At 61.9% G+C, this 230686-nt stretch carries 208 protein-coding genes, 2 tRNA genes and 2 riboswitches (1 of these 212 running past the window's edge); of the genes, 88 read left to right on the plus strand and 122 right to left on the minus strand.

The annotated features are described in order from the left end of the window. Nucleotides 1–39 precede the first annotated feature (39 nt). The 5 genes from AC07O2_RS03335 to AC07O2_RS03355 all read right to left on the minus strand — a co-directional run bounded on the left by AC07O2_RS03335 (nt 40) and on the right by AC07O2_RS03355 (nt 7740). Nucleotides 40–1302 carry a hypothetical protein gene (locus AC07O2_RS03335; RefSeq protein ID WP_495074330.1) on the minus strand — a complete coding sequence of 421 codons (1263 nt, stop codon included), beginning with the start codon at nt 1300–1302 and terminating at the stop codon, nt 40–42. A gap of 12 nt (nt 1303–1314) precedes the next feature. Beyond that, nucleotides 1315–2868 carry an MBOAT family O-acyltransferase gene (locus AC07O2_RS03340; protein WP_495074331.1) on the minus strand — a complete coding sequence of 518 codons (1554 nt, stop codon included), beginning with the start codon at nt 2866–2868 and terminating at the stop codon, nt 1315–1317. Between the two features lie 119 nt (nt 2869–2987). Further along, nucleotides 2988–3860, minus strand: a complete 873-nt coding sequence (locus AC07O2_RS03345; protein WP_495074332.1) for a methylglyoxal synthase — start codon at nt 3858–3860, stop codon at nt 2988–2990. A gap of 170 nt (nt 3861–4030) precedes the next feature. Beyond that, on the minus strand, nt 4031–6211 hold the full coding sequence (gene dinG / locus AC07O2_RS03350) for an ATP-dependent DNA helicase DinG (RefSeq protein WP_495074333.1): 2181 nt from the start codon (nt 6209–6211) through the stop codon (nt 4031–4033). A 134-nt stretch (nt 6212–6345) separates the two neighbouring features. Then, nucleotides 6346–7740, minus strand: coding sequence for an 8-oxoguanine deaminase (locus tag AC07O2_RS03355; RefSeq protein ID WP_495074334.1), 1395 nt, complete (start codon nt 7738–7740; stop codon nt 6346–6348). A gap of 360 nt (nt 7741–8100) precedes the next feature. Here AC07O2_RS03355 and AC07O2_RS03360 point away from each other — a divergent pair, with 360 nt between their 5' ends. Further along, nucleotides 8101–9570, plus strand: coding sequence for a hypothetical protein (locus AC07O2_RS03360; RefSeq protein ID WP_495074335.1), 1470 nt, complete (start codon nt 8101–8103; stop codon nt 9568–9570). A gap of 74 nt (nt 9571–9644) precedes the next feature. Here AC07O2_RS03360 and AC07O2_RS03365 read toward each other — a convergent pair whose 3' ends face one another. After that, nucleotides 9645–11891, minus strand: a complete 2247-nt coding sequence (locus tag AC07O2_RS03365; protein WP_495074336.1) for a putative bifunctional diguanylate cyclase/phosphodiesterase — start codon at nt 11889–11891, stop codon at nt 9645–9647. A 293-nt stretch (nt 11892–12184) separates the two neighbouring features. Here AC07O2_RS03365 and AC07O2_RS03370 point away from each other — a divergent pair, with 293 nt between their 5' ends. The 5 genes from AC07O2_RS03370 (at nt 12185) to AC07O2_RS03390 (ending at nt 16964) form a co-directional block, all read left to right on the plus strand. Continuing rightward, complete coding sequence (locus AC07O2_RS03370; RefSeq protein WP_495074337.1) at nt 12185–14257, plus strand: PAS domain-containing hybrid sensor histidine kinase/response regulator; 2073 nt, start codon at nt 12185–12187, stop codon at nt 14255–14257. Next, on the plus strand, nt 14254–14517 hold the full coding sequence (locus AC07O2_RS03375) for a VF530 family protein (protein ID WP_495074338.1): 264 nt from the start codon (nt 14254–14256) through the stop codon (nt 14515–14517). The genes AC07O2_RS03370 and AC07O2_RS03375 overlap by 4 nt, the downstream gene beginning before the upstream one ends. Next, on the plus strand, nt 14504–15166 hold the full coding sequence (locus AC07O2_RS03380; RefSeq protein WP_495074339.1) for an RluA family pseudouridine synthase: 663 nt from the start codon (nt 14504–14506) through the stop codon (nt 15164–15166). The genes AC07O2_RS03375 and AC07O2_RS03380 overlap by 14 nt, the downstream gene beginning before the upstream one ends. Nucleotides 15167–15423: 257 nt before the next feature. After that, nucleotides 15424–16137 (plus strand): YebC/PmpR family DNA-binding transcriptional regulator, encoded by a 714-nt coding sequence (locus AC07O2_RS03385; protein ID WP_495074340.1) that lies wholly within the window; start codon nt 15424–15426, stop codon nt 16135–16137. A 74-nt stretch (nt 16138–16211) separates the two neighbouring features. Continuing rightward, nucleotides 16212–16964 carry an SDR family NAD(P)-dependent oxidoreductase gene (locus tag AC07O2_RS03390; protein WP_495074341.1) on the plus strand — a complete coding sequence of 251 codons (753 nt, stop codon included), beginning with the start codon at nt 16212–16214 and terminating at the stop codon, nt 16962–16964. Between the two features lie 36 nt (nt 16965–17000). Here AC07O2_RS03390 and AC07O2_RS03395 read toward each other — a convergent pair whose 3' ends face one another. After that, nucleotides 17001–17483 carry an Lrp/AsnC family transcriptional regulator gene (locus AC07O2_RS03395; RefSeq protein WP_495074712.1) on the minus strand — a complete coding sequence of 161 codons (483 nt, stop codon included), beginning with the start codon at nt 17481–17483 and terminating at the stop codon, nt 17001–17003. A gap of 189 nt (nt 17484–17672) precedes the next feature. On the opposite strand from AC07O2_RS03395, the gene AC07O2_RS03400 reads away from it, so the two are divergent. Continuing rightward, nucleotides 17673–18713, plus strand: a complete 1041-nt coding sequence (locus AC07O2_RS03400; RefSeq protein ID WP_495074342.1) for a zinc-dependent alcohol dehydrogenase family protein — start codon at nt 17673–17675, stop codon at nt 18711–18713. 80 nt (nt 18714–18793) lie between these two features. Here AC07O2_RS03400 and ppk2 read toward each other — a convergent pair whose 3' ends face one another. Beyond that, nucleotides 18794–19723 carry a polyphosphate kinase 2 gene (gene ppk2, locus AC07O2_RS03405; protein WP_495074343.1) on the minus strand — a complete coding sequence of 310 codons (930 nt, stop codon included), beginning with the start codon at nt 19721–19723 and terminating at the stop codon, nt 18794–18796. Between the two features lie 128 nt (nt 19724–19851). On the opposite strand from ppk2, the gene bktB reads away from it, so the two are divergent. Beyond that, the gene (gene bktB, locus AC07O2_RS03410) at nt 19852–21036 is read left to right on the plus strand and encodes a beta-ketothiolase BktB (RefSeq protein ID WP_495074344.1); all 1185 of its coding nucleotides are present in this window, start codon (nt 19852–19854) and stop codon (nt 21034–21036) included. 34 nt (nt 21037–21070) lie between these two features. On the opposite strand, the gene AC07O2_RS03415 is transcribed toward bktB, so the two are convergent. The 5 genes from AC07O2_RS03415 to AC07O2_RS03435 all read right to left on the minus strand — a co-directional run bounded on the left by AC07O2_RS03415 (nt 21071) and on the right by AC07O2_RS03435 (nt 26264). Then, complete coding sequence (locus tag AC07O2_RS03415) at nt 21071–23959, minus strand: sensor domain-containing protein (RefSeq protein WP_495074345.1); 2889 nt, start codon at nt 23957–23959, stop codon at nt 21071–21073. A 325-nt stretch (nt 23960–24284) separates the two neighbouring features. Further along, entirely contained in the window at nt 24285–24815 is a 531-nt protein-coding gene (locus tag AC07O2_RS03420; protein ID WP_495074346.1) for a hypothetical protein, read from the minus strand. A 126-nt stretch (nt 24816–24941) separates the two neighbouring features. Continuing rightward, complete coding sequence (locus tag AC07O2_RS03425; RefSeq protein WP_495074347.1) at nt 24942–25181, minus strand: HP1242/YdcH family protein; 240 nt, start codon at nt 25179–25181, stop codon at nt 24942–24944. A 49-nt stretch (nt 25182–25230) separates the two neighbouring features. Continuing rightward, nucleotides 25231–25986, minus strand: coding sequence for a 2OG-Fe dioxygenase family protein (locus AC07O2_RS03430; RefSeq protein WP_495074348.1), 756 nt, complete (start codon nt 25984–25986; stop codon nt 25231–25233). Further along, complete coding sequence (locus tag AC07O2_RS03435; protein ID WP_490592915.1) at nt 25983–26264, minus strand: DUF427 domain-containing protein; 282 nt, start codon at nt 26262–26264, stop codon at nt 25983–25985. Before AC07O2_RS03435 ends, AC07O2_RS03430 begins: the two co-directional genes overlap by 4 nt. A gap of 236 nt (nt 26265–26500) precedes the next feature. Between AC07O2_RS03435 and AC07O2_RS03440 the strand changes: the two genes are divergently transcribed. Continuing rightward, complete coding sequence (locus tag AC07O2_RS03440; protein WP_495074349.1) at nt 26501–29164, plus strand: bifunctional acetate--CoA ligase family protein/GNAT family N-acetyltransferase; 2664 nt, start codon at nt 26501–26503, stop codon at nt 29162–29164. 4 nt (nt 29165–29168) lie between these two features. Here the strand turns inward: AC07O2_RS03440 and AC07O2_RS03445 are convergent, their stop codons facing one another. Together AC07O2_RS03445 and dctA are read right to left on the minus strand one after the other, a co-directional pair. After that, on the minus strand, nt 29169–30209 hold the full coding sequence (locus AC07O2_RS03445) for a porin (protein ID WP_495074350.1): 1041 nt from the start codon (nt 30207–30209) through the stop codon (nt 29169–29171). 65 nt (nt 30210–30274) lie between these two features. Beyond that, on the minus strand, nt 30275–31570 hold the full coding sequence (gene dctA / locus AC07O2_RS03450; protein WP_495074351.1) for a C4-dicarboxylate transporter DctA: 1296 nt from the start codon (nt 31568–31570) through the stop codon (nt 30275–30277). A gap of 209 nt (nt 31571–31779) precedes the next feature. On the opposite strand from dctA, the gene AC07O2_RS03455 reads away from it, so the two are divergent. Beyond that, on the plus strand, nt 31780–32664 hold the full coding sequence (locus AC07O2_RS03455; protein WP_495074352.1) for a LysR family transcriptional regulator: 885 nt from the start codon (nt 31780–31782) through the stop codon (nt 32662–32664). A gap of 59 nt (nt 32665–32723) precedes the next feature. Here the strand turns inward: AC07O2_RS03455 and AC07O2_RS03460 are convergent, their stop codons facing one another. The 6 genes from AC07O2_RS03460 to AC07O2_RS03485 form a co-directional block, all read right to left on the minus strand. Next, nucleotides 32724–33842: a 3'-5' exonuclease gene (locus AC07O2_RS03460; RefSeq protein ID WP_495074353.1), complete on the minus strand. Its 1119-nt coding sequence runs from the start codon at nt 33840–33842 to the stop codon at nt 32724–32726. 73 nt (nt 33843–33915) lie between these two features. After that, a complete protein-coding gene (locus AC07O2_RS03465) occupies nt 33916–34575 on the minus strand; it encodes a methyl-accepting chemotaxis protein (protein ID WP_495074354.1) in 660 nt (219 codons plus the stop codon). A 79-nt stretch (nt 34576–34654) separates the two neighbouring features. Further along, a complete protein-coding gene (locus AC07O2_RS03470; RefSeq protein ID WP_495074355.1) occupies nt 34655–35641 on the minus strand; it encodes an aldo/keto reductase in 987 nt (328 codons plus the stop codon). An 86-nt stretch (nt 35642–35727) separates the two neighbouring features. Then, nucleotides 35728–38823, minus strand: coding sequence for an efflux RND transporter permease subunit (locus AC07O2_RS03475; protein ID WP_495074356.1), 3096 nt, complete (start codon nt 38821–38823; stop codon nt 35728–35730). Beyond that, complete coding sequence (locus AC07O2_RS03480) at nt 38820–40067, minus strand: efflux RND transporter periplasmic adaptor subunit (protein ID WP_495074357.1); 1248 nt, start codon at nt 40065–40067, stop codon at nt 38820–38822. Before AC07O2_RS03480 ends, AC07O2_RS03475 begins: the two co-directional genes overlap by 4 nt. After that, on the minus strand, nt 40064–40519 hold the full coding sequence (locus AC07O2_RS03485; protein ID WP_495074358.1) for a MarR family winged helix-turn-helix transcriptional regulator: 456 nt from the start codon (nt 40517–40519) through the stop codon (nt 40064–40066). The genes AC07O2_RS03480 and AC07O2_RS03485 overlap by 4 nt, the downstream gene beginning before the upstream one ends. Before the next feature lie 165 nt (nt 40520–40684). Here AC07O2_RS03485 and AC07O2_RS03490 point away from each other — a divergent pair, with 165 nt between their 5' ends. Next, nucleotides 40685–41353 carry a glutathione S-transferase gene (locus AC07O2_RS03490; protein WP_495074359.1) on the plus strand — a complete coding sequence of 223 codons (669 nt, stop codon included), beginning with the start codon at nt 40685–40687 and terminating at the stop codon, nt 41351–41353. Nucleotides 41354–41427: 74 nt separating this feature from the next. Here AC07O2_RS03490 and AC07O2_RS03495 read toward each other — a convergent pair whose 3' ends face one another. The 7 genes from AC07O2_RS03495 to AC07O2_RS03525 all read right to left on the minus strand — a co-directional run bounded on the left by AC07O2_RS03495 (nt 41428) and on the right by AC07O2_RS03525 (nt 47118). Continuing rightward, nucleotides 41428–42390, minus strand: a complete 963-nt coding sequence (locus AC07O2_RS03495) for a Gfo/Idh/MocA family oxidoreductase (protein ID WP_495074360.1) — start codon at nt 42388–42390, stop codon at nt 41428–41430. Next, entirely contained in the window at nt 42391–43257 is an 867-nt protein-coding gene (locus AC07O2_RS03500; protein WP_495074361.1) for a class III extradiol dioxygenase subunit beta, read from the minus strand. It abuts the gene before it with no gap. A 1-nt stretch (nt 43258) separates the two neighbouring features. After that, nucleotides 43259–43702, minus strand: a complete 444-nt coding sequence (gene ligA / locus AC07O2_RS03505) for a protocatechuate 4,5-dioxygenase subunit alpha (RefSeq protein ID WP_495074362.1) — start codon at nt 43700–43702, stop codon at nt 43259–43261. A 2-nt stretch (nt 43703–43704) separates the two neighbouring features. After that, nucleotides 43705–44610, minus strand: a complete 906-nt coding sequence (locus tag AC07O2_RS03510) for an amidohydrolase family protein (RefSeq protein WP_490592927.1) — start codon at nt 44608–44610, stop codon at nt 43705–43707. 81 nt (nt 44611–44691) lie between these two features. Further along, nucleotides 44692–45375, minus strand: coding sequence for a 4-carboxy-4-hydroxy-2-oxoadipate aldolase/oxaloacetate decarboxylase (gene ligK / locus AC07O2_RS03515; protein WP_495074713.1), 684 nt, complete (start codon nt 45373–45375; stop codon nt 44692–44694). A gap of 18 nt (nt 45376–45393) precedes the next feature. Then, nucleotides 45394–46422, minus strand: coding sequence for an amidohydrolase family protein (locus AC07O2_RS03520; RefSeq protein WP_495074363.1), 1029 nt, complete (start codon nt 46420–46422; stop codon nt 45394–45396). A 36-nt stretch (nt 46423–46458) separates the two neighbouring features. Then, nucleotides 46459–47118 (minus strand): substrate-binding domain-containing protein, encoded by a 660-nt coding sequence (locus AC07O2_RS03525; protein WP_495074714.1) that lies wholly within the window; start codon nt 47116–47118, stop codon nt 46459–46461. 178 nt (nt 47119–47296) lie between these two features. Between AC07O2_RS03525 and AC07O2_RS03530 the strand changes: the two genes are divergently transcribed. From AC07O2_RS03530 to AC07O2_RS03555, 6 genes are all read left to right on the plus strand, one after another. Further along, complete coding sequence (locus tag AC07O2_RS03530) at nt 47297–48208, plus strand: LysR substrate-binding domain-containing protein (RefSeq protein WP_495074364.1); 912 nt, start codon at nt 47297–47299, stop codon at nt 48206–48208. A gap of 110 nt (nt 48209–48318) precedes the next feature. Next, nucleotides 48319–49143 carry a basic amino acid ABC transporter substrate-binding protein gene (locus tag AC07O2_RS03535; protein WP_495074365.1) on the plus strand — a complete coding sequence of 275 codons (825 nt, stop codon included), beginning with the start codon at nt 48319–48321 and terminating at the stop codon, nt 49141–49143. Between the two features lie 28 nt (nt 49144–49171). After that, the gene (locus AC07O2_RS03540) at nt 49172–49924 is read left to right on the plus strand and encodes an amino acid ABC transporter permease (RefSeq protein WP_495074366.1); all 753 of its coding nucleotides are present in this window, start codon (nt 49172–49174) and stop codon (nt 49922–49924) included. 16 nt (nt 49925–49940) lie between these two features. Beyond that, nucleotides 49941–50900: a homocysteine S-methyltransferase gene (gene mmuM / locus AC07O2_RS03545; RefSeq protein ID WP_495074367.1), complete on the plus strand. Its 960-nt coding sequence runs from the start codon at nt 49941–49943 to the stop codon at nt 50898–50900. Next, on the plus strand, nt 50897–51682 hold the full coding sequence (locus tag AC07O2_RS03550) for a hypothetical protein (protein ID WP_495074368.1): 786 nt from the start codon (nt 50897–50899) through the stop codon (nt 51680–51682). The genes mmuM and AC07O2_RS03550 overlap by 4 nt, the downstream gene beginning before the upstream one ends. Before the next feature lie 83 nt (nt 51683–51765). Beyond that, nucleotides 51766–52872: a DUF3616 domain-containing protein gene (locus AC07O2_RS03555; protein WP_495074369.1), complete on the plus strand. Its 1107-nt coding sequence runs from the start codon at nt 51766–51768 to the stop codon at nt 52870–52872. A 7-nt stretch (nt 52873–52879) separates the two neighbouring features. Here AC07O2_RS03555 and AC07O2_RS03560 read toward each other — a convergent pair whose 3' ends face one another. The 20 genes from AC07O2_RS03560 to AC07O2_RS03655 form a co-directional block, all read right to left on the minus strand. Continuing rightward, on the minus strand, nt 52880–53725 hold the full coding sequence (locus tag AC07O2_RS03560; RefSeq protein ID WP_495074370.1) for an amidohydrolase family protein: 846 nt from the start codon (nt 53723–53725) through the stop codon (nt 52880–52882). A 276-nt stretch (nt 53726–54001) separates the two neighbouring features. Beyond that, nucleotides 54002–54967, minus strand: a complete 966-nt coding sequence (locus tag AC07O2_RS03565; protein WP_495074371.1) for a dipeptidase — start codon at nt 54965–54967, stop codon at nt 54002–54004. Next, nucleotides 54964–55731: an ABC transporter ATP-binding protein gene (locus tag AC07O2_RS03570; RefSeq protein WP_495074372.1), complete on the minus strand. Its 768-nt coding sequence runs from the start codon at nt 55729–55731 to the stop codon at nt 54964–54966. Before AC07O2_RS03570 ends, AC07O2_RS03565 begins: the two co-directional genes overlap by 4 nt. Beyond that, nucleotides 55728–56567, minus strand: a complete 840-nt coding sequence (locus AC07O2_RS03575) for an ABC transporter ATP-binding protein (protein WP_495074373.1) — start codon at nt 56565–56567, stop codon at nt 55728–55730. Before AC07O2_RS03575 ends, AC07O2_RS03570 begins: the two co-directional genes overlap by 4 nt. Further along, the gene (gene nikC / locus AC07O2_RS03580) at nt 56564–57478 is read right to left on the minus strand and encodes a nickel transporter permease (protein ID WP_495074374.1); all 915 of its coding nucleotides are present in this window, start codon (nt 57476–57478) and stop codon (nt 56564–56566) included. The genes AC07O2_RS03575 and nikC overlap by 4 nt, the downstream gene beginning before the upstream one ends. Beyond that, nucleotides 57475–58452: an ABC transporter permease gene (locus tag AC07O2_RS03585; protein ID WP_495074375.1), complete on the minus strand. Its 978-nt coding sequence runs from the start codon at nt 58450–58452 to the stop codon at nt 57475–57477. Before AC07O2_RS03585 ends, nikC begins: the two co-directional genes overlap by 4 nt. An 89-nt stretch (nt 58453–58541) precedes the next feature. Then, complete coding sequence (locus AC07O2_RS03590; protein WP_495074376.1) at nt 58542–60143, minus strand: ABC transporter substrate-binding protein; 1602 nt, start codon at nt 60141–60143, stop codon at nt 58542–58544. 84 nt (nt 60144–60227) lie between these two features. Beyond that, nucleotides 60228–60797 carry a D-alanyl-D-alanine dipeptidase gene (ddpX, locus tag AC07O2_RS03595; RefSeq protein WP_495074377.1) on the minus strand — a complete coding sequence of 190 codons (570 nt, stop codon included), beginning with the start codon at nt 60795–60797 and terminating at the stop codon, nt 60228–60230. 253 nt (nt 60798–61050) lie between these two features. Next, a tRNA-Pro gene (locus tag AC07O2_RS03600) sits at nt 61051–61127 on the minus strand. Nucleotides 61128–61153: 26 nt separating this feature from the next. Next, entirely contained in the window at nt 61154–61594 is a 441-nt protein-coding gene (locus AC07O2_RS03605; RefSeq protein WP_495074378.1) for a MerR family transcriptional regulator, read from the minus strand. Nucleotides 61595–61755: 161 nt separating this feature from the next. Continuing rightward, nucleotides 61756–62067 carry an integration host factor subunit alpha gene (locus AC07O2_RS03610; RefSeq protein WP_495074715.1) on the minus strand — a complete coding sequence of 104 codons (312 nt, stop codon included), beginning with the start codon at nt 62065–62067 and terminating at the stop codon, nt 61756–61758. Nucleotides 62068–62107: 40 nt separating this feature from the next. Beyond that, nucleotides 62108–64555: a phenylalanine--tRNA ligase subunit beta gene (gene pheT / locus AC07O2_RS03615; RefSeq protein WP_495074379.1), complete on the minus strand. Its 2448-nt coding sequence runs from the start codon at nt 64553–64555 to the stop codon at nt 62108–62110. 20 nt (nt 64556–64575) lie between these two features. Further along, nucleotides 64576–65628: a phenylalanine--tRNA ligase subunit alpha gene (gene pheS / locus AC07O2_RS03620; RefSeq protein ID WP_116604480.1), complete on the minus strand. Its 1053-nt coding sequence runs from the start codon at nt 65626–65628 to the stop codon at nt 64576–64578. A gap of 107 nt (nt 65629–65735) precedes the next feature. Next, nucleotides 65736–66095: a 50S ribosomal protein L20 gene (gene rplT, locus AC07O2_RS03625; protein ID WP_092758774.1), complete on the minus strand. Its 360-nt coding sequence runs from the start codon at nt 66093–66095 to the stop codon at nt 65736–65738. A gap of 26 nt (nt 66096–66121) precedes the next feature. Next, complete coding sequence (rpmI, locus tag AC07O2_RS03630) at nt 66122–66325, minus strand: 50S ribosomal protein L35 (RefSeq protein WP_092758776.1); 204 nt, start codon at nt 66323–66325, stop codon at nt 66122–66124. Nucleotides 66326–66511: 186 nt separating this feature from the next. Then, entirely contained in the window at nt 66512–67126 is a 615-nt protein-coding gene (gene infC / locus AC07O2_RS03635) for a translation initiation factor IF-3 (RefSeq protein WP_495074716.1), read from the minus strand. Between the two features lie 76 nt (nt 67127–67202). Next, the gene (gene thrS, locus AC07O2_RS03640) at nt 67203–69110 is read right to left on the minus strand and encodes a threonine--tRNA ligase (protein WP_495074380.1); all 1908 of its coding nucleotides are present in this window, start codon (nt 69108–69110) and stop codon (nt 67203–67205) included. A gap of 264 nt (nt 69111–69374) precedes the next feature. Further along, a complete protein-coding gene (gene mgrA, locus AC07O2_RS03645; RefSeq protein WP_495074381.1) occupies nt 69375–70379 on the minus strand; it encodes an L-glyceraldehyde 3-phosphate reductase in 1005 nt (334 codons plus the stop codon). 11 nt (nt 70380–70390) lie between these two features. Beyond that, nucleotides 70391–71551 (minus strand): galactokinase, encoded by a 1161-nt coding sequence (gene galK / locus AC07O2_RS03650; RefSeq protein ID WP_495074382.1) that lies wholly within the window; start codon nt 71549–71551, stop codon nt 70391–70393. Continuing rightward, complete coding sequence (locus AC07O2_RS03655) at nt 71548–72588, minus strand: UDP-glucose--hexose-1-phosphate uridylyltransferase (protein WP_495074383.1); 1041 nt, start codon at nt 72586–72588, stop codon at nt 71548–71550. The genes galK and AC07O2_RS03655 overlap by 4 nt, the downstream gene beginning before the upstream one ends. A 139-nt stretch (nt 72589–72727) precedes the next feature. On the opposite strand from AC07O2_RS03655, the gene galM reads away from it, so the two are divergent. The 5 genes from galM to AC07O2_RS03680 all read left to right on the plus strand — a co-directional run bounded on the left by galM (nt 72728) and on the right by AC07O2_RS03680 (nt 76075). Continuing rightward, on the plus strand, nt 72728–73747 hold the full coding sequence (gene galM / locus AC07O2_RS03660) for a galactose-1-epimerase (protein ID WP_495074384.1): 1020 nt from the start codon (nt 72728–72730) through the stop codon (nt 73745–73747). 218 nt (nt 73748–73965) lie between these two features. Beyond that, complete coding sequence (locus tag AC07O2_RS03665) at nt 73966–74478, plus strand: ferritin-like domain-containing protein (RefSeq protein ID WP_495074717.1); 513 nt, start codon at nt 73966–73968, stop codon at nt 74476–74478. Nucleotides 74479–74570: 92 nt separating this feature from the next. Continuing rightward, nucleotides 74571–74891: a BON domain-containing protein gene (locus AC07O2_RS03670; protein ID WP_495074385.1), complete on the plus strand. Its 321-nt coding sequence runs from the start codon at nt 74571–74573 to the stop codon at nt 74889–74891. A 45-nt stretch (nt 74892–74936) separates the two neighbouring features. Next, a complete protein-coding gene (locus AC07O2_RS03675) occupies nt 74937–75152 on the plus strand; it encodes a CsbD family protein (protein WP_495074386.1) in 216 nt (71 codons plus the stop codon). Between the two features lie 152 nt (nt 75153–75304). Beyond that, complete coding sequence (locus AC07O2_RS03680; RefSeq protein WP_495074387.1) at nt 75305–76075, plus strand: exodeoxyribonuclease III; 771 nt, start codon at nt 75305–75307, stop codon at nt 76073–76075. A 99-nt stretch (nt 76076–76174) separates the two neighbouring features. On the opposite strand, the gene AC07O2_RS03685 is transcribed toward AC07O2_RS03680, so the two are convergent. After that, nucleotides 76175–76417 (minus strand): hypothetical protein, encoded by a 243-nt coding sequence (locus tag AC07O2_RS03685; protein WP_495074388.1) that lies wholly within the window; start codon nt 76415–76417, stop codon nt 76175–76177. Nucleotides 76418–76677: 260 nt separating this feature from the next. Next, the gene (locus tag AC07O2_RS03690; RefSeq protein ID WP_495074389.1) at nt 76678–77700 is read right to left on the minus strand and encodes a zinc-binding alcohol dehydrogenase family protein; all 1023 of its coding nucleotides are present in this window, start codon (nt 77698–77700) and stop codon (nt 76678–76680) included. 103 nt (nt 77701–77803) lie between these two features. Between AC07O2_RS03690 and AC07O2_RS03695 the strand changes: the two genes are divergently transcribed. Beyond that, the gene (locus AC07O2_RS03695) at nt 77804–78724 is read left to right on the plus strand and encodes a LysR family transcriptional regulator (protein ID WP_495074390.1); all 921 of its coding nucleotides are present in this window, start codon (nt 77804–77806) and stop codon (nt 78722–78724) included. Here AC07O2_RS03695 and AC07O2_RS03700 read toward each other — a convergent pair. From AC07O2_RS03700 to AC07O2_RS03725, 6 genes are all read right to left on the minus strand, one after another. Beyond that, nucleotides 78704–80419, minus strand: coding sequence for a diguanylate cyclase domain-containing protein (locus AC07O2_RS03700; protein WP_495074391.1), 1716 nt, complete (start codon nt 80417–80419; stop codon nt 78704–78706). The genes AC07O2_RS03695 and AC07O2_RS03700 overlap by 21 nt on opposite strands. Beyond that, a complete protein-coding gene (locus tag AC07O2_RS03705) occupies nt 80416–81417 on the minus strand; it encodes an extracellular solute-binding protein (protein ID WP_495074392.1) in 1002 nt (333 codons plus the stop codon). The genes AC07O2_RS03700 and AC07O2_RS03705 overlap by 4 nt, the downstream gene beginning before the upstream one ends. Before the next feature lie 274 nt (nt 81418–81691). Beyond that, entirely contained in the window at nt 81692–82102 is a 411-nt protein-coding gene (locus AC07O2_RS03710) for a YchJ family protein (RefSeq protein ID WP_495074393.1), read from the minus strand. A 166-nt stretch (nt 82103–82268) separates the two neighbouring features. Beyond that, on the minus strand, nt 82269–82511 hold the full coding sequence (locus tag AC07O2_RS03715) for a DUF2789 domain-containing protein (RefSeq protein WP_495074394.1): 243 nt from the start codon (nt 82509–82511) through the stop codon (nt 82269–82271). Between the two features lie 75 nt (nt 82512–82586). Further along, nucleotides 82587–83405 carry a class II glutamine amidotransferase gene (locus AC07O2_RS03720; RefSeq protein WP_495074395.1) on the minus strand — a complete coding sequence of 273 codons (819 nt, stop codon included), beginning with the start codon at nt 83403–83405 and terminating at the stop codon, nt 82587–82589. A gap of 21 nt (nt 83406–83426) precedes the next feature. Beyond that, on the minus strand, nt 83427–83819 hold the full coding sequence (locus AC07O2_RS03725; protein ID WP_495074396.1) for a DUF1801 domain-containing protein: 393 nt from the start codon (nt 83817–83819) through the stop codon (nt 83427–83429). Between the two features lie 196 nt (nt 83820–84015). Between AC07O2_RS03725 and AC07O2_RS03730 the strand changes: the two genes are divergently transcribed. Together AC07O2_RS03730 and AC07O2_RS03735 are read left to right on the plus strand one after the other, a co-directional pair. Further along, the gene (locus AC07O2_RS03730; RefSeq protein ID WP_495074397.1) at nt 84016–85056 is read left to right on the plus strand and encodes an aldo/keto reductase; all 1041 of its coding nucleotides are present in this window, start codon (nt 84016–84018) and stop codon (nt 85054–85056) included. A gap of 50 nt (nt 85057–85106) precedes the next feature. Further along, a complete protein-coding gene (locus AC07O2_RS03735; RefSeq protein ID WP_495074398.1) occupies nt 85107–86042 on the plus strand; it encodes an AraC family transcriptional regulator in 936 nt (311 codons plus the stop codon). A 22-nt stretch (nt 86043–86064) separates the two neighbouring features. Here the strand turns inward: AC07O2_RS03735 and AC07O2_RS03740 are convergent, their stop codons facing one another. The 6 genes from AC07O2_RS03740 to AC07O2_RS03765 all read right to left on the minus strand — a co-directional run bounded on the left by AC07O2_RS03740 (nt 86065) and on the right by AC07O2_RS03765 (nt 90531). After that, the gene (locus AC07O2_RS03740) at nt 86065–86502 is read right to left on the minus strand and encodes a ribonuclease HI family protein (protein ID WP_495074399.1); all 438 of its coding nucleotides are present in this window, start codon (nt 86500–86502) and stop codon (nt 86065–86067) included. Between the two features lie 65 nt (nt 86503–86567). Continuing rightward, on the minus strand, nt 86568–87011 hold the full coding sequence (gene cynS / locus AC07O2_RS03745; RefSeq protein WP_495074718.1) for a cyanase: 444 nt from the start codon (nt 87009–87011) through the stop codon (nt 86568–86570). 130 nt (nt 87012–87141) lie between these two features. Continuing rightward, the gene (locus tag AC07O2_RS03750) at nt 87142–88239 is read right to left on the minus strand and encodes a WD40/YVTN/BNR-like repeat-containing protein (RefSeq protein ID WP_495074400.1); all 1098 of its coding nucleotides are present in this window, start codon (nt 88237–88239) and stop codon (nt 87142–87144) included. Nucleotides 88240–88260: 21 nt separating this feature from the next. After that, complete coding sequence (locus tag AC07O2_RS03755) at nt 88261–88530, minus strand: MoaD/ThiS family protein (protein WP_495074401.1); 270 nt, start codon at nt 88528–88530, stop codon at nt 88261–88263. A gap of 179 nt (nt 88531–88709) precedes the next feature. Next, nucleotides 88710–89384: a substrate-binding periplasmic protein gene (locus AC07O2_RS03760; protein ID WP_495074402.1), complete on the minus strand. Its 675-nt coding sequence runs from the start codon at nt 89382–89384 to the stop codon at nt 88710–88712. A gap of 172 nt (nt 89385–89556) precedes the next feature. After that, complete coding sequence (locus AC07O2_RS03765; RefSeq protein WP_495074403.1) at nt 89557–90531, minus strand: substrate-binding periplasmic protein; 975 nt, start codon at nt 90529–90531, stop codon at nt 89557–89559. On the opposite strand from AC07O2_RS03765, the gene AC07O2_RS03770 reads away from it, so the two are divergent. Next, the gene (locus tag AC07O2_RS03770) at nt 90530–92080 is read left to right on the plus strand and encodes a sensor histidine kinase (RefSeq protein ID WP_495074404.1); all 1551 of its coding nucleotides are present in this window, start codon (nt 90530–90532) and stop codon (nt 92078–92080) included. The two genes, AC07O2_RS03765 and AC07O2_RS03770, sit on opposite strands and share 2 nt — an antisense overlap. Before the next feature lie 204 nt (nt 92081–92284). On the opposite strand, the gene AC07O2_RS03775 is transcribed toward AC07O2_RS03770, so the two are convergent. Further along, the gene (locus AC07O2_RS03775) at nt 92285–93676 is read right to left on the minus strand and encodes an aminotransferase-like domain-containing protein (RefSeq protein WP_495074405.1); all 1392 of its coding nucleotides are present in this window, start codon (nt 93674–93676) and stop codon (nt 92285–92287) included. A gap of 581 nt (nt 93677–94257) precedes the next feature. On the opposite strand from AC07O2_RS03775, the gene AC07O2_RS03780 reads away from it, so the two are divergent. The 10 genes from AC07O2_RS03780 (at nt 94258) to AC07O2_RS03825 (ending at nt 103342) form a co-directional block, all read left to right on the plus strand. Beyond that, a complete protein-coding gene (locus AC07O2_RS03780; protein WP_495074406.1) occupies nt 94258–94740 on the plus strand; it encodes an MSMEG_0572/Sll0783 family nitrogen starvation response protein in 483 nt (160 codons plus the stop codon). Nucleotides 94741–94752: 12 nt separating this feature from the next. Further along, the gene (locus AC07O2_RS03785; protein ID WP_495074407.1) at nt 94753–95811 is read left to right on the plus strand and encodes a Nit6803 family nitrilase; all 1059 of its coding nucleotides are present in this window, start codon (nt 94753–94755) and stop codon (nt 95809–95811) included. Continuing rightward, nucleotides 95774–96856 (plus strand): MSMEG_0568 family radical SAM protein, encoded by a 1083-nt coding sequence (locus AC07O2_RS03790; RefSeq protein WP_495074719.1) that lies wholly within the window; start codon nt 95774–95776, stop codon nt 96854–96856. Before AC07O2_RS03785 ends, AC07O2_RS03790 begins: the two co-directional genes overlap by 38 nt. Before the next feature lie 11 nt (nt 96857–96867). After that, on the plus strand, nt 96868–97425 hold the full coding sequence (locus tag AC07O2_RS03795) for an MSMEG_0567/Sll0786 family nitrogen starvation N-acetyltransferase (RefSeq protein ID WP_495074408.1): 558 nt from the start codon (nt 96868–96870) through the stop codon (nt 97423–97425). Next, nucleotides 97422–98396: a sll0787 family AIR synthase-like protein gene (locus AC07O2_RS03800; RefSeq protein ID WP_495074409.1), complete on the plus strand. Its 975-nt coding sequence runs from the start codon at nt 97422–97424 to the stop codon at nt 98394–98396. The genes AC07O2_RS03795 and AC07O2_RS03800 overlap by 4 nt, the downstream gene beginning before the upstream one ends. Continuing rightward, a complete protein-coding gene (locus tag AC07O2_RS03805) occupies nt 98389–99603 on the plus strand; it encodes an MSMEG_0565 family glycosyltransferase (RefSeq protein ID WP_495074410.1) in 1215 nt (404 codons plus the stop codon). The genes AC07O2_RS03800 and AC07O2_RS03805 overlap by 8 nt, the downstream gene beginning before the upstream one ends. Nucleotides 99604–99626: 23 nt before the next feature. Continuing rightward, on the plus strand, nt 99627–99914 hold the full coding sequence (locus tag AC07O2_RS03810) for an MSMEG_0570 family nitrogen starvation response protein (RefSeq protein WP_495074411.1): 288 nt from the start codon (nt 99627–99629) through the stop codon (nt 99912–99914). A 23-nt stretch (nt 99915–99937) separates the two neighbouring features. Then, nucleotides 99938–101212, plus strand: coding sequence for an MSMEG_0569 family flavin-dependent oxidoreductase (locus AC07O2_RS03815; protein WP_495074412.1), 1275 nt, complete (start codon nt 99938–99940; stop codon nt 101210–101212). Continuing rightward, nucleotides 101209–102087, plus strand: coding sequence for a Pnap_2097 family protein (locus tag AC07O2_RS03820; RefSeq protein ID WP_495074413.1), 879 nt, complete (start codon nt 101209–101211; stop codon nt 102085–102087). Before AC07O2_RS03815 ends, AC07O2_RS03820 begins: the two co-directional genes overlap by 4 nt. A gap of 403 nt (nt 102088–102490) precedes the next feature. After that, the gene (locus AC07O2_RS03825; RefSeq protein ID WP_495074414.1) at nt 102491–103342 is read left to right on the plus strand and encodes a hypothetical protein; all 852 of its coding nucleotides are present in this window, start codon (nt 102491–102493) and stop codon (nt 103340–103342) included. 173 nt (nt 103343–103515) lie between these two features. Here the strand turns inward: AC07O2_RS03825 and xerD are convergent, their stop codons facing one another. Then, nucleotides 103516–104412: a site-specific tyrosine recombinase XerD gene (gene xerD / locus AC07O2_RS03830; RefSeq protein WP_495074415.1), complete on the minus strand. Its 897-nt coding sequence runs from the start codon at nt 104410–104412 to the stop codon at nt 103516–103518. An 84-nt stretch (nt 104413–104496) separates the two neighbouring features. On the opposite strand from xerD, the gene AC07O2_RS03835 reads away from it, so the two are divergent. After that, nucleotides 104497–105402 carry an AEC family transporter gene (locus AC07O2_RS03835; protein ID WP_495074720.1) on the plus strand — a complete coding sequence of 302 codons (906 nt, stop codon included), beginning with the start codon at nt 104497–104499 and terminating at the stop codon, nt 105400–105402. A 52-nt stretch (nt 105403–105454) separates the two neighbouring features. Here the strand turns inward: AC07O2_RS03835 and AC07O2_RS03840 are convergent, their stop codons facing one another. Beyond that, the gene (locus AC07O2_RS03840; RefSeq protein WP_495074416.1) at nt 105455–106342 is read right to left on the minus strand and encodes a LysR substrate-binding domain-containing protein; all 888 of its coding nucleotides are present in this window, start codon (nt 106340–106342) and stop codon (nt 105455–105457) included. A gap of 97 nt (nt 106343–106439) precedes the next feature. Between AC07O2_RS03840 and AC07O2_RS03845 the strand changes: the two genes are divergently transcribed. From AC07O2_RS03845 to AC07O2_RS03855, 3 genes are read left to right on the plus strand one after another with little or no spacing between them, the layout of a single operon-like run. After that, a complete protein-coding gene (locus AC07O2_RS03845) occupies nt 106440–107063 on the plus strand; it encodes an FMN-dependent NADH-azoreductase (protein WP_495074417.1) in 624 nt (207 codons plus the stop codon). A gap of 28 nt (nt 107064–107091) precedes the next feature. Next, nucleotides 107092–107403, plus strand: coding sequence for a YciI family protein (locus AC07O2_RS03850; RefSeq protein WP_495074418.1), 312 nt, complete (start codon nt 107092–107094; stop codon nt 107401–107403). 11 nt (nt 107404–107414) lie between these two features. Then, nucleotides 107415–108188 (plus strand): alpha/beta fold hydrolase, encoded by a 774-nt coding sequence (locus AC07O2_RS03855; protein ID WP_495074419.1) that lies wholly within the window; start codon nt 107415–107417, stop codon nt 108186–108188. 16 nt (nt 108189–108204) lie between these two features. Here AC07O2_RS03855 and AC07O2_RS03860 read toward each other — a convergent pair whose 3' ends face one another. The 3 genes from AC07O2_RS03860 to queG form a co-directional block, all read right to left on the minus strand. Then, nucleotides 108205–109860, minus strand: a complete 1656-nt coding sequence (locus tag AC07O2_RS03860; RefSeq protein ID WP_495074420.1) for a methyl-accepting chemotaxis protein — start codon at nt 109858–109860, stop codon at nt 108205–108207. A gap of 49 nt (nt 109861–109909) precedes the next feature. Beyond that, nucleotides 109910–111034, minus strand: coding sequence for a patatin-like phospholipase family protein (locus AC07O2_RS03865; protein WP_495074421.1), 1125 nt, complete (start codon nt 111032–111034; stop codon nt 109910–109912). A gap of 162 nt (nt 111035–111196) precedes the next feature. Beyond that, entirely contained in the window at nt 111197–112279 is a 1083-nt protein-coding gene (gene queG, locus AC07O2_RS03870; protein WP_495074422.1) for a tRNA epoxyqueuosine(34) reductase QueG, read from the minus strand. On the opposite strand from queG, the gene tsaE reads away from it, so the two are divergent. Together tsaE and AC07O2_RS03880 are read left to right on the plus strand one after the other, a co-directional pair. Beyond that, nucleotides 112259–112759, plus strand: coding sequence for a tRNA (adenosine(37)-N6)-threonylcarbamoyltransferase complex ATPase subunit type 1 TsaE (gene tsaE / locus AC07O2_RS03875; RefSeq protein ID WP_495074721.1), 501 nt, complete (start codon nt 112259–112261; stop codon nt 112757–112759). The two genes, queG and tsaE, sit on opposite strands and share 21 nt — an antisense overlap. After that, nucleotides 112756–114162 (plus strand): N-acetylmuramoyl-L-alanine amidase, encoded by a 1407-nt coding sequence (locus AC07O2_RS03880; RefSeq protein WP_495074423.1) that lies wholly within the window; start codon nt 112756–112758, stop codon nt 114160–114162. The genes tsaE and AC07O2_RS03880 overlap by 4 nt, the downstream gene beginning before the upstream one ends. On the opposite strand, the gene AC07O2_RS03885 is transcribed toward AC07O2_RS03880, so the two are convergent. Continuing rightward, nucleotides 114163–115278, minus strand: coding sequence for a GGDEF domain-containing protein (locus tag AC07O2_RS03885; protein WP_495074424.1), 1116 nt, complete (start codon nt 115276–115278; stop codon nt 114163–114165). Between the two features lie 241 nt (nt 115279–115519). Between AC07O2_RS03885 and AC07O2_RS03890 the strand changes: the two genes are divergently transcribed. The 4 genes from AC07O2_RS03890 to AC07O2_RS03905 all read left to right on the plus strand — a co-directional run bounded on the left by AC07O2_RS03890 (nt 115520) and on the right by AC07O2_RS03905 (nt 123110). Beyond that, the gene (locus AC07O2_RS03890) at nt 115520–117157 is read left to right on the plus strand and encodes a FecR family protein (protein WP_495074425.1); all 1638 of its coding nucleotides are present in this window, start codon (nt 115520–115522) and stop codon (nt 117155–117157) included. Between the two features lie 50 nt (nt 117158–117207). Beyond that, a complete protein-coding gene (locus tag AC07O2_RS03895) occupies nt 117208–119979 on the plus strand; it encodes an EAL domain-containing protein (protein WP_495074426.1) in 2772 nt (923 codons plus the stop codon). Nucleotides 119980–120085: 106 nt separating this feature from the next. Beyond that, on the plus strand, nt 120086–121402 hold the full coding sequence (locus AC07O2_RS03900; protein ID WP_495074722.1) for a leucine-rich repeat-containing protein kinase family protein: 1317 nt from the start codon (nt 120086–120088) through the stop codon (nt 121400–121402). After that, the gene (locus AC07O2_RS03905) at nt 121392–123110 is read left to right on the plus strand and encodes a cation:proton antiporter domain-containing protein (protein WP_495074427.1); all 1719 of its coding nucleotides are present in this window, start codon (nt 121392–121394) and stop codon (nt 123108–123110) included. Before AC07O2_RS03900 ends, AC07O2_RS03905 begins: the two co-directional genes overlap by 11 nt. 100 nt (nt 123111–123210) lie before the next feature. On the opposite strand, the gene AC07O2_RS03910 is transcribed toward AC07O2_RS03905, so the two are convergent. The 6 genes from AC07O2_RS03910 to AC07O2_RS03935 form a co-directional block, all read right to left on the minus strand. Further along, complete coding sequence (locus AC07O2_RS03910) at nt 123211–123417, minus strand: hypothetical protein (RefSeq protein ID WP_495074428.1); 207 nt, start codon at nt 123415–123417, stop codon at nt 123211–123213. A 60-nt stretch (nt 123418–123477) separates the two neighbouring features. Next, nucleotides 123478–123642 carry a hypothetical protein gene (locus AC07O2_RS03915; RefSeq protein ID WP_495074429.1) on the minus strand — a complete coding sequence of 55 codons (165 nt, stop codon included), beginning with the start codon at nt 123640–123642 and terminating at the stop codon, nt 123478–123480. A 257-nt stretch (nt 123643–123899) separates the two neighbouring features. Beyond that, nucleotides 123900–124544, minus strand: a complete 645-nt coding sequence (locus tag AC07O2_RS03920) for an ABC transporter ATP-binding protein (RefSeq protein WP_495074430.1) — start codon at nt 124542–124544, stop codon at nt 123900–123902. Continuing rightward, on the minus strand, nt 124537–126120 hold the full coding sequence (locus tag AC07O2_RS03925) for an ABC transporter permease (protein ID WP_495074431.1): 1584 nt from the start codon (nt 126118–126120) through the stop codon (nt 124537–124539). The genes AC07O2_RS03920 and AC07O2_RS03925 overlap by 8 nt, the downstream gene beginning before the upstream one ends. Beyond that, the gene (locus tag AC07O2_RS03930) at nt 126120–127160 is read right to left on the minus strand and encodes a thiamine ABC transporter substrate-binding protein (RefSeq protein ID WP_495074432.1); all 1041 of its coding nucleotides are present in this window, start codon (nt 127158–127160) and stop codon (nt 126120–126122) included. Before AC07O2_RS03930 ends, AC07O2_RS03925 begins: the two co-directional genes overlap by 1 nt. 38 nt (nt 127161–127198) lie before the next feature. Further along, nucleotides 127199–127296, minus strand: a riboswitch (TPP riboswitch). Nucleotides 127297–127429: 133 nt separating this feature from the next. Continuing rightward, nucleotides 127430–128074, minus strand: a complete 645-nt coding sequence (locus AC07O2_RS03935; protein ID WP_495074433.1) for a VTT domain-containing protein — start codon at nt 128072–128074, stop codon at nt 127430–127432. A gap of 45 nt (nt 128075–128119) precedes the next feature. Between AC07O2_RS03935 and AC07O2_RS03940 the strand changes: the two genes are divergently transcribed. From AC07O2_RS03940 to AC07O2_RS03965, 6 genes are all read left to right on the plus strand, one after another. Next, a complete protein-coding gene (locus tag AC07O2_RS03940; protein WP_495074434.1) occupies nt 128120–128938 on the plus strand; it encodes a cysteine hydrolase family protein in 819 nt (272 codons plus the stop codon). A 67-nt stretch (nt 128939–129005) separates the two neighbouring features. After that, nucleotides 129006–130946 carry a DNA mismatch repair endonuclease MutL gene (mutL, locus tag AC07O2_RS03945; RefSeq protein WP_495074435.1) on the plus strand — a complete coding sequence of 647 codons (1941 nt, stop codon included), beginning with the start codon at nt 129006–129008 and terminating at the stop codon, nt 130944–130946. A 2-nt stretch (nt 130947–130948) separates the two neighbouring features. Beyond that, a complete protein-coding gene (locus tag AC07O2_RS03950; RefSeq protein WP_495074436.1) occupies nt 130949–131344 on the plus strand; it encodes a hypothetical protein in 396 nt (131 codons plus the stop codon). Further along, a complete protein-coding gene (locus AC07O2_RS03955) occupies nt 131344–132315 on the plus strand; it encodes a CapA family protein (protein WP_495074437.1) in 972 nt (323 codons plus the stop codon). Before AC07O2_RS03950 ends, AC07O2_RS03955 begins: the two co-directional genes overlap by 1 nt. A 21-nt stretch (nt 132316–132336) precedes the next feature. Then, nucleotides 132337–133320 (plus strand): tRNA (adenosine(37)-N6)-dimethylallyltransferase MiaA, encoded by a 984-nt coding sequence (gene miaA / locus AC07O2_RS03960; RefSeq protein ID WP_495074438.1) that lies wholly within the window; start codon nt 132337–132339, stop codon nt 133318–133320. After that, nucleotides 133317–133964, plus strand: a complete 648-nt coding sequence (locus tag AC07O2_RS03965; RefSeq protein WP_495074439.1) for an ABC transporter ATP-binding protein — start codon at nt 133317–133319, stop codon at nt 133962–133964. Before miaA ends, AC07O2_RS03965 begins: the two co-directional genes overlap by 4 nt. Before the next feature lie 192 nt (nt 133965–134156). Here the strand turns inward: AC07O2_RS03965 and AC07O2_RS03970 are convergent, their stop codons facing one another. The 4 genes from AC07O2_RS03970 to AC07O2_RS03985 are packed head-to-tail and all read right to left on the minus strand — an operon-like array spanning nt 134157 to nt 138649. Beyond that, nucleotides 134157–136685 (minus strand): sensor histidine kinase, encoded by a 2529-nt coding sequence (locus tag AC07O2_RS03970; RefSeq protein ID WP_495074440.1) that lies wholly within the window; start codon nt 136683–136685, stop codon nt 134157–134159. Further along, nucleotides 136685–137494, minus strand: a complete 810-nt coding sequence (locus tag AC07O2_RS03975) for an ABC transporter substrate-binding protein (RefSeq protein ID WP_495074441.1) — start codon at nt 137492–137494, stop codon at nt 136685–136687. Before AC07O2_RS03975 ends, AC07O2_RS03970 begins: the two co-directional genes overlap by 1 nt. Before the next feature lie 17 nt (nt 137495–137511). Continuing rightward, on the minus strand, nt 137512–138255 hold the full coding sequence (locus AC07O2_RS03980; RefSeq protein WP_495074442.1) for an HD-GYP domain-containing protein: 744 nt from the start codon (nt 138253–138255) through the stop codon (nt 137512–137514). 31 nt (nt 138256–138286) lie between these two features. Beyond that, nucleotides 138287–138649 carry a response regulator transcription factor gene (locus AC07O2_RS03985; protein WP_495074443.1) on the minus strand — a complete coding sequence of 121 codons (363 nt, stop codon included), beginning with the start codon at nt 138647–138649 and terminating at the stop codon, nt 138287–138289. A 119-nt stretch (nt 138650–138768) separates the two neighbouring features. On the opposite strand from AC07O2_RS03985, the gene AC07O2_RS03990 reads away from it, so the two are divergent. Genes AC07O2_RS03990 through AC07O2_RS04005 form a run of 4 tightly spaced genes read left to right on the plus strand, consistent with a single transcriptional unit; the run spans nt 138769 to nt 143823 of the window. Beyond that, entirely contained in the window at nt 138769–139425 is a 657-nt protein-coding gene (locus tag AC07O2_RS03990; RefSeq protein WP_495074444.1) for a response regulator, read from the plus strand. Continuing rightward, nucleotides 139392–140171: an Hpt domain-containing protein gene (locus tag AC07O2_RS03995; RefSeq protein ID WP_495074445.1), complete on the plus strand. Its 780-nt coding sequence runs from the start codon at nt 139392–139394 to the stop codon at nt 140169–140171. The genes AC07O2_RS03990 and AC07O2_RS03995 overlap by 34 nt, the downstream gene beginning before the upstream one ends. 17 nt (nt 140172–140188) lie before the next feature. Further along, the gene (locus AC07O2_RS04000; RefSeq protein WP_495074446.1) at nt 140189–142768 is read left to right on the plus strand and encodes an FtsX-like permease family protein; all 2580 of its coding nucleotides are present in this window, start codon (nt 140189–140191) and stop codon (nt 142766–142768) included. Further along, nucleotides 142768–143823 carry a lipocalin-like domain-containing protein gene (locus AC07O2_RS04005; RefSeq protein ID WP_495074447.1) on the plus strand — a complete coding sequence of 352 codons (1056 nt, stop codon included), beginning with the start codon at nt 142768–142770 and terminating at the stop codon, nt 143821–143823. Before AC07O2_RS04000 ends, AC07O2_RS04005 begins: the two co-directional genes overlap by 1 nt. 61 nt (nt 143824–143884) lie before the next feature. Here AC07O2_RS04005 and AC07O2_RS04010 read toward each other — a convergent pair whose 3' ends face one another. Continuing rightward, the gene (locus AC07O2_RS04010; protein ID WP_495074448.1) at nt 143885–145426 is read right to left on the minus strand and encodes an MFS transporter; all 1542 of its coding nucleotides are present in this window, start codon (nt 145424–145426) and stop codon (nt 143885–143887) included. Nucleotides 145427–145522: 96 nt separating this feature from the next. Between AC07O2_RS04010 and AC07O2_RS04015 the strand changes: the two genes are divergently transcribed. Beyond that, the gene (locus AC07O2_RS04015) at nt 145523–146431 is read left to right on the plus strand and encodes a LysR family transcriptional regulator (RefSeq protein WP_495074449.1); all 909 of its coding nucleotides are present in this window, start codon (nt 145523–145525) and stop codon (nt 146429–146431) included. Here AC07O2_RS04015 and AC07O2_RS04020 read toward each other — a convergent pair. Together AC07O2_RS04020 and AC07O2_RS04025 are read right to left on the minus strand one after the other, a co-directional pair. Further along, a complete protein-coding gene (locus tag AC07O2_RS04020; protein WP_495074450.1) occupies nt 146428–147279 on the minus strand; it encodes an ABC transporter permease subunit in 852 nt (283 codons plus the stop codon). The two genes, AC07O2_RS04015 and AC07O2_RS04020, sit on opposite strands and share 4 nt — an antisense overlap. A gap of 10 nt (nt 147280–147289) precedes the next feature. Further along, on the minus strand, nt 147290–148231 hold the full coding sequence (locus AC07O2_RS04025; RefSeq protein ID WP_495074451.1) for an ABC transporter permease: 942 nt from the start codon (nt 148229–148231) through the stop codon (nt 147290–147292). Nucleotides 148232–148395: 164 nt separating this feature from the next. Here AC07O2_RS04025 and AC07O2_RS04030 point away from each other — a divergent pair, with 164 nt between their 5' ends. Continuing rightward, nucleotides 148396–149526 carry an enoyl-CoA hydratase/isomerase family protein gene (locus AC07O2_RS04030; protein WP_495074452.1) on the plus strand — a complete coding sequence of 377 codons (1131 nt, stop codon included), beginning with the start codon at nt 148396–148398 and terminating at the stop codon, nt 149524–149526. 190 nt (nt 149527–149716) lie between these two features. Here AC07O2_RS04030 and AC07O2_RS04035 read toward each other — a convergent pair. The 11 genes from AC07O2_RS04035 to AC07O2_RS04085 form a co-directional block, all read right to left on the minus strand. Beyond that, nucleotides 149717–149791: transfer RNA gene (locus AC07O2_RS04035), tRNA-Val, on the minus strand. Between the two features lie 49 nt (nt 149792–149840). Then, on the minus strand, nt 149841–150560 hold the full coding sequence (gene dnaQ / locus AC07O2_RS04040; protein WP_495074453.1) for a DNA polymerase III subunit epsilon: 720 nt from the start codon (nt 150558–150560) through the stop codon (nt 149841–149843). A gap of 66 nt (nt 150561–150626) precedes the next feature. Then, on the minus strand, nt 150627–150965 hold the full coding sequence (gene fdx, locus AC07O2_RS04045; RefSeq protein ID WP_495074454.1) for an ISC system 2Fe-2S type ferredoxin: 339 nt from the start codon (nt 150963–150965) through the stop codon (nt 150627–150629). A 1-nt stretch (nt 150966) separates the two neighbouring features. Then, entirely contained in the window at nt 150967–152823 is a 1857-nt protein-coding gene (gene hscA / locus AC07O2_RS04050) for a Fe-S protein assembly chaperone HscA (RefSeq protein WP_495074455.1), read from the minus strand. 37 nt (nt 152824–152860) lie between these two features. Continuing rightward, nucleotides 152861–153394, minus strand: a complete 534-nt coding sequence (gene hscB, locus AC07O2_RS04055) for a Fe-S protein assembly co-chaperone HscB (protein WP_495074456.1) — start codon at nt 153392–153394, stop codon at nt 152861–152863. Between the two features lie 62 nt (nt 153395–153456). Then, complete coding sequence (gene iscA / locus AC07O2_RS04060) at nt 153457–153780, minus strand: iron-sulfur cluster assembly protein IscA (protein ID WP_495074457.1); 324 nt, start codon at nt 153778–153780, stop codon at nt 153457–153459. Nucleotide 153781: 1 nt separating this feature from the next. Then, nucleotides 153782–154180 carry a Fe-S cluster assembly scaffold IscU gene (gene iscU, locus AC07O2_RS04065; protein ID WP_490590049.1) on the minus strand — a complete coding sequence of 133 codons (399 nt, stop codon included), beginning with the start codon at nt 154178–154180 and terminating at the stop codon, nt 153782–153784. 23 nt (nt 154181–154203) lie between these two features. Continuing rightward, complete coding sequence (locus AC07O2_RS04070) at nt 154204–155421, minus strand: IscS subfamily cysteine desulfurase (RefSeq protein ID WP_495074458.1); 1218 nt, start codon at nt 155419–155421, stop codon at nt 154204–154206. A 72-nt stretch (nt 155422–155493) separates the two neighbouring features. Beyond that, nucleotides 155494–156030, minus strand: a complete 537-nt coding sequence (iscR, locus tag AC07O2_RS04075) for a Fe-S cluster assembly transcriptional regulator IscR (protein WP_490590051.1) — start codon at nt 156028–156030, stop codon at nt 155494–155496. A gap of 229 nt (nt 156031–156259) precedes the next feature. Further along, nucleotides 156260–158362, minus strand: coding sequence for an excinuclease ABC subunit UvrB (gene uvrB / locus AC07O2_RS04080; RefSeq protein ID WP_495074459.1), 2103 nt, complete (start codon nt 158360–158362; stop codon nt 156260–156262). A 115-nt stretch (nt 158363–158477) separates the two neighbouring features. Beyond that, nucleotides 158478–159143 (minus strand): ion channel, encoded by a 666-nt coding sequence (locus tag AC07O2_RS04085; protein WP_495074460.1) that lies wholly within the window; start codon nt 159141–159143, stop codon nt 158478–158480. Nucleotides 159144–159373: 230 nt separating this feature from the next. Between AC07O2_RS04085 and AC07O2_RS04090 the strand changes: the two genes are divergently transcribed. Together AC07O2_RS04090 and AC07O2_RS04095 are read left to right on the plus strand one after the other, a co-directional pair. Further along, nucleotides 159374–160570: an amino acid aminotransferase gene (locus tag AC07O2_RS04090; protein ID WP_495074461.1), complete on the plus strand. Its 1197-nt coding sequence runs from the start codon at nt 159374–159376 to the stop codon at nt 160568–160570. Between the two features lie 83 nt (nt 160571–160653). Further along, a complete protein-coding gene (locus AC07O2_RS04095) occupies nt 160654–161376 on the plus strand; it encodes a tetratricopeptide repeat protein (RefSeq protein ID WP_495074462.1) in 723 nt (240 codons plus the stop codon). Here the strand turns inward: AC07O2_RS04095 and AC07O2_RS04100 are convergent. The 4 genes from AC07O2_RS04100 to AC07O2_RS04115 form a co-directional block, all read right to left on the minus strand. Next, the gene (locus AC07O2_RS04100; RefSeq protein ID WP_495074463.1) at nt 161365–162078 is read right to left on the minus strand and encodes a hypothetical protein; all 714 of its coding nucleotides are present in this window, start codon (nt 162076–162078) and stop codon (nt 161365–161367) included. The two genes, AC07O2_RS04095 and AC07O2_RS04100, sit on opposite strands and share 12 nt — an antisense overlap. A gap of 183 nt (nt 162079–162261) precedes the next feature. Continuing rightward, the gene (locus AC07O2_RS04105; RefSeq protein WP_495074464.1) at nt 162262–163899 is read right to left on the minus strand and encodes an isovaleryl-CoA dehydrogenase; all 1638 of its coding nucleotides are present in this window, start codon (nt 163897–163899) and stop codon (nt 162262–162264) included. Nucleotides 163900–163978: 79 nt separating this feature from the next. Next, nucleotides 163979–164611, minus strand: a complete 633-nt coding sequence (locus AC07O2_RS04110) for a PEP-CTERM sorting domain-containing protein (RefSeq protein ID WP_495074465.1) — start codon at nt 164609–164611, stop codon at nt 163979–163981. Nucleotides 164612–164690: 79 nt separating this feature from the next. Continuing rightward, nucleotides 164691–166307 (minus strand): AbfB domain-containing protein, encoded by a 1617-nt coding sequence (locus AC07O2_RS04115; RefSeq protein ID WP_495074466.1) that lies wholly within the window; start codon nt 166305–166307, stop codon nt 164691–164693. A gap of 215 nt (nt 166308–166522) precedes the next feature. Here AC07O2_RS04115 and AC07O2_RS04120 point away from each other — a divergent pair, with 215 nt between their 5' ends. Next, entirely contained in the window at nt 166523–166915 is a 393-nt protein-coding gene (locus tag AC07O2_RS04120) for a hypothetical protein (protein WP_495074467.1), read from the plus strand. A gap of 10 nt (nt 166916–166925) precedes the next feature. Here AC07O2_RS04120 and AC07O2_RS04125 read toward each other — a convergent pair whose 3' ends face one another. Further along, nucleotides 166926–168515: a methyl-accepting chemotaxis protein gene (locus tag AC07O2_RS04125; protein WP_495074468.1), complete on the minus strand. Its 1590-nt coding sequence runs from the start codon at nt 168513–168515 to the stop codon at nt 166926–166928. A 244-nt stretch (nt 168516–168759) separates the two neighbouring features. Between AC07O2_RS04125 and AC07O2_RS04130 the strand changes: the two genes are divergently transcribed. The 7 genes from AC07O2_RS04130 to AC07O2_RS04160 all read left to right on the plus strand — a co-directional run bounded on the left by AC07O2_RS04130 (nt 168760) and on the right by AC07O2_RS04160 (nt 175229). After that, nucleotides 168760–169530 (plus strand): carbon-nitrogen hydrolase family protein, encoded by a 771-nt coding sequence (locus AC07O2_RS04130; RefSeq protein ID WP_495074469.1) that lies wholly within the window; start codon nt 168760–168762, stop codon nt 169528–169530. Between the two features lie 184 nt (nt 169531–169714). Further along, nucleotides 169715–170095: a hypothetical protein gene (locus tag AC07O2_RS04135; protein ID WP_495074470.1), complete on the plus strand. Its 381-nt coding sequence runs from the start codon at nt 169715–169717 to the stop codon at nt 170093–170095. Between the two features lie 74 nt (nt 170096–170169). Continuing rightward, complete coding sequence (locus tag AC07O2_RS04140; protein ID WP_495074471.1) at nt 170170–171150, plus strand: hypothetical protein; 981 nt, start codon at nt 170170–170172, stop codon at nt 171148–171150. Between the two features lie 48 nt (nt 171151–171198). Next, nucleotides 171199–172656, plus strand: a complete 1458-nt coding sequence (locus AC07O2_RS04145; RefSeq protein ID WP_495074472.1) for a TldD/PmbA family protein — start codon at nt 171199–171201, stop codon at nt 172654–172656. Continuing rightward, on the plus strand, nt 172656–173978 hold the full coding sequence (locus AC07O2_RS04150; RefSeq protein WP_495074473.1) for a TldD/PmbA family protein: 1323 nt from the start codon (nt 172656–172658) through the stop codon (nt 173976–173978). Before AC07O2_RS04145 ends, AC07O2_RS04150 begins: the two co-directional genes overlap by 1 nt. Nucleotides 173979–174178: 200 nt before the next feature. Beyond that, entirely contained in the window at nt 174179–174607 is a 429-nt protein-coding gene (locus tag AC07O2_RS04155) for a hypothetical protein (protein ID WP_495074474.1), read from the plus strand. 64 nt (nt 174608–174671) lie between these two features. Beyond that, nucleotides 174672–175229, plus strand: a complete 558-nt coding sequence (locus AC07O2_RS04160; protein ID WP_495074475.1) for a hypothetical protein — start codon at nt 174672–174674, stop codon at nt 175227–175229. A gap of 180 nt (nt 175230–175409) precedes the next feature. Here AC07O2_RS04160 and AC07O2_RS04165 read toward each other — a convergent pair whose 3' ends face one another. Then, on the minus strand, nt 175410–176954 hold the full coding sequence (locus tag AC07O2_RS04165; protein WP_495074476.1) for a putative bifunctional diguanylate cyclase/phosphodiesterase: 1545 nt from the start codon (nt 176952–176954) through the stop codon (nt 175410–175412). Beyond that, nucleotides 176947–177510, minus strand: a complete 564-nt coding sequence (locus AC07O2_RS04170) for a heme NO-binding domain-containing protein (RefSeq protein WP_495074477.1) — start codon at nt 177508–177510, stop codon at nt 176947–176949. Before AC07O2_RS04170 ends, AC07O2_RS04165 begins: the two co-directional genes overlap by 8 nt. A 344-nt stretch (nt 177511–177854) precedes the next feature. Here AC07O2_RS04170 and AC07O2_RS04175 point away from each other — a divergent pair, with 344 nt between their 5' ends. Next, on the plus strand, nt 177855–178523 hold the full coding sequence (locus tag AC07O2_RS04175) for a hypothetical protein (protein WP_495074478.1): 669 nt from the start codon (nt 177855–177857) through the stop codon (nt 178521–178523). Nucleotides 178524–178676: 153 nt separating this feature from the next. Here the strand turns inward: AC07O2_RS04175 and AC07O2_RS04180 are convergent, their stop codons facing one another. Together AC07O2_RS04180 and AC07O2_RS04185 are read right to left on the minus strand one after the other, a co-directional pair. After that, the gene (locus AC07O2_RS04180) at nt 178677–180914 is read right to left on the minus strand and encodes an NADP-dependent isocitrate dehydrogenase (RefSeq protein WP_495074479.1); all 2238 of its coding nucleotides are present in this window, start codon (nt 180912–180914) and stop codon (nt 178677–178679) included. 227 nt (nt 180915–181141) lie between these two features. Beyond that, nucleotides 181142–181543, minus strand: coding sequence for a nuclear transport factor 2 family protein (locus tag AC07O2_RS04185; RefSeq protein WP_495074480.1), 402 nt, complete (start codon nt 181541–181543; stop codon nt 181142–181144). A 182-nt stretch (nt 181544–181725) separates the two neighbouring features. On the opposite strand from AC07O2_RS04185, the gene AC07O2_RS04190 reads away from it, so the two are divergent. The 8 genes from AC07O2_RS04190 (at nt 181726) to AC07O2_RS04225 (ending at nt 192448) form a co-directional block, all read left to right on the plus strand. After that, nucleotides 181726–182619, plus strand: coding sequence for a LysR substrate-binding domain-containing protein (locus AC07O2_RS04190; RefSeq protein WP_495074481.1), 894 nt, complete (start codon nt 181726–181728; stop codon nt 182617–182619). A 268-nt stretch (nt 182620–182887) separates the two neighbouring features. Beyond that, nucleotides 182888–183364: a hypothetical protein gene (locus AC07O2_RS04195; RefSeq protein WP_495074482.1), complete on the plus strand. Its 477-nt coding sequence runs from the start codon at nt 182888–182890 to the stop codon at nt 183362–183364. 241 nt (nt 183365–183605) lie between these two features. Continuing rightward, nucleotides 183606–186113 carry a hypothetical protein gene (locus AC07O2_RS04200; protein ID WP_495074483.1) on the plus strand — a complete coding sequence of 836 codons (2508 nt, stop codon included), beginning with the start codon at nt 183606–183608 and terminating at the stop codon, nt 186111–186113. Between the two features lie 18 nt (nt 186114–186131). Continuing rightward, the gene (locus AC07O2_RS04205; protein ID WP_495074484.1) at nt 186132–187988 is read left to right on the plus strand and encodes a GMC family oxidoreductase; all 1857 of its coding nucleotides are present in this window, start codon (nt 186132–186134) and stop codon (nt 187986–187988) included. 35 nt (nt 187989–188023) lie between these two features. Beyond that, on the plus strand, nt 188024–188455 hold the full coding sequence (locus AC07O2_RS04210) for a hypothetical protein (RefSeq protein ID WP_495074485.1): 432 nt from the start codon (nt 188024–188026) through the stop codon (nt 188453–188455). Between the two features lie 8 nt (nt 188456–188463). Further along, nucleotides 188464–189753: a hypothetical protein gene (locus tag AC07O2_RS04215; protein WP_495074486.1), complete on the plus strand. Its 1290-nt coding sequence runs from the start codon at nt 188464–188466 to the stop codon at nt 189751–189753. Next, nucleotides 189750–191225: a Dyp-type peroxidase gene (locus tag AC07O2_RS04220; RefSeq protein WP_495074487.1), complete on the plus strand. Its 1476-nt coding sequence runs from the start codon at nt 189750–189752 to the stop codon at nt 191223–191225. Before AC07O2_RS04215 ends, AC07O2_RS04220 begins: the two co-directional genes overlap by 4 nt. Next, nucleotides 191222–192448 carry a catalase family protein gene (locus AC07O2_RS04225; protein ID WP_495074488.1) on the plus strand — a complete coding sequence of 409 codons (1227 nt, stop codon included), beginning with the start codon at nt 191222–191224 and terminating at the stop codon, nt 192446–192448. Before AC07O2_RS04220 ends, AC07O2_RS04225 begins: the two co-directional genes overlap by 4 nt. Nucleotides 192449–192516: 68 nt before the next feature. Here the strand turns inward: AC07O2_RS04225 and AC07O2_RS04230 are convergent, their stop codons facing one another. The 9 genes from AC07O2_RS04230 to AC07O2_RS04270 form a co-directional block, all read right to left on the minus strand. Beyond that, the gene (locus AC07O2_RS04230; protein WP_495074489.1) at nt 192517–194466 is read right to left on the minus strand and encodes an ATP-binding protein; all 1950 of its coding nucleotides are present in this window, start codon (nt 194464–194466) and stop codon (nt 192517–192519) included. Beyond that, entirely contained in the window at nt 194463–195662 is a 1200-nt protein-coding gene (locus AC07O2_RS04235; RefSeq protein WP_495074490.1) for an AAA family ATPase, read from the minus strand. The genes AC07O2_RS04230 and AC07O2_RS04235 overlap by 4 nt, the downstream gene beginning before the upstream one ends. A 160-nt stretch (nt 195663–195822) precedes the next feature. Then, the gene (locus AC07O2_RS04240; RefSeq protein ID WP_495074491.1) at nt 195823–196320 is read right to left on the minus strand and encodes a GNAT family N-acetyltransferase; all 498 of its coding nucleotides are present in this window, start codon (nt 196318–196320) and stop codon (nt 195823–195825) included. Nucleotides 196321–196420: 100 nt separating this feature from the next. After that, complete coding sequence (locus AC07O2_RS04245; protein WP_495074723.1) at nt 196421–197785, minus strand: MFS transporter; 1365 nt, start codon at nt 197783–197785, stop codon at nt 196421–196423. Between the two features lie 654 nt (nt 197786–198439). Continuing rightward, nucleotides 198440–199510, minus strand: a complete 1071-nt coding sequence (locus AC07O2_RS04250; RefSeq protein ID WP_495074724.1) for a lactonase family protein — start codon at nt 199508–199510, stop codon at nt 198440–198442. Nucleotides 199511–199588: 78 nt separating this feature from the next. Beyond that, nucleotides 199589–200509, minus strand: coding sequence for a TRAP transporter substrate-binding protein (locus AC07O2_RS04255; RefSeq protein WP_495074725.1), 921 nt, complete (start codon nt 200507–200509; stop codon nt 199589–199591). Nucleotides 200510–200667: 158 nt separating this feature from the next. Beyond that, nucleotides 200668–201387 carry an aldolase gene (locus tag AC07O2_RS04260; protein ID WP_495074492.1) on the minus strand — a complete coding sequence of 240 codons (720 nt, stop codon included), beginning with the start codon at nt 201385–201387 and terminating at the stop codon, nt 200668–200670. A gap of 435 nt (nt 201388–201822) precedes the next feature. Next, entirely contained in the window at nt 201823–203340 is a 1518-nt protein-coding gene (locus AC07O2_RS04265; protein WP_495074493.1) for a S53 family peptidase, read from the minus strand. Nucleotides 203341–203406: 66 nt separating this feature from the next. Next, nucleotides 203407–203498, minus strand: a riboswitch (cyclic di-GMP riboswitch). Between the two features lie 187 nt (nt 203499–203685). Then, nucleotides 203686–205251, minus strand: coding sequence for a methyl-accepting chemotaxis protein (locus AC07O2_RS04270; protein ID WP_495074494.1), 1566 nt, complete (start codon nt 205249–205251; stop codon nt 203686–203688). Between the two features lie 211 nt (nt 205252–205462). On the opposite strand from AC07O2_RS04270, the gene AC07O2_RS04275 reads away from it, so the two are divergent. Next, nucleotides 205463–206242, plus strand: coding sequence for a ParB N-terminal domain-containing protein (locus AC07O2_RS04275; protein ID WP_495074495.1), 780 nt, complete (start codon nt 205463–205465; stop codon nt 206240–206242). Nucleotides 206243–206318: 76 nt separating this feature from the next. Here the strand turns inward: AC07O2_RS04275 and AC07O2_RS04280 are convergent, their stop codons facing one another. Continuing rightward, nucleotides 206319–207248, minus strand: coding sequence for a LysR substrate-binding domain-containing protein (locus tag AC07O2_RS04280; protein ID WP_495074726.1), 930 nt, complete (start codon nt 207246–207248; stop codon nt 206319–206321). A gap of 85 nt (nt 207249–207333) precedes the next feature. Here AC07O2_RS04280 and AC07O2_RS04285 point away from each other — a divergent pair, with 85 nt between their 5' ends. Continuing rightward, nucleotides 207334–207582: a hypothetical protein gene (locus AC07O2_RS04285; RefSeq protein ID WP_495074496.1), complete on the plus strand. Its 249-nt coding sequence runs from the start codon at nt 207334–207336 to the stop codon at nt 207580–207582. An 80-nt stretch (nt 207583–207662) separates the two neighbouring features. Here the strand turns inward: AC07O2_RS04285 and AC07O2_RS04290 are convergent, their stop codons facing one another. Together AC07O2_RS04290 and AC07O2_RS04295 are read right to left on the minus strand one after the other, a co-directional pair. Further along, nucleotides 207663–209399 carry a diguanylate cyclase domain-containing protein gene (locus tag AC07O2_RS04290; protein ID WP_495074497.1) on the minus strand — a complete coding sequence of 579 codons (1737 nt, stop codon included), beginning with the start codon at nt 209397–209399 and terminating at the stop codon, nt 207663–207665. 269 nt (nt 209400–209668) lie between these two features. After that, entirely contained in the window at nt 209669–210637 is a 969-nt protein-coding gene (locus AC07O2_RS04295; RefSeq protein WP_495074498.1) for an NAD(P)-dependent oxidoreductase, read from the minus strand. A gap of 294 nt (nt 210638–210931) precedes the next feature. Between AC07O2_RS04295 and AC07O2_RS04300 the strand changes: the two genes are divergently transcribed. From AC07O2_RS04300 to AC07O2_RS04315, 4 genes are all read left to right on the plus strand, one after another. After that, a complete protein-coding gene (locus tag AC07O2_RS04300; protein ID WP_495074499.1) occupies nt 210932–213289 on the plus strand; it encodes a putative bifunctional diguanylate cyclase/phosphodiesterase in 2358 nt (785 codons plus the stop codon). 240 nt (nt 213290–213529) lie between these two features. Further along, a complete protein-coding gene (locus AC07O2_RS04305) occupies nt 213530–214228 on the plus strand; it encodes a gluconate 2-dehydrogenase subunit 3 family protein (protein WP_495074500.1) in 699 nt (232 codons plus the stop codon). A gap of 9 nt (nt 214229–214237) precedes the next feature. Further along, nucleotides 214238–216019 (plus strand): GMC family oxidoreductase, encoded by a 1782-nt coding sequence (locus AC07O2_RS04310; RefSeq protein ID WP_495074501.1) that lies wholly within the window; start codon nt 214238–214240, stop codon nt 216017–216019. Beyond that, on the plus strand, nt 216019–217395 hold the full coding sequence (locus AC07O2_RS04315) for a c-type cytochrome (RefSeq protein ID WP_495074502.1): 1377 nt from the start codon (nt 216019–216021) through the stop codon (nt 217393–217395). The genes AC07O2_RS04310 and AC07O2_RS04315 overlap by 1 nt, the downstream gene beginning before the upstream one ends. A gap of 86 nt (nt 217396–217481) precedes the next feature. Here AC07O2_RS04315 and AC07O2_RS04320 read toward each other — a convergent pair whose 3' ends face one another. Next, nucleotides 217482–218465, minus strand: coding sequence for an aldo/keto reductase (locus tag AC07O2_RS04320; protein WP_495074503.1), 984 nt, complete (start codon nt 218463–218465; stop codon nt 217482–217484). 255 nt (nt 218466–218720) lie between these two features. On the opposite strand from AC07O2_RS04320, the gene AC07O2_RS04325 reads away from it, so the two are divergent. Continuing rightward, a complete protein-coding gene (locus tag AC07O2_RS04325; protein ID WP_495074504.1) occupies nt 218721–219089 on the plus strand; it encodes a TraR/DksA family transcriptional regulator in 369 nt (122 codons plus the stop codon). Nucleotide 219090: 1 nt separating this feature from the next. Next, on the plus strand, nt 219091–219471 hold the full coding sequence (locus AC07O2_RS04330; RefSeq protein WP_495074505.1) for a hypothetical protein: 381 nt from the start codon (nt 219091–219093) through the stop codon (nt 219469–219471). Between the two features lie 200 nt (nt 219472–219671). Here the strand turns inward: AC07O2_RS04330 and AC07O2_RS04335 are convergent, their stop codons facing one another. The 6 genes from AC07O2_RS04335 to AC07O2_RS04360 all read right to left on the minus strand — a co-directional run bounded on the left by AC07O2_RS04335 (nt 219672) and on the right by AC07O2_RS04360 (nt 227402). Next, on the minus strand, nt 219672–222212 hold the full coding sequence (locus tag AC07O2_RS04335) for a hybrid sensor histidine kinase/response regulator (RefSeq protein ID WP_495074506.1): 2541 nt from the start codon (nt 222210–222212) through the stop codon (nt 219672–219674). 10 nt (nt 222213–222222) lie between these two features. Beyond that, nucleotides 222223–223269 carry an ABC transporter substrate-binding protein gene (locus AC07O2_RS04340; protein WP_495074507.1) on the minus strand — a complete coding sequence of 349 codons (1047 nt, stop codon included), beginning with the start codon at nt 223267–223269 and terminating at the stop codon, nt 222223–222225. Further along, nucleotides 223269–224093 carry an arginase family protein gene (locus tag AC07O2_RS04345; RefSeq protein ID WP_495074508.1) on the minus strand — a complete coding sequence of 275 codons (825 nt, stop codon included), beginning with the start codon at nt 224091–224093 and terminating at the stop codon, nt 223269–223271. The genes AC07O2_RS04340 and AC07O2_RS04345 overlap by 1 nt, the downstream gene beginning before the upstream one ends. Then, entirely contained in the window at nt 224090–225334 is a 1245-nt protein-coding gene (locus AC07O2_RS04350) for a hypothetical protein (protein WP_495074509.1), read from the minus strand. Before AC07O2_RS04350 ends, AC07O2_RS04345 begins: the two co-directional genes overlap by 4 nt. Further along, nucleotides 225334–226029 (minus strand): methyltransferase, encoded by a 696-nt coding sequence (locus AC07O2_RS04355; protein ID WP_495074510.1) that lies wholly within the window; start codon nt 226027–226029, stop codon nt 225334–225336. Before AC07O2_RS04355 ends, AC07O2_RS04350 begins: the two co-directional genes overlap by 1 nt. 149 nt (nt 226030–226178) lie before the next feature. Continuing rightward, nucleotides 226179–227402: a sensor histidine kinase gene (locus AC07O2_RS04360; protein ID WP_495074511.1), complete on the minus strand. Its 1224-nt coding sequence runs from the start codon at nt 227400–227402 to the stop codon at nt 226179–226181. Between the two features lie 391 nt (nt 227403–227793). Here AC07O2_RS04360 and cysC point away from each other — a divergent pair, with 391 nt between their 5' ends. After that, on the plus strand, nt 227794–228327 hold the full coding sequence (cysC, locus tag AC07O2_RS04365; protein ID WP_495074512.1) for an adenylyl-sulfate kinase: 534 nt from the start codon (nt 227794–227796) through the stop codon (nt 228325–228327). 22 nt (nt 228328–228349) lie between these two features. Here cysC and AC07O2_RS04370 read toward each other — a convergent pair whose 3' ends face one another. Then, the gene (locus tag AC07O2_RS04370; RefSeq protein ID WP_495074727.1) at nt 228350–229360 is read right to left on the minus strand and encodes an SLAC1 anion channel family protein; all 1011 of its coding nucleotides are present in this window, start codon (nt 229358–229360) and stop codon (nt 228350–228352) included. Between the two features lie 117 nt (nt 229361–229477). On the opposite strand from AC07O2_RS04370, the gene AC07O2_RS04375 reads away from it, so the two are divergent. Together AC07O2_RS04375 and AC07O2_RS04380 are read left to right on the plus strand one after the other, a co-directional pair. Continuing rightward, nucleotides 229478–230431: a GlxA family transcriptional regulator gene (locus tag AC07O2_RS04375; RefSeq protein ID WP_495074728.1), complete on the plus strand. Its 954-nt coding sequence runs from the start codon at nt 229478–229480 to the stop codon at nt 230429–230431. A gap of 175 nt (nt 230432–230606) precedes the next feature. Continuing rightward, nucleotides 230607–230686 carry the 5' end (the start) of a hypothetical protein gene (locus AC07O2_RS04380; RefSeq protein WP_495074513.1) on the plus strand. 649 nt of this gene lie beyond the right edge of the window, so the window shows 80 of its 729 coding nt (coding positions 1–80); it begins with the start codon at nt 230607–230609; its stop codon lies beyond the right edge, outside the window.

Consider the following 230686-nt stretch of genomic DNA (forward strand, 5'->3'; position numbering starts at 1 on the left):
ACAACGTTAGGGGTATTCACACCCAGCCTGCTTGGTGGCTCAGCGGCTTGGCATGCGCTCCCTGGCCTGGCTGGCCAAAGCCTCCAAGGCCTGCACATCGGCTGCATGGCTGAGCCGGTAATCCCGTTCCTGTGCCTGCAGGGTGGCGATATGCGATTCCAGGTTCGCAGATTGCAATTGCACACCCCATGCCGGGTCTGGCGCGCCGTGCCCCAGCACACGGTCCAATACCAGTCCGCCCAGCGCACTCTTGAAGTGACCGGCCTCCCAGTACCACTGCATGGCGCTATGGCGGTCGCCGCGCGGGGGGATATCTTCGTTCGCATAGCGGTTGAAGCCGCTGAAATCCCACAGCGGCACAGGCCGACCCGGCACGGAAGCCTGCTCCGCCGTACGCACCAGCATGCGCTTCCAGTCCTCGAACACCGGCCAATGCCCGCTGAGGCGCATGATCTCCAGCAAGTGGGCGTGGTAGGGGTAGACCACCAGGTGCAGCTCTATGCCGTTCTGCTGGCACAGCTGTATGACGCGGTGCAAGTCCTCCAGCGCGTAGGACGAGCGGCCACCCGCATCCAGAATGCTCTTGGGGCGGCGCAGATAGGCCTGCAGGTTGGCCACGTCCTTCTGCCGAAATACGTTCCAGTAACCCTCGTCCGCCGAGATCTTGACGTAATCCTGCATGGGGTTGAAGCCCAGCGGCGTGAGATCGCTGGCATAGGCGTTGCGCTGGCTGGCCAGGGTCTGCAATGAGTCCAGCAAGGCGCCCATGGTCAGGGTCGATTCCGCATAGTCGCGCAGCTGCTGACGCCAGCGGGTTGGGTTGACAGCGCCGTCATCCTGCGTCAGCCAACGCCCGCCCGAGCCCGCCCCAGCGGGGCTGGACGGCGGCATGCGCGGGTCCACCAGAAAGTCCATGAAATCAACGCCCCAGACCACTACCGTGGGGTGGCCACCGGGGCTGGCCAGCACATGCTGCAAGCTCTGCACACTGGTGGAGGTGTCTGTACCGGGCAGCGCCAGGTTGAACACCGGTTGTGCGGCCGCAGGCCAGGCCGGATGCTGCGGGTCGAAGCCCACTTCGGCCCGCGAATTGCCCAGTACCAACGCGCCTGGCTGCACCCGCAGCACCTGGTAAGCCTTGGCCATGGCGCCGTGGGCGCCAGCCGCAGGTTTGACGCGATTGAACCCTGCCCGGTCCACGCTACGGATCAGGCCATATGGGTCCACCACCGCATTGAATACGGCAACCAGCAGCACCAGAACAGCAGTCAAGCCCAGCCAACCCAAAAGATAACGCTTCATGGGTGCCTGGCCTTAAAACTGAAAGTACAAAAACTCGCTGGGCCGGGTCAGCAGCAGCAGGCCGCAGGCCAGCACCACCGCCATCAGCATGCCCCAGCGGCGGTTGGGCGCCCACAGCCAGCGGGCCTGCACAGCGTCGCCGCCCTGGTCCAGCGCGGGCTTGAAGCGGCCCATGATCTGCTGGCTGTTGGGCGCAAAAAACACAATGGGCAGCAAGGCGATCACCCACACAAAAGTCATCACGAAATCACGCCCGCCTCCCGGGGTGAAGGCTACGCCCAGTAGTGCCAGCCAGTTGCCCAGCCCGCCCAGACGCAGACCAATCGCGTCCGGCAGGCTGATGCCGTCGCGCCCCAGCATGGCGCCCAGCACGCGCAGCGCGCCATCCAGCGTACTGGCACGGAAGAACACCCAGCCCACCACCACCGCCAGAAAGGTCAGCAGCACGGCCAGTGCATGGCCCGCCACCGTACGGGGCCCGGCGTCCCAGCCGCGCTGGCGGCAAACCGCCTGCCAGCCCTGGTGCAGAACCAGATACATGCCGTGCAGGCCGCCCCAGATAACAAAGGTCCAGCCCGCGCCATGCCACAAGCCACCCAGCAGCATGGTGGCCATCAGGTTCAGGTAACGCCAGGACACACCCTTGCGGTTGCCGCCCAGCGGGATGTAGAGGTAGTCGCGCAGAAAGCGCGACAACGTCATGTGCCAGCGCCGCCAGAAATCGGCAATATTGGCGGCCTTGTAGGGCGAATTGAAGTTCAGCGGCAGCCGCACGCCCAGCATGAAAGACAGGCCAATGGCCATGTCGCAGTAGCCCGAAAAGTCGAAATACAGCTGCAGGGTATAGGCCAGCACACCGCCCCAGCTCTGCAGCAGGCCCAGGGCCTCGCCCTGCTCCGCCGCCTTGAACAGCAGGCTGGCGTAAGGTGCCACGCCATCGGCCAGCACCACTTTTTTGAACAGGCCCAGCGCAAACATGGTCAAGCCGGCGGTGAAATTCTCTGAATGGAAACGATAGGTGCTGGCCCGCGTGAACTGCGGCATCATTTCCTTGTGGTGCAGCACCGGCCCGGCGATCAGGTGCGGGAAATAAGTGACGAACAGGCTGTAGTGGATGAAGTTGAACTCCTTAGCCTTGCCCTGTGCCGCATCCACCAGAAACGCGATCTGCGTGAAGGTGAAAAACGAGATGCCCAGAGGCAACACGATGCCTGCCAGTGGGTAAGCCGTGCCCAGGGATGCATTCACGATGCCGATGCTGAAGTCCGCGTACTTGTAGTAGCCCAGCAGCGCCAGGTCTGCCCCCACGCCAAACGCCAGCAGCCACTTGCGACGGCGTGAACCTATGTCATCGCCCTGGGCCAGGCGGTAGCCCACGGTGTAGTTGAAAACAATCGACGCCAGCAGCAGACCCAGATAGGCCGGATTCCACCAGGCGTAGAAAAACAGCGAGCAGGCCGTCAGCCACAGCGCACCGGCACGCACGCTGTAGCGGCCGATGCGAAAAAACACCAGCAACAAGACCGGCAGGAACAGAAACAGAAACTCGACCGAATTAAATAGCATGGGGCACCCAAAGCTTCCTGGCGGTCACCGAACCACACGACAGCGGCAACATCATAGCTAGCAATTTAGGAGCTAGCTACGCAGATTGCATCTGCGCGAGCGGCCATTTTTCCTCAAACTCAGACCACGCGGGTCAGCGCCTGTGCCCAGTGCCAGGCCATGGATGGGGAGTTCATGCAGCTGGTGCGCTCGCCGGCGCTACACACGGCGCGCTCCATCAGCTGGATGTCGGCCTCGTGCTGGCGGGCCACGTGCGGATCTTCGAAGAAGATGACCTTCTGGCAGGTGCCGTCCAGCACGCGCTCGGCGATCTGCGCGTCGCCGCCTAGCGGGCCGCTGCGGTAGGGTGTGGCCCAGGCCTTGTCGCGGGGCCAGCCGCGGCTCCAGGCCAGAGCGTTCAGCAAGCCGCCGGTGGTACCGGTGGCCACACGTTCCTGGTAGCGCGACAGCAGGTCGAAATGCGTGCCGGCAAACTCCACCATCTGGGTCTTCAGCGCATCGTGGGCGATCAGCGCCACCACCTGGGACGGCATGGCGTCCAGCAGGGCCTTGCCGGACGTTTGGGCTGGTGCCAGGCCGGCGTGCAAACCCTCGATCTCCAACCATTCCAGCGCCGCGGCTTCGGTGGCCAGAAAGGGCTTGCCGTGGGTCACGCACTGGCGCTTCAGGGCCAGGGCCTCGGGGTACATCGAGGAAGGGTCTACCGGGTCGATCAGGAAGATCACGCCATCCAGCGCATGCGCGGGGTTCACGCCACCCACGATGTGCGAGACCAGGCGCGTCAGCCCACCTTCAAAACCATTCGGGTAGCGCACCAGGCCGGGGAAGCTGTCGAGCAGGCCGTAGCGTTCCACCGCGTCATAGGTGCCGCCGACAGCGTGCAGGCCCAGGTTGAGTCCGCGTACCGATGGTTCGGCGGCGCGCAGCCAGCGCAGCAAACCGCTGTCGGAGCCCTGGCGGTGCAGGCGGTGGGCAATGAGTCCGAAACGCATGGTTGTCTCCTTGAAATTCCTAAAAATGGCTACTGTGCTTCAGTACCCAAACAGGCGCAGATGCGAGTCTTCCAGGGATACCGTGGAACCGGCTTCGCCGGGCCACTGGTATCGCCCCCTGCAAGGGGGTGGGCGGAAACACGCAGTGTGGAGCCTGGGGGTGTGCCATATCACGCCAACACTTTTCCTTGAGCGTCCAGGCGCTTGCGGGCAAACGGCGGCAGGCCTTGCAGCAGGCGCTGGCCGTACGAGGTGTCGGACAGGCGCCGGTCGTAGCAATAGACGAAGGACTTGTCCGTCTCGGTGCGGATTGCGCGGCCTGCCCACTGGGCCAACTTGATGGCCGTGGCCGGCACCACCAGCTCAGAAAACGGGTCGCGGCCCACGCCGCGCAGCCATTCGGCCCGGGCTTCGCCCACTGGGTCGTCGGGCGGGGCGAAGGGCAGCTTGGCGATGAACACGGTTTCGCACAGCTGCCCCGGTAAGTCCAGGCCTTCGCCAAAGCTTTGCATGCCAAAGATGATGGACACCAGGCCGGCCTGCACGCGTTCACGGTGCTGCTGCATCAGGCGCATGCGCGGCAGGTCACCCTGCACCAGCACCAGGCTGCGCAGTGCCTCGGGCAAGGCCAGCACGGCCTGGCGCATCTGGTCGCGCGAGGTGAACAGGCACAGCGCGCCATGCTGCACATCGGCCAGGTCGCGCACCAGGGCCAGCACCATCTCGGAGGTGAATGCGCTGGCATTGCGCGGGTCGGCCAGGGTCTGCACGGTGACAAACTGGCCTTGGCTGGCGTAGTCAAAGGGGCTGGCTACCTCCAGCGTGGTGGTGGCGTCGTCTTCTTTCAAACCGGTTTCACGCAGGAAGAAATCAAACTCGCCGCAGCTGGTCAGCGTGGCCGATGTCACCACCGCCGCCCGCACACCGGCCCACAACTGGCCGCGCAGGGCCGAGCCGGGCAAGATGGGGCTGGCATAGGCCTTGATCTGCACCCGGCCGTCGTTGTTCGCCAGGGTGAACCATTTGGCCACCGGGGCGCGAGTCGGGCCCGATGGGTTGGCTGGAACCTCCTGCAACAGCAGCTGTGCCGTGGCGTGCACCGACTCCAGCCGAGGCGACAGCGTGCCCAACTGGGCGTACAGCACCGACAGGCGACGCGCCTCGTTGGGGTTGTCCTTCATCTCGGCGCGCAAGGCCTTGGCGATGGCATTCAGCACGTCCAGAAAGCTCTCGGCCAGCACGCTGACCATGCCCAGCGGCTCAACCAACATCAGCGGCAGCTCGCCCTTGGGTAGGCGCACGCGCGGCGGGCCGTAGGCGCCGGCCGGCTCGTTCAGCACCGGGGCATACAGCTCGGCCACGCTGCGGGCGATCTCCTCCAGCGTCTGCTTGAGCTGGGATGCATAGCGGCCGACCTCGGACACCTCGGACACGGCCATCAGCGAGCCTATGCGCTTGGAGCGGCTGGCCAGGGTGTCTATCCAGCCCAGCCGGCTCAGGTCCATGGAGCACGAGAATTTGTCCAGCGCCACGGCGGGCAGGTGGTGGCCCTCGTCGAGCACCAGCAGGCAGTTGTCCAGCTCGGGCAAGGTGCGCGTGCCCAGGGTGGACAGCAGCAGGTCGTGGTTGGCCACGATCACCTGGGCGCCGACCAGCTCCTTGCGTTTTTCAAAATACGTGCAGCCGTTGAACACCGGGCAGTGCTTGCCGGTGCAGCTGCTGGCTTCGGCGGCGATGGGTTGCCAGATGTCGGCATCGGGCTGCTGGGCCAGGTTGTCGCGGTCACCATCCCAGGTGGCGCTGGCCAGATCGCGTGCCAGGCCGGCGTACTGCAGCATGCGGGCTTCTTCATCGTGGCGCACCAGGGGGGCACCGGCGGCGGCCAACTCGTCGGCGAAAAAATCATCTTCGTCCAGCGCACCGCCCTCGCCGGCCAGGCGCGCCAGCTTGAGCTTGCACACATAACGGCCCCGCCCCTTGGCCAGGCCAAAGCGAAAAGGCTCGGGCATCAGGGCCGCCAGTGCAGGCAGATCCTTGCTGACCAACTGCTCCTGCAGGGCCACGGTGGCGGTGGAGATCAGCACCCGGGTCTTGCGGGACAGCGCCAGGGCAATGGCCGGCACGCAGTAAGCCAGGGATTTGCCCACGCCGGTACCGGCCTGTATCACCGCTATGGAGCGCTGGGGGACGGCGTCATCATCCTCCAGCTTGCCCAGCGTAGCCTCGGCAAAGGTCTGGGCCACGCGCTCGGCCATCAGCCGCTGGCCGGGCCGGCTGCGAAAGCCGCCCGCTGCGCCCACCACCTGGTCAAAAGCGTCAAGAGCGGACTGGGCGAGGTTTTCGGGCGACATGGGTGGACAAATGCAGGGCTGTATGGGCTTACAGTTTAACGGAGCGACTGCATCGGCCCAGGTTTATATGAAAAAATGGCTCTAGCGCAGGATTTACCTACGCTAGCAGCTATCAAAATTGAAGCAATGAAAAATCAGGCCTGGGCCAGCTGCAGAGCCAGGCGGTTGTGCCGCTCCACCAGCGGCCCCAGGTCCACGGTGGTGAGCTGGCCCTGGCGCACCACGACGCGGCCATTAACCACGGTGTAGGCGGCCTGCGGGCTGGCGCACAGCAGCAGGCTGCCCAGCGGGTCGTGCACTGCACCGCCGGCAAAGCCCAGGGTGCGCAGGTCGAACAGGGCCAGGTCGGCGCACATGCCGGGCGCCAGATGGCCGATGTCTTGCCTGCCCAGCACCTGGGCGCCGCCCCGCGTGGCCATGGCCAGCGCGTCGCGGGCCGTCATTTCGGCTGGCCCGCTATCACAACCGAAAGCTTCCAGCGACTTGCCCACGCGGGCCAGCAGCAAGGCCTGGCGCGCTTCGGCCACCATGTGGGCGCCGTCGTTGCTGGCGCTGCCATCCACGCCCAGGCCGACGGGCACGCCGGCGTCCAGCATCTTGCGGATGGGCGCAATGCCGCTGGCCAGGCGCATATTGCTGCAGGGGCAATGGGCCACGCCGGTGCGGGTGGCGGCGTACAGGCTGATGCCCTCGGCATCCAGCTTCACGCAGTGGGCGTGCCACACGTCGTCGCCCAGCCAACCCAGCTCTTGCGCGTACTGGGCGGGCGTGCAGTTGAATTTTTCGCGGCTGTAGGCGATGTCGTGGTCGTTCTCGGCCAGGTGGGTGTGCATGCGCACACCCAGGCTGCGCGCGAGACGGGCCGACTCACGCATCAGGTCACGGCTGACGCTGAACGGCGAGCACGGAGCCACCGCCACCTGCAGCATGGAGCCATGGCTGGCGTCATGGTACTGCTGCACCAGACGCTGTGTGTCCTTCAGGATCGCGTCTTCATTCTCGACCACGCTGTCGGGCGGCAGACCGCCCTGGGACGCGCCCACGCTCATGCTGCCCCGGGTGGCAGTGAAGCGCATGCCGATTTCGCGGGCCGCGTGGATGCTGTCGTCCAGGCGCACGCCGTTGGGGTAGATGTAGAGATGGTCGCTGCTGGTGGTGCAGCCGCTGAGCAGCAACTCGGCCATGGCGATCTGGGTGGACACATGGACCATCTCGGGCGTCAGCCCGGCCCAGAGGGGGTACAGCCCGCGCAGCCAGCCAAACAGCTCGGCATTCTGCACCTGGGGGATGGCCCGGGTCAGGCTCTGGTACATGTGGTGGTGGGTGTTGACCAGGCCGGGCAGCACCAGGTGGCCGGTGGCGTCTATCACCTCATCGGCACTGTCGGCCAGGCCGGGCGGCATGTCGGCCATGGGCCCTAGTGATTCAATATGACCGCCGCGGATGAACACATAGGCATTGCGCCATTCCTGGCCCTGGGCGTCCATGGTGGCCAAGCATTCGGCATTGCGTATCAAAAGCGTGGACATAGGCGTGTGCATAGGCCGAAGAGGATAAATGAGCGCGCAGAAAAAAACCCGCCAGAGGCGGGTTTTTTCCAAAGTCTACCCAAGAATTACTTGGCAACCGACTTCTTAGCTGGTTTCTTGCTGTGCTTCTTCTTTGCCATGGTCTTCTTTCGGAGTGAAAAAATAAAAACGTCTGTCATTCAATTCACATTTACCTGCAGACACCTCTAGAACGCAGCGCTGTACGGGCGGTTGACAAGTCTTAGAAAAAAACCTGCGCCTCCCTAACGCCCTCTATTGGGTGCGAATTCTAAGGCTACGGCCCGTGGCTTTTGTGACGAAGCCCGTGTAAATGCCGGCCATGTACCATCGCCCTCCTCTATGCACGCCCTTCTGACGCCCCGATCCGCACTGCCGCCCTACCAAAACCGTGACTTTTTGCGCTTTCTGGTCTGCGCTCCGTTCTTCTGGATGCTGCTGTTCCTGATGGCCGAGGCCGCGCTGGCGGCCAGCACCACCTGGCTAATCATCGAAGCCGGTCGCGACGTGGTGGACAAGGTGTTTCTGGTGTCCGACTTCGTGTGGATCGTAGGCGTGCAATCTGCGTCCTATGTGCTGGGCGCCAGCAGCTGGATTTTTGCCGAGCGCGCCGGCTTTGGCGCCTTTGGCCGCTACATGCTGCGCTTCGCCCGCGACAACCGGGGTCAGGCCAGCCTGCTGGGCGACAAGGACCAGCGTGAAGAGGTGGAGCCGTTTCTAACCAACGAAGCCTTCCACATCTTCTTCGAGCTGGTCTATGAACTGGAAGCCGACCTGAAGCTGCTGTTCGGCCTGCTGTTCAATGCTGCCGTGCTGGGTGTGGCGATAGACGGCGGGCTACCCCTGGTCTACGCGGCGGTGTTTGCCACCTTGCTGCTAATGCAATGGCTGCTGCGCAAACCGGTGGCCGCGGCCTATCTGGCGCACCAGCGCAGCACCAACCGCATGACGGCGCACACCTACAGCGCCTGGGACAACATCTTCAGCGGCAACCGCTACAACTTTCGCCTGTGGCACGCGGGCTTCAAGACCCGGCTGCGCGATGCGCTGGCGGCGCAGATCCGCGCCATCCTGGCGCGCGAAGGTCTGGCCACCATCAACGGCATCGTCTCGCTGGCCGCGCTGTTCGCCTATCTGGCCTGGGTGGCGGGAGACAACGCCGGCAATACCAGCCTACTGGTGGCCCTGGCGGCCACCCTGCCACGGCAGATTGCCCTGTCCAGCGATATGCACGACCTGGCCTCGGGTTGGAACGACTTGGCCGCCGTGTGGACGCGCATAGGCGGCGCCTGCAACGCCATGCGCCCAGCGCCCGACGCGGCCTTCACGCAGCGCATTGCGTATGAAGAGTTGAAACTGCAATGGGCAGCGGGCGGCCCCACCCTGCCCTGTACCGCGCTGGACGGGGTGCTGCAGGCCGTGCATGCCCAACCCGCCGGGCGACTGATGGTGCGCGGCGGCAATGGCTCGGGCAAGTCCACTCTGCTGGCGGCCCTGAAGGTAGCGCTGGGCCAGCAGGCTTTTTACTGGCCTACGCACGACAAGCTGGCATTTGCATTTGCCCAGGGAAATGAAGCAGACGATGCCGAAGAAGATGGCGATGGTGAGGATGCCCCCAGCAACAGCGGCTTTTCATCCGGCGAACGCCAGCTGCGCGCACTCCAGGAGATCACCGACAAGACCAGCAGCCCGGTCTATCTGCTGGACGAGTGGGACGCCAACCTGGATGCCCGCAACCGCGCAGCCGCCGAAAACCTGGTGCAGACCCTGGCCGCGCGCGCCGTGGTGGTAGAGATTTCGCACCGCGCCTGATACGGCTGGCGCTACAGTTTAAATAGCTGCCTGCACAGGAACTACCTGCGCTAGCGGCATATTTCTTATAAACATCAGACTTCTACCGCAACAGGCGCATAGCCCAGCCACTGGCTGGCTTCGTCCGGCGTCAGCGGCTGGGCGAACAAAAAGCCCTGCAGCTCATGGCAGCCCGCGGCGCGCGCCACCACGGCCTGGGCCTCGGTTTCAATGCCTTCGGCCACCACGTTCAAGTCCAGCGCCACGGCCAGTTGGCAAACGGCGCGCACCACGGCCGTGGCATCGGGTGCCGGCAGGGGCTCGATCAGGCCACGGTCTATCTTGACCGACTGCACGGGCAGGCTGCGCAGCATATTCAGCGACGAGAAGCCGGTGCCGAAGTCGTCCAGGCCCACGCCAACACCCAAGGCACGCAAGCGCAAGATCTGCTCGCGCACCTCGGCCTGGTTGGACACCGCTGCACTCTCGGTCAGCTCCAGCAGCAAGGCCTTGGCCGGCAGGTCGTAGCGCTGCAGCAGGCCTTCCACCAGCGCCGGAAAGCCACCGCCCAGCATCTGCAGCGGCGAGACATTGATGGCCACCGGCACCACATCGTCAAAACGGGTACGCCAGTCCGCCACCTGTTCGCAGGCCTGCATCAGCAGCAACTGGCCCAGGTCGTCTATCAACCCAGTGCGCTCGGCCACGGCAATGAACTCCATGGGACTGACCCAGCCGCGCATGGGGCTGTCCCAGCGGGCCAGGGCCTCGAAGCTGGTCAGGCTGCCAGTGTGCGCGTCCACCTTGGGTTGGTAGAACAGCTTGAACTCGCGCCGCTCGATGGCCGTCCGCAAGGCCTGCTCCTGCTCCAGCACGTCGCTGGAGCCCTGCTCGAAGCGCGCCTCCGCCAGCGCCACCGAGGTGCCCGGCGTGCGCTTGGCCACATGCATGGCGGTATTGGCGGCACGCAGCATGGATTCGGCGTCCTGCGCGTGCTCCGGGAAGAGTGCGATACCCATGGACACGTCGATGAAGAAATCATGCTGCGACAGCAACAACGGGCGCTGCAGCAAAGCCTGCACCTGGCGCGCCAAGGCCTGTGGGCGATCCAGATCTTCGTCGCAGGACACCACGAAGGCGAACTCGTCTGCACCCAGACGCATCAGGCCGCAGCCTTCGCCCATCTCGTGCAACAGCATGGCCACCAGGGCCTGCAGCACCTCATCACCCACCGTCAGGCCATGGGCCTCGTTGAACAGCTTGAAGCGGTCTATGCCCAGCAGCACCAAGCCGAATGGCCCCCCTTGCGGCTGGTTGCCACAGCGCTCACGCAGCGCCTGCAGCAAGGCGCGCCGGTTCGGCAGGCCGGTCAGGTCGTCATACATGGCTTGCAGCTGCAGGGCCTGCGTGACCTCGCGGCGCCGGGTCTGGTCCGTCACCAGAAACTGGATGGCCTTCACATCGTCCCAGCGCGTGCGCCAGGCCGAAAAGCGCAGCCACACGGCCGAGCCGTCCTGGCGGTACCGCAGGCCTTCCCATTGCACATGGTCGGCACGACCGGAATTCAACTGGCGCAGATGGCCGTGCACCTGTTCCACCTCGTCCGCCGGAATGCCTTGCAGCAGCGATGCGGGGGCCACCTTGGCCAGGTCGGTAAAACCGTAGATGGCCATCAAGGCCGGGTTGGCAAACAGTACATGCGGGCCGGCACACACCATGATGCCCTGGTGCGAACGCTCCACCAGGCGCTGGAAGCGGTTGTGCAGACGGCGCGACTCCAGGATGGAGCGCTCCAGCGCCACATACATCAGCACCAGGCCCAGGGCCAAGCGCAGCACCGAGGCCAGATTTGTCTGCAGCACGGCCATGCCGTCCTGCGCCAGCAACGTCTGGCCCACACCGAGCACACCCAACAGCAGCATCAACGGGCCGACGGCTCGTTCGGTGCTGCCACTGCGGTGCAGGCCGCGGCTGACCATCAGGCCGGCCCACACCAGAAATACCGGAACCAGCCACGCCAGGGCTAGCTGCTGCTGGAATCCCAGCACCGCCAGGTCCGCCAATAGAAATAAGGAAAGGAATCTCTGCCACTCACGGCGGCTGAGCTTCCAGTCAACAAAGCGGGTACTGCCGCGCAGCATCAGCAGGATGCTGGCCGTCTGGCTGATGACCACCAGCGCCAGGCCGGCACCGGCCCAGGCGGGCTGGGCGCGTTGGCTAATGATGTAGCCCCAGGGGGCTAGGAACTGGGCCAGCTGCGCGGCCCCCATGTCACGCGCGAACAGCTGGTTACGACGACCCAGCCATACCCATAGCAGAGCCAGGCCCATCGTCAGGTTCACAACTGCATTCACCAGAAGCGAATAAAGAACAACGTCACTGGTGTAGGGCAGCATGAATCGTATACAAAATAACCTTGGAAAATAGATTGCCCGCTATCGTAACCGGATGTGCTCTATAAACCGCATCGATTTGCAATAACCTGAAATAGCGGAATCCGCAAAGCCACTTCAGCTTCTTTGTTACATTTCACGCTGGGAAGTCGTCAAAATGTGGGACAGAAATCCCCTGCAGACCCGCCCGCTACCACCGCCCTGCGCCCACCCCGGCCGGGGTGTACATTGCCCCTAACGCCATGCCGCAAGACCGCTCGCCTGAGGACCACCCACTGCCGCAAGTTGTGCGCGACCTGCGCGCCTACCAGGCAGAACTGGAAAGCCAGAACAAGGTGCTGCGCTTCAGCCAGGCTGCGGCCGAAGCCGCGTCCGAGCGTTTTGAAACCCTTTTCTCCGGCGTACCCCTGGCCCTGATGGTGGTGGACGACCACGACATGGTGGTGCAAAGCAATGCCATGGCGCAGCGCCTGTTCCAACCCACCGAGCGCGACCGGCCGCTGCACTTTTTGATGCCCTTCGTCAGCCCCGGCTGTACCGAGCAGGTACGCCAGGCCTTCCGCGAAGCGCGGGTGGACGGCCACTGTGAAGCCACCGAGGTGGTGTTCAACATCGGCCCCACGGGCACCATGTCGGGTGACCTGCACATTGCCCGCCTGGAAAGCGCCCAGGAATCCCTGGTGCATTACATCTGCGCGGTGGTGGACCAGGGCCCACTGCTGGCCGAGCGCCGCGCCCTGCAACTTAGCGCCACCGCCCTGCGCCAACGTAACGGACAGTTGCGCATGAGCGAAAGCCGGCTGGAGGCGGTGATCAACTCCGCGCTGGACGCCATCATCTGCATCGACAAAGACCAGCGCATCACCGTCTTCAACCCCACGGCGGCGGCCCTGTTCCAGTGCCCGTCCGAGCAGGCGCTAGGCAGCGCGCTGGCGCGCTTCTTCCCGGACGCCGAGCACGCCCTGGCCCTGAACCAGATCTCCACCCAAGCCTTTCTGGGCGAAATGCAGGCCCTGACGGCCAGCGGCCGCACCCTGTCGGTCGAGGTCAGCGTGTCGTTCGAGCGCCACCCGACCGGCGAAACCACCACCGTCTTCGCCCGCGACCTGACCAGCCGCAAGCGCGCCGAAGCCCAGCGCGGCGTACTCGAAGCCCAGCTGCGCGAATCGCAAAAAATGCAGGCCGTGGGCACCATGGCCGGTGGCATTGCGCATGATTTCAACAACATCCTCAGTGCCATTCTCGGCAATGTGGAGCTGGCCAAGGAAGACGCCGGCCCGAATTCGCCGGCCCAGGTCAGCCTGCACGAGATCGAAAAAGCCGGCCGCCGCGCGCGTGACCTGGTGCGCCAGATCCTTACCTTCAGCCGCAACGAGGCGCCCCGGCGCAGCCCCGTGTCGCTGGCCGAGGTGGTGGTGGAAACCGAACGCCTGCTGCGCGTGACCCTGCCGCCCGCGGTAGAGCTGCACATGCACATCAACCCCGACACGCCGGTGGTGCTGGCCGACCCGGTGCAGGTGCAGCAGGCCGTGCTGAACCTGTGTACCAATGCCATCCAGGCCTCGGTGGAGCCACGTGGCGTGGTCAGCATTGAGCTGTCCGGCGTGGTACCCGATGCGCGGCTGTGCACCCGCCTCGGCCTGGCGCCCGGCCCGCACGCCATGCTGGCCGTGCTGGACAGCGGCAAAGGCATGGACGACGTGACCCTGCGGCGTATTTTTGAACCTTTCTTCACCACCAAAGAGGTGGGCCAGGGCACGGGCCTGGGCCTGGCCGTGGTGCACGGGGTGATGCGCAGCCATGCGGGCGCTGTCGATGTGCAAAGCGCGCCCGGCCTGGGCAGCCGCTTCACCCTGTACTTCCCGGCCTCGGAAACTGTCACCGCTCCGCCGCCGGCCGCCCCGGCCACACCCGCCGCGCCCAGCGCCGGCGTGCAGGGCAAGCACGTGATGTATGTGGACGACGACCACGCCCTGGTGTTCCTGGTGGAGCGCCTGCTGCGCCGGCGCGGCCTGCGCGTGAATGGCTTCTCCGACCCCAACAAGGCCGCGGCAGAGCTGCGCGCCAATGCCGCCGAATACGACCTGCTGGTCACCGACTTCAACATGCCCGGCTACTGCGGCGTGGACCTGGTGCGCGAAGCCCAGCGCATACGACCGGACCTGCCGGTGGCGCTGGCATCCGGCTACATCACCGCCGAAATCGAGCAAAGCGCCATCGCCGAGGGCGTAAAGGCACTGATCCACAAGCCGAACGACGTGGAAGAGCTGTGTGCTACCGTGCAGCGCCTGATTCTGGACAACGCCTCTTCATGACTGCCGACTTCACCCCCACTCCGCCCCAAAGCCAGGCCCGCAACCCGCTGCACGGCGTCACGCTGGAATCCATACTCACCCAGCTGGTGGCCGCCTACGGTTGGGAGGAACTGGGCCGGCAGGTCAATATCCGCTGCTTCACCAGCGACCCCAGCGTCAACTCCAGCCTGAAGTTCCTGCGCAAGACGCCCTGGGCGCGCGAAAAGGTCGAAAGCCTGTTCCTCTTCATGCAGCGTGAACAACGCCGTGGACGGCTCTAACCTCCCTGGCCCCGGCCTGGACACGGTCTACGCCGACCCGCATCTCCTGGTATTCAACAAACCCAGCGGCCTGCTGTCCGTGCCCGGCCGCGGCGAGGACAAGCAGGACTGCCTGAGCACCCGCGCGCAGCAGCTGTACCCGGATGCGCTCATAGTTCACCGGCTGGACATGTCCACCTCCGGCCTGCTGCTGATGGCGCGCGGGCCGGAGATGCAACGCCTATTGAACGCCGCCTTCGCCGGCCGCAAGGTGGACAAACGCTATACCGCCGTGGTGGCTGGTCAGCTGCCCGCGCCGGCCAATGCCGACGGCTGGGGCCAGATCGACCTGGCTATCCGCGTGGACTGGCCGAACCGGCCGCTGCGCATGATTGACCCCGCAGAAGGCAAACCCAGCTGCACGCGCTGGCAGCCCCTATCCACCACAGAGCACAGCACACGGCTACTGCTGGAGCCCGTCACCGGCCGTTCGCACCAGCTGCGCGTGCACCTGGCGGCCATCGGCCACCCGATACTGGGCGACGCGCTATACGCCCCGCCCGCCGTACAAGCCCAGGCCCCGCGCCTGCTGTTGCATGCCTGCAGGTTGGCGCTGCAGCACCCAGCCACAGGCGAGGCACTGCTATTCGAGAGCACCGCGCCGTTCTAGCGGTCTCGCCCGTCGCAGTCGTACACCTGGCCTGGGCCAAGGCACGATCTACTACACTATTGATAGCTGGCAGCGCAGGTACTAGCTGCGCTGAAGCCGTATTTTTCATGCAAGTGGAGGCAGGCTCCCCTCCGGGAACGGATGGGTGTATAACCAAGCCCCTCCGGTCATGTACCCGGCTTTTGGCGCCGCGCGCATGCCAGCACACACCCGAATCCCCGCGCACAACAGCGCAGCAACAGCAAGGACAAATAAACATGGGCGCACAGTGGAAAGCAAAAGGCAAGGAACTGGCGGCAAATGCCCGCGGCCGCGCCTTCGGAAAACTGTCTAAAGACATCATGGTCGCCGCACGCAGCGGCGCCGACCCGGCAGCCAATGCCCGCCTGCGCCTGCTGGTGGAACAGGCCCGCAAGGTCTCCATGCCCAAGGACACGCTGGACCGCGCGATCAAGAAAGGCGCCGGCCTGACCGGTGAGGCCGTCAACTTCGAACACGTGATCTACGAAGGCTTCGCGCCGCACCGCGTGCCGCTGATGGTTGAATGCCTGACCGACAACGTGAACCGCACCGCGCCCGAAATGCGCGTGCTGTTCCGCAAAGGCCAACTGGGCACCTCCGGCTCCGTCGCCTGGGACTTCGACCACGTGGGCATGATCGAAGCCGAGCCCGCCAATAAGGACGCAGATGCCGAGCTGGCCGCCATCGAAGCCGGAGCGCAAGACTTCGAGCCCGGCGAGGACGAAGGCAACACCCTGTTTCTGACCGACCCGGCGGACCTGGACCTGGTGAGCCGCGCCCTACCCGCCCATGGCTTTACCGTGCTGTCTGCCAAGCTGGGCTACAAGGCCAAGAACCCGATCGACCCGGCCAGCCTGAGCGCAGAGCAGCTGGAAGAAGTCGAAGCCTTCCTGGCCGCCATCGACGCCAACGACGATGTGCAAAACATCTTTGCCGGCCTGGGCGGTTGATCCGATTCACAACAGGTTCACTACAGTATCCATAGCTGCTACCGCAGCAGCCACCTGCGCTGGAGCCCTATTTTATGCCTGAGACATCTGCCCAACATCTCACCATACTGACGGGCGCCTCGCGCGGCATGGGCCTGGCCATGGCGCAGCAGCTGGCACAGGCCGGCCACCATCTGGTGTGCATTGCACGCAAGGCCAACCCGGCCCTCGCCTCACATGCCGCGGTGGCGCAGTGGCAGCACGACCTGAGTGACGCCACACCCGTGGCAGCGCGCCTGGGGCAATGGCTGCAGCAGCACGACGGCACGCAGTGGGCATCGGTCACGCTGGTCAACAACGCCGGCACGCTAGCCCAGCTCACACCCCTGCAAGACGCAGAGTCGGCAGACCTGGCGCAAGCACTACGAGTGGGATTGGAAGCTCCGATGCTGCTGACCGCCGCGTTCTTGGGCGCAACGCGCGGCTGGCCAGGCAGGCGCCGGGTGCTGAACATCTCATCCGGACTGGGCCAGCGCGCCATGGCCTCGTCGGCAGCCTACTGCGCGGCCAAGGCCGGGCTGGACCATTTCACGCGCTGCGTGGTGCTGGAAGAGGCCCGCCTGCCGAATGGCGCCAAGCTGTGCTCGCTGGCACCGGGCGTGGTCGACACCGACATGCAGGCACAGTTGCGCGGCGCCGATGCCCGCAGTTTTGCCGACCAGGCGTCTTTTGAACGCCTGTACAGCCAGGGCCAGCTGACCTCGCCGCAGGAGGCGGCTGCCCGCGTGCTGGCTTATCTGGAGCGGCCCGACTTTGGCAGCCAGCCGGTGGCGGATGTGCGGGTGTAATTTGCGGCGCAGAAGCAGCAGGCACGCACAAGGGACTTACCCCGCGCGGGCCACCTCGCCCACCGGCAATAAATTGGACGCCTTCAGCTCCCGCAAAGACAGGTTGGAGCGGATACTGAGTACGCCGGGCAGCTTTCGCAATACCTTGTCGACAAAACGACTGTAGTCATCCAGATCTTTGGCGACCACTTGCAGCAAGAAATCTGCCTCTCCTGTCGTGTTGTGGCAGGCAATGACATTGGGGCAGGCCTGGATCAGGTCTTCAAACGCTGCAGTCACGTCTTCACCATGCTGCGTGCACACCAGCTGCACAAACGCCATCACGCCCAAACCAATTTTGCGCCGGTTCACATTGGCCTGGTAACCGGCGATCACGCCCATTTCCTCCAGGCGCCTGACCCGCCGCCAACACGGCGTCTCGCTCAAAGTGAGCTGCTCGGCAAGCTTTGCATTAGACAACCTGCCGTCCATTTGCAAAAACTCCAAAATTTTGGCATCGACCCTGTCAATTTCGCTCATTCTGAAAAAATCCTCCAGATTCAATAGATCTACAGAAATAGTCTCCTCATTATTTGTTATTTTTGAAATAAAAAAGGCAGGCAATTTCTCGGCCAATCTCTACACTTTGGCAGGCACCGAGCGCGGGGCGAAATGCGCATTACGCTTTTGACCTGCATGGCTATATCCCTCTCGATCCAGGAGCATTCGATGAAAGCAGTCGTTTTTGAAACCTTTTCCGCGCCACCTCTGCTCAAGCGGGTGCCCGATCCAACACCAGAAGACCACGGCGTGGTGGTCAAAGTCATGGCCACGGGGGTTTGCCGGAGCGATTGGCATGGTTGGGTGGGGCATGACACCGACATTGTGCTGCCCCATATCCCGGGGCACGAACTGGCCGGAGTGGTCGAAACAGTCGGTAAAGACGTCACCCGGTGGAAGGCCGGCGACCGCGTCACCGTACCGTTTGTCGGTGGGTGCGGCGCCTGTCCAGAATGCCACTCTGGGAATCACCAGGTGTGCGACAAGCAGTTTCAACCGGGCTTTACCCATTGGGGCTCGTTTGCCGAATACGTGTCCATCCACAAGGCCGACATCAATTTGGTGAAGTTGCCGGAGTCACTTGACTTCGCTACGGCTGCCAGTCTAGGCTGCCGGTTTGCCACCTCGTTTCGGGCCGTGGTTGACCTGGGTAAAGCGTCGGCTGGACAATGGGTTGCCGTCCACGGCTGCGGCGGTGTGGGGTTGTCTGCCATCATGATTGCCCACGCTGTGGGCGCCAACGTGGTCGCCATCGACATATCAGACGAAAAGCTGGCCTTCGCCCGAGCTATGGGGGCAGTCGCCACAGTCAATGCAATAAAAACCACCAATGTGGTGGAAGCCGTCAGGGAGATCACGCATGGTGGTGCCCACGTATCCTTGGACGCGCTTGGACACCCAACGACATGCTTCAACTCGATCAGCAATTTGCGCAAGCGAGGCAAGCACGTACAGGTAGGACTGATGCTGGCGGAAAACAGCACGCCCGCCATTCCCATGGACAAAGTGATTGCACATGAGCTGGAAATCTTGGGCAGCCACGGCATGCAGGCGCACCGCTACGGCGCGATGCTGGAGATGGTTCAGTCTGGAAAACTCGCCCCTGAAAAGCTGGTTGGCAAAAAGATCAGCTTACAACAGTCCATCGACGCACTGATGAACATGGACAAGTTCGAAGGCGTCGGGGTCACCGTGGTGACTGAGTTTTGACCCGTTAACTGATCGCGCCGCAGCAGCCCTTTGCTGCTACACGCGGCAGCCTATGTTCTGCCGGCCAGCCAGGCAAATGATCAATAGATCTCGGGCACCACGATCTCGTTCGGCACGGGTTGGCGGATGTAGTCGTCATGCCGCTCGCGCTCGGGCAACTGGATCGCCGGGTGTGGTACTTCCTGGTAGGGCATTTGCTGCAGCAGGTGGTGGATGCAGTTGAGCCGGGCCTTCTTCTTGTCCACGGCCTGCACCACCCACCAGGGTGCCTCGGGGATATGGGTGCGGTCCAGCATCACTTCCTTGGCCTTGGTGTATTCCTCCCAGCGGCGGCGCGACTCCAAGTCCATGGGGCTGAGCTTCCACTGCTTCAGCGGGTCGTGGATACGGCCCAGGAAACGCAGATGCTGCTCCTGGTCGGAAATCGAGAACCAGTACTTCACCAGTTGGATGCCGCTACGCACCAGCATGCGCTCGAACTCGGGTACGGTGCGGAAGAACTCTTCGTACTGGTCGTCGGTACAAAAGCCCATGACCCGCTCCACCCCCGCGCGGTTGTACCAGCTGCGGTCGAACAGCACGATCTCGCCGGCCGCCGGCAGGTGCGATACATAGCGCTGGAAGTACCACTGCGTGCGTTCGCGATCGTTCGGTGCAGGCAGCGCCGCCACGCGGCAGACGCGCGGGTTCAGGCGCTGGGTGATGCGCTTGATGACACCGCCCTTGCCCGCCGCGTCGCGGCCTTCGAACAGGATCACCACCTTGTGGCCGGTGGCCACCACCCAGTCCTGCAGCTTGACCAGCTCGGCCTGCAGACGGAACAGCTCGCGGAAATACTGGCGGCGCGCTTCCTTCTGGCTGGGGCTGTCCTCTTCGACCGACATGCCGTCCAGACCGACCAGCTGGCGGTCTTCGATCTCCATCTCCAGCTCTTCGTCATAGCTGTCGAGCAGGTCGCGGTGCACGCGTTGCATCATTTCATCGGTATAGGCGTTCAAGGCGTTCTCCATGGATCTAGGCTAGGTATAGCCCAAGACCTTAGCTTTGATCCATGTCAACTATGTGACAAAACCGTGTAAGCCTGGTGCCGGGCAACAGGCACCATACTCCGCTTTCCATTTCCAAAAAGGAGACTCCCATGCCCCGTGAAGTTGTTGTAGTCAGCGGTGTGCGCACCGCCATTGGTACCTTTGGCGGCAGCCTGAAAGACCAGGCGCCCAGCGCCTTGGGCGGCCAGGTGCTGCGTGAAGCGCTGCTGCGCGCCGGCGTGGACGGTGCCGATGTAGGCCACGTGGTGTTCGGCCATGTGGTCAACACCGAGCCCAAGGACATGTATTTGTCGCGCGTGGCGGCCATCCAGGGCGGCTGCAGTCAGGAAACGCCGGCCTTTAACGTGAACCGCCTGTGCGGCTCCGGCCTGCAGGCCATCGTGTCGGCGGCCCAGTCGATTTTACTCGGCGATACCGACATCGCCATCGGCGGCGGTGCCGAGAGCATGAGCCGCGCGCCCTACGCCTCGCTGAACACCCGCTGGGGCGCGCGCATGGGCGACACACAGATGGTGGACATGATGGTCGGTGCGCTGCACGACCCGTTCCAGAACATCCACATGGGCGTGACCGCCGAGAACATCGCCAAGAAATGGGGCATCAGCCGCGAGACGCAGGATGCGCTGGCGGTAGAAAGCCATAACCGCGCCGAACGCGCCACGCAGGCCGGCTACTTTAAAGAGCAGATCCTGCCCATCGTCCTGAAAACCAAGAAAGGCGATGTGGCATTTGCCGACGATGAACATTTCCGCCCCAACTGCACCCTGACCGACATGGCCAAGCTCAAGCCGGTCTTCATCAAAGAGAACGGCACCGTCACCGCAGGCAATGCCTCCGGTCTGAACGACGCGGCTGCCGCCGTGCTGCTGATGGAAAAGTCCCAGGCCGAAGCGCGTGGCCTGAAGCCGCTGGCTCGCCTGGTGGCCTATGCGCACGCCGGTGTCGACCCACAGTACATGGGCATAGGCCCGGTGCCGGCGAGCCAGAAGGCGTTGAAGCTGGCCGGGCTGACCGTGCAGGACCTGGACGTGATCGAAGCCAACGAAGCCTTTGCCGCCCAGGCCTGCGCCGTGACCCAGGACCTGGGGCTGGACCCGGCCAAGGTGAACCCCAACGGTTCAGGCATCTCGCTAGGCCACCCGATAGGCGCCACAGGGGCGGTGATCACCGTCAAGGCCTTGTACGAGCTGCAACGCATCCAGGGCCGTTATGCGCTGGTCACAATGTGCATCGGCGGCGGCCAGGGGATTGCGGCGATTTTCGAGCGCATGTAAACCCGGACGGCATGCAACACCGGAGACCGATCCACTACTTGGAAGTCAGCGTGAATGCCATGCCGTCGGGGGCAAGACATACCTCCGACAAAGCCAAGAGCTGCTCGCGAGGCACGGCTTTGCTGAAAAGAAAGCCTTGTACCAGCTGACAGCCCTCGGCTGCCAAAAAGTCGGCCTGCTCCCGCGTTTCCACACCTTCGGCCACCACCTGCTGGTTCAAGGAGCGGGCGATAGACAAGATGGCCCGCACCAGTTCGGTTCGAAAATCGGTGGTCACAGAATGGATGAATGAACGGTCGATCTTGAGCGTGTCGATGGGAAAGCGGGCCAGATAGGCCAGGGCCGAATAGCCGGTACCAAAGTCGTCAATCGCGATCGTCACCCCCATGCCGCGCAGCGCCTGCAAGGTACTGAGCACGGGGCCATCTTCGTCGAGCAGCAGGCTTTCCGTGATTTCCAGCTCCAACCACTGGGGCTGGCAACCGGTCTCCAACAGAATGCCCGCCACCTGCTCCACCAGACCCGGTGTCTGGATCTGGCGAGCCGATAGGTTGACCGCCACCTTGCGCGGCACGACTGCCTGGGAATTCCACGCAACGGCAGTGCAGCAGGATTCGCGCAACACCCAGGCGCCCAGTTCATTGATCAAACCCGAGTCTTCCGCCACCGGGATGAACAGGCTGGGCGAAACCATGCCCAGGCGAGGATGTGTCCAGCGCAGCAGCGCCTCGCATCCCACGACTGCACACGACTCCAGCAGCACCTTGGGCTGGTAGTGCAGCGCCAACTCACCGCGCTCAAACGCGTGGCGCAGATCGGATTCGAGCGTCAGCCGCTCCTGGGCCCGGGTCGTCAAATCCTTGGAGTAGAACCGGAAGCTGTTGCGCCCGCTGTGTTTGGCAGAGTACATCGCGGAGTCCGCGTATTTGAGCAGCTCTTGCGCCACCGCACTGTCTGACGGATAGACCGAAATGCCCATGCTGCAGGACACAAATATCTCCCGCCCTTCCAACCAAAAGCTTTGGTTGAAGGCGGCCCGCACCTTGCCCGCCACGCGCGTGAGATCTGGCCCCGCATGCATTTTTGGCAGCAGAATGCCGAACTCATCACCGCCCAGCCTGGCGATAGTGTCATAGCTGCGCACACTGGCACGCAGGCGAATGGCCACCTCTTTGAGCAAGGCGTCTCCCGCGGCATGGCCCATGCTGTCATTGATCTGCTTGAAGCGGTCCAAGTCCACCACCATCACCCCGGCCTGGTAGCGGTGGTAGGCTGCATCGTTCAGCATTTGGGCCAGACGGTCGTTAAACAAAACCCGGTTTGGCATGCCCGTCAGCGGGTCGTAAAACGCCATCTGGTGGATCTGGTCCTGGTAGGCCTTCAGCTCGGTAATGTCGCGCCCCACCATCAAGATGCTGGCCACCCGGCCATCGACACCCACCTCGGGCGTCAGGCTCACCAGGCTACAAATGCTACGGTCCTGGGCGTCGGACCAGTGCAGCTCAAACTCAAGCGACTCTTTGCTGTCCACCACGCACACCAGGCGCTGCGTCAAAGCCTGTCCTGCCGATGCGCCCCATAGCGCCGCTGGCGAACACCCCAGCGCACCCGTATTGAGTCGATCCAAGGCCCGGAGCAACACCGGGTTGGCATAACGGCAGCGGCACTGCAGGTCAAAACGGGCAATAACATCTGGCGAATGCTCCACCAGGGTGCGGTATTCGCGCTCACGGTTGGTCAGCTCCTGCTGCAACTCCAGCCGCTGCGTCACATCGCGTGAAACGGTAATGAAGCGTGACCCCGACTCCCCCACACTACGCATGTGTGACACCGACAATTCAAAATAGCGCAACCCCAGCGGAGTCATGACCGGTATGACATGGCCCAAAGAAACGCCAGACTTCTCTGCCTCGATGTAGGCAAGCTCGGCGATGGCAACGCTTTCGGGCGAAAGCACGTCCCCCAATGTTCGCCCCAGCAAGCTCTCCCGGTTTGCCGCCAGGAGCTCGGGGCTGCGCGTCCATACGTTCAGATAACGGCCATTTCGATCTGTTTCAAACAGCAGGTCCGGTATGGCATCAATGACGCCCTGCGTGAAGGCCAGCGCCTTCTGGAGCTCGCTCTCCGTATGCTTGCGATCCGTGATGTCTCTGGAATAGCCAACTGTGCCCACCACCTTGCCATGTTCATACAACGGTGACTTCCAGACCTCCATCCAGCGCCGTTGGCCATGCTCGTCGACGTAGATCTCCTCCACGTAATGGGCCTGCCCCGACGCCATGACGGCTTTGTCATCGGAAACATAGATCTCCGCCAAGTCCTGGGGAAAGAAATCAAACTCAGTACGACCTTCCAGCTCCGCCGTAGAACCCACGCGCGCCACCCTGGCATACGCGGTGTTGGCTGCCAGCAGACGGCTTTGCGTGTCCTTGAGCCAGACAAAAAATGGAAACTCGTCCAGCAGGGTGCGCCAATACTGCTGGCGTTGCAGCAGTGCCGCTTGCAGTTGCTTGGATTCCGACATGTCATGAACGATGGACACGGCAAACAAGTGCTCGTCCACCCGCAAAGTCACACCATGCACCCGCACCGGAATCAGGTTGCCGCTTTGCGTCCTGTGCACGGATTCAATGACGAAGGCCTGTCCCTGCGGCTTGTGCAGTATTTCCAGGCATTGCTCCCATGAAATATTCGGATCGATGTCTGGCGGCCCCATGGTCAGCAAGGTTTCGCGGCCGTATCCAAGGACCCGTACGGCGGCATCGTTGGCATAAACGAAACGCCTTTCCTCACCCACGATGAACACACCATCCTGGGACAAGGCGAGCCCCTTGCCCAATAGCACCCAGGCCAGACCCGCGTCATCGCTAAGCGTACTCAAGTCGCTTTGTGCCAAAACCACCGAGTCTTCGACTCTTGTCATGTGCCCCTTGCTTGCATAGTCTCCACCAAGGAAATAGGAGTGAAACAAAGCGCTACCCGCGAGGGCAGTCCACCTTCGATGGGCTAGGGCTGCCCCAAATGCATTAGCAAGTATCGCACCGCGCGGCATACGTGTATCAAATTGAAAGCAAGCCGTGTGCAGAGAGCTTGCATGGCCTGCACCGCATGGTCTGATTTTGGTAGGGGCTGGCCCAGCAACGCGCTCTCATCACCTTACATGATCCATGTGGGCAAAAATCCAGTCACCAGCCAGGCAAGAAAGGGAAAAAGGGGAGCACCAGGCGTGCCCCCAGCCAGGCGAGGGATTAATCGTCGAATTTGCGATTGCCGTGGCCATGGCCATGGCCGTGACCTGGGCCGCGGTCACCTTGGTCGTTCTGGCGGAAGTCCTGGCGCCGATCGTCACGGCGCTCTTCGTGGCGCTCCGGGCCACGCCCGCCATCGCGGCCACGCTCCCACCATCGGTTGGAATCATTCACCCTGACGAAATACACCGGACGACCGCAGGCGTTGTACTCGGCGCAATGCTTTGCCCAGTGTTTCGAATGCCCCGGCGGAACATACAAATACAAAGGCGGCGGCTGTACCGGCGTACGCTGTATCCAGACCGGCTGGGCATACAGCACCGGTGGTGGTGGCTGGCTACCGAAGCTGATCTGGCCATACACCCCAGGGGCAAAGGCACCGCCCACGGTGGCGTTCAAATACAGCTCCTGCGCCTGTGCCGAACCCGTACCAAGCGCCCCCACAGCCCCCAACAAACCCAGCACCAGACCGGCCTTGCGCAGCTGCTTAGCAGCCAACAACCGGGAAACCATAACAAGCGGATATGCCATAAAAGACTCTCATTCGAAAAAAGGACTAGCGATTAAACGCGACAACACAGCCGCAGGAGGACCGGAGCGACCATCCTCTTGTAACAATAATATTCCATGCTCAAAGGGCCACGCAGGCCCCAGTGCTCAGGGCGCTATCAGCATCTGGTAGATGTCGTCCTTGATCTTCAGCCGCTTTTTCTTCATATCTTCCATGGCTACATCGGAGATGGCACCGCCGTCCTGCTCCAGCTGGGTCACGGCGTGGTTCACCTCGTCATAGGCTTCAAACAAGTGCTGGAAGCGCACACTGCTGAGCTTCAGGCTGCGGATCTTGCCCACCAGTTGGGGGTATTCATGGGCCAGGTCATGGTTGAGAAGTTGCATTTTGTCTCCTGATTGTTGTGGGAATGCACCTTAGAACGTAAACACGTTCTTAGCTACTCTGGAAGCTGCGGGCCCTGAAGGTCAGGACCAGCGTATCCCGGTAGCCGCCCGGTGCCAGGGGCTGTATGGGGGTGGACTCGTGCACCACGCGCGCATCGTCCAAGAACAACAGGCTCCAGGGTTCGGTCAGCGTGAAGCGCTGGCCGTTCGGGCCGTCGGCCTCAAAGACCCGGGTTTCACCGCCCTTGATGCCCGAGCGCCCCACCAGCAGCACGGCCACAAAGTCCACACCGTCACGGTGCGCGCCTTCGGGGGTGGGCCGGCCTATGCCGTCCGTGGTGTCGATGCGGAACTGGTGGGCTTCCACATACCAGGGCGGTGGGCCGCCGGCCTGAGCCCCGCCACGCAAGGCGGTACAGGCGCGGCCCAGGGCCAGCAGCAGCTGCGACCACACGGGCTGGGCCACATCGGCGTCCAGCATGGGCGCAAACCAGCGCTCCATGCCACCGTGCAGGGCGTTGTACTCCACCGGCTGCCAGTGCGCTCGGTGCGGAACCTGCTGCAAGGTATCGGCCTGCAGCACAAAGCAGGAATGGCGCCGGCGGCGGTAGCGGCCGCCGTCCTTCAGGTATTCGTCAGGCGGCAAATCGTTCCAGCTGGGGCACAGCGCCAACAGATCGCCCAGCGTGCAACCCGCCAGCGCAGCCAAGCCCGCCGGGTCCAAGGTGGCATAGGCCTGGCGCTTCACCACATCTACAAACTGCGCCACCGGGGTGAATGGCGCGGATAACTGCGTCGTGCTCATGCTTCTATCTTCACGCCTTTCCAGAAGGCGACGCGGTCCGTGACCTCTTCGGCACCGGACTTGGGGTTGGCGTAGTACCAGGCGGCGTCGGTGTTCATTTCGCCGTTGACCATCAGCGAGTAGTAGCTGGCCTGGCCCTTCCAGGCGCAGGTGGTCTTGTGGTTGCTGAAGCTGACGAACTCGCGGTTCAGCGAACTCAGCGGGAAATAGTGGTTACCTTCAACCACGGCGATGTCGTCGCTTTCGGCGATCACGGCGCCGTTCCAGATGGCTTTCATGGGGATTCCTTGTGGTGGACGGGTCAAGTGGGTCAAACAAGTGAAGCGGCGCACGCCTGGATGGCAGGATAAACCAGTGGTGCCCCCACCTGCAAAGACCGTAAGCCTGAAAATACTATTGAAAATATAGCACTTGACGCAGGCAAAATCTGCGCTGGACGTGTTTTTACTATGAATGCAAGCCAGGTCGTATGATTTCGGTCAAGCGGCGCCGAACTCTGCGCCCAAAGGGCTCCATGGACACGCACTACCTGACATCACTCTTCTCCCCCGACTCGATCGTGGTGTTCGCCAGCCCCGAGTTGCAGGCCCTGCCGAACGCCCTGCGGGCCCAGCGCTTCAACGGCCGGTTGAACTTTCTGGACATTCATACCACCGGCACGCTGGCCGACCTGGCGCAGACCCGTGCCGACCTGGCCGTCATCGCCCTCCCACCCGAGGACATGGCCGCCGCGCTGGAGGTGGCTGGGCGCATCAAATGCCGCTCGGCGGTGGTTGTCTCCAGCGGCGTGCCGGCCAGCCTGGCCGGCGAGCTGCACCGCGTGGCACGCCGCCACGGCATGCATTTGATGGGGCCGAACTGCCTGGGCTTCCAGCGCCCGCAGCTGGGGCTGAACGCCAGCCTAGCGGGTGCACTGGCCGCCCCCGGTCCGCTGGCCCTGGTGTCGCAATCGGGTGCGCTCACGGCCTCGATACTGGACTGGGCGCGGCACAACGCAGTGGGCTTTTCCAGCGTGGTGTCGCTGGGGCCGAATGCGGCGGTGGACATTGCCCAGGTGCTGGACTTTCTGGCCTCCGACCCGCAGACGCACAGCATCGTGGTCTGCATGGAAGGCATTGCCAACGCCCGCAGCTTCATGAGTGCGCTGCGCGCAGCGGCCAACGCCAAGCCGGTAGTGGTACTGAAAGCCGGGCGCAAGTCGGCCGGCAACACGGCGGCGCATACCCATTCGGGCACCATCGTCGGCAGCGACGATGTGTTCGATGCGGCCCTACGCCGCGCGGGTGCGGTGCGCGTGCGCTCATTCGTGCAGCTGTTTTCTGCGGCCAAATGCCTGGCATCGCGCTACCGGGCCGTGGGCAAACGCCTGGCCATCGTCACCAACGGTGGCGGGCCCGGCGTGCTGGCCGCCGACTGGATCACCGAAATTGAGCTGCAGCTGGGCCTGCTCAGCCCCGCCACCCAAGCCGCCCTGGCGCCACTGCTGTCGCCGCAAGCCTCACTGTGCGATCTGGTGGACCTATCGGAAGACGCCCGCCCTGCCCACTACCGTGCGGCGGTAGAAGCAGCCAGCCACGACAGCCAGGTGGACGGCGTGCTGGTTATCCATTCGCCAAAGGCCGGCTGCGACGCTACCGGCGTAGCCCAAGCGCTGGCTGATTTCAAACCCCACCTGTCCAAACCGCTGCTGACCTGCTGGATGGGCGACGCCTCGGTGGGCGAAGCGCGCACCGCACTGAACGCGGCGGCCATCCCCACTTTCCGCACACCGGAGGCGGCGGTGGGTGCGTTTGGCAACATCGCTTCCTTCTACCAAAACCAGCAACTGCTGCAGCAAACACCACCGCCGCTGTCGGCCCTGGCCAAGCCGGATGTAGAAGGTGCGCGCCTGCTGATCGAAGGCGTGCTGGCCGAGCGCCGCAAAGTGCTGACCGAGATGGAGTCCAAGGCCCTGCTGGCGGCCTTCCACATCCCGGTGACGCAGACCGTACTAGCCCGCAGCGCCAACGAGGCGATGATGATCGCCACCCAGCTGGGCTACCCGGTGGCGCTGAAGATCGACTCGCCCGACATCAGCCACAAGTCCGATGTAGACGGCGTGGCACTGAATGTGATGAACGCCGTGGGCGTGCGCGACACCTATAACGACATGGTGCAGCTGGTGGCGCGGCAAATGCCCGATGCGCGCATCCACGGTGTGACGGTGCAGAACATGGCGCGCCACAAGCGTGGCCGTGAGGTCTGCATCGGCCTGGTGACCGACGATCCGTTTGGCCCGGTGATCGCCTTTGGCGCGGGCGGCACCATGATTGAGCTGATCAACGACCGCGCCATGGAGCTACCGCCGTTGAACCAGTTCCTGGCACGCCAGCTGATAGACCGTTCCCGCGTGAGTGAAACCCTGGGCGAATGGCGCGGCGCCAGCGCGGTGGACATGGACGCGCTGGAGCGGGTGCTGATGCGCGTCTCTGAAATGGTCTGCGAGCTGCCCCAGCTGCGTGAGATGGACATCAACCCCATCATCGTGGACGCCTCCGGCGCCGTGGCGGTGGATGCGCGCATCGTGATCGACAGCGCATCCCCCGCCGGCAGCGGGCGCGGCCCCGAATACCAGCACCTGGCCATACTGCCCTACCCGGCCCGCTACGAACAGGTCTGGCCCCTGCGTGGCGGCGGGCAGACCACGCTGCGCCCAATACGCCCTGACGACGGCCAGATGCTGCAGGACATGGTGCGCGGCCTGTCGGCCGAGAGCCGCTACTTCCGCTATGTGTCCATGCTGTCTGAGCTACCGCCCAGCATGCTGTCGCGCTTCGCGCTGATCGACTACGACCGTGAAATGGCCCTGGTGGCCGTGCACAAGCAGCGCAGCCCTGACGCCAGCGGCGAGATGCAGGAAACGGAGCGCATCATCGGCGTGTCGCGCTTCATTACCAACCCCGACAACGCCAGTTGCGAATTTGCGCTGGTAGTCGCCGATGACTTCGGTGGCCGTGGCCTGGGCACGCGCCTGATGCTGAGCATCATGGACGTGGCGCGCGAAAAAGGCCTGAGCGAAATCCACGGCCTGGTCTTGGCCAACAACCCCGGCATGCTCAAGCTGATGCGCAGCCTGGGTTACACCATCCAGCCCTTTGCCGAGGACCCCGACTTCCGGCTGGTGACGCACACTTTGTGAGGTTCTAAAACCGGTGGCGGATACCCAGCCCCACGCTGTTGCCCACAGCCTGGTTACTCGCCTTGTCGTACAGGTAGGTAGCGTAGACGTCGGTTCGCAAGCTCAGAAAATGGTCATAACCCAGCGCTGCGGTATTGCGGGTGAACGACGCAACCGTCGGATTGTCGGTACTGGTGTGGGCCCACGAAACCTGCACCGCGCCCGCGGCAGTCACGGGAATGGACGTGCCGACCTGGTAGGTGTGCGTCTTAATGTCTGTCACCGCGTTGTCGGTCGTCTGTGCCGACCCGTATAACTTGGCCGGACCGAAGTCATAGCTCAAGCCCGCCTGGTAGGCCCGTTGGCCCGTCGATGGCGCTACCGCTGCAGTACGCACGTTTTGCGCCGACAGCACAGCAACGAGTGGCCCGTTGGCGTAGTTCAGGCTCAGGCCCGCATTGTTGACAGCCGTATTGGTAGCAACCTCACCCAGGCTATAGATCGCGGTTCCGCTAACCCCGCCTATTTTGGGCGACACGTACTGCACCGCGTTGTCCCAAACCGTGTCGCCAATCAGAGTACCGCCGAACGTAGCCACGTAGGACTGCAGCACCAGCGGTGAAAACACCACTGACGACTGGAACGGATTCACAGCCTGCATCGCCACGTAGTACGGCGAGGTTTGTCGCCCCAGCGTGACAGCGCCAAAGTCGCCTTGTAGCCCTACCCAGGCGTTGCGGGAGAACGCTGTGGGGTCCTTGGCCGAACGGCCCGCGCCGCCGGTATCCGACTGAAAAAAGTTCTCCAGCTGGAACACGCTTGCCAGTCCACCACCCAGATCCTCCTTGCCACGCAAGCCAAAGTAAGAGGTGGTCAACCCGCCAGAACCGACCACGGTGTTGCGCACCGTGGTGTCGCTGCGTTTGATGCTGGCAACATAAGTGCCCACCAGCCCGTAGAGCTGCACGCTGCTCTGGGCAGTAGCCTGTGTGGCAAATGCCAAGGCACTCAGGGTGGCCATGGCGCCGGCGGCCCATTGCATGGATTTTGTGTGAAGGAGGGACATGCGTATTCTCAATAATGTGAAGGTGGGTGTCGTCCAAAAGGGCGACGCAAGCAATCTGCTTTGGGCTATTCCCGGTTCAGTACCCGGTGCATTTGTTCTTGGTCCAGCCCGTTCTCCCATTTGGAGACGGCGATGGTTGCCACGGCATTTCCTATGAGGTTGGTTGGCACCAGGCCTTCAGCAAGTAATCGATGCACGCCCAGGATCAATGCAACGCTGGTCACGGGAATGCTGCCCACGGTCGACAGCGTGGCCGCCAGTACCACGAACGCAGCCCCAGCGACGCCAGCCGCACCTTTCGACGTCAGCAGCAACACGCCAAGCAGCAGAAGTTGCTGGTAAATGTCCAGCGGCGTATTGGTGGCCTGCGCGAGGAACACCGCCACCGAGGCCAAATAGAGACAAGTCCCATCCAGGTTGAACGAGTAGCCTGTAGGAATCACTAGGCCGACGACACTGCCCTTGCAACCCAGGTTTTCCATCTTGACCAACATGCGCGGCAGCACGGCTTCGGAGGACGTCGTTGCAAGACAGATCAGCAGTTCATCGCGCAGATACCGCAGCAGCTTGAAGATGCTGAAACCCAGGAATTTACACAACGGTGCCAGGACCAGGAACACAAACACCAGGCAGGTGAAATAAAAGCAGATCAGCAGATTGCCCAGAGATGCGAGCGCGCCCGCACCATAACGACCGACGGTAAAGGCAATGGCGCCGAATGCCCCGATAGGCGCCAGGTACATCACGATGGCGACGGCGCGAAACAGCATCTCCGAGCCGATGTCCAGCAGCTGGATCACCGGCTTGGCGCGCGGCCCGATGGCGACCAGCGTGCTGCCCAGGATCACCGAAATCAGCAGCACCTGCAGCACGTTGCCTTCGGCAAATGAGCCCACCAGTGTCGAAGGAATGATGTCCATCAAAAAGCTCACCGTGCCATGCGACTTGGTCTGGTCAACGTAAACCTTCACCGACCCCGCATCCAGTGCCGAGGTGTTGACGTTCATGCCCACGCCGGGCTGCCACACATTCACGATCACCAGCGCAAGAACCAAGGCCACGGTGGTCATCACCTCAAAGTAGATCAGGGCCTTGATGGCGACCTTGCCCACCTTCGACATATCGCCCATCTTGGCTATGCCGAGCACAACGGTGCAGAACACGATGGGCGCGATCAGCATGCGTATAAGTTTGATGAAACCATCACCCAGGGGTTGCATCAGCTTGCCAGCATCGGGGTAAAAATGCCCTAGGACGACGCCCAAGGCCATCGCCACCAGCACCTGCACCCATAACTGCCGGTACCACGCGCGCCGCGGCTTTGGCTGCGATGCATCCGCAGCCATGTTGTCTGCATTCATTTTTGTCTCCTAGATTGCGCTCGCTAAAGCGAGACTCGTATGGGTATCTGCGAAATGGCCTGTCGGCACACCGATCAAGGTGGCTTGGACAGGTTGGCAGTGATTTATCGACTCCGACGCCGATTCTGGGGGCACGAGACCCTACAAGCAAGTTCTAGCAAACGCTAGCAGCTATGCATCCACAGCATGGCTTATGAGAAGATCCGGGCATGAACCTGAATCAACTGGAGACCTTTGTACGCGTTGCCGAACACGGCAGCTTCAGCAAGGCAGCTATGGTGCTCGGTGCTGCGCAGCCGGCCCTGAGCCGGCAGGTGCGTGCGCTGGAGGTTGAAATGCGCGAACCCCTGCTGCTGCGCCATGGCCGGGGCGTGGAGCTCACCGAGGCCGGTCGCCGATTGCTGGACCATTGCTACAACATCCTCCATCTGGTCGAGCAAGCCAAGGAAAACGCGGTCACGCAGCGCGACGAGCCCACCGGCAGCATCGTGATCGCCATGCCGCCCACGCTGGCGCGCCTGCATACGCTGCCCTTAATCGAGGCCTTCCGCGACGAGCTGCCCAAGGCCCACCTGGCGATCATCGAAGGCTTCTCGACGCACATCACAGAATGGCTGGTTTCTGGGCGCTGCGACCTCGGCCTGGTGCACAGCCCGGAGCCCTTGCCCGCGCTCGACATCCAGCCTCTGCGAGAAGAACGGCTGTGCCTGGTGAGTCCAGCAAAGCAGGCGCCCACTGGACCGGTGACCTTGCGAGACCTGTCGAAGTACTCGCTGATCATGCCCGAGCGAGGGCAAACCTATCGCAAGCTGATGGAGTCTGCTGCGGCGATGGCGGGCGTGCCCTTGCATGTCGAGTGGGAGGTTTCCAGCGTGTCGGTGATCCTCGACCTCGTAAGTGCCGGCATAGGGCACGCTACCCTGAGTGAAGACGCCATTCGCGTATTTGCGCATCCCAAACGGCTGGTCGTGTCGCCGTTCGAACGCCCCGAGATCAAGACCACGCTCTGCCTTGTCACGCCTGCGCAGCGACGGGAAACGCCGCTGAGGCGCCGCACGGCTGCGCTGGTTACGCGGCTGATCCGCGGTCGTTGATGCTTTGCTATTGAATTAATAGCTTCTCACGCAGGTAAATTCTGCGCCAGCGGCCTTTTTTACCCCAACTGCTTCCAGCCAATCACACCTGGGCGGCTGGCATAGCGCACCAGGGCGTCCAGCGCCTCCACCTGCACACGGGCGGCACGGCCGCGGTAGACCTCGGCGGCCAGCCATTCGCCTTCGGCCTGCAGCGCAGCTTCGTCGGCCAGGCGGGTGTGCCAGACCTTTTGGGTGGCGTCCCAACGGTAGCCGCGCTCTTTCAGCGCGTCCTTGGCGTCGAACGGAGCACCGGTAGCCTGCAGGCGGTAACGCGTGGCTTTGGACGCCTCAAGCAGCCGGGCCAGGCCGCTACCACCCGAGTTGGGCAGCATGGCCTGCAGCACGGCCAGCAGCGCGTGGCAATCCATCTCGGCACGGTGGGCGTCATAAAACCAGCCCAACTCCAGCGCCAGGGCGGACAGTTTGGCGGATTCACGGCCCTCGGCCTTCCAGTCGATATCGGCAAACGAGCAGGCCCAGGCCTTGGCGGCAAAGGCCGGCAAGCGGGCTTCGACAAAGGGCCGGTCGAAAGCCGCGTTATGCGCCACCACCAGGTCCACGCCATCCAGCAGCTCAGCGACGCGGGCCTCATCCAGGTGCTGGCCCTGCACCATGCTGTCGTCTATGCCGGTAACTTTGCGGGCGATCTCGGGGATGGGCATGCCCGGGTCTTCCAGGCCGTCATACACCTGCACCGTGCCGCAGGGCAAGCCGGTGGCGATGTCCACGTCCACCCGCAGCAGAGCCAGTTCGATGATCTTGTCGCGGCTGTGTTCCAGGCCGGTGGTTTCAGTGTCCAACACCAGCAGACGCAGCACGCCGGATGCGGGTGGCGCGGCAAACTGCAGCTGCGGTACCAGCCGGCGCAGCACGCGGTAGTCGGGGTGTTGCTCCAGCTGCGCAGCCATGGCTTCCATGCTTTGTTCGACGGCCGGTTGCGCGGCAGCTGCCACCTGCTGTACAGCGACGGGCTTGGGCGCCGGGGTGGCGCGAACCGGGGCAGGCTTTTCGGTTGGCAGCGCGGGAACTGCAAAGACATCGTCCGCAAAGCCCAGGCTGAGCTGCTGCGAAGCGTCCACCACGGCCTTGCGGGCGCGTGGTGTGCGGGTCAGAGGACCCGAGGAATTGGAGGGCATCGGCAAGAGGAATGACAGAGGGGCGCCGAGTGTACGCTGCCCCAACCCGCCCCCCCATCGGCGACCCACTGGCTCAGGTACGGCCAGCCAGCACGATGGCGTCGCGCGACAGCCCGTCGATCTTGCCGGTGATGCCGGTCAGCACGTTCGCCACCACCGCAAACTCGCGGCCAAAATTGCCGGCGCGTGCGGCAATCACCAGCGCGTTGAAGCTGACCACCTTGGCCTCGCGTGCCACGCTCTGGATGTCGCTCACGATGCCGGTCAGCTCGCGCTTCATGCTGTCGGACTTGGATTTGCTGATGTCGTCAAACACCGTGGTGGCTTTGTTCAGGGCGTCCAGCACCACATCGGTCTGCTCCACCAACTGGGCCACCGACGCGGCCTGACGGTCGTCGCGCTGGGCTATCTGTGCCAAAGCGGTGCGCACCAAGCTGGTGAATTCCTGGATGGTGGTGGCCACGCCATGGTCACCGTGGTAGACCGCGTCCAACTTGCGGGCATTGGCAACATCCAGCGTCTTGGAAAATTCCAGCAGCTGGGCCTGGCTTTCAGCAAACAGCGCCAGAGTGCGCTCGGCCGCCTGGCGTTTGTCCTTGTCCCCCTGTGAAGCCAATACGGTTTGCAGAATCATGCGCTGCGACAGCATACGTTGGCGCGCCGCCAGATTGACGGTGGAAATACCGGCGGCGCTGGCGGCCGGGACGACCGCGGAGCGGGGGCTTGTATGCATCAGGTCTCCAGAAATTGACTAGGGGAAAGTCCCCACTGTCAATGCAGCAAACCCTGTGCCACGCCCCTGCTCGGCAGCATCAAAACTCCTCGGTATCCACGTCGGACTGGTTGCCCGAGTTGTAGCGTGCCGCCGTCACAGTGCGCTGGTTGATGAGTGCGTCCAAGCGGGCAATCAGGTCGGGCGAAAGACGCACATCGGCCGCGTCCAGATCTTCGTCCAGATGGTCCACACGGGTGGTGCCTGGGATGGGGATGATGTGCTCGCCCTGGTGCAGCAACCAGGCCAGGGCCAACTGGGCCTGGGTGCAGCCGGCTTCGCGGGCAATGGCTGCGTAGCCGCTGAGCAGGCGCAGATTGGCGGCGTAGTTCTCGGGCGCAAAACGGGGCATGCCGCGGCGTATGTCCTTGGCGTCCAGCGTGTTTACGTCTTGCAGCGTGCCAGTCAAAAAGCCTCGCGCCACCGGACTGAAAGCCACAAAGGCCGTGCCCAGCTCCTTGCAGGCCTGCAGTACCGCGATCTCGGGGTTGCGCGTCCACAGCGAGTACTCGGTTTGCAGCGCGGTGATGGGGTGCACGACGTGGGCTTTGCGCAGCGTGCTGGCCGATACTTCAGACAAACCGATGGTCTGGATCTTGCCCTCGCGCACCAGGTCGGACAGCGCGCCCACGCTGTCTTCAATCGGCACGATTTTGTCCCAGCGGTGCAGGTAATACAGGTCGATGACCTCGGTGCGCAGGCGCTTCAGGGCCTCTTCACAGGTGCGCTTGAGGGTAGCCGGGCGGCCGTCGATCACGCGCTTGCCGTCCACGCCGGTCATGCCGCATTTGCTGGCCAGGGTGAACTTGTTACGGTGCTTCGACAGAGCACGCCCCACCAGTTCTTCATTGCTGCCAAAGCCGTACAGCGCGGCCGTGTCAAACAGGGTCACGCCGCGGTCCAGCGCGTGCAGCAAGACGGATTCGCCCTGCTCTGCCGTGACCGGCGCGCCATAGGCGTGGCTCACGTTCATGCAACCCAGGCCGATGGCGGAAACTTGGAAGGGGCCGAGCGCGCGGTTTTGCATAGCTTTCAACTCTCCATAAAAAATGCTGCTAGCGCAGATATTACCTGCGCTAGCAGCTATACATTCAGTAGCAATGTATCAATATGTCAATGTGCCGATCCGGTCAAGATGACCTCAGGCGTGGTCACCGGGCCGGAGCCACTGAAGCGCTCCAGGGCCAGATAGATCACCGGCGTAATGAATAGCGTAATGGCCTGGGAGAACACCAGCCCACCGACCACGGCCAGGCCCAGCGGCTGGCGCAGCTCGGCGCCCGCGCCTATGCCCAGGGCAATCGGCAAGGCGCCCATCAGCGCAGCCAGCGTGGTCATCATGATGGGGCGGAAACGCAAGATGCAGGCCTCGCGGATGGCCTCGGCCGGCGTCATGCCACGGTGGCGCTGCGCCTCCAGCGCGAAGTCGATCATCATGATGGCGTTCTTCTTCACGATACCAATCAGCAGCACGATACCGATGGTGGCAATCAGCGTCAGGTCCTGGCCGAACAGCATCAGCGTGGCCAGCGCACCCACAGCGGCGGACGGCAGGCCGGCCAGAATCGTCAATGGGTGGATATAGCTCTCGTACAGTACGCCCAGCAGCACATAGATGACCAGCAAGGCCGCCACCACCAGAATCGCCTGGCTGCCCTGCGAGCTTTGGAACACCGCCGCATCACCGCCATAGCTGGTGATGATGCTGGACGGCATGCCAATGGCCGTGCTGGCCGCGTCGATCTTGGCAGTCGCATCGCCCAGGGCCGCACCGGGCGCCAGGTTGAATGACACAGTTACCGCCTGCAGCTGGCCCGCATGGTTGATGGCAGTGGGACCTACGGTGCGCTCCACCGTGGTGAAGCTGGACATGGGCACCAAGGTCCCGTTGGACGAGCGGACGTAAATACCGTTCAATGCACGTTCATCCAGCTTGGCCTCAGGGGCCACTTCCATGATCACCTGGTAACTGTCGGTGGGCAGGTAGATCGTGGACACCTGGCGCTCGCCGAAGGCGCTGAACAAGGCGGTGCGTATGGTGTCAATCGACACGCCCAGGGTGTTCGCGTTGTCACGGTTGATCTTCAACTGGGCTTGCAGGCCGCGCAGCTGCGAGTCGCTGGTCACGTCACGGAAGATGGGGTCGGCACGCAGCTGCTCTTGCAGCTTGTTAGCCCAGGTGTTCAATTCATCAGCCTTGATGCTTTGCAGGATGTACTGGTACTGGGCCTTGCTCTGGCGACCACCCAGCTGCAGGTTCTGCACTGGCCGCATGAAGACGTTGATGCCGGCCACCGCACGCAGCTTCTTGCGCAGGCCTTCGACCACCTTTTTCATGGGCAGGCGTTCGCCTTGCGCCTTGAGGTTGATGAACATGCGCCCGGAGTTCTGTGCGTTGTTGCCGCCGGTGAAGGAGCTGACCGTGGCCACGTTCTCGTCCGCCCGGAAGATCGCCGCCGCACGCTCCTGCAGCTTGACCATTTCAGGGAAGGACACGTCTTCTGCAGCTTCGGTGGTGACCTGGATCTGGCCTATGTCTTCCTCGGGGAAGAACCCTTTGGGAATGATGTAGGCCAACCAGAACGTGGCGACAAACGTACCCGCCGCCACCAGCAGCACCAACTTGCGGTGGCGCAGAGCCAGGTCCAACGTCTTGGTGTAGCCGGCCAGCACCACGTTGAAGCCAGTCTCAAAGGAATGCACCAGGCGGCCTGGCGGCTTCTTGTGCGACTCGTCGCTGAGGAAGCGGCTGGCCAGCATGGGCACTAGGGTCAGCGACACGAAGGCCGACACCACAATGGACAAGCCCACCACCACGGCGAATTCGTGGAACAGCAACCCAATCACGCCGGGCATGAAGAAGATGGGAATGAACACCGCGATCAAGGAGGTGGACATGGAAACGATGGTGAAGCCCACCTCGCGCGCCGCGCGCAACGAGGCCTGGAACGGGTCTTCGCCGTTTTCGACGTGGCGGATGATGTCCTCCAGCACCACGATGGCGTCGTCCACCACCAGGCCCACGGCCAGCGTCAGGCCCAGCAGCGAAATGTTGTCCAGGCTGTAATTCAAGCCCCACAACAAGGCCACGGCCCCCACCAGGGACACGGGCAAGGACAAGGCCGGTATCAAGGTGGCGATGAAGCGCCGCAGGAACAGGAAGATCACCAGCACCACCAGCGCAATCGTGCCCATCAGGGTCAGCGACACATCGTGCAAGGCCTCGCGCACGGACTTGGAGCGGTCATTCACCGGCGTCATGCTGACCGACTGCGGCATCTGGCTTTGCAGTCTGGGCAGCGCGGCGCGGATGGAGTCCACCACCTTCACCGTGTTGGCGCCCGGCTGGCGCTGGATGGCCAGGGTGATGGAGTTCTCGCCATCCAGCGTAGCCCAGCTCTTCAGCGTTTCCAGGCTGTCTTCCACGCTGGCCACGTCTTTCAGGCGCACCGGATTACCGCCCCGGGTGCTGACGATCAAGTCTGAGAAGTCGGCCGCGTTGCGCAGTTGCCGATTCGCCTGCAGCACCAGGGTTTGGCGCGGCCCTTCCAGGGTGCCCACCGGCGTGTTCACGTTGGCGGACTTCAGGGCACTGCTCAGCTCGTCCAGGCCAATATTGCGCACCGCCAGGGCTTGCGGATTCACGCGCACACGCACGGCGTAGCGCTTGGCGCCAAAGATATTCACCTGGGCCACGCCGTCGATGGTGGACAGCGTGGGTGAAATCAGATGCTCGGCAAAGTCCTGCAGGTCGGCCGGTGCCAGCGATGGCGAGGTCATGGCCACCAGCAGCACCGGCGCGTCCGCCGGGTTCACCTTGCGGTAGGACGGCGGGTTCGTCATGTCGGTAGGCAAGGAGCGCTGCGCACGCAACAGGGCCGCCTGCACGTCCACCGAGGCGGCGTCGATGTTGCGGCCTTCGTCAAACTCCAAAGTCAGCGAGGTGCTGCCGAGAATGCTGGTGGAGCTGATGGTCTTCAGACCGGGCACGGTTTGAAACTGCTTCTCCAGAATCAGCGCCACCGAGCTGGCCATGGTCTCGGGGTTGGCCCCCGGCAAGGTGGCCGACACGTTGATCACCGGCGTGTCGTAACTGGGCAGGGCCGCCACCGGAATCTTCTGGAAACCAATGACGCCGGCCATGACCACCGCTGCATTGAGCAGCACCGTCATCACCGGACGGCGGATAAAGACTTCAGAAAAGCTCATGGTGCGGCAGGCCGAGGTGTGTTGGCGGAATCGGCGCTGGCGCTCTTGGCAACCGAGCTGGCGGCGTCACTTGCAGCGGGACTGGAGGCAGCGGGTTTGGCGTCATGGGCACGCTCGACCACGCGGGAACCGGGGCGCACGTTCTGCTTGCCGTCCACCACGATGGCATCACCGGCATTCACGCCTGTGACAGCGGCGTCCGTGCCCTGGGCATATACCAACTGGATGGGTTTGGACACCGCCTTGCCCTCCTCCACCGTGTAGACGATGTTGCCGCGCGCGCTCTGGATGATGGCAGCCTGGGGCACAACCACCGCACCCTTCAGGGTGTTGAAGGTTTGCGATACCTCTACAAAAGCACCGGGCCACAGCTTGCCTTCTTTGTTGGTGAACTCTGCCTTGGCCTTGACCGAGCCCGAGCTGGCATCCACCGCGTTGTCCACAAACTGCAGGCGGCCCGTAAATGAGCCGCCGCCATCGCCCAGGGTTGCAGTCACGGGTGCGCCACCTCCCTTCAATGCCGCAAGAGCGTTGGGAAGATTGCGCTGCGGCAGGCTGAAGCCCACCGAGATCGGGTCCAGCTGGGTAATCGTCACCAGGGTGGTGACATTGGCCTGCACCACGCTGCCGGTAGACACCGGCACCTGGCCTGCGCGGCCAGTATTGGGCGCGGCTATGCGGTCAAACGACAGCGCGACCTTGGCCGCGTCTATCGCCGCCTGGTCTGCGGCCACGGTGGCGGCCAGGGCATCGACCTGGGCCTGGGCGGTATCCAGAGCGCCCTGGGAAATAAAGCTCTGGCGGAACAACTCCTGGCTGCGTGCATACTGCCGTTTGGCATCGGCCAAGGAGGCGTTGTCCTTGGCCAATTGGGCGCGGGCCTTGGCCAGGTTGGCTTCGTCGGTACGCGAATCCAGCGTGAACATCAACTCTCCGGCATTAACGAACTGCCCTTCCTGGATGTGCACCTTGGCCACCACACTGGTCACCTGGGCCTTGACGTCCACACTGGTAATGGGCGTGACCGTACCCGTGGCCTTCAGCACCACCGGGAAGTCCTTAGATTGCGCCTTGACCGTGGTGATGGTGACCGGAGGCGTGGCCGACGAGGCCCCGGCAGAAGGTGCAGCGGCGGCACTGGCGCCACCTGCAGGGGCCGCCACATCGGCCTTACCGGAGCAGCCCGCCAGGACCAGCACCAGCGCGCCGCAAACAGTATTCAAAAGAATGGGAACAGTCTTCATGGGGTTTCTAGGTCGGGTCGAAAAGTGCGCCAAAGAATGGCCAATCCTGCTTGCAGGTCGCGTAGCTCTTTGCCGGTGCAAGCCGTCAAAGCACGTTCTAAATCAGCCTGCGCATCCTGCTGGATATGTGCAAGCTGTGCCAGCCCGGCATGGGTGGGCTGAAGTTGGGTACGCCGCCGGTCGTCGCTGGCGGTTTGGGGGGAAACCAGGCCGCTCTGCACCAGGCGGTCCGTCATGGCCGAAGCCGTGGGCATGGTCACACCCAGAAAAGCCGCGACCTCGCCAATCGAACAGTCCGGTTTGCGTGCAATGAAGTTCAGGCAACGAAACTGCGGCACCGACAAATGTGCACCCGCACCCAACCTCATCGCCTGGCGGATGGAGTCCATCACGGCGGGCACAACCTCCAACACCATGGCGGCATGTTTTTGTACGGACGATGAAGTGGGCAAAGCAAATAATTGGTTAGCTAAACTAAGTGAAATCATATGCTGCCCCGTCAGGCCGGATGCCAGCACAGGGCCTGTTGCATATCGTCACAAGGTAAAGAATTGCAAAATTCTTGGCGGATTATCCGAATTCGCTGTGCATTTGCCATGACAACAACCCGGAGTTCTATGCTGACCTTGCACCACCTGAACAACTCCCGTTCGCAGCGCGTGCTGTGGCTACTGGAAGAACTGGGCCTGGACTACCAAATCCAGCGCTACCAACGCGACGCCACAACCATGTTGGCGCCGGCCAGCCTGCGCGCAGTGCACCCCCTGGGTAAATCGCCGGTGCTAACCGATGGCGCCACGGTGCTGGCCGAATCGGGCGCGATTGTGGAGACCGTGATCGAACAGCATGGCCAGGGCCGGCTCGCCCCGGCTGTCGGCACGCCGGATCGTCTACGCTACCGCTACTGGCTGCATTACGCCGAAGGTTCGGCCATGCCGCCCCTGCTGCTCAAGCTCATCTTCGACAAGATCGAGAACACCAAGATGCCATTCTTCGTGAAGCCCATTGCCAAGGCCATCAGCGGGAACGTAAAAAAGAGCTTCATCCTGCCGCAACTCAAAACCCATCTGGACTTCATGGAAGCGGAGCTGGGCAAAAGCCTGTGGTTCGCAGGCGCCGAGTTCAGCGGGGCCGACATCCAGATGAGCTTCCCCATCGAGGCCGCGCAAGCCCGCGGAGGCCTGGACAGCAGCCGCCCGAATCTGATGGCCTACCTGGCCCGCATACACGAACGGCCCGCCTACCAGCGTGCGCTGGAAAAAGGCGGGCCGTTCACACTGGGCTGAATCCAGCGATTTATAAGGAATAGGCCACCAGCGCAGATAAAACCTGCGCAGGCAGCTACTATTTCAATAGCAAATCAAGCGACTGCGTTGAGTTGTTGCTCCAGCTTGTGCAGCACCTGGTAGCACGGCAGCACCTTGGCCACGCTGCTATTGGGCTCGCGGCCTTCGCGGATGGCGGCGAAGAACTCGCGGTCTTGCAGCTCGATACCGTTCATGGATACGGCCACCTGGCTCACGTCGATCTTTTCATCTTTGCCGGTGAACAGGTCGTCGTAGCGGGCGATATAGGTCGCGCTGTCGCCGATGTAGCGGAAGAAAGTACCCAGCGGGCCATCGTTGTTGAAGCTTAGCGACAGCGTGCAGATCGCGCCATTGGCGGCCTTCAGCTGGATGGACATGTCCATCGCAATACCCAGCACCGGGTGGATCGGGCCCTGGATCGCATTGGCCTGCACGATGGGGCTGCCACACTGGTAGGCGAACAGGTCCACTGTGTGGGCCGCGTGGTGCCACAGCAGGTGGTCGGTCCAGCTCCGTGCCTGGCCCAGCGCATTGGTGTTGGTACGACGGAAGAAATAGGTCTGCACATCCATTTGCTGGATGTTGAACTTGCCGGCCGCAATTTGCTGGTTAACGTACTGGTGGCTGGGGTTGAAGCGGCGGGTGTGGCCCACCATGGCCACCAGGCCGGTCTTCTTTTGCAGAGCCACGACTTCTTCGGCACCCGCCAGGCTGTCGGCCAGAGGGATTTCCACCTGCACATGTTTGCCCGCTTGCAGACACTGGATGGTCTGGGCGGCATGCATTTGCGTGGGCGTGCACAGAATCACGGCATCCAGCTCGGGCAAGGCCAGGCTTTCGGCCAGGTCGTCGGTCACGTGGCCAATGCCGTACTTGGTGGCGACTTCGCGGGTTTTGTCCATATCGCGGCCAATAACCGAAATGGCCTCCACGCCGTCGATCAGCTTGATTGCATCCAGATGCTTGGTGCCAAAAGCGCCAGCGCCCGCCAGGGCGACTTTAATAGTCTTAGCCATTTAGTTGTTCTCCAAAATAAGATGTCCCACCGCCGTATTCGACGCTGGCACATGAAAGAATCGGTGCTTCAAAGTGGGCGCTGCACCACCGGCCACATCAGCCATGGCGCCGCGGGCAATCAGCCACATCACCAGCTCGATACCTTCGGAGCCGGCTTCGCGCACATAGTCGATGTGCGGCACGCTGGCCAAGCCATCGGGGTCGGCGATCAGGCGGTCCAGGAAGGCGTTGTCCCACTCCTTGTTGATCAGGCCGGCGCGCGCACCCTGCAATTGGTGGCTCATGCCGCCCGTGCCCCAGATCTGCACCTTCAACGGTTTGTCGAACGATTCGATCGCCTTGCGAATGGCCTTACCCAACTCGAAGCAGCGGCGGCCCGATGGCACCGGGTACTGCACCACGTTGACAGCGAACGGAATCACCGGGCAAGGCCAGCGGTAATCGGATGCGGGGGGCTGGCCGCACATCAGGCTCAGCGGCACGGTCAAACCGTGGTCCACGTCCATCTTGTTGACGATGGTCAGGTCAAAGTCCTGCTGGATCACTGACTGCGCAATGTGAGCGGCCAGCTCGGGGTGGCCGATAACCTTGGGCACGGGGCGCGGGCCCCAGCCTTCGTCGGCGGGCTGGTATTCGGCGGCGGTGCCGATGGCAAAGGTCGGAATCATGTCCAGGCTGAAGGCCGTGGCGTGGTCGTTGTAGACCAGAAAGATCACGTCGGGCGTGTTGTCCTTCATCCACTGCTTGGAGTATTCATAGCCCTTGAACAGGGGCTGCCAATAAGGCTCGGTCGTTTTCCCCAAGTCGATGGCCGCGCCGATGGCGGGGACATGCGAGGTGTAAACGCTGGCGGTAATTTTGGCCATATCAGTTGTTTCCTTTTTTGCCCGCAGAACCTTGCGGTTGGCGATGCGCCTGGGCGTCGCCGTCTTCACCGACCACGCGGTTGCCCTGCACGGAGCGGCCACCGCCGACCATCATGTTGCGGTATTCCTCTTCGGTCATGCCGGTCATGCTGCCCGCCATCTGCTGGAAGCTCTTGCCGTCAGTCGCGCCAATCTTGGCCAGGAAGTAAATGTTGCCGCCCAGGGAAATGCAGCGGTTAAGGTCGCGGGCCAGTACGGCCTGCTTCTGGTCCTCGGTCATGGCCCAGGCGTCCAGATAGGCGCGCTCATCGGCCTTGAACTTTTCGCGGTTCTCTGCCTTCATCAAGGACATGCAGAACTGATTCAGGTGGTAGCCCTTACGGCTTTGCTCGGCATCAAAAATGGTAGTGCCGGGCACGTCCAGATAGGGTTTGTCTAACGACATATTTAGCTCCAGTACAGGCGGTTGGGGTTGTCCACCAGCAGCTTGCGTTGCAACTCAGCGGTGGGCGCAATCTGTGGGATGTAGTCCACCAGCAAGCCGTCGTCGGGCATGTGGTCCTTCAGGTTCGGGTGGGGCCAATCGGTGCCCCACAACACGCGGTCAGGGAAGGTTTCCACCAGGTGCTTGGCGAACGGCACGACGTCCTGGTAAGCATGCTGCTCGCCGTTCAGGGCCTTGGGGCCGCTGACGCTCAGGCGTTCGGGGCAGCTGACCTTGCTCCAGATATTGCTGTGCTCGCGCATCATCTTCACGAACAGGGCGAACTCGGGGCCGTCCACCGGCTTGGTAACGTCTGGGCGGCCCATGTGGTCCACTACCACCGTGGTGGGCAGGCTGGTAAAGAAATCGTAGTACTCGGGCAAATCGACAGCCTCGAAATAGATCACCACATGCCAACCCAGCGGCGCGATGCGGGCGGCAATTTCACGCAGCACCTCGCGCGGCGTGGAGTCGGCCAGGCGCTTGACGAAGTTGAAGCGGGTACCGCGCACGCCAGCGGCATGCATCTCTTGCAACTCGGCGTCCGTCACCAGTTCATTGACCGTGGCCACGCCCATGGCCTTGCCATTGGACGCCTTGAGCGCATCCACCAAGGCGCGGTTGTCGCTGCCGTGGCAGGTGGCCTGCACGATCACGTTCTTGTCAAAGCCCAGGTGGTCACGCAGGGCAAACAGCTGCTCCTTGGACGCATCGCAGGGCGTGTACTTGCGTTCTGGCGCGTAGGGGAACTTGTCACCTGGGCCGAACACGTGGCAGTGCGCGTCCACCGCGCCAGCCGGCAACTGAAAGCGGGGTTTGCTGGGGCCGGTGTACCAGTCCAGCCAGCCTGGGGTTTTGGTGAATTCCATATACGTCCTCTTTTTTTGCTATGCAATCAATAGCTACTTGCGCAGGTATTACCTGCGCCACAGGTCTATTTGATGCTTTATTTAGTCGATGTAGCGCAGGCCGGCTTTTTCCAAGGGCTCACGCATCTTGTACATGTCCAGGCCCAGCACGCCGGCTGCCAGCTTGGCGCGCTTTTCGCCTTCAAAACTCTCGCGCTTCTCGGCGGCGTCGGCCACCTGGGCTGCGATGGCAGCGGGCACCACCACCACGCCGTCCACATCGGCAATCACCACGTCACCGGGGTTGACGATGGCGCCAGCACAGACGATCTGCACGTTCACCGAACCCAGCGTGGCCTTGATCGTGCCCTTGGAGTTGATGGCTTTGCTGAATACCGGGAAGCCCATTTTTTCCAGGTCCGCCACGTCGCGCACGCCGCCGTCGATGATCAGGCCCTTGGCGCCGCGCGCCTGGAAGCTGGTCGCCAGTAGGTCGCCAAAGAAGCCGTCTTCGTTGTCGGTGGTGCAGGCGGCCACGGCCACGTCACCGGGCTGCAGCTGCTCGGCCGCCACATGCATCATCCAGTTGTCGCCGGGCTGCAGCAGGATGGTGACGGCGGTGCCGCAGATCTTGGCGCCGTTGTAGATGGGGCGCATATAAGGCTTCATCAGGCCAACGCGGCCCATGGCCTCGTGGATGGTGGCCACGCCCAGCTTGGACAGGCGCTCCACGGCGGCCTTGTCCGCGCGCACGATGTTGCGCTTGACGATGCCCAGGTTGTTCATATCGGTCATATTGGCTCCTTATGCGTTTTTAGCTTTGAGGGCGGCATCCAGGCGCGGGAACACGCGGCGCGCATTGCCTTCGTAGATCTGAAAGCGGTCTTCGCTGCTCAGTATCTTGCTGGCTTCGATGTAGCGCTTGGTGTCGTCGTAGTAGTGGCCGGTTTGCGGGTCGATGCCGCGCACCGCACCAATCATTTCCGAGGCGAACAGCACGTTCTTCACCGGGATCACGGTGTTCAGCAGGTCGATGCCCGGCTGGTGGTAGACGCAGGTGTCAAAGAAGATGTTGTTCAGCAAATGCTCTTCCAGCAGCGGCTTCTTCAGCTCTTGCGCCAGGCCACGGAAACGGCCCCAGTGGTAAGGCACGGCGCCGCCACCGTGCGGAATCAGGAAGCGCAGCGTGGGGAAGTCCTTGAACAGGTCGCTGGTCAGACACTGCATGAAGGCCGTGGTGTCGGCGTTCAGGTAATGCGCGCCGGTGGTGTGGAAGCAGGCATTGCAGCTGGTGGACACGTGGATCATCGCGGGGATGTCGTACTCCACCATCTTTTCATAGATGGGGTACCAGTGCTTGTCGCTCAGCGGGGGCGAATTCCAGTGACCGCCGCTGGGGTCCGGGTTCAGGTTGATGCCGACGTTGCCGTATTCCTTGACGCATTTTTCCAGCTCAGGGATGCAAGTCGCAGGGTCCACGCCCGGGCTTTGCGGCAGCATGGCAGCGGGGATGAAGTTGTCGGGAAACAGCTGGCTGACGCGGTAGCAGAGTTCGTTGCAGATGGCGGCCCAGGTGCTGGACACATTGAAGTCGCCAATATGGTGGGCCATGAAGCTGGCGCGCGGGCTGAAGATGGTCAGGTCGCTGCCGCGCTCGCGCATCAGGCGCAGCTGGTTGGCTTCGATGGTCTCGATCAGTTCGTCGTCGCTGATCTTCAAATCGGACACCTTAGGCATCATGGTCGGGTCTTTGATGCCGGCAATTTGCTGATTACGCCAGTTTTCCAGCGCCTTGGGCGCGGTGGTGTAGTGACCGTGGCAATCGATGATCATGGGTGTCTCCTGCTTGCTATAAATGAAAAGAAGAAATTAGGCGGGTTCCATACCTTGGCGGCGCTTGGCCTCGTCGGCCTGGGGCGAACACATGAAAGCCAGCAGATCGCGCACTGCCTGCGCCTGGGCCGAGCCGGTGCACACGCCAGCCGAAAACGTGGTGGTGATCTGGATCGCGGGCGGCAGCGGGCCGACCACGGTGATGCCGTCCAGATTGATTAGCTCGCTCAATTGTTGAAAGCCCAGCTCCACATCGCCACGCGCCACCAGCGCGCCCACAGGTACGCCAGGTGGCGCCTGGACAATGCGGTCGGCAATGGCTGCGGCAATGCCCCAGCGCTCGAATAATTTGACCAGGGCCACACCGCTGGGGCCGGTGGAATAGCTGATGCTGCCCGCCGCCAGCACGGCGCTGCGCACTGCGTCTTCGCTGGAAATATCAGGCAGGGCCGCACCAGCCCGCACGGCTACCGCCACGCCGGAGTGCACCAGATTCACCTTGCTTTGCGCGTCGATGTGGCCGGCGGCAATCAGCTTGTCGATGGCGTCAGACGCCAGAAAAACCGCGTCAAACGCCTCGCCGGCCTGTACCCGCTTGGCGGCGTCCACACCGCCCACGGACTCAATCGCCATGCCTTCATCCGACTGCTGGGCATACAAGGCCAACAAATCCGCCAGCAATTGGCGGGTGGCCATGGAGGAGATGCCACGCAGCGCCGGCGCGGAGGAGCCGATGGGGGCGATGGGCTTGATCTGGCTTTGCATGCCGGGCATTCTGTACCCGTACCAGGCCTTTGTTAAGACAGGGCCTCCACTATCAGTTATCGCAAAACGGCATAATGAATGACCAGCTATACACATATATAGCAACACCATGGACTTAAAACAGATCGAATACTTTGTGCGCGTGGCCGAGCTGGGCAGCTTTACCCGTGCCTCGACCGCGCTGAACATTGCCCAGCCAGCACTCAGCCGGCAGATACGCCTGCTGGAGGTGGAGTTGCGCCAAACGCTACTGGTGCGCAATGGGCGCGGCGCGGCGCCTACCGAGGCCGGCAAACTATTGCTAGAGCATGGGCGCGGCATCCTGCACCAGGTACAGCGGGCCCGCGAAGAGCTGGGCCGGGTGCGGGGCTCGCTGGCCGGGCGCGTGGCCATTGGCCTGCCCAGCAGCCTGGCGCGCATGGTGACCGTACCCCTGACGCGGGCCTTCCGCCAGCAAATGCCGGACGCGGCCCTGTCCATACGAGAAGGCCTGTCGGTCGCCATGCACGAATCATTGCTGGCCGGCCGGCTGGACATTGCCGTGCTGTACAACGCCCAGCCCAGTGCCGAAGTGGATATCAGCCCGCTGATGGAGGAAGAACTGCTGTTGGTGCAGGCCCGCCCGCCAGGCCTGCCGGAAGACCCGCCACCGGCCGCCATCACGCTACGCGAGGTGGCCGCCCTGCCCCTGGTCATTCCCAGCCGGCCGAATGCCATACGCATGCACGTGGAAGCCGAAATGGCGAATATCGACTGCCGCCCACAGGTGGTGCTGGAGATCGACGGTGTGGCCGCCATCCTGGACCTGGTGGCCGATGGCGTGGGCTGCGCCGTACTGTCGCGCAACGCGGTAGCCAGCTTCATCCGCCCCTCGGCCTTTACCGTGCGCTGCATCCAGCAGCCGGCCCTGCGTACCAAGCTGGCCCTGGCCACCAGCTCGCTGCGTCCGTCCACACTGACGCAGCAGGCCGCGCTGGAGTTGCTGCGGCGCACCGTAGAACAGGTCAACGCACAGCACTGAGCTTCACAGGCATATGCATATGCCGGGACAAACGTAACAACCCACGCATAATCCAGCCCTTGTCTAAAACCCAAGTCCGCCCTGTGTGCGGCCCTTATTCCTTTTATTCCATGTCCTACAAGCGCCAATTCCTCCAAACCGTCGCCGCCCTGTCCGTGGGCCTGTTCCTCAGCGCTTGCCAAAAATCGGCGCCAGCGCCCGAAGCAGCCGCACCTGCCGCGCCCGCTGCCAGCAGCCCGGCACCCGCAGCCCGCGTGCTGACCGTAGGCACGGACCCCACCTACGCGCCGTTTGAATTCCAGAACGAAAAAGGCGACATCGTCGGCTTCGACATGGACGTGACCACCGCCGCCGCCAAGAAGGCCGGCCTGGAAGTCAAGTTCGTCAGCACGCCTTGGGAAGGCGCATTCAACGCCCTGGCACAAGGCGATCGCGACGTGCTGGCATCGGCCATCACCATCACCGACGAACGCAAGCAGACCATGGACTTCTCGGAGCCCTACTTCGAAGCCAGCCAGCTGATTGCAGTGAGCGAATCCTCCAAGGTCGCCAAGCTGGACGACCTGAAGAAGAGCAAGATCGGCGTGCAGACCTCTACCACCGGCGAAGAAGTCGTAGTCAAGCTGCTGGGCAAGACCAGCCCCAACATCAAGCGTTTCGAATCCACCCCCCTGGCCCTGGCCGAACTGGCGGCTGGCGGCGTAGATGCTGTAGTGGCCGACAACGGCGTGGTCATCCACTACCTGGCCAACAACCCCAACGCCAAGTTCAAGTCGGTCAGCGACGCCAGCTTCGCGCCCGAGTTCTATGGCCTGGCCTTCAAGAAGGGCAACACCGAACTGGCAAGCCAGTTCAACAAGGGTCTGGCCGACATCAAGGCCGACGGCAGCTACCAGAAGATTTACGAGCAGTACTTCAAGTCTGCCGCGAAGTAAGCGGGCAAAAATAGACAAGGAGGGCGCAGTGCAGTTTCGTTGGGAAATTCTGGCCGGCTACGGCCCCTTGTTCGCAGAAGGCCTGTGGATGACGGTGCAGCTCACCGTGCTGGCCACAGCGGCTGGCATGCTGCTGGGGGCGGCGGTCGGCCTGGTCAACACCAACAGCCTGCTGCCCGCCAGCCCGCCCTGGCCGCTGGCCTGGTGCCTGAAACTGCTGCGCGCGCTGACCACCGCCTACGTCACCTTCTTTCGCGGTACGCCGCTGTTCGTGCAGATTCTGCTGGTGCACTTTGCGCTGATGCCGGTGCTGGTGCACCCGGACGGCGGTTGGCTGCTCAGCGGTGACGCGGCACGCGAGTTCCGGCAAAACCACGGCGCCTTTCTGTCTGGCGCCCTGGCGCTGACGCTGAACGCCGGGGCCTATATTTCGGAAATCTTCCGCGCCGGCATCCAGAGCATCCACACCGGCCAGACCGCAGCCGCGCAAAGCCTGGGCATGACGCCCTGGCAGAGCATGCGCTACATCGTCATGCCCCAGGCCTTCCGGCGCATGGTGCCTGCGCTGGTGAATGAAAGCGTGGCCTTGATCAAAGACACATCACTGGTGTCCGCCATCGGCCTGCTGGAGCTGGCCATGGCCGCCCGCACCGTGGCCGGCGCCTATTCCCGCTATTGGGAACCTTATCTGGCCATCTCGGCCATGTACCTGGTACTGACCTGGACCCTGTCGAAACTGGCCAAGAAACTTGAAGTGCCCGAGCATGCGCGCGGGCGCTGAACATACGCACACCACCATGCAAACTTCTCCCCTTGACGACTTCTTTGCCCGGCGCGCGCTGGTGATACTTGACGGCGCGCTGGCCACCGAGCTGGAGCGCCGCGGCGCCGACCTGAACGACCCGTTGTGGTCAGCCAAGCTGCTGATCGAAAAGCCCGAACTCATACGCCAGGTGCACCTGGACTACTTTGTGTCTGGCGCCGACGTGGCCACCACCTCCAGCTACCAGGCAACCTTTGAAGCCTTTGCCAAGCGCGGCTTCGACACGGCGGCTTCGGCCCAGCTGATGCGCGACTCGGTGCGCCTGGCCGTGGAAGCACGCGACGCCTTCTGGGCCGAGCCCGCAAACCGCGTGGGCCGCATCAAGCCGCTGATCGCTGCCTCGGTCGGCCCCTATGGCGCCATGCTGGCCGATGGCTCGGAATACCGCGGCCACTACGGCCTGAGCGAAGAGCAGCTGATGGATTTCCACCGCCCGCGCCTGCAGGTGCTGGTGAACTCGGGCGCTGACCTGCTGGCCTGCGAAACCATTCCCTGCCTGGCCGAAGCCCGCGCCATTGCGCGCCTGTTGCCAGAATTCCCGGGCGCGGCAGCCTGGATCAGCTTCTCTTGCCGCGACGGCCTGCACGCCAGCGAAGGCGAGCTGCTGGGCGACTGCGTAGCTTCGCTGGAAGACTTTGACCAGGTGGTTGCCGTGGGCGTGAACTGCACCGCCCCCGAGCACATTGCCTCGCTGGTGGACCAGATGCATGTGCGCACCCGCAAGCCCATCCTGGTGTACCCCAACTCGGGTGAGCACTACGACGCGGCCCACAAGCAGTGGCACGGCGACCCCAGCGCCTCGCACTTTGCCGAACAGGCACGCGGCTGGCATGCGCGAGGCGCCCGCCTGATCGGTGGCTGCTGCCGCACCACGCCAGACGATATTGCCGCGGTACAACACTGGGCCGACACGGCCTTACCCGCAGCCACGTGAACCCACTCGCGGCGCTCTTGCTGGCCGCAGCGATGGGCTGCGCGGCCACAAGCGCGCCCGCCGCGGACTTCGAGCAAATCCAGCGCATCAAGACAGAAGACGCCATACCCCGCTGGCGCGAAGCTGCCGCCCAGGCCAAGGCCCAGCACGATACAAGCTCCGACACCGCCGTCCTGGCCATCTGGCAAGCGCTGGACCAGCAAACTGACACCGTCACCGGCAAAGCCCCTTTGCAGGACATCGTCGGCGCACTCGACACCGGCAATGCCAGCCAGTTGCTCGCCCATACCAGTTGGCTGCGCTGGCGCATCCTGTCGCAGAACGCAGACGCCCGCTACTCCTTTGCCTACGCGTACGAGCTCAGCCATCTGCGCGACCAGGACGGCGACTTTGGCCAGGAAGCTGTCATCTTCTTCCTGCACGCCAAGCTGGCGCTGACGCTGGACGGCAACCGTTGCACCGACCGCAGCAAGGCCGAGCATTTGATCGACTGGTACCCCGCCCAGACCTATCTGCAGCCGCTGCTAGCCAAGATCGACCGCATGAGCGCGCAAGACAAATCCATCGCCATGATGGAAGCCATCTCGCTGGAGGAAATGCGTGGCGAACGCCCGCCCATGCGCTGGCTTTGCCCCAGCGCCGACCCATCGGTAACACCGGCCGCCGATGCCGACGTGGACTTGCTGGGCACCCAGCCGCGCTTTGTGCGCGATGCGCGCTGGCGCAAATACCGCAGCGATCTGCTGGAACAGCTGACCCGCGTTGCCGCTCGCGACCTCTGAATATTCATAAGATTTATGGCTACAGCGCAGATAAAACCTGCGCAGACAGCTCTTAATTCAATAGCAAACCAGGAGCCCGAACCATGCGCACTTACCCTCTCCTGCTGGCCTGCACAGCCATGGCCGTAGCGCTGTCCAGCGCTATGGGCCAGACCACGCCCCACGTTGCACCCCGTATCGCCCCCAGCAGCGCTCTCTGGAGCAGCGACCCGGTTTTTGCGTTTGACCTGCCAAAAAAGAAGGCTGTCAAAACCCGCCAGTCCCTCAGCGGTATCGCTTGCAGCCTGAATGCCGCACAGGAACGCGTATGCCTGATGGCGTTTGACGAAGGCGAGCAGGCGCGCTTTGCCAAACTTGGCAACAACAAGCTGCAGCCGCTGTCCGAGCCCATCGTGCTGCGCAGCGGCGATGGCGAGCTGGACGCCGAGGGCGCCGCCACCGATGGCCAGTACTTCTACGTTACCGGCTCGCACTCGGCCAAGCGCTCCAGCTGCAAAAGCAACCCCGACAGCCGGCACGTGCTGCGCTTCCAACGCGACCCCGCCACCGGCCTGGCCCTGCGCACCGCCGATGGCAGCCTGGCCGGCTATGCCGACAGCAGCCGCCTGTGGGACATCCTGCAGGCCCAGCCGACCCTGGCAGCCCATGTGGGCGAACGCAAATGCCTGGGAGCCGAGCCACCGCCCGATGCACCCGAGCTGCAGGGCCAGCGCGGCATCAACATCGAAGGCCTGGCAGTACATGCTGGGCGCCTGTATTTCGGCTTCCGAGGGCCGGCCCAGGACGGCCTGGCCGGCGTGTTGGCAGTCGATGCGCAGGCGCTGTTCCAGGGCGGCGATAGCCACCCTGCGCTCACACAGCTGGTGCTCGGCAGCGGCCTGGGCATACGCGATATGCTGGCCGTCAGTGACGGATTTCTGGTCTTGGCCGGCCCAGACGACGACCCCAGCCACCAAAACAGCGTGGACTGGACCGTATCCTGGTGGGATGGCCGGCCCAGCAGAAGCCCAGTGGCGCCCCGCGTGCTGGCCACACTGGACCTGCGCGCCGTCAAGCTGCGCAGTTGCGACAAGGAACTCAAACCCGAAGCCATCACCCTGCTGGCCGAGACTCCACAGGCCTACCAACTGCTGGTGCTATCAGATGGCATGTGCGATGGCGGGCCGCTGACGTTCGACGTGCCGCGCTAGCTTGTGTTTAGGCCGGACTGAGCCGGTAGAAGCGCTCCGCCGTGCCCGCCCACACGGCCTGCGCTGAGGCCGGGTCCAGACGCTGCAAAAGCTGCTCGCTGCAGGCCACCCAGGCTGGGTAGTCTGCGGCCAGGTTCAGCACCGGCCAGTCGCTGCCCCACATCAGGCGCTGCGGGCCGAACAGCTCCAGCACCGTATCAACATAGGGGCTGAGCATGTCGGGCTGCCAGCCGACGCCTACCTCGGTCACCAGGCCGGACAGCTTGCAGCAGACCTGGGGCAATTGCGCCAGCGCCGCCATGCCGTCGCGCCATTGCGCAAACTCCATATGGCCCGGCCCGCGTGCCACCACCGGCTTGGCGCAGTGGTCTATCACGATGGGCAGCGCTGGGTGGCGCTGGGCAAAGCGCAGCAAATGCGGCAAATGCGCGGTCTTGACCAGAGCATCCAGCGACAGGCCCAGGCGCAACAGGGCCTGCACCGCCACGTCAATGGGTGCGCTGGCGATCCAACTGGCATCCGGCAGGTCCTGCAGCATGGGCCGCACGCCTTTGAATACGGGGTTGGCGGCCAGGCGCTCCAGCTCGGCCGGGGCACTGGCGGCTTGCATATCCACCCAGCCCACCACGCCCTGCACAAAACTGTGCTGCGCGGCCAGGGCCAACATGTAGTCGGTCTCAGCCACCGTGGGCGCTGCCTGGACCAGCACGGTGCGCGACACCTGCTGCTGGGCCAGCAAGGGCTGCAAATCGGCCGGCTGGAAGTCGCGGTAGATGGGACCCAGTGCCGGGGTCAGCCAGCCGTAGTCGGGCCGCGCCAAGGTCCAGAAATGCTGGTGTGCATCAACCCTCATGCTGCAGCTCCAAACAAAGGCTTGGTGCCTGTATAAGGTGTGAGCGTGGCGGTGAAAGCAGTCGTCATGGCAATGTCTTGGGTGGGATTATTGGTCTAGTGGTAAGACCAATTTAAACAAATGTCCGTATTGTTGATTTGGGGACTAGACCTGCCAACCGGGTATTCCCCAGGGACTTCATGGCCGGGTCACGCAGCAGCTGCACAATTTAGGAAAATAGGGCTCCAGCGCAGGCAATACTTACGCCAGCAGCTATTATTTGCATAGCAAATCCAGTTAGTGCCAGACCTGCTGCGCCACCCTCAGCATATTGCCGCCTAGGACCAGCGCGGTCTCGGCCGGCGTCATGCCCTGGTCTTGCAGCGCCTGGTCCAGTTGCTGCCAGGCGGACACCGGTACATAGCTGGCTCGGGTGATGGCACGGTCATAGCCTATGGACGCTGGCCACCAGTAGCTCGGGTCGTAGTCGCCAGGCGGGTCGTCGTTCAGCTCAGGCTGGCGAAAGCTGATGTCCAGCCCAATGCCAGCGTGCCGCACACCCACCAGATTCGCCACATAAGCGGCATGCCGCGCCACGTCTTGCACCGATGGCGTCTGCGTACCCAGGAAGAAGGACACGCCGGACACGCACACCACACCGCCGGTGGCTGCGCAGGCACGTATCTGTTCGTCGGTGATATTGCGGCCATGCTCCACCAGGGCCAAGGGGTTGGCATGGCTGAAGGTCACCGGCTGGCTGCTGGCCGCCATGATGTCCAGGCTGCAGCGCCGCCCGGTGTGTGAGCAGTCCATCAGCATGCCGGCCGCGTTCACCGCCTGCACCATGCGCAGGCCCAGCGGCGTCAGCCCGCGCTCCACATCGTGGCAGCCATCGGCCACGCTGTTGTTGCGGTTGTAGGCAAAGTGGATTTGGCGCACACCCAGGGATGCGTACAAAGCCACCATCTCCGGTTGCTCCAGCAGCGGCATGGCACCTTCCAGGTCGAAGCCTATGGCGATCTGGCCGCCGGCCTGGGCGCGCTGGATGTCGGCCACGCTGGCGGCTAGCCGGTAACGACCCGGCTGCGCGGCGATGCTGGCACGGAAGCCGGCTAGCACGGACATCACCTGGCTGAGCGGGTTCATGTCCATGCCGACGTTGATCGACACGTAGTGCACGCCGGCGGCGCGCAACTGTTCGATCGGTTCAAAACTGGCCTGCGGGTGCAAGGGCAAACAGGCGTGGGATTCCCAATGGATCATGCGGCAACTCCGGTTCGGCGAAAGCCGCTGGAGGCTTCCATCAGTTGGCGTGTATAGGGCTGGGTCACGCGGCTGGCCGCCAGGTCGGCGGCGGACAGCATCTCCACCGTCTGGCCGCGCTGCATCACCATCAGCCGCTGGCACAGGTGGGTGACGACCGCCAGGTCGTGGCTGACCATGATGAACGTCAAACCCCGGCGTGCGCGCAGGGCCTCCAGCAGGTTCAACACCTCGGCCTGCACGGACGCATCTAGCGCCGAGGTAGGTTCATCCAGCAGCAAAATCTGCGGCTCCAGTATCAGCGCCCGGGCAATGGCGATACGCTGGCGCTGCCCGCCCGACAACTGGTGCGGGAAGCGAAAACGAAAGCCCTGCCCCAGGCCCACATCGTCCAGCGCCTGCGCGATGCGCGCTTCGGCGTTGTTCATGCCGTGGATGGCCAGCGGCTCGGCCAGCAACCGGTCCACCGTGTGGCGCGGATGCAGCGAGCCATAGGGGTCCTGGAACACCATCTGCACGCTACGCCGGAATGCCTTGCTGCCCGGCTGTGGCAAGGTATCGGCACCCAGCAGCTGCACTGTGCCGGCGGCGCGCGGCGTCAGGCCACAGATGGCGCGCAGGACCGTGGACTTGCCCGAGCCGGACTCGCCCACGATGCCAAAGCTCTCGCCCGGCTGCACGGCAAAGCTGGTGTCCGCCACGGCCACAAAGCCATCAAAGACCACGCGCAGCTTGTCGACTTGCAGACCTATGGACGGGTTCATAGCGCCCACTCCGGCTGCCGGTCCAGCGTAGGTAATGGGTGGCGCTGGGCGCTCAGTTGCGGCAGGCAGTTCAGCAGGCCTTGGGTGTACGGGTGCGTGGCCTGCGCCAGGCCACCAGCGCTCAGTTCTTCCACCACGCGCCCCGCGTACATCACCAGAATGCGGTCGCAAAAGGTGGAGACCAGGCGCAGGTCGTGCGATATGAACACCAGGCCCATGCCGCGCTGGCGCACCAGGCCGTCCAGAATAGACAGCACCTGCAGCTGCACCGTCACGTCCAGCGCTGAGGTGGGTTCGTCGGCAATCAGCAACTCAGGTTCGGCAATCAGCATCATGGCGATCATGGCGCGCTGGCCCATACCGCCCGACACCTCGTGCGGGTACAGGCGGTAGACACGCTCGGGCTCGTCGATCTGCACCGCCTCCAGCGCGGCCAGCGCCTTGTTGCGCGCCTCGCCCCGACTGATGGGGCTGTGGGCGCGCAAGGTTTCCACAATCTGGTCGCCGATGCGCATCACCGGGTTGAGTGAAAACTTAGGGTCTTGCAGCACCATGGCAATGCGCCCACCGCGCAATGCACGCCGCTCTTTGGGCGAACACGCCAGCAGGTCGGTGCCGTGGAAGGCCAGGCGCTGGGCCGTCACCCGACCCTCTGGTGCCGTAAGGCCCAGAATCGCCCTGCCCGTCTGCGACTTGCCCGAGCCCGATTCGCCCACAATACCCAGGCGCTCGCGCCCCAGCGTGAAGGACACACCCCGCACCACCTCGGCCCAGCCGCCGTCGCGGTTGGGGAAGGACACGCGCAGATCGTCCACCACCAAGACGGGATCGCTCATTTGTTGCCCTTTGGATCCAATGCGTCGCGCAAGCCATCACCCACCAAGTTGAAAGCCAGGCTGACCAGAAAGATAGCCGCCCCGGGTGCCGCCGCTACCCACCATTGGTCCAGCACATACTGGCGGCCATTGGCGATCATCGCCCCCCACTCGGGTGTGGGCGGCTGGGCGCCCAGGCCCAAAAAGCCCAGGCCGGCAGCGGTGAGGATGATGCCGGCCATGTCCAGCGTGACGCGCACGATCACCGACGACATGCACAGCGGCATGATGTGGTGCAGCACGATGCGCCAGGGCGAGGCGCCTATCAAGCGCACGGCGGCGATGTAATCGGCCTGGCGGATGGTCAGGGTTTCGGCGCGGGCCATGCGCGCATACGGCGGCCATGCCGTGATGGCAATGGCGATGATGGCATTCTCAATACCCGGGCCCAGCGCCGCGACAAAAGCCAGGGCCAGTATCAGCCGGGGAAAGGCCAAGAAAATGTCGGTGATGCGCATCAGCACCGCATCCACCATGCCGCCTGCGTAGCCCGCCACTGTGCCCACCAGCAAGCCTATGGGCGCTGCCAGCACGGCCACCAACACCACCACCTCCAGGGTGATGCGTGCGCCAAAAATCAACCGCGACAGGATGTCACGCCCCTGATCGTCCGTACCCAGCCAGAACTGCGCGGACGGCGGCAGCAGGCGCATGGTACGCAGGTCGCCCACCGTGGGCGCATAGGGCGCCAATACGGGCGCAAGTACGGCCACCAGCACCAGGGCCAGAATCGTCAGCAGGCCCAGTACCGCGAGCCGGTTGCGCAGGAATACCCGCCAGGCGTGGTAGGCCCGGCCCCAGGCCGCCTGCTTGCGCGAGCTGGGTTGTTCACTCATCAGCCAGCCGTGCCAGCGTTGCAATAACTCCATCATCTACTCCGGGTGCGCGGGTCCAGCGTCTTGTAGAGCAGGTCCGACAGCAGGTTCAAGGCGATAAAGACCGAGCCCACCACCAGCGTGCCGCCCAGCACCGCGTTCATGTCGGCGTTCTGCAGCGAGTTGGTGATGTACAGGCCCAGGCCCGGCCAGGCAAAGACCGTTTCGGTCAGCACTGAGCCCTCCAGCAGCCCGGCGTACGAGAGTGTGATGACCGTTACCAGCGGCACGGCGGCATTGCGCAATGCATGGCGCCAGATGATGCGCGCCTCGGACAAGCCCTTGGCACGCGCCGCCACGATATACTCTTGCGACAGCTCGTGCAACATGAAGGACCGCGTCATACGGCTGATATAGGCCAACGAAAAATAACCCAGCAGCGAGGCCGGTAGCACCAGATGCGACAGCACATTGGCAAATGCATCCCACTGCCCGGCCATGGCCGCGTCCAACAGCAACAGGCCCGAAACATTTTCCAGGGTGTACTCGAACGCCACGTCCACACGGCCCGGCCCACCGACCCAACCCAGCTTGGCGTAGAACAGCAGCAGGCCCATCAGCCCCAGCCAGAAGATAGGTACGGAATAGCCGACCAGGGCCATGACCCGCACCAGTTGGTCCACCAGACCGCCACGGCGTACCGCCGCCCACACGCCCAACGGCACGCCTATGCCGGCGCCCAACAGGATGCCCAGGGTGGCCAACTCCAGCGTAGCGGGGAATACATGGCGTATGTCCTGCATCACCGGGTTAGAGGTCAGCACCGAGATACCGAAGTCCCCATGCAGCACCTTGTCCATGTAGATGATGAACTGCTCCCACAGCGGCTTGTTCAGGCCCAGTTCTTCACGCACCCGGGCCACGGCGTCGCCCGAGGCATGGTCGCCCAGAATGACCAGCACCGGGTCGATGGGCATGACCCGGCCGATGAAAAAAGTAACCGCCAGCAGGCCCAGATAGGTCAGCACCATGGCCAACAAAAACCGACCTGCAGCACGTAGCCATAAGCGCAGCGATGTGCCCGCACCAGCGGACACTTGTTGAGGCGCGCGCAAACCGGCTAGCGCTTGCTAACGGTAAACATGTAGTTCGTGCCGAACGTCGGCCCCAGCTTGAATCCCTGCACATTGCTGCGCACGTTCGCCACCTCGACCTGCTGGTACAACATGATGAAGGGGCTGGTCTTGCGGAACTCAGCCTGCATATCTTCGTACATTTTCTTGCGCTTGCCAGTGTCACGCTCCAGCACGGCGGCATCTGCCATCTTGTCGAGTGCGGGCACCTCCCAGGCGTTGCGCCAGGCCAGGGTCTTGGACTTGGCGTCGTCGCTGTTGTCGGGGTTTTGCACAAAGGTAGCGTTGCTGTGCGGGTCCCAGTAGTCGGCACCCCACTGGCCGATATACATATCGTGGCTGCGGGCACGGTATTTGGTCAGCACCTGCTTGCCGTCGCCGGGGATGATTTCGACGTCAATACCGGCACGCTTGGCAGTTTGCTGGAAGGCTTCGGTAATGCCTTGCACAGGCTGCACGGTGCGCATATCGATACTGACCTTGAAGCCATTGGGCAAGCCGGCTTTGGCCAGCAGAGCCTTGGCTTTGTCCACGTCCAGCTTGTAAGGCATGTCCTTGGCGGCGCCCAGCAGGCCGACGGGCATGAAGTTCTGGTCGACGACACCGATATTCTTGATGACGGTATCGCCAATCGCTGCATAGTCCACCAGCCACTTCAGGGCCTCGCGCACCTCAGGCTTGGCCAGGTTGGGGTTCTTCTGGTTCAGGCTGATGTAGTACACCGTGCCCTTGGGGGACGAGGTGCTCTTGATGTCCTTGTTGCTAGCCACGGCGGCAATGTCTTGCGGCGACAGGTTGCGCGCCATGTCCACGTCGCCCTTTTCCAGCAGCAGGCGCTGGGTCGAAGACTCCTTGATATGGCGGTACAGCACACGGGCCATCGGCGACTTGGGGCCGTAGTAGTTGTCGTTGCGCTCCAGCGCCACCACTTCGTTGGCACGCCATTCGCGCAGCTTGAGCGGACCGGAGCCGGCGTAGTGGGACTTGAGCCAGGCGTAGCCCATGTCGCCAGACACCTCGTTGGCCAGCACCAGCTTTTTATCGACCACGGAAGCTACGTCGGCAGTCAGACAGTTCAACACGAACGAAGGTGCATAGGCCTTGTCGACCTCCAGCGTCAGCGTGAGCGGACCGGTCGCCTTGATCTTGTCCTTGACGTTGCCTTTGTTGAAGCCAAACTGCCCCAGAATAAAGGCCGGCCCCTTGTCCAGGATGACCGCACGCTGGAAGGAAAAGGCCACGTCCTCGGCCGTCAAGGGGTTGCCAGAGGCGAACTTCAGCCCCGGTTTAAGCTCAAAACTGAAGGTTTTGCCATCCGCAGAAATGGTCCACGACTTGGCGATATCAGACACCAGCTTGGACGGGTCGCTCAGGTCCAGGCGCACCAGACGGTCATAGATGTTGTTGGCAACTTCGCTGGCGGAAATCTCAAACAGCTCCGCCGGGTCCATGGTGATGATGTCGTCGAAGGCAAACGCTACCACCAGGGTGTCTTTGGGCGTAGCGGCCATGGCCGTCCCGGCGACAACTGCGGAGGCGGCCAACGCGACCAGGGCGCGGCGGGACAGAAGAGGTATTGAAATTCGCATCAGTCGTTTCTCCGGTTTAAAACAAGCTGCCAAACAAACCACATCCATGGTGCAAACACTACATCAACCCGAGCAAGAAGCGTGCTAACGCTTGCGCATCGGACTCATATCGCCGAGTGCCGCGCTGTCGATCAAGGCGTAATGGTCGGGTAGCGCATAGTGCCACCACTCGTGGTCTATGTGCTCAAAGCCGGCATCTCGCATGATCTTCAGCAACAACATGCGGTTCGCCTGCGCTTCGGGTGAAACCTGTTCGCTGAAATGGTGGGACTGCACGGTCATATCGTCAAAGCCCGTACCCATGTCCAGCTCGCGGCCTTGGGCATCCACCAGCGTCAGATCGATGGCCGTGCCGCGTGTGTGGTTGGAGCCGATCTGTGGGTCGGCCACGTAGGCCTGGTCGGGGGCGGACTCCCACAGCAATACCTGCGCCTCATGCGGGCGAAAGGCATCAAAAATCTTCAACCGGTAGCCGGCCTGCGCTGCCAGGTCTACCGCCTGGCGCAGGCAGCGCTCAGCATCACGGTGCAGCAGGCAATGGGGGAAGTCATAAATCGGCCGGCCAGCGATGTTGTTATGGCTGGCGTAGGCCAGCTCGATCACCACCCCGTGGGTTTCAGTGCGGACTGGTACAAGTGGATGGGGCATGGGCATGCAAACGCGTGTTCGGCAAAGTCGCCAGTTTATAGAAAACAAGGCACTGGCGCATATTGCGCCTGCACGAATAGCTACTTCTTTCATAGCAAATTCAGGCACGCAACATTAAACAATTTATGAACCACTCACCCGATATCCAGATCGGCTCGCAGTACGCCGCCGAGCAATGCTGCCTTGCCACCCGAACTGCTGAGCGGCCAATGAGAAAAGCCGCTAGGGATTGCTCCTTAGCGGCTTTTGTCGTTCGTAATGGTCGGTGTGAAAGGATTCGAACCTTCGACCCCTTGCACCCCATGCAAGTGCGCTACCAGGCTGCGCCACACACCGATCAAGCCTTGAATTATAGCCCGAATTCAGAGCACTTCTGAAAGCAGGTCACGAATTTCGAACAATTCTTGACGCACAGACAGCAGATGATGCGACACGAGATCATCTCCCTCTAAAGCAACCACGTCTTCCAATCGCTCAAACGACGATTCGGTTTCATCCAGGGCATCCAGCGCCGGCACATACTCGCGCAATTTGTCGCGGTCGCCACTAGCCCACTCCTGCAGCTTATTGCGGGCACCGCTGATAGTGAAGCCTTGGTCGTACAACAAGTCCCGAATACGCCGAATCATCAGCACCTCATGGTGTTGGTAATAGCGCCGATTGCCGCGACGCTTCATCGGACGCAACTGTGTGAATTCCTGCTCCCAGTAACGCAAAACATGCGGCTTGACACCGCATAGCTCGCCAACTTCACCGATGGTGAAGTAGCGTTTTGCGGGAATGCTAGGAAGTAAATTTCCCATGGGAATCAAGAGGATTGGATGGAGTGCAGGATCAATCCACAAGGTTAACCCAAGTCTCATGCCAAGGAAAAATAACTTTCAACGGGTCAGATACCGGCCGTGACAAATATCACATGCGTTAACCAGCCACGCCCTGGGCACGACTGTGTTTTAAACCGCCATCAACCCTGGATTTGCTCTTTGAGTTTGTGGCTGGCATGGAAGGTCACGACACGGCGGGCATCGATCGGAATTGCCTCTCCGGTGCGGGGATTGCGGCCAGGGCGAGGTGCCTTAGTACGAATTTGGAAGTTACCAAATCCGGAGATTTTGACGTCCGTGCCCTCAACCAGACTGGCATTGACCAAGTCAAAAAATGCATCCACCATGTCTTTCGACTCACGCTTGTTCAAACCGATCTGCTCGAACAGCAAATCGGCCAGTTGCGCCTTGGTCAGGGTCGGGGTTTCCAGGCTCTCTACCGCAATTTCCACGGCGTTCTCCAGTATGTCGTGTCGCGTCAAACCGATTTCATCAAGCACGCAAACGTGCACCGCATTGGGTCGTCAACTGGGCCAGTACTGCCTGTACCGAAGCATCGATCTGCGCCTCGGTCAGCGTGGCGTCCGCGCTGTTGAGAGTCAGGCGCAGAGCCACACTCTTTTCGCCTTGGGCCAGACCACCAGCCGCCACCGGCTGGACTTCAACACCCTTGGGTGTGGGCTTGGGACGGTAGATGTCAAAGACCAAGGTATCGCGCAACAAACCGTTGGTTACCGCCGCTTGCGCGGCCGCCAGCAAGGCCGCATGCGTCACGGCTTCTGCAACGATCACCGCAATATCGCGCTCGACGGCCTGGAACTTGGCTACCGGCGCGAACACCGGCACGGGGCGTTGCAGCACCGCATCCAAATCCAACTCGAACAGCATCGGCGCCTGCGCCAGCTCGTAGCCTTGGCGCCACTGGGGATGCAATTCGCCAATAAAACCAATCGCCTGTCCGTTGACCAGTACCCGCGCGCAACGGCCGGGGTGCAGAGCGGGATGTTCGGCAGGCTCGAACTGTGCCTGCAGTGGCGCCAGTAGCGCCTCCACATCGCCCTTCATGTCGAAGAAGTCGGCGCCTTGCTCGCTACGCCCCCATTGCAGGCGGTCGGCCGCACCAACGCTAATGCCGGCGACGCGCATGGGTTGGTGGAAGCCGGCAACGGTGGTGTCGGAGTTCACCGCGTTGGCATCGCGCAGGAACACGCGGCCCAGCTCAAAAACCCGCACGCGGCTGGCCTTGCGGTCCAGGTTGAACTTCAAAACCTGTAGCAAGGAACCCAGCAAGGACGAGCGCATCACACTCATGTGACTTGCAATCGGATTCAGCAACTGGATCGGATTGGGGTTGCCCGCCAACTCCTTCTCCCAGCGCTCTTCAACAAAGCTGAAATTGATGGTTTCCTGGTAGCCCAAGCCGGCCAGCGCACGGCGCACGGCAAATGGACTGCGCTGCGATTCGGTACGGATCTTGGCGGTGATCGGCGCCAGCGGCGGCGTAGTCGGCAGCTGGTTGTAGCCCACCATGCGCACCACTTCTTCGATCAGGTCTTCTTCGATGGTCAGATCGAAACGGTAGGACGGCGGCGTCACGGTCAGCACGCCATCGCCCTCCACCACCGGCAGCCCCAGGCGCTTCAATGCATCGGCGCACTGGGCTTGGGTCAGCGGCATGCCGATCACCTTGGCGGCACGCGCCACGCGCAGGGTAACGGGCTGGGCTTGGGGCAGATTCACCTGCACATCGTCCATCGGACCGGCTTCGCCGCCGCAGATGTCCAGAACCAGCCGGGTAATGCGCTCCAGGTGTTCCACCGTCTGGCTGGCATCGACACCGCGCTCGAAGCGATGGCCTGCGTCGGTAGAGAAGTTGTAGCGGCGCGAGCGGCCTGCAATCGACTTGGGCCACCAGAAAGCGGCTTCGGCATAGATGTTGACCGTATCGTCCGACACGGCTGTCGCGTCGCCGCCCATGATGCCGGCCAGCGATTCAACCTGCCGGTCGTCGGCAATCACGCCGACTTTTTCGTCGACGGTGACAGTATTACCGTTCAGCAGCTTGAGCTGCTCACCTGGCTGACCCCAGCGCACATCGAGTCCGCCGTGGATTTTGTCGAGATCGAAAATATGCGAGGGCCGGCCCAGCTCGAACATCACGTAGTTCGAGATATCCACGAGTGCGGTCACGCTACGCTGGCCGCAACGCGCCAGGCGGTCGACCATCCACTGCGGCGTCTTGGCTTTGGGGTTCACCTTGCGCACCACGCGGCCGGAGAAGCGGCCACACAGATCGGGTGCGCTGATCTTTACTGGCAAGCGGTCGGCATTCTTTGCAGCAACCGCAGGAAACTCAGGCGGCAGCAGTGGCGCACCGGTCAATGCGGCAACTTCACGGGCCACGCCATACACGCTCAGGCAATGCGCCAAATTCGGCGTGAGCTTGAGGGTGAACAAGGTGTCGTCCAGCGCCAGATGCTCGCGGATGTTCTGACCGAGCGGTGCATCGGCCGCCAGCTCCAGCAGGCCGCCATGGTCCTCGGACAGCTTGAGTTCGCGCGCCGAGCACAGCATGCCCTGGCTTTCCACGCCACGCAGTTTGCCGACCTTGATCAGGAAGGGTTTTCCGTCTTCGCCGGGTGGCAACTCGGCGCCCACCGTGGCACAGGGCACACGGATGCCGACGCGGGCATTCGGGGCGCCGCAGACGATGTTCAGCAGCTCGGCCTGGCCTACATCGACGGTGCAGACGCGCAGGCGATCGGCATTCGGGTGCTGCTCAGCGGTCTTGATTTCGCCCACAACGATGCCGGTAAACGGTGGCGCGACCGGCTTCAGTTCTTCGACTTCCAGCCCGGCCATGGTCAGGGTTTCAGCCAGTTGCTCGGTGGTCAGGTCGGGGTTGCAGAAGGCGCGCAACCAGGATTCAGGAAATTGCATGGTCTAGTTCTGCTGAAGGTTTATTGAAACTGGCTGAGGAAGCGGATATCGCCATCAAAGAACAGTCGCAAGTCGTTCACACCATAGCGCAGCATGGTCAGACGGTCGGGGCCCATGCCGAAGGCAAAGCCGATGTATTTCTCGGGGTCCAGGCCCATATTGCGTACCACGTTAGGGTGCACCTGGCCGGAGCCGGCCACTTCCAGCCATCGGCCGGACAGCGGGCCGCTCTGGAACTGGATGTCGATCTCGGCGCTGGGCTCGGTGAACGGAAAGAAGCTGGGGCGGAAACGCAGCACCAGGTCGTCCGACTCGAAGAAGGTGCGGCAGAAATCAGTAAAGACCACTTTCAGGTCTTTGAAGCTGACGTTCTCGCCGATCCACAGGCCTTCGCACTGGTGGAACATCGGCGAATGCGTGGCGTCGCTGTCGACGCGGTAGGTGCGGCCGGGCGCAATTACGCGGATCTCGGGCATCACCTGGCCTGCATCGATGGCAGCGCGGTGTTTCTTCACATGCGTGACCGCATGGCGGATCTGCATCGGGCTGGTGTGGGTGCGCAGCAGATTCGGCGCGGTGGCGGTGCCGCCTTCCACATAGAAGGTGTCGTGCATGGAGCGCGCTGGATGGTCTTCCGGCGTGTTCAGTGCGGTGAAATTGAACCAGTCAGATTCGATCTCGGGGCCTTGGGCGACTTCAAATCCCATCGAGCCGAAGATGGCCTCAATACGCTCCAGCGTCAGCGACACCGGGTGCAGACCGCCCTGCCCGCGCTGGCGGCCTGGCAGGCTCACGTCCAAGGCTTCAGCTTTCAATTGCAGGTCCAGCTCGGCATCGGCCAAGGCTTTGCGGCGCGCCGTCAGAGCGGCTTCGATGGCCTGCTTGGCCAGATTGATGGAGGCGCCGCGTGATTTTTTTTCTTCTACGCTCAGAGCCCCCATGCCTTTCATCAACTCGGTGATGCGGCCGGATTTACCTAAAAACTGGGCCTTGGCATTCTCCAGATCGGCAGGCGTGCTCGCCCCCTGAAAACTGGCTTGTGCGGCACTGACGATTGCGTCCAACTCGTTCATAACATCTCTTGTCTTGAAATGACAAAGGGCTAGTGCTTTTTCAAGCTCTAGCCCTTGTATTACTTGCACAGACCGCTATCCAAAGAATAGCGGCCCAGCGTGGGGAATCAAGCAGCCAGACGGGCCTTGACTTGCTCCACGATGCTGGCAAAAGCCGCCTTGTCGTGCACAGCGATATCGGACAGCACTTTGCGGTCGATCTCGATGGCAGCCTTCTTCAGGCCATTGGCGAACTGGCTGTAGGTCAGACCGCATTCACGCGCAGCGGCGTTGATACGGGCAATCCACAGCTGACGGAACACCCGCTTGCGGGTACGACGGTCACGGTAGGCATATTGCCCAGCCTTCATTACCGCTTCTTTGGCGATGCGGTAAACATTACCGCGGCGACCGCGGAAACCTTTTGCAAGGGCGAGAACTTTTTTGTGGCGGGCGCGAGCCGTTACACCACGTTTGACGCGAGGCATGTATTTACTCCTTGTTCGTCGTTAAATTAAATGCCACGGCCTGGCAGCATCTGTGCCATGTGACCCATATTGGTCTCATGCACGGTTGCAGTACCACGCAATTGGCGTTTATTTTTGGTGGTCTTCTTGGTCAAGATGTGACGTTTGAAGGCGTGACCGCGCTTGACGGTGCCACCTGGACGAACGCGGAACCGTTTCTTGGCCGCGCTCTTGGTCTTCATTTTGGGCATTTAAATGCTCCTTTTCATTGTGCTCGTGAGGCGCTGGGAACCGATCCCAGACTTGTTGGCCCCGAGCCACTTCTTAGCGAAAAGCTTCCACCTTTCGCTTTTCAAAACGATGGAAAAACCACCGTTTTGGACAAAGAGGTTACCCTCCTTGCAAACAGCCTACAGGTAAACCTGCAAACCGAATCTTTAAGATGCCGCTGCTGCCGGAGCAGTTGCAGCCTCCGCCGCTGGCTTGCTAGAACCAGGTTTTTTCTTACCTGGAGCGATCATCATGATCATCTGGCGGCCTTCCAACTTGGGGAATTGCTCAACGATGATCAAGTCCTGCAAATCCGTGCGAATACGTTGCAATAAAGCCATACCGATTTCCTGGTGGGTGATTTCTCGCCCCCGAAAACGCAAAGTGATCTTGCACTTGTCGCCATCGGCCAGAAAACGCTTGATATTGCGTAGCTTGATGTTGTAGTCGCCATCATCGGTACCGGGACGGAACTTGACTTCCTTGATCTCGATAACCGTTTGCTTGGACTTCGCGTCTGCCGCCTTTTTCTGCTCCTGGTACTTGAACTTGCCATAGTCCATCAACCGGCACACCGGTGGATTCGCTGTAGCAACAATTTCAACCAAGTCGACGTCGTACTCACCGGCAAGGCGCAAAGCCTCCATCAGACTAACAATACCCAATGGCTCGTTGTCTGGACCGGAGAGTCGTACTTCCGGCGCCATGATTTCACGGTTGAGACGGTGCTTGCGTTCTTCGCGGTGACGGCGGTCACGAAATTCAGTAGCGATGGCTTTAATCCTTCAAAATCAATGCTATAAATATTATAGCGACAACCGCAATCAGCGCGGGCGCTAAAGCTGCGTTCTATTAAAACTAAACTTTAGAGGCTATGTCATCTGCCACTTTGGACAGGAAGTCCTGGAGAGACATGACTCCGAGGTCAATATTGCCCCGGGCGCGCACTGCAACGGAACCAGCTTCTTTCTCCTTGTCTCCTATCACTAGGATATAGGGAAGCTTTTGCATCGAATGCTCGCGTATTTTACGCGTAATTTTTTCGTTACGCAGATCCAGTTGAACCCTAAGCCCTTGATTCTGCAGCATTTTGGCAATTTCACGACAGTATTCATCCTGAGACTCCGTGATATTCAGAATGGAAACCTGGATCGGCGCCAGCCATGTTGGCAACGCTCCGGCATGCTGTTCGATCAAAATTCCGATGAAACGCTCCAGACTACCCACGATCGCACGGTGCAGCATCACGGGGCGGTGGCGCGCGCCATCTTCGCCCACGTACTCGGCATCCAGACGCTCAGGCATATTGGGATCCACCTGCATCGTGCCGCACTGCCATTCGCGGCCAATCGCATCCTTCAGCGTGTATTCGATCTTAGGACCATAGAACGCACCTTCGCCCGCCGAAATCTGGAAGTCACAACCTGACGCACGCAAGCCGGCCATCAAGGCGTTCTCGGCCTTGTCCCAACTTTCTTCGGAGCCAATACGCTTCTCGGGTCGAGTCGCCAGCTTGTAAATGATGTCGGTGAAACCAAAATCCTTGTAGACCTTTTGCAGCAGCGTCGTGAAGGCCACGCACTCGGCCTGAATCTGGTCTTCGGTACAAAAGATATGACCGTCATCCTGCGTAAACCCGCGTACGCGCATGATGCCGTGCAAGCCGCCCGACGGCTCGTTGCGGTGGCACTGACCAAATTCGCCAAAACGCAGCGGAAGGTCACGATAGCTCTTGATGCCTTGCTTGAAGATCAGGATATGACCTGGGCAGTTCATCGGCTTCAGCGCGTATTCACGCTTTTCTGATTCCGTCGTGAACATGTTTTCACGGTATTTGTCCCAATGACCGGTCTTCTCCCACAGCGTCTTGTCGATGACCTGTGGCCCCTTGACCTCCTGGTAACCGTTATCTTGGTAAACCTTGCGCATGTACTGCTCAACGCCCTGCCAGACAGTCCAACCCTTGGGATGCCAGAACACCAAGCCGGGCGCATGGTCGTCAATATGGAACAGGTCCAACTCGCGGCCCAACTTGCGGTGGTCACGCTTTTCGGCTTCTTCTAGCTGCGTCAGGTAATTTTGCAGCTCGTCCTTAGTGGCCCAGGCCGTACCGTAGACGCGCTGCAGCATTTCATTGTTGTGGTCACCGCGCCAGTAGGCACCGGCCAGCTTCATCAGCTTGAAGAACTTGAGCTTGCCCGTACTCGGCACGTGGGGGCCGCGGCACAAATCTTCAAACGCACCTTCACGGTACAGCGACACATCCTCGTTTACTGGAATGCTGGCAATAATTTCGGCCTTGTAGTGCTCGCCCAGGCCCTTGAAATAAGCCACGGCCTCGTCTCGTGGCAAAACGCGGCGCACCACTGGCTCGTCCTTGGCCGCCAGAGCCGCCATTTTCTTCTCGATGGCTACCAAGTCGTCGGGCGTGAACGGGCGTTTGTAAGAGAAGTCATAAAAGAAGCCGTTTTCAATCACGGGTCCAATCGTGACCTGCGCATCCGGGAACAACTCCTTCACCGCATACGCCAACAAATGCGCTGTGGAGTGGCGAATCACCTCCAGCCCCTCAGAATCCTTGGCCGTGATGATCGCCAGAGGGCTGTTTTCCACGATTTGGTAGCTGGTGTCTACCACCTGATCATTGATCTTGCCTGCCAACGCCGCTTTGGCAAGACCAGTACCGATGGAGGCAGCCACTTCGGCCACAGTGACCGGACCAGGAAACTCACGGACGGAGCCATCGGGGAGCGTGATTTGGATCATAAGAATTGGATAGGTAATCGGAGAAACAGGAGTCACAGAAAGCAAAAAGCGCGGTTCACAGACCGCGCTTTTTCATGTTGATAGCTCTTCGACGCCTAAGGCGCGCAGACTACGACCTTTAGGGGCTTTTAAAAATTACCGGTGTAGTTCGCAGAGCCATCATGAGAATGCTTTCAAAGAGCGTATGCCAACAAACATTAAGCCGCGTATCTTATTCTATCGAATACGTTGCCACAAGGCAGCGACCGCCAAAACCGCTTACTGCTAGGCACCTGCCAGAATGCGGTCAATGGCCGGAAAAACTTGCGCATCCAGGCTGGGCTTTTGCATTGCGGCCACTGCGTCCAGAATTTGGGCGGGACGACTTGCACCGATCAGCACCGAGCTCATACCCGGATGGCGCAGCACCCAAGCCAATGCCAGTTGCGCCAAACTACGACCTTGCTCCTGGGCGAGTTGGTGCAACTGGCGAATCTGCGCCAAACGCTCAGACGTCAAATGCTCTGGCCGTAAAAATCCACCCGAACGACCTGCCCGCGAATCCGCCGGAATTGCACCATCCAGATATCTGTCGGTCAACAGTCCCTGCGCCAGCGGAGAAAAAGCGATGCACCCAACACCTTCGGCATCCAGGGTTTGCAGCAGCCCCTCTTCCACCGCACGGTTGAACATGTTGTAACGTGGCTGGTGAATCAAACAAGGCGCACCCATCTCACGCAACATTCCAGCAGCGCGACGTGCCAGCTCCGCCGGGTAATTGGACACGGCCACATACAGCGCCTTGCCAGTGCGTACCGCATGGGCCAGCGCGCCCATGGTCTCTTCCAGGGGTGTATCGGGATCGGGCCGGTGGTGGTAGAAAATGTCCACATAGTCCAGTCCCATGCGCTTGAGGCTTTGGTCCAGACTGGCCAGCAGGTATTTGCGCGAACCCCAGTCTCCGTAGGGCCCCGGCCACATGGTATAGCCGGCCTTGGTGGAGATCACCAATTCATCGCGGTAGCGCCCTAAATCGCTACGCAAAAGCTGGCCAAAGCACTCCTCCGCAGAGCCGGGTGGGGGACCGTAGTTGTTCGCCAAATCGAAATGGGTAATTCCATGGTCAAACGCACAACGGACGATGGCGCGCGCATTGTCCATGGCATCCACGCCACCAAAGTTATGCCACAAGCCCAGCGATACAGCGGACAACTTGAGCCCACTACGGCCGCAACGGCGATAAGGCACTTGCTCATAGCGGTGGGGGCTGGGTTGGTAGATAGGGCTCATGGTTTAAATTTTTAAGCAATGGCACCTGCGCCCGCACTCGGCAAGCACACGTAGACGTCTCCCGGCAATCCGTTAGGAGAGCGGTAGTGCGCATCGACCACGGCTCGCACCTGGGCCACCATGGCCTCGGGCAATAGCGCCACCACACAGCCGCCAAAGCCACCACCGGTCATACGCGCCCCGCCATGCGCACCGATTGCGTCTTGTAGCAACTGCACAAGTTGGTCAATCGCAGGGACTGTGATCTCGAAATCATCACGCATGGATGCATGCGACTCGGCCATCAGCACGCCCATACGCTGCATCTCTCCACGTGACAAGGCCTCGCAGGCGTCCAGCGTACGCTGGTTTTCGGTCACGATATGGCGAGCCCGGCGCAGCACCACGGAGTCTATTCCGGCGCTGCGGGCATCAAGCATCTCGGGCGTGGCATCGCGCAGCGCCGGCACGCCAAAATGGGCAGCAGCGGCCTCGCATTGCTGACGGCGGATGTTGTAGGCACTCTCCACCAGGCCGCGCTGCACGCGTGAATTGACGATCATCACCGCCACGCCGGGTGGCATGGGCACAGCACGGGCGTCCAGCGAGCGGCAGTCGATCAGCAGCGCATGGCCTGCCTGCCCGCGAGCTGAAATGAGCTGGTCCATGATGCCGCAATTGCAACCGACAAAGCGATTTTCAGCGCGCTGGGCGATCAAAGCCATATCCGTGGGTTGCAAGTCCGTCCAGCCCTGCAGGCTCTTGAACGCCTGGGCCACGGCAACCTCCAGCGACGCAGATGAAGACAGTCCGGCGCCTTGGGGCACATCCCCAGACAGCGCCAAGTCTGCTCCCTGCAAAGCCAATCCATGCTCCTGCAAGTATTTGACGACGCCCCGCACATAGTTGGGCCAAAGCTCAGTGGCATGCGGCACGATGGGTGCATCCAGACGGAACTGATCCACTGCGTTGCCATAGTCTGCCGCCACGACACGCACCAGGCCGTCGTTGCGCGGTGTAGCGGCGATGACCGTACCGTGGTTGATGGCACAGGGCAAGACGAAGCCGTCGTTGTAATCGGTATGCTCGCCGATCAAATTAACGCGTCCTGGCGCCTGCACAAACAGTGTTGGGGTTGCGCCAAAGCTGCTTTCAAATGCTGTTGTCACAGCCTCTATCAAGGCGGAATTCATGGTTGCTTGCTCAAGTAATGGGTATCGGATACGGCACGCAGTTTCTCTGCGGCTTGCTCAGGTGTGAGATCACGCTGCGCCTCGGCCAGCATTTCATAGCCGACCATGAACTTGCGCACAGAGGACGAACGCAAAAGTGGTGGATAAAAATGGGCGTGCAGCTGCCATGGCCGGGCATCAGAGCCGTCAAACGGTGCTCCGTGCCAGCCCATGGAATAGGGAAACGAGCATTGGAACAAGTTGTCGTAGCGGCTGGTCAGTTTTTTCAAAGCCAAGGCCAGGTCTAGGCGATGGGCTGCATTCAGTTGCGGCAGTTGCTGCACTTCAAAGCGCGGCAATAGTAGCGTCTCGAACGGCCATGTTGCCCAGTACGGCACGACGGCCAACCAGTGCTCGGTTTGCACCACCGTACGCTCGCCCAGCTGTGCTTCGCGCTCGGCATAGTCCAATAGCAGTGCCCGTCCATGCTTCGCAAAGTAGTGCCGCTGCTGCGTATCTTCCTTCAAGGCTTCGTTGGGTAAAAAGCTGCTGGCCCACACCTGCCCATGGGGATGCGGGTTGGAGCAACCCATGGCAGCGCCCTTGTTTTCAAACACCTGCACCCAGGGATAGGTCGCCCCCAAGTCTTCGCTCTGTTCAGCCCAAGTGCCAATGACATGGCCTATTGCCTCCAGCGACAGCTCGGGCAAGGTCTTGCTGTGGTCGGGCGAAAAACATATCACACGGCTGGTCCCGCGTGCCGACATGCTCGTGAACAACGCATCGGTAGCTGGCGGTGCATCGGGTACTTCTTGCATCAACGCTGCGTAATCGTTGGTGAACACATAGGTATGCGTATAGGCCGGATTGTGTTCGCCAGTGACGCGGGCATTGCCAGCACACAGATAGCACTGAGCGTCATAGGCCGGGCGCTCTGCCGTATCGGGAGCCTCTTGCTGCCCCTGCCAAGGTCGCTTGGATCGGTGTGGAGACACCAATACCCACTGGTCAGTCAAGGGGTTATAGCGGCGGTGGGAATGGTCGTTGCGATCAAACATGGAATGAAACGAAATAGAATGCCTCGGAGCCGATTAATCATCATACAAATGCAATACTGTGCACAGTGTAGCGCGCCGCACCGTCACTCCATCTGAGGGTAAACGCGTTCAGCACGAGGCAGTGGCATGATCAGACACCATGCACGATACCCCCCCTACCCTTTTGCATCTCCGCAGCCGCGACGGCCTGAGCCTGACTCTCATGGACCTGGGCGCAACCTGGCTGTCCTGCCAGGTTCCACTGTCCAATGGGACCCGTCGCGAAGTTTTGCTCGGCTGCCCCAGTCCTGCAGCATACGCACAACAAACCGCCTATCTTGGCGCCACGATTGGCCGGTATGCCAATCGTCTTGGCCAAGCCCGCATCACCCACGCGGGCCAAGTCACCCCCGTCACACCGAATGCCGGGTCTCCACACCAGTTGCACGGTGGACCGGAAGGTTTTGACAAGCGCCGCTGGACAATTGCATCAAGCAGCGACACCGAGGTGCGCTTCACGCTGGAATCTTCCGATGGAGACCAAGGCTTTCCTGGTGAACTGCAAACACAGCTCGTCGTACGCCTGACGGAGTCCCTCGGCATCGACATGGAGTTCGAAGCACGTGTCACCGCGCCCAGTCCAGTGTGCCTCACCAATCACAGCTATTTCAATCTGGACGCCGCACCTGGCGATGCGCGGGCGCACAAGCTGTCTATCGCTGCCAGCCAATACCTGCCCGTAGACAAGGAGTTGATTCCCCTCGGGCATCTGGCATCGGTACAAGACACCGGTTTCGATTTTCGCCAGCCCAAAACTCTGGCGCAGGACTGGCTCAAGGATGAGCAGCAAGCAGCTGGCGCAGGCTACGACCACGCGTTTTTGCTCGATCCAGCATGCGCTCATATGCAGGAACCAGCTGCCGTACTACAGGCCAGTGACGGCCTTTTGAGCATGCGCGTGCACACCACCCTGCCCTCATTGCAGATGTATGCCGGGCAGTTTCTGACCGGCGTGCCGGCCCGGGAAGGTGGCGCATACGCCGCATGTGCCGGCATCGCACTGGAGCCGCAGTTCCTGCCCGACAGCCCAAACCACCCAGAGTGGCCCCAGCCTTCTTGCTGGCTATTGCCTGGGCAGGTCTATCGGCACAGCATCCACTACCGATTCTCTGCCCGCTGATTGCCCCATTCGCCCCCGCAGGTCCGACAGTATCGCGGGGTAATTTCCTACACGGGCAGCCGGCCTAGACCGATGGTTGGCCATGGTCCCTGGTTTTAAAGTTCAGTCATCGGCTTGGTGCCATCACCAACCGCCAAGACGAACAACCAAGGACTTTCATGGCCAACCAGAAAAAATCGACAAATACCATCCATGCAGTTGCAGCCGTGCCTGGCCGCATGGAACTCGATACGGTTGCCATGGAAGCCGCCAAACACAGCCTGGACCAGGGCTCCATCACGCCCCACTATGGGCCGTGGCGCGAAGACATCATCCAGCTCCTGAACGACTCACTGGCCACTGAGTTGGTATGCGTATTGCGCTACAAGCGCCACCATTTCACAGCCCAGGGACGGGCATCGGCCAAGATTGCAGAAGAATTCCTGGTACATGCCAACGAAGAATCTGCACACGCTGACCGCCTGGCCCAACGCATCGTGCAACTGGGCGGAGAACCAAACTTCGCACCCGATTCACTCAGCCAACGCAGCCATGCGGGTTACGACGACTCCTCGGACCTGAGCGACATGATCCGCGCCAACCTGGTTGCCGAGCGCGTCGCCATTGAAGCCTATAGCCAAATCATCGCCATGATTGGAGACAAAGACTCCACCACCCGGCGCCTGATCGAAGATATCTTGAGCGACGAGCAAGAGCACGCCGAAGAACTCAAGGACTGGCTCGGCGCCTAACCGAGCAGAGCGCATCCACCCTCGGGTGGAAGAGCAATCGTCACGATCCCCCGGTTGATTCCAACCAATTTATTCACCACAGGAGCTTCACCATGTACTTCAACTTACGTACCACTATCGCCACCACCGTTGCCGCCGCAGCCCTGCTCACCATGGGCGGATGCGCCGTCAGCCGTGGCCAACAAACCGTAGGCGCCTATGTCGATGATGCATCCATCACGACCGGCATCAAGGCCCGCTTTGTAGAAAACAAAGATGTGGACGCAAGCGCCATCAGTGTCGAAACACTGAACGGCACCGTGATGCTCTCCGGCTTCGCGAAGAGCTTGCGTGAAAAGACTGCTGCGGAAAGTATTGCTCGTAGCGTCAGCGGCGTGAAGGCCGTGAAAAACGAAGTCGCTGTGCGCCCCTAAGCCCAGCCACTGCCTGAATCCCCAACTATCCTGAAAGGAACTGCTATGAACTGGGACCGTATCGAAGGCAATTGGAAACAAGCCACCGGCAAGGTAAAAGAGCAATGGGGCAAGCTGACCGATGACGACCTGAGGGTCATCGCGGGCAAACGTGACCAACTGGCCGGCAAGATCCAAGAACGCTATGGCGTTGCCAAAGACGAAGCAGAGAAGCAGCTTTCAGCCTGGGAAAAGCAGGCCAATGATTCCTGGTTCAAATAGTTTCCTGTGCCCTCGGTTGTATGCCTGCTAAGGCCGCAACCTTTCAACGCCCCTGGTCGCTTGCGTCCCGGGGCGCTTTTCATGGAGCACAGCACTTTGCATGGCGCAAGACAGAATAAGATTCAGGCCCTGTTCTTCTTCCCTGCCAAGCCATGCAATTCGCCACCTGGAACGTCAACTCTCTCACCGTGCGCCTGCCCCAGGTCCTTGACTGGCTGACCGCCAACCCGGTCGATGTACTGGTATTGCAGGAAACCAAAATAACCGACGACAAATTCCCGCATACGGTCTTTGCCGAAGCCGGCTACCAGGCGCAATGGTTTGGCCAGAAGACCTATAACGGCGTGGCTCTGCTGAGCAAAACGCCAGCGACCGATGTCGTAAAAAACATCCCGGGCTTCAGCGATGAGCTATCGCGCGTCATCACCGGTACGGTAAACGGGGTGCGCGTCATCGGCGCCTATTTTCCCAATGGCCAGGCGCCGGGCACCGACAAGTTCGACTACAAGATGCACTGGCTGAAGGCCTTGCGCGACTGGATCAAGACCGAACTGCTGACACACCCGCAGCTGGTGCTGATGGGCGACTACAACATCACCTTCGACGATGCTGACGTCTGGGACCCAGTGGGCCTGAAGGACACCATCCACTGCACCGACGAAGAACGCTACCACCTGCAAGCCCTGGTAGCGCTGGGTCTGACCGATTCGCACCGCATGTTCCCGCAGCCCGAGAAGAGCTACTCGTGGTGGGACTACCGCGACTTCGGCTTTCGCCGCAACAGGGGCATGCGCATCGACCACATCCTGGTCAGCCCCGCGCTCAAACCGCTCGTCAGCGCCTGCGTGATCGACAAAGTGCCGCGCAAGAACGAACGCCCCAGCGACCATGCACCCGTCGTGGTAACAATCGACACGCTATAAATTCAGGAGCTTCACGCGCAGGTATCTCCTGCGCCGTAAGCCTATAAAACAAAAAGGGGGCTGAATTTCTTCAGCCCCCTTTTGCAATGGCGGATGCGCTTACTTGGCGGCGGAGGCAGCTGGTGCTGCTGGTGTGGCAGGGGTCGCTGCAGCAGCCTTTTCAGCCTTCTTCACGTGCTTCTTGGTGTGCTTCTTCATGGGCTTGGATGCGGCATCTGCAGGTGCTGCTGCGGCAGCAGCAGGAGCTGCATCCTTGGCAGGAGCAGCTGGCGCCTGGGCAAACGAGGCAGCAGCAACCGTAGAAATCAGGGCGGCAGCGAAGAGAGATTTGATCGTGGTCATTACAGGGTTCCTAAAACAATAGTCGCATGGGCTCCGACTTCGTCGAGCAAGTCCGAATTGCGTTCAGACCTGTACCTACAACGCGAACGAATCCAGCCCGTTGACCACATATACATTTCTTTATACACGCAGCCCATTTAAGCCCCATCGCCCTGCAGCGCACAAAACACCTGCACAGAACGCTATCAAAAAAGTAACAGAGCAGATGCATGAGATACATCTGCGCACACTTCCAAATATGCCCCGACTCGGCAGTCAGATCAGCTGCCCCAACCTTCCAGCACCACCTTGCCACGCGCCTGGCCGGACTCGATCAGTGCGTGGGCACGCCGCAGGTTGTGGGCATTGATGCCGCCAAAGTGCTCCGCCAATGTGGTGCGAACCTGACCCGCATCGACCAGCTGTGCCACCGCCTCCAGCAGCTCGTGCTGGGCCTGGATATCGGGCGTGCCGAACATGGGGCGGGTGAACATCATCTCCCAGTGCACCGACACGGCTTTGCGCTTGAATGGCGCCACGTCCAGCACCGGCAGATCGTCGATCAGGCCGAGCTTGCCTTGTGGAGCAATCACCTCCTGTATCTGCGCCAGGTAGTCGCAGGTATGGGTCAGGCTGGCGATGTAATCCACCTGAGGCAAACCAATGCGCTGCAGCTGCGGCGCCAGGGGCTGGCTGTGGTCGATCACATGGTGGGCGCCCAGCTGCTGCACCCAGGCCTGGGTTTCGGGCCGCGAGGCCGTGCCCACGATGGTCAGCCCGGTCAGGCGCCGCGCCAGCTGGACCAGGATGGAGCCCACGCCACCGGCCGCTCCAATCACCAGCAGCGACTTGGGTTGGGCCTGCGCCCCTTGCGGGATGGCTAGGCGGTCAAACAACAACTCCCAGGCGGTGATGCTGGTCAGGGGCAAGGCGGCGGCCTCGGCAAAGCCCAGTGTTGTGGGCATATGACCCGCAATGCGCTCGTCCACCAGGTGCAGCTGGCTATTGCTGCCGGGTCGGGTGATGGAGCCGGCGTAGTACACGCGGTCGCCGGGCTGGAACAGCAGCACCTCCGGCCCTACCGCACGCACGATGCCGCTGGCGTCCCAGCCCAGCACCTTGTGGCTCTGTCCTTCCGCTGGCGCTGCAGAGGCGCGAACCTTGGCGTCCACCGGGTTGACGGATACCGCCTGCACCTCGACCAGCAGGTCACGCCCCTGGGCCTGTGGCTCGGGTAACTCAATGTCCAGCAAGGCACTGGGTTCAGAAATAGCTTGGGGACGTTGGTAGCCTATGGCGCGCATGGAGATTCCTTCAAAGATGTTTGGTACGGGACGTATCTTCATCTTTCTTAAATTGCAGATAAATAGCCCATTGATTGAATTCAGTTTCAAATAAAATTTGCAAATGAAAGCCTTGCAAGACCTGGACATCTTTGTGCGCACCGTGGATGCGGGAAGCATGTCCGCCGCCGCCCGGGCTCTGGATATCACCCCCGCAGCTGCCAGTGCGGCCCTGCAGCGGCTGGAGGCCGAGCTGCAGACGGCACTCCTGGTGCGCTCCACGCGCAGCCTGCGCCTAACGCCCGAGGGCGCGGTTTTCCTGGAGCACTGCCGCCTGGCATTGAACACCTTGCGTGAAGGCCAGCAGACCCTGGCCACGGGCCGCCAGCAGGTACAGGGCATGCTGCGCCTGGCCGTTGCGTCCGATCTGGGACGCAACCTGCTACTGCCCTGGCTGGATGCCTTCCAGGACCAGCACCCGCAGGTGCGCTTTCGCTTGCAGGTATCCGACCGCATGGCAAACATCTTCAGCGAACCGGTGGACGCGGCCTTCCGCTACGGCGAGCCACCCGACTCCAGCCTCGTGGCTCTACCCGTCGCCCTGGACAACCGGCGCGTACTGTGCGCCTCGCCGGCCTACCTACAACGGCACGGCACACCCACCACGCCAGCCGACCTGGCCCAGCACGACTGCCTGTGCTTTTTGCTGGGTGAAGACGTGAACGACCGCTGGGAGTTCAGCCACAACGGCCATCCCACCACGGTACGGGTCGGCGGCGGCCATGTGGCCAACGATGGAGATCTGGTGCGCCGCTGGGCCATTGCCGGGCGCGGTATTGCCTACAAGTCCCGCCTGGACATGGCCCTGGCACTGGCAGACGGCACGCTGCAGGCTCTGTGTACCGACTGGGATACCGAGGCCGCCCCCCTGTACATGGTGCTGCCCGACCGACGCCAGCTCACCCCGGCCCTGCGCCTGCTGCGCGAGTTTGTCGCAGTCCAGTGCGCTGCACTGCCCACGGAATCAAAGGGGCAGGATGGATGACTGGTGGAAGCTGTTCCGCCCGGAACCCTTGACCTCGTACATGGCTTTGTCTGCACTGGACAACAGCTCGCCGGCCGTCTGCCCGTCTTGCGGGTAACGGCTGATGCCGATACTGGCCGTCAGCTGCAGCACCTTGCCGCGCACCGTCATGGGCTGCTTGATGCCGTTCAGCAACTTTTCGGCGATGGCGATCAGGCCTTCATCGGGCACGGCAGCGCCTAGCAACACCACGAATTCATCGCCGCCCAGGCGGGCCACGGTGTCCACTTCACGCACCAGGGAAAGCATGCGCTGCGCCAGGTTCACCAGCACCACGTCACCGGCTTCATGGCCGTGGCGATCGTTGACGGCCTTGAACGCATCCAGATCGATGAAGAACAGGCACACCTGCTGCTGGTAACGGCGGGCATGGGCCAGGGCCTGCTCCAGCCGCTCCTGGAACAGACGCCGGTTTGGCAGGCCGGTCAGCATGTCATGCTGGGCCAGATGCTCCAGCTCTTCCTGGTTGTCCTTCAGGTCCGCCAGCTGCTGGGTGATCTGGGTATGCATCTTGTGGAAGCTACGCGCCAGCAGACCGATCTCGTCACGGCTTTGCAGGGGCAGCTTTTCCGGCGGCAGGCCGTTGGCAATGCGTTGCGCAGCCACCGTCATATGGTTGATGGGCCGCGTCCAGATACGGGCCAGCACAATCGCCAGCAACAGGCAGGCCAGGCACAAACCCACCACGATCTTCACCACGGTGGAGCCCAGCTGCTGCGACTGCGCCAGTACCTGCTCCAGCGGCTGGGCCAAGCCCAGGATAAGCCGGCTCTCATTGGCCGAGAGCCGGGTGGACTGGGAGATGAACGCGGCCACCACTGGCGCCCCCGCATAGTCGCCGCCACGATCCTCGAACACCACGTGTTCCTGCTCGCGTTGCACAACGGTCCGGGTTGGCAAGAACTCGTCCTGTACCAGCGTGCGCCGGCCGCGCTCGAAGCCAAAAGTCTTGCTGCTGTCTGGGTGGACCAGGATATCACCCTCGCTGTTTGCCAGAAACACCTTGTAGGCCGCTGGCAGATCCGCCGACAGCAGGGCGAACATGCCGTTCAAATCCACATTCACCACCACCACGCCCACGGCGTTCCCTTCTGCATCCACCACCGGCATGGCCTGTTGCAGCATGGGTAGGTCCCGCCCGGCATCGCTGCCGGCTTCGCGGTTGATGGTGATAGGCGACAGATAGGTGGAGCCCGCCGGCAGCTTCAACGTCTCTGCAACATAGGTGTAGTGGCCCTTTTCCTGCAGGTTGTCGCCCTGCACCCGCGCCACCGTGCCGTTGTTGCGATCTACCCGCACACGCTCCAAGCCAAAGTCGCTGGCAGAAATCAGCCGTAGTTGGCTGTAGGCCGGATTGGCCTGCATCTGCAACTGGAACAGGGTGGCGAGCTGGTCCTCCAGCGCCGTATCCGGGTGCTGCAGGGTGGACACCGCAGCCGGGTGGTGGGCCAACACCTCCAGGGTGCGTGAAATCTCCTGACGTGTGAGGGTGATGCGGCGCGCCAGCACCTGGGTGGCCGTCAGCAGCTTGTTCTGGGCCGCATCCACCAGCAGGTCGCGGCTGGCTCGGTAGGCGTAGAAACCAGTCACACCCGCCGCCAAGAAACCCACCAACGCCAACAGCAGGGCCAGCTTGGCGGCGATGCCAAACCTCATGGAGCCAACACCTTGCTGATGCGGTCGCCCGCCATGATGCGGGTCCATAGCAGATCCCGCCGCTCCTCGCTCTCGACCGGCTCCAGCCATACCAGGCGGTCTTCGGCACGCTCGCCGGCAGAGGCCGTGGTGGTATTGGCCAGGCCTTGCCGACTGACCAGGGCCTGGCCAGGCTCGGGCTCCAGCATGTAGTTGATCCAGGCAGCCGCCAGCGCCGGGTTGCGAGCGCCGCGGGTCACGGCCCAGCAGTCCAGCCAGGCCAGGGCCCCCTCTTTGGGAATAACGTAACCCACGTCCATGCCGGCCTTTTGCATTAGCTGCAGCTGCTGGTGGCCAAAGTTGGCGAACAGCAAGGCGGCTTTGCGCGCCTTGAACAGCGCCATGGCCTCCTCAGGCTGGGTATAAAAGCCCGCTGCATTGCGGCGCAGAGCCACCAATTGCTCTACCGCCGGTCCCCAGCTTTTGTCATCAATCTGGAATGGCGACTTCAGGCGCAGCATCTGCGCTGCCAGAGAAAAGCTGTGCGCACCGCCGTTGTAGCCCACGACCTTGCCCTTCCAGCGCGTATCCCACAGTGCAGTCAGCGAATCCGGTGGCTGCGGCATCTGCTTGCGGTCGTAAATCAAGCCCATCTCCGCATAGGTATACGGAATGGCATAGGTATTGCCGTTGCGCCGCAGGCCGGGTATGGCATCCTGGTTACGAAAGCGCGTCAGCTGGCGCGACAGATTAGGAACGTCCTGCAGGGGGATGGGCAATACCAGATCCTGCTTGATGTATCGCTGCAGCTCGGCCGTATTGACGGCGAACAGGTCAAAGTCCTGCGCGTTGTTGGTGCGGATCTTTTGCCACATGTCCGCATCGGAGTCAATGGTGGTCACCTCGACCCGCACCTGGGCGCGCTGCTCGAACTGTTTGACGATGTCCGGGTCGGCATAACCGGGCCAGGCCAGTACGCGCAAAGTGTGGTCTGCACGTGACACCACCGGAAGCAGCATTGCAAGCGTCAGACAGAAATTACGGCGTTTGAAAGAGGCCCAGTTCATATGTAAACGGATGTTACCTAGCGTATGACCCTCAGTCCAGCATCCACCGTGCCAGATTGCCGCCATCTGCCTATCATCTTAGCGGCGAAGTCAGGAAAGCCGCTTTTTTGTCACATTGGCGACTTTTGTACGCCTTGTAAGTTTGGAAAAAATCGAGGTGTAGCGCAAATGCTGCGTGCGTCAAACGCTATCAATAGCATAGCAAATACCCGGAAATCTGCCCGCGCTAGTCTGCCGGCCCGTGCATTTGCCCGTCGATGTAGTACCACCGCCCGTCTTCGCGCACAAAGCGGCTGGTTTCATGCATGCGTTGGGCTCGGCCGTTGTCGCGGCAACGGGCCACGAACTCCACCACGCCAGCGTCGCCAGACTCCATCGCATGGCGCACCTCCAGCCCCAGCCATTTGACGGGGGCCAGCTCCAAATCGCCCGGTGCGGTGGACGGATGCCAGGTAAACAGCAAATATTCCAGCAAACCCAGCACGTAACCGCTGTAGCGCGAGCGCATCAGCGCCTCCGCCGTGGGCGCGTAGTCGCCGGTTGCCATGCCCTTGTGCCAAGGCGCACAGCATTCAGCGTAAGGTTTGCCGCTGTCGCAGGGGCACGGCGCATGGGCAGGATGCAAATTCTTCTTCATGGGGTTGTATTTTCAATGCTGACTACCGGCACGCTAAACCAAGCCGGGTTCCGGCGAGTTTGCCGGAGCATATGCAAAGTGTGTCACCAAAACGCTATAAATATGATTGCTGCCCACGCAGGCAGCATATAGGCTAGCGGCCTATTTCTTGTGCGTTTTTGGTGACTCAGGCGCCCGGCGCCCGCAGGGCTTCGCTCAGTTGATCGGCCAGCTCGGCCCAATCGGAGTCCTGCAACAAGGCTTCGCGCAGAAACGTGGCCTGGGCTGCTGACCAAAACGGCGCATCCGGCAAAGCAATATGGCTGGCCAAGGGGCTATGCGTGGCGATGAAATTGGCAATGCCCTGCGGGTCCGAGGGAAGTCCCAGCTGTGCAAAAAGCCCATGAAACTGGTGTGTAGATATTTCCATATGCTTACCTTAACGCATTTACAGCCGTCCGGCGATACCTGCCTGGACAACTACAGCACCGCCCGCGCTGGCGCGTTACCGCATGCCCTGCTGCGTCGCCAGCAAAATGCCCTCGCGCACCGCCACCAGCTCGCCCTCCTCCAATGGGCGCCAGGCCTCGTCGGTCAACGCCACGCTGGCAATCAGCAAGGCGCTGTGCTCTGTTGCGTCGATGGCGACACCATGCTCGTGCGTGGTGGAAGGTTCGGCCGGTATGCGGTGGCGCTGCAGCATCCATAAACCGGGGGGGTCTGCGGTATCAGCGCCATCATGGATACGCCGGTGGGCATGGGCAAACAGGGCATCGCCGTCCGAATACATGAAATTGGCCGTCCCCAGCCTGCGCAGATCGGCCGCAAACTCCGTGAGCAGCGCCATGCGCGCCTCCAGGCTGGGCACGCTGCCAGCGGCCCACAGATTTTGCATGCGTGCCATGAGCGCGCAAAACGCGTATTCCGAATCTGTCTGGCCCACCGGGTGGTGCCCAGCCAGCGGAAACATGGTGCCACTTTCCAGCTGGCGTAAGGTTCCGTTGTGGGCAAAACTGTGGGTGCGCCCACCCAGCTCGCGCACAAACGGTTGGGTATTGACGAATGCCACACTGCCCTGGGTGGCGTGGCGGATATGCGAGATACCCAGGTAGGTGCAGGGCCCTTGAGTTTCCAGGTAACGCACCAGTGCGCTATCCCCCGCGGCCAGCGGCTCGCGGAACAGCGCCACATCCACACCTTGGTAGAAGGCCACGCCCCAGCCATCGTGCACGCCGCCCGTGGCGCTGCCGCGCGAGGCCAGCGTCTTCAATGAAAACGTCAGCTGCGCCGGCTCGGAGGTGGACAAGGCTAGTAGTTCGCACATGGCTGCAGGCTCGGAGGGCGGCTACCGGACCTGGGCCTGGTTCAGCGCCGCAGCTGCGCGCACCAGCGCCTTGAAGGCCTCTGCGTCGATGGCGTCACCCTCGTGCAAATCGATGGCCCGCCGGACCTTGCCGTCCAGGCTGGAATTGAACAGACCAGCAGGGTCTGGCAGCGACGCGCCCTTGGGAAAAGTCAGCTTTACTACGCTCTTGTAGGCCTCGCCAGTGCAGATGATGCCGGCGAGGGACCAGACCGGAACGCTCCACTTCCATTCCTCCACCACGCCAGGGGCGGCCTGCAGGATCAGCGCACGCATGTGCGCGAGCATCTGGCCGCGCCAGCCGTCCAGTGCCGCGATCCGCGCGTCTATCAACTCAGCGGCGGATTCGCCTGGGTTCGCCAGGTTCTTTGCCATGTCCGTCCTCGCATGCCGGCATCTTGCCGATGCCTGACATCGTACCGTCTCGTCCTGGGTGGGCTATTTCAAGCTGGGGTATTCCTGCACCGACGACGGCAGATACGTACCAGCATCGCGCAGATGCGTACCGGGCGCGGCCCTGTTTTTATTTATCGTTGGTGCACTCGCCTGCCTCATTCTCACGACTCACACCATGACCATCGCCATGCAACAACGCAAAGTCGGCAATACCGACGTTCATATCACCACCCTCGGCTTCGGCGGCAATGTGCTGGGCAACCTCTATGCCGCCGTACCCGACGATGTGGCAAAAGACACGGTGCTGGCGGCCCAGCAATCCGGCGTCAACTACTTCGACACCGCGCCTTTGTATGGCCACGGCCTGTCGGAGCGTCGCCTGGGCGACGCACTGCGGGCGCTGCCGCGTGAATCCATCGTGCTGTCCAGCAAGGTTGGCCGGCTGTTGAAGCCGCATGGCCGCGTGCCGCCGGCCAAGCTCAAGCCGTCCGAGGGCGGCATCTTTGTGGACGAGTTGCCGTTCGCGCCGCAGTTTGACTTCTCCTACAGCGCCACGATGCGCTCGTTCGAGGACTCGCTGCAGCGCCTGGGCATGAACCGCATCGACCTGCTTCTGATCCACGACTGCGACGAGTGGTCGCAGGGCGAGAACTACCGTACCGCGCTGAAGACCGTGGAAACCGGCGCGCTGAAGGCCTTGCAGGAGCTGAAAAGCGCCGGTGTAATCGGTGGATATGGCGCCGGCGTGAACCAGTTCGAAGCCTGCGAAGACCTGATGGACCTGGGCCCATTCGACTGCTTTCTGCTGGCCGGGCGCTACACCCTGCTGGAACAGGGCGCGCTGGATAGCTTCCTGCCACGCTGCGTGAAGGAAGGCGTCTCGGTGATCCTTGGGGCGCCGTTCAACTCCGGCATTCTGGTGACCGGCGCGACTCCCGATGCACGCTACAACTACCTGCCAGCCACCGCCGAGATCAAGTCCAAGGTCGCCAAGATTGAACAAATCTGCGCCGCCCACCAGGTGCCGCTGGCCGCTGCGGCACTGCAGTTCGTGCTGGGCCATCCATCGGTAGCCACGGTGATCCCCGGGGCCAAGTCCCGCGCCGAGGCCGAGCAGAACGCGCGCTGGATGACTTTGCCGATACCAGTCGCGCTATGGGATGAGCTGAAGGCCGCGGGCCTGGTGCGTGCCGATGCACCCACCCGTGCCGTATAAAGAAAAGAGCACACCTCTGCAACAGCCCTTCAGGCCCCTGTCCGTCCGCGATGAAACAAGTCCTGTCTACCCGTAGAAACCTATCGCCCGAGGTCGAGCACGATCTGCTGCGCGATCCGCGTCTGGGCTACGAGGCGGACATTGGCAAGGAGTTTGTGCGCTGCGTCGAGCACGGCAGCCCCACCCCGCTGGAGCGCTGGCACTGCCATGACGAATACGAGCTGCAACTGATCGTGGGCGCACACGGCCAGGCCTTTGTGGGCGATTACGTCGGCTTCTTCGAGCCTGGCCACCTGGTGCTGACCGGTCCGCGCGTGCCACACAACTGGGTTTCGACGGATCTGCCGCCCGATGGCCTGGCGGTGCGCAGCCTGGTGATCCAGTTCCGCGAGGCGCCGCTGCGCGACGGCATGCGCGCCATCAGCGAACTCGAAGAAACCCTGCCCTTGCTGGAACGGGCCCTTCATGGCATTGAATTCTTCGGGCTGAGCGAGGCAGTGCGCGAGCGCTTCTACCGCATCAAGCAAAGCCACGGCCTGGAGCGCTTTGCCGAATTCGCGAGCCTGCTGTGCCTGCTGAACCGCTGCCAGGATTACCGGCTGCTGTCGTCCGACCATGTGACGTTCAACGGCTCGGACGACACGCTCTCGGTGGTCAACAAAGTGATTTCGCATGTAAACGAGCATTACGCCCAGGCGCTGTCGGTAGGTGAAGTCAGCGGCCTGGTTGGCATGAGCGAAAGTGCTTTCTCGCGCTTCTTCAGCAAGGCCACGGGCCTGACCTTCACCAACTTTGTGAACCGCCTGCGCGTCAACCGAGCCTGCCAGTTGCTGATGGAACGCGACAGCTATGTATCCAGCGTGTGCTATGCCGTTGGCTTCAACAACGTGGCCAACTTCAACCGCCGCTTTCTGGAAGTCAAGGGCATGACACCGACCCAATTCCGCAAACAAGTTGCGGGGAGATTCAACACGGACGGCACGTAGCGGCCATCGTTTGATGCCGCTGCTAGCGTCGCTTCTTCGCCGTCTTGACCACGCGCGGCGCCGTGATTCCCAATGCAGCCCGGGCCAAGGCATCCGCCTCGGCGTTGCGGTGCTGCGGTATCCACAGCAGCTCGGCCTGTTCGAACGACAGGAACAGCGCCCGCGCCGCGTCAAACAAGGCGGCCAGGCGCACGATAGGTTTGGCCTGGGGGCTGCAGATTTGCTCTACCACCACGCTGTTGTCGCAATGGATACGCAGCGCGTGGGCGCCAAAGGCTTGCAGCGCCTGCAGCGCCGCCATCAGCGCGCGCAGCTCGGCTTCGTTGTTGCAGCCATGGGTGTGCGCCGCTTGGGACAGGGTGTGGCGCGTGCCATCGGGTGCGACCATCACGGCGCCCAGGCCGATGCGGCCGGGGTTGGGCACGGCGCTGCCATCACAGTAAACAATCCAGGGGTCCATAAGCCGTTTTCAGAGTAGTGCCGCATTCTGCAGGATGCAGCACCGCTTCCCGGCCTCAATAGGCCTCAATAAGTCTTGTACGGCAGGAACTTGCCCGACAGCACCACCTTCACCCGGTCGCCTTTCGGGTCAGGCTCGCGGGTGATGTCCATGCTGAAATCGATGGCGCTCATGATGCCGTCGCCAAACTCTTCGTGGATCAGCTCCTTGATCGTCGTGCCGTAGACGCTGACGATCTCGTACCAGCGGTAGATCAGCGGGTCGGTGGGCACGGGCGTGGGTAGCGAGCCCTTGTACGGCACCACCTGCAGCCACTTTTGTTCTTCGCTGTTCAGGCCGAAGATCTTGCCTATCACCTTGGCCTGCTCGGGCGTGCAGGTCATCTGGCCCAGGCAGGCTGCTGTCGTCCATTCCTTGGACTGCCCCACCTTCTTCGCCACGGCGGCCCACTGGATGCCTTTGGCGACCTTGACGGTGATGATCTTCTCTGTGATGTCGTTGCGGTTCATGGCGTCCTTTTGAGAATTTGCATCCATTTTGATAGCAGCCAGCGCAGATATCTTCTGCGCCAGCAGCGGTTTTCATCTATGAATTTCGCTTGCAAATCCATAGCAAGCACACTGCAAGCAAAAACAAGACCTACGCAAACCTCACCACGGCCACCGGCGGCAAATCGTTCGACACACACTGCCAGCTCTCCCCCGCGTCCGCACTCAGCCACAGGCCGCCGGTGGTGGACGCCATGGCCAAGGTTTGGCCGTCGGCGCTGACGTCCAGGCCGTGGCGGTACACCAGGTGGTAGGCATGTGCGCCTGGCAGGCCCTGGTCAAAGGTTTGAAAGCTCTGGCCACCGTCGTCGGTTCGGGTCACGACCACGCGGCCATCCACCGGTATGCGGCAGTAGTCGCCCTGAGCGGGCACAAACCAGGCGCGTTGCGAATTGCCCGGGTCGCAGGCCACGGCAAAGCCAAAGCCCGAGGGTGCGGGCGCTGCGATGGCCTGCCACTGCTGGCCGCCGTCGGTCGAGCGGTAAATGCCGCCATGGTGCTGCACCCACAGCACGTCGGGTGCGCTGGCGCACTGCACCATACGGTGCGGGTCCTGCGTGTTGCCGTCTTCCTGGCTGCCCTCGGGCATATAGGGTGCGCGCATCCCGTCGGCCGTCAGGCTCCAGCTGGCGCCGCCGTCACGGCTTTGCCAGACCCCGCCGCAGGAAATGCCCAGGCTTATGTGCCGCGCATCGCGCGGGTCCACCAGGATGGAGTGGATGCCAGCCACGTCGTAGCCACCGCCAAACCACGCGCGGCGGCGCGGTTCGTCCCACAGCGGGCGGTTCAGCCCCCAGCTCTGGCCGCCATCGTCCGAACGGAACAAGCCCGCCGGCAGGCAGCCGGCCCAGAGCGTTCCGGGCTGGCTGGCGCCACCCGCAGCCAGGGACCAGATGGTGTCCACGCTCCAGGGCGTGGGGTCGTCCGCGTCAGAGCCAGTGACTGGTTTGGTTGGAAATGCCGGAGCCGCGATCTCGGTCCAATGCGCGCCGTGGTCCAAGCTTTTGCGCAGCTTGACGCCGAAATGCCCCATACGCAGCGCGGCCAGCCAGCTGCCGTCGCGCGGGTCGGCCAGCACCTGGCTGACGGGCTCGCCTGCAAAGTGGTGGTCGCGTATCTGCCAGGCCTTGCCCGTGCCTTGCACGGTAAACAGGCCTTTGCGGGTGCCAACAAGCAAGGTATGCATCACTGGGCTTTCAAAAAAAGGCGCTCATCCGCCGGACAGGGCCTGCACCACCAGCACCTTGTCGCCAGCTGCCACGGGCAGGTCCAGCCGCACGCGGTCGTGCACCAGGGTTTGGTTGACGAACACCGCCACATGCTTGCGCACCGTGCGCTGGTCGTCAAACACGTAGTGGCCCAGCGCCGGCGCGGCCTGTAGCGCCGCCTCTAGCACGGCGCGCAGCGGGCCGGCGGCGACCTGCTGGGCCGGCACGTCAATGTGCCGGCGCAGGCTGGGAGCGAATTCCACGGTAACCATGGGCCGGATTGTGCGAAGCGCGCACTGGCTGGTCAACGCGGGGCTTACCCGCAGCGCGATTTTTTTGAAGAAATTGGTATCTTTTTGATAGCTGCCAGCGCAGGTATTACCTGCGCTGGCAGGCTATTCAACATTTATGAATTTCATCAAAATAAATAGCACTATCGCCATAGGCGCTCTTATTTCTCAACCACCGTCGGATGGGCTTTCCAACGCGCAAAGCTCAGCTTGACCAGTTCGTCAATCACGCCGGACTTCGCCAGCTGGGCAAGCTTGCCATCGATGGCATCCAGCTTGTCGCTGCAATTGCCTTTTTGCGTGAGCGCAAGATAGTTGGGGGTGTCCACCACATACGGCGACGTTGGGATAAAGCGTTGCTCGTCGCCACGTTTGAGCAGGTAGGCCATGCCCACGTAGTAGCCGGTAATGAAATAGTCGATGCGCCCCAGTTTCAGTTTGTTGAAATTGCTTTCCGGGTTGTCTGCGGGTTCCACATTGAGCTTGGTGCTGAGAAAACTATCAAAATCATCACCAAACATATTGCCACGGGTGATACCGCCTTTGCGGCCGATCAGGTCACCCCGACCTTGGAAGGGAAATGGGTGCTCGCGCGACTGGAACACCGCCACCGGATTGGACAGAGCGGGCGTCTTGGTGAACAGCAGAAACTGCTCGCGCTCGGGTGTTTTTTTAAGCGTGGCAACCATGTCGACCTCGCCGCGCTCAGCGAGCTTGACGAGCCGCGCAAAAGGGCCAACATAGCGCACTTCGTAAGGTATCTTCAATTCGTCCAGGACGCGCTTGGCAATTTCTATGCTGGCACCCTGAAGGTGCTCGCCGTCATACCAATGCATGGGTGGATATGCCGGATCGGCGGTCACGATGAGCTTGCTGCAATGGGCCTCTACGGCAGCGGTATGGCACAGCAAAAAAAGTGCAAACCCACTGCAATGTGAAAACAAGCTGGTCATTTTGACAACCTCGGTTTTTCGATAGCTACTCGATTGCCAAGCAAGAGAAAACCCATCAATTTGTACCGCCGTAGCTGCGATAGATGCGGTCCAGCGTGCCATTTTTCTTGAGTTTGGCAAGCGCGGCATCCAGCTTTTGAAACACCTCGGGGTCTACCTGCCGCCCGACCCACAGATAACTTTGGGTTCGTCCCATGATGACCGGCAACAGATAAAGTTTGTCCTCCAGATCTTCGGCCTTGATGTAGTAGATGGCCGTCAGTTCATTGATGTAGAAATAGCGAACCCGCTTCCTGACAATATTGTGCAGAGCCACGGAACTGCTGGATTCATCGACCTTGACCTGGTGCTCTCGCAACTTTTGGGCGTAGCTGGCTCCGTTCTGGGTCGCCACCAAGCCTCCAACGCGGGCCAGATCATCAAATCCGAAGATGGCCTGTTCATCGTCACGCAAACCAACCAGGCGTTCACGCACGGTATAGACCGGAGTGGAAACTCGCTGGGCAATCTCGTTACGGGTCGGAGACTCAAGCAAGGCGCACATAATGTCCTGAGTCCCCGCTTGGATCTCTTTCTCAATCCGTTTGATTGGCATGGCGATGGGTGCAATGCTGAAACGCAGGTCCTTATCGACCTGCTCGATCGCATGCAAGATATCGGGGCAATGGCCGGTCGCTGTGCCATTCGACACAATGAATTTTGGAGCTGACCCCTCTTGGGCCGCAGCACGCAGCACCCAAGGGGCGCACTCGCCTGCCATGCTGGCAGCCAAGATGGCGAGCGAGAAAAAATGCTTCCGGTATGTATTCATGCAGCCATCCAAGTAGAACTGCGCGCCGTCAAAGGATATTGCAGAAGATACTTTTTCATTGAACGCGGGGGCTTGTGTTTTGGCAAGGCAGGATAAACCAGTAGTCCAATTGACCCCCTGGTAGGAGTGCCCGACAATTTGCCGATGCGCCCGAACCAGCCGGCAACAGCCGTTAAAAACACTGTGAAAAACACATGCCCTTGGGGCTGCTGTTGACATGGGTCCGGCGCAGCCGCTCGTGGTAGACAGCAAGCCCACCAGCAGTCTTCGGCGCGATTTGTTCGTCGTCCTGATGTTGGCCTTGGTGATTCCGGGTGCGATCGCCATTCTGGTTTTATTGACCCTCAACTGGCAAAAAGCCATCGACGTCGATGCGCGGGCCAAGGCAGAGAAGTTTGCCGATCTTTTACAAGCTGGCCTGGTGTTGCCTCTCTGGAATGTGGCGCTGGATACCGCACATCCCTTGCTGCAGGCCGTACTGGCTGATACCTCAGTGAGCTGGGTGGAGGTGCATGACGCCACGGGCGCGATGTTGTTGGAGTTTCATCGTCCGCAGAACCCCAGCAGTACTGCCATCAAAGTCAGCAGGCAAATTGACAAAGAGGGTACCCCGCTGGGCGAAGTCAGCCTCGCCTATGCCACAGATTCAGCCCAAAGCGAGGCACTCAATTCGTCCTGGTTGCTGGCGGCTGTGGTGGGCTGTCAATTTGTGGCGTCTCTGCTGCTCATCAGCATATGGTTGAACCGGCGGGTTCACCGGCCGTTGAACTTGCTGCGCTCCAGTGCCGCCTCAATTTCGACAGGTGACCTCAGCACGGCCGTGCCCGCGCTGCGCCAAGACGAGTTCGGGGTTTTAAGCCTACAGCTCGACAGCATGCGAATAGCACTCGCGCAATCGGTAGACGCGCTGGAAGAACGGGTGCTTCTGCGCACCACCGAAGTACGCCTGGCCAATACCCATTTGGAGGAAGCCCTGCAACATTTGAAGCAGGCGCAAGATCGCCTGATCCAGTCCGAGAAGCTGGCCTCCTTGGGTTCACTGGTGGCCGGCGTAGCCCACGAGCTGAACACACCCATCGGGAATGGCCTGCTGGTGATGAGCACGATTGTTGGGCAGACCCAGGAGTTTCTCGCAAGCATGGACCAAGGCCTTACCAAAACCCAGCTCAAGCAATACCTGGAGCAGGTAGCGCAAGGCGCCGAAATTGCGATCAACAGCCTCAACCGGGCGGCCAGTCTGATCCAGGATTTCAAGCAGATCGCGGTAGACCAGACAAGCCTGCGGCGCAGACGCTTCGACCTGAAGGAAGTGATCCGAGAAACCCTGGCATCCGTATCGGTGGTTCGCAAATACGCGTCGGTACAACTGCAGATTGATGTGCCCGAAGGCATTGAGATGGAAGGCTATCCAGGCGCGGTGGGACAGATCGTCAGCAACTTGTTTGAAAACGCCGTGCTGCATGCTTTCTCTGAACACCATAAAGGTACGGTGCGCATCAGTGCGGCACAGGCCGACGAGCAGATCATCTTGACCGTATCGGATGATGGAGCGGGTATTGCGCCTGAGAACGTGTCCCGGATTTTTGACCCTTTCTACACCACCCGCATGGGCGCCGGGGGATCTGGCCTGGGGCTGAGTATTGTGTATAGCCTGCTGTCAGGCCTCCTCGGCGGAACCATCGATGTGGAATCCAGCCTGGGGCAAGGTACCGTCTTCATGCTGAGGATACCCAGGGTGGCGGCGCACCGTGACCCCGCCCCTGCTTAGCGGAAAGCAGGCACCCACCCACCCGCCAGAAGCCTCAAAAAGCCCTGTACGGCAGGCGCTTGTTCCTGGCTGAGGATGGATGAAAAAGTATCTTTTTTATAGCACCTACCGCAGAAGATATAAGCGCCAGTGGACTATTTGACACTTAACTTTCTTCCATAAATCCATAGCACCCAGGGTGACGGTATAGGCGTCTACAAGAAGTCAAAGGTTGGTAGCGTGGTGGTGCACCGGGTGCAGCAAGGTGTCGGCCACCAGGTGCATGCCGCGCTCGCAATCGTCCAGGCTGGTCGGCCCGCCCAGGCAGATGCGCACGGCATCCGGCGGGTCGCCATCGGTGGAGAAGGCTGCGCTGGCGACCACGCCCACGCCCTGGCTGCGCAAATGGGCTGCGAACTCGACCGGGCTCCAGCCCTCTTTCACCGGCAGCCAGAGGTGAAAGGACTGCGGATGGCCCAGCATGCCGTAGGGCGCCAGGTAGCGCTCAGCCACCGCCTGGCGCACCGTGCACTCGGCACGTATAGCCTGCAGCATGGCCTCGGCCGTGCCGTCTTCCACCCAGAATGTGGCCAGCGCATTGGTGAAGGGTGACGCCATCACCGTGGTAGCGCGCATGGCGCCGGCCAGGCGCTGGGCCTGGCGGTCACCGGGTGCACACACATAGGCGCTGCGCAGGCCGGCGCCAAAGCATTTGGCGAAGCCGGTAACGTAGTAGGTCAGGCCCGGGGCCAGCGCGGCCATGGTCGCCGGCATGTCCAGCGGCAGCATGGCGTAGGCATCGTCTTCGATGATGGGGATGGCGTAGCGCAGCGCCACATCGGCCAGGGCTTCGCGGCGCGAGCGGCTGACGGTGGCCGTGGTCGGGTTCAGCAGCGTCGGGTTGCAATACAGGGCCTTGGGGTGCAAGGTTTTGCAGGCGTGCTCGAAGGCCTCGGCACTCGGACCGTCGTCGTCCAACGGCAGCGCGTGCAGCTGTATCCCCAACTGGGCGGCAATCGCCTTCACGCCCGGGTAGGTCAGCGCCTCGACGCACACCAGTTCACCGGGGCGGGCCAGTTGCGAGAACAGCGCCGTCAGCACGCTGTGAATGCCCGGGCAGACCAGCACCTGTTCCACCCGGCAGGCTGGCAGGCGGCGGCGCAGCCAGTGAGCGGCCACGGCCCGGTCGTGCGTGCTGCCGCCAAAGTCCTGGTAGCGCAGCAAGGCGTACAGGTCGGCGCTGGCCATCACACCGGCGGCGGTGTCGTGCATATGCGCCAGCAGCGCCGGGTCTTGCGGTTCGGGCGGCAGGTTCATGGTCATCTCGGCCGCGCTGCCGCCGCGCAGCGGCAGGCTGGGGCTGCTGCCCCGGATAAAGGTACCCATGCCCGCATGTGTGTCGATCAGGCCGCGCTTGCGCGCCTCGCTGTAGCCGCGCGCCACTGTGGTGTAGTTCAGGCCCAGGTCTTCGGCCAGCTCGCGCAGCGTGGGCAGGCGGTCGCGCGCCACCAGGCGGCCGGTGCGCACATCGTCTGCGATCAAGTCGGCCATCAACAGATAGGCAGGCTTGTCGCTCTTTTGCAGCTTCTTGATCCAGTGGACAGGGGTTTTGCTCAACCTAGGCTCCTTAGTTGGACACGCCCGAGTGTGCCGTTGGGGGTGTGGCTGGGTAGGCGCGACAACGCAGCGGACTCATGCCCGCCAGGCGGAGCAACGACCCCAGGCGTGGCTCCAATGGCGCAATCGGGTGTGTAGCGTGGTTCATTCAAAAGATGCAGTGTTTGCAGTTGACAGCATTTCATGGACATAGGGTTCTATTGAGGATGACAAGCGGTCAACTGAGGGACCTAGGTTTAGTGACTGGTTAGTTCAACTTGATCGCATGCATTGATCGCATATTTGTGCAATCAATGACGCAAGTTTCGCACCCGGCACGAGCGCCGATTGCGCATCCTGGCGGTGCACAAAACCACTTTATCGGGTGCATTGATTGCACGGAAATCGCATCAAAGCAGTGCGCCTTTTTTACCCACAAACCGCCGTCCGGGTGCTTGAAAAAAATATTTCGAACGGCCCGCATGCGCCTGGCCTGGTTGATGGCGACTTGATCGCATGGCACTGCATTTCCGGTGGCACAGAGCGTGCAAAAAGCTGGGGGCGCTTCCCTTTCATCCACCCGCTTTTAACGGAGTATTTCCATGCCCAAAGTCACCAAGCCCGCAAACGCCAAAGGCGATTTCCTGGTCGATTACGAAGAAAAAGTCTTTGAAGACGTGAAGGCCGACCCCGGCCAGAAAGCCCTGGTCACCTTCCACACCGTGGCGTTTGAAGGCTCCATCGGTTTCGTCAACCTGCTGCAGGCCACTCGCCTACTGCGCAAGGGTTTTGAGACCTCGGTGCTGCTGTATGGCCCCGGCGTCACGCTGGGTGTGCAGCGCGGCTTCCCCACACTGGGCGACGAGGCCTTCCCTGGCCACCAGAACTTCAACAACCAGATCACCAAGTTCATGGCCGAGGGCGGCAAGGTCTACGCCTGCCGCTTTGCGCTGCAGGCGCTGTACGGCCATGGCGAAGGCGCGCTAATTGAAGGCATACGCCCGATCAACCCGCTGGATGTGCTGGACGTTGTGCTGCTGCACAAGAAGGCCAACGCGGTCATTCTGGACACCTGGACGCTGTAAGGACATATGACGATGGCATCCACACCACGTACCGTCCGTGCCGCAGCGGTGCAGATCGCGCCGGACCTGGAGCGCCCCGAGGGCACGCTGGAGCGTGTGTGCGGGGCCATCGACGAGGCCGCAGCCAAGGGCGTGCAGATCATGGTCTTCCCAGAGACCTTCATGCCCTACTACCCCTATTTCTCGTTCGTGCTGCCGCCGGTATTGCAGGGCGCACCCCACCTCAAGCTGTACGAGCAAGCTGTAGTGGTGCCCGGCCCGGTGACGGCCGCCGTGGCCGAGCGGGCCCGGGCCCACGGCATCGTCGTGGTGGTGGGCGTGAACGAGCGCGACCACGGCAGCCTGTACAACACCCAGCTCATTTTTGACGCCGATGGCAGCCTGGCACTCAAGCGGCGCAAGATCACCCCCACCTACCACGAGCGCATGGTCTGGGGCATGGGCGACGGCGCCGGGTTGAAGGTGGTGGACACCGCCGTCGGCCGCGTTGGCGCCCTGGCCTGCTGGGAACACTACAACCCGCTGGCCCGCTACAGCCTGATGGCGCAGCATGAAGAGATCCACTGCGCGCAGTTCCCCGGTTCGCTGGTGGGGCCGATATTTGCCGAGCAGATGGAAGTCACCATCCGCCACCACGCGCTGGAATCCGGCTGCTTTGTCATCAACGCCACGGGCTGGCTGACGGACGCGCAAATCCAGTCCATCACCCCCGACGCGGGCCTGCAGAAGGCGCTGCGCGGCGGCTGCCACACGGCCATCATCTCGCCCGAAGGCAAGCACCTGGCGCCGCCGCTGACCGAGGGCGAAGGCATGGTGATCGCCGACCTGGACATGGCCCTGATCACCAAGCGCAAACGCATGATGGATTCGGTGGGTCACTACGCCCGCCCCGAGCTGCTGAGCCTGGCCATCAATGCCACGCCAGCCGAACCCACGCATGCCATGCATGCCACGTCCGCCACCTCTTTTACCTCCCGGAGTCCCGACCATGCACACGCCCACCCAGAGCCCATCGCCCGCCAGCAAGCAGCTGATGACCGAGCTGCAGTCCTTCGGGTTGCGGCTGGCTGACCCCAGCGCCGAACACGCGGGCGTGGCCAGCCGCAAGGGAGGCGCCGGCCCATCTGACCACAAGGCGGTGGTGGTGGACGGCCACACCATCATGGTGCCCGTGCATACCTCCAGCGCATGGAACTCGCCCTTTGTGGCCCAGGCGCCCGATGCGCAAGGCCGCAGCGCGCTGACGCGCGGCAGCATCCCCATCGCGCAGATCGCCTTCCCGCCCGCACCGCGCTTTTACGCGCTGAAAACCGCCGAGGGCGTGCCCTACTCGCACATCGCCACCCTGCACGGTTCGGACGTGCTGGCCACCACCGTGCTGCAGGAGTGCATACGCTACGCCAGCCGCAAAAAGACCTGCCAGTTCTGCGCCATAGGCCAATCGCTGGCGGCAGGCCGCACCATTGCCCACAAAACCCCGGCCCAACTGGCCGAAGTAGCCGCCGCCGCCGTGCGGCTGGACGGCGTGAAGCACATGGTGATGACCACCGGCACACCCAACGCCACCGACCGCGGCGCCCAGGTGCTGTGCGACAGCGCCGTGGCCATCAAGGCCGCAGTCGATTTGCCGCTGCAGGCCCAGTGCGAGCCTCCGGACGATGACCGCTGGTTCCAGCGCATGCAGGACGCCGGCATCGACACGCTGGGCATGCACCTGGAGGTGGTCACACCCGCGCTGCGCGAGAAGATCATGCCCGGCAAGGCCCAGGTGCCGATCAGCCGCTATATGCAGGCCTTTGAGGCGGCGGTGCGCGTATTCGGCCGGGGCCAGGTCAGCACCTACATCCTGGCCGGCCTGGGCGATAGCCAAGAGGCGATTCTGGACATCTCTGCGCAGTTGCTGGCGCTGGGCGTGTACCCCTTCGTCGTACCTTTTGTACCCATCAGCGGCACGCCGCTGGAAGACCACCCCGCGCCATCGGCCGAGTTCATGCAGGGCCTGCTCAAGCCGCTGGGCGCCATGGTGGCGCAGGCCGGGCTGCGCTCGACCGACATCAAGGCCGGCTGCGGCAAATGCGGCGCCTGCTCATCCCTGTCCGTTTTTGAGTCCGCCTGAAAGGCCACGCCATGCTGACCACCGAGCCCCTGTGCGATCTGCCGCAAGACTACCGTCCCCGTGCCTTCCGCGTGAAGTGGGCCGACAGCGCCTGGGAGATCACCCAGGCCCGGCGTGTGCGGCGCGATGTGTTCTGTACCGAGCAAGCCGTGTTTGTAGACGACGACACCGATGCCATAGACACCCAGGCGCAAACCCTGGTGGCGGTGTCGCAGCTTGGCGGCATGCCCGACCAGGTGGTGGGTACGGTGCGCATCCATAGCAGCGAACCCGGCCTATGGTGGGGCTCGCGGCTGGCGGTGGACGCGGCTTTTCGCCGCCACGGCAGCCTGGGCGCGGCGCTGATACGCCTGGCCGTCAGCAGCGCGCATGCACGCGGCTGCCGCATCTTTCTGGCCCATGTGCAAAGCCAGAACACACCGCTGTTCAAACGCCTGCACTGGCAGGTGCTGCAGCAGGAGACCCTGCACGGCCGGCCGCACGACCTGATGCAGGCCGACCTGGCCCACTATCCACCCTGCTACGACCCACTGTGGGGCTATGCCGTGCCCAGCCGGAGAGTGGCATGACGCTGCACGAACTGGCAGCAGCACTGCGCGGTGGGCGCGGCTTTGCCCACAAACGCGACATCGGCGACGCCATGGCCCTGCTGCGCCAGGGCTTGCCGGCCAAAACCGCCGTGGCCCTGGGCGACGACTGTGCGGCCATACCTGATGGCGACGGCTACTTGCTGTTCGCCATTGAAGGCTTTGTGGAAGACTTTGTGCAGACCATGCCCTGGTTTGCTGGCTACTGCGGCGTGATGGTGAATGTGAGCGACATCTACGCCATGGGTGGCCGCCCCATCGCGGTGGTCGATGCCATCTGGAGCCAGGGGCAGGAGAACAGCGCTCTAGTACTGACCGGCATGGCCGAGGCATCGCGCCGCTACGGCGTGCCCATCGTCGGCGGCCACACCAACCACCGCAGCGACAAAGGCCAGCTGGCCGTGGCCATACTGGGTCGGGCGCGCAAACTGCTGACCAGCTTTGACGCACTACCCGGCCAGCGCCTGCTGATGGCGGTGGACCTGCGGGGTGCCTACCAGGAACCGCACCCCTATTGGAATGCATCCAGCAGCGCCCCGGCCGAGCGCCTGCGCGCCGACCTGGAGCTGCTGCCCCTGCTGGCCGAAGACGGCCTGTGCGCCGCAGCCAAAGACATCAGCATGGCTGGAGCCATAGGCACAGCACTGATGCTGCTGGAATGCTCGGGAGTGGGCGCGCATATCGATCTAGACGCCATTCCCCGCCCAGATGGCGTGCCGCTGCTGCGCTGGCTGCAGTCCTTCCCCAGCTACGGCTTTGTGCTGAGCGTAGCGCCCGAACAGGCCGAGGCGGTATGCGCACGCTTCCACGCCCGGGGCATTGCCTGTGCTGACGTGGGCGCCGTGCACGCCGCGCCCGAGGTCTGGCTGCACCAGGGCGAAGAGCGCTGCCTGCTATGGAACGTGGCGCAGCAAAGCTTCATCCTGCCGCCGCAGGAGCTGGCCCATGCGTGACATCGGCTCGCCACCGCCGCTGAAGATTGCGCTGCTGACGCATTCCGTGCTGCCGCGCGGCGGCGTGGTGCACACCCTGGAGCTGGCGCATGCGCTGCACCGGGCCGGCCACGCGGTGACGGTGTTCGCGCCCGCCCTGCCCGGCCAAACCATGTTCCGCCCGCTGCCGTGCCGACTGCAGCTGGTGCCAGTGGCCCTCGCCCCCGGTGGCATGGTGGATATGGTGGCTTCGCGTATTGAAGCCTTCAAGGCACACCTCGCGCCATTGCTGCAAGCAGAACAGTTCGACATCTTCCACGCCCAGGACCCGCTGGGCGCGAATGCACTGGCCGACCTGCAGGCACAGGGCCTGGTGAACGGATTTTTACGCACCGTGCACCACCTTGACCAGTTTGACGATGCCAGGCTGGTGGCCTGGCAGCAGCGCGGCTTTTTGGCCGCACAGCAGGTGCTGTGCGTCAGCCAGCTGTGGTGCGACCTGCTGCGCCGCGAGCATGGCGTGGACGCCGCCTTGGTACACAACGGCGTGGACTGCAACCGCTACACGCCCCACCCGAACGCCACCGACGCTACGTTGGCCGCCCGCTGGGGCCTGCGCGGCGGCCCGGCCGCACCGCTGCTGCTGGCCGTGGGTGGCGTGGAAGAACGCAAGAACACGCTGCGCATCCTGCAGGCCTTTGTGCTGCTGCGCGCCCAGCACCCGCAGGCGCAGCTGGTGCTGGCAGGCGGCTCCAGCCTGCTGGACCACAGCGGCTATGCACGCGAGTTCCAGGCCCTGGCCGCCAGCCATGGCCTGCAGGCTGGACCGGGCCGCGAGCTGGTGCTGACCGGTGCGCTGCCGGATGCCGACATGCCCGCGCTGTTTCGCCGCGCCGATGCGCTGGCGATGCCATCGCTGCGCGAAGGCTTTGGCTTGGTGGTGTTGGAGGCACTGGCCAGCGGCACACCTGTGGTGGTGTCGCGCCAGGCGCCATTCACCGAATACCTGGCGGACGCCGACTGTTGCTGGGCCGACCCCATGTCCGCCCCGTCCATTGCCCAGGCCATGCAAGCCGCGCTCGCACCGCAGTGGCGGCACAAGCTGGCCCGCACCCCTCCGGTCTGCCTGCGCTTTAGCTGGGCGGCCAGCGCCGCACGCCATGCCGACCTGTACCGCGCCCACCTGGCCCTGGCCCGCGATGCCACGGCGGCCGCATTTTCTGTTTAACCCCGACCTGGAGCCCTACCCCCATGCCCGCCATGCATTTCGATATCCGCTGGCCTGACGCCACGCAAAGCCACTGCTATTCACCGTCGCTGGTCATCAAGGACTACTTCCAGCCCGGCAGGCGCTACCCGCTGCCGCAGTTCATGGCACAGGTGCGCGAGGCGCTGAACATTGCCTCCGAGCGGGTACGCGCCAAGTTTGGCTTCAGCTGCTCCTCCGCCATGGACCAACTGGCCCAGCTGGAGCAAACCGCAGCCCGCTTTGAAGCCACGCCAGACGCAGAGGTCGAAGTGCTGGCCTTCCACGAATAACCCCCAAATCCAAAGGAAACTCCATGTCCCAAACACCCCACCACAGCGTCGTCATCGTCGGCGGCGGCCAGGCCGGTCTGTCGCTCAGCTACTACCTGCAGCAGCGCAGCATTGACCACCTGGTGATCGAGAAGCAGACCCCCATGCACGCCTGGCGCAACCAGCGCTGGGACGCCTTCAGCCTGGTCACGCCCAACTGGCAATGCGCCCTGCCCGGCTGGCCCTATGCCGGCCCGGACCCGCATGGCTTCATGAAGAAGCAGGAAATCCTGGCCTATCTGGAGGGCTTCAAAAAACACGTCAACGCGCCGCTGCGCGAAGGCGTGGCAGTGCAGCGCGTCAGCCGACGCGGCTCGCAGGGCTTTGAGGTACAAACTTCGGCCGGCAGCTACACCGCCGACCAGGTGGTGGTGGCCTCGGGCGGCTACCACCAGCCCATCATCCCGCGCATGGCCGAGCGCCTGCCGGCCGACATACTGCAGCTGCATTCCGAGCAGTACCGCAATCCGCAGGCCCTGCCCGAGGGTGCGGTACTGGTGGTGGGCTGCGGCCAGTCGGGTGCGCAGATTGCCGAAGACCTGCACCTGGCCGGCCGCAAGGTGGTGCTGGCCACCGGCAACGCCCCGCGCTGCGCGCGCTTCTACCGGGGCAAGGACGTGGTGGACTGGCTGGCCGACATGGGCTACTACGACATGCCGGTACACGAGCACCCGCTGCGCGAGGGCGTGCGCGACAACACTAACCACTACGTCACCGGCCGCGACGGGGGGCGCGATATCGACCTGCGCAAATTCGCTTCTGAGGGCATGGAGCTGTATGGCCTGCTGACCGGACTGGACGGTGAGACCCTGCAATTCGAGTCCAACCTGGCCGAGAACCTGGACCACGCCGACCGCATCTACAACGGCATCAACGCCAGCATCGACAAATTCATCGCCAAGGCCGGCATCAGCGCGCCGCCCGGCGAGGTCTACACCGCCCCATGGCACCCCAGCAAAGAACGCCCGGCGCTGAACCTGCGCGAGGCCGGCATCCGCTCGGTCATCTGGTGCATAGGCTTCCAGCCGGACTTTGGCTGGCTGGACCTGCCGGTGTTCAACGGCCGTGGCCAGCCCGGCCATATGCGTGGCGTCACGGCCCAGGCTGGGCTGTACTTTCTGGGCTTGCCCTGGCTGCACACCTGGGGTTCGGGCCGCTTTTCAGGTGTGGCGCGCGATGCGCTGTACCTGGCGGAGCAGATCGAAGCGCGCACCGCCGAGCCGCACCACACACCCGAAATGGCCGAACTACTCTCATGACCGTCCATGCATCTACAGCACCGCAGGTCGGGCGCTATACCGCCGGCATGCCGCAGCTGAACGCCAACGGACTGTCGGAAAACTGGCTGCTCAAAGAATGCGGCGACCGCCATTGGCAGGGTATCGCCCAAGCCCAGGGCCTGCCGCGGCCGGAGTTCCGCAATACGCAGGGCCACAAGGTCTACGCCGCCTTCACCCTGGTGCGTATCACAGGTGGAAAGCTGGAGCAGATCGGTGAGAACGATGTATTCACCATCGCCAGCCAATGCTTGGCCGTGGGCCGAGCCCAGCATTACAGCCGCCATGTGCTACATGCGCAGGGTCAAACTGCAGCACGGGTGGAAATGCTGTCCGTGTTTGTGCGCCGTGCCCAATCGGGCAGCAACCGCAGCGTGGTGCGCGCCGCCATGGCCGATGCAGGCAGGTGCGCGCCAGACCCCGAACTATGGGCCGCCGCCGAAGCCTTCGTGCAGCGGGGCCATGCGCACCGGGCCATGGAACCCACGCTTGCAAATGAGCCCGCCTACACGCTGAACTTCACCCCCTGCCCCAACAACGATTTCAACGGAGCCGACCTGCTGTACTTCAGCACCTTCCAGGCCATGGTGGACCGCGCCGAGTGGGCCTGGATGCTGCTCACCCAGCCACCGGGCCGGCCGGCAGCGCTGCGGGAACGTGAGCTGGTGTTCTTCGGCAATCTGGATCTGGGGGATAGCGTGTGCATCCAGCTGCAGCCGCGGGCAGCGGATGAGGGTGGGCTATGTCACAACAGTGTGTTGCAGCGGCGGTCGGATGGGACCTGTATTGCACGGGTTGTTACGCGCAAGCTGGCGCCAGTGTATGCCGATGCAGTGCAAGCCCCCCTATGTCGGTGAACTCTCACGCCCTAAGCGGTGCAAACATGCAGGCCCCGGACGGCATCTGCAAACACGACTCTATCAGCCATGCCAAATGATTACAAAGAAAATATGACTCCAGCGCAGATATCACATACACCACAAGCTATCAATTTAGGACTACGTCAGAAACTTAAAGGCTTATGGCAGTAGGCCCTTTCTGCGTACACCGGCCAAGAGAAATGCGACGCCAAGGTGACTTGCGAAATCCCATCCTCACCGGCCAGGCGTGGGGCTTCCCGGTCAGAGGATATTGGATCTACCGGTTGTCACATCATCGATATAAACGTTGGCGAGTGGATTTTCGCCCACCGTTCTCGGTACCGGACTCCATCAAGGCGATGAAAATCCGGTGCGAGAATTGTATGCAAGGGAAATTCACATGACCAAAACCACGCGTATCAATGCCATACACGAAGGAAGCCGTCGCTCGCTTTTTTCTGTCATCCATCAAGATAAAACGATGGGCAATCTCACCATTGCTCTACGATCCAAGCTCAAGCACCGCGCCCACGGAACTCTGATCAACTCTGCCTCGGCCGACCCGCAGCATGGTTCCGAAATAACCATGACAAAAATTTCCGTGCATGTAAGTCGCGAAAGCCCTGAGAACATCAACGTAATTAAGGTCTCAAAGCTTGGCGATAGCGGCCCCACTTCATACGTCATCAATACTCGCGCAATTAAGCAGACACACCAATTCGAAATTCTGTTCGGTTGGAGATTCTCGAATCTTGCTGATTCAAATTACGATCCCAAGAAGGCGGACGCTCATATTGATATCGAATACTCCCCGAGCAAGAGCACCCTTTGCCTTATGGCATTCGTAGCACCTCACGACCGCAAGTTTAAGCGTCGCCCTCGACACTCAGACAATTTCAACTGGAGCCAACACACATTCGGTGAATTCAGCATTCTTTTTATCTGGTCTTATCTTGGTATACCGGGACACGAGTCCAGTATTCAAGTATTTGCAGGATCACTGCCCGGCCGTCTATCAGCGGGTATAGACGACATAACTGCGGTGCAAGTGTTTAACCAGCAACGAACAGAATGGCACCATGAGTTAGCGAGAACACTCGCCCAGCAGCCCGAGTATTCCAAATTCATTCCTTTATTTCGTCGTGCACGCTATTTCAAAACGCCGGCACCTGGCTCAGAAGAATGGCGAGCATTCGGCAGATTTATAGATGCTTTTAAGATTCTCCCCTCGCTGCAGACCCGAAAAGATTGATTCGTACATTCTCTTCTTTCAGACCTTAGATTTAAGTACCGATTCAATAGCCTCGCCGGCAAAGGGGAAAGGGGAATGGATTAGGCTAACTTGATTAGCGCAAGCTCTAAACATTCGAACCACCAGCCTCCTCCAAAACAAGCTGTTCCAAACGGCACACCCGCAAACCGTCCTCACCCCCGCGGATGGTGTTTGGCATGCAGACTATGTAACCTCTCCCGCGCCACGTGGGTGTAGATGGTGGTGGTAGAAATATCCGCATGCCCCAGCAGCATCTGCACCGCACGCAGGTCGGCGCCGTGGTTCAGCAAATGCGTGGCAAAGGCGTGGCGCAGGGTGTGCGGTGACAGGGCCACATGGATGTCTGCCGCCAGCGCGTATTTGCGCACCAGCATCCAGAACATGACGCGCGACATGGCGCGGCCGGCCTTGTTGCCGCGCGAGGAAACAAAAAGGTCGTCGGTCTGCTTGCCGTCCAGTATCTCGGGCCGGGCCTCGGCCACATAACGCTCCAGCCACTCAGCAGCCACCTGGCCAAACGGCACCAGGCGCTCCTTGCTACCCTTGCCCATGGTGCGCAAAACACCGTCGCCCAGACTGAGCTGAAAGGTCTTCAACAACACCAGCTCACTGACGCGCAGGCCGCTGGCATACATCAGCTCCAGCATGGCGCGATCGCGCAGGCCCAGTGGGGTGTCGGTGTCCGGCGCGGCCAGCAGGGCTTCCACCTGGGCTTCGCTCAGGGTCTTGGGTACGCGCAAAGCCTGGCGCGCCGGCTGTAGCTTCAAGGTGGGATCGACGTGAATAGCGTGCTCGCGCAAGGCCCAGCGGAAATAACGCTTGAGCACGGTTAGCCGCCGGTTCGCCGAGGTGGCCTTGGTGCTGGCGTGCTTGGCTGCAAAGTAGGCCTGCAGGTCTTGCTCGCGCGTATCGTCCAGCCCGCCCTGCTGCGGTGCCAGCCAGGTGGCGTACAGCGTCAGGTCGCGCCGGTAGGCCTCCAGCGTGTTTTTGGACAAGCCTTCTTCCAGCCAGATGGCGTCGATGAAGGCGTCGATGCGGTCGGTGCTCACGCGGGCAGGCCCCGGGCGGCGGCAGTGGAACGGATCATGGTGAATTTCTAATACGGACAAAAGGTGGCTGCTATTCTCGGTGCGATGTACTACGCGCAACTGCTGTTCCCTGACTTCTCGCTGATTTTGTGCGGCTACCTGGTGTGCCGCTACACCGCCCTCAACCGCACGGTGTGGGAACAGGTGGAAAGCCTGACCTACTACTTTCTGTTCCCGGTACTGCTGTTCCAGTCGATTGTGCGCACCCCGCTGGACCTGCAGGCCACCTCCAGCCTGATACTGGCCGGCCTGGCGACCGGGCTGCTGGCCATAGCCCTGTCCTACTCCCTGCCCTGGCTGCCTTTCATCGGCAAGCGCATAGACCGGCGCGAGCATGCAGCCACGGCCCAGGTGGCATTTCGCTTCAACTCCTTTGTCGCCCTGGCACTGGCCGAACGCCTGGCCGGCCCGCAGGGCCCACAGCTGGTGGCGGTACTGATAGGCATCTGCGTGCCGATCTACAACGTGGCGGCGGTGTGGCCCATGGCGCGGCACGCGCAGCGGGGCTTTGCGCGCGAGCTGCTGCGCAACCCGCTGATATTGGCCACGGCCTCGGGCCTGGCGGCAAACCTGCTGGGCTTTGCCATTCCGGTCTGGCTGGAGCCCACGGTAAACCGCATCGGCGCCGCGTCCATCGCATTGGGTCTGATGGCGGCGGGCGCGGGCATGCGCTTCGGGCCGCTGGCCCGGGCCAAGGTGCTGGCCGTCTGTATCTTGGGGATACGGCATTGCGTGCTGCCGCTGCTGGCGCTGGGCATGTCCCGTGCCATGGGCTTGTCGCCCCTCTACACCACCGTGCTCCTGGCGTTCTCAGCCCTGCCCACGGCATCCAGCTGCTATGTGCTGGCGTCCAGAATGGGCTACGACGGCGCGCTGACGGCCAGCCTGGTGAGTTTGTCTACCCTGCTGGCCATACTCAGCCTGCCTTTTGCCCTGGGGCTAGCGCATTGATGTTGCTATTCAAAATATAGCTGACTGCGCAGGTATTGCCTGCGCCAAGGGCCTAAATCTTGAGAACCGCGTTATGAAACTGGCTGACCAGCGGGCGCTGTTCGTCGCTACGCCAGACGAGGTACACGTTGACCCGCAGGTTCAGCCAGGGCAGCTCCCGAAACACCACATCGGGCACAGCGTTGGCCGTGCCAAGGCAGGCCTGCACCACCGTCAGCCCCACGCCCGCGCTGACCAGCTGTAGCGACGACAGAGGGTCGGAGGTTTCATAGGCGATGTCGGGCGTGAAGCCGGCGCGCTGGCAGCCGGCCAGCAGCGCGGGGCGTACGGTGTCCACCGGTTGGCGGGCCACGGCGATCCAGGGGCGCTGGTCCAGTTGCGCGGGCTGGATGTTTTTCAGCTTGCACAGCGGGTCATCCTTGGGGATGGCCAGCAGCAGCGGCTCGTCCACCACCGCCACGCTGGCTAGGTCAGACCCAGGCTCGGGCGCCCGATAGACAAAACCCAGGTCCAGCGTGCGCTGGCGCAGCCGCTCGAACTGCACGGCGGTACCCAGCGCCTGCAAGGACAAGGCCACTGCCGGACTGGCACGCCGAAACCGCCGCAGCGCCGGCCCCAGCAGGTTCGCATGCATGGCGCCTTCCACATAGCCTATTGCCAGCCGCCCCGCGGTGCCGGAGCCCAGCCGGCGGCCAAAGGCCTCGACCCGCAAAGCATTCGCCATTAGCGCCCGCGCCTCGCCCAGCAGGTCGCGCCCTTCCTGCGTCAGGCGCAGGCGCTTCTTGCTGCGCTCGAATAGCAGTACGCCGAGCTGTTCTTCCAGTTGCTGTATCTGCCGGCTCAGCGGAGATTGCGAGATGTGCAGCAGCTCGGCCGCGCGGCCCACGTTCTCGGTTTCGGCGACTGCAATGAAGTAGCGGAGCTGGCGCAGGTCGAGCATGGTTGAGTCCTTTCAGGTCTCAACTGTCGCACATTCCGTCTTGGACAGACACCGCCCATTTGCCGATCATCAAGGCACTACCACTAAAGAGCATCACATGAAAATTCTCCACCTCGATTCCAGCATCCTCACAGACGCATCCGCATCGCGCGCACTGACAGCCGCCATCATCAGCCACGTACGCCACGAACACCCAGGCGCCCAGGTCAGCTACCGCGATCTCGTGGAAGACGCCATTCCGCACCTGGACGGCCCGATTGCCGCCGGCTTCCGGCCCGTGCACAGCGACTACACCAGCGCCAGCGTGGCGCTCGAGCACGCCCGCTCGGCAGCTCTGGTGGACGAGCTGCTGGCCAGCGACACCATCGTCATCGGCGCACCCATGTATAACTTCTCGGTGGCCAGCCAGCTGAAGGCCTGGATAGACCGCGTGGTGCAGCCCGGGCGCACCTTCCAGTACACCGCCACCGGCCCGGTGGGATTGGCTACGGGTAAGCGCGTGATCGTCGCGTCCACCCGGGGCGGCGCGTATACCTCCGGCCCGGCCACGGCCATGGACTTCCAGGAGGACTACCTGAAGGCTGTCTTCGCCTTCATGGGCATCACCGACGTGCGCTTCATACGTGCAGAGAACCTGTCCCGAGGCAACGAGGTCAAGGAACTGTCCATGCGCACTGCGCACGCAGCGGTTGCCGAAGTCGTACGCCAAGCTGCTGCCTGATCACCATCCCCACTATTCGGAGAAACCCATGCTTTACCTTGTCACACTGAACTACATCCGCCCCATCCAGGAGGTGAATGCGCACCTCGACACGCACCGTGACTGGCTGGTCACACATACACGCAGCGGCCAGATACTGGTCGCCGGGCCACTGGAAGACCGCAGCGGTGGCTTTGTGCTGGCACGCAGCAATAGCCGCGACGATCTGGACCGCATGCTGGCACTGGATTCCTTTGCCGTACACAAGCTAGTGGACTACCAGGTACGCGGCTTTGACGCCGCCATGCGCAGCGCTGCCTTCCCAGCCGACTGGGCGCCCGGTGCCAAGGCCATCCAGTGAGGAGCGGCATCTTGGCGACATCCCGTTTTTGGCGCTGGTTCAGCGGCACCCTGGCCTTGGCGGCCAGCTGCGCATTCGCCTCGGCCAGCGCGGCCCCAGCCACGGTGCGCAACATCGTGCTGGTGCATGGTGCCTTTGCCGATGGCTCCAGCTGGACACCTGTGATCCAGCGATTGCAGCGCAAGGGCTACCACGTGACGGCGGTGCAGAACCCGCTGACTTCGCTGGCCGATGACGTTGCCGCCACGCGCCGTGTTCTGGAAAGGCAGAAAGGCGGCGTGATCCTGGTTGGCCATTCCTGGGCGGGAACCGTGGTGACAGAGACCGGCACCACCAGCAATGTGCTGGGCCTGGTCTATCTGTCCGCCCTGGTGCCGGACTCGGGTGAATCCACCGCCGACATATTGACCCGCCTGGCCGCGCCCATGGAAGGCGTCACGCCCGACAACGACGGACTGATCTGGCTCGACGATCCCGTGGCCTACCGGCACGTCATGGCGGGCGATGTGTCCGTGGCGCAGGCAGCGCTGCTGGCAGCGGCCCAGCAACCCATGGGCGCCCGCGCATTTGGCGACAAAGTGACGATGGCCGCATGGCACAGCAAGCCCAGTTGGTATCTGGTGACGGAAAACGATAACGCCCTTCCGCCCCGGGTCCAGCGCACGCTAGCCCAGGCCATCGGCGCAACGACCGTCAGTGTGAAGTCAAGCCATATGTCGCTTGTCAGCCACCCAGACGCGGTGGTTGCGCTGATAGAGCGCGCAGCACGCTCAGTAGAGAAATAGGCTTTCGAAGAGCAACCTAGTTCAGAGCTATTTTCCTATCCGAAGAACGCGGTGCGGGTGAACTAGGCTGTGCAGCGACCGCCAAGCGCGAGGCGGCTTTATAGGGAGCAGGCTTTGACGCCAACGGGTTCGCGTCCACCTGGAACACACCCACCACCTGCTCCAGCGTTTGTGCCTGCTCATGCAGGGCCTGGGACGCGGCCGCAGCCTCTTCCACCAATGCAGCATTCTGCTGGGTCATCTGGTCCATTTGAGAAATCGCAACGTTCACCTGGCCGATGCCGTCGCTTTGCTGTTGGCTGGCCAATGCGATTTCGCCCACAATCTCCGTTACCTTGCGCACACTGGTCACGATATCTTGCATGGTTTCACCAGCCTGCTCCACCAGCTTGCTGCCAGACCCAACCTTGTCAACCGAGTCGCCAATAAGTGCCTTGATCTCCTTGGCTGCAGCCGCCGAGCGTTGTGCCAGGCTGCGCACCTCACTGGCCACCACGGCAAAGCCACGCCCTTGCTCACCCGCACGTGCAGCCTCGACAGCAGCATTCAACGCCAGGATGTTCGTTTGAAATGCAATGCTATCAATCACGCTGATGATGTCCACGATCTTGCTGGAGGAATCATTGATCGAATTCATGGTGCTCACCACCTGGTTCACCACACTGCCACCCTGCGATGCGATCTGCGATGCTGTCACCGCGAGTTGGCTCGCCTCGCGCGCACTGCTGGTGTTCTGTTGCACTGCGGCGGTCAATTGCTCCAGGCTTGCCGCGCTTTGCTCCAGCGAAGATGCCTGTTGTTCGGTACGGGTCGATAAGTCGGCATTGCTCGCAGCGATCTCTTGCGACGCAACACTGACCGCATCGGCTGAAGCATGCACCGTTGCGACTACGTCGGCAATGCGCGCCAACAAGGTGTTGAACGCATTCGCTACCTGACCAATTTCATCCATGCGCTCAATCTTCACCGGTTTCGACAAATCCAGCGACACGCTGACGCGTTCAAAGTCTTTCTGCAGATTGGCCAAGCTGCCGGTAATGGTGCGGTACAGGTGCAAGGCCAGCGTACCCGTCAGCAGCAAGGCCACCACCATCACGGCCAGCATGCTGCGCTGGGCAAACGTATGGGCGTCGGCACTTTCCCGGCGCACCGCCTCTACCAAGGAGTTGTTGTAGACGATGTGCTCGTCTATGCCCTTTTTGACACCGGCAGCTGACAGCGCCAAAGGCGAGCCGGCGACCAGCGTTGCGCGCACACCGTCCATGTCGCCCGCGCGTGCGGCGCTGAAAAACGGCACCAAGGCCTGGCGATAGGCTTCCATGTTGGCACGGTCGGCGGCCAGCATCTTGCGGTCGGTGTCGTCGTAAATGCGTTCCTTTTCGTAGGTCGCGATCACGTCATCAAAGTTCTTGTTGGCGTCGGCCAAGGCTTTTTCCAGAGCCGTTTTGTCGCTGAGATTGGAGAACACCGACAAGCGGTAACCCGCCAGCCGGGTGTCCGCCAAAAAGCCTTTGGCCGCATTCAAACCATGGATGCTGGGAATGATGCGGTTCTGCACCGTGTCAAAGCGATCCTGGGAACGCTGTAGCTGCCACAGCCCATCCACGCCCACAAAAATCAACGCAACAAGCGCGGTGGACAGTGTCAATAGCAAGCGTTTGGTGATTGTCATAGATGTTCCTCGTCAATGTCATTAGGTGGCCATCGTTCTGCCGACTTGCTCAACAAGCGGATACGGCCTCGTCGTCTTCGGAATGTGTGACATGCAAAAGAGCTGCATGCTCCAAGCAGAATGCCTGCCCTGCCCGGTAGCCGACTTCGAAAAGCAGTTGCATATTGGATGCAGACCACTCCAGCACTTCCGGCCAGTGCCCATCCGGAATGCCCTGCATCAAGTCCACCTTGAGCATGCGCCGCTTGGGCTGGCCGGTGGCCGGGTCGGTGTTGTGTTCGAGCTCGAACAGCCGGGTTTCAGCCTTGGATATCTTCACCAGCGGTGTGATGACAGAACGAACCCAGGCGTCGTACAGATTGCGCGGCTTGCGAATCAAACGCTCGTCTCCCAGGATGTCGAGCACGACCAGCGTATCCACGTCGTCATGCAGAGACTGCCCATCAGCGTTCGACTCGAAGGGTTGAAAATTCAGCGTATCCAGCGCTGCACCCTCTATGTAGTCGTCCCCATCGATCTCGGTCGGTGGGTACAGAAAAGGGAATGACAAGGCCGCCCGAACGTGCACTGGCTGAATCTCATCCTTACCCCAAATCTGCATGCGACCCTGGGTCATGTTGTACGCATTGATGTAGAACGCCGGCCGCATATTCGCTACAGCACTGAAGTCAACCGACTGCTCCAAGAACGGCAGATGCGCGCACAAGCCCAGGCTTTTGCTACTCAAATCCGATGGCGACAGACTGGACTGCACCAGTTGCATCCAGTCTTTCCAAGTACCGGAGGTCTGGCTGAAATTGTGTGTAAAGCTCTTGGTGATGGCATCCAGGAACGGGTTGCTCGCAATCGGCGCTGCAGCAGGCTGCATGGCACTTCGGTACTGCATGGCCTCGGCACCTGGTTTCTGGAATATCTTGTAGTTGACCGGGAACAGCTTGTAGATCGTGTCCGCAACCCCAACCTCAGCCCAGCGGACCAAGGCCTCCCGGGGCGTGTAGTTCTTGGGTGCCTGGTACAGCAAGCCCATGAGTACGCCAGCGCCCGAGGCAGAAATCACATCGAATTCAATGCCTTGATCCAGGAAGGCGGCCAAGGCGCCGGCAATCAAAGGCGAATTCGGAGCGCCACCGCCGATAACCAGCGCTTTCTTCTTTTTCCCGAACTGATTGTTCACGCTAATCCCTTTGAAATACTGGATACATTTCGTAGCCAATATTACCTCTGATTGCATTAATTAATTAATTACAACCAGCAAAAAGATAGTTTTTCTTACACGTTTACAAGATCAGCAAGCACAGTAAATACCCTAGGACCCTACTTTAAATTCAGGAATGTACTAACTTTTCAGCGCCCACGCCACATGTTCGCGCACAAGCAGACTTGGGTCCTGGGCTCGCTGCTGTAACGCGTTGCGGATCATCACATCGTCCAACACCCTCAACGCATTGCCCATCGCCACCGCCACATTGCGCAGCCAGCGTTCATGGCCTATGCGGCGTATCGGGCCACCTTCGGTGTAACGCAGGAATTCGTCCTCGGTCCAGCTAAACAGCGTAGCCAGTTGCTGACCGCTCAAGCCACGGCGCTCGTCAAAGTCGGGCAAGGCACTGCGCTGGGCGAACTTGTTCCAGGGGCAGGCCAGCTGGCAGTCATCGCAACCATAGATGCGGTTTCCCATCAGCGGGCGCAGCTCCAGCGGAATCGGCCCCGCATGTTCGATGGTCAGGTAAGAGATGCAACGGCGTGCATCTAGCCGGTGCGGGGCCACGATGGCCTGCGTGGGGCAGATATCAATGCAGGCACTACAGCTGCCGCAATGGCCGCTGGTAGGCGTGGACGGCGGCAAAGCAATGTCCACATAGATTTCACCCAGGAAGAACATCGACCCGGCCTCGCGGTTCAGCACCAGGGTGTGTTTGCCGCGCCAGCCCTGGCCGCTGCGCGCGGCCAGCTCGGCCTCCAGCACTGGCGCCGAGTCGGTGAACACACGGTAGCCCAGCGGGCACAGCTCGGCGGCGATGCGATCGCTGAGCTTTTGCAAGCGTGCGCGCAGCACCTTGTGGTAGTCCCGCCCCCGGGCGTAAACGGACACGATGCCCTCGCCCGGCCGGTTCAAACGGTCGAATTCCCGCACTTGCCAACCCTCGGGCGTGCTGCGAGGCAGATAATCCATGCGGGCGGTGATGACGCTGACGGTCCCTGGCACCAGTTCCGCCGGGCGGGCTCGTTTCAGGCCGTGGCTGGCCATATAAGCCATGTCACCATGGAACCCTTGGGCCAGCCAGGCCATCAGACCCGCTTCGGCAGACGACAAATCCACCGGGGCCACGCCAATTTGGGAAAATCCGAGTTCGCGCGCCCATGCCTGTATCTGCGACACCCATTGGAGACCATTGTTCTGAGCACCGTTCAACACCATTCGCCGATTGTAGAAACCCACAGCACCTTGCTTTGGACCGACGAGACCGCGACCGCCGCCTTTGCCCAGGCCCTGGCCACCCAGCCCGACATTACCCACGCCTTCATCACCCTGCACGGCGACCTGGGCGCGGGTAAAACCACACTGGTACGCCACCTGCTGCGCGCCCTGGGCGTGGCCGGCCGCATCAAAAGCCCCACCTATGCCGTGGTGGAACCGCACGAGGTGCCCGGCCTGAATATCTGGCACTTTGACTTCTACCGCTTCAGCGACCCGCGCGAATGGGAAGACGCGGGCTTTCGCGACATCTTCGCCAGCCCCGGCCTGAAACTGGCCGAGTGGCCACAAAACGCTGGCGGCCTGCTGCCCGCGCCCGACCTGGCCATCACACTGGAAGCCCTGGCCGACGAGTCCCGCCAGGTGCACATCACAGCCGCCACCGCCATAGGCCTGCGCCTGCTGCAAGGAGTAGGCGCATGAAGCGGCGCGAATTTGTACAAGGCAGCACCCTGGCCCTGCTGCTGGGTGCGCAGCACATTGCGCGCGGCGCCAGCATCGTGGCGGTACGCGTGTGGCCGGCGCCCGACTATTCACGCGTCACCATCGAATCGGATACCGCCCTGGCGGTGAAGCAAACCTTTGTGGCCAACCCACCGCGCCTGGCGGTGGACATCGAGGGTATAGACCTGAACCCGGCGCTGCGCGAACTGGTGGGCCGTGTGCAAGCCGATGACCCGAACATCGCCGGCATCCGCGTGGGCCAAAACGCACCCGGCATCGTGCGCATGGTGATCGACCTGAAGCGCGCTGCCAAACCCCAGGTGTTCACCCTGGCCCCCGTGGCGGCCTACCAGCACAGGCTGGTGTTTGACCTCTACCCGGCCCAGGAAGAAGACCCGCTGGAGGCGCTGATCACCGAACGCCTGGCGGACCGCACGCCCGCTCCGCAGCCCAGCGAGGCCGCCGAGGCCGACGCACTGGAGGCGCTGATCGCCAAGCAGCAAACCAAACCGGCCATTACAGGCATCGCGCGCCCGCCGGTACCCGGTGGTGCGCCCAACAAGGATTCCGCTAGCAATTCAATAGCGCCCCCAGCACAGCCGCCCAGCGCTACAGGCTCAAATGATGCCAATAATTCGGCCACAGCTGCGCAGCGCACTGACCGCCTGATCATCATCGCCCTGGATCCCGGCCACGGCGGCGAAGACCCGGGTGCCATCGGCCCCAGCGGCACACGCGAAAAAGATGTGGTGCTGCAGGTGGCGCATCTGCTGCGTGAGCGCATCAACGCCACCACCGTCAACGGCAACCCCATGCGCGCCTTCATGACGCGCGATGCCGACTTCTTCGTGCCGCTGCAGGTGCGGGTGCAAAAAGCCCGGCGCGTGCAGGCCGACCTGTTCGTCAGCATCCACGCGGACGCCTTTCTCACCCCCGCCGCACGCGGCGCCAGCGTGTTCGCACTCAGCCACGGCGCGGCTTCCAGTAGTGCTGCCCGCTGGATGGCCAACAAGGAAAACGCCGCCGATACGATTGGCGGCATCAATGTGCATGCCAAGGATTCACAGGTGCAAAGCGCCATGCTGGACATGAGCACCACCGCGCAGATCAACGACAGCCTGAAACTAGGCAGTGCGGTGCTGGGCGAAGTGGGCCGTGTTGGCCGCCTGCACAAAGGCAGCGTGGAACAGGCCGGTTTTGCGGTGTTGAAGGCGCCCGACATCCCCAGCGTGCTGGTGGAGACTGCCTTCATCAGCAACCCCGAAGAAGAATCCAAGCTCAAAAGCAGCGACTACCGCGAGCAGCTGGCCGACGCCATCCTGCGCGGCATCCGCAGCTACTTTGCGAAGAACCCGCCGCTGGCCCGCAACCGCACGGTGTAGCTATGCACTAACCACCTGGTTACGGCCCTGGGCCTTGGCTGCATAGAGCGCAAAGTCGGCACGGTCTACCGTACTTTCTATGGAGTCACCCTCCAGGTACTGGGTCACACCGATGGACACGGTGAACTGGATTTCCACACTGCCAAAGGCCACCATGGTCTCGGCCACCTGGGTGCGCACGCGCTCCAGGCAGGCCATGCCGTAGCTGAAGTCGGTATCGGGCAACAACACCAGGAACTCCTCGCCGCCCCAACGCGCCAGCAGGTCTGTGGAGCGCAAGCTGTTTTGCACCACCTGGGCAAACATCTGCAGACTGCGGTCTCCTGCCTGGTGGCCGTAGGTGTCGTTGACGCGCTTGAAATAGTCAATATCCAGCATCGCCACCATCACCGGTGTTCCACTGCGGCTGGAGCGTTGGAACTCCTGCCGCATCTGCTCCTGCATGAAACGGCGATTGGCCGTACCCGTGAGTTCATCGCGGGTAGCAATGCGCTGGATTTTCTCCAGCGCATACTGCAACTGGTCCTTCTGGTCGCGAATATGCTGGCGCATGGTGGTCAATCGCCATGTCAGAAAAGAACAGCCCACCACGACAATCGCCAACATGAAGAAATAAGCGATGTGCACCTCGACCGGCACCAGGCTGCCCATGGTCTCACGTACATACACAATCGCCCAGGCAAACAGGACCAAGGCATAGGCCCCTACAAACGTCACCTGCCGGGTGGACATGCCAAACATGCCAAAGGTCAAGATCACCGACAGTAAAGGCAAAGTCACGCCACGGCCATCGCCCGCAATCACAAAAGCCATGGCGTTGCAGGCAATCGCATACAGCATCTGCGGCAGCGCCAGCGAGGGATCGCTCCAGCGCAGAGAAAACCCGCTACGAATCAGCGCAAACACCAGCACCAGGCCAGCGCCGGAGAGGATGGACCAGTGGGTCACATCCTGCATATTGGCGATGCCGAATGCCGCCAGCCAGTACAGCTCGCCAATACAGGCCAGCATCAGCACCGCCGCCAGCACAAATTGGCTGGTGCGGATGCGCATGGCCTTTTCTACACCCAGCAAGCTGTCCAGACTGCGCTGAAGCCAGGTCCTCGATCTGTCCATGTACTTCTTTCTGGCGCGCGGCGCCAAGCTACAAAGGATAATTGCCCCTGGGGAGCGGAGCCTAAGGTCGTGTTAAGACCGTGTTACACGCAGCCTCAAGCGACGTATTTCAAAAATGCGCTAGCAGCGACGCCCTTTGGCGGTTCAGACCCATCTAAATGTTGTCCAATGCAGCTTGTAACGGCATTATTACAAGCTGCCATCGCCCAGCACAACGGCAGCAACCGAAATGTAAGACACGATGAAACTGCACATCCACCGCTCTACGCAACTGGGCCACGGCCTAGCGCTGCTTTTATTGTCAGGCGCCTTTGGCAGCGCCTCGGCCGCTGACTTCGTTTATACCGTACAGCCTGGAGACCATCCCTGGAACCTGGCCCAGCGCTATCTGAAAAAACCCGCCCTGGCCCTGGCGCTGCGGCAGCGCAACCATATTCCAGACGATCACCGCATCCCGCCGGGAACCCGCCTGCACATCCCCACAGACTGGCTCAGACTGGAATCGGCCCAGGTACGCGTGGCCGCCGTGGTAGGCGATACCCGCCTGGTATCCGGCCAGGCCGCAGCCCGTAGCCCGGAAGTGGGCGAGTTATTGCAAGCACCCGCCGGCCTGCAAACCGGCCCCACCGGCAGCGCCAGCCTGGAGTTTGCCGACGGCTCACGCGTGCTGGTACGCCGCGATACCGCGCTGCAGTTACGCAGCACGCAGCGGCGCGTGCTGGGCCAGGTCAGTATGGTGGAGCTGGAACTGCTGCAAGGCAGCCTGGAAAACCAGGTCACGCCCATGGGAACCTCAGGCGGCCGTTTTGAAATCCGCACCCCGGCGGCCGTGGCAGCGGTGCGCGGCACCCAGTTCCGCGTCTACGCCGAAAAAGACAGCCTGCGCACCGAAGTGATAGAGGGCGCTGTCAAGGTAAGCAACCCGGCAGGCCAGGTCACCGCCTCGGCCGCCCAGGGCAGCCTAGCCCAGGCCGGCCAGTCGCCCGACCAGCCGGTGACGCTGCTGCCCGCACCGGTGCTGGACAGCTTGCCCGAGCGCATAGAGCGCCTGCCCATAGATTGGCCGCTACCCCCGGTCGCCGGTGCCAGCAGCTACCGCACCCAGCTGGCACCAGGCACGCAGTTCGTGGTGGCCGAGTCGGACGAAACCTCGCCCGCAGCCCGCATCCGTGCCCGCGACGTGGCTGATGGCAGCTACGTGCTGCGCGTGCGCGCAATCGACGCCCAAGGCCTGGAAGGCCTGGGCACCGAGCGCAGCCTGGTCGTACATGCCAGGCCCGAGCCGCCACTGCTGATAGAGCCCGCAGCCGACAGCGCCACCACCGCCACCCAACCCAGCTTCCGCTGGACCCTGGCCGACCCCAGCTGGCGCTACCGCCTGCAAGTCAACGCCAAGGACCAGCCAGCGCCGCTGGAAGACCAGGAGCTGGCCAATACCGCCAGCACCACAACCCAACAAGACCTACCCCCTGGCCAGTACCAATGGCGCATGGCGGCCATCCACCCCCAACAAGGCCAGGGGCCCTGGGGTGATGCCCAAAGCTTCAGGCGCGTACTGCCAGGCCCGGGCGTAGACATACCGCCCCCCAAGGACGGCAACCTGAGCCTGCGCTGGACCGCCCAGCCCCAGACCGCCAAATACCGGCTACAGGTCGACATTGACAAGACCTTTGCCAGCCCGCAGACCGATGCGCAGACCGATGCCACCCAATACGCCCTACAGGACCTGGCACCTGGCACCCACTATGTACGGGTGCAGGCCATAGGTGAAGACGGCTACACCGGCCCCTGGGGCGGCACCCAATCCTTCACTGTGCCAGATGCACCCAGCCCCTGGCGTGTGCTGCTTTTGTTGCTACCGCTTCTGGGCTTTCTCTGAGCACCTTTTTGCCTCTTGCCAGCCCACCCCGGCAGCGCTGGAGGCGGGGCATGCTGCGCCACGGCTGGTGGGGGGCTGGCCTGCTGGCGATTCTGCTGCTGGCCTGGCTGCAGCCCAGCAGCGTGCGTCGCCTGGACCTGCTCAGTTACGACTTGCTGCTACCCGTACAAGCTCTGCCGGCACGGCCGCCGGTGGTGGTGGCGATTGACGACGCCAGCCTGGCCGAGCTGGGCCGCTGGCCCTGGCCGCGCTCGGTACATGCCGACATGGTCAACCGCCTGCACGAGGCGGGGGCCAGCGCCGTGGGCATGGGCATTCTGTTTTCCGAACCAGACACCGAACACCCGGGCAGCGACGCCGCGCTGGCCGAAGCCATCCAGCGCTACGGCCATGTGGTGCTGGCCGTGGCGCCCAGCCAGCAGGCCGATGGCGGCATGGGCCCGCAGCCTCTGCTGCCTGCGCTGGGCGGGGCGCTGACCACCTCCAGCCTGGGCCATGTGGACGTGGAAATCGACACCGACGGCGCTTCGCGCAGCCTGTTTCTGTACGCTGGTAACGGTGATGCAGTCTGGCCCGCACTGGCGCTGGCGGTGCAACAAGCCGCCAGCAGTGCCCCGGCTCCGGCATTCAAGGCACAAACCACCTGGGTCCGCGCCCAGGAAGCCTTGCTACCGCGTGTGCCTGACCTGCCCACCGTGTCTTTTGCGGCGGCGCTACACAACCCGCAGCTATTGTCCGAGGTGCATGACCGCGTGGCCTTCATCGGCCTGACCGCCAGCGGCCTGGGCGGCGAGCTGGTTAGCCCGCTGGCGGGCCGCCAAAGCACTCTGCCGTCGGTGGTGTTCCATGCCAAAGCCTACGCGGCGCTGGAAAGCCATGGGCTGATCCAACGCGCCTCGCTGCTGGCCACCATGCTGTTTTCCGTGCTGATGCTCAGCAGCCTGGCGGCCTGGCCTCGGCACTCCGGCCGGCGTGCGCTGCTGGCCAGCAGCCTGTTATTGCTACCCTTGCTGTGCAGTGCCGTACTGCTGCGCACGGCCCAGGTCTGGCTACCTCCAGCCATGGCCCAGCTGGCACTGGCGGCGGCGCTGCTGGTCTGGGTCGCGGGCCAGTTGCAAGCCGCCAACCGGCGTCTGCAGCGTGCCCGCCAACATGCCCAGGCCACCCTGCAGGCGCTGGACGAAGCCGTCGTTACCATCAATGCCCACGACGGCTGCGTGCGCTTTGCCAACCCCGCAGCCCTGCTGCAAGCAGGCGAACAAGACTTGCAAGGCCAACCCTTGCTCAGCACCTACCCGCTCACCCAGGACAGCCAGGCCCATCTGCGCCAGGCCGTGCAAACCTGCCTGGAAACGCGCCAGCGCATCCATGTGCCCCAGCTGTTGAGCCTGCATGAGGCCGGCGGCATGCGGGCACTACGAGCCACGGCCAGCCCACTATCCAGCCCGGAAGGGCATCTGGACGGCGCGGTGCTGGTGTTTTCTGACGTCACCGACGCCGTGGCCGCCGCCCGCAAGCTGGACTACGCCGCCAGCCATGACGAACTGACCGGCCTGCCCAACCGCGGCACCCTGCACGAGCGCCTGGCCCTGGCTTTGTCGCGCGCGCAGCGGCGCGGCGGAAGCACGGCGATTCTGTTTCTGGATCTGGACCGCTTCAAGCACATCAACGACAGCATGGGCCACCGCACTGGCGACCAGGTGCTGAAGATCCTGGCCCAGCGCCTGCTGAACATGTGCCGCGATACCGACACCGTCGCCCGCTGGGGCGGCGACGAATTCGTCATGCTGCTGGAGGATGTAGACGGCCACGAGGGCGCCGCCAGCGCCGCCGCCAAGGTGGTGGACGCGCTGGCGCGCGACATCGAGCTGGGCGCCGACTTCAACCACGCGCGCCTGCCCAGCTCGGGCAGCGTGGGCGTGGTGCTGGCTCCGCAGGACGGATCGGACCTGGAAGACCTGCTGTCCAAAGCCGACATGGCCATGTACCGCGCCAAGGAGCAACCGCGGGCCTGCTTCCAGTTCTGGTCCAACGACATGAACAGCCGCATGCACAACCGCCTGGCGCTGGAGATCGACCTGCGCCGCAGCCTGCGCGACGGCCTGTTCGTGCTGCACTACCAGCCCCAGTTCGCGCTGAACGACAGGCGGCTGGTCGGCATGGAGGCGTTGATGCGCTGGCAGCGCACCCCCCAACAACTGGTCATGCCCGGCGAATTCATTGGCGTGGCCGAAGAGTCCGATTTGATCGTGGACATGGGCGCCTGGGCCGTGCTGCAGGCCGCGCGCCAGGTCGCGCTGTGGCTGCGTGCCGGCCTGCCGGCGGTACCGCTGGCGGTGAACGTTTCGGCACGCCAGTGCATGAACCGCGACATCGTCCAGGTGGTCCGCCTGGCCTTGCAAGAGACAGGCATCCCGCCGCACATGCTGCGGCTGGAAATCACCGAAACCACGGCCATGGCCGATGCCGACCAGGTCATCAGCCTGCTGCATGAAATCCGTGCGCTGGGCGTAGGCTTGGCAGTGGACGACTTCGGCACCGGCTATTCCTCATTGGCCTACCTGAAACGCTTCCCGATAGACGAGCTGAAGATCGATCGCAGCTTTGTGATGGACATCGCCACCGACAAGGGCGACGCCGCCATCGTGCGCGCCACCATCGCCCTGGCCCACGGCCTGGGCCTGAAAGTGGTGGCCGAAGGCGTGGAGACCGAAGAACAAAGCCAGATACTGATCGCCAAGCAATGTGACATCGCCCAGGGCTACTGGTTCGGCTATCCGCAGCCACTGCACGTGGCCACCGGCCTGCTATCGAATAAATAGCTGCTTGCGCACAATATACCTGCATCACAGCCATTTCAAACAGATACCCCCCCAGATGCCGCCCCCCCCGCGGCACTGCACCGACAATAGAGTGATGCATGACCCCATGGACACCTATTCCCAACTGCGCGCGGGCCAGCTGCAAGGCATAGAACGGCTGGACCTGTCCTGCGGTTTGACCGAGTTTCCGCGCGAAATATTTGACCTGGCCGACAGCCTGCAGATACTCAATCTGTCAGGCAACGCGCTGACCCAGCTACCCGACGATCTGCACCGGCTGCACCGCCTGCGCGTACTGTTCTGCTCCAACAACCCCTTTACCGAACTACCCGCCGCGCTGGGCCAGTGCAGCAGCCTGCAGATGGTGGGCTTCAAATCCAACCGGATCCGCCAGGTGCCGGCCTCGGCTTTGCCGTCCAGCCTGCGCTGGCTGATCCTGACGGACAACCAGATCGACAGCCTGCCCGCGACCATAGGCCAGTGCGGCCAATTGCAAAAGCTCATGCTGGCCGGCAACCGGCTGCGGCAGCTGCCGCCCGAGCTGGCGCGCTGCCGACAACTGGAGCTGGTACGCATCTCGGCCAACCAGCTGACCGCCCTACCCGACTGGCTGCTGGAGCTGCCCCGCCTGGCCTGGCTGGCCTATGCCGGCAATCCGCTGGATGCCGACCGCCCGCCCTCCCCGGCTCCGCCCATTGACTGGCAGCGGCTGCGCTTGCAGCACGTCCTGGGCGAAGGTGCCTCCGGCGTCATCCACCAGGCCGCATTAAACGATGCCAATGCACCTCGCACCGTGGCAGTGAAGCTGTTCAAGGGCGCAGTCACCAGCGACGGCTGGCCGCACAGCGAAATGGCAGCCTGCCTGGCCGCAGGCGCACACCCGCACATCATTCCAGTGGCTGGCCCGCTGGCCGGGCACCCGGATGGCACGGCCGGCCTGGTGCTGGAATACATACCGCAGCACTTCTGCACTCTGGCCGGACCGCCCAGCCTGCAGAGCTGTACCCGCGATGTGTACCCGGCCGGCACACAGTTCACGCTGGACAAAATTCTGTGCATCGCGCTGGGCGTAGCCCGCGCCGCCGAACACCTGCATGGACGGGGCCTGCTGCACGGCGACCTGTACGCCCATAACCTGCAATGCGATGCAGACGGCAATTGCCTGCTGGGCGATATGGGTGCCGCAGCCTTCCTGCCCGCCGACACAAGCCTGTCCCAAGCCCTGCAACGCCTGGAGGTACGCGCCTTTGGCTGCCTGCTGGAGGAACTTCTGGCCCATGCAGACAGTCCGGCAATAGCTGCCTTGACCGCGTTGCGCGACAGCTGCCTGCAGCCCCAGCCCGCGCTACGCCCTCTTTTCACCCCCATCGTGCAGTGCCTGCTGTCACTCAACACCCTGAAGGAACCCGTAGATGCTGCATAGCACCCCCTTGATCACCACCATAGCCACGGCGCTCGGACTGGCCCTGGTGTTCGGCTTTCTGGCCGTGCGGGTGAAGCTGCCCGCACTGGTCGGCTATCTGCTGGCCGGGGTGCTGATTGGTCCATTCACCCCCGGCTTCGTGGCAGACGGCCAGATCGCCGCCGAGCTGGCCGAGATCGGGGTGATGCTGCTGATGTTTGGCGTGGGCATGCATTTCTCGCTGGACGACCTGATGTCGGTGCGCAAGATCGCCCTGCCCGGCGCGGTGCTGCAAATCGCGGTGGCCACAGCCATGGGCGCAGGTGTTGCGCATTTTTGGGGTTGGCCCATCGGCGAGGCCCTGGTGTTTGGCCTGGCACTGTCGGTGGCCAGCACCGTGGTACTGCTGCGCGCGCTGGAGTCGCGCGGCGCACTGGATTCGATGAACGGCAAGATCGCCGTGGGTTGGCTGGTGGTGGAAGACCTGGCCATGGTGCTGGTGCTGGTGCTTCTGCCCCCGCTGGCTGGCGCTTTGGGTGGCACCGTGCCCGGCGACGGCCACGGCGGTGGTGGCAATCTGTGGCTCAGCCTGGGACTGACGCTGCTGAAGGTATCGGCCTTTGTCGGCCTGATGCTGGTGGTGGGCCGGCGCGTGTTCCCCAAGCTGCTGTGGCTGGTGGCGCGCACCGGTTCGCGCGAGCTATTCACCCTGTGCGTGATCGCTGCAGCAGTCAGCATCGCCTATGGTGCGGCCACGCTGTTCGGCGTGTCGTTTGCGCTGGGCGCCTTTTTTGCGGGCATGGTGATGCGCGAGTCGGAGTTCAGCCACCGCGCCGCCGAGGACTCGCTGCCGCTGCGCGAAGCGTTTGCCGTGCTGTTCTTTGTGTCAGTGGGCATGCTGTTCGACCCGATGGTGCTGGTCCAGCAGCCGCTACAAGTCCTGGCGGTGCTGGCCATCATCATCGTGGGCAAGTCGATTGCCGCTGCAGCTCTGGTGCTGGTGTTCCGCTACCCGCTGAACACGGCGCTGAACGTGTCCGCCAGCCTGGGCCAAATTGGCGAGTTCTCCTTCATCCTGGCCGGTCTGGGGGCCAGCCTGGGGCTACTGCGGCCCGAGGGACAGAGCCTGATATTGGCCGGTGCCCTACTGTCCATCGCCGTCAACCCGCTGGTGTTCAAGGGCGCGGACTGGCTGGAGCAGTGGGTGGAAGCCCACCCGTCGCTCAAGCAGCAGTTCGCACGCAGCACCGACCATCTGGCCGAGCTGCCCATGGACACACATGAGAAATACCTGTCGCGCCAGGTCGTGCTCGTGGGCTACGGCCGGGTTGGAAAGCGTCTGGCTGTGGAGCTGGGTGTGCAGGGCATCCCGTTTGTGGTGGTCGAGCAAAACCGCGAACGTGTGGAGCAATTGCGCGCCAGCGGCCTGAGCGCCGTATCTGGCGACGCGGCCGATGCTGCCGTACTGGTACAGGCGCACATTGCCCACGCCAGCATGCTGGTGGTGGCCACGCCCGACGCCTTCAATGTGCGCCAGATGGTGGAGAACGCCCGCATGCTCAACCCTGCGATAGAAACCGTGGTGCGTACCCACAACGAAACCGAGGCCGAACTGCTGCAGCAGGAAAAGATCGGCCGTGTCTTCCTGGGTGAAGACGAGCTGGCCCATAGCATGGGCAGGCACGTGCTGGAACGGTTTGGCAAGACTGCAACGCCCAGCCACGCATAAAGCGCCGGTAAAAAAGACAAAAAAATAGCTGCTAGCGCACATTCCGCATGCGCTAGCAGCTATTTATTCCATAGCGCCGTCACGCAGACGGCGGCTGGATTCAGACGATGGCGGTCAGTTCCGAAGAATTGACGAAGCCGGTGCCGGCACGTGGCCATTCCACCAGCACGCCCTTGTCGGTCTGGGCGATCACATAACCGTCGGTACGCAAGATGCTGCCGCGACGCACCAAATTGACGCGCTCGCCTGGAACAAACGTGGCAGCAGCGACGGTGAACAAAGATTTCAAAAAGAACAGAACTTGCATGGTAAATATCCTGAATGTTTCAGACCCTTGGGGGGCTGCCGGCACAGCGGCCGTGGTGGTTTAGTGAGACTGCAGCCAGTCCCGCTGGCGGGATTCCAGGTCGGCTAGCGACTGGGATTTGCTGAGATAGCTCTCAACATCGCTGGATTCGTGCTGTTCAAAACTACGGCCAATTGCCTGGGCAGCACGCCGAGCGGACAACAAAAAGAAGAGAGCGATGTTCATAGCTAGAACTCCAAATTTAGAGGTTTACCCTTTCTAGGGTTAACCCTAGTATCGCACAAAGTGGGTGCGCGCGTGCACGAATATGTGCGCATAAGCCGAGTTTGTTTGCGATAAGTCACACTTTAGGTGCATGACCGGCACACACAGCCGCACCCAACGCCGCCTAGATCCAGCCTGCAAGGCACTTAAAAACCAGTGGTGAAAATGCCCGATAGCGCAGATAGATACTCCGCAGTCAGCTATTGAATCAATAGCAACTACCAAAGCCTCTGCAGACGCCCGTCCACCAGGCGCAGGCCACGTGTGGCCATGGCACGGGCTTCGCCCTCGTCGTGCGTTACCAACACGGCAGCCATGCCGGCCTCGAAGATACGCTGGCGAAACTCGGCCTGCAGGCTTTGGCGCAGGGCCGCATCCAGCGCGGAAAACGGCTCGTCCAGCAGCAAGGCGCGCGGCGCGGTGATGAGGGCACGGGCCAGGGCCACACGCTGCTGCTCTCCGCCAGACAAGGTCCATACGCGGTGGCGGGCATGGCTGGCCAGGCCGAAACGCGCCAGCATGGCCTCGGCGCGCTGGCGGGCCTCGGCCTTTTTCACTCGTTGCTCCACCAAGCCGAAAGCCACGTTGTCGCGCACGTCCAGGTGTGGAAACAGCGCGAAGTCCTGGAACATCAGGGCGAAGCCGCGCCGCTCGGGTGGCAGCCGGGTGATGTCCTGCGTATCGAACCAGACGCTGCCGGACTCGGCCTCCTCCAACCCGGCCGCTATTTTCAAAAGCGTACTTTTGCCACTGCCGGACGGGCCCAGCAGGGCCACGATTTCGCCCTCGGCCACCTGCAGGCTGAGCTGGTCGGCCAGCAGTCGAGAGCCGTAATGTTTGGTGATGGATCGCAGTTCAAGCATGGGGAGGATGGGTGGGTTCCGCCCGTCGCGGGCCTTCGATCAACGCAAACGCCGCCAAGGCCAGCGCCATCAGCAGGCAGGCCAGCACTAGCGCCGCGTCGCCATTGGCAGCACCGGGCCGGCCCAGGCGCTGGTAGACCAGGGTGGTGAGCGTGGCCCATTCGGGGCGGGATAAAAACAGCGTGACCGCAAACTCGCCGAGCGCCGTGGCGGCTGCAAATGCCATGCCGCGGCGCAACGCGGGTGCGACCAGCGGCAGCGTGACACGCCAGAACAGCCGCCAGGGGCTGGCGCCCAGGCTGCGCGCCGCCTGGGACACATGCGCGGGCAGGCTGTCCAAAGCGGCTGCCAGGGACTTGGCGACAAAGGGGTAAGCCAGCACGGCATAGGCGCACAGCAGCAGTGCCAGACTAGCAGTCCACTGCGGGTACAGCAACAAAAGGCCAAAGGCCACGGTGATCGGCGACACCACAAACGGCAAAAAGGCCGCCGCGCGCATCGCCAGCGACTGCTGTGCCGCCAGCGCATGCAGCAGCCCCAGCACGCTGGCCAGTAACAGGGCCACAGCCGAAAAGCGTAAGGTATTCCACAGCGCGACCAGGGTATCGGCCTCCAGCAGCACGGCCCAGATCTGCCAGCCCGCGTGCACCGCCCGCCACAGAATCGCCGCGATAGGTGCAGCGCAGAAAAAAATCAGCACAGCACATGCGCCCCACACGCCCAGCCAATGCACGGGTCGATTGGGGCGGCGGCGCGCGATGGGCTGCACACGGCCGGGCACGGCCAGGCGCTTTTCGATGGCGGCATAGCCCCAGGCCACGGCACCGGTCAGCAGCAGCATCCACAGCGCCAGCAAGCTCGCCGGGGCCAGCTGCAGCTCGTGCGCGACCAGGCTGTAGATCTCCACCTCCACCGTCGCATAGCGCTGGCCCCCCAACACCAGGGCCAGGCCAAAACCGGCAAAGCAATACAAGAACACCAGGCACAGGCTGGACGCCAGCCAGGGTGCGATCGCCGGCCACTCCACCCGCCAGAAGGCCCGCCACGGGCTGGCACCCAGGCTGCGCGCGGCGGCCACACGCTGGGCATTGACCTGCTCCAGCGCCTCCACCCCAGCCCGCACCACCACGCACAGATTGAAAAACAAATTGCCATACAGCAGCAGCCAGGGCGAGTCCTGTAGCTCCAGCCCCAAGGCATTGCTCAACAGACCACGCGGCCCCCACAGCGCCAGCACGCCCACTGCCGCCACCAGGGTGGGCACCACGAACGGCAGCATCAGCAGGCGCAACACCAGGCGGCGCCCGGCAAACTCCCAACGCGCCAGCACCCAGGCCACGGGCAAGCCCAGCAGCAAAGCGGCGACACAGGTGGCGCCCGCCTGCAAAAGCGACCACAGCACGCGCCAGCGCAGATACGGGTCGGTCCATACCGCCCAAAGCGACGGCGTGGGTCCGGTGGCCAGCTCACCCCAAAAACCTTCAAACCCGAGCCGCAGCACCGGTGCCACCAGCAGCACCGCCAGGCACAGCAGCGGCAGCGCTGCCAGCACACTCTGGCGGCGTGTGATGGCCACTATTTCAGAACCACCTGCGTCCAGCGTGCGATCCAGGCCGTGCCCTTGTCGGCAATGGTCTCGGCGGGCAGACTTTCAAACGCGGTGGGCTCGACCGCATGGCGCATCACATCGGCCAGGGGCGTGTGGGCCTCCACCGGGTACATCCACATGCTGGTTTGCAAGGCTTGCTGCACCGTGCCAGCGCGCATGAAGCGGATGAACTTGGCGGCGGCTTCGCGCTGCCCGCCACCCGCGACCAAGGCCACGCCCTCGACCTGGCGGAACACGCCGCCTTTGAGGAACAGGTTGGCGGTGGGCGACTCGCTGATCTTTTCCTTGCTGTAGAACACCTCGGCCGCCGGGCTGGTGGCATAGCTGACCACCAGCGGGCGGCTGCCGCCGTTGCGGCTGAATTCGGTGTAGTAGGCCTCGGTCCAGCCCTTAACCACCTTCACGCCGTTGGCACGCATGCGGCCCCACCAGTCAAAGGCTTTCTCCTCGCCCATGCCGGCCACGGTAGCCAGCAAGAAAGCGTAGCCGGGGCTGGAGGTGGCGGGGTTGGGCACCACCAGCAGGTTACGGTAGGCCGGCTGGGTCAAATCCTCCAGCGTCTTGGGCAAGGCCAGGCCGCTCTTGGCAAAGGCGGCCTTGTCGAAATTCAGCGTGACGAAACCGTAGTCCACCGCCACCACATTCGTGCCTACCTGTGTCACCGGCGAGCCCTGGGTATAGGTCATGGGCTCCAGCACCTTGGCGGCCTGGGCCTTGGCCACCAGCGCGTTGTCCAGGCCAAACACCACGTCGGCAATGGGCTGCGCGCGGGTCAGTATCAGCTTGTTCAGCATTTCACCCGCATCCCCGGCCTTGATCAGGCTGAGCTTGACGCCGGCATCGGCCTCGAACTGGGCCAGCAAGGGCTTGGGCAAATCAAAAGAGCTGTGCACCAGCACACGCAGCTCCTTGTCGGCCGCCAGGGCGGGGAAGGTGCAGAGTGCGGCCAGCGCAGTGGCGGCCCAGGTGAGCGTACGGCGTGTACTAGAAGCGCGGCGGTGGAACATGCTTGCCTTTCAATGCGCCGGCGCGGGTCGCATGGAAGGCCGCAGCCCCATCACGCTCCCTACGCTGGCATGACCCAGATCAGGTGTGTGGGGTATTTCTCAGCCCGCTTCAAAGCAGGCACCCCCGGTGAAGCGTGGGATTGTAGAGTTCTCCCTGCTGGCGCTGGACAAACTTGTGGATAACCCGGGCAAGCGTTTGTATATGCAGGCTAAGTCCTTGATTTACAAAGACAAAGCTTACAGCGCCTATTTTTTAGGCAAGTGGAATACTAAGCCTTGGCGGTCATACGGCCCTTCAGGGCGCCGATGGCAACCAGGGCCGTGGGTACCAGAATCATGGCCCAGATGATCTTGTCCAGGTTCTGCTTGACCCAGGGAAAATTGCCAAAGAAGTAGCCGATGGTGACGATGCCCACCACCCACAGCACGCCCCCCAGCACGTCAAAAAACACAAACTTGGCCCGATTCATCACCGCCACGCCCGCCACAAACGGCGCGAAAGTGCGCAGGAACGGCATAAAGCGTGCAGCCACCAGGGTCAGGCCGCCATAGCGCTCGTAAAACGCATGGGCCTGGTTGAAGGCCTTCTTGTTGAAAAAGCGCGAATCTTCCCACTGGAATACCTTGGGGCCTAAATAACGGCCGATGGCGTAATTGCTCTGGTTGCCCAAAATCGCCGCGGCCAGCAGCAGCCCGACCGACAGCGGATAGGACATCAGCCCCACACCGCACATGGCGCCCACCACAAACAGCAGCGAGTCCCCCGGCAGGAACGGCATCACAACAACGCCGGTCTCCACAAAAATGATCAGAAACAGCAGGGCGTAAACCCACAAGCCGTAATTGCTTACAAAAGCCTGCAGGTGCTTGTCCACGTGCAGAATGAAGTCGAGAAGTTGCATGAGAATGTCCATGGGCACCGATTATCGCCAGCATCGCAAGACAAACGGAAGACAGCCATGACACGCCACACCCATCTGCTCATCATCGACCCCCAGAACGATTTTTGCGATCTCCCCCCAGGTGCTGGCGGCAGCCCTGCCCTGCCGGTCACCGGCGCCCATGCCGACATGCAGCGGCTGGCAGCCTTCATCCGCGAATATGCGGCCCGGCTGACCGACATCACCATTACGCTGGACTCGCACCACCGGTTGGACATCGCCCACCCCACCTTCTGGCTGCAAGGCGACGGCAGCGCCGTCACTCCCTTCACCACCATCACGGCGGCGGATGTGAACGCCGGCCTGTATCGGCCGCGCAACCCCGCCCACCTGGGCCGCAGCCTGGCCTACCTGGATGCGTTGGAGGCGCGCGGCCGCTACACCCTGATGGTCTGGCCGGTGCACTGCGAGATCGGCACCTGGGGCCACAACGTACACGCCGATGTGCACGCCGCCTACAGCGCCTGGGAAGACCAGCAGGGCCGTAGCGTCACCAAGCTGAGCAAGGGGAGCAACCCCTGGACCGAACACTACAGCGCGGTCATGGCCGAGGTGCCCGATGCGCAGGACGAGGCCACCGGCCTGAACCACACGCTGATGGCCGCCATGGACCAGGCCGACACCCTGCTGATTGCCGGCGAGGCCAGCAGCCACTGCGTGCGCGCCACCACCGAGCACATCGTGGACCACCTGGCGCGCCACAAACCCCAGCGCATCGTGCTGCTGACCGACTGCATGAGCCCGGTGGGCGGCTTCCAGCTGCAGCACGAAATGTTTTTGCAGGACATGCAAAGGCGCGGACTGGAACTGGCTAGCAGCCAGGACTTGTGGCTATAAACCCGCCAGCGCCCCTCAGGTCGCGCAGTGACTGCGGCCGATCTGCGCCGCCCTCTAAAATCACCCGGTGAACGCCCCCATCTCCCCCCCCCTGCTGTCCCCCAGTCCCCGCCGCGTCATCCGCGAGCTGCCCGATGAACTCATCAGCCAGATCGCCGCAGGCGAAGTGGTGGAGCGCCCGGCATCCGTGGTGCGCGAGCTGGTCGACAACGCGCTGGACGCTGGCGCCACGCAGATCACGCTGCGCCTGCTGGCCGGCGGCGTGCGGCTCATTGCGGTGGAAGACGATGGCGGAGGCATCCCGATGGAAGAGCTGCCCATCGCCCTGAAGCGCCACGCCACCAGCAAGATCCGCGACCTGCATGAGCTGGAATCCGTGGGCACCATGGGCTTCCGTGGCGAAGCCCTGGCCGCTATCAACTCCATAGCTGACATGGCAATCGCCTCGCGCGCCAGCGGCCAATCAAATGCATTTCTGCTGGATGGCCGCAGCGGCGAACTAAAGCCCGTGGCGCGCAGCACCGGCACCACGGTAGAGGTGAAAGAGCTGTTCTTCAGCACCCCGGCCCGCCGCAAGTTCTTGAAGACCGATGCCACCGAGCTGGCCCACTGCGTGGAAGCCGTGCGCCGACATGCGTTGGCCCGGCCCGACGTAGGCTTTGCCATCTGGCACGAGGGCAAACTGGTCGAGCAATGGCTCGCCTGCCCTGCACCCCACAGCATTGACGCGCTGTCCGAGCGCCTGCGCGACGTGCTGGGCGATGACTTCACCGAGCGCTCGGTGGCGGTAGACCACCGCAGCTCCATGCGCGACGACGGCGGCCAGGCCGTGCGCGTCTGGGGCCGGGTCGGCATTCCCGACGCGGCGCGGGCCCGGCCCGACCAGCAGTTTGCCTACGTCAACGGCCGCTTTGTGCGCGACAAGGTCATCACCCACGCCGCCCGCAGCGCGTATGAGGACGTGCTGCACGGCCAGCGCCAGCCGGTGTATGCGCTGTATGTGGAGATCGACCCGACCCGGGTGGACGTAAACGTGCACCCCACCAAGATCGAAGTGCGCTTCCGCGACAGCCGTGAAGTCCACCAGGCCGTGCGCCGCGCCGTGGATGCAGCCTTGGCGGCACCGCGCGCAGCCGCTGCTGCGGCAGCGAGCGCCACGACACCCACCACCAGCCCGCCGCAAGAATTTATACAAAACAAGGCTCCAGCGCAGGTAGCACCTGCGCAAGCAGCTATCTATTTCGCAGCACCCACACCCCACAAGGTGTCGGACTTCGAAGCCCTGTGGCCGGTGACCACGACCGTTGCGGCGCCCGTGCCCAGCCCTGCGCCCCATACATACGCCGCTACACCCACCGCAGCCCCGGTTACCGCGGCCAGCGCCCCCACCACCCAGCCGGACCAGCCCAAGGAGGCCTGGCCCCTGGGCCGCGCCATCGCCCAGTTGCAAGGCATCTACATCCTGGCCGAAAACAGCCAGGGCCTGGTGGTGGTGGACATGCACGCGGCGCACGAGCGCATCGTCTACGAGCGGCTCAAGGCCCAGTTGGCGAACACAGAGCATGCGCGCATCAGCAGCCAGCCGCTGCTGATCCCGGTCACCTTCGCCGCCACGCCACAAGAAGTCGCCACCGCCGAAGCCCATGTAGACACACTGGCCACGCTGGGCCTGGAGATCAGCCCGTTCTCGCCCAAAACCCTGGCCGTGCGCGCCGTGCCTACCAGCCTGGTGCAGGGTGACGCGACCGAACTGGCACGTGGCGTGCTTGCTGAACTGGCACAACATGAAGCCAGCACCGTGATCCAACGCGCGCACAACGAACTGCTAGGCACCATGGCCTGCCACGGCGCCGTGCGCGCCAACCGCCGCCTGACCCTGGACGAAATGAACGCCCTACTGCGCCAGATGGAAACTACCGAACGATCCGACCAATGCAACCATGGGCGCCCCACATGGCGACAAATCACAGTGAAAGAGCTGGACACCTTGTTCATGCGCGGCCGGTGACCATGCAGCGCACACTCCTGTTGCTGGCGCTGCTGGCATGCCAGTTTTCCAAGTCTGCCCAGGCCGAAAGCGTGGACTGCCACGTCAGCTACGGTGGCGAGACGCAGATCATTTCGGCCCAGCCCGCAGCCACGCCCTACACCGTCGCACCGACCTCCATCGGCTCGTATTTCATGTTCCGCCTGGTGTTTGAACGCCAGCCACCCGGGCTGGCCGCCATCAAGCTCTATACCTATGCCGACCGCGACCCGCCGCAAGGCGCGGTAATGCTGCACCAGGCCGACTACCTGTATCCGCCGCCGCCAGCGCAAGGGCAGTATGGCTTCACCGGCCTACAGCGCGTGTATGAGCCCATACGCGACGGTGAATTGCAATACTGGTGCGGCTGGAAGAAATGATGAAACATACCTTGCTCGCCGCGCTGCTCTGCGTCCCCCTGCTGGGCTTTGCCGCGCCCGCTGAATCGAAAAAAGTCGAGCTGCTGTTCGGCGGCGATGTCATGCTGGACGACGGCCCCGGCCGCCTGATCGCCGCCGGCGGCGACCCGCTGGCAGCCATCGCCCCCATCCTGCAGGCGGCCGACGTGGCCATAGGCAACCTGGAAACCTCGGTTGCCGCCACCACCACCGGTACGCCGCTGGACAACAAGATCTACACCTTCCGCGCCCAGCCAAACACGGTAAATGTGCTCAAGGGCCGCTTCACCGCGATGTCGGTGGCCAACAACCACAGCGGCGACTTTGGCCGCGAAGCCTTCATGGAAACGCTGGCGCATCTGCGCAGCGCAGATATCGCCGGCTTCGGTGGCGGTGCGAACCTGGTCGAAGCGCACAAGCCCTACTGGATTGAAAAGAACGGCCTGCGCATCGCCGTGCTGGGCTACGACGAATTCAAGCCCCGCTCTTTCGAGGCCGGTGCCAACTGGCCCGGCGTGGCCTGGAGCGAAGACAGCCTGGTGGTGGCCGATATCCGCGCCGCCAAGGCCGCTGGCGCCGACGTGGTCATCCCCTTCATGCACTGGGGCTGGGAGCGCGAACCCGAGCCCAGCCAGCGCCAGCGCCAACTGGCCAGGCTCATGGTCCAGGCCGGCGCCGATGCCGTGGTGGGCAGCCACCCGCACGTCACCCAGGGCGCCGATGTGGTGCTGGGCAAGCCGGTGATCTGGAGCCTGGGCAATCTGGTGTTCGACGGCTTCGAACTGCCCGCCGCCAAGCTGGGTTGGCTGCTGCGTCTGAGCGTGGACAAGCAAGGCATTCGCAGCTGGAACACCGTGGCCGTACGCATGGACGCCGACGGCACGCCCAGCCCCGACACCAGCCTGGCCACGCCCTGCGGGCGCCGTGGCAGCGCCAAGATAAGCCACTGCTGACTTTCTGGTAGCCTCCGGCGCATGTCCGCGCCGTCTGCCTCCCTCTCCGCCACACCCGCCGCCCCCACTCCTCTTCCCCGCTGCATCGCCCTGGCAGGTCCCACGGCCTCGGGTAAAACCGCCGCCGCGCTGGCGATTGCGCAACGCATGCCGGTGGAGATCATCAGCGTCGATTCCGCGCTGGTCTACCAGGGCATGGACATAGGCACGGCCAAGCCCACGGCAGCCGAGCTGGCCCAGGTGCCGCACCACCTGATCAACATCCGCGACCCGCTGCAGGCCTATAGCGCGGCCGAATTCGTGGTGGATGCCGAGCGCCTGCTGGCCGACATCACCGCGCGTGGCAAGCTGCCGCTGCTGGTGGGCGGCACCATGCTGTACTTCAAGGCGCTGTTTGACGGCATAGACCCCATGCCCACCGCCAACCCCGCCATCCGCGCCGAACTGGAGGCCGAAGCCGCCGCGCACGGCTGGCCCGCACTGCACGCCCAGTTAGCCCTGGTCGACCCTATCACCGCCGCCCGATTGCAGCCGCTGGACGGCCAGCGCATACAGCGTGCGCTGGAGGTATACCGCATCTCCGGTCAACCTTTGTCCAGCTTTCATGCTACAAAAAACGCAGCTGCCAGCGCAGATAGAACTTGCGCCACAACCCTTATTTCTTTGGAACCTCTGGACCGCGCCTGGCTGCATGCGCGCATCGCCCTGCGCTTTGAGCAGATGCTGGCCGGTGGCTTTCTGGACGAGGTGCAAGCCTTGCGTGCGCGCGGTGACCTGCACCTGGATTTGCCCAGCATGCGCTGCGTGGGCTACCGCCAGGCCTGGGAGGCCTTGGATGGACTCTGGCCCATGGCTGAGCTGCGCGACAAAGGCGTCTTCGCCACCCGCCAACTGGCCAAGCGGCAGATCACCTGGCTGCGCTCCATGCCGCAGCGGCGCATCGTGGCCTGCGAGGCGCCAGACGCTTTGCAGCAGGTACTCGACATCGTGGAGCAGGCGGTATGAGCCTGGTCATCAATGGCCTGGCCAAGCGCTATGGCGACAGCACGGTCTTCACCAATGTGTCGCTGCGCGTGGCGCCAGGCGAGTTTGTCGCCATCGTCGGTGAATCTGGCGTGGGCAAATCCACGCTGCTGAACTGCATGGCCGGACTGGACAGCTGGGACAGTGGCACGGTACATATCGCCGGGACTGACCTGGGCACGCTGGGCAACGACCAGCGCGCCCTGCTGCGGCGCCAGCAGGTGGGCTTTGTGTTCCAGGCCTTCCATGTACTGCCACATCTGGACGTGGCGCAAAACGTGGCCTTGCCGCTGATGCTACTGGGCCAGAACGATGCGGCGCGGGTGGAAAGTCTGCTGGAAGCCGTGGGCCTGGGTGGCCTGGGCGCACGGCTGCCGCAGCAGCTCAGCGGCGGCCAGTTGCAGCGCGTGGCGATTGCACGCGCCCTGGTGCACCGCCCGGCCCTGCTGCTGGCTGACGAGCCCACCGGCAACCTGGACCCCACCACCGCCGCCAAGGTAATGGATGCGCTGCTGGCCCAGACCCGAGCCCAGGGCGCGTCCCTGGTGCTGGTCACCCATTCGGAGTCTGCAGCGGCGCGGGCCGACCGTGTGCTGCATCTGCGGGTCGACGGTATATCCGAATAAAAAATGCCGCTAGCGCAGATAGAACCTGCGCAAGCAGCTATTGATTCAATAGCAAAATAACTCCAAGCCAAGTCTATAGACAGAACGCAGGCCGTCCAGAAACACCGCAGAACTGGCTTTGCCAGGCTGCTGGTGTTGCCCCCTGCAAGGGGGGTGGCGAAAAGTGCGAAGCACTGTAGCCTGGGGGTGAGCTTAGAAAGTGGTTTCAGCGTGCAGGCTTTGGCGTGCGGGCAGGTAAATGGAGAAGATCGCGCCGCCATCGGGCATATTGCCGGCCACCACGCTGCCCTCGTGGGCTTCGATGATCTTCTTGCAGATCGTCAAGCCCAGGCCGGTGCCGCCCGAGCCGTCCTTGCTGCTGCTGGACTGCACAAAGGCGTCGAAGATCTTTTCCAGCTCGGCCGGCGGCACGCCCGCACCGTGGTCGCGCACACTGATGCAGATGCGGCGGTCTTCGGTGATCTTGCCTTGCACCACGATTTCGCTCCAGACGGGCGAGAATTTGATAGCGTTGGCCGCGATATTGCGCACCACCTGCTGGAAGCGCACCGGGTCCACCTTGGCGATCAGCGGGCGCTCGCCCAGCTCCACCACGGTCAGCACATGCTTGGCCTGCAGCAGGGGGCTGAGCTCGTGCAGCACGGCGTGCACCAGGCCGCGCAGATCGGCCCGTTCCAGGTTGATGCCGCCTACCGAGCTTTCGATCTTGGACACGTCCAGCAAATCATTCACCAGCGCCAGCATGCGCACGCCCGAGGCGTGGATATCGTTGAACATGCCTTGCAGCTTGGGGTTCTCGCGCCCGCGCATCACGCCCAGCTCCGAAAAGCCCAGGATGGACTGCAGCGGCGTACGCAGCTCATGGCTGATGTTGGCTATGAACTCCGACTTGGCACGCGAGGCTTCTTCCGCCGCCTCGCGCGCCTCACGGGTGGCGCGCTCGGCCTGGCGGAACTCGCTCACGTCCATCATGCTGCTGAGCAGGCTGGCGCCGCCGTCGCCCGAGCCGGGCACCAGCACCTTGTTCACCACCACATCGCGGCGGCTGCCATCCCGGTGCAGCACCTTCACTTCGTAACGTACGGAGCCTCCTTCGCGCCACAGCTGGGAGTTTCGTTCGCACACCAGAGCGGCCTCGCTGGGCGACATAAAAGCCTCGGGGTACTGCCCCACCACCTTCTGCCGCGCGTGACCGGTGAACTCCTCCCAGGCGCGGTTGACGCTGGTGTACTGGCCCCGCTGGTTGAAAGTGGCCACCGGCGTGGGACTGATCTCCAGCAGGGTGCCCACAAACGCCAGCTGGTGCTTCAGGGCCTGCTCGGCAAAATAGCGCTCCGACACATCCACCGCGCTGCCGGCGAAACCGACGATCTCTGACTTGCTGCGCAGCGGCACCACGGCAAAGTCCAGCCGCCGGGCCATACCGTCCACCGTACGGATGCTGGCGGTGGCAGTGCGCACACCGCTATCGCCCTGTAGCGTGAACAGGGCCTGCACGGCCTCCCGGTCGCTAGGCTCAACCACCTCGGCCAGGGTCTTTGACAGCGTGGTCTGCGTCACGTCGCCACGCAGGGCCAGCCAGCGTTCATTGGTGTAGGTGATGATGCCCCGGGTGTCAGTGCGGAAGATCAGCTCCTGCACGCTCTTCACCAGAACCTGCAGCTCGCGCTCGCGGTGCACTGCCTCGCGGCGCGCCAGCCCCAGCTGGACATAGGCGTTCTCCCGGGCGCGCAGACTACGCCGCGCCGCCCAGGTCATATAGCCCAGAAACAGACTGGTAAACACCGCCACCACGGCAAACCAGCGCATGGTCTTGACCCATTCGGCCACCACGCTGGCATAGGGCTGCTCAACCAAGACCACCAGCGGCCGACCTTTGGACAGGCGAAACGACACTACCTGCCGCTGCGGCACGGCGCCCTCACCCACATAGTTGGCATGCTCGATCGCGGGCAGGTAATGGCTAAAAACCGGGTGCTGGGCCAGCGAGGTGGCCGGCGCCAGCGTGCCACTGCTGGCCAGCACGCTGCCCTGGTAGCTCAGCAGATAGGCCGCGTTTTGCGGATTATCCAGCGTCAGCAGCTGAAAGTTGGAGAACGCATCCGCGTTCATCAACGCCACCAGGTACAGAGCCTGGTGTGAGCGGTTGTGCTGCTGCGCGCGCAGCAGGGGAATGAAGCCGACGCCGGCCGTAGGCGCCACGTCGGATGCGGCCAGGGCTGCCAGGCTGCGGCCAGCGATAAAGCTGCCCAACTTTTCCTGTCCTGGCGTGGGCAGGGTACCTAGCCGGTCTAGCACGATACGCAGCCCCACGTCCTTGGGCACGGTGCTGGCCTGTACCATGCCGCTGGCATCCACCATGGCCAGCGAGCGCACCAGGGGCAGGCCGGCCAGAGCCTGGGACAGGAGGGAATGGCTTTTGTCTGCGCTGCCGATGGCCTCAACATTCGCCGTCTCTGCCGCCAGGTAGCCCAAGGCCACGGACACGGTTTCCACCGAGCGCGTGGCCTGGTCCTCCAGCACGCGGGCCTGCAGCTCGCCCCGGTCCTGGAAGCCTTGCACCACCTCCTGGTATTCGTACCAGCCCAGCAAGCACAGCAGCAGCCAAGTCATCAACGTCAGCGACACACCAGCGGCCAGCACCACATTGCTGGACAGGCGGCGGCCTGCCTTGCGTGACGAGGGAGCTGACGCAGCGGCAGACGCCAAAATGACGGACATCAGCCAGGCACCACGATGGGCGACAGACCATGCCGAGCCGCCGCGGCGCTCAGCCGGCCATCGTGTTTGATGCGGGTGACAAATGCATTCAGCTGCGCCAGCCAGACGGGGTCACCCGGTTTAACCGCATAGCCATAGGGCACCACGTGAAAGGGCTTGGGCGGGGCAATCAGGCGGGCCCAGTCGGCGTTGTCCAGCAGGCGTCGGCTGTAGGCGTAGTCGGTCATGAACACGTCCACCCGGCCAGCCTCCAGCTCGCGTTCGCGGGTGGTCGGCGGGGCAATGGAAACAACCTGCGCCGCTTTCAGGCTTTCAATCATCACCGGCTCCATGAAGGTGCCCGCCTGTACGCCAACCAGTACGCCGGGCTTGTCGATGTCGGCCCATTGGCGCACCGTGCGGTTGCTCTGGGTACTGACGGCGTAAATATCGCTTTGCAGGTAGGGCTGGGTAAACCTCAGTTGTTGCAGGCGCTGGGACAGCATGCCCACGGCAAACATGGCTACGTCGCAGCGGTCCTGCAGCAGGTCTTGCACCAGGGTGGGAAAGGAGGAATCCACATACTCCACGCGCAGCTTCAGGTCGCGGCCCAGCTCGGCGGACAGGTCGATGTCGATACCCTGGAGCTGCTGGGTATTCGGGTTGCGATGGCTCACGCCATAGTATTCGGGCCAGATGCAAACCCGTATCTTGCCGCTGGATCTGACCCGCTCCACCACCGTGCCGGCCCAGGGACTGGCCATCCAAGCCAGGCTCAGACCAGCCACCAGAGCCAATCTCAGAATCCGCTGGAAACAAATACGACGCATAGTGCTAAATCCAGATTTCAGACGTTGTCGACCAGTTGGTTAAAGGTAGGACGGGTACGGTTGATGTCGTCGCGCAGGCTGATGAAGGTCTGCGCATTGGCAAGGAATATATCCACGATGTGGGGGTCAAACGCAAGGCCGCGCTGCTCCTTCAGCATCTGCAATGCAATATCGTCGGCAAAAGCACGGCGGTAGCAACGGTCCATGGTCAGCGCATCAAAAAAATCGACTACCGCCACGATACGCCCCGTCAATGGAATGGCTTCACCTTGCAGGCCCGCAGGATAGCCCGTACCGTCCCAACGCTCATGGTGGGCCAAGGCCAATTCAGCCGCAAGTTGAAATAGCGGGATACGCGAACGCCCCAGAATGTCGGCCCCCATTTCCGAATGTTGGTTCATGGAGGCGCGCTCCAGCGGAGAAAATGTGCCAGGCTTCTTCAGCACAGCGTCAGGTATACCGATCTTGCCAATATCGTGCATGGGCGCTGCTTTACGCAACATGCGGGCCATGGCCGGACTCTGGCCCAGCACCAAGGCCAAGGCCTCGGAAAGATAGCCCATACGGATGATGTGCACCCCGGTGTCGTCGTCCTTCAGATCGGCGGCCAATGACAAACGAAACAAGGCCTCGTGGTGGGCACGTGCCACCTCTTCCAAGGCTTCATTCCGCTCCCGGTACATGCGGCCAAAATCCTCGATGAGTTTTTGCATCTGCAGACTTGCAGAGTCAGAGAAGCTGTTTCCGCCCAGGGTAGTCATGTTGTACTCTTTCGCAACACGGCCAGCGGACTCATGCTTCCCACTGCTGGTCTATCGTTTCCATCAATTTCAGTGGACTGAAGGGCTTGACCATATAAGCGTCGGCGCCAGCCTTCAGGCCCGCCTCCAGGTCTTCACTGCGGCCACGGGCCGTCAGCAGCAGAATGCGCGGTGCCTTGGGCAGCGACTTCAGCGTACCGCATACCTCCAAGCCGTTTACCGAGCCAGGCATCATCACGTCCAGCAACACCAGGTCGGGCTGCTCCTGCATGGCCATCATCAGCGCACTCTCGCCGTCCTCGGCCTCGAAAACGTTGTAGGTTTCAAATTCCAAAGTCATACGGATCAACCGACGGATATCAGCATGGTCATCCACGATCAGTATTTTTTTCATTTTGCGGCTCTTGAAACGATAGAAAGATTAAAAACGCGATGAACATATCATATATTCCGAAATTATCATTTTCAAGTGAATTAATTAACAAAAGCTGATGCATTCGTTAGAATCCGCAAATGGACACTGATATTCAGACTACTACCACCCTCCCCCCCGGTGACAACCTCACGACTTTGGACGTGGCGCGCATGCTGGGCTTAGCGGTGCGCTCCGTGCAACTCATGGTGGACCGGGGCGAGCTACAGGCATGGAAAACGCCCGGCGGCCACCGCCGCATCTCCCGCCAATCGGTAGAGCGCTGGCGGGCTGGTGGCCAGGCCGCCCGCACAGGTGACAGCACGGCCACCCCAGTACAGGACGCCCCCCGCCATGGTGGCAACGTGCCCACCAAGGTGCTGCTGATTGAAGACTCGATGCACTTCCAGAACCTGGTCACGCTGCTGCTGCAGCGGCAGTTCCCGGCGCTGGAGCTGCGTACCGCATCCGATGGCATTGCCGGGCTGATCATGGCCGGGCAGTTCCAGCCCGACGTGCTGATGGTGGACCTGCTGCTGCCTGGCATTGACGGTGCCACCCTGCTGACCGGCCTGCGCGCCAACCCGCTGTTCAGAAATTTGCAGGTCATCGTCATCACCTCGCTGGACCCCAGCGAACTCACGCCCTACGCCTTTGCGCTGGATGGCGTACCCGTGGTGCACAAACCCCGCCTGGTCGCCGAACTGCCGCCGCTGCTCACGCAGTGCCTGCAAAACCTGCAGCAGCTGGCGCCCTGACCAACGGCATGGACACGCCGCGCGTACTGCTGGTAGAAGACGACCCGCTGCTGCGGCGTTTTGTGCGCATGGCCCTGGAAGAGCTGCCGCTCCAACTGCTGGAATGCGATGGCGTACCAGCCGCACTGGAAATACTGGCCGGTACGCAGGTCCAGCTCATCATTACCGACCTGATGCTATCGGGCGCCTCCGGCGTTGACCTACTGCAATACCTGCAACGCACGCCTGCCCTGCTGGCCCAGGCCAGGACCATGGTTCTGAGTGCCGGCCTGACCCCGGAAGTCCGCGCCAAGCTGGCCCCTTTGAATGTGTGGCGCATGCTGTCCAAACCCGTGTCTTTGCAACTGCTGGAAGACAGCGTGATGGAGGCCCTGAACGACGCACCGCCTGCCGACAGCGCGGCGCCGCCACCGCCTGCCAATCCTCCAGCGCCAGACGACCAGCACGCCGCCGATACCTATTTCGCGGGTGACCTGGAGCTGTTCCACAGCTACCGCGCCGCCTGCCTGCTGCAGTTCCCGCACGATATCCAAGCCGGCAACGCGGCCTGCGCGCCGCTGGACCTGCCCTCCCTGCGCCGTGTGGCCCACAGCCTGAAAAGCGTGCTGCAAACCCTGGGCTATGCCGACCTGTCGGCCCAGGCCTGGGCCGTGGAGAACCTCTGCCATACCGGCCAGGCCGAACCGGCACTACAGGGCTGGAGCGGGCTGCGCACGCAGTTGCAGGCATTGGTCGGCCCGGCTTGACGGGCCCGGCTACTATCATGGCTGGCATGCCAGCCCACCCGCCGTCAACCCTCTCCTCGCCGCTGCGCGCACTGCTGCAAAGCTTTTCCTGGCAGGAGCTGAAGCACCACCCCTGGCGCAATGCCGCCGCCGTGATCGCCGTCATGCTGGGCGTGGCGCTGGCATTCTCGGTACAGCTCATCAATGCATCGGCCCTGAGCGAGTTTTCCAGCGCGGTGCGCTCGGTGGGCGGCCAGCCCGACCTGGAGCTGCGCGCCAGCCAAAGCCATTTTGACGAGGCCATTTTTGCCCGCGTAGCCCAGCACCCGGATGTGGCCGTGGCCAGCCCGGTGCTGGAGCTGTCTACCTTTGCCATGGATGCCGGCGGCCAGCGCATCCCCATCAAGCTGCTGGGTGTGGATGCCCTGGTGGTCAGCACGGTCGCGCCGGGCCTGATGCCCGTGCCCGCAGCCCAGGCGGAGCGCCTGGCCCTGTTCGCGCCTGACACCATCTTTCTGAACCCCGCCGCCCGCCAGGCCCTGGGGGACCATCGCACTCTGCAGCTGGCGGGCGCTGCCACGCCCTTGACCGTGGCCGGCACAGTGAACGCCACCGGCCCGGCCTTGGTGGTGATGGACATTGGCGCGGCCCAGCAAACATTCCAGCGCCTGGGCCAGCTGTCGCGCATCGACCTGCGCCTGCGCCCCGGTACCGACCGGGCGACCCTGTTGCGCACACTGGCGCTGCCGCCGGGCATCACCACCGCCGAGCCGGGCGATGCAGCCCTGCAGGTGGACAACCTTTCGCGCGCCTACCGCGTCAACCTGACGGTGCTGGCCCTGGTGGCGCTGTTCACCGGGGCGTTTCTGGTGTTTTCAGTGCTATCGCTGAGCGTAGCCAAGCGGGCACAGCAGTTCGCGCTGCTGGGCGTGCTGGGCCTGACCGGGCGCGAGCGGCTGCAGCTGGTGCTCATGGAGTCGCTGGTGCTGGGCATTATCGGCAGCCTGGCAGGCCTGGCGCTGGGCACCGGCCTGGCCGCGCTGGCGCTGCGCTGGCTGGGTGGCGACCTGGGCGGTGGCTACTTTTCTGGGGTGGCCCCACCACTGCAATGGAACACCTGGGCGGCACTTGCCTATGGCAGCCTGGGCGTTGCCGCAGCCCTGGTGGGCGGCTGGTGGCCAGCCCGCGCGGCCCAGCATCTGCCGCCGGCGCAAACCCTCAAAGGCCTGGGTGCCGACCTGGGCCGCAGCGGCACACATTGGGTCAGCCTGGCCCTGCTGGGCCTGGGCCTGCTGCTGGCCTGCCTGCCGCCGATGTTCGGTATCCCGCTAGGCGCCTACGTCTCTGTGGCGCTATTGCTGGTGGGTGGCATTACCGCCCTGCCCTGGCTGATTGCTGCGCTGTATGACCGGCTGGCGCCTTTGCTGGCGCACCGGCTACTACCCATGCTGGCCATAGAACGTGCGCGCCGGGTGCGCCAAAGCGCGGCCGTGGCGGTTAGCGGCGTGGTGGCATCGTTAAGCCTGGCTGTGGCGCTGACGGTGATGGTCGCCAGCTTCCGCGACTCCATGGTGCAGTGGCTGGACGTGGTGCTGCCGGCCGACCTGTACCTGCGCAGCGGCAGCAGCGGTGCGGGCAACGACGCGCTGGCCCTGCCGCCCAGCTTTGTGCAGGCCGTGGCGCAAGCACCCGGCGTGCAGCGCGCCAGCAGCCTGCGCATACGCTCCCTGCTACTGGCACCGGGCCAACCCACCGTGACGCTGCTGGCCCGCAGCATCGGCGACCCGGCGCGCAGCCTGCCGCTGGTAGGCCCGGCCCTGCCCGTGCCTGCGGGGCAAATCGGCATCTATGTGAGCGAGCCCATGGTGGATTTGTACGGCGCGCGACCGGGCACGGCGTTCGCCCCACTTTCAAAGTCTTTTGGGGCGCTAACGCAGGAATCATCTGCGCCAGCAGCTACTTTTTTTGTAGCAGGTGTGTGGCGCGACTATGCGCGTCAGTTTGGCGCCATTGCAATGGACCAGGCCGACTACATCCGCCTGGGCGGCGACAGCCAGGTCAACGACATGGCGCTGTGGCTGCAAGACAGCGCGCAGCCCGAAGCGGTGCAGCAGGCCATCCGCGCGCTGGCACCTGCCAGCGTGGCTGAGGCGCTGGAGTTCTCGTCCGCCCGCCAGATCCGCGCCATCTCGCTAAAGATCTTCGACCGCAGCTTTGCCGTGACCTACTGGCTGCAGGCGGTGGCCATTGGCATCGGCCTGTTCGGCGTGGCTGCCAGCTTCAGCGCGCAGGTGCTGGCCCGGCGCAAGGAATTTGGCCTGCTGGCCCACCTGGGGTTGACACGCACGCAAATCCTGACCGTGGTCGCCGGTGAGGGCGCGGCCTGGACGCTGATAGGCTCCATCGCCGGCCTGGCGCTGGGGCTGGCGGTGTCCATGGTGTTGGTGTTCGTGGTCAACCCGCAAAGCTTCCACTGGACCATGGACCTGTGGGTGCCCTGGCTGCGCCTGCTGGCCCTGTGCGCCGCAGTGGTGCTGGCCGGTACGGTAACGGCCTGGCTGGCCGGGCGCGCCGCCGCCGGCCAGGACGCGGTGCTGGCCGTGAAGGAGGACTGGTAATGCAGCGCCGCCATCTTCTCGCCCTGGCTTTGGCGGGCCTGGCCCATCCAGCCTGGGCCTTGCCCCCGGCCCATATGCAGTTCCCACGCGACCTGGGCAACCACCCGGACTTCGGCACCGAGTGGTGGTACATCACCGGCCGGGCTATCTCAGGCACACGCGAATTCGGCTTTCAGCTGACCTTCTTCCGCAGCCGCGTGGCCGCCACGCAGAGCATGGCTTCGCGCTTCGCAGCCAAGCAGCTGCTGTTTGCCCACGCCGCCATCACCGACGTGCAGGGTCAAAAACTCTGGCATGACCAGCGCATTGCCCGCGCCGGTTTCGGCATTGCCGAAGCCAGCGAGACCGACACCGCCGTGCGCCTGCGCGACTGGTCGCTGGTCCGCACCGGAGAGCAATACCATGCCGAACTGCCGGCCCAGGACTTTGGCCTGCATCTGCAGCTGGCGCCTACCCAGCCGCTGCTGCTACAGGGCCAACAAGGCCTGTCGCGCAAAGGCCCGCAGCCCGACCAGGCCAGCTACTACGTCAGCCAGCCGCAGCTGGCTGTCAGCGGCCATCTGCAGCTGCAAGGCCAGCGTTTTGACATCGACACAGACGCCAGCCGAGCCTGGCTGGACCACGAGTGGAGCCAGGCCTACCTGGCGCCCGAGGCCGCCGGCTGGGACTGGCTGGGCATGAACCTGCAGGATGGCAGCGCCCTCACCGCCTTCCGCATCCGCCGCAAGGACGGCAGCACGCTGTGGGACGGTGGCTCGTTCCGCACGGCGCAGGGGGTATTGAGCATCTTCCAGCCTGGCGAGGTGCAATTCAGCCCGCTGCGCCGCTGGACCAGCCCGCACAGCAAAGCCAGCTACCCGGTGGAATGGACGCTGCAAACCCCACAAGCCCGCTTCACCGTGCAAGCCATGCTGGACGACCAGGAACTAGACAGCCGTGGGTCCACGGGCGCCATCTACTGGGAAGGCCTGAGCCGCCTGCTGGACGCGCAAGGCCGGCTGGTCGGGCGTGGCTATCTGGAGATGACGGGCTACGCAGACACGCTGCGCATGTGAACACGACGCGAACACTATGCCACTATGTAATTGATAGCTGCCAGCGCAGTATTTACCTGCGCTAGCGGCTTAAATCGCTTACAAGAACTTGGGGCACTGCAACAGTCCTTGGCTCGCGCAAAAACGCAAACACCACCCCGGCCATCAGCACCGTCACCCCTGCCAGGCCGTACAGCAGCAGGCTGAAGGCCTGGCCATAGGCCTGCACCAGCGCGTCTGCCGCCACGCCCGGCAAAGCCGCCTGGGCCTGCGCCAAATTGCCAGTCGCCAGCTGCTGCGCCACCGCTGACGATGCCGCTATCGACCCGACCAGTGGGGTCAGCTGATGTTCCACCAGACCGACCAGCACGGCAGCCACCAGAGCCAAAGCTACGCCCTCGCCCGCCACCCGCACCGTGCCGAAAATGCCGGTGGCCATACCGGCCCGCTCCTTGGGTACCACGCTGACGGCCAGGCCGTCCATCAAGCCCCAGGGCAGGCTGATGCCGCAACCGATCAACAACAATGGCGCGGCCAGCGCCAGCCCAGTACTGCCCGTTGGGCAGTGGCCCAGCCACAGCAGACCGGCAGCGCACACCAGCAGCCCACTGCCGCACAGCGCACCGGCCGAGAACCAGCGCGTCAGGTACGCCGCTAGCAGGGGTACCAGCAGCATGGGCGCGGACAAGGCCATCAAGATACGGCCTCCGTCGGCGGCACTATGGCCTTCGATACCGACCAGGCGCAACGGCAGCAAGACTAGCAGCACCACATAGGCATAGGCCGGCGCAGCAGCCAGGCACTGCACCCCCACAAAACGCGGGTAGCGAAACAGCGACAGATCTAGCATGGGCCGCGCCGCCTGCTGCTGCGTGCGCACAAAACCATACAGCAGCAGGGCCGATGCGGCAAAACACGCCAAGGTCGCGCCATCGGCCCAGCCCCAGGCCGGAGCCTGCAGCACGGCCAAGGTAAACAGGCCCAAAGCACCGGTAAACGTCATAGCGCCTCGCAGGTCCAGCCCCGCTGCCTGCGGGTCGCGCGACTCGGGCATACATCTACCGGCCAGGCTGGCAGCCAACCCGCCCACCAGGGCCAGCAACAGCCCAAAGCTGCGCCAACCCGCCATCGCCATCAGCTGGCCCGCCAGAAGGGGGCCAAACGCCAGGCCTGCGCCAAAAGTTGTGCCGAGAAAACTGAACGCCCTGGTTCTGGCCGGGCCGTCAAATGCCTGTGCCAGTGCGGCGCCACCACCGGCCAATGCCGCCGCCGCACCCAGGCCCTGCAAGGCCCGCAGGAGGTTGAAGCTGGCGATGCCTGGGGCCACGGTCCAGGCCAGCGAGGCCAGCACAAACAGCGCCAGACCGCATAGGAACACGCGCCGCCGCCCATGTGTATCGGCCAGCGCACCCATGGCCATCAGGCAGGCGCCAAAGGCCAGCATGAAGGCATTGGTAACCCAGTTCAAGGCCACCGGACTACCGCCCAGGTCCTGGTGGATAGCACCCAGCGCCAGGGCCGGGCCGGTAAAGGACAAGGGCATGGCCAATGCCGCCAGGCAGACGCTGAGCAACAGGGCCAAACGTTGACGCACAGGAATGGAAGAAAGTACTGAAGATGCCATGGTGTTCGCAAGTGAAAAGTGAACTCCATCGTATTTGCGTTCTAATCAGAGATAAACCATTTGAAATTCCGCTATTTACGGAGTGAAAGTTGCGAATTGAGCGATAACAGTTTTGACAATCTAGCCGGCCTGACCTCGTTCGTGCGGGCAGCTGATACCCGCAGCTTTGTGGCAGCCGGGCGTCTGCTGGGCATTTCCGCGTCTGCGGTGGGTAAGAACGTAGCCAAGCTGGAGGCGCAACTGGGCGTGCGCCTGTTCCACCGCAGCACCCGCCACATCCGGCTGACGGCCGAGGGCGAGGTGTTCAACGAGCGGGCCCGGCGCATCCTGGACGACCTGAACGACGCGCGCGCCATGATGCTGCAGTCGGCCCAGGAGCCCCAGGGCCGGCTGCGCGTCAGCCTGCCAGTGATCGGCTACCGCTTTCTGCTTCCGCACATGCCCGAGTTCGGCCGGCGCTATCCAGCAATCGAGCTCGAGCTGGATTTCAACGACCGTATGGTGGATGTGATTGAAGACGGGCTGGACGTGGTGATACGCAGCGGCGGGATGCCAGACTCTGCCCTGGCGGCGCGCAAACTGGGGCCGTTTCGCCACCTGCTGTTCGCCGCAGACAGCTATTTGCAACAAGCCGGTACACCGCAGCAGCCGGACGATCTAGCACGCCATGCCTGCCTGCGTTACCGCTTCCCGACCAGCGGCAAGCTGCAGGAATGGCAACTCAACAGGGACGAGGCCGCCACCGCGCCGGCCACGCTGGTGTGCAACAACATGGAGGCCATGCTGGAGGCCTGCATTGCCGGCATGGGCATTGCCTATATGCCGGACTTTCTGACGCGTGAAGCCCTGCAGAGCGGCGCATTGCAAGCCGTGCTGCCGGAACACACGCAGTACGGCGGCGACTTTTGGATGCTCTGGCCGTCCAGCCGCCAGCTGTCGCCCAAGCTACGGGCGTTTGTGGACTACATGGCGCCCAGGTTGTTTGCCCCGCAGGGCAAGACTTAGCCGGCAGCGGAAGCCGCCTGGATGTCGCGCAGACGCCGGGCTTCCTTGCGCACCACATAGGCGCTGTAGAAGATGATGCCGATGGACACCACGGTGATCAGAATCGCGGCAGCCGCGTAGATGGACGGGTTCACGCCGCGCCGGGCGTAACCAAAGATTACCTGCGGCAAGGTGGTCACGCCGGGGCCAGAGAGAAATTCCGAGACCACCACGTCGTCAAACGACAGGGTGAAGGTCAGCATCCAGGCCGCCATCAGCGAAGGCGCGATGTTCGGCAGCGTCACCAGAAAAAACACCTGAGAAGGACGGCAACCCAGGTCCATGGCCGCCTCTTCGATCGAACGGTCCATTTCACGCAGGCGTGCGCTGATTACCACCGTGGCATAGGCCATGCCCAGCAAGGTGTGGCCCAGCACGATGGTGACAGCGCCGCGATCGGGCCAGCCCAGGCTGCGCTGCACCGCCACCGACAGCAGCAACAGCGACAGGCCGATGATCACCTCCGGCATCACCAGGGGAGCGCTGACCAAGCCCGCAAACAGCGTGCGCCCCCTGAAGCGCAGAAAGCGCACCATCACAAAGGCCGCAAAAGCACCGAGTACGGTAGACAGGGTGCCGGTGATCACCGCTACCTTGAGCGACAGAAAGAAGCCGTCCACCAGCCGCGAATCGCCCATCAAAGCCGTGTACCAGCGCAAGGAAAATCCTGTGAAAACCCCGTCCTGGCGCGTGCTGTTGAACGAGAAAACGATCAAAAACACCAGTGGCAGGTACAGAAAAAGATATACCGCCGCAAGCCAGAAGCGGCCGAAATGGCGTTGCATGAGGCGCTGAAAGGGCCGGGTCATCGCGTGCATCTCAGGCCTTTCCGGTCGGGTTGTGGGCATCGCTGTAGCGGTTGTAGACCGCCATGGGCACCAGAATGAACAGGATCATCACGATCGCCAGCGCGCAAGCGCGCGGCCAGTTGTTGCTGCTGAACATTTCGTCCCACACCACGCGGCCAATCATGAGGTTTTCTGCGCCGCCCAGCAGCGACGGAATGACAAATTCGCCCACCGCGGGAATGAACACCAGCATAGAACCGGCGATGATGCCCGCCTTGCTCAGCGGCACGGTCACCAGCCAGAAGGCGCTCCACGGCGTGGCGCCCAGGTCATAGGCGGCCTCCAGCAGTCGCGTATCCATTTTGGACAGCGTGGCGTACAGCGGCAGGATCATGAACGGGATGTAAACATAGGTCATGCCGACCAGCATGGACACATCGGTATAAAGCATCTGGATGGGCTCGTGGGTAATGCCCAGCCACATCAGCAGATTGTTCAGCACGCCCTGGTCTGCCAGGATGCCCTTCCAGGCATAGACACGCAGCAGGAACGAGGTCCAGAACGGCAGCATCACCATCATCAGCAAAGGCACTTGTGCGCCGGGCTTGGCGCGGGCAATGAAATAGGCGAACGGATAGCCGATGAACAGGCACAGCACCGTGGTCCAGAACGCGTATTTGAGGGATGTGGCATAGGCCTCGATGTAGATGGTCTGGCCCCACACCATGTGCCCGTCTTCCGATGGTTCACCGAAGATAGACAGATAGTTCTGGTACTTCAGGACGATGTGCCAAACACCGTCCACCGCGCTGAGCAACGGGGCAAATGGATCAATGCCATTGCCCATATCGGTCATGCTGATACGTACCAGTATCAAAAACGGCGCCACAAAAAACAGGGCTAGCCAAAAATACGGCACGCCGATGACAAAGCGGGCACCGGGCAGCAATCGGGTCCATGGGGGTAGATTCATATACCGAACTTTATTCTAGAAATCGCCATATCCGCCAAGCCTGGCGTGGAATTTGGGGCATGCAGGTAGGCTGAGCACCCAGCGCCACAAATGAGCAAAATCCATACCTCGGCATGCTCTGCCTGCAGCCACTGGCACGAAACCCCTATTTCCAGGCCCCAACCATGACACCCAACCCCTCCGAAGTCGTTCTGCTGGACACGCTGCCCACCGCCGATGGCCGCAGCTTTGGCGTGGCAACACTGAACACGCCTGCTGCCTTGAATGCCTTATCCCTGGCCATGGTGCAGCGCCTGGCCCCTGCCCTGCAGCACTGGGCCAGTGACCCGAAGGTCGTAGGCGTCATCCTGCAAGGTAGCGGTGAAAAAGCCTTTTGCGCAGGCGGTGACCTGCGCGGTCTGTACCAGACTCTGCGCGACTGCGGCAGCGGTGCCAATCCGCATGCAGAGGCCTTCTTCGCCCAGGAATACGCGCTGGACTACGCCATCCATACCTACCCCAAACCTCTGCTCTGCTGGGGCCAGGGCATCGTCATGGGCGGCGGCATTGGGCTGATGGCCGGCGCCTCGCACCGCGTGATCACCAGCAGCAGCAAACTGGCCATGCCGGAGATCAGCATTGGCCTCTACCCCGACGTGGGTGGCAGCTGGATACTGCGCCGCATGCCTGGACGTGTAGGCTTGTTCCTGGCGCTGACCGGCGCACACCTGAATGCGGCCGATGCACTGTTTTGTGGACTGGCCGACTTCCATGTGGGACCGCATACGCGCGATGAACTACAAACCAGCATCGCCGCAAGCCATTGGAGCAACGACGCTGCACAAAACCGCAGCCAGTTGTCGCGCCTGCTCACCAGCCTGGCCGAACATGCTCGCGACAGCCTGCCTGTTTCGCACGTTCGTACGCACTGGGACAGCATCCAGGCACTCATGGCGGGCGAGGATCTGCTGGACATTGCCGCCCGTCTGCGCACGCTGTGCAGCGGCGACACCTGGCTGGACCAGGCAGCAAGCAGCTTCAACCACGGCTCACCCACGTCCGCCGCCTTGTCTTTTGCACTGTGGCAGCGCGTGCGCCACATGTCATTGGCAGAAGTGTTCAGGCTGGAGTACAGCGTATCCCTGGGCTGCTGCGCCCACCCGGATTTGGCGGAAGGCATACGCGCCTTGTTGATCGACAAGGACCGGAGCCCGCGCTGGACACCCGCCACGCTGGAAGACATCACGCCGCCATGGATAGAAGCGCATTTTCAACCGCGTTTTCATGGCCCACACCCGCTGGAAACACTGCGCTGAAGCTTTGCGGCATTAAAAAATAGCGCCCACCGTGACTTGGACGCCCGGAACATCCCGGCTCCTGTCAGCACAATCCATGAGTGAGCAACGGGGGAGTTCTCTGATGGCCCTTGCAGCATCGCATCATAAAAAACGCCCTCCATCGGAAATAAAAAAAGCCTCCCAAGTCATTGACTTGGGAGGCTTGATCTGGTGGGCGATGCAAGTTTCGAACTTGCGACCCCTGCAGTGTGAATGCAGTGCTCTACCCCTGAGCTAATCGCCCTGAAACCGTTTAAAACCTTATGTTTTATTCTTATCAGGTAAGCCTCAAATTATACAACATCTTTTTCGAGGTTTCGCCAAATTGTTTTCCCGCCACTAGATTTATCGATTTGCTTGAGCACATCCTGATGGGCGGCGGCCTCTTCTTCACTGAGGTCGAGTACCGGGAGCACAAAGCCACTCAAGTCCATGCGCGGTATGGCTGCGACGCCCACTTCGGTCTCTTCACTGCCCACATCGATCATCAGCGCGTTCTGGCCGCGCGTCATGTTGATGTAGACATCGGCCAGCAGCTCGGCATCCAGCAAGGCGCCATGCAGGGTACGGCCCGAGTTGTCTACCTCCAGGCGGTCGCACAAGGCATCGAGTGAGTTGCGCTTGCCGGGGAACAGCTCCTTGGCCATGGCCAAGGTGTCGACGATACCGCTGACGTAATGGCTCAGCGGCGGCTTGCCCAGGCGCTCCAACTCCTTGTTCAGAAAGCCCACGTCGAAGGACGCGTTGTGGATGATGATTTCCGCACCGCTGCAGTACTCTAGAAACGCATCCACGATCTGGGCAAACTTGGGCTTGTCGCGCAGGAACTCGGTGGTGATGCCGTGCACACGCAGTGCATCCTCATGGCTGTCACGCTCGGGGTTGATGTACTGGTGGAAATGGTTGCCGGTGAGCTTGCGGTGCTGCAGCTCGACGCAACCAATTTCCAGTATGCGGTCGCCACCTGCGGCAGACAGGCCGGTGGTTTCGGTATCAAGAATGATCTGGCGCATGGCGGTAGGTGCTACTCTATTGATAGCTACTGGCGCAGATAGAAACTACGCCAGCAGCCCATTTCATCAATGGTTTTCTTTGGCGTGGTTGATGGTGTACTTGGGAATTTCCACCGTCACATTTTGCTGCGCCAGCAAAGCCTGGCAACCCAGGCGCGAATTCGGCTCCAGGCCCCAAGCGCGGTCCAACAGGTCTTCTTCGTTCTCGTCCAGCTCGCCCAACGACTGAAAGCCCTCGCGCACGATCACGTGGCAGGTGGTGCAGGCGCAGCTCATGTCGCAGGCGTGCTCGATGTTGATGTGGTTGTCCAGCATCGCTTCGCAGATGGACGTGCCAGCCGGCGCGCTGATTTCGGCGCCCTGCGGACAGTATTCGGGGTGGGGCAGTATTTTGATGACGGGCATATCAGATCGTTTCTATGTTCTTACCGGACAAGGCATGCTGGATGCCCCGGTTCATGCGGGCTGCGGCAAAAGCTTCGGTACCCTCGGCCACGCGCTTGGTCACGGCTTCAACCGCTTTGGCATCACTCAGGGCCTTGGCCTGCACCAGCTCGGCAAGCAGTACATCCACTTCCGCGCGCTCTTGGGCCGACAGCAAATCGCCATCGGCGGCCAGCGCACTGTGCGTGGCCAGCAGCATGCGGTCGGCGTCCACACGGGCTTCGACCAGGGCTCGGGCCTGCATATCTTGTGCGGCGGTGCTGAAGCTGTCTTGCAGCATCTGGGCGATTTGCTCGTCGCTCAGGCCGTAGGACGGCTTGACGGTGATCTGCGCTTCCACGCCGCTGCCCTGCTCTTTCGCGGCCACGCTCAACAGGCCATCGGCATCGACGGTGAAGGTAACGCGGATGCGCGCTGCACCGGCCGCCATCGGCGGAATGCCGCGCAGCTCGAAGCGGGCAAGACTGCGACAATCGGCCACCAGATCGCGCTCGCCCTGCACAACGTGCAGCGCCAGCGCGGTCTGGCCGTCCTGGTAGGTGGTGAAGTCCTGTGCCATTGCGGTGGGGATGGTCTGGTTGCGCGGCACGATGCGCTCGACCAGACCGCCCATGGTTTCAATACCCAGCGACAGCGGGATCACATCCAGCAGCAACAAATCATCGGCGCCGCTGTTGCCGGCCAGCTGGTTTGCCTGGATGGCGGCGCCCAAGGCCACCACTTCATCCGGGTTCAGGTTGGTCAGGGGTGCGCGGCCAAAGTAAGCGGCCACCGCCTGCTGCACCTGCGGCATACGGGTGGAGCCGCCAACCATCACCGTGCCCTGCACTTCTTCCACGGTCAGCTTGGCATCGCGCAAAGCCTTGCGCACCGCAACCATGGTGCGCGCGGTCAGCTGCGCGGTAGCTGCTTCGAAGTCTGATTTCTTTACGTCCAATCGCACGCTGGCGCAGGAAATATCTGCGCTGAAAGCTACCAAATCTGTAGCAGACAGGGCTTCCTTGCAGGCCCGGGCTGCGACTTGCATCGCCACCTTGTCGGATGCGGTAAGCGCCTGTTGGCCGGTTTGCGCCAGCACCCAGTCGGCCAAGGCACGGTCATAGTCATCACCGCCCAGGGCCGCGTCGCCACCGGTCGCGATGACCTCGAACACACCCTGGCTCAGGCGCAGTATGGAAATATCGAAGGTGCCGCCGCCTAGGTCGTACACCGCATAGATGCCTTCGCTGGCATTGTCCAAACCATAGGCAATCGCCGCCGCTGTAGGCTCGTTGATCAGGCGCAGCACGTTCAGGCCAGCCAGCTGGGCCGCGTCCTTGGTGGCTTGGCGCTGGGCATCGTCGAAGTAAGCGGGTACGGTGATCACCACGCCATACACATCGTCATTGAAGCTGTCTTCGGCACGAAAACGCAGCGTTGCCAGGATCTCGGCACTGACCTCGACCGGCGATTTCTCGCCATGCACGGTCTGCAGACTGACCATGCCGGGCTTGTCGATGAATGCATAGGGCAGCTTTTCGCGCTGGGCGATGTCGGCCAGGCCGCGGCCCATGAAACGCTTGACGGAAGCGATGGTGTTTTCCGGGTCCGTGGCCTGCGCGGCCAGGGCGTCATGACCGATCTGGCGCTTGTCACCCGCCAGGTAGCGCACCACGCTGGGCAAGATGATGCGGCCTTGTTCATCGGGCAGGCACACGGCCTCGCCGCTGCGCACGGTAGCCACCAGGGAATGCGTGGTGCCGAGGTCGATACCAATGGCATGGCGGCGCTGGTGCGGGTCGGGCGACTGGCCGGGTTCGGAAATTTGAAGAAGCGCCATGGAATTTTTGTAATCTGTTCGCGGGGATCTGGGACGCTTATTGTCCCTTGGGAGCTGTAACCATTGCGTCGAGGCGGTCGTCCACGTCGCTGGCAAAGCGCTCTATGAACATCAACGCCCGCACCTGCTGGGCGGCCGCCGCATAGTCATGCGCCACATCCAACAACTGCGCACATCGGGCCAGGATGTCGCGCCGAGCCTGCAGCACCTCGGCGTTCAAGGCCCCCAGGGCTGCAGCGCTATCGGCGTCGTCCAAGGCTTCACGCCACTCCATCTGCTGCATCAGAAAGGCGGATGGCATGGCTGTGTTGTTTTCGGCCTGGATGGGTGCGCCATGCAGCTCACACAGGTAGGCGGCTCGCTTCAGCGGGTCCTTCAACCGGGCCCAGGCTTCGTTGATGCGCACCGACCACTGCATGGCCACGCGCTGCGCGGCACCGGCCTGGGCAGCAAAGCGGTCCGGGTGCGCTTCGCGCTGCAAGGCCTGCCAGCGCGCCTGCATGGCCGCATGGTCCTGCGCGAACTGCACGGGGATTTCAAACAGCTCGAAGTCGTTGGATTGGAGGTTCATAGGTGCCAAGAAAAAACCGCCAGCACACAGGGCACGGGCGGTTGGTGTTCGGAGCGCAGCCGTTAAATCCGGAAGCTTTCTCCGCAGCCACATTTGTCGCGCTCGTTCGGATTTTCGAACTTGAAGCCTTCGTTCAGGCCTTCACGCACATAGTCCAGCTGAGTGCCGTCGATATAGGCCAGGCTCTTGGGATCGACCAGCACCTTCACGCCGTGGCCTTCGAAAATCACGTCTTCCGCAGCCAACTCGTCCACGTATTCGAGCTTATAGGCCAGACCGGAACAGCCGGTGGTTTTGACACCCAGACGCACGCCCACACCCTTGCCACGTTTGGCCAGGTAGCGGGTCACGTGTCGGGCGGCGGCCTCTGTCAAAGTCACAGCCATATCAGTGGGCCTGGGCGGCTCCGTGTTTCTGCTTGTAGTCGTTGACCGCTGCCTTGATGGCGTCTTCGGCCAGGATGGAGCAGTGGATCTTCACTGGCGGCAAGGCCAGTTCTTCGGCGATTTCGCTGTTCTTCAAGGCCGCGGCCTGGTCCAACGTCTTGCCCTTGACCCATTCGGTCACCAGCGAGCTGGAGGCAATGGCTGAACCGCAGCCGTAGGTCTTGAAACGTGCGTCTTCGATCACGCCGGTCACGGGGTTGACCTTGATCTGCAGTTTCATCACGTCGCCGCAAGCGGGGGCACCGACCATGCCGGTACCTACGCTGTCGTCACCTTTTTCGAACGAACCCACGTTACGGGGGTTCTCATAGTGGTCTACCACTTTTTCAGAATAAGCCATGGTGTTTACCTCTTCAATTCAAATCAATGGGCAGCCCATTGGATGGTGCTGATGTCCACACCATCTTGGTACATTTCCCACAAAGGACTCAAGTCACGCAGCTTGGCCACATTGACTTTGATGGTATCGACGGCGTAGTCGATGTCGGCCTCGGTGGTCCAGCGGCCGATGGTCATGCGCAGGCTGCTGTGGGCCAACTCGTCGCTGCGACCCAGGGCACGCAACACATAGCTGGGCTCCAGGCTGGCCGAAGTGCACGCCGAGCCACTGGACACGGCCAGACCCTTGATGCCCATGATCAGCGACTCGCCTTCGACGTAGTTGAAGCTCATGTTCAGGTTGTGCGGCACGCGTTGCGTTTCATGGCCGTTGATGAACACCTGCTCAATGCCCTTCAGGCCGGCCAGCATGCGGTCGTGCAAGGCTTTGATACGGACGTTCTCCACGGCCATTTCTTCCTTGGCAATGCGATAGGCCTCGCCCATGCCGACGATCTGGTGCGTGGGCAAGGTGCCGGAACGCATGCCGCGTTCATGGCCACCGCCGTGCATTTGCGCTTCCAGGCGGATACGCGGTTTGCGACGTACGAACAAGGCGCCAATGCCCTTGGGGCCATAGGTCTTGTGCGAGGTCAGGCTCATCAAATCGACGGGCAGCTTCGACAAATCAAATTCGACACGGCCCGTGGCTTGCGCCGCGTCCGAGTGGAAGATCACGCCTTTTTCACGGCAGATGGCGCCAATGGCGGCAATGTCCTGGATCACGCCGATTTCGTTGTTCACGAACATCACGCTGGCCAGAATGGTGTCGGGACGGATCGCTGCCTTGAAGACTTCCAGATCGATCAGGCCGTCGGGCTGTACATCCAGATAGGTCACTTCAAAGCCTTGGCGCTCCAGCTCGCGGCAGGTATCCAGCACGGCTTTGTGCTCGGTCTTGACCGTGATGATGTGCTTGCCCTTGGTCTTGTAGAACTGGGCGGCGCCCTTCAATGCCAAGTTGTTGGACTCGGTGGCACCCGAGGTCCAGACGATTTCACGCGGGTCGGCGCCAATCAGCGCGGCGACCTGCTCACGCGCCTTTTCCACGGCGGCTTCGGCCTCCCAACCCCAGGCGTGGCTACGCGAGGCCGGGTTACCGAAATGCTCGCGCAACCAGGGAATCATGGCATCCACTACCCGCTCGTCGCAAGGGTTGGTGGCGCTGTAGTCCATGTAAATCGGGAAATGTGGGGTGTCCATTGGCTAGCTCTCAGTGGCGGCTGGCTTGAAAAAGCACGGTTGAAAAATGGGGCTGCAAAAACATGTCAGCCATCACGACTTGGCAAATACATTGCCCAGGGCGAATACCGAATTAGGCCCGGTGATGCGCATGGGCTTGACCACGGGCAGGCTGGAGATGGCGCGCTTGACCATGGGCTTGGTCTCGATCTGCACACCCTTGGCCAATTGGTCGTCGACCAGCTTTTGCAGGTTGACGGAATCCAGGAATTCGACCATGCGTGTATTCAGCGAGGCCCACAGGTCGTGGGTCATGCAACGGCCGGCATCGCCCAGGCAGTTTTCCTTGCCGCCGCACTGGGTGGCGTCGATGGGTTCGTCCACCGACACAATGATGTCGGCAACGGTGATGTCTGCGGCCTTACGGGCCAGGGTGTAGCCGCCGCCGGGGCCGCGGGTGGATTCGACCAGCTCGTGGCGGCGCAGCTTGCCGAACAGCTGCTCCAGGTAAGACAAGGAAATCTGCTGGCGCTGGCTGATGGCAGCCAGGGTGACAGGGCCGTTATTCTGGCGCAGGGCCAGATCAATCATCGCGGTGACCGCAAAACGGCCTTTGGTGGTGAGTCGCATCGCAAGCTCCTTCTGGTTGGCTGTACTGGTGTTGACATTGGGCCGGCCTGCACAACGCAAACCTGACCCCCTCTTCCTCCAGCTATCAATCGCCTTTCATAGCGATTGCGAGCCCTCAACTGCTGGTTTTTCTTTATTGACAGGTGCCATTGTAGCAGAGAACCCAATCGAATCCGTCGGGTAAGCAGACCAATCAGTCTTATTTTGGAACGATGGGTATTTTTTACGGCTATAGCGCCACGCTGTCGTGCCCGGAAGCACCGAAAGCCTGGGTCTTGAGTACCGACAGCTGATCGCGTACACGGGCCGCCTTTTCGAACTCCAGGTTGCGCGCATGCTCCAGCATGAGCTTTTCCAGGCGTTTGATTTCGCGGGCGATGTCTTTCTCGCCCATCTCCTCCACCTTGGCGCGCTGGATGGCGTCCTGCTCCAGCTTCTCGGCCTCGCGGCCAGATTTCTCGCTGTACACCCCGTCGATCAGATCCTTCACCTGCTTGACGATGCTGCGCGGGGTAATGCCCTGCGCCAGGTTGTGGGCGATCTGCTTGGCGCGACGGCGCTCGGTTTCGTCGATGGCCTTGCGCATCGAATCGGTCACCTTGTCTGCATAGAGGATGGCACGGCCATTTAAGTTCCGTGCGGCGCGGCCAATGGTCTGGATCAGCGAGCGCTCGGAACGCAAAAAGCCCTCCTTGTCCGCGTCCAGAATGGCCACCAACGACACCTCGGGAATATCCAAGCCCTCGCGCAGCAGGTTGATGCCCACCAGTACATCGAAGGTACCTAGGCGCAGGTCGCGCAATATTTCCACCCGCTCCACCGTGTCCACGTCGCTGTGTAAGTAGCGCACCTTGACGCCGTTTTCCGTCAGGTAGTCGGTCAGTTGCTCGGCCATGCGCTTGGTCAGCGTAGTGATGAAGACGCGCTCGTTCTTCTCGACACGGATGCGTATCTCCTGCAGTACATCGTCCACTTGGTGGGTGGCGGGGCGCACCTCCACATTCGGGTCCACCAGGCCGGTAGGCCGCACCAGCTGCTCGACCACCTGGCCGGTATGGTCCTTCTCCCATTGCGCGGGCGTGGCGGATACAAACACCGCCTGGCGCATCTTGGTTTCGAACTCTTCAAACTTCAGCGGCCGGTTGTCCAGTGCGCTGGGTAGGCGAAAACCGTATTCCACCAGCGTGGTCTTGCGCGCCCTGTCGCCGTTGTACATGCCGCCAAACTGGCCAATCAGGATGTGGCTCTCGTCCAGGAACATCAGCGCGTCCTTGGGCAGATAGTCGGTCAGGGTGGACGGCGCCTGGCCGGGTGCCGCGCCGCTCAGGTGCCGGGTGTAGTTCTCGATACCCTTGCAATGGCCGATCTCGGTCAGCATTTCCAGGTCGAAACGGGTGCGCTGTTCCAGCCGCTGCGCCTCCACCAGCTTGCCCGCACTGACCAGCTCTTTCAGCCGGTCGGACAGCTCCATCTTGATGGTCTCCACAGCAGCCAACACCTTGTCGCGCGGCGTCACATAGTGGCTGCTGGGATACACGGTAAAGCGCGGAATCTTCTGGCGAATGCGCCCGGTCAGCGGGTCGAACAGCTGCAGGGTTTCGATCTCGTCGTCGAACAGCTCGATGCGGATGGCCAGCTCGGAATGCTCGGACGGAAACACGTCGATGGTGTCGCCGCGCACGCGGAACTTGCCGCGGCTGAACTCCATGTCGTTGCGCTGGTACTGCATGCGGATCAGTTGGGCGATCACGTCGCGTTGGCCCACCTTGTCGCCGGTGCGCAGCGTCATCACCATGCGGTGGTAGCTCTCGGGCTCGCCGATACCGTAGATAGCCGAGACGGTGGCGACGATGACCACGTCGCGCCGCTCGATGATGCTCTTGGTGCAGCTCAGGCGCATCTGCTCGATGTGCTCGTTGATGGCGCTGTCCTTCTCGATGAACAGGTCGCGCTGCGGCACATAGGCCTCGGGCTGGTAGTAGTCGTAGTAGCTGACGAAATACTCCACAGCATTCTTCGGGAAGAACTCGCGGAACTCGCTATACAGCTGTGCCGCCAGGGTCTTGTTCGGCGCGAAGATGATGGCCGGCCGCCCCAGGCGGGCAATCACATTCGCCATGGTGTAGGTCTTGCCCGAACCGGTCACGCCCAGCAGGGTCTGGAACACCTCGCCATCGTTCACCCCCTCCACCAGCAGGCGGATGGCCTCTGGCTGGTCCCCGGCCGGTGGGTAGGGCATGAACAGCTCAAACGGCGAATCGGGGAAGCTGACAAACTCGCCCGCCGGCGGCTCGGGGGAGGTAGATGGATACAGGGAAACGGTTTCGGTCATGGCGCGCAAGCTCCCATCGCAACAAAAGCGGCAAAACCCGATACTGTATAGGAATACAGGCAAAACCGTAGCAGCTGAATTATTCAAACCTGAATAATCCAGGGGTAAATCAAACTCAGGTGCGCGACACCAGGGTTAGACCAATCAGACGCGAAACCACGGCCGCCAGGTACATCACCCCGGTGAACATCTCCACGCTGGCCAGCGCACGCGCATGCGGCGTGATGGGAATCACGTCGCCAATGCCGGTGCTGGACAGCAGCGCAAAGCTTAAAAACATCAACTCCGTCCAGCTGCGCGGCTCACCGGGGTTGACCATGGCCGAGAAACAGCCTGGCTGCAGCGCCTGAACCATCACGAACAAATAGGTAAAGCCCCAGGCTAGCAAGGTGAAGGTGGCGCCGGCGGCAAACAACTCGTCGGTACTGGCGTGCCGGTCGGCCATCATGTAGGCGATCAGGCTACCCGCCGCATACAGATAAAACACCGCCTCCAGCCCGGCCGACCAAGGCAGCAGATGGGGCATGCCGAACATGGCTTGCAGCGCCAGCAACACCACCGCAGGTGCCGCAATGCAGGCACTAACCCAGGCCAGCCCCGGTGTGCGCCGCACCATGCGGGTGGTGATGGCCAGCACCACGATGCCAAACACACCGAAGGCGATATGGCCGGCCGCCGTGTTCTCGATAAAGGGGTACAGCACCATGCCCAGCAACTGCACCAGCAGCAAGATGGCAGATGGGTGGCGCCGGGTGGTCGCATAAAGCCGTAGATAACGCATGGCAGGATTGTCCAACAAGCGCAAATTCCACATGAAATTGGCCGCCAGCGCAGACAACACGTGCGCAAGCAGCTATCAAATACGTAGTATTCACATACAGCCTCACATGCGGCCATGCCGGATTGGCAAGGGCGCCCCCTGCGCTGGCGGCTAAAATTCAAGGCTGCCCTCCGCGCAGATTCGCGCAGCGGGCCAGCTCTTTCCCCGACCAACTCCATAGGACTTTTTCCATGTCTTTGTTCACCGCCGTCGAAATGGCACCGCGCGACCCGATCCTGGGACTCAACGAGCAATTCGCTGCCGACACCAACCCCAACAAAGTGAACCTGGGCGTGGGCGTGTACTTCGACGACAACGGCAAGCTGCCGCTGCTGGCCTGCGTGCAAACCGTTGAAAAGCAAATGACCGACGCGCCCAAGGCACGTGGCTACCTGCCCATCGACGGCGTGGCCGCCTATGACAGCGCCGTCAAAGGCCTGGTCTTCGGTGCCGACTCCGAACCCGTCACCTCCGGCCGCGCGGTCACCGTGCAAGGCATTGGCGGCACCGGCGGCCTGAAGATCGGCGCCGACTTCCTGAAGAAGTTGAACCCCAGCGCCAAGGTGCTGATCAGCGACCCTAGCTGGGAAAACCACCGCGCGCTGTTCCAGAACGCCGGCTTCGAAGTCGACAGCTATGCCTACTACGACGCAGCCAAGCGCGGCGTCAACTTCGAAGGCATGCTGGCATCGTTGAACGCAGCCGCTGCCGGCACCATCGTGGTGTTGCACGCCTGCTGCCATAACCCCACCGGCTACGACATCACCGCCGCCGAATGGGACCAGGTGGTTGCCGTGGTCAAGGCCCGCAACCTGACCCCCTTCCTCGACATGGCCTACCAAGGCTTCGGCTACGGCATCAAGGAAGACGGTGCCGTCATCGGCAAGTTCGTCGCCGCCGGCCTGAGCTTTCTGGTCTCCACCTCGTTCAGCAAGAGCTTCAGCCTGTATGGCGAACGTGTGGGCGCCCTGAGCGTGCTCTGCGAATCCAAGGAAGAAGCCAGCCGCGTGCTGAGCCAGCTGAAGATCTGCATCCGCACCAACTACAGCAACCCGCAAATCCACGGCGCCACCGTCGTGGCCACGGTGCTGAACACCCCCGAGTTGCGCGCCCAGTGGGAAAGCGAACTGGGTGAAATGCGGGTGCGCATCAAGGCCATGCGCCAGAAGCTGGTGGACGGCCTGAAGGCTGCCGGCGTGAAGCAAGACATGAGCTTCATCACCAGCCAGATCGGCATGTTCAGCTACTCCGGCCTGAGCAAGGACCAGATGGTGCGCCTGCGCACCGAGTTCGGCGTGTACGGCACCGACACCGGCCGCATGTGCGTGGCCGCGCTGAACAGCAAGAACATCGACTACGTCTGCGCGTCCATCGCCAAAGTGGTCTAAACCAGACCGCTCCTAAATAAATAGCTACTCGCGCAGGTTCTGCCTGCGTCAGTAGCTATTTTCATATCTGGAATCCATGCACCATGGCCGCAACACCGCAGACACTTGAGCAGGCAATAGGCGCGGCCATCACAGCCTATAACGCCGGGCAGTCAGACACGGCCATGCGCATCTGCCAGGACATACTGCAGCGGCAACCAGCCGAGCCCGCAGCCCACCAGTTGCTGGCCGTGATGCAGCTGCAGGCCGGCGCACTGGACCTGGCCCGCAGCCATGTGCACAGCAGCCTGCAAGCCCGTGCACAACATGCGCCCACGCTGCTGCTGGCGGGCAAGATTGCCCGGGCCCAGAACGACCTGGCCGCCGCCACGGCCTACCTGGCACAAGCTTGCACACTCAATTCGGCGCATCCCGAATCCGCCTATTTGCTGGGCCTGAGCCTGTGCGAACAGGGGCAGAACGCAGCCGCCGCCCCGGTGTTGCAAAGCCTGGTGCGGCAGCACCCGCAACATGCTGCTGCCTGGTTCCAGCTGGGCGTGGCGCGGCAAGACCTGGGCGAGATGGCGGCTGCCGTAGCGGCATTCCAGACCACGCTGCAGCTGCAACCCGGCTATTTGGAGGCTGCCGTGAATCTGGGCATCGCGCTGCAGGAGACCGGCGCCCTGCCCGCTGCCATGGCCGCCTATGGCCAGGCCTACAGGCTGCGCGCCGACACCTTTGGCCGCATCGCCAATGCGCTCACCTCCAGCCCGCATGGCGCGCTGTGGCTGGACCTGAATGCTTTGAAAGCTACGCTAGCCGGCTGAGCCGCCGCGCTTGGCGCGAAAGCGCTTGCGGTAAATGCCGGGGGCGGCCAGCACCTCGCCCACCAGAGCGTCGTAGCGGGCTGTACGTTCGGCCGAAAAGCCTTCACACACCAGCGTAGGCGCAGCACGCGGCACGGCAAAGCACTGGGCCACTGGCGTGCCCTTGGGCAGCACACCGCTGAAGTCGGGCGCGGTCCACACCGCCGGGAAATTGATGCCGGCATCGGTAAACCGGTCCGCATCCACCAGGCCGGTCAGCAGGCGAAATGGCAGGTCGTCCCGGTTCACCGGATGGGTGGCGAACAGCGACCAGCCGGGCTCCAGCTCGACGGTCCAGAAGCTGTTGAACTTCAGCGCAGAGTTATGGCCGTCAAAAAACGGCGCCCCGGCAATTTGCGCCGGCACATGAAAACTCAGCGGCGCGCGCGGGTGCGCCTGCACCGTCAGCGGTGGCAGCTCCCAGTCCCAGCTGAACTGGCCCTGTTCCACCCGCACATCGCAGGGCAGCAGCACCATGAAGCCATGCGACATGGCATCGATGAATGGCGGGCACTGCTTTACTGTACGGACGTCGCGGCCATGCAGCTCGGAAAAGGCCTTGGGCGGCATGGCGCGCAGCCAGTCCGGCAAGGCCTGCTTGGCCGGAATCGGGCGCGGCAGGATGTCCAGCAGCGCGGGGTCGCAACGGAAGGTGATGTGCATGGATGCCAGGGTGCGAAAGAGGTAACAGGCTGCAGCATAGCCAATCCGCCAAACGGGCCAATACGGCACCGACAGCGGCGACGGGGAGAGCTTTCAAGCATTTTTGCTACGATAAAAGTAGCAGCCTGCGCTTATATTACCTGCGCCAGCGGCACTTTTCATCCGCAGGAATGACGCCCTATTTCATAGCACATCGCCCCAGGCGCGGGCGATGATGGCGTCGCGTGCCAACGTATTTGGCAGCACACCACAGACGCGGCCCCAGTCGGCGCTGAAGCGCGAGGCGATGAAGCCCTCGGCCACATAGTCCGGTGCATATTGACGCAGCAGCGTTGCCTGCACCAGCAGCACCAGGGTCTGCGCCAGGCGCCGGCCATCAGCTTCGGCCGTCGACGCGCTGCGCAATGCTTGCAGCGCCGCCTGCAGCCGCACATCGCCCTGGCTGCGCGCCGCCAGATCATCCAACAGCAGCTGCCAGGCCGCCGGTTCGCGGCCTATGGCACGCAACACATCCAGGCACATCACATTGCCCGAACCTTCCCAGATCGAATTCACCGGCATGGCGCGGAACAGCCGGGCCATGGGGCTTTCTTCCACGTAGCCGTTGCCGCCGAACACCTCCATCGCCTCACCGGCCAGCGCCACGCCGCGCTTGCAGACCCAGAACTTGGCCGCTGGCGTAACGATGCGCTGAATCGCCCGCGCCAGCGGGGCGTCACCTTGCTCGAAAGCCTGGGCCAGAGACATCATCAGCTGCGTGGCGGCCTCGCTCTCCAGCGCCATGTCGGCCAGTACGCTTTGCATCAGCGGCTGATCCACCAGCCGTTTGCCAAAGGCCTGCCGCTGCCGTGCGTAATGGATGGCCTGCAGCGTGGCTGCACGCAGCAGACCGGCGCTGCCCATGACGCAGTGCAGCCGGGTGTAGCCGGCCATTTCCAGGATCGTCGGGATGCCGCGCCCCTCCTCGCCCACCATCTGGCCCCAGGCGCCGTGGAATTCGACCTCGCTGCTGGCATTGGAGCTATTGCCCAGCTTGTCCTTCAGGCGCTGGATGCGCACCGCGTTCTTGGTGCCATCGGGCTGGAAGCGCGGCACGAAAAAGCAGGACAACCCCGCCGACGTGCGCGCCAGCACCAGATGCGCATCGCTCATGGGCACCGAGAAAAACCATTTGTGTCCGACCAGGCTGTAGGCAGCGCCCCGGCCCTGCGCGCTGGCGATGGGCGTGGCCGTGGTGGTGTTGCTGCGCACGTCGCTGCCGCCCTGCTTCTCGGTCATGCCCATGCCGATCCAGATGGACTGCTTTTGCGGAATCGGCAGGTCGCGCGGGTCGTACACGGTGGAATACAACTTGGGCCCCAGTTGAGCGAACAGCGCCGGCTCTTTTTGCAGCACCGGGATGCTGGCAAATGTCATGGACGCCGGGCACAGCGAACCGTCCTCGGCCTGCGCATGCAGGTAAAAGCCGGCGGCGTAGGCGCTCCAGCAGCCAGGCCGCGGGTCGGAGAACGGCTGGGACACCAGGTTCTGCCCGCGCAACAAGCCCATCACCGCATGCCAGGCCGGGTGAAAGCTCACCACGTCGATGCGCTGGCCGTTGCGGTCAAAGGCTTGCAGCTCGGGCTCGTGGCGGTTGGCGTCTTCGGCCCAGCGGATAGTCTGCTCACGGCCCAGTGCTGTGCCATAGGCGGAGACGGCCGCCTCCTGCGCGTGGGCGCCGCCGCGTTGCAAAGCTTCCCGCAGCGCCAGGTCGCGCTGGTAGAGCGGAATGTCCTTCAGCTCGGGCACCACGTTGCTCACGTCGTGGGTGGTCCATGGCATGTGTGTCTCCTACCAATGTATCCACCGGCCAGTATAGGCAGCAGCCAGGCAGCCGCGCCTTGGCTGCCTGCCCGGCAGGCTAGCCGCCGCGGGACTTACGCCGCGACACCAGGCCCAGCAAGCCCAGGCCGCCCAGCAACAAGGCCACGGTGCCGGGCTCGGGCACGGTCTGCACCTGGAAGTCGGCCGCGCCGATGTAGGCGCCGGTCATCACAAAGGACTTGATGCTCGTGCCCGACTCCTGGAAGCCGAAGAAGGCGCCCGAGTTCAGGCTGCCGTCGGTCAGAAACGTCAGGTCCAGCGACTCGATCAGCACATTGTTCACGTCGTAGGCGGCGATGCTGGCCAAGCCTTCGCCCGGCGCCCAGTTGAAGAAGCCACCAAAGGCCGTCACCGCCTTGTCGAAGGTGATGGTCATGCTGGAGCTGGCGTCATTGGTGCCCACCATGGTCTTGGTGTAGTCCCAGGCGCCATTGCCATTGAAGTCATAGCCGTCGGTATAGCCAAACACGGCGTCGCTGTTGGTGCTGGTCCAGGTCATGCCGGGCGCCAGAGTCTGTGGGCCACCGCCGAACACATTCAGCACAGGCATGGTGATGGAAGACGCTACCGCCAGTGAGGTCACGGGCACGGCCTGCGCCACATGGGGCACCAGGGCGGTGACACCCAGCAGCCCCAAGCCGGCGATCATGCGGGAAAGATAGGTATTCATAGCGTCATAGCGTATTGGCAAAAATGAAAAAAGAGGTGCCCGCCCGCAGACGGGCACCGGCGGAGAAACTGGCAGAGTCCTACTGGGTTTCCAGCGTGAAGGACGCATCAATCTTTTGCTGCGTCGTCCCCGTGCTGGGCAGGCCCAGCAGCTGGTAGGCCATGTGGCGCAGGTACAGATTGCTGTTGCCATACCACTGCAGCGACACCATGCTGCTGTCGCCATTCAGCGCGGTTACCTTACGGAAAGTAGCGTCGCTCTTGAACACCGTGGTGTCGGCAAAAGTGTCCACCCAGGTCAGGTTCTTCTGGTCGGCGGTGGCGATCCAGCCCAGGCCGTAGCCGCGGTTGGCTTGCGTGGCACTGCCGCCGGTGGGCCAACGCGTCGGGTTGGCGCTGTCTATGCGCAGGTAGCGCCCCGGAAAGCCCTGGGCCTCGAAGGACACCAGGCTGGGGTCCGACGGGTTGGCCAGGCCGGGCACGGCATTCCACTTGAAATCGGTGGGCAACTGGCCGTTGGCCGTGTCGCTCAGCTGGGTGATCATGCCGTGGAACCAGGCGTGGGCCACGTAGAAGGGCACACCACCTTCAGAGTAGGTGGTCTTGATCTGCGTGGCCGGTGGCGTCACGCCGTAAGCGGCCTTCAGCGCGTCCAGCTGTGCCTGGGTGACGCGCACGGTGTTGGCGTGGCGCACACCGGCCGGCAGGGTGAAGTCCACGCCATTCGTCAGCTTGGTCCAGCTGGACGGGTCGGCGTCCAGGTTGTCGGTGGTCCAGCAGCCAAATACACCGCCCTTGCCGTAGTAGTCGGCATAGATGTACCAGCGGTTCTGACCAGGGATCTTGATGACCAGCGGGCCTTCAGTGCCCTGCTGCACGCTCTGGTTGGCACCGCGCGTCAGGTAGTTGGCCGACATGCGGGTAAAGGTGCCCGCTGCCAGCGCCGTGCCAGTGGACTTGGCCACCTGGATGTCCTTGCCGGCGCTAGTTTCGTCCTTGTAGAAAAGGTAGTTGTGGCCGTTATAGGGCACCACCGTGGCGTCAATTTCGTCGTAGCCGGGGTCGAACAGCACGTCGGGCGTGGGGTTGGTCAGGCTGACGAAGTCCTTGGTGTGGCTCACATAGGTCCGGCCCCGGTCAGCGTTGCCGGACCAGACGATGGCGTAGTTGCGGCGGTCCGGGTCGTAATAGGCCTCGGGCGCCCAGGCATGCGGCGTGGTGTTGCTGCCCAGGCTGGTCGCCATGGTCAGGAAACGTGGATTTTTGAAGGTGATCAGATCGTCGCTGTCGGCCACGAAGATACGCGAGCTGGGCCGGTTCCAGTAATTGGAGTCGTTCACCGCCAGCGTCCAGTCGGTAGCGATGTAGACGAACTTGCCGTCGTTCTTTCGCAGGATGAACGGGTCACGGATATGGCCGGAGCCGGCGATTCCGCCAATCGTGGTCGGCGCCTGGTAGACCGGCTTGCCGTTGTTCAGGCCGCTCCAGTGCAGGCCGTCGGTGCTGTAGGCCAGGTGCAGCGAGTCGTTGGGCAGGTCTTGGCTGGGTCCGAAATAGCTCAGCACCCAGGCCACCGAGGTATCGGGTGCGGTGTCGGGTGCGATATCGCCGGCACCGGCCCTGGCCGTGACCTCCGAGCTGGCAGTTGCCACCGTATCCGTGCCGCCGCCGCAGGCGCTCAAAAGCGTGGTTGACAAAAAGACTGCGGCGCTGGCAAGCAGCGCCGAAAGGGGTTTTCCGCGTAGGTTCACTCTGTTTGTCTCCTAATAGATCCGCCTTATTGGTCCGGCAGCACAGCGAGCACCGGTAGCGGTCCTTGCATACTAGGGAAATAAACGATACGAAGCCAATAGCGTTTTTCCGATATTCAATTGCAAAACTCGAATTGGCGAAAACCCGTAGCAACAACACCATGAGCACACACCCAGCCGCCCCCATGCAATTCAGCTTTCACGACTCCGAGGTGCGCAGCTGCACGCCGCAGGCCACAGCGCTGACCATCGTGTTCTCCGCCGCGTCCGTGCAATTGGCGGACGTGCGCATGGGCTACCTGCAGCCCCTGCGCATGGAGCTACACGATGTGGTCTGGAGCGGGCCTCTCGCCGAATGCGTGGGGCGTCTATCGGAGGGCCGGCTGTGGGACGGCGCACTGCGGCCAACCACCCTGCCCCTGCCCTATGCATCGACCGGCCCGGTGCGGCTGGAGCTGCGCTTCTCCAACGGCGCGCAACTCGAAGCCAGCGCGCAGTCGCTGGTCTGCCTGCTGGACGGCGGCGCGCAGTTTGCGGAGTCGTTTGCCTGCTGAGCCGTCCGCGCTAGGCCGCGCGCCCAAGTAGCAAGCCACCGCCCGCGCCCGGCGACAGCTTGAACACGGCCACGGCCTGCACCAGCTCCAGCGCCTGGGCTTTCAGGCTGCTGGCCGAGGCCGCCATTTCCTCGACCAAGGCGGCGTTTTGCTGCGTCACCTGGTCTATCTGCGTTACCGCCTCGCCCACCTGCGTGACACCTGCGCTTTGCTCGTTGTTGGCGGTGCTGATCTCGCCCACGATCAAGCTGACGCGGCGAATAGCCGTCACCACCTCGGCCATCGTGCTCCCGGCTTTGCCCACCAGCGCCGTACCGCGCTCGGTGCGCTCCACGCTGGTGGCGATCAATTGCTTGATGTCCTTGGCCGCGCTGCCAGCGCGGCCGGCCAGGCTGCGCACCTCGCTGGCCACCACCGCAAAGCCACGGCCCTGCTCGCCGGCACGGGCCGCTTCCACAGCGGCATTCAGCGCTAGGATGTTTGTTTGAAAGGCGATGCCATCAATCACGCCGATGATGTCGGATATCTTGCGCGATGCTTCGTGGATGCCCTGCATGGTCTCCACCACCTGGCCCACCACGTCCCCGGCATCCACCGCCACCGTGCTGGCCCGCTGCGCCAACTGGTTGGCTTCACGCGCGCTGTCGGCGTTCTGCCGCATCGTGGCACTGAGCTGCTCCATGGAAGCGGCCGTCTGCTCCAACGCGCTGGCCTGGCTCTCCGTGCGCGCCGACAGATCCTGGTTGCCCTGGGCGATTTCCACACTGGCAATGGACACCGCATCCGAGCCATGGCGCACGCGCGTGACCACACTCGACAGGCTGCTGCGCATGGCCTCCAGCGAACGCAGCAGCTGGGCGGTTTCATCGGCACCGGTCACGTGCAACGGCTGCGACAGTTCGCCGCCGGCAATCTGGCTGGCAGCCGCGCCGGCCTGGCCTATCGGCCCAGTGATCAACCGCGTAATCCACACCGCCAGAAAGCTGGCGATACCAATCGCCACCACCAGCAAACCAATCACCCAGCGCAGGGCCGAGCTGAACACCTGCTGCGACAGCTGGTAAGCCGCATCGGCGCCGTCACCATTCAGCTTCACCAGCTTGGCTATCGCACCGGCCATCACGCGGAAGGTGGTGCGCGACTCGCCATTCAAATACGCCTTGGCCTGGTCGTGCTGCGCCTCGCCGCCCTTGGACAGCGGAATCAACTTCGCATTGCTGGCGTAGTGCGCACTGGCCATGCGCTTGAGATCATCAAACAGCGCCCGTTCGTCAGGGGAGCTCACCAGCGGCTCATAGGCCACCAAGGCATCATCAATGCGCTTGCGGGCCGTCTGCAGGCGCTTGTCGTTGTCCTCCACGCCGGCCGGGTCCACGGCCAGCACATGCTGAATCTCGGCCCGGCGGTATTCGTTCAGTGCGGCATCAATCTCACCCAGGCTGCGCGTGCTAGGCAGCCAGTCGGTGGCGATCTCCTTGGTGCTGCCGTTGACCCTGTCCAGCTGGGTCACTGCGTAGACGCCGGTGATCACCGTCAACAGCAAAATCGCCACGAAGGCGACCGCCAACTTGACACCGATCTTCAGATTTGCAAAAGCCATTTTTCACTCCTGTGTATGGGCAGAAACACTATTCGGCATGACCAGCACCTGGCTGCAGCAAACTAGCAGACCGGTGCTTAGCATGGGTCGTGCCCAGACTATGCTTTCATCACTATAGATGAAAGCATATCGCCTACGGCACACCGTAGCGGTGTCCATATTCCAAGGCTTTAAAGGCCGCTGGCGCAGGTTTCATCTATGCCAGAAGCTACACTTTAGATAGCAAATAAATCCTCAGCTTTCCATGACCACGCACCGCCCCCTGCGCATCGCCGCCGCCCAATCCTGCTCCGTACCCGGCGACATTGCCGCCAATCTGCAGACGCATCTGCGCTTCATCACTGCAGCCCGTCAGGCCGGGGCCGAACTGCTGCTGTTCCCCGAGCTGTCGCTCAGCGGCTATGAACCCGCGCTGGTGCGCCACTGCCTGTTGGAGCCGCACGACGACCAACTGGCACCGATAAAAGACCTGGCACGCGAAGCCAGCATGACCATCATCGTCGGTGCGCCGCTGACCAGCCACGTGGCTGACAAGCCATTCATCGGCGCCATCAGCTTCTACCCGGACGGCAGCCACGGCGTCTACCGCAAACAGCATCTGCACCCCGGCGAAGAAGGCTTTGCCACACCGGGCCCGGTGGACAGCAGCAACCCGAATAGCTACATGCTGGGTGATACCGCCGCAGCCCTGGCCATCTGCGCCGACTCCATGCACCCGCCACATGCCCAGCGCGCAGCCGCTGCTGGTGCAGCGCTGTACCTGGCCAGCTCGCTGGTGTCGGTGGGCGGTTTTGACGGCGACGCGCGCCAGGTGCAGCAATACGCCCACCAGTTCAATGTCGGCGTATTGCTGGCCAACCATGGCGGCCCCACCGGCGGCTATACCAGCGCCGGCAAAAGCAGCTTCTGGGCCCCCGGCGGGCAGCTGGTGGTGGCCGCACCCGGCACTGGCGACCTGCTGCTACTGGCCATGCGTGAAGCCGGCCTATGGAGCGGTGCGCTGCAGCCAGTCTAAGAATTTGCCTACCAAAATTTAAATAAAATCGGCCGCTAGCGCAGGCAGAACCTGCGCCAGCCGCTATCAAAATAGGAATTGATGCTGTACGCAGCGCACCGGTACGGGCTGGCGAGGGCTGGCAAGGGCTGGGCTATAGTGGCCCACCGTCTTCCCGCAACAGGTCGCCCATTCCCTTACGCGCATGTTCGAGCTCCTCTTTTCCATCTTTGGCGAGTTCCTGCTGCAGATCATCGTGGAGGCGCTTTTTGAGCTGGGCCTGCACACCCTGGCAGAACCTTTCCGACGCAAGCGCAACCCCTGGCTGGCAGCAGCGGGCTACGCAGTTTTTGGCGCGGCCTTCGGTGGCTTGAGCCTGCTGGTATTTCCTTCCCACCTGGTGTTGAACCACCTGGGCCAGCTGGCCAACCTGCTGCTGGCCCCGGTAGCCGCAGGCCTGGCCATGGCCATACTCGGCGCCTGGCGCGCGCGCCGCGGGCAAGATGCGCTGCGGATTGACAGCTTTTCATACGGCTACTTGTTTGCACTGGCATTCGCACTGGTGCGATTCTTCTTTGCACACTGAAGAGCACGCTACAGACGCCACCTTCTGCAACAACGAAAGCGCCACATGTTCATCGCCCTTGAAGTGCCATACCTATGATCGTTCCACAGTATTGGGCTGAGGCCCGTCTACAACAAAAGCACCAAGGAAAGCAGATCACGGTGCGCCGCTTTGGCTGGTCGGACACCGACCAGGCCAGCGCCCAAGCCAGCGCAGACATGCGTGCCCAAGAAGCCATGTTCCGCCTGTTGGCCGGCGAAAAGCTGGAGCGCCGCGAGCCCAAAACACCATACAACGGTGCGTCTGGCGTACCCATCCGTGAGGAGATCGTCAGCCGCCACGGCAGCACCATCATCACGCGCAATGCCTACGGCGCACGCTGTCTCAATACGCCCCACGCCCTCTTCGCCGATATCGACTTTCCGGAGAAGTCCTACTTGCGGATTGGCTTGCGCGGTTGTGTCGCCATACTGCTGATGGCAGCGGCCATCGGCTGGCTCACGCACTCGCCGTTTGCCGGCATTGCCTTTGCCCTGCTGGCATTCATTGCGTCAGGGCCTATCACGCGGTGGATTCAACGCCGCCGCCCCGACGAAACAGATGCCGCAGAGACTTTGGCACGCAGCCGGGTTACACAGTTCGCGCAAGAACATACCGACTGGGGCCTGCGCCTGTACCGTACGCCCGCCGGCCTGCGCGTACTGGCAACCCACCAGCCTTTTGATCCCGCGGACCCAATCGTCGACGCGTTCTTCAAAGCGATACAAGCAGATGCTGTGTACGCCGCCATGTGCCACAACCAGCAATGCTTTCGCGCCCGGGTGAGTCCCAAACCTTGGCGCATCGGCATACAGACCAATATGCGACCCCGTCCCGGCGTCTGGCCCATCAAGCCGGAGCAACTGGGCGTCAGAAACGCCTGGATCGCCCAATACGAAGCCCAAGCCCCTGCCTACGCTGCTTGCAGATTTGTGGAAACCCTGGGCAGCGGCGTCATCCACCCGGACATCCAAGCCGTGCAGGAGCTGCACGATACGATGTGCCAAGCCACGCAAACCCAAATGCCTTTAGCCTGAGTTAACGCACATTCCACCTGCGCTAGAAGCTACATATTCCATAGCACCATGCCGACCATAGAACAACTCGCCCCATCCGCCGCGCCCGCCGGCCTAGACTTCTGGTCCGTCCGCCACGTAGTGGAAAGTGCCGAGCGCCTGACGGTGCGCAACGACGTGGCCGAGGCGCCCTCGCGTGAGCGCGATGCCGGCGTGATGGTGTCAGTGCAGCACGGAGGGGGCTTGGGCTATGCGGCGACCAGCGATGTGTCGGAGCGCGGCCTGCGCCTAGCGTTTGCGCAGGCGCAAGACTTGGCATCGGCGAGCGCCACGCACAGCGTGTTCGACTTTCGCAAGGCACCACGGCCCGGCGACCAAGGCGACTACCGCTCCGCCACCACGCGACCGATCGCGCAAACCTCGCTGGCCGAGCGCTTTGATTTACTCAAAGAAGTTTGCGCCAGCGCCAACATCAATGAGGCCATCAAGGACCGCACAGCCTCGCTGTGGACCACGCACACCGAGCAGTTGCTGGTCACCAGCGACGGCGGCCACATGACGCAAAGCTGGGACTTTGTGGTGCCCAACATCATGGCCGTGGCCAGCGCCAATGGCGACACGCAAACCCGCTCTGCCGCCGGCCAATACAACGGCTTTTGCCAGCAAGGCGGCCTGGAGGTTCTGGAGCGCGCCGGCTTCGTCCAGGACGGCCCGCGCGTGGCGCGTGAGGCCCTGGAGCTGGCCCACGCCCCCAACTGCCCCAGCGGCGTGATGGACGTACTGCTGATGCCCGACCAGATGATGCTGCAGATCCACGAAAGCATAGGCCACCCGCTGGAGCTGGACCGCATCCTGGGTGATGAGCGCAACTTCGCCGGCACCAGCTTTGTGACGTTGGACATGTTCGGCCACTACGCCTACGGCAGCCCGCTGCTGAACGTCAGCTTCGCTCCCGACCAGCAACATGAATTTGCCGGCTTTGCCTTCGACGACGATGGCACGCCGGCGCAACGGGAATGGATCATCCACCACGGCATACTGCAGCGGCCGCTGGGCGGCAGCCTGTCGCAGGCGCGGGCACAGAGGCTGCGGCCAAGTATCAACGGCGTGGCCACCACGCGCTCCAGCAACTGGAACCGCGCGCCCATAGACCGCATGAGCAATCTGAACATCGAGCCCGGCAACAGCACGCTGGAGCAAATGGTTGCCAGCATGGACTACGGCATCTTGCTGCGCACCAATGCCTCCTGGAGCATCGACGACTCGCGCAACAAGTTCCAGTTCGGCTGCGAATGGGGGCAGATGGTGCGCAATGGGAAATTGGCCGAGGTGGTGAAGCGGCCCAACTACCGCGGCATCTCGGCCAGCTTCTGGCGCTCCCTGTCCATGGTGGGCGACGCATCCACCTTCAAGGTGATGGGTACGCCCTATTGCGGCAAGGGTGAGCCCAACCAGGTGATACGCGTAGGCCACGCGGCACCCGCCTGCCTGTTCAAAGATGTGTCGGTATTTGGCGGAGCCGCATGATGCACAGCTACTTTCAACAACTCGCCGCAGCCGTCTGCGCCCCGGCACCGGGCGCGGACCGCGTCACCCTGTACTTCAGCGCCGAGGCATCCGACTTCATCCGCTTCAACCACGCCCAGGTACGCCAGGCCACGCATGTGGAGCAACGCTACGGTACGGTCAGCGTCGTCTGCGGCCTGAAGCGCGCCTCCAGCAGCATCAGCCTGGGCGGCGACCTGGTGGCCGACACTGCAGCCCTGCTGACCGAGCGCAGTGCCCTGCTGGAACAGCTGCCCCTGGTGCCCGACGACGCCTACCTGCTGCTGCCCGATGCAGTGGTCGACACCGGGCGCAGCGCCGCCGGTAGCCTGCCCACGCCGCAGCAACTGATCGCCGCCGTGGCCGAGCACGCGGCCGGCAGCGACCTGGTCGGCTTCTACGCCGGCGGCAGCGTGGTACGCGCCTTTGCCGACAGCCGCGGTCAGCGCAACTGGCACAGCGTGGAGAGCTTCCTTTTCGACTGGTGCCTGTATCGGGAAAAGGACCAGGCCGTGAAATCCAGCTACGCCGGCACCGCCTGGAGCGAGGCCGACTTTGCCCAGCGCGTGGCCGAAGGCCGCAGCCGTATCGCCTTGCTGGCGCTGCCGCCCAAAACCCTGGCCCCGGGCGCCTACCGCGTCTACTTCAGCCCGGTGGCCGTGGCCGAAATACTGGGCACCTTGTCCTGGGGCGGCTTTGGCCTGAGAGACCTGCAAACCGGCACCTCCAGCCTGCTGCTGGCCCACAAGGGCCAGGCCTGGCTCAGCCCACAGCTCACGCTGACCGAGGCCACGGCAGAGGGCATCGCCCCGCGCTTCCAGGCCGACGGTTTCACCAAACCCGACGCGGTGGAACTGGTGCGCGCCGGCCAGATGGGCACATCGCTCACCAGCCCACGCAGCGCCAAAGAATATGGCCATGCCACCAACGGCAGCAGCGACGGCGAAAGCCCCGAGTCCCTGGCCATGGCCCCCGGCCACTTGCCCGAGACCGAAGTGCTGCAAACGCTGGGCACCGGCGTCTACATCAGCAACCTGCACTACCTGAACTACAGCGACCGCCAGGCCTGCCGTATGACCGGCATGACCCGCTTCGCCTGTTTCTGGGTGGAAAACGGCCAGATCGTCGCGCCCATTCCGGTGATGCGTTTTGACGACTCCTTCCTGCGCATGTTCGGCACCGGCCTGGTCGCCCTGACCGACCACGCCGAGCTGGTGCCAACCGACGGCACCTATGGCGCGCGGCAGCTGCAAAGCATTACCGCGCCTGGGGCGATTGTGGAGGGGTTTGCGTTGACGCTATAGGGAATAAGGTCCGAGGCAAACCACCCACTTTTGTTGCGCAGTCGTGGCCTGGACAGCGAAGCTACTTGGTTATGCTGACGATATTTAACATGTCAGCTCTGGGTAAAGTTAACCTTCGGCTTCGGACCCTGTTCAGCCGCGCCCTATACGGCTGAATCCGCCGCCAAAACTGGACGTACAACACGAGGGCAAAATTCGGCATGCATTCGAAGCAGTTTCTTGAGCAGAACGTGGAGTTCGGCAACGCCGGCGATTTGGACACGAGCGGAACAGGCTGGTTTGTCGGATTCAGCGCTTGGACCAAGGAACCACCTGGCGAACTGCGCCATGTGCCCGCAAACGAGCTTGTTGCCGGGCTGTGCGTGAAATGGTTCTCTCATCCGGAAGGAAATCCGAACGGCGAACCCAAGCCGTTAAGCGAGGGGCGGACGATGTCTATGTTGGTGAGCCCAACCAGCGAATTCAGAATCGAGTTCTCTGTGAACGCTGACTTCCCGTCGCAGGACATCTTGTCGCACACTTTGCGCCGCCATGGTGACTTTGTCGTATGGGGACCAGGCGTGTTTCATCGGGCATTTGGCGTCCAGCCGGCATGCATACTCACCGTTCGATGGTCCTCGCCGCGGTAGACGGCAGTCGGCCAATTGCCGACATTTGGTAGCCTCAGCTACTAGCGTTTCGACCCGTATCTGCATGAACTTCAACTTCCGAAAAGTGTCCCCCAGGCTACCAAATCTGGCATTCTGTGCATTGGGCGTTATGGCGATACTCGGCCTCATTAATAGTTCAAATGTTTCGCCTGACCCTCTATTGAAATATTGGTCTCTCGGAGCTGCAGTCTTTTGTGGATTTATTGGTTGGTGCTTGCTTGCCGGCGACCGGAATCCGTCGAGTAAGTTGAATAGTTCGGGGCCTGTCAAACGCTGGTTAGGACTTGCACTCGGTTGTCTTTTTTTCGCTGTTTTTGGCTATTTTTCCGTTTTGCTCGGGTTGCCAACGATTTTCTCGAGGGTTGTCCTTAAATCAACAACAGGTCAATCGTCTGTAGCTTACGTACTCAAAGAACGTAGTGGACGCGGTTGTCATTACCGTGTGGAACTTCGGGGCGATGCATTGAAGGAATCGATGACTACCTGTGTGCCCAAGGACCTTTGGAGTGCTTTAAGGGTGGGCGACCCTGTCTTAGTCAGTTACACGCAGAGTCTGATGGGGTTCGTTCTTGAGGACATTCAAAAGCTGCCATCACCTTGAGTGTCGGCTTAAGCGCTGCGCCAGAGACTGCTTAGGGCCCATATCACCCATTCACGGCCCAGCGAGATCGAGCGGTTCCTCAAGCAACTCTGGCCACGCTGATCAAAGTTCGATGGCCTCCACTTGAAAGTACCTGCAGCGCAGATAAACCCTGCGCTAGCAGCTACTATTTTGGAAGCATTAAAGCGCTGCAGCGGGTGTGAACAAGGCGGCCAGATCGCGCTGCGGCCGCGCGTGCAGATAGCCTTGCTGGGCCGCGCAGCCGGCCTCCAGCAGATAGCGCGACTGCTGCAGTGTTTCCACGCCTTCGGCCACCACCTGGATCTTCAGGCGCGCCGCCAGGGCCAGAATGCATTCGGTCAGCGCCCGCGCGGACTCGTCGCGCTCCACGTCCACGCTCAGCGTACGGTCCAGCTTGAGGAAGTCGCACGGTAGCTGGCGCAGCAGCGAGAAGTTGGAATAGCCCACACCAAAATCGTCTATCGCAATGCGCATGCCCTGGGCATTGAGCGCAAACAGCATGGAGCGGGTCAGGTCGGTGTCCTGCAGCAGCGCGGTTTCCGTCAGCTCGATCACCAAGGCCCGGGCCGGGAACCCGATCTGGGCCAGCAGCAGAGGCAAGGCGCGCAGGGCCCAGCCCGCGTTGAACTGGGTGGGCGACACATTCACCGCGAGGTAGTCCAAGGCGCCGCTGATCACCAGGGGCAACGCTTCGGACAAGGCGCGGCGCAACATGTTTTCCATCATCACGTCGAGCAGGCCCAGCTCTTCCACCGTGCGCAAAAAGGCCTGGGGCGACCGCACTTCGCCACCGGAGACATGCCAGCGCGCCAGCATCTCCACGCCACTGTGGCGCCCCAGGTCACAGCGAAACACGGGCTGGAACCAGGGCTCGATATGGTCGGCCAGCACGGCTTCACGCACCTCGTTTTCATGCCGGGCGCGGTGCTCCACCTCGATGCGCAGATTGGGCTCGTAGCAGGTCACGCGGGCACGCCCCATGCGCTTGGACGCGTACAAGGCCAGGTCCGCATTGCCCAGCAGAGTGCCGGCCGGCTCATCGGGTAGCTCGGCCGACGCCAAGCCGATGGAGCAGTAGCATGGAATGCTGGCACCGTTGAACAGCACCGGGCGGCACAGCACGGCCAGCAGCCGCTGCGCCAGCCGCAGCCCGTTCTGCTGGGCTCCTATGTTCTTGGCGATGACCGCGAACTCGTCCCCGCCCAGTCGGGCGACCAAGTCGCCGGTGCGACCCGCATCGTCCGGCCGCAAGGCCTCGGACAGGCGGTGCGCCACCTCCACCAGCAGGGCGTCGCCGGCCTGGTGGCCCTGGGTGTCGTTGACGTGCTTGAAGTTGTCCAGGTCGATCAGCAGCAGCGCCACGCCGGCCCGCATCGCATGCGTATTGCTCAGGGTGTCGTCCAGCCTGCGGGTGAATGCGGCCCGGTTGGCAATGCCGGTCAGGGCATCGGTTTCGGCCTGCACCACGGCGGCCTGGCGCGCGGTGCGCAGCTCTTCGGTACGCACCTCCACGCGTTGCTCCAGATCGTTGGCCAGGGCGCTGAGTGCCAGATTGGCCTCATACAAGGCCCGCGATTTTTCTTCCAGCAGGTGCTCTGCCTCGACGCGGGCACGCCGCTCCCGGTCCAGCCGCGCCTCCATGCGACGCACACGTTCGGCTAGCGCGGCAACGCTTGGGTCGGGCGTTAGGGTGTCGCTAGGCATGGTCAGGTGTGTCGCCCGCCACGTCGATCACGAAACGCACCACGGGCCCGTCCTCACTGTCATAGGCCTGGGGTTGAACATGGACCCGGACGTCAAATTGCTGGGCCGAACCCTGGATCAGCCCCACGGCAAGATCGCTCATCTGGCGTGGACTGCGGTAGTCCAGCACCAGGCGCGAAGCGCTACGTTCCAGCGCGGTAAAGGTGGGTAGCTCGGCGTCTGGGTAAAGCTTTTGCACTTCTTTGTGAATGTGCTCTTCTATGCTTTCCAGAAAGTCGAAAAAATGGCTGCAGCGGGCAAAAAATGCGGGGTAACCCCTGGCAAAACTCCCGCTCAGATGGAACCCAAAAGCCTGTACCAGCTCGGGCACAGCCGCCCCCGTCTGCTGCGCCAGTGCATTACACAGCGCCACCAGTTCGCCATGGTCATAGGTGCCTACGGATGTGTATGCGCCGCCGCTGGGCAAGGCACTGGCGTCGATGATGTCGTCCACCATATCTTCGCCATAGCGTTGGGCCACAAAGCCAAGAAACTCGGTAAAAACAATACCTTTCACAATGGCTCTCCATCGAAGTGAATCGCGTGCAGGTACTACACAGTGTAACGATTTGTGCACTCTGCGGGGAGGTCTGATGACAGGGCATGCATGCACGTAGACAAAAGCGCCAGGCGGGTCCATGCGTACGGCCGCCTAGCGCAAAAGTCACACGCAAAATAGTGTTCCTACACTTTCAAAATCTGCGCCAGCTGCTATATATTGAAGAGCAATTGGGTTTTAGCTTTGCGTCCCTAAAACGAAGCAAGCCGCTTCCCCAAACAGCCCCGGACATCCACATAATGGGGCAGCCCCCGCGCTACCAGAGCACGGGTACTTCCATCCAAGGACTAGCAGCACGCCACATGTTTGCATTTCTCAAAAGATTCCAGCGCCCCGCAGCCGTGACCGCCCAGCCCCTGGCAGAGCCGTCTTTGCGGCGCATGGATCTGGAGGAGCGCAAGGCCTACCGCAAGGAGCGGCTGTACCAGTCGATCCGCGAGTCGTTTTTGTCGATGGAAGTGGTGTCGAATATGTACCGCTTCAAGCTCATGCCGGTGGACGAGCGGCACCACCGCTTCATCGCCATGGTGGATGTGGCGAAGTCGTTCGCCGCTGGGGCCCACGGCAAGGGCAAAAGTTTTGCGGCCATGGAACACAGCCTACGCACCGATGCCTTCAAGCGCTACGGCGTGCTGATAGACGGCGTGTACTGGCGCGTCAGCGAGACGGAGGACCAGTTTGAGCGCCGCACCCGCGCGGGTGACCCGGCGCGCAGCGGCAGTTTCGAGCCGCCCAAACCGGTGGCGACTAGCGCCGCCACAGCCGCCAACGGCCACCAATCGATGCCGATACTATCGCGCCGCACCTACCAACCCGTTTCGCCCGCCGAGCAGATAGCCTTCATGGAAGCCCTGCAGCGCGGCAAGGCGCCGCCTGCGATACGCGTGGGCGAGCAGGAATACCAGTCCGACCTGATGCCACTGGAAGGCGGCAACATGACGGGTGGCACGCAATACGGCAAGCTGCACTGAAATCCATTTAAGCAAAATCAGGCTCTGGCGCAGATTCCACCTGCGCCAGCAGCTACCAATTCAATAGCACACAAGAAAATGCCACACGGCAGCTTGGGCTGGCGTGTGGCACGTATACGCATGGCGGCACTGCGCGGTCTGCGCAGCGGGCTATCAGGCGGCGACGGTTTGCAGTGCTGCGTTCAGCGTGGCGCTGGGGCGCATCACGGCATCGGTCTTGGACACGTCAGGCAGGTAGTAGCCGCCGATGTCCACCGGTTGGCCTTGCACCGCATTCAGTTCGGTTACGATTTTTTGCTCGTTCTCAGCCAGCAACTTGGCCAAGGGGCTAAAGCGGGTTTGCAGCTCAACGTCGTCGGTCTGGGCGGCCAAGGCCTCGGCCCAGTACAGCGCCAGGTAGAAGTGGCTGCCGCGGTTGTCCAACTGGCCGGTCTTGGGCGAGGGGTTCTTGTTGTTATCCAACAATTTGCCAGTGGCGGCATCCAGCGTCTTGGCCAGCACCTTGGACTTGGCGTTGCCGGCCTTGATGCCGAGGTCTTCCAGACTGACGGCCAGGGCCAGGAACTCGCCCAGCGAATCCCAGCGCAGGTGGTTTTCTTCCACCAGCTGCTGCACGTGCTTGGGGGCCGAGCCGCCCGCGCCGGTTTCGTACATGCCGCCACCGGCCATCAAAGGCACAACCGACAGCATCTTGGCCGAGGTGCCCAGTTCCATGATGGGGAACAGGTCGGTCAGGTAGTCGCGCAGGATGTTGCCGGTGGCACTGATGGTGTCCTGGCCGCGGATCACGCGCTCCAGGGTGTAGCGCATAGCGCGGACTTGGCTCATGATCTGGATGTCCAGACCGGTGGTGTCGTGCTCGTGCAGGTACATCTTGACCTTGGTGATCAGCTGGGCTTCGTGCGGACGGTAGGCGTCCAGCCAGAACACCACGGGCATGCCGGAGTTACGCGCGCGGCTGACAGCCAGCTTGACCCAGTCGCGGATGGCGGCGTCCTTGACCTGGCACATGCGCCAGATGTCGCCCTGCTCCACGTTCTGGCTCAGCAACACTTCGCCGGTAGCCAGGTCGGTGATGTTGGCCACGCCGTCTTCGGGGATTTCGAAGGTCTTGTCGTGCGAGCCGTATTCCTCGGCCTGCTGGGCCATCAGACCGACGTTGGGCACGGTGCCCATGGTCTTGGGGTCGAAGGCGCCGTGCCATTTGCAGAAGTTGATGATTTCCTGGTAGATGCGGGCGAAGGTGGATTCGGGCATGACGGCCTTCACGTCCTTCAGGCGGCCATCGGCACCGTACATCTTGCCGCCAGCGCGGATCATGGCCGGCATGGAGGCGTCAACGATGACGTCGTTGGGCGAATGGAAGTTGGTGATGCCCTTGGCCGAGTCCACCATGGCCAGCTCGGGGCGGTGCTCATGGCAGGCGTGCAGGTCGCGCTTGATCTCGTCCTGCTTGCTTTGCGGCAGGGTGGCGATCTTGGTGTACAGGTCGGCCATGCCGTTGTTGACGTTGACGCCCAACTCCTTGAACAGATCGCCGTGCTTTTCGAACGCGTCCTTGTAGAAGATCTTCACGCAGTGGCCGAAGACGATGGGGTGGGACACCTTCATCATCGTGGCCTTGACGTGCAGCGAGAACATCACGCCGGTCTTGTGTGCGTCTTCGATTTCTTTCTCATAGAACTCGACCAGCGCCTTCTTGCTCATGAACATGCTGTCGATGACTTCGCGGTCCAGCAGCGAAACCTTGGGCTTGAGGATGATGGTCTTGCCGCTCTTGGTCAGCAGTTCCATCTTCACGTCGCGGGCCTTGTCCAGCGTCAGCGATTTTTCACCGTGGTAGAAGTCGCCATGGTGCATGTGCGACACGTGCGAACGCGAAGCCTGGCTCCATTCGGCCATGCTGTGCGGGTTCTTGCGGGCGTATTCCTTCACGGCCTTGGGGGCGCGGCGGTCGGAGTTACCTTCGCGCAGCACGGGGTTTACCGCACTGCCGGTGCACTTGGAGTAGCGCGCACGGATGGCTTTGTCTTCGTCGGTCTTGGGATCTTCGGGGAAGTCAGGAATCGCGTAGCCCTTGGCTTGCAGTTCCTTGATACAGGTTTGCAGCTGGCCCACGGATGCGCTGATGTTGGGCAGCTTGATGATGTTGGTATCGGGCAGCAGGGTCAGGCGACCCAGCTCGGCCAAGGTGGCAGGAACCTTCTGGTCGTCGGACAGGAACTCGGGAAACTCGGCCAGCACACGGGCTGCCACGGAAATGTCGCTGGTCACCACTTCGATGCCGGCTGCCGCCGTGAAAGACTGAACGATGGGCAACAACGAGTAGGTTGCCAGACGCGGCGCTTCGTCGGTCAGGGTGTAAAAGATCTTGGATTTTTCGGCAGCCATGGTTCGTCCTCTAGTGCATTTAACAAATGTGTGAGCCGCTCGCAGCGGTTAAGCGGAGTCGCTTGCGCGACCGCCACATCCCAAGAGTCTACTTGAGGGTGCACGTGCTTCCAGGCGTCAGGCATTGCGCTAACACAGGAATAACCCATCAAATATGCATTCGACGTATACAAACCATGCACAGCAAGCTATTATTTAAATAGCACGTAAACCTGCGTGTAAAACCGTTAAGCGTACTTATCACCCACCTCGGCGCGGATGGGATGGGTGTCGTAGACGATGGTCATGCGCGCGATACGGCCCTCGGGGTCGAAGTCAAACACGTCGGCGCAGTCGAAATGCACCATGCTCCCATCCTTCAGTTGCCAGTGGTAGACGAAATAGCCCACCGCCCGTGCCGCACCCTGCGCGCTGACCAGGATATCCAGCGTCTCGATACGGCTCTGGCCTGAGGCGTCGCGTACCTTGGTGAAAAACGGGTGCGGCGCCATCCACCCGAGAAAGGGTGAAAACACCTGGGCGTCGGCGCTGAACAGCGCGCTCAGCGCGTCCACGTCGCCGCGCTCCAGATGGGCCAGGTACTGGGCCACGGTGTCAACGTAGGGGCTGTTCAATGTGGAGGGGGTCATGTGGTCTTCTTTCTGGTGGTGGAACGAAACCTGGGCCTGCGGCCCAACCAGCCCAACCGCTGCCATTCCATGCAAAATAGGAATGCTTTCGCGATGGGTTTTGTGAAATTCTAGGAATAACGCCTGCTATAACCTAACGAAAAATTCGCCGACACCCCATGCGTTCAACGCATGCCTTAACCATGCCATCCGAACTCCCACCGTTGTATGCATTGCAGGCTTTTCTGAGCGCCGCGCAGTTGGGCAGCTTTACCCGCGCGGCCACGGCCTTGCACCTGACGCAAAGCGCGGTCAGCCGGCAGATCCTGCTGCTGGAAGACTTCTATGGCTGCCCGCTGTTCGTGCGGCAGGCCAAGGGCTTGGCGCTCAGCGCCGAAGGCAGCCAGTTGCTGCCCGCCGTGCATGAAGCCTTCAACACGCTCAAACATGCCACGGCCCAGCTAGCACAGGCCCGCGGCGTGCTGACGCTGCAGCTGCCGCCCACCTTTGCATCGCGCTGGTTTCTGCCGCTGCTGCCCAAGCTGCGGCAAGCCCTGCCCGACCTGGAGGTGCGCATTGCCACGCACTGGGGCGACGCACCGGACTTCAGCAGCCCCGGCGTGGATGCCATCGTGGCCCATGGGCGTGGCGGCTGGCCGCAACTGGTAGAGGTGGCCCTGATGCAGGAAAAGCTGACGCCGCTGTGCGCCCCCGCCCTGCTGCCGCAGCTGCAAAGCCCCAGCGACCTGGCCCGCTACACGCTGCTGCACCCCGACCCACGGCTGCGCGAATGGGCGCTGTGGTTGCAGGCAGTGGGCCAGCCCATACCGACGCCGGGCCAAGGCCAGGTTTTCGACACGCTGGACATGGCACTTTCCGCGGCCACACGGGGCCTGGGCGTGGCGATTGCCGACCCTGCCCTGCTACGCGAGAGCCTGGATGACGGCGTGCTGGCCATGCCGTTTGCGCAGCAGGTGCCCAGTGGCATGTCTTACTTTTTGACCTACCCGGCCCACCGCGCGGAGCAACGCAAGCTGCAGGCATTCCAGGCCTGGCTGCTGGCGCAACTCAACACACCGCACGCAAGCGCCAGCTAGCCCGTCCCGCCTGGCCGGCTTTACCACACGGAAACACGGGCCGGCATGCCACCATTCGCCTCACAAGAAATAGGCCTCAGCGCGCATATAACCTGCGCAAGTAGCTATTTTTAAGATAGCAAATGCCAAGCCTCGCAGTGCGGCATAGGCTGAGGTTTTTAAGCGCCGCCTAAGTCTGCAGCGCAAAGATTTCGCCACACCCAAGCAGTGCAAGGTGCGGCGCACTGCAATTCCTCGCCGCACCAACTTTGAGGATTGGAGAAACCCCATGACATTCGCCACAATGCACGCCACCACCCGCCGCATCCGGCGCACGGCCCTGGCCGCTGGCCTGACCACCCTAGCCCTGGGCGTGGGCCATCTGCATGCCGAAACCTTGCTACCACCTGTACACCACAGCGGAGCTGTGCAGTACCTCAGCGGCGGCATCGGCGACGGCGAGGCCAGCGCCATCCAAAGCGCCAGCAAGCAATGGCCGCTAACGCTGGAGTTCGCCATCAAGACCCGCCACGGTGCCGAATATGCGGCCGACGTGGCCGTCAAAGTCCGCGACACCCATGGCCAGACCGCGCTGGACACCCAGGCCCAGGGCCCCTTCCTGCTGGCCAAGCTGGCGCCCGGCGCCTACAACGTGGACGCTACGCTGGACGGCAAAACCCTGCACCAGCAGGTCGTGGTGAAGTCCGGCCAGCCCGCCAAGGCCGTAATGGTCTGGCCTAGCGGCACCGACAACACCCCGGCCTGAGTACAGCCCCGCCTGTAAGCCACGCCACACGCAGCTTGGCCGGCGTGGCTTTATCCATCTTTCAAGGGATGCCTGCTGCCACATCTCGGCCTAGACTACCTCCGCGCTTACCAGAACTTTACTTTTCGACAAAGAAGGCGCAATGTTTACAACTTGCGAATTCGATAACTAGTAGGCAAAAGCTGCATTTTTTACGCAGCTGCGGCTGGCTTGTTCTGAGCAGAGTCAACGGGAGATGGCAATGGCATCGAATGGCTGTAAAACAAGAATCCCTTGGCTGCTGGCACTGGCGCTGCTGCTCGCGGCCTGTTCCAAAGGACAGGAACCGGGCACCGTGCTGGACGAGGCCCTACTGGCCGGGCGCAACGGTAAAAGCTTTCCCCATGCCAGCGAGGACTACTTCCACGACATGGACGGCGCCGTGGCACTGTCGCCCGAAGAAGTCACCGGGCGCAATATGTGGCTGGTCTGGACCGGTGGCAATGACCGTATGTGGAACCAGCTGACCAACTACACCTTTGGCGCCTTCGACCTGCTGAAGATGGTCAGCTCCCACCCCAGCCAGGGCTACACCCGCGACAGCCGGTGGAACTACCTGGGCCTGGTGAACGAACCCTGCTTTGAAAAGGCTACCGGCCCCGACCCCAAGCACCAGGGCCTGTGGCTGGACCAGCGCAGCAAGGGCTGCACCCCCGACCCGTTCGAGAACGCCAGCAAGTACCCCGGCGTAGCCATAGGCGCGCGCGGCAACCCGCTGCCCGTGGGCTCGTTCTACGGCGAAGCCACCGGCATCATGGGCCTGCGCCTGTTCCCTAACCCGGCATTTGACGAAAAGGCGGCCAAGGAATGGAACGCCGAGAAGTACTACACCGACCCCAGCTACTACAACCGGCAGGACCTGGTGCGCCCCTACCGCGTGGGCATGTCCTGCGGCTTCTGCCATGTGGGGCCCAGCCCGGTAAACCCGCCGGACGACCCGGCCCACCCAAAGTTCGCCAACCTCAGCTCGTCAGTCGGCGCGCAGTACATGTGGGTGGACCGGCTGTTCATCCACAACGCCAACAAACCCGAGGGGCAGAAGAACTATATGTTCCAGCTGGCGCATACATTCCGCCCCGGCGCCATGGACACCTCGCTGATCTCCACCGACAGCATCAACAACCCGCGCACCATGAACGCGGTATACGACTTCGCATCCCGCATGGGCCTGGCCAAAAATCTGTGGCATGAAAAGCTGACCGGCGGCGAGCGCGACAACAAACAGTTCAACGACTTTTTCACCAGCGGCCCATTGACCGAGTTCTATGACAAAGCCAGCGGCACCACACGTACACCCCATGTGCTGAAAGACGGTGCCGACTCGGTCGGCCTGCTGGGCGCGCTGAACCGCGTGTACCTGAACATCGGCCTGTTCAGCGAGGAATGGTTGCTGCACTTCAATCCCGTGGTCGGCGGCAAGACCATCACGCCGATCCAGATCGCGGTGGCGCAAAAGAACTCGGGCTACTGGCAGGCCACCGAGGCCGGCACACCCAATACCGCGCTGTTCTTCCTGAAAGCCGCGCAACCCGATCATCTGAAAGACGCCCCCGGTGGCGCAACCTACCTGGCCGAGGACAGCACCACGGTAGAACGCGGCAAAGAGGTGTTTGCCGACACCTGCGCGCGCTGCCACTCCAGCAAGGCCCCCACCCCACCGCCCGAGCTGGCGCTGGACCCGGACAAGTGTGCCGGCGCCGGCTACCTGGCCTGCTTCAAGCGCTACTGGGGCTGGACGCAGACCGATGGCTACAAGTCGCAGATGCGCCAGATCGTGCAGGCCCCTGACTTCCTGCAGGGCAACTACCTGTCCACCGAGGCGCGCATACCGGCCACGCTGCTGCGCACCAATGTCTGCAGCCCACTGGCCACCAATGCGCTGGGCGGCAATATCTGGAACGACTTCTCGTCCACCTCGTACAAGCAGCTGCCATCGGTGGGCACAGTCACGTTGAACGACCCGTTCACCGGCGATCTGGTGCCCTATGCCATGCCGGCCGGCGGGCGCGGCTATACCCGCGTGCCGTCGCTGATCAGCATCTGGTCCACCGCGCCATTCCTGCTGAACAACAGCCTGGGGCCATTTGACTCCAGCCCGTCGGTAGCCAGCCGCATGAAGGTGTTTGACGCCTCCATCGAGCAGCTGCTGTGGCCCGAAAAGCGCGAACGTGACAGCGTGCTGGGCAACAAGGTACCCGGCACCATTGACCGCACCACCCAGCGCAGCGAGGTCATCATCCCCGACGGCTTCATGCCCGATGCGCTGCAGCCGCTGCAAGGCATGCTGCACCGCTGGTTCCCCAAACTGGTCGGCTCGGGCAGCGACGTGGTGCTGGGCCCTATCCCGAAGGGCATGCCGGTGAACCTGATCGCCAACCTCAAGCTGCGCAGTGAGAGCGACGACCTGGGCGACAAGGCGGCCCAGGTGCGCGACGTGACCGAGATGGTAGTCAAGCTCAAGGCTGACCTGCTGACCGCGCCCGAGAACGCCACGGACGAGCAACTGCGCGACAAGTTCGCCAACCTGCGCGCGCCCATGCTGCGCCTGAGCAAATGCCCGGACTTTGTGGTCAACCGCGGTCACTACTTTGGCACCGCAGCATTCAACGAGCAGGAAGGGCTGAGCGCAGACGAGAAGTCATTCGGGACCGAGCCGGTTTTGAGCGACGACGACAAGCGCGCGCTGATCGCCTTCATCAAGACCTTCTAAGCGCCCATACACCACCAAATGACCGACGCCGAAAGACGACCATGGGACTACATCATCGTCGGATCGGGGGCAGGCGGCGGCACGCTGGCAGCGCGCCTGGTAGAAGCCGGCATGCGGGTTTTTTTACTGGAGGCCGGCGGTGACCCGCGTACCACGGCGGGGCCGCGTCTGCCCGATGACTACGACGTACCCGCCTTCCACAGCTTTGCCTGTGAGAACGAGGCCATGGCGTGGAACTTCCAGGTACGCCACTACGGCGACGAGGCCCGCCAGCTGCGCGACCCCAAGTACAACGCCAGCCGCCAGGGCGTGCTCTACCCTCGCGCGGCCGGCCTGGGCGGCTGCACTGCGCACAACGCCATGATCTTCATGCGCCCGCACGATTCCGACTGGAACCACATCGCCGAGCTGACCAGCGACCGCAGCTGGCAGTCCCGCCACATGCAGCGCTATGCCGAACGCGTGGAGTCCTGCCACCACCGCCCGCTGTGGCGCGCCCTGCGCCACCTGGGCATCAACCCCACCGGCCACGGCTGGAACGGCTGGCTGCACACAGAGCGCGCCATCCCGCTGGAGGCTCTGGGCGATGCGCAAATGGTGGGCCTGGTGTCACAGACCGCGCGCACATTCACTGGCGGCCTGGCCCATCCGCTGCGTAGCGCCCTGCGCTGGCTGCGTGGCAAGGGCGACCCGAATGCGCGGCCCTGGGGCGGCGGTAGCTTTGAAGGCCTGTGCTATACCCCCACCAGCACGGTGCAAGCCAGCCGGTTCGGCACCCGCGAGCGCCTGCTGCTGGTCGCCGCAAAGCACCCGGGCCAGTTGCACATCGAGCTGGATGCCCTGGCCACACGGGTGCTGCTGGGGCCGAATGGCAGGGCCGAAGGCGTGGAATTCCTCAAGGGTGCGCGCCTGTACCGCGCGCATAGCCAGGCCAGCAGCAGCCCGGGCCGGCGCCAGCAGGTACGCGCCTTGCGCGAAGTGGTGCTGTGTGGCGGGGCCTTCAACACACCGCAGCTGCTGATGCTCTCGGGCATAGGCCCAGCAGACGGGCTGCAGGCCCACGGCATTCCACTGCAGGTGGATTTGCCTGGCGTAGGACGCAATCTGCAAGACCGCTACGAGATAGCCGTAACCCACCGCATGGCCAGGCCCTGGCAGGCACTGGCCGGCGCCCGCTTCATGCGGGGCGACCCGCAGTGGCAGGAATGGCATGCCCAGCGCAGCGGCATGTACGCCACCAATGGGGCCGCCGTAGGCCTGGTGCGCCGCTCGTCCGGCCACCAGCCGGAGCCAGACATCTTCTGCATGGCCCTACCCGCCCGCTTCGAAGGCTATGCGCCGGGCTTCTCGCAGCTGATACGCCAGCACAGCGACCGGCTTACCTGGGCCGTGCTGAAGGCCCACACGCTGAACCGCGCCGGCCGCATCACCCTGCGCTCGGCCGACCCGCGCGACACGCCACAGGTCAACTTTCACTACTTTGAAGAAGGCAGCGATGCCACGGGCAGCGACCTGCAGGCCGTGGTGCAGGCCATACGTTTTGTGCGCAGCCTGACCGCGCCACTACTGGCCCGTGGCCTGGTCGCCGAGGAGTGCCTGCCCGGCCCCCAGGTGCAAACCGACGCTGCCCTGGCCGACTACGTGCGCAACACGGCCTGGGGCCACCACGCATCCTGCTCCTGCCCCATAGGTGCAGCGAAGGATGGCGGCGTGCTGGACAGCCGCTTTCGCGTGCACGGCACACAAGGGCTGCGGGTGGTGGACGCATCGGTGTTCCCGCGCATACCCGGTTTTTTCATCGCGTCGGCGGTCTATATGGTGGGTGAAAAAGCCGCCGATGTGATGCTGCAAGACGCCGCGCAAGCGCCCACCTAGTTTTTTTACAGCGGGCAACCGCACAAGGAGAAAGCATGGCCTACGACGTAAAACAACTGCTGGCGATGAGCCAGGTGCAGCTAGACGATTTGTTCCGGGCCAGCCCGGCAGGCGACATCCCCAATGGCTCGGCCAACGGCACGGCCATCATTGCGCCCGGCACCAAGTACACCGAACATATTGCCCATCTGATCAATATGTTCGGCTGGCAAGGCAAGGTGTTTGACGCCGAAAAAGGCCTGCTGAAAAACAAGGTGCTGGTGTTCGGCTTCGAGGCCGTGCTGGCCAAGGTCTACAAGGACAAGAGCTGGCTGGACGGGCAGGAATGCATCGTGCTGGACTACTCCGACACATCGGTCATCGCCCACTACATCCGCGACGAAATCCGCCTGATCGGCCCCAACTTCTACCTGGGCAAGGTGTATTGGGGCAAGGAGCGGCTCATCGACTTCTGCCTGCAGTTCTAAAGGTCGCCGTGACCCCACAGTCGCAATTCACCGTGGTGGCGCCGCTGGCCAAGGGGCGCGAGATCAGCTTGCGTAACTTGCTGGATGGCATGAACGCTAGCCCCGGCATGGCCGATGCCCATAACCCGGTGCTGCCGTTCGCCCGTTTCCAGCAGTTGCACTTTGCGCGCCTGGTACTGCTGGATGACGCGCTGCAGATAGACCTGGAGACACTGGGCCTGCTACGCCCGCGCCTGCCGACCTACCTGGCGTTCATGGGCGACTGCGACGGCGCGGCACAGGACTGCCTGGCCGATCTGGTGCAGCACGCGGGCGACGGGCTGCGGCGCATCTTTGCCCACTGCGCCGGCTTTGACGCCACCGCTGACCTGCTGGGCTGGATGCTGGCACATGACCGCCCGATTGCCGCCCGCTACGTCCACTGGCTGGGGCGCAGCGTGCAGCAGATCCAGCAGGAAAGCACGCTGCAGCGCGCCCTGTCGGCACGCCTGCCACGCACCAGCGCTGCCGATGCGCAAACCGTGCGACGTGCACTTCAGTCGGTGGTCGAGACCGAGATACAGGCCGGCCGGCTCACGCTGACGCCGCCACCGCCCACACCGCTGGCCTGGTGCCTGGGCCAGCTGCTGCATCTGCTGGCCGTGCCACTGGCAGGGCTGGCGTTGCTGCCCCTACTGGTGCTGCTGGCACCCTGGCTTGTCTACCAGTTGCGCAGCCGCGAGGAAACCGATGTGGAAATCTGCCCCCGCCCCGACCCGGCTGACCTGCAGGCACTGCAAGACCTGGAGGACTTCGACGCCAGCAACCAGTACACCGCATTGGGCGCCGTCAAGCCCGGGCTGTTCCGCCGCTGGCTGGTGACGCTGCTGCTGGTGCTGATTGACTACGCCTGCCGCCATGTGTTCACCCGTGGCCATCTGGCGCGCGTGCAGACCATCCACTTCGCACGCTGGGTGTTTCTGGACGACAAAAGCCGTGTACTCTTCACCAGCAACTACGACGGCAGCCACCAGGGCTATATGGACGACTTCATCAACAAGGTGGCCTGGGGCCTGAACCTGGTGTTCAGCAACGGCCTGGGCTGGCCGCGCACACGCTGGCTCATCCTGGGTGGCGCGCGGCAGGAGCAGGTCTTCAAGTACTACCAGCGCCGCCACCAGATCCCCACCCAGGTCTGGTACAAGGCCTACCCGGGCCTGACGCTAGCCGACATGCAGCGCAACCAGCGCATCCGCGAAGGTCTGCAGCGCCCCCATATGACCGACGCCCAGGCACAGGCCTGGTTAAGGCTGCTATGAGCACAACCCACCCCGCCGCACCAGTCGAACTGGATGACATCCAGGGCCTGCTGCGCTTTGGCTACAAGCACCACAGCCAGGCCTGCTTTCTATTGCTGCGCGTGAAGGACCCGGCCGCCGCCCGCGCTTGGCTGGCCAGCGCCCCCGTGACCAGTGCTGCACCGACCGAACCACCGCCGGCCACCGTGCTGCAGATTGCCCTGAGCAGCAACGGCCTGCGTGCACTGGGCGTGCCGGCGAAGGTGGTGGATGGTTTTTCTACCGAGTTCATCGCCGGCATGGGCGGTGACCCCAGCCGCTCCCGCCGCCTGGGCGACGTGGGTGCCAACGCGCCCAGCCAATGGGCGTGGGGGGCCGACGCCAAGCTGCCCCACGTGCTGGTGTTGCTATACGCCCTGCCCGGTCAAATGGACGCCTGGCAAAGCGCGGTGGAAGCGCAATGCGCCGCTGGCTTCGACACACTGGCCCGCCTGCGCTGTAGCGAGCGCGGCGACCACGAGCCCTTTGGCTTTATGGACGGCATCTCCCAGCCCCTGCTGGACTGGAGCCGCGACCGCCCCGTGCGCGATGCCGAGCAGCTGAAGTACACCAACCTCAGCTGCCTGGGCGAATTCCTGCTGGGCTACCCCAATGAATACGGCGGCTACACCGACCGCCCCCTACTTGGCCAACAGCTAGATCAAGTAGGATTATTGCCGCGTGCGGAAAACCAGCCCGACTACGCCGACCTGGGCCGCAACGGCAGCTACCTGGTGCTGCGCCAGCTAGAGCAGGATGTGCAGGGCTTCTGGCAATGCCTGCACGCCCAGGCCGACGGCGACACGGCGCGGCAGGAGCAACTGGCCGCCGCCATGCTGGGCCGCACACGCGACGGCCAGCCGCTGCTACCCAGCACACCGGCAGACGACCTGAACGCCTTCGACTACAGCGACGACCCACGCGGCACGCAATGCCCACTGGGCGCCCACATACGCCGCGCCAATCCACGCAATGCCGACCTGCCGGCGGGTGCCCCCGGCCTGCTGCCGTGGCTCACGCGCACCCTGGGTTTTGATGCCGCCGCGCTGGAGCAGGACCGCGTGCCCTCCACTCGCTTCCACCGCCTGTTGCGGCGCGGCCGCGCTTATGGCCAGGACGGGCCGCCAGGTGAAACGCCTACCGGCCTGCACTTCATATGCCTGGGTGCGAACATCGCCCGGCAGTTTGAATTCGTGCAGGGCGCCTGGCTGAACTCACCGCATTTCGATGGCCTGCAGGGCGAGAACGACCCGCTGCTGGGCAACCGCGCGCCCGGGCTGGGCAGTAGTGGCGTGGTGGATGGGTTTTCCATGCCCCAGGCCCAAGGGCCGGACCAGCGGCTCAGCGGCTTGCCGCAGTTCGTCACCGTGCGCGGCGGTGCCTACTTCTTTCTGCCCGGCATCCGCGCACTGCGCTACCTGGCGCACCTTGGTGATAAGGGAGACACACCATGAATTCCAACACCAGCCGCCCGGTGCCGCGCGCCAACACCGGCTCGACCGTGAAGAACTGGCTGTCTGATACCTCGCTGGCGCTGATCCAGCTGGAGCGCCGCGTCGACCCGTTCATTCGCCCCGCCTTTGACGCCCTGCTGCGCGACCCGCTGGCCCGGCTGACCACGGCGCTGATCAACGCCCAACGCCCCAACGAGGGCCTGAAGATCGCCGAAGAAAAGCTGCTGCCCGGCGAGGAGGCTTTCGTCGACTCCATCATCCAGAGCTTTCAAGAGCAAATGCGCGCGCTATGGAAACCCGGCGGCTTCGAGCGCGGTGGCAACACCAAGACCCAGGGCATCGTGCGCGCCGAGTTCATCGTGCACGACAACCTGCCTCCTGCGCTACGCCACGGCATCTATGCGCAACCGCGCAGCTACCCGGCCTGGGTGCGCTTCTCGGGCCCTGGCCCCTACATCACACCGGATATTGACGACGTAGGCTTCATGAGCATCAGCGTCAAGCTCATGGACGTGCCCGGCCCCAAACTGATGGACGAGGAAAAGTTCACCCAAGACATGTTCGGCGTGTCGCCGCCCACCTTCGTCACCCCCGACGTCATGGCCAACGCCCAGCTGCAAAAGACCAGCCTGCAGAACGCGCAGATCTTCTACTTCTTCAACCTGCAGCGCACGCACATCCTCGACGCCATCATGCAAGGCCTGTGGACCAAGACCCAGAGCAGCCCGCTGGAGGCGCCCTACTTCAGCTGCGTGCCGTACTTACTGGGCGAGGGCCAGGCCATGCAGTATTCCTTCTGGCCCAAGAGCACGCAGCGCACGCCCATACCGCGCCTGCCGCTGCGCCCGCCGGACGACTACCTGCGCGCCGCCATGGTCCAGTCACTCGCCATGGGCGACGTCGAGTTGGACGTGCGCCTGCAGCTGCAAACCGACCCGCACCTCATGCCGATTGAAAATGCAGCCGTGCTATGGCCCGAGCGCCTATCTCCCCGCATCAGCGCCGCCACACTGCGTATTCCGCGCCAGCAGTTCGACTCGCCCGCCCAGATGGAGTTTGCCAAGCGCCTGTCATACAACCCCTGGCACAGCATCGCCGAGCACCGCCCCCTGGGCAACCAGAGCCGCGCCCGCAAACGCATGTACTACGAGCTGTCCAAGCTGCGCCACCAGATGAATGCGGTGCCGCACTTCGAGCCTACGGGCGATGAAAAATTTGAGTGAAAAGTGGCTCTGGCGCAGGTATTACCTGCGCAAGCAGCTCTCTTTTTGGTAGCGGATGCTTGAATTGACTACTGCGCTGCGGTAATCGGGCCGGTTAATGTCATTAATAGTTTGCGCTCTTCAATTGGGAGTTCGAGCAGGAGTTTTGAGTCTTGAGAATTATGCCAATCATAAAAAGCATTGGCCATTCTTCCCATGGTTTTAAAAAATTTCTTATTATTCCCCTCTGAAACCGATTGTCGGAGTGGATGAAAAATAGTATATGCCCATTTAATCAAATCATCTTTCTTTAAAAACCCAGCGCAGCTGATGACACCAAGAAATGCCTGGGCAGGAAAGATGGAAAGCATCGCGGCAACTTTTGAAAACGATTTTTCAGCCACAACCTCATCCAAAAGAAACAAGTTCATACTTATACTGGATACCTGCCCATAAACTGAAAGTGCATTTTTGCGATTTAAATTATTCTCCCATTGTGGCAACCAACTCTCAAACACGACACCCATTTGCGTAGCTTCACTCCGTATTTTTTCACGCCGTTCTGGCGTGATTTCAAAAGAGAGAAGAAGCATCGCTCGCAATTGAGCAGAAGCATTATTGGATGCATGTGTAGAAGCAATTTCATCCAAAATTATTTCTATTTTTTTCCCATCTTTGCCAGCCGTTTTTATATCTTTCATTTGAGCAAGCAGTTTTGGCTCGATAACTTGATTTTGCAAGCCCTCCAATGCCTTCTCAATATAGCCAATATCCAACTTCCGTATTTCATCCGGCTGCTGCAACCAATTCTTCAACTCATCTTCCGTATACCAAATCCGCAGCATCTCTACAAACAAACCAATGGGCTCGCCGCGCTGCTTTTTCACCTCCATGCATAAGCGCATCAGCGGCTCGCACAGTTCGTAATAGCTTTCCCGGCCCTGCTCTATCGAGCGCACATAGCGCTTTTCTTTCAGCTGCTTGAGTTGGCTGGAGCAGGTTTGCTGGGTAATGAAGCATGACTTGGCAATCTGCTTGACCGGGGCGGCGCCACGGTAGTTCACAAGGTATTCCACGATCTTGCGCTGCTGGCCTGATAGCTCCCTCATGCGCGCCTGGTAGTACGGGGTGAGCTCGTCCAGGGTGTGCATGAAGGCGGGCACCAACTCGTCTAGCGCTTGGGCGCTCAGAAACTGGGCAAAGATGATGTAGATGCGCGGGTTGCCCTCGGCCAGGTGGTGCACAGCGCGGATACGGGCGCGGCCTTCAGGCGTGGCGATGAAATCGGCCAGGTCGGCATCTCCACGCTCCACCGCAATTTTGCCCAGCAGCTTGACCACATCGTCAAAGTCCAGCTCGGCCAACGGCTCGATGTCGAAGAAACCGTAGAAGGCCGATTTCTGCAAACTGACCCCTGCAAACAGCGATGGCGTGGTGCACACCAGCACCATATTGTTGTGGTTCTGAATGAAGGCGCGCCAAGCCTTTTGCCCCTGGTCGCCCAACTGGTCAAACAGGTCGTCCAGGTTCTCCAGCAAAACCACCAGGCGCTTGGAGCCCAAGACTTCCAGCAACAAGGCTTCGGCTTGCTGCTCTGCTTGCTTCAGCGGCAGCCCATACAAAGGCTCGCAACGCGCCTCGATCTGCAACGAGGGGTAGCTGGCATCCAGCGTGCGGAGAATGCGCAGCACCAGCTCAAAAAAGCTGGTGACCCCCCACTCTTCCTCGCGCATCCAGGCAATCAATATCTTGTCTTGCACGTCCGTCACCTGGGCCAGGCGGTGGTGCAGCAGCGAGACCAAATGGGTTTTACCTATGCCTCGCGGGCCGACGAATAGCGTGTGGTGGCTGCTGCCGGTACGCAGGCTGTCCAACACGTTGTCCAGGCTGCGCTGCAACAGGGGTTCGCGCTGGACGAGCATGGCCTCCAGTGTCTCGGGCGCCATCATGCTGGGGGTGAAGTGCGACAGGTACAAGGCCTGGCCTGCCAAAGAGGTAGTGGCTGCTGGAATGGCGTTTGTGCGTGGGGCTTTGCTCATAGGGCAGCCCCCGCCTGCACTAAGGCCAAGCCACGGTGCCATAACCACCAGCGCTTGACCACAGTGAATTTGAAGCCGACCTCGCCCGCCCCGTTGCGCACAAAGTAATGGTCGCGCTCCAGCAGGCGCGACAGCTCTAGCCATTGTTGCTGCTCAACCAAAGGCTGGGCCGCCTTGGCGCGGCGGATGGCGTCCGCCATGGAGAGCGCGTTGACGCTGGAAGCCACCACGTCTAGCAGCGCCAGGCATTCGGCGCGCTGCGGGCCGTAGTACGCCAGAGTACGTTCTTCGTAGTGCTGCAAGTCCCAAGGGTTGTCGCTGGAGTGGATGCCGTGGTTGATCACAGCATGGACTGCCTGCATGTCCAAAGGCTGTTTTTGCGAGGCGGGGTTCTTCAGCAGCGCGGACACCACATGGTGGATGTAAAACGGGATGCAATCCAGCGCTTGTGCGGTTTGCGCGTAGACGTCTTGGGACGCTGCCATCAGGCGGTTGTCGGTGAACAGCCGTTGCACTAGGCCTGTGGCGTCGGTTAACGCCAGTGGCTCCACTTCGATGGCCAGCATATCGTTGACCGGGGTGTTGTTGTACCCCTGCGTCTTGAGCACGCGCACGATGTGGTGCAAACCCAATGACCCCGTGAACACCATGCGCAACTTGCTGGCATGCTGCTGGCGCAAGGCGCGCAGCAAGTCCAGCAGCTCCATGGCTTCCTGCGGGTTGTGTTTGGCAATGATTTCCAGCATCCAGGGCAGCTCGTCCCACAAGAAGACTACCCGCTCAATCGCGCGGATGTCGTCCAGGTGGGCAATCGCGTCACCCAGCACCTGCTTCCATTGCTTGGCTGCAAAATTGGGCAACTTGATCGGCCCTACTTGCGCCCCGCCCAACTGTTCGCCAAGGCTTTGCAGCCAATTGCGGAAGTTAGTTTTGGCCTCCAAATGAGGGTACAGGTCGGCCATCACATATTGCACAAACTCCACCGCACTGCGTATGGCGCCAATGTCACGCTTGATGACAACCCAATGAGCGGGAGCCCCGGCTTTGAACTTTTCAAGCACATGGGTTTTACCGGTACGCCGCTCGGCCACCAGCAAAATGCTTTGTTGCTCCAGCGTGGCCTGTACATATGCCACAAGCGACTCGCGGCCTACGATGTCGTCCAGCTGCAGCATTCCGCCAGGATTAGGTTTCATGGTGCCCCGCCATTTATATACGATAGATTTATTGTACGTTTTTTTCAACGCACGTAAACCATAGTATTTAAACCAAAGAGACGAAAATTTGAAAGAAAATCGGCTCTGGCGCAGGTAATACCTACGCTGGTAGCTTCATTATTGATAGCAAGTGTCGTGTTCAGGCAAGCAACTGCTTGAACATCACATAGGCATCTACATAGCCGCGCTGCCGGTGCTGAAACGCCCCAGGCAGCGTGCCCACGATGCGAAAGCCCAGCTTCTGCCAGAGGCGCACCGCGCCCTCGTTGGTGGACACAACCAGGTTGTACTGCATGGCCCGAAAGCCCAGGCGCAAGGCTTCGGCCTGGGAGTGCTCGCACATCAGAGACGCAATGCCCTGGCCGCGCGCCTGGGGCGACACGACGTAGCCGCAGTTGCATACATGCGCGCCCAGCCCGGGCTGGTTGGGCTGCAGCTTGTAGGTGCCGATGACTGTGCCATCGTCCGCGCAGGCTACATAGGTGGCCAGAGGCGCATCCACCCAGATGGCGCGGATCTCGGCCTCGCTGCTTTCGGGGGCATAGGCATAGGTGTCGCCGCTGGCGAATGTGGTCTGTAGCAAAGGCCAGACGCTGGGCCAGTCGGCGGGCTGGAAGGACCGGATGGTGTGGGGCATGGTGAATCAAAGAATGAAATACGTGCCGTACAAACCTGTTTACCTACGGCACTCCAAACATCCACGATACCAGGCCGGGCAAGCCCTCAACACCCACACTTCAGGCGTGTTGGATTTCAATGCGCTTGATGTCCTGCACGATGACCAGGTAGGACAGCACGGTCACCAAGGCATTCACGCCGACAAACACCAGCGCCCCATTGAATGAACCCGTAGCGGCCAGGATGTAGCCGATCACGATGGGCGTCACAATGCCGGCCACATTGCCAAACATATTGAAGATACCGCCAGCCAGACCAATCACCTCGCGTGGTGCAACGTCTGCCATGACGGCCCAGCCCAGTGCGCCAAAACCCTTGCCAAAGAATGCCAGCGCCATCAGGCCCACGATCATCCAGTCCGAATCCGTGTAGTTGCACAGAATCATGCTGGACGACAGCAGCATGCCCACCACGATGGGCGCCTTGCGGGACAGGGTCAACGAATTGCCCCGCCGTATCAGCCAATCGGAAACAGTGCCACCCAATACGCCTCCGGCAAAGCCACAAATAGCAGGGAGCGACACCATGAAGCCCGCTTTCAGAATCGACATATGCCGTTCCTGCACCAGGTACACCGGAAACCAGGTCAGAAAGAAATAGGTCAACACGTTGATGGAAAACTGGCCCAGATTGATACCCACCAACATGCGGTTGGTCAGCAACTGCTTGACGTAATGCCAGGTCATTCCTGGGGGCAAGGCAGTTGCTTTGGGCCCGCCGCCTTCGTCCATATGGATCAGGCCGCCGCCGGCCTCGATATGCGCAAGCTCAGCCCGGTTGACGCCCTTGTGTTTGGCCGGGCTGGTAATCACTTTCAGCCAAACAAAAGCCAAGGCAATGCCCAGCGCGCCCATAAACAGGTAGACCGAGCGCCAGCCGTACCAATGCGTCATGGCGGCCATCAAGGGAGGAAACACGGCAGCGGCCAGGTACTGCGCTGCATTGAAGATCGCCGAAGCAGTGCCGCGCTCCTGGGTGGGGAACCAGCTAGCGACCACTTTGGCATTGGCCGGAAATGCGGGAGCCTCGGCCATACCGACAAAAAAGCGCATCACGAACAAGGTTGCAACTGCAACTGCGGCGCTACCCACTACACCCACCAGTGCTTGTAGTGCGGTGAACAGAGACCACAAGAAGATGCTGGCCGCATACACCCTGCGTGGGCCAAAGCGGTCCAACAACCAGCCGCCCAGAACCTGCGACAGCACATAGGCCCAGCTGAATGCCGAGAAGATGTAACCCAGCTGGACGGTATCGAAACCAAATTCGGACCGCATCATTGGCCCAGTGATCGACAGCGTGGCCCGGTCCGCATAGTTCACCGTGGTCACGATAAAGATCATCAGCAAGATGCCGTACCGGACGTGGCTGCGCTTGGTCTCTGATGCGACTTGCTGCGAGGGGTCACCCGGGTTGATGGTCATATCAAGTTTTTGGCTCATATCGCATTGGCTGTGTGTTCCATCGCCCGCTGGGCCATGAACTCAAGGGTGAAAGAGGCCCCTGCAGTGTGAATACTGCATTCACACTGCAGGGGGTGGGGTCGCCTGCAACACCGGATCGGTGTGTTTGACGCCCCGCACATCATCTGTTGTCTGACAACAAAACCATTGTTCCACTGGCTGATTGAACAATGACTAGTACTTACCCTTAATATCACGCTTGAAAGTGCCGAACCTTCACCGCCCAACTGCCATGCTTCTGCATGGATTTGTTATCGGACATCGTATGACAACAAATACCACAACCCCTAAATATTGCGGTCACTCCCTGCTACAGCCTTGCGGAAGCGTCGAATCAAGAGTTCATCAGGAGGTAATGCGCAACGCACTTCCCTGCCCATACTTTGCGATGCGCGCCGCGGTTCTGGCCCTAGGGGGGAGCGACGGCTTCGCCGTGCTGGAGCTGGAAGGTTCCCAGCAACGCGGTCAACCTCTGCGCTGGTTCACGCTAGCTTCCGGCTACGGCCGTCGACTACCATGCCAAGTCGGTGTTGTGCGGGGTCATCTGGTCCTGCTGCAGACACAACCCCGATTGAAGAGAAAAAAGCAGTGCTGCTGGATGCAGGTTTTCAGCGCTCAGGGCAGATCCACGATTTCGATCCAGTTTGGATTCTTGCCAACGGCCAAACGTTGGGGCTGCCCCAGCGCACCACTTGCAGCATCCACAGGATGGACCGAAACGCTATTGGAGTCTTGCCCTGCCGAGATCAGAAATCGGCCACTGGAGTCGATCGCAAAGCCGCGTGGCGACTGCTCGGTGGGCGCCTGACCCAGGGGCTGGAGCAAGCCGGTGCTGGGGTCTACCCGGAATGTGGAAATGGTGCTGGAAGTCCGCTCCGATGCATACAGAAAACGGCCGTCCGGGCGCAGGTGCAGATCTGCCGCCCAGGGCTTCCCGGTGAACCCCGCAGGCAGGGTTGTGGTGCGTTGCAACTCACGCAGCGTGCCCCGCGCACTGTCCCATGCGTACACATACAAAGATGCATCCACCTCGTTGACAAGGTAGACAAAGCGCTGGGCCTTGTCCCAGACGAAGTGGCGGGCGCCGGACTTGGGTGCATTCACGGTCAACGCAGGCTCATTCGGAGTGAGCTGGCCCGTGGCTGCATCAAAATGCCAGCTGGATATGGTGTCCCCACCCAAGCTGGTGGCCAGCACGTATTTGTTGCTGGCATCGGCATGGATGGCATGGGCAAACGGAGACGTAGGAATGAGCTGCTGCACTGCGCCCACCACACCATCTTTGCCCACACTGTTCACGGTGATCTTGTGCCCTGGATAAGAGGCCGCAAACAGCCAACGGCCCGTTGCGTCCAAATCTATATTGGCCATGCTGTCGGCCAATGCGGATTCACCCAGTTTGCGTAAATGACCATTACTCGCGTCTATAGCAAAGCTGACCACGCGGTACGGCTGCGACCGCAGTGCCGCGTAGAGAAAGTGCTTGTCCGCGCTGACAACCATGGGCATAACGGTCCCGGCTACAGCAACCGTTTCCACCGGTTTGAGCACGCCTTGGCTTCTGTCTAGCTCCAGCACAGAGATGTCCTGGCTGTCCGCGTTCGACACATAAACCATGGTGGTCGCTGCGGCGCTACCGGCAAGCGCCAGCAGGCCTACGCCCAGCAACAAACCGGCGCGCTGCATGGATGGGTCAAAAGTGGCCAATGGCGTTTCTCCGGTCAAGGTTGAAAGATATTGCTTTGCGTGGCCTGGGAGGCCACGCTACTGGTTGCCAATGATTTCAAACAACTCACCTCGCACCGAAGGATCGCCCATGTACTTGCCGTACAGCGGAGACATCTTGCGGATGTAGGGCGAAAAATCTTTCACGTTGGACAGCTGCACACCGTCTTTCAGTACCGCAGCCCGTGCAGTGGCAACCCGCTTTTCCCAAAGGTCGCGCATCAACAAGGCCGAGCTTTGACCGGCTTTTTTAAACACAGCTTTTTCTGCATCGCTAAGCCGATCCCACAGCTTGGTAGACACGACCAATGCCTCGGGTGAAATCACGTGGTTGGTCTGCAGCATGTACTTGGCAGCCTTGTACTGGCCGGTGGACTCGTAAGAAACCATATTGTTCTCGGCACAATCCACCTTGCCCTGCTGCAAGCCATCGAGCACGTCTTTATAAGGCATCACCACGGGTGTAGCGCCCAACAGCTTAACCATTTCGATGTACACATCGGACTGTTGCACCCGGATCTTTTGCCCGACCAGCTCCTCCAGCCGGGTGATGGGCTTGTTGGCACAAAAGATGGAGCGGGCGCCACCGTTGTACCAGCCCAGCACCACAAAGCCGGAGGCCTGCAATTGGGTCGCCAAATGGTCACCAACCTTGCCGTCCAGATAGCGGAACATATGCGTCGTATCCGAGAACAGAAAAGGCAGGTTGAAAGCCTTGAGGCCCGGCGCCACATCGGACAATGGACCGGAGTTGAACTCGGCGACATCCACCTCACCGGCTTTGAGCATAGCGACCGCCTTGGGCTGGTCGCCCAGACTGCCGTTGGAAAACAGCTCAATCTTGTATTTGCCCTTGGTCTGGGTCGCCACTTCCGCAATAAAGCTCTTCATGGCCTCCGTGACCGGATAACCATCTGGATGGGTATTCCAGGCCCGCAAAGCGGTTTGCCCCCACCCCATTCCGCTCAGCAGAAATAGTCCCGAGAAAATGCAAGCCCGTGTAGTTTGAATCATGGCGACCTAGTGAAATGGTGCCCTGGTCGGCACCCGGCTGATACGACTTGTTACACCATGATAACGCAGCGGCTCAGCATATCCGACCTCCGATTACCAAGGGTTTACACCGTACGCCGCAAGGCTTCAAAGAACAACTCGGACTGCAAACGCTCGCCCAGCGTCTGTTCACACACGCGCTGGGCCAGCGCGGGATCTATGGGCCGCAGGGCACGGCCGGTGGATTGCGCCAACACCTGGCTCATGCAGGCGCGCTCCAGGTAGTACAGGTCGTCATAGGCATAGTCCATGCGCGCCCCGCAGACCACCACGCCGTGGTTGCCCAGGAAGGCAATTTCGGCCCCCCGCATCACACCGGCAATGCGCTCGCCTTCCGACGCGTCCAGCGCCAGGCCGTTGTACTCCGTATCCACCGCAACACGGCCGTGGAAGCGCATGGCGCCCTGCGACAGACAGGTATCCAACGCGCGGTCGCTGGTCAGGGTCAGAGCGGTGGCGTAAGGCATATGGGTGTGCAGCACGCAGGCCTGGCCGCACAGGCGGTGGATGGCCGCGTGGATGAACATGGCGGTGGGTTCCACCGCATGGCGCCCGGCCAGCTTGTTGCCCAGGGCGTCGATCATCACAATGTCGTCCGCGCCAATCTCGCTCCACAGCAGGCCGCGCGGGTTCAGCAAGAAGCGGCCGGACTGATCGGGCAGCTCCACGCTGAAATGGTTGCACACGCCCTCGGCCAGGCCGTGGTGGGCGGCCGCGCGCAGGGCCAGGGCCAGGTCGGCGCGCAGTTGAAGTACCAGGGGAGAATCAAAGTCCAATACCGGCATTACATGTCTTTCAAGGTTGGGGAATGTTTGTCGCGGATTGTGTGGGCGCCTGTTCCGCGCGGGCCAACCGATGGGGGAATCGGTGCAAATACAGGCAAGAATTATTGAGGCAATGCGATGGAACAATTCACCGCATTTAGCCAAACTATGCTGCTTTTCAGCCAAAACGAATGGGCAAAATAGTTGTATTACCCATACCGAGGCACGCGCGAGGGGTTTTCATCCAGCAACAATGTGCGCAACTTCAAAAGCACGTTTGCCATGCACTGCTCGAAGTTCGAAACCAAGATCGCGCTGCCCGAGCCCCTGGCGTGAATTTATAGGGAATCGGCCTCTGGCGCAGATAGTACCTGCGCTAGAAGCTATATTTTTAATAGCAAATAAAAAAACCCACGGCGCCCGAAGACACCGTGGGCTGAGCACCATCGACGGGGTTTACTGCTTGATTGCGCTGAGCAAGCCCAACAAGGCCGTACCGTTCGGGCTGCCCAAGCCGGTGCTGCTGTCGTAGCCGGTCGTGGCTTTGCAGGTGCTGCAAGTGCCGTTGGAGCCGCTGGTCACATCCAGGAAGGACTGAGCGTACGAGCTAGCGCTGGGCAACACATTCAGGTACAGCGCGCTGTGCACGCTGCTCAGCACCGGCAGGCTGGACAAGGCACGCTGGGCGCTGGCAATGGCCAGCAAGCCGGCCCATTCGGGCGCTGCAATGCTGGTGCCGCCACCGGACATGAAACCAAAAGCACTGCCCGGCACGGTAATGCCCACGTACTGGCCGGTATAGGGATCGGAATCAATGGCCACATCGGCCACGCGGCGCTTGGTGATGCTAGAAGACAAGGCCTTCTGGTATGTGGGCACAGCGGTATAGGCACTGGTGCCGCCGCCGGTGCCGGTCCACACCACTTCAGACCGGGTGCTGCCGTTATAGGTCAGCGAGGTGCCGCCGGTGGCCAGTACCTTGGCGGACACGGCCGGCCAGTTCACCGCCGCGCCGGCATCACCGGTGGATGCTGTGTACTGCATGCCCGAGACCTGGAACAGGCTATCCACCGATGCAGTCCATGAGCCTTCCAGCGCGCCAAAGCTCATGCTGACCACGCCCGAGCCCATGTTGTTGGCCACGGTAATGGCATTGGCCAGGGCCGACAGCGAGGACGATGCCGCCTCGATCAGGACGATGCGGGCCAAGGGCGCAATCGCATGGGCCGACTCCACGTCCATCGCAATCTCGGCCGCCCAACTGGCGTTGTAGGCCGGCGCGGTCGCCGTACGGCCGCTGGTAGCGCCAGCATACACCACACTGAAGGTGCAACCGGCGGTTGTGCTGGCCGCAGCCAAAGGCAGGCTGGCCGTCGAGGAAATAGCCACGCTGGTGCAGCCAGGCAGGTTCAGGCGGGAGCTGTAGGTGTTCAGGTCTGAAAACGTATTCGGGTTGTGGTACGCGTCCACGATGTAGATGGTCTGGCCGGCGCCCAGGGCGGCACGCGCCGCCGCAGTGGACACCACGCCGGTGGCGCTGACCGCCGGCAACTTATAGGCGGCGCGGATCTGCGCCGGGGTGTAGACGGTGACGGTGGACGCAGCCCGCGCGCTGATGGTGCCGGCATTTTCCACTGCCAGCCGGCGCGCCACCACCGCCTCGGAAGCCACGGTTTCGGGCAGCAAACGGGCTGTGACCATGCCTTCCATGGCGGGCAGCACGGTCTCGGTGCGCACTACGTCCGGGTCGCTAGGTACCAGGGACGGGTCGCTGATATCTACCGGCGCGGTATGGAAGGTGGGCAACACCTCGGTCGTCACGCTGGACAACGCAGCCACGGGGTCCGATTCCGCGCTAGCCGTCACATCACCGCCGCCACCGCCGCAAGCGCTCAGCACCAGTGCCGCCAGCAGAGACAAGCCGCCGCCTGCGCAACGTGCCGTGGAACGAGAAAAGGTATAAGTTTTCAGCATGTCGTCACCTTGGTTTACAAGAACAAAAGGGCGACAGTGCACAGAGAAGAGTTTGACGTCACTCCGTACGGCAACCCCGCTGGCATGGCGCTGGAACCCAGCACCGAAGCCCGGTGGCTTTGCGTCCCCGGCTTTCGCCAGGTTTGCCCTTGTCAGTTTTGCTTCACAGAAGCCGCCTACTGACCGCGGCACCAGGGCGAATTTCAGCCCCCGAAGTGCAAACGTAGTGTGTCAGAAAAATTCCTTTATGGCTGCGGGCATTTGTCACACCGCCTGGGATTTACAAAACCGTACACGCGGTATACGTCCCGAAAGCCGGGGCGCGCCCCTGCTCCCCCCGCTGCGCTATACCGCCAGTGCGACACCGTGGCGCAGTTTGAATACCGCCACCACGTCCACCAGTTGCTGCGCTTGCAGCTTCAGGCTGTCGGCGGCAGCAGCACTTTGTTCGACCAGGGCGGCATTCTGCTGCGTAGCCTGGTCCATTTGCGTAACCGCCTCGCCAACCTGACTCACGCCCAGCGACTGCTCGGTGCTGGCGGAGCTGATCCCGCCCATGATGTCAGCCACACGACGGATCGACGTCACCACCTCCTGCATGGTGGTGCCGGCCTGGTCTACCAGGCTGGTGCCCCGGGCTACCCGCTCCACACTGTCGTTGATGAGAAACTTGATCTCCTTGGCCGCGTTGGCGCTGCGTCCGGCCAGGCTGCGCACCTCGCTGGCCACCACGGCAAAGCCGCGACCTTGCTCGCCCGCGCGGGCGGCTTCCACGGCCGCATTCAAGGCCAGGATATTGGTCTGGAAGGCAATGCCGTCGATCACGCTGATGATGTCGGAAATCTTGTTGCTGCTTTCGTTGATGCCCTTCATAGTCTCAACCACCTGGCCGACCACATCGCCACCGCGCATGGCTACGCTGGAGGCGTTCAGCGCCAGTTGGTTCGCCTGGTGGGCGTTATCGGCATTCAGCTTCACGGTACTGGACAGCTCCTCCATCGAGGCAGCAGTTTCCTCCAGCGCGCTGGCCTGTTGCTCGGTACGCGCGCTCAGGTCGTTATTGCCCTGAGAAATCTCGGCGCTGGCGGTGGCCACGCCCTCGGCGTTCTGCCGCACATTGCCCACCACCTTGGACAGACTGGTCTGCATGCCCTGCAGGGCGCGCAGCAGCTGCGAGGTTTCGTTCTCGCCAACCGCCTCGAACTCCAGACTCAGATCACCAGCAGCGACAGCACGCGACACGTCCACCGCCTGGTTCAGCGGACGTGTGATCGAACGCACCAGCAACCAACCCAGCGCGCACAGAAGTGCGATGGCCGCAGCCCCCAGGCTGAGCAGCATGAGCATGGCGGAATCGTAATTTTCCTGGGCCGAGGCTTCGGCATTTTTTCCATTCTTCGCCAGCACAGCCACCATTTCTTCGGCCGCGTCAGTCGCCGCCTGCTGCAGCGGTGCCACCGTGGTCTGCAGCATCTGGGTTGCTTCGGTGTTCTTGTTCTCCTTGCCCAGCGCCACTACCTGGCTGGTAGGTGCCTGCAAGGCCTCCACCGCCAGCTCCAGCTTGCGCAGCGCCGCCACTGCTGCGGCGCTGATCACGGTGTCCTGCAGCTGCTTGTCCAGCTTCAGATAGCTGGCTTGCACATCCGCCAGACGGTCGGCCTGCTTCTGGATATCGGCCGCGCTTTCCAGCAGCACGATGTCACGCGCCACGATCGCCCGTACCCGCAGGTTGTCCTTCACATCCTTGACGTTCATCATCTTGGGCATGCGGTCGTTGGTCTGCTGGTTCAAGGTTGCGCGTATGGACGCCATATTGCTGGCACCCACCCAAACCATCGCTGCCATCAAACCGGCGGCCAAAGCGATACCGATGCCCAGGCGGGTGCTGATTTTCAAGTCGCTCAAGTTCATGTTTCGCTCCCAGTGAGGTGAACCACCGTTACGCCGAGGCACATCAGCCACACGCGCGCCCTTCCAACAAATTCTGCTATCAAAACTACAGTTTGGTGAAGTGGGTAAAGCCTGAGTAAAGACAGATATGCAGCGCTCTGCGCGGCTTCGAGCGCGAGCGACGGAGCGGCCTTTTACAATCGCGCCCTTTTTCCCCTGCTAGCGCTACAAAATGAATATCACGGTCAACGACGAACTGCTTGCCTACATCGACCCGCTCACCCCCGAGGAGCACGCCGCGCTGGAGCGCAGCATCCTGGCCGAAGGCTGCCGCGACGCGCTGGTGCTGTGGGGCGATGTGCTGGTGGACGGCCACAACCGCTACGGCATCTGCACCAAGCACAACATCCCGTTCAACACCGTGCAGAACACCCGCTTTAAGACCATGGACGACGTGCATCTGTGGATGATCGACCAGCACCTGGGCCGGCGCAGCGTGTCCGACTTCCAGCGCGGCGTGCTGGCTCTGCGTAAAAAAGACATCCTGGCCGGGCGCGACCAGCCCGCGCCCGCCGAAGCCGTGGCCGACACCAGCGGCCCCGCGCCCTGGGAAGCCCCCGCCGAAGCCCCGGCCGCCCCAGCCGCCGAGCCCGCGCTGACCCGCGAAGCCCTGGCCAAGGCCGCACGCGTCAGCAGCGCCACCATCAGCCAGATCGAAAAGATCCAGAAGTCCGCCACGCCCGAGCTGGTGGCGGCGGTGAAGTCCGGCACCATCTCCATCAACACCGCAGCCACCGTGGCCAGCCTGCCGGCCGAAGTACAGCTGGCCGCCGCCGCCGGTGGCAAGAAAGAGCTGCAGCAGGCCGCCCGCCAGGTACGCGCTGCCAAGGCGGTGGAGCGCACCGAGCCCGACACGCCCGAAGGCATCATCGCCCGCCTGAAGCAAACCGTGGCCGAACTGACCGCAGAGAACGCCGCCCTGAAGGCGCACATCGCTGAACTGATGGCCTAAGCGGATACAAGCCAAACAGGCTACTAGCGCTGGTAGAACCTGCGCTAGTAGCTACTTATTTAATAGCAAACACCTGTTAGCCTGCAGGCGCCCGGGACTGCTGCAACAAGTTGGCTGCGATTTGCAGCTCTGACTGCAACCATTCCTGGAAAGCCAGCAGCGGCGGCCAGTCGCGGTATTCCGGGGGGTACACCAGCCAATAGGCGTCGTACGCCTCGGTCGCCAAGGCCAGGGGCGACAACTGCACCAGCCGCCCGGCACGCAGCGCGTCGGCGGCCACCAGCTCTCGGCCCAGCGCAATACCCAAGCCCTGCTCGGTGGCCTGCAGCATCAGGCCCATGTCGTTGAAAACCGCCACCGGCTGGATACGGCAGGGATAGCCCGCCAGCGCAAACCAGGCCTCCCAGCACTCGCTGGTGCCCAGCAAGGGCTCGTGGACCCAGCTGGCGGGGTCACTGCCTGCCAGTCGCTGGGCCATGGCCGGGCTGGCCACCACCACCTGCTGAGAATCGATCAGGCGGCTGCCTTCCAGGCCGCGCCACGGGCCTTTGCCCTGGCGCACCGCCGCGTGAAAACCCTCGCGTGGCAAGTCCATGGCCTGCTGCGAGGTGTGCAGCTCCACCGCCATGCCGGGGTGCAAGGCCCGCCAATGCGCCATGCGCGGCATCAGCCAGTGCTGGGCAAACGACGGCGATACGGTGATGCGCAAACGCTGTTCGGTGCCGGTAGAGGCCAGGGCCGCAGCCCGCATGCCCTCGTCGAGCTGGGCCAGCGCAGGCTCTACCGCTTGCAGCAACGCGGCCCCAGCGGCATTCAGCACCACGCGGCGGCCCCGCCGGTCAAACAGCAAGAAGCCCAGTTGCTCCTCCAGCAAGCGGATTTGCTGGCTGACCGCGCTGTGCGTGAGGTGCAACTGTTCACCCGCGGCGCGCAGGTTGGACAGCTTGGCCACGGCACAAAAAGTGGGCAGGGTTTGCAGAGGAATGCGGGGCATACTGGTAAGTATAAGCATCCAGCCTTGGCAGAAATGAGTGCTTTTACGGAGGCCAATGGATGAATATGCTTACCAGCAATCCATTTGAATACCTGCCATGACGCTCTTCACCCTTGCACTTAAACGGCCTCTGGCCTGGCGCATTAGCACCCAACTGCTGGCCCGGCTGTGGCAGCACTGCACCCGCCGCAGTCCGCCCGCCGCAACGCCCCTGGGCGAGCTCAGCAGCCACCTGCTGCGCGACATCCAGGCCCCTGGCCGCGTGCACGGGCAGGCACAGGAGCACAGCGAACTGGCCCGCTATGACCGGCAACAAGCACGGCATGCGGCCCATTTAAATATATAAAAGGAAACCGCCCCAGCGCAGATAAAACCTGCGCAACCCGCTATCAAAACAGGAGTACTAGAACCTTCCAGACGGTCCAGCTAGTAGGTGGATGCAGGTTCACTGTCCACACCGAAAACACGCACGCAGTCGCGTCCGCTGACCTTGGCGGCGTACATGGCGGCGTCGGCACTGCGCAGCAGCTCGTCGGCGTCGGCACCCGCTGCGGGGTACAACGCAATGCCTATGGATGCCCCCACCTGCAACTGGTGAGACTCGATCTCCATGTCCTCGGCCACACCATCCAGCATGCGGTAGGCCAGGCCCAGCGCACTCTCCACGCCCTCCACCCGGTACTGCAGCACGGCAAACTCATCGCCGCCCATGCGCGCCACCAGGTCTCCGTCTCGGACGATCTGCCGCATGCGCTGGGCCAGCAAAGCCAACACCTTGTCGCCCACGGCATGGCCGTAGGTATCGTTGATGGGCTTGAAGCGGTCAATGTCGATGAAGTGCACTGCAAAGCCGGTGGAGCTCGGGCCAAACACCTTGACGGCATGGTTCAGCGCCTCCAGGAAGGCATCCCGGTTGACCAGCGAGGTCAGGCCGTCATGCCGGGCCACATGGCGGATGCGCTCATCGGCACGTTTGCGCTCGGTAATGTCGGTATAGGTACGCAGCACGCCGCCGCCCTGGATGGGCACGCTGTTGACCTCGATCACCCGGCCGTCCGGGCGCTTGCGGTCGTAGGAATAAGGCCGGCTGAAGTCGCCCCCGGTGCGCACGATCTCCACCAGCTCGGGCGGCACATGGACGAACTCACCGTGCGCAGCCTGGTAGGCAAATACCGCATCCAAGGTGGGGCGGCTGTCCATCAGTTCCTTGGGCAGGCCCAGCAGCTCCTGGGCACGCCGGTTGCAGACCACCACCACCCGCTCGGCGCTGATGCGCATCACACCTTGCAGCATGCACTCCAGCGTGGCCTCCAGCAGGGCCGATTTTTCCTGCAGTATGGCTTCGCTGTCGCGGGCCCGGCGCTCGGCATCCTGCAGCTGCTGTTGCTGGTGCTTGAGCTGGGTGATGTCCATGTGGGCAAAAAAACCCTTGCCATCCAGGCTGCGCTGGGCGACGACGCGGCTCCAGCGCCCATCGGGCAAGGGCACTTCAACAGGTATGCCCTGGTAGCGTGTGCCTTCGGCCAGGGTCAGCAAGCCCTCCTGGAACAAGGCGCCGTCCTGCGCTTCGCGCCCCTTCCACAAGTTGCGGTAAAGGTTCTCGAAACGCAGGCCGACCGCCGCATTGCGCCCCGATAACCCGTACAGCAGCACAAAAGGCTCGTTGACCCATTCGATACGCTCGTCCGCACCGGTAACCATGATGCCGTCCGGCAGCTTGTCGAACAGGCCCGCACCGTCGATGGATGGCGCATCGGCCGTGCCCAGAATGGAGGTGCCCAGCCCGCCGGTATTCAGGTCGTGCGCGCGCCAGATGCGGATGCGCCCCACCTCCGGCAGGGGCAGGGACGACACCCACAGGCGCACACCCCGGTGTACGAACGAATACGCGCGCTGCTGCACCCGGTGGCGCGCAATGCCTCTGGTGATGTAGTCGTCTATGGCCGGCAGTTCCTCCGGCGGCAGGCGCCCCTGGTAGAAGCGCCGCAGGTTAGCCGCGTAGGGCTCCCCCGCATGGATATGGGCCGCGTGCTCCGGGAAGAATTTGAGAAAGCTGCGGTTCCACAGCAAGGTGTTGTCGGCGTCGTCAAACACGCAAGTGGCGATGCCCAGGCCGTCCAGCGTGTCGGCCACTGTCTGCAGCAGGGGTAACACGCTAGCCATGCACCCGCCCTGTGCCGACACGCTGTGCCGCGCGGGGGCGCCAACCCGGCTGCCGTGCGTGCAGCCGCTGGTAAGGCTTGCTTGTCTGGGCGCAACTGACACGCCCCCTGCGGTCTATTCTGCTCATGGTCAAAATGTACCCGAGTCGCCCGTGCTTGCACCGTGCTGCGTGTAAAACCAAACTCTGCCCTGCCCTCTGCGTCTCTTGCACAAAAAAATACCGCGGCGCAGGATTCACCTGCGGCATCAGCTACATTTTTAATAGCAAATTACTGCCCGCCCTCTTTGGGCGCCAGGTCCACGCCGCTGAGTTTGGCGATGTACTCGGGCAGCATGGGCACATAGGCCTGGTCCCCGCCGTTCTTCAAGGCCAGGGCAAAGGAATTCTTGACCGCATTGCCCAGGCTGTTGGAGATGCCCGCCGCGTCGGCCATGGACTCCAGATAGCGCAAGTCCTTGAAGGCGTTGTGCAGAGTGAATTTATGGGCCTCCTTGTTACCCTCCAGCACATAGCCCATAAAGGTCTGGTAGAAGCCGCAATCCATGCGGCCGCCGCGTATCACCGAGTCAAACCGCTCCGGCCCAATGCCCACCGCCTGCGCCAGCGTCATGGCCTCGGAATACAGCGCCGCATAACCCAGCGACAGAAAGTTGTTGACCAGCTTCATACGGTGGCCGTCGCCCGGCCCGCCGATATGCACGATGCGCCCGGCCCAGGTGGCCAGCACCGGCTGGATGCGGGCGAAGGTGGCGGCATCCGCCCCCACCATGGTGTCCAGCGTGCCGTCCCAGGCCTCTTTGGGCGTGCGGCCCAGCGGCGCATCCACCAGCGTGGCGCCCAGCGCCGCGATTTCCGCCGCCAGCGCCACGGTGGACACCGGGTCGGAGGTCGAGCAATCCACCACCACCGCACCAGGCTGCAGGCCGCCCGCCAGGCCGTTCGGCCCGCGTAGCAACGCCTCCACATCGCGTGAGCCGGTCACGCACAAGAAAATGACCGTTGCCTGGGCGGCCAAGGCTTGTGGTGACGCCGCCACCTGGGCGCCGCGCTGCTGCAAGTCTTCCAGCGCGGCCGACGGGCGACGGGCGTAGACGGTGAGCGCATAGCCCTTGTCCACAATGTTCTTGGCCATGCCGTGGCCCATCAGGCCCAGGCCTATGAAGCCGATGTGCTCGCGCGTCTGTTCCATGGATGTCTGCCTTTGCTTTGATCTGAGCAGGGTTTGTACCCCATCCAAACGCAGTCGGGTACTTGCCCAGGCCCGTTACACCAGTGTCACAATGTAAACAGGGTCGGAAATGTTGCCGTTTCCAGCAGACGAATAACAAGGGATCGCCCAGATCTCCAACGATGGCAAGCGTGACAGAACTGCATATGTTTAGGGACGCTCTGCACCACTCCCCCCGGTCTGTGGCAGCACGGCCTTGGGCGGTCTGCTGCCTCGCATTTCTGGCCAATAGCTACGGCTATCGGCTGCAAAATGTACCTTGCATCCCATCCAGATCTGCGCCACCACATTCTCGTCAGAGTTATGCAGAGCATCGCTAACGTGCTTGCACGCTTTCGCCGGTTCATGGCGCCGTACGAGGCGGAAGAACCCCTGGCCGCCAGTTTCCGCGCCAAGCAACTCCAGGCCGTGCTGGGCCTGACCCCGTTGGCCATGCTGGTCAACTTGTTCAACGCTGCCGTCGTCATGTCCCGCATGCCCGCCCATGCCCAATGGCTGTGGCTCTGGTTCCTGGCCTTGCTGGTATTTGCCGGCCAGGGCCTGAGGGCCTGGTACCGCACACGCAACCGTCCGCCCCGGCCCCGGGCTTCGCTGAAAGCCATGCGGCGCGCACTGCGCCACGCTGCCGGACTGGGTGCGTTATGGGGCCTATTGCCCGCGCTGCTGCTGCCCGGCGCGGCGCCACAAGACCAGCACATGCTGACCATCATTTCCTGCGGCATGATCTGCGCGGGCGGCTTCGCCCTGGTGACCGTACCCGCAGCGGCAATGTCATATGTGGGCATTCTGACTCTGGGCTCCGCCATCGGCCTGCTGCGCATCGCGCTGCCGGGTGCGCATGTGCTGCTCTACCTGCTGCTGGTATACAGCCTGGTGGTGGTCGCCTCGGTGCGCGTCATGGCCCGCTCCTACGGCTCGCGCCTGGTGGCCGAAGCCGACGCCGCCCACAAAGAGCAGATCGTTGGCCTGTTGCTGCGCGACTTCGAAGAAAACTCCAGCGACTTTCTGTGGGAGCTGTCACCCAGCGGGCAACTGGGCCGCACCTCCAGCCGGCTGTCCAAAGCCCTGCAATTCGACCCGCTGCAAGACGCTGACCAAAGCCTGGTTACGCTGATTGCACGCACCCAGGCCGCCTACCCCCAGGCGCCCGACGACACCGCGCAGTACCTGGACAAACTGCAGGAGGCGCTGGCCACACCCCAGCCCTTCCGCGACCTGGTTGTACCTGTAATACTCAACGGCAAGCAGCGCTGGTGGGCGCTGACCGCCAAGCCTGTATTCCTGCTGGGCCAAGCAGGCCAGGCCGACCAGAACCAGCACGGCTGGCGCGGCGTGGGTGCCGACATCACCGACCGCAAGCACGCCGAAGACGAAATGCATCGCCTGGCGCATTTCGACGCACTCACCGGCCTGGCCAACCGCCGCCATTTCCAGCATCGGCTGCAGCAGTTGTGCACCCAGAACGGTGGCACCCCGGGCAGCGCAGCACTGCTGTGCATCGACATGGACAACTTCAAGCGCGTGAACGACGCCCACGGCCATGCCAACGGTGATCTGCTGCTGAAGACCGTGGCCCAACGCATGGTCGGCGCCATCCGGGCCCGTGACATGGTCGCCCGCCTGGGCGGAGATGAATTCGCCATACTGCTCGACGGCATCGCCCAGCCCGACGAAGTGCGCCTGTTCACCGAGCGCCTGATGCAGACCATAGAGCAGCCCTGCAACCTGTCCGGCATACGCTGCACGCCGCACACCAGTATCGGCATCGCCCTGCTACCGCAGGACGGCCGGCACGCCGACGAAGTACTCCACCACGCCGATCTGGCGCTGTACGAGGCCAAGGCCCGTGGCCGGCGGCAGGCCCATTTTTTCTCACCGGCCATGGACGAAAAATCCCGCCGCCGCATCGCCCTGGAAGACGATCTACGCCACGCCTTGCAACAGGGCGAGTTGCATCTGGTCTACCAGCCCCAGATCTCGCTCACCGGCCAGCACATGACGGGCGTGGAAGCCCTGCTGCGCTGGTCCAGCATGCGCTTTGGCAGCGTCTCGCCGGCAGAATTCATCTCCATCGCCGAAGAAGCCGGGCTGATCAGCGACATCGGTCTGTGGGTGCTGGAAACCGCCTGCCAGGCGGCCCGCCAGTTACCCGACGCACTGCTGATGGCGGTCAACCTGTCGGCCAGCCAGTTTGACGACGCGCTGCTGGTGGACAAGATACTGGCCGTGTTGGAAAAAACCGGCCTGGACCCGCAGCGGCTGGAGCTGGAGATCACCGAGTCGGTGTTCCTGGCCGACACCGACGACGTGCTGGCCGCACTACACCGCCTGCGCAGCGCCGGTATCCGCATTGCGCTGGACGACTTCGGCACTGGCTACTCGTCACTGGCCTATTTACGCAGCTTCCCGTTCAACAAGCTGAAGATCGACCGCTCCTTCGTCATGCACATTGGCGACAACGCGGAGTCGGATGCCATCGTGCGCTCCGTCATCGACCTGGCCAGCGGCCTGCACATGGTCACCACGGCCGAGGGCATAGAAACCGCCGAACAATGCCAGCGCCTGACACAGCTGGCCTGCACCACCGGCCAGGGCTACTACTTTGCCCGCCCACTGAGTCTGGCCGCCGTACTGGAGCGGCTGGCGCAACCTCTGCAGTGAGCCAACGGCCAAAAAAAACGCGGCAGCTGTGTCCCGCCCCGCTGCACTAGGTCCGTTACAAAATCAGTACAACAAAAAAAGGGCTGCAGCGCATAATTCTTCAGCGCCAGTAGCTATTTTTATCATAGCAACTGAAGCAATATCGGCGCGCACGCTGACGTACGTGCCGACCGCCGACAGGGCATCTACCGTAGCCCCACAGGCAGGGATTCTCCTGCGGGCTCCGTACCAGGACAGGCTATGAAGATAATTGGCATTTCCGCCTCGCGCCGCCGCTTTTTGCGCGGCGCTGTCAAAACCGCACCGGCGCTGGCGACGCTGGGCAGCACACTCGGCCTGGCCAGTTCAACCCCTGTCGGCAGCAGCCCTGCCAGCTACAGCCCGGGCTATTTCACCCCACAGGAATGGCAGCTGCTGTCAGCCCTGGTAGAGCGCCTGATCCCGGCCGATGCCACTGGCCCCAGCGCCACCGAGGCCGGTGTGCCCGAGTTCATCGATCGGCAGATGGACCAGCCCTACGGCCATGGTGCGCTATGGTTCATGCAGGCGCCGTTCGTGCCCTCCGCCGCCGATGAATTCGGCTACCAGTTGGCGCAAAGCCCGCGCGAGCTGTACCGCCAGGCCCTGGCCGCATTGGCACAGGCCATACAGCAGCAACACAGCAAACCTTTCACCGATCTGCCCCCGGCCGAGCAGGACGCGGTGCTGACCGGGCTGGAAGCCGGCACGCTGGCCATAGGCACAGTGCCGCCCAAGACCTTCTTCGCGCAGCTGCTGACGAATACCCGCGAAGGCTACTTCTGCGACCCCAAGCATGGCGGCAACAAGAACATGGCAGCCTGGAAGATGGTCGGCTTTCCGGGTGCGCGCGGCGACTACATCGACTGGGTAGACCAGTACGCCACCAGGTACCCGCTGCCGCCGGTGTCCAGTTCTTAAAGGATCACGATGAGCGACAGCGTTAAAAAACCCGCGGTCGATGTCGTCATCGTCGGCTTTGGCTGGACCGGCGCCATCATGGCGAAAGAACTCACCGAGGCCGGCCTGAAAGTCGTAGCCCTGGAGCGCGGCCCCTACCGCGACACCTACCCCGACGGCATCTACCCCACAACGCTGGACGAGCTGACTTTCGTGCAGCGCGGCAAGCTGTTCCAGAACATGGCAAAAAGCTCGTTCACCTTCCGCCACGGCGTGGCCGATGTGGCCGTGCCCTACCGGCAGATCGGCGCCTTCAAACCCGGCGAAGGCGTGGGCGGCGCCGGCCTGCACTGGTCCGGCCAGCACTGGCGCGTGACGCCCGAAGAGCTGCAGCTGAAAACCCATTACACCCAGCGCTACGGCAAGAACTTCATCCCTGACGGTATGACCATCCAGGACTTCGGCGTGAGCTACGCCGAGCTGGAGCCGCATTTCGACTTTGTTGAAAAAGTCTTTGGCACCTCCGGCCGCGCCTACAAGGTCAAGGGCCAGGTGGTCGGAGAAGGCAATGTATTCGAGGCCGACCGATCCGACCACTACCCGCTGCCACCGCAAAAAGTGCCCTACACCGCCAGCCTGTTCATGCAGGCAGCGAAAGAGGTCGGCCTGCACCCCTTTGTCGAACCCTCGTCCAACGCCTCCGGCCCCTACACCAACCCCTATGGCTGCCAGATGGGGCCATGCAATTTCTGCGGCTTCTGCTCAGGCTTTGCCTGCTACAACTACTCCAAGGCCTCGCCGAACGTCAACATCATGCCGGCGCTGCGGCTGGCCGCCAACTTCGAGCTGCGTGCCGACGCGAATGTGCTGCGCATCAACCTCGACGCCAGCGGCAAGCGCGCTACCGGCGTCACCTATGTGGACGCCACCGGCAAGAGCTTCGAGCAACCCGCCGACCTGGTGATCGCCAGCACCTTTGCCTATAACAACGCGCGGCTGTTTTTGCTGTCTGGTATTGGCAAGCCCTATGACCCTGTGAGTGGTGAAGGCGTGGTGGGCCGCAACATCGCCTACCAGATGATGTCCACGGTGCAGATGTTCTTCCCACCCGGCACCAACACCAACCCCTTTATCGGCGCCGGCGGCACCGGCGTGGCGGTGGACGACTACAACGCCGACAACTTCGACCACGGCCCGCTGGGCTTTGTGGGCGGCGCGCCGGCCTGGTGCAACCCGGCCGGTGTGAAACCCATAGGCGGCATCCCGGTGCCCACCGGCACGCCAAACTGGGGGGCGGGTTGGAAGAGCGCGGTGAAAGACAACTACCTGAACACCGTGTCCTTCGACGTGCACGGCGCCAACATGGTCTACCGCGATTGCTATGTCGATCTGGACCCGACCTACACCGACCACTACGGCCAGGCGCTGATGCGCTTCACCTTCGACTGGAAAGACAACGACATCAAGATGAGCCGCTACGTCACCGGCGAGATGCTGAAAGTGGCCAAGGCCATGAGCCCGCATTCCATCAAGGTCAGCCAGAAGAACTTTGGCGACCACCTGGACCTGCGCGCCTACCAGACCACGCACTGGGCCGGCGGCGTGGCCATGGGCGAAGACCGCAGCACCAGCGTGCTGAACCGCTATCTGCAAAGCTGGGATGTGCCCAACGTGTTTGCCGTCGGCTCTGGTGTGTTCCCCATCGGCATCGGCTACAACCCGACCGGCCTGGCCACCGCACTGACCTACTGGGCCGCCAAGGCGATACGTGAACAGTACCTGAAAGACCCTCGCCCCCTGGTGGACGCATGATGGCCCGCCCCACCCAGCGCCCCACCCTGCTACTTGCTGCCGCACTGGCTTTGGCATTCAGCGCCAGCGCAGCGCAGGCCGCTGCCCCTGTCGATGCCCAACTGCTAGCCAAGGGCGCCTACCTGGCCCGCGCCGGTGACTGCATCGCCTGCCACAGCGCCACACCGGACAAGCCATTTGCCGGCGGCCTGCCCATGTCTACGCCGGTGGGTGCCGTCTACTCCACCAATATCACGCCGGACAAAACCGCGGGCATCGGCGACTGGAGCTATGAAGACTTCGCCAAGCTGATGCGCACCGGCGTTACCAAGGCCGGCTACACCGTCTACCCGGCCATGCCCTACCCGTCTTTCTCGCGCCTGGGCGAAGACGATCTGCAGGCGCTGTACGCCTATTTCATGCATGGCGTGCAGCCCGACCCCACGCCGAATAAAAAGGCCGACATTCCCTGGCCGCTGTCGATGCGCTTCCCACTGGCACTGTGGCGCATGGTGTTTGCGCCACAGCCGGCCCCCATGAGCGTGCCGCAAAGCCCGCAGCCGAATCTGCTGCGCGGCGCCTATCTGGTGCAGGGCCTGGGCCACTGTGGCGCCTGCCACACGGCGCGCGGCGTGGCCTTTCAGGAAAAGGCTCTGAGTGATACCGGCAACAGCATCTACCTGGCCGGCGGCGGCGCGGTTGACGGCTGGGTCCCACCGTCCCTGCGCAACAGCCACGGCGGCGGCCTTGCAAGCTGGAGCGGGCGTGACATCGTGGATTTTCTGAAAACCGGACGCAACCAGCGCAGTGCCTCGTTTGGTGGCATGAATGACGTGGTGGCGCATTCCACCCAGCACCTGACCGACGCCGACCTGACCAGCATCGCGCTCTACCTGAAGTCCTTGCCCACCAGCGCACCCGCGCCAGCACCGTATGTGGCCGACCCGCGCGTGGCGCAGGAGCTGCACAACGGCGTGGTGAACAGCCGCGGCGCACAAATCTACCTGGACCGCTGCGCCGGCTGCCACCGATCCGATGGCCAGGGTGCTGCCAAAACCTTCCCTGCATTGGCCGGCAATGCGCTGCTACAGACCGCAGACGCATCAAGCAGCATCAAGATCGTGCTGTCCGGCAGTGCCATGCCCGCCACGCAGACCGCGCCCTCGGCCTTCACCATGGCGCCGTACGCCGGGCTGCTCAGCGACGCCGACATCGCCGACGTCGTCAGCTTCATCCAGACCAGTTGGGGCAACCAGGGTGGTGCGGCCACAGCGCGCCAGGTGGCTGCCCTGCGCAAGACATCGCCGCCCGTGCAAGCCGCGACCGTGGCCACGTTTGCGCCGGGCCGGCCGGACACCTTGGCGCCGCGCCCGGCAGCCAGCAGCGCTGTGCCTTAAACATTCAAAGGGAATCGGGCTCTAGCGCAGGTAGAACCTGCGCTAGCAGCTACTCTTTCAATAGCATGCGTTAACCGCACCAATGCTTACCAGCGCTGGTGCACCAGCGGTTTGGCAAAGCGCTCATACACACCCGCGATGGCCTGCATGGTGCCGTCGGTCAGCGGCGGCAAGTCGGCGGCGGCCACGTTGTCGGCCACCTGGGTAGCGCGCTTGCCACCGGGAATGGAGCAGGTCACAGCCGGGTGCATCTGTATCCAGCGCAGCGCCATCTGCGGCATGCTCTGGCCCGCGGGCACCAGGGGTCGCAGCGCGTCCACTGCTTGCAGGCCCACGTTGTAATCCAGCCCAGAGAAGGTTTCGCCTTTGTCGAAGGCCGCGCCCTCGCGGTTGAACTGGCGGTGGTCGTCCGCGGCGAAAGTGCTGTCCTTTGTCAGCTTGCCACTCAGCAGGCCGCTGGACAGCGGCAGCCGCGCGAGAATGCCCACGCCGCGCTTTTGCGTTTGTTCAAACAGCAGCTCGGCCGGGCGCTGGCGGAAGATGTTGTAGATGATCTGCACCGACTGCACGCCGGGGAATTCAATCGCCTTCAGCGCCTCCTCCACCTTCTCCACACTCACGCCGTAGTGGCGCAACTTGCCCGCCTTCACCAAATCGTCCAGCACGCCAAACACTTCGGGCATATAGAACACCTCGGTTGGCGGGCAGTGCAGTTGCAGCAGGTCCAGCGCCTCGGTGTTCAGATTCACCAGGCTGCGCTCGACAAAGGCGGTCAGGTTTTCGCGGTTGTAGCCAGCCGCCACATGCGGGCTCAGGCGGCGCCCCGCCTTGGTGGCAATGTAGAAGGGTTCGCTACGCTCGCGCTTGAGCTGGGCCAGCAGCCGTTCGCTGCGGCCATCGCCGTATACGTCGGCGCTGTCGAAGAAGTTCACGCCCATATCCAGCGCTTTGTGCAGCGCGCCCATGGACTCTGCGTCATCCACATCGCCCCAGGTGCCGCCAATGGCCCATGCGCCGAAGCTGACGGTCGAAATATTCCAGCCGGTGCGGCCGAGAGGACGGTATTGCAAGATGGGTCTCCTTGTTGGTTCGGGCGGCAAGTATCGCACCTTGGGCCATTTAGTGCGACGTTTCAACAATAGACCCTAAAGCCTGGTTAACGCTGGCAAACACTGCGCAGACAGCTACGTTTTAGATAGCAAACAGCCAATGCCGCCAGGCGCCTCCGCGCACGACTGCAGCCTGTGGCTCTTTCGCCATGCCTTGATCTGCATCAGTGTGGCCCCAGGTGCATAGGAGGACCATCAGGTCCAAGGAGTCCCACCATGCAACACCTCACCCCGGAACAACGGGCCACCCTGAACCGCGTATTGCAAGAACGCCGCCGTGCGCTGGAGGGTGAATTGGCCGACCACCGGCAAGATCTGGCCGCATTGGCCCCAACGCTGGCAGAGCGCCCACAAAACAGCAGCGCCTACCCGGCCAACGCAAACGACCGCGAGGTCGAAGCCGCTTTGTCCGATATGGACTCGGCTGAACTGGCTGCCGTGCAGCGTGCCCAGCAGCGCCTGCAGGACGACAGCTTTGGCATCTGCGTGGACTGCGCACAACCCATCCCGTTTGCTCGTTTGATGATTGAGCCCGAAGCCCTGCGCTGCGTGGCCTGTGCCTCCATTTTTGAAAGGAAACTTTGACATGCCACTATTCCACGCCGTAGTCTGGACCGACCACCAATCCGCCCAGGTCATCCAGTTCGATGCCGAGCAGGTGTTACCGCAAAAGCTCCACTCCCACAGCTACGACACCGCCCAGCACGGCAGCGCCGTGCGCTCGCAGCACGAGTTCTTTGGCCATGTATGCGATGTGCTGGACGGCATCAGCCAGGTGCTGGTCACCGGCTCACATACCTCCATCGCCGACTTTCGCCACTATGCCGACAAACACAAGCCCGCGACCGCGCAGCACATCATCGGCTATGAGATAGTGGACCACCCCACGGACAAGCAGCTTGTTGCCCTGGCCCGCAAGGCGTTTGACAAACACAACCTGATGGACGGTGTGCCTACTGCAGGGTGAAGCAGGGTGAACTGCCACGCCCCCTCCGGGGTTGGGAGCGGCTAGGTCATACCGACCCGATTCCGACATGGGCAGCGCCAACGTAATCTACGGTGGTGCAGCCATGCCCAACGGGCCCCCATGGGCAAGCCTTAGCAACTTGATGAATATTGGCTAATTCACCAGCGGCTGGAATTCAACCCGGCAAACACTCAACTCCATCAAAGTGTGCTGTTGCTAGTGGGAACAAGTTTGATCAGCGCTCCGCGCAGCTCCCTGAGCCTGGGCGGCTTGCTCAGCACACAGTCCACGTTCGCGGGTCCAACGCCGTCAGAAACCAATCGCTGCCCCCAACCCGTCAGCAATATCACGGGCGTTGACGGCGACAAATATTTGATGGCAGTTGCGACCTTATGCCCATCTACATAAGGCATTCCAAGGTCCGTAATCACAATCGCGAATGACTCGCCCTGCTCCTGTGCACTATGGAACGTATTAATGCCGGCTTGACCACCATCAGCAGAAACCACCGTATGCCCATCAAACGCCAAAATATCGCGCAGCGATCTCAGCACCAAAGGATCGTCGTCCACGATCAGTATCCGCAAATGTGACGGCGCACTCTTTTCGTCGGCATGAGATGCAGTTTCTGCAACATCTGAAGGAACAAGAAAGCCCAAACGCACAGTTGTCCCGACGGCCAATTTCGACTCCAATTCGACGCTGGCGCTGTGCCGCTCCACCATGCCATAGACCATTGCCAGCCCCAATCCTGTTCCACGCTCTCCTTTTGTCGTGAAAAATGGCTCCAAGCAACGTTTACGCGTATCCTCATCCATCCCGATCCCAGAATCGCTCACTTCGATAAACACATGTCTTGAGACGATCTGCCTATCCCGGTCCTCAACCCCCGCAACCCTGGTGCGAAGTGTCAGCGTGCCACCATCAGGCATTGCATCGACCGCATTGAAAATAAGATTCGTCAATGCCTCCCGTATTTCACCCTCGACTCCCATAAAGAAAGGAAGATCAGGGTCAAGTTCGGTCCGCAGCTCAATCACAACACCCCGTTGCTGTGGCATATCGCTCCAGCGCGCTCGCGTCAGGTCGGCCACCTGCTGGATCAGGAGATTGGCGTTTACCGGACTCAAAGTTAGCTGCGTTTCACGTTGCCGATAAAACTCCCTCATCCGAGCGACCGTTGCGGCCACATCGTCAATGGCCCGCTGGATCACCTCCAAATGGTTGCGGCCACGGTTGCTCAGGTTGGGCTCAGTTTCCAGCAGCAATTCCGTGTATAGCGCGATTGGAGAAATAGCATTATTGATATCGTGCGCAATCCCACTGGCCATTTGACCCAGCGCACGCAACCGTTCTTGCTGCATCACCGATTGCTGCGTCTGACGTAGATCGTCATAGGCTTGCTGCAAAGCGGTATACAACTGCGCTTGGTTGGCAGCGAGCGCAACGTGCTCACACAATTGCCGTAGGAATTCACACTCACCACTACTAAAACTGTTCGGCTGTTGTCGCGCAACGACCAAGACACCAAACACCGTACTTTCCACCAGCAGCGGAGCCATCACCAATGCGCGCAAACCACCTTTGGCTAGACGTTGTGGAAAAGGAAAATCTACTCCACTGATATCACCCTCGTATACCAGTTGCCCTTTCATGCACAGGGATAGGCCATTTGTGTCTATGGAAATGCGGGCGTTCTCCTCCAAAGAGAGTTGATGCATCAGCGCTTCGCTGCGCAGTCCCACACAGGTAACGATCAGCACATTTTGTGGTTGGTCGTATACGCAGAGGCAAACAAAATCCATCGGCAGTTGGTCCTCCAGGCTACGGATAACCACCTGAAAGATACTTCGCAAATCTTGGCGTGCGCCCGTAGAACGGGTAATCTGATGCAGCAGATTCAACCGCTCAAGTTGCGCATGTGCCTTTTGCTCAGCCTGTTGACGAACCAGAATTTCAGATGCGAGCGTCTCATTGGCGTTGAGCAGTTCATCTCGTGAAACGGTGGTTAACTTCAATTTTTCCGTCATGCCGTCAAACGCACGAGCGAGTTCGCCAATTTCATCTTGCGAAGCCGCGCCTAAGACAAAATCAAGATTACCTTCACCAACCACCTTCGTGCCTTCACGAAGTCTCTCGAGCGGTCGCGTTACGCTTCTCAACGTGATAAAGATAGTAAAAGCAATAGCCAGCACAACCAACAGGCCAAACGCAATCACCGTAACATTCGCTCTGTGTTGCGCATCAAGCACAGCATTGCGACTACGCTCCGACAAAACCAAAGCGTCAGAAATCATGGCTTGGGTTTTGTTTGATATCTGTCCAGACAATCTGGACTCCAACTCCTCAAGTATTTCTCTTCGACCCTGATCGTTTTCGAGTTCATGGCGATTCGCCACTAATAAACCGAATAATCTTCCAACGTCTTCTTGGTTGCGTCGAAGATCTCCAATAATTTCTGCATCGTCTAAATCATTGGACCCCATCGTTTCCGCAAGAAATTTGGAAAAAGAAGTAGACTTCAATTGCCATTGTTCCTGCGCACGCTCTTCATGGTGAAGCTCATATTCCATCGAAAGATATCGGAGAGCGGTAACTGCACGTAAAACCTCACCGGCTTGCTCATTTTTTACAAGCTCCCTCTTCATTTGTGAAGTTGTAAATAGTAAAACGCCCACAATGATGGCGACCACTATCCCACAAAATAGCTCAATAAGTTTTAGTCGTGTAGAGATTTTCACGGTAAAACTCTCAATGAATAACTGTAACGGCGGATGGATTGACGAATTCCAATCCGCCAATATACATATTATTCAAATAATTTGGCACCTTCAGTTTATCGGTCATCTTTTTCTTTATGGCCCAACGAGCTTCATCCTCCAAGGCCAATATCAATCCTTGATCCAAAACAATATCAAACCGATATGACGACCAATCCGCCCTCAGTTTTTCAATTTGTATTTTTGTAGCCTTAGAAACAATTTTCTGAGCAACCTCTGGATTATTGTTGCATATCTTCGCGGCATGAATCAATGCACCTAAAACCTTTTTCACAGTTTCAGGATGCTGCGAAATATAGTTCTGCGTTCCAACCATGTTATAGATGCTTTCATATACATCCTGACCATAAAAAACAACACCATTATTTCCAAGTTTCTCCATCGCATTGCCTAAATATGGTTCCCATATAGCAACCGCATCCACCTTTCCTTCTGCAAGTGCAGCAGGCAATTCTTCCGGCTTATAGTTATGCACTGTCACTTCAGTTGTCAGCAATTTTTGTCGATTAAGAAATGCGTCCAAAGTAAAGTGAGCCGATGTCCCTAGAGGAACACCAACATTTTTCCCTTTTAGATTGCTAGGCACATTGATTCCTCTGTCTTTTCTGCCAACAATTCCATGGTCTTTTTCTCCCGAAAAAATTGTTGCAATTACAGAAATTGGAGTTGCATCCAAACCAGCAAACATTACAGGAATATCGGCAACCGTACCTAAATCAGCATTCTTTTGAGTAATCGCTGCCATGGCAGCTTTTCCACTGGTATAAGGTTTAATTGAAACCTGAAGTCCTTCATTTTTAAAAAAACCCTCTTCCTGGGCAACAATGACGGAACAACTACCCACATATTCAGTATTCACGGCCAAAACAACTTGCTCGGACTGCAAATTCGCTGACACCAGAGATGCATATTTGAACCAAATAAAAACCCCAAACAACACGGCCAACAACAAACTAACTCCGCCCACCAGCATAAATATGGAGGCTTTTCGCATACCAGGTGTCTGTATCTCTTTCATCATCGAGGTGCCCTCAAAGCATTTATAACCTTTAAACAGGCGATTGCCGCCTTATTTCCGACATCCTTTTCTTCATGCCAGGCAGACACGGAGACTGCAACAATATTTGCAAAAGAAAGAGTTTTAAAAAGAGCCTCAATCTCTGAATACGTTGGGCCATTTTTCACATGATACTTTAGAGCAGGAGTTTCCGTCTCTGCATCCACCACATCGGTATCCCAATGAATATATAGGCTTTCATCGGAATTAAAATGCTTGAGAACCTCAGAAATACCACAAACAGTAATTTTCGAATTGTGCAATGCATCTTTTTCAGAAGCATCAAGATCGCGGGCATCTGATAATATGATTTTATTTTCAGCATAAGGGGTAAAGCCGATATCCGCAAACATCGAATTTAAGGCCTCATAATGGGAACCACCTTGCTCAATTCGACCAACCAACATAGCCAGTGGCATACCTCCAATATATTTTGTGATCGATGTCTCCCAAGTATGAAAATCACCATGGGCATCCAGCCAAAGAATACGATCAGGTGTTTTTCCAGCCTTTTGCAAACCGCTTAAAACACCCAATGTAGAAACGCAATCTCCAGCAACGCTAATGGGACGCAAACCCATGCTTGCCAATTCTTTCACTTTATTTGATAGCACATGATAAATCCCACCCATTCTTCGTAGCTTTTCATCTGGATCATCAATACTTGCTTTGTCCAGTTCAGAAACAGCAAGCACGTCCCAAACATGATCGTCTAACTCTCGAAGACGACAAAGACCATCACGTCTTTGCCCCATTAAGAACGGAACAATCAAATGATTGTTCATAACCAGGTTTCCGAGTTCATCTCATAACCCAACGAGCCCATCATGCTAGCAACCTCTTCTCGGCGACCTAGCGTAAGCAGCAAATCATTCCTTTTTCTCCATCGCTTCAGTGCTGGAGTCTCGGTTGCCATTAAAACAGGGAGATCTTTTAGGACTTCCATTTCATGTAACCCTAAGTATTTTTCAATTCTTTTAACCACCGCAAGTGGTGTCATCAAAAAATCCTCAAAAGCAACCCGAAGAGCATCTACACCACTAGAAATAATAGCTTGATGTGAAGACAACCATTGATTAAGGCAAACATTCTCCAATTTTTCATTTTGGAAATCTCTCCAATTCGGCGGCAAATCAAACTTCCACCAAGATTTTCCAAACGGAACGCAATCAGAGTAATCCTCGATATTTAAACTTAGCCCACATTTTCTTAAGTCATGGGAAAAAAACCCCACAGGAGACAACCAACCATCCATCAAACCATTGACAGACTGCGCATATCCACGCGTCAAGTGAATATATTTAACGATGGCGTTCGGAAAAATATCCTCATACATTCCGATTCGGTAAACATCCGGTGGAGTTTTAAAAAGCAAAACTTTACTCTCAACATCCTCAGCACCAAATGGTCTCCGTTTAATTCTTGGCATGACAAATGGGGGCTCCTCAATTTTTAAGCACTCATCAAACCAGAGATTTTCATTTACAGATAAATTTCCATCGTAATAATTGATTCGCCAAGCCTCATTCTCAAAAACCTTGGATAGAACAAATTTATCTAGATCACGCTCATTTTTTACATGAGCCCAATTTCTACTTTCATCAAAAATACTGCGTAAAGTACGAAGAAGATCCTCAAAGCAAGCACTCTTCGAAAACTTCACAGGAAATTGCAACAAAAATCTTTTTGCATATTTTTCCACCAGAAAATTCGCCCCGGGAACATCATCCGAAAAGGTAGAAAGCCCGTCGAAAATATTGTCAATCAAACATTTTTTATTATTTAAATTACCAATCGCATCACTATCCGAGTTATACCCAAAGCCATTTTCTGTTAATACAAGAAAAGGCTCAATCTCACCATCCAATGAAGCGACGCCAGGATGCGATTCCAATGCATTTTTTAACAAACTTGACCCTGATCGAGGGCTACACAAAATCACAGCCACTCTTTTCACCAAAACATTCAGCTCGGAATGTTGGATGTTTCGAGCTGCATTCACGGCCTTGATGAGATCACCCGGCATCATTCCACTTTTGCCACTCTCTTCATAAGAAACGCGTGAAACACTTTAGTTTCTGATTTATCGGCCGACTCACGCCCTATCGCCTTCACGGAAAATCCAGCCTCTTTGGCAAGTTTTTTTACTCGTTCCGTTTCTCCAAAATTGGAATGTATAAAATATATACGACCATTTGGATTCAAATGCTCTCCAACCTCTGCAAAGAAACGTGTGTTTGTTTGGAAGTCCGTGTCCCATTGTGCCCTGGCAACTATATCGTGGGCAAATTTATCCCTAAATGGAATATTCGCCGTAATAACGTCAAACTTTTGACCCTTCAGGTTATCAAACAAATTAGACTTAACAACCTTCATGATTTTCTCAAAACCATGAGATTTGGCATTATATTTTGCACTTTTAATTGCGGCGGGATTAATATCAACGCCAACTACCTTACCCGCTCCTTGATAGCAAGAAAAAATAGCAATAACACCTGACCCCGTTCCAACATCCAGTACGCTCTCTCCACTCTGCACGTGGAAATTTTTCACTAGAGGCTTGCTATCCGTAAACGGCCAAAATGTATTTGGGTAAACCAAAAATTCTTTTCCCAAATATTTAACAACCTTTCCTTCAGGCGATACCGATTTGAATAATTTTTGCCGCCCCTTTTGCCAGCGATTTATTTTTGCATCTTCTAAAGCAGATTTATTTTCCATAAGTTCCACCTTTTAAAAAATTAAACAACCATACCTCATCGACAAAAAACCAGATCGTTGCATTCAGCCTGCAAAATCTCAATCACCCGGATAATCATTTAAAATACAAAAAACCTTATTGGGCAGCGAATAACCTCAAATCCAAGCAATCAACTTGGTTCACCAACAAAATCATTCGATACTGGCGCGGTTAATTTATTAACCGGAAGCTCAATCCAAAAAGTGCTACCGAGACCTACGGCACTGTTAACGCCAATTTCCGCATGCATGGCTTCTATTATTTTTTTAGTGAAGGCAAGACCAATTCCAGAGCCCTCCTCCTGAGATTTCTCTCTTCCAAGACGATTGAATGGCTGGAATATTTCTTTTAATTGCTCGGAACTGAGCCCAATCCCAGTATCCACGACAGAAATTCGAATGCGGTCAGTTTTTATGGGTTGACAATATACTGTGACCGTTCCATGTTTTGTGTTGTATTTGATTGCATTTGATAATAAATTTATCAATACCTGCTTCAGTCGTGTTTTATCAGAGAACACGAACAGATCAATATTCTCCGGATAAGTCATTCCAATTTTATATTTTTCTGCTATGGGTCCTATCATTGTCTGACACTCATCAAAAATGAGCGCCAAGGGAATCAACTCCAATGAAATAGATATATTCCCTGATTCAACCTGCGCAATATCGAGAACACCGTTAATTAATGTGAGCAAATGCTTTCCCGCACTTTCAATATGCGTAGCAAATTTTCTCTTTTCTTCAAGTGTCGATGGAATCGACTCTGATTTCAGGATTTGTGCAAATCCAAGAATGGCATTGAGCGGCGTGCGTAGCTCATGGCTCATATGCGACAGGAATTTTGATTTTTCCTGATTGGCGCGTTCCGCCTCCTTTTTTGCCGCCTCCAGCTCTCGGTTCAATATGTTGAGTTCAGCAGCATGGGTGCGTTGGCGCTGCTCCAAAATCGCGTTTTCGATGCGCAACCGCCGCGTCTCCAGTGCGCGCGCAAGGACGGGAAGAATGACCGCTATTTTGAAAGGTTTGACAATGTAGTCATGGGCACCGACTTTCATTGCCTGCACCGCAGAAGCGATGGAGCCCTCACCCGTCATGATGATGCAGGCGAGATTGGGGTCCATCTTGATTGCCGCTTGCACTAAGGCAATACCGTTGATGCCAGGCATCATCAGATCAGATAGCAACAAATCGAATGTCTCTGTTTGCAGCAACTCCAGCGCAACCTCTCCAGAGACGAGACCGGTTGTCCTATAGTCGTGGCTACCCAAAATATCGCACAAAGCGCGCATGTGCACCGCTTCGTCGTCAACGATCAGGATATGGGGATTGGGATGGACTCCCGATTCGGCCATCAGACCTCCTGTCTGCTGTTGAAACCAACAATTAATTCGCAAAACATCTTTCCTGCAGCAACGTCAGGAAACCACGTAATGCGTAATAAAAACCAACTTGCCCCAAACGTTGTTTAGCATGTCGCACATGCTCAAAAACTGCAATGGGGACTCTGCTACAGAGGTGAGGAGGAACAGAGTAGCTGCGAGTCCGCCTCCTCAATATTGAGGATAAAACGCACCTCGAATTGCCATTTAAATTGTCAATATCGAAGATGAGACGACCATAGCATCACCGTTCAGAAAATCAATCAGCGCCGCTTGGCATCTCTGGCACGCGGGCCGCATCTGGATGTGTTCGCAATCGTCAAAGTTTGCCTTCCTCGGTTGGTCCGATCGAACAGGAGTAAGAATGTCAAAGCTAGCTTGTACTCTTTGGCTGACTGGGCTCAGCGCCTCCGGTAAAACCAGTTTGGCTCAAGCGCTGGCTGAAGCACTCACTGCGGATGGGGCGTCGTGCCAAGTACTGGACGGCGACCTGATACGTCAACAGCTGAGCCGCGATCTCGGCTTCTCGCGGGAAGATCGCCGTGAAAACATTCGCCGCGTCGCCAACTTGTGCCGTCAATTGAATGACGAAGGAACTCTGGCCATTGCTGCGCTGATATCTCCGTACCGCGATGACCGGAACATGGCACGCCAAACCATAGGTCCGACACGGTTCATTGAGGTGTACTTGGCGACCCCCATGGAGATATGTGAGGCCCGCGACCCCAAAGGCCTCTACCGTCGGGCACGCAGTGGCGACATTAGCAGCTTTACCGGAATCAGCGCCCCGTATGAAGCGCCACTGTCCCCCCATTTGTCCTTCAATACGGGAATACAAGATTTGAACGAATGCGTCCGCTTGAGCATGGACATACTTGCGGCACGCTTGCTTGATTAAGTGCGAGCAACACCACAACTAATTACTTGCACAACGTCCCATCAAGTGCGCTCCTTAGGGTTCGCAGGGTAAGGACCGCCAAGACCAGGCTGAGCGCGCCCAGCAACACCGTGGCAAGAACCCAGAGCGGTGCGCTACCGCGCAACTCCGCGTACCTCAACGCCGCATTCACCAGCGCAGCCATGGGGAAGCTGATCGCCCACCAGGCCGCAGAAAACCTCACACTGGGGCGGAACACCTTAGGCGCGACCACGGCGAACATGAATAGTGCGAAGTAGAACAGCAGCGCAGCAAAACGGTCTATGCTGCCCACGATATTGCTGTAGGCCAGAAAGCCCACCGCAAACGGCGCCACCAGAATCATCAGCGACGGCATCATGCCCGGCACGAGCGGATCGCGGTGCACCAGCCGGCTAATAATCATCGCGAAGAGCACCAGCGCCAGCACGGCGCCGACCGCACCGGCGAGTAAGTTCACCTCAGCCACCCAGGCCATGGGTATCTGTGCGCCAGTCACCGGGATGTCCAGCGTGGCCACGCACGGCACAATCCAGGCCGGCACTGCATGCGAAGCGTCCACCTGGCCGTTGAACAGGCGCGAGACCACGAGGTAGCACAGCACAAAGGTTGCCAGCACACCCACGGTCCAGATAGTGCTGGCCGCTGCCGGGCTATACGGACCGGCAACGGCAGACAGCAACAACAACGAGATCGCGATGGTGCCAAAGAAGTTGCCGCTCACCGGGTGTTGAAACTCGGCCCGCACCGCCTGCGGATACTTCACCAGCTTCGTCACATAGCCCCAGGCCAGCAGCAGAAAAACGCCCACGGCGAATGCGCCTACACCCTCGCCGATCCAGGCCGGCACCCCCAGGCTGCTGTGCGCCAGCCGCCAGGCCAGGGCCAGCCCGCTGAGTCCCATCACCGCGCCAAACAAATTGACCGGCAGGTTGCGGATCGACGCTGCGGCAGGCGGCGAATGGCGCACGGCGGACGTGTCGAGAGACGGGTTCAGGGACGGGGTGATGGACAGGTTTGGCACGATGAACCTTTTGGCTGAATTTGCATGAACATATATTTTCTGCCAGACTCCGCCCACTGTCTGCGCCGACATAAGGCGTTTTCTGCCAATCATTGGGCAATGTCTGCCATGCGTATCGCCATACTCGCTTTTCCCCGTTTCCAGCTGCTGGATATTGCAGGGCCCGCAGACGTTTTCGTCGAAGCCTCGCGCCAGCTCGGCAATCCAAACGCCTACCAGGTGCAGGTCATTGGCACCGAAGAAGGCATGCTCAAAAGCAGCGGTGGGTTGCGCCTGGCCGTCGACGCCACCGTGGCCACACAGCGCGGGCCTATCGACACCTTGCTGGTCGCGGGCAGCCCGAATATCGAGGACATGGCCAGCGACCTGCCACTGCAAGATTGGCTTCGACGGCAGGCGCGCAGCGTGCGGCGCTATGGCTCGGTCTGTACCGGCGCCTTCGTACTCGCGGCCACCGGCCTGCTGGACGGCAAGCGGGTCGCAACCCACTGGAATTCTGCCGCCCGCTTGGCGGCGGCCTACCCCGGCACCTGCGTCGAAGCCGACGCCATCTACGTGCAAGACGGCAAGCTGTTCACATCCGCAGGCGTCACCGCCGGCATGGACCTGGCCCTGGCGATGGTGGAACAGGACCATGGCCGCGAGCTTGCGCTGCGCGTGGCCCGCGAGCTGGTAATGTTCCTCAAGCGCCCGGGCGGGCAGAGCCAGTTCAGCGCCCACCTGGCGGCACAGACAGCAGAGCGATCCAATGTGCGCGAGCTGCAAGACTATGTGCTGGCAAACCTGAAGCACGACCTGTCCGTGCCGCTACTGGCGGCCAAGGCCGGCATGAGCGAAAGAAGCTTTGCCCGCATCTTCCGCGCCGAGACCGGCACCACGCCCGCCGAGTTTGTAGAAAACGCCCGCATAGACGCAGCCCGCCGCCTGGCCGAAGAATCAGACTGGCCCGCCAAGCGGCTGGCCGATGCTGTCGGCTATGCCAACGTGGACGGCTTCAGACGGGCATTTGGTCGCCGGCTGGGGGTGAGCTTGGTGGAATACCGGAGGCGATTTGCGGGATGAGGATGGAGGGGCGACGGGCACGCAATCCTGAGGGCCCAATGGCACAGCCCAAAGGATGCTTTTCTTGAGCCTATTCAACCCTTACTCGACGGACCATTCAAGGTGCGTGGCCCAGCCAATCCAGATGTCGAGCGGAGCATAGTTGTTACAGTTCTTGAAACTATTGGACAACGACATGGATTCCGAATCGCTTTATCGTCAGCTTGGTCAGCTTCTCGCCGATGTGCCGGAATTTGGATTGCGAGGAACCCTGAA

The organism is Rhodoferax sp. GW821-FHT10B06, assembly GCF_059415605.1.

Bases quoted from the DNA above. Each gene is read 5' to 3' on its own strand.
- AC07O2_RS03335 (WP_495074330.1), bottom strand. From the start codon at position 1,302: ATGAAGCGTTATCTTTTGGGTTGGCTGGGCTTGACTGCTGTTCTGGTG.
- AC07O2_RS03340 (WP_495074331.1), bottom strand. From the start codon at position 2,868: ATGCTATTTAATTCGGTCGAGTTTCTGTTTCTGTTCCTGCCGGTCTTG.
- AC07O2_RS03345 (WP_495074332.1), bottom strand. From the start codon at position 3,860: ATGCGTTTCGGACTCATTGCCCACCGCCTGCACCGCCAGGGCTCCGAC.
- dinG (WP_495074333.1), bottom strand. From the start codon at position 6,211: ATGTCGCCCGAAAACCTCGCCCAGTCCGCTCTTGACGCTTTTGACCAG.
- AC07O2_RS03355 (WP_495074334.1), bottom strand. From the start codon at position 7,740: ATGTCCACGCTTTTGATACGCAATGCCGAATGCTTGGCCACCATGGAC.
- AC07O2_RS03360 (WP_495074335.1), top strand. From the start codon at position 8,101: ATGCACGCCCTTCTGACGCCCCGATCCGCACTGCCGCCCTACCAAAAC.
- AC07O2_RS03370 (WP_495074337.1), top strand. From the start codon at position 12,185: ATGCCGCAAGACCGCTCGCCTGAGGACCACCCACTGCCGCAAGTTGTG.
- AC07O2_RS03375 (WP_495074338.1), top strand. From the start codon at position 14,254: ATGACTGCCGACTTCACCCCCACTCCGCCCCAAAGCCAGGCCCGCAAC.
- AC07O2_RS03385 (WP_495074340.1), top strand. From the start codon at position 15,424: ATGGGCGCACAGTGGAAAGCAAAAGGCAAGGAACTGGCGGCAAATGCC.
- AC07O2_RS03390 (WP_495074341.1), top strand. From the start codon at position 16,212: ATGCCTGAGACATCTGCCCAACATCTCACCATACTGACGGGCGCCTCG.
- AC07O2_RS03395 (WP_495074712.1), bottom strand. From the start codon at position 17,483: ATGAGCGAAATTGACAGGGTCGATGCCAAAATTTTGGAGTTTTTGCAA.
- AC07O2_RS03400 (WP_495074342.1), top strand. From the start codon at position 17,673: ATGAAAGCAGTCGTTTTTGAAACCTTTTCCGCGCCACCTCTGCTCAAG.
- ppk2 (WP_495074343.1), bottom strand. From the start codon at position 19,723: ATGGAGAACGCCTTGAACGCCTATACCGATGAAATGATGCAACGCGTG.
- bktB (WP_495074344.1), top strand. From the start codon at position 19,852: ATGCCCCGTGAAGTTGTTGTAGTCAGCGGTGTGCGCACCGCCATTGGT.
- AC07O2_RS03415 (WP_495074345.1), bottom strand. From the start codon at position 23,959: ATGACAAGAGTCGAAGACTCGGTGGTTTTGGCACAAAGCGACTTGAGT.
- AC07O2_RS03420 (WP_495074346.1), bottom strand. From the start codon at position 24,815: ATGGCATATCCGCTTGTTATGGTTTCCCGGTTGTTGGCTGCTAAGCAG.
- AC07O2_RS03425 (WP_495074347.1), bottom strand. From the start codon at position 25,181: ATGCAACTTCTCAACCATGACCTGGCCCATGAATACCCCCAACTGGTG.
- AC07O2_RS03430 (WP_495074348.1), bottom strand. From the start codon at position 25,986: ATGAGCACGACGCAGTTATCCGCGCCATTCACCCCGGTGGCGCAGTTT.
- AC07O2_RS03435 (WP_490592915.1), bottom strand. From the start codon at position 26,264: ATGAAAGCCATCTGGAACGGCGCCGTGATCGCCGAAAGCGACGACATC.
- AC07O2_RS03440 (WP_495074349.1), top strand. From the start codon at position 26,501: ATGGACACGCACTACCTGACATCACTCTTCTCCCCCGACTCGATCGTG.
- AC07O2_RS03445 (WP_495074350.1), bottom strand. From the start codon at position 30,209: ATGTCCCTCCTTCACACAAAATCCATGCAATGGGCCGCCGGCGCCATG.
- dctA (WP_495074351.1), bottom strand. From the start codon at position 31,570: ATGAATGCAGACAACATGGCTGCGGATGCATCGCAGCCAAAGCCGCGG.
- AC07O2_RS03455 (WP_495074352.1), top strand. From the start codon at position 31,780: ATGAACCTGAATCAACTGGAGACCTTTGTACGCGTTGCCGAACACGGC.
- AC07O2_RS03460 (WP_495074353.1), bottom strand. From the start codon at position 33,842: ATGCCCTCCAATTCCTCGGGTCCTCTGACCCGCACACCACGCGCCCGC.
- AC07O2_RS03465 (WP_495074354.1), bottom strand. From the start codon at position 34,575: ATGCATACAAGCCCCCGCTCCGCGGTCGTCCCGGCCGCCAGCGCCGCC.
- AC07O2_RS03470 (WP_495074355.1), bottom strand. From the start codon at position 35,641: ATGCAAAACCGCGCGCTCGGCCCCTTCCAAGTTTCCGCCATCGGCCTG.
- AC07O2_RS03475 (WP_495074356.1), bottom strand. From the start codon at position 38,823: ATGAGCTTTTCTGAAGTCTTTATCCGCCGTCCGGTGATGACGGTGCTG.
- AC07O2_RS03480 (WP_495074357.1), bottom strand. From the start codon at position 40,067: ATGAAGACTGTTCCCATTCTTTTGAATACTGTTTGCGGCGCGCTGGTG.
- AC07O2_RS03490 (WP_495074359.1), top strand. From the start codon at position 40,685: ATGCTGACCTTGCACCACCTGAACAACTCCCGTTCGCAGCGCGTGCTG.
- AC07O2_RS03495 (WP_495074360.1), bottom strand. From the start codon at position 42,390: ATGGCTAAGACTATTAAAGTCGCCCTGGCGGGCGCTGGCGCTTTTGGC.
- AC07O2_RS03500 (WP_495074361.1), bottom strand. From the start codon at position 43,257: ATGGCCAAAATTACCGCCAGCGTTTACACCTCGCATGTCCCCGCCATC.
- ligA (WP_495074362.1), bottom strand. From the start codon at position 43,702: ATGTCGTTAGACAAACCCTATCTGGACGTGCCCGGCACTACCATTTTT.
- AC07O2_RS03510 (WP_490592927.1), bottom strand. From the start codon at position 44,610: ATGGAATTCACCAAAACCCCAGGCTGGCTGGACTGGTACACCGGCCCC.
- ligK (WP_495074713.1), bottom strand. From the start codon at position 45,375: ATGAACAACCTGGGCATCGTCAAGCGCAACATCGTGCGCGCGGACAAG.
- AC07O2_RS03520 (WP_495074363.1), bottom strand. From the start codon at position 46,422: ATGATCATCGATTGCCACGGTCACTACACCACCGCGCCCAAGGCGCTG.
- AC07O2_RS03525 (WP_495074714.1), bottom strand. From the start codon at position 47,118: ATGGCCACCCGCCAATTGCTGGCGGATTTGTTGGCCTTGTATGCCCAG.
- AC07O2_RS03530 (WP_495074364.1), top strand. From the start codon at position 47,297: ATGGACTTAAAACAGATCGAATACTTTGTGCGCGTGGCCGAGCTGGGC.
- AC07O2_RS03535 (WP_495074365.1), top strand. From the start codon at position 48,319: ATGTCCTACAAGCGCCAATTCCTCCAAACCGTCGCCGCCCTGTCCGTG.
- mmuM (WP_495074367.1), top strand. From the start codon at position 49,941: ATGCAAACTTCTCCCCTTGACGACTTCTTTGCCCGGCGCGCGCTGGTG.
- AC07O2_RS03555 (WP_495074369.1), top strand. From the start codon at position 51,766: ATGCGCACTTACCCTCTCCTGCTGGCCTGCACAGCCATGGCCGTAGCG.
- AC07O2_RS03560 (WP_495074370.1), bottom strand. From the start codon at position 53,725: ATGAGGGTTGATGCACACCAGCATTTCTGGACCTTGGCGCGGCCCGAC.
- AC07O2_RS03565 (WP_495074371.1), bottom strand. From the start codon at position 54,967: ATGATCCATTGGGAATCCCACGCCTGTTTGCCCTTGCACCCGCAGGCC.
- AC07O2_RS03570 (WP_495074372.1), bottom strand. From the start codon at position 55,731: ATGAACCCGTCCATAGGTCTGCAAGTCGACAAGCTGCGCGTGGTCTTT.
- AC07O2_RS03575 (WP_495074373.1), bottom strand. From the start codon at position 56,567: ATGAGCGATCCCGTCTTGGTGGTGGACGATCTGCGCGTGTCCTTCCCC.
- nikC (WP_495074374.1), bottom strand. From the start codon at position 57,478: ATGATGGAGTTATTGCAACGCTGGCACGGCTGGCTGATGAGTGAACAA.
- AC07O2_RS03585 (WP_495074375.1), bottom strand. From the start codon at position 58,452: ATGGTGCTGACCTATCTGGGCCTGCTGGCGGTTACTTTTTTCATCGGC.
- AC07O2_RS03590 (WP_495074376.1), bottom strand. From the start codon at position 60,143: ATGCGAATTTCAATACCTCTTCTGTCCCGCCGCGCCCTGGTCGCGTTG.
- ddpX (WP_495074377.1), bottom strand. From the start codon at position 60,797: ATGCCCATGCCCCATCCACTTGTACCAGTCCGCACTGAAACCCACGGG.
- AC07O2_RS03605 (WP_495074378.1), bottom strand. From the start codon at position 61,594: ATGGGAAATTTACTTCCTAGCATTCCCGCAAAACGCTACTTCACCATC.
- pheT (WP_495074379.1), bottom strand. From the start codon at position 64,555: ATGCAATTTCCTGAATCCTGGTTGCGCGCCTTCTGCAACCCCGACCTG.
- pheS (WP_116604480.1), bottom strand. From the start codon at position 65,628: ATGAACGAGTTGGACGCAATCGTCAGTGCCGCACAAGCCAGTTTTCAG.
- rplT (WP_092758774.1), bottom strand. From the start codon at position 66,095: ATGCCTCGCGTCAAACGTGGTGTAACGGCTCGCGCCCGCCACAAAAAA.
- rpmI (WP_092758776.1), bottom strand. From the start codon at position 66,325: ATGCCCAAAATGAAGACCAAGAGCGCGGCCAAGAAACGGTTCCGCGTT.
- thrS (WP_495074380.1), bottom strand. From the start codon at position 69,110: ATGATCCAAATCACGCTCCCCGATGGCTCCGTCCGTGAGTTTCCTGGT.
- mgrA (WP_495074381.1), bottom strand. From the start codon at position 70,379: ATGAGCCCTATCTACCAACCCAGCCCCCACCGCTATGAGCAAGTGCCT.
- galK (WP_495074382.1), bottom strand. From the start codon at position 71,551: ATGAATTCCGCCTTGATAGAGGCTGTGACAACAGCATTTGAAAGCAGC.
- AC07O2_RS03655 (WP_495074383.1), bottom strand. From the start codon at position 72,588: ATGTTTGATCGCAACGACCATTCCCACCGCCGCTATAACCCCTTGACT.
- galM (WP_495074384.1), top strand. From the start codon at position 72,728: ATGCACGATACCCCCCCTACCCTTTTGCATCTCCGCAGCCGCGACGGC.
- AC07O2_RS03665 (WP_495074717.1), top strand. From the start codon at position 73,966: ATGGAACTCGATACGGTTGCCATGGAAGCCGCCAAACACAGCCTGGAC.
- AC07O2_RS03670 (WP_495074385.1), top strand. From the start codon at position 74,571: ATGTACTTCAACTTACGTACCACTATCGCCACCACCGTTGCCGCCGCA.
- AC07O2_RS03675 (WP_495074386.1), top strand. From the start codon at position 74,937: ATGAACTGGGACCGTATCGAAGGCAATTGGAAACAAGCCACCGGCAAG.
- AC07O2_RS03680 (WP_495074387.1), top strand. From the start codon at position 75,305: ATGCAATTCGCCACCTGGAACGTCAACTCTCTCACCGTGCGCCTGCCC.
- AC07O2_RS03685 (WP_495074388.1), bottom strand. From the start codon at position 76,417: ATGACCACGATCAAATCTCTCTTCGCTGCCGCCCTGATTTCTACGGTT.
- AC07O2_RS03690 (WP_495074389.1), bottom strand. From the start codon at position 77,700: ATGCGCGCCATAGGCTACCAACGTCCCCAAGCTATTTCTGAACCCAGT.
- AC07O2_RS03695 (WP_495074390.1), top strand. From the start codon at position 77,804: ATGAAAGCCTTGCAAGACCTGGACATCTTTGTGCGCACCGTGGATGCG.
- AC07O2_RS03700 (WP_495074391.1), bottom strand. From the start codon at position 80,419: ATGAGGTTTGGCATCGCCGCCAAGCTGGCCCTGCTGTTGGCGTTGGTG.
- AC07O2_RS03705 (WP_495074392.1), bottom strand. From the start codon at position 81,417: ATGCTGCTTCCGGTGGTGTCACGTGCAGACCACACTTTGCGCGTACTG.
- AC07O2_RS03710 (WP_495074393.1), bottom strand. From the start codon at position 82,102: ATGAAGAAGAATTTGCATCCTGCCCATGCGCCGTGCCCCTGCGACAGC.
- AC07O2_RS03715 (WP_495074394.1), bottom strand. From the start codon at position 82,511: ATGGAAATATCTACACACCAGTTTCATGGGCTTTTTGCACAGCTGGGA.
- AC07O2_RS03720 (WP_495074395.1), bottom strand. From the start codon at position 83,405: ATGTGCGAACTACTAGCCTTGTCCACCTCCGAGCCGGCGCAGCTGACG.
- AC07O2_RS03725 (WP_495074396.1), bottom strand. From the start codon at position 83,819: ATGGCAAAGAACCTGGCGAACCCAGGCGAATCCGCCGCTGAGTTGATA.
- AC07O2_RS03730 (WP_495074397.1), top strand. From the start codon at position 84,016: ATGACCATCGCCATGCAACAACGCAAAGTCGGCAATACCGACGTTCAT.
- AC07O2_RS03735 (WP_495074398.1), top strand. From the start codon at position 85,107: ATGAAACAAGTCCTGTCTACCCGTAGAAACCTATCGCCCGAGGTCGAG.
- AC07O2_RS03740 (WP_495074399.1), bottom strand. From the start codon at position 86,502: ATGGACCCCTGGATTGTTTACTGTGATGGCAGCGCCGTGCCCAACCCC.
- cynS (WP_495074718.1), bottom strand. From the start codon at position 87,011: ATGAACCGCAACGACATCACAGAGAAGATCATCACCGTCAAGGTCGCC.
- AC07O2_RS03755 (WP_495074401.1), bottom strand. From the start codon at position 88,530: ATGGTTACCGTGGAATTCGCTCCCAGCCTGCGCCGGCACATTGACGTG.
- AC07O2_RS03760 (WP_495074402.1), bottom strand. From the start codon at position 89,384: ATGCATTGGTATGACGGCGAGCACCTTCAGGGTGCCAGCATAGAAATT.
- AC07O2_RS03770 (WP_495074404.1), top strand. From the start codon at position 90,530: ATGGGTCCGGCGCAGCCGCTCGTGGTAGACAGCAAGCCCACCAGCAGT.
- AC07O2_RS03765 (WP_495074403.1), bottom strand. From the start codon at position 90,531: ATGTCAACAGCAGCCCCAAGGGCATGTGTTTTTCACAGTGTTTTTAAC.
- AC07O2_RS03780 (WP_495074406.1), top strand. From the start codon at position 94,258: ATGCCCAAAGTCACCAAGCCCGCAAACGCCAAAGGCGATTTCCTGGTC.
- AC07O2_RS03785 (WP_495074407.1), top strand. From the start codon at position 94,753: ATGGCATCCACACCACGTACCGTCCGTGCCGCAGCGGTGCAGATCGCG.
- AC07O2_RS03790 (WP_495074719.1), top strand. From the start codon at position 95,774: ATGACCGAGCTGCAGTCCTTCGGGTTGCGGCTGGCTGACCCCAGCGCC.
- AC07O2_RS03795 (WP_495074408.1), top strand. From the start codon at position 96,868: ATGCTGACCACCGAGCCCCTGTGCGATCTGCCGCAAGACTACCGTCCC.
- AC07O2_RS03800 (WP_495074409.1), top strand. From the start codon at position 97,422: ATGACGCTGCACGAACTGGCAGCAGCACTGCGCGGTGGGCGCGGCTTT.
- AC07O2_RS03805 (WP_495074410.1), top strand. From the start codon at position 98,389: ATGCGTGACATCGGCTCGCCACCGCCGCTGAAGATTGCGCTGCTGACG.
- AC07O2_RS03810 (WP_495074411.1), top strand. From the start codon at position 99,627: ATGCCCGCCATGCATTTCGATATCCGCTGGCCTGACGCCACGCAAAGC.
- AC07O2_RS03815 (WP_495074412.1), top strand. From the start codon at position 99,938: ATGTCCCAAACACCCCACCACAGCGTCGTCATCGTCGGCGGCGGCCAG.
- AC07O2_RS03820 (WP_495074413.1), top strand. From the start codon at position 101,209: ATGACCGTCCATGCATCTACAGCACCGCAGGTCGGGCGCTATACCGCC.
- AC07O2_RS03825 (WP_495074414.1), top strand. From the start codon at position 102,491: ATGACCAAAACCACGCGTATCAATGCCATACACGAAGGAAGCCGTCGC.
- AC07O2_RS03835 (WP_495074720.1), top strand. From the start codon at position 104,497: ATGTACTACGCGCAACTGCTGTTCCCTGACTTCTCGCTGATTTTGTGC.
- AC07O2_RS03840 (WP_495074416.1), bottom strand. From the start codon at position 106,342: ATGCTCGACCTGCGCCAGCTCCGCTACTTCATTGCAGTCGCCGAAACC.
- AC07O2_RS03845 (WP_495074417.1), top strand. From the start codon at position 106,440: ATGAAAATTCTCCACCTCGATTCCAGCATCCTCACAGACGCATCCGCA.
- AC07O2_RS03850 (WP_495074418.1), top strand. From the start codon at position 107,092: ATGCTTTACCTTGTCACACTGAACTACATCCGCCCCATCCAGGAGGTG.
- AC07O2_RS03860 (WP_495074420.1), bottom strand. From the start codon at position 109,860: ATGACAATCACCAAACGCTTGCTATTGACACTGTCCACCGCGCTTGTT.
- queG (WP_495074422.1), bottom strand. From the start codon at position 112,279: ATGGTGTTGAACGGTGCTCAGAACAATGGTCTCCAATGGGTGTCGCAG.
- AC07O2_RS03880 (WP_495074423.1), top strand. From the start codon at position 112,756: ATGAAGCGGCGCGAATTTGTACAAGGCAGCACCCTGGCCCTGCTGCTG.
- AC07O2_RS03885 (WP_495074424.1), bottom strand. From the start codon at position 115,278: ATGGACAGATCGAGGACCTGGCTTCAGCGCAGTCTGGACAGCTTGCTG.
- AC07O2_RS03890 (WP_495074425.1), top strand. From the start codon at position 115,520: ATGAAACTGCACATCCACCGCTCTACGCAACTGGGCCACGGCCTAGCG.
- AC07O2_RS03895 (WP_495074426.1), top strand. From the start codon at position 117,208: ATGCTGCGCCACGGCTGGTGGGGGGCTGGCCTGCTGGCGATTCTGCTG.
- AC07O2_RS03900 (WP_495074722.1), top strand. From the start codon at position 120,086: ATGGACACCTATTCCCAACTGCGCGCGGGCCAGCTGCAAGGCATAGAA.
- AC07O2_RS03905 (WP_495074427.1), top strand. From the start codon at position 121,392: ATGCTGCATAGCACCCCCTTGATCACCACCATAGCCACGGCGCTCGGA.
- AC07O2_RS03910 (WP_495074428.1), bottom strand. From the start codon at position 123,417: ATGCAAGTTCTGTTCTTTTTGAAATCTTTGTTCACCGTCGCTGCTGCC.
- AC07O2_RS03915 (WP_495074429.1), bottom strand. From the start codon at position 123,642: ATGAACATCGCTCTCTTCTTTTTGTTGTCCGCTCGGCGTGCTGCCCAG.
- AC07O2_RS03920 (WP_495074430.1), bottom strand. From the start codon at position 124,544: ATGCTTGAACTGCGATCCATCACCAAACATTACGGCTCTCGACTGCTG.
- AC07O2_RS03930 (WP_495074432.1), bottom strand. From the start codon at position 127,160: ATGTTCCACCGCCGCGCTTCTAGTACACGCCGTACGCTCACCTGGGCC.
- AC07O2_RS03935 (WP_495074433.1), bottom strand. From the start codon at position 128,074: ATGGACATTCTCATGCAACTTCTCGACTTCATTCTGCACGTGGACAAG.
- AC07O2_RS03940 (WP_495074434.1), top strand. From the start codon at position 128,120: ATGACACGCCACACCCATCTGCTCATCATCGACCCCCAGAACGATTTT.
- AC07O2_RS03950 (WP_495074436.1), top strand. From the start codon at position 130,949: ATGCAGCGCACACTCCTGTTGCTGGCGCTGCTGGCATGCCAGTTTTCC.
- AC07O2_RS03955 (WP_495074437.1), top strand. From the start codon at position 131,344: ATGAAACATACCTTGCTCGCCGCGCTGCTCTGCGTCCCCCTGCTGGGC.
- miaA (WP_495074438.1), top strand. From the start codon at position 132,337: ATGTCCGCGCCGTCTGCCTCCCTCTCCGCCACACCCGCCGCCCCCACT.
- AC07O2_RS03965 (WP_495074439.1), top strand. From the start codon at position 133,317: ATGAGCCTGGTCATCAATGGCCTGGCCAAGCGCTATGGCGACAGCACG.
- AC07O2_RS03970 (WP_495074440.1), bottom strand. From the start codon at position 136,685: ATGTCCGTCATTTTGGCGTCTGCCGCTGCGTCAGCTCCCTCGTCACGC.
- AC07O2_RS03975 (WP_495074441.1), bottom strand. From the start codon at position 137,494: ATGCGTCGTATTTGTTTCCAGCGGATTCTGAGATTGGCTCTGGTGGCT.
- AC07O2_RS03980 (WP_495074442.1), bottom strand. From the start codon at position 138,255: ATGACTACCCTGGGCGGAAACAGCTTCTCTGACTCTGCAAGTCTGCAG.
- AC07O2_RS03985 (WP_495074443.1), bottom strand. From the start codon at position 138,649: ATGAAAAAAATACTGATCGTGGATGACCATGCTGATATCCGTCGGTTG.
- AC07O2_RS03990 (WP_495074444.1), top strand. From the start codon at position 138,769: ATGGACACTGATATTCAGACTACTACCACCCTCCCCCCCGGTGACAAC.
- AC07O2_RS04000 (WP_495074446.1), top strand. From the start codon at position 140,189: ATGGCTGGCATGCCAGCCCACCCGCCGTCAACCCTCTCCTCGCCGCTG.
- AC07O2_RS04005 (WP_495074447.1), top strand. From the start codon at position 142,768: ATGCAGCGCCGCCATCTTCTCGCCCTGGCTTTGGCGGGCCTGGCCCAT.
- AC07O2_RS04010 (WP_495074448.1), bottom strand. From the start codon at position 145,426: ATGGCATCTTCAGTACTTTCTTCCATTCCTGTGCGTCAACGTTTGGCC.
- AC07O2_RS04020 (WP_495074450.1), bottom strand. From the start codon at position 147,279: ATGACCCGGCCCTTTCAGCGCCTCATGCAACGCCATTTCGGCCGCTTC.
- AC07O2_RS04025 (WP_495074451.1), bottom strand. From the start codon at position 148,231: ATGAATCTACCCCCATGGACCCGATTGCTGCCCGGTGCCCGCTTTGTC.
- AC07O2_RS04030 (WP_495074452.1), top strand. From the start codon at position 148,396: ATGACACCCAACCCCTCCGAAGTCGTTCTGCTGGACACGCTGCCCACC.
- dnaQ (WP_495074453.1), bottom strand. From the start codon at position 150,560: ATGCGCCAGATCATTCTTGATACCGAAACCACCGGCCTGTCTGCCGCA.
- fdx (WP_495074454.1), bottom strand. From the start codon at position 150,965: ATGCCCGTCATCAAAATACTGCCCCACCCCGAATACTGTCCGCAGGGC.
- hscA (WP_495074455.1), bottom strand. From the start codon at position 152,823: ATGGCGCTTCTTCAAATTTCCGAACCCGGCCAGTCGCCCGACCCGCAC.
- hscB (WP_495074456.1), bottom strand. From the start codon at position 153,394: ATGAACCTCCAATCCAACGACTTCGAGCTGTTTGAAATCCCCGTGCAG.
- iscA (WP_495074457.1), bottom strand. From the start codon at position 153,780: ATGGCTGTGACTTTGACAGAGGCCGCCGCCCGACACGTGACCCGCTAC.
- iscU (WP_490590049.1), bottom strand. From the start codon at position 154,180: ATGGCTTATTCTGAAAAAGTGGTAGACCACTATGAGAACCCCCGTAAC.
- AC07O2_RS04070 (WP_495074458.1), bottom strand. From the start codon at position 155,421: ATGGACACCCCACATTTCCCGATTTACATGGACTACAGCGCCACCAAC.
- iscR (WP_490590051.1), bottom strand. From the start codon at position 156,030: ATGCGACTCACCACCAAAGGCCGTTTTGCGGTCACCGCGATGATTGAT.
- uvrB (WP_495074459.1), bottom strand. From the start codon at position 158,362: ATGACCGAAACCGTTTCCCTGTATCCATCTACCTCCCCCGAGCCGCCG.
- AC07O2_RS04085 (WP_495074460.1), bottom strand. From the start codon at position 159,143: ATGCGTTATCTACGGCTTTATGCGACCACCCGGCGCCACCCATCTGCC.
- AC07O2_RS04090 (WP_495074461.1), top strand. From the start codon at position 159,374: ATGTCTTTGTTCACCGCCGTCGAAATGGCACCGCGCGACCCGATCCTG.
- AC07O2_RS04095 (WP_495074462.1), top strand. From the start codon at position 160,654: ATGGCCGCAACACCGCAGACACTTGAGCAGGCAATAGGCGCGGCCATC.
- AC07O2_RS04100 (WP_495074463.1), bottom strand. From the start codon at position 162,078: ATGCACATCACCTTCCGTTGCGACCCCGCGCTGCTGGACATCCTGCCG.
- AC07O2_RS04105 (WP_495074464.1), bottom strand. From the start codon at position 163,899: ATGCCATGGACCACCCACGACGTGAGCAACGTGGTGCCCGAGCTGAAG.
- AC07O2_RS04110 (WP_495074465.1), bottom strand. From the start codon at position 164,611: ATGAATACCTATCTTTCCCGCATGATCGCCGGCTTGGGGCTGCTGGGT.
- AC07O2_RS04120 (WP_495074467.1), top strand. From the start codon at position 166,523: ATGAGCACACACCCAGCCGCCCCCATGCAATTCAGCTTTCACGACTCC.
- AC07O2_RS04125 (WP_495074468.1), bottom strand. From the start codon at position 168,515: ATGGCTTTTGCAAATCTGAAGATCGGTGTCAAGTTGGCGGTCGCCTTC.
- AC07O2_RS04130 (WP_495074469.1), top strand. From the start codon at position 168,760: ATGACCACGCACCGCCCCCTGCGCATCGCCGCCGCCCAATCCTGCTCC.
- AC07O2_RS04135 (WP_495074470.1), top strand. From the start codon at position 169,715: ATGTTCGAGCTCCTCTTTTCCATCTTTGGCGAGTTCCTGCTGCAGATC.
- AC07O2_RS04140 (WP_495074471.1), top strand. From the start codon at position 170,170: ATGATCGTTCCACAGTATTGGGCTGAGGCCCGTCTACAACAAAAGCAC.
- AC07O2_RS04145 (WP_495074472.1), top strand. From the start codon at position 171,199: ATGCCGACCATAGAACAACTCGCCCCATCCGCCGCGCCCGCCGGCCTA.
- AC07O2_RS04150 (WP_495074473.1), top strand. From the start codon at position 172,656: ATGCACAGCTACTTTCAACAACTCGCCGCAGCCGTCTGCGCCCCGGCA.
- AC07O2_RS04155 (WP_495074474.1), top strand. From the start codon at position 174,179: ATGCATTCGAAGCAGTTTCTTGAGCAGAACGTGGAGTTCGGCAACGCC.
- AC07O2_RS04160 (WP_495074475.1), top strand. From the start codon at position 174,672: ATGAACTTCAACTTCCGAAAAGTGTCCCCCAGGCTACCAAATCTGGCA.
- AC07O2_RS04165 (WP_495074476.1), bottom strand. From the start codon at position 176,954: ATGCCTAGCGACACCCTAACGCCCGACCCAAGCGTTGCCGCGCTAGCC.
- AC07O2_RS04175 (WP_495074478.1), top strand. From the start codon at position 177,855: ATGTTTGCATTTCTCAAAAGATTCCAGCGCCCCGCAGCCGTGACCGCC.
- AC07O2_RS04180 (WP_495074479.1), bottom strand. From the start codon at position 180,914: ATGGCTGCCGAAAAATCCAAGATCTTTTACACCCTGACCGACGAAGCG.
- AC07O2_RS04185 (WP_495074480.1), bottom strand. From the start codon at position 181,543: ATGACCCCCTCCACATTGAACAGCCCCTACGTTGACACCGTGGCCCAG.
- AC07O2_RS04190 (WP_495074481.1), top strand. From the start codon at position 181,726: ATGCCATCCGAACTCCCACCGTTGTATGCATTGCAGGCTTTTCTGAGC.
- AC07O2_RS04195 (WP_495074482.1), top strand. From the start codon at position 182,888: ATGACATTCGCCACAATGCACGCCACCACCCGCCGCATCCGGCGCACG.
- AC07O2_RS04200 (WP_495074483.1), top strand. From the start codon at position 183,606: ATGGCATCGAATGGCTGTAAAACAAGAATCCCTTGGCTGCTGGCACTG.
- AC07O2_RS04205 (WP_495074484.1), top strand. From the start codon at position 186,132: ATGACCGACGCCGAAAGACGACCATGGGACTACATCATCGTCGGATCG.
- AC07O2_RS04210 (WP_495074485.1), top strand. From the start codon at position 188,024: ATGGCCTACGACGTAAAACAACTGCTGGCGATGAGCCAGGTGCAGCTA.
- AC07O2_RS04220 (WP_495074487.1), top strand. From the start codon at position 189,750: ATGAGCACAACCCACCCCGCCGCACCAGTCGAACTGGATGACATCCAG.
- AC07O2_RS04225 (WP_495074488.1), top strand. From the start codon at position 191,222: ATGAATTCCAACACCAGCCGCCCGGTGCCGCGCGCCAACACCGGCTCG.
- AC07O2_RS04230 (WP_495074489.1), bottom strand. From the start codon at position 194,466: ATGAGCAAAGCCCCACGCACAAACGCCATTCCAGCAGCCACTACCTCT.
- AC07O2_RS04235 (WP_495074490.1), bottom strand. From the start codon at position 195,662: ATGAAACCTAATCCTGGCGGAATGCTGCAGCTGGACGACATCGTAGGC.
- AC07O2_RS04240 (WP_495074491.1), bottom strand. From the start codon at position 196,320: ATGCCCCACACCATCCGGTCCTTCCAGCCCGCCGACTGGCCCAGCGTC.
- AC07O2_RS04245 (WP_495074723.1), bottom strand. From the start codon at position 197,785: ATGACCATCAACCCGGGTGACCCCTCGCAGCAAGTCGCATCAGAGACC.
- AC07O2_RS04250 (WP_495074724.1), bottom strand. From the start codon at position 199,510: ATGCAGCGCGCCGGTTTGTTGCTGGGCGTAGGCCTGCTGGCGCTTGCC.
- AC07O2_RS04255 (WP_495074725.1), bottom strand. From the start codon at position 200,509: ATGGGGTGGGGGCAAACCGCTTTGCGGGCCTGGAATACCCATCCAGAT.
- AC07O2_RS04260 (WP_495074492.1), bottom strand. From the start codon at position 201,387: ATGCCGGTATTGGACTTTGATTCTCCCCTGGTACTTCAACTGCGCGCC.
- AC07O2_RS04265 (WP_495074493.1), bottom strand. From the start codon at position 203,340: ATGCTGAAAACTTATACCTTTTCTCGTTCCACGGCACGTTGCGCAGGC.
- AC07O2_RS04270 (WP_495074494.1), bottom strand. From the start codon at position 205,251: ATGAACTTGAGCGACTTGAAAATCAGCACCCGCCTGGGCATCGGTATC.
- AC07O2_RS04275 (WP_495074495.1), top strand. From the start codon at position 205,463: ATGAATATCACGGTCAACGACGAACTGCTTGCCTACATCGACCCGCTC.
- AC07O2_RS04285 (WP_495074496.1), top strand. From the start codon at position 207,334: ATGACGCTCTTCACCCTTGCACTTAAACGGCCTCTGGCCTGGCGCATT.
- AC07O2_RS04290 (WP_495074497.1), bottom strand. From the start codon at position 209,399: ATGGCTAGCGTGTTACCCCTGCTGCAGACAGTGGCCGACACGCTGGAC.
- AC07O2_RS04300 (WP_495074499.1), top strand. From the start codon at position 210,932: ATGCAGAGCATCGCTAACGTGCTTGCACGCTTTCGCCGGTTCATGGCG.
- AC07O2_RS04305 (WP_495074500.1), top strand. From the start codon at position 213,530: ATGAAGATAATTGGCATTTCCGCCTCGCGCCGCCGCTTTTTGCGCGGC.
- AC07O2_RS04310 (WP_495074501.1), top strand. From the start codon at position 214,238: ATGAGCGACAGCGTTAAAAAACCCGCGGTCGATGTCGTCATCGTCGGC.
- AC07O2_RS04315 (WP_495074502.1), top strand. From the start codon at position 216,019: ATGGCCCGCCCCACCCAGCGCCCCACCCTGCTACTTGCTGCCGCACTG.
- AC07O2_RS04325 (WP_495074504.1), top strand. From the start codon at position 218,721: ATGCAACACCTCACCCCGGAACAACGGGCCACCCTGAACCGCGTATTG.
- AC07O2_RS04330 (WP_495074505.1), top strand. From the start codon at position 219,091: ATGCCACTATTCCACGCCGTAGTCTGGACCGACCACCAATCCGCCCAG.
- AC07O2_RS04340 (WP_495074507.1), bottom strand. From the start codon at position 223,269: ATGAAAGAGATACAGACACCTGGTATGCGAAAAGCCTCCATATTTATG.
- AC07O2_RS04345 (WP_495074508.1), bottom strand. From the start codon at position 224,093: ATGAACAATCATTTGATTGTTCCGTTCTTAATGGGGCAAAGACGTGAT.
- AC07O2_RS04350 (WP_495074509.1), bottom strand. From the start codon at position 225,334: ATGCCGGGTGATCTCATCAAGGCCGTGAATGCAGCTCGAAACATCCAA.
- AC07O2_RS04355 (WP_495074510.1), bottom strand. From the start codon at position 226,029: ATGGAAAATAAATCTGCTTTAGAAGATGCAAAAATAAATCGCTGGCAA.
- AC07O2_RS04360 (WP_495074511.1), bottom strand. From the start codon at position 227,402: ATGGCCGAATCGGGAGTCCATCCCAATCCCCATATCCTGATCGTTGAC.
- cysC (WP_495074512.1), top strand. From the start codon at position 227,794: ATGTCAAAGCTAGCTTGTACTCTTTGGCTGACTGGGCTCAGCGCCTCC.
- AC07O2_RS04375 (WP_495074728.1), top strand. From the start codon at position 229,478: ATGCGTATCGCCATACTCGCTTTTCCCCGTTTCCAGCTGCTGGATATT.